Raw genomic sequence first — 230,686 nt, 5'->3', positions numbered from 1 at the left:
TAATTCTGGTACTTTCATCGCTGAACTCGGTCCACGCCCACTCCGCCTGAATATGACTCCTATCAACTCAACGGCATCTCTTTTCAGATTCATGCCGCAGATTCAGGGAGTTGGCCCGGACGGAATGCTTTCCGGTGTATCGGGTCTGGATGGCAGGGCTGAAACAGTGCAGGTTGAGGGTCTGACATCCGGGGAACATCCGCCGGTCGTGTTTACTCGGATTAGATGACCTCTATCAGAGGTATGACCCGGTGGATACAAAAACTCTGTTTTATGTATCAGATGGTCTTTCTGATGAAAGGATCTGGCGAATTCGAGTCTCAAGATCAATAATATCGTGGGAAATAACCGAGCAGACAATGATCCATTTGATCCCAAAATAGCCGTGTATCAATTTATCCCGCAGGCCTGCGATGTCACTCCATGGGATATCGGGATGCATTTCTCGAAACCCGGGAGATAAGTTTTTGACCGCTTCACCAATGATCTCAAGGGATCGTGGGATGGATCTGCTCAAGTCTTCGTCAAGACGAATCTCATCGCATGAGAGTGAAACCGTTTTTCTCTTGATGTATGCAATCTCGTCGAGAATATGGTAAAGAAACGGCAGGTCATCTTTCATACCCAGACAACCTCACGAGATATATACGGCAGAATGTAAGGGGATACCCCGTCTGTGGTGACGATCTCGATGGGCCGGGGAAAAAGTGACTGCAGATACGTCTCCAGGTCAAGATATTTCTTGTATGAGACCAGCGATGGGTCAAATTCCACGATGAGATCAATATCACTGGTATTATCTCCTTCGTTTCGGACAATCGATCCGAAGAGACCTATCCTCTTGACTCCAAACCGCCCCCTTACTCCCATGACTTCACGTTTGAGTATTGATACAATCTCATCACGTTCTGCCATAGATCCCCCTGTGTATATCCATTAGGAGACAGCGTGAATTATATGTTCTTCTCCAGAACAACGATTATGGTGCATTATACCTCGCATGCTCTCTACTATGATCTGTCAGGTCAGTCCGGTTTTTACGGTCAATAAACATGGACTTTTTTTAAAAATCTCCTATACTCATCAGGTTCAGTGAAATACCGGGTTTTCACTCCTTTCCATGGCATATCTATTTCCCATGGAAAAGGCGACGATGATCCATGCAGGTTAGCCGGGAATCAGAGAAGAGGATACTCGGACTGGTTCGTCTCCATATTATTCCGTTTGCCTTGATCCTCTACATCGTCGCGTTTCTTGACCGGGTTAATCTGGGCTATGCAGCCATAGTCATGAATCCCGATCTCGGGATCAGTGCCGAGTTATTCGGTTTTATTTCAGGAATCTTTTTCATCGGCTACCTGATCTTCGAAGTTCCGAGCAATATCATCATGCAGAAGGTCGGTGCCAGGCTCTGGATCGGGAGGATCATGATCTCCTGGGGCCTGGTTGCTGTGCTGATGGGTTTTGTTCAGAACCCGGATCAGTTGATCGTTCTCAGATTCCTGCTCGGTGCAGCAGAGGCAGGGTTCTTTCCCGGAATGATCTGGTACCTCGGCACGTGGTTTCCGCCACGGTATCTTGCACGATCGATTGCACTCTTTGCCACAGGAATCGTGGTCTCAAACATCATCGGTGCCCCTCTTTCGATGTATATCCTTGATACGCTGAACCTGGGCTCTGTTGCAGCATGGCGATGGCTCTTCATCGTTGAAGGAGTTCCTGCCGTCCTGCTGGGTATCCTCTCGCTTCGGATTCTTAAAAACGGCCCTGCTGACGCCGAATGGCTAGACCCTTCCCAGAAGCAGTGGTTGATTCAGGAACTTACGTCCGGAGAGGCGAATACCCGCTCTCTACGGCTGGTTGACATACTCACCGATCGGAAGATCCTGCTCTTTTCAGGGACCTATTTCTCTGTGACGGTCGGGATGTATGCGATCATCTTCTTCCTCCCAACACTTTCAAGTTCATTTCTACACGATCTCGATATGAGTGTAATCGGGCTCCTTTTAACGATCCCGTATATCATCACTCTCATCTGTATGTTTCTGGTATCATGCCATTCTGATCTAAAGGGTGAACGACTGTATCACATTGTAATTTTGTTTTTTATTGCCGGTGCAGGCCTGACTCTTGATCAGATCACTGCCGATCCGCTCATCTCGCTCCTTGGCATCACGATCGCCTTATCAGGAATCATCTCGATCATCGGGCCGTTCTGGTCGTATGTACTCTCTGTACTCAACCCGGATGAGCAGCCGGTCGGTGTTGCCGTGATAAATTCAATTGGAAACCTTGGTGGTTTTGTCGGGCCGGTAATTACCGGGTATCTCATCACTCTCTTCAAAACACTCGACAGCGGATGGCCGGTGATAACTATCATTCTCTGTCTTGGGGCAGTGATGATATTTCTTGCCGGAAGAACCCAAAAAAATGTATGAAATCCCCTTTTTTCTGCATATCAGTTCATGAGTGAGAACTATACACTGCTATACACTCAAATACCATTCTGGCAAGTATATGGTATGCCTATGTCAGAAGCAAAGACGCAGGTTCTGCTGGCAGTATTCTGTATTCTGCTTGGTATGGTTCTCATGTGCCTGATATCTTCTGTCATCTCTTCCCCTTCCAGAGAGGTCATACACACAAGTTCTGCGCCTGAGCCTATCGGCCCGTACAGTCAGGCTGTGCGTACCGACGGCCTCGTCTTCACATCAGGACAGATTGGTATCGATCCAAAGACCGGAAACCTCTCTTCTTCAATCGATGAACAGACTGGTCAGGTTATGAAGAATCTTCAGGAGATCCTTCATGCATCAGGCCATGATCTGTCAGATGTTGTCAGTACCCGGATTTACCTCACAAATCTCTCTGACTTCGCAGTAGTAAACGAGATCTACTCAAGGAGCATGGGAAACGTTGCCCCTGCTCGTTCAACTGTCCAGGTCGTTGCACTGCCCAAAGGGGCTTTGGTAGAGATCGAGATGACGGCATCAGGCTCACCGTGATGTATCCTTCTTTATATTGGAATGAGTCAGAATTATCATCAGTTTTTCACACCTGTCATCATTTTTGTCCGAATTTACTCCCGTATGGATGGACAGTTATAGGAGAACGGAGAGATCCTGATACCATGAGTGCACGACTGCATCTCCTCTTCAGGAGCGTGATACTCAGTTGTATCCTCCTCTTCGTGATTTTTGGAGTAACCGGCTCTGTATTATCTGTCCCTTCTATCAATATCTCCGGAAATGATGATTATTATGTATGGGGAACTGTTCAGGAGATCTCATTTCCCCTGCACTACCGGATCCTCCTTTATGTAGAGCATCCGGATGGGAAATGGTATGGACCAGTAATGGAACCCAACAGCACAATGCCCGGGCTGGGTCCTGATATGAGATGGAAGATCAGGTACTATTCAGGAGATCAGGATCTGACCGACAAAGCCTTTCAGGTATACCTTATCGAGAAAGGGGTGACCCTTAATCAGGTCATGATCCAGGGAGCCCGGAATATCTCGCTGTTCTATGCAACCGTCGCTGCCAGGAATGAGGCTGAACGGAGATAGTACCATATGGGTTAGGGGGCTCTGCCTCCTTTCCCGGGTGGTTTAGTCACTCGCGATCAGGTAGTACTTAATTCTCATGGATCCAATACTCATACTAACAGGGTCGTGCCTCTATTGAGCCCTGGTGGGGAAGGTATGCTATGTTAAATCAGCATGTAATATGGAGATCTCTCATCTTCATCATTTTTCTAGGAATATTCCTGCTTCCTGCTGTAGATGCTGCCGGATCAGGTTCTGTAGCAGATAACTATTCTACGCCGCAGGCAGCGGACAATGTGTCACCTGCGGGCACGCAGGTGGCTTACACCTCTTCGGGCGCTGCATATGTTCCGGGAGAAGTGATTGTCAGGTACAAGAAACCAACCGGCGGATTCTCGGCACAGAGTGTCATGTCACCCGGCCTCATGGCAATGGGGGCAGAACTCTCTGATGACTTCTCGGCTGAAGGCCTGAAAGATATGCAGATGATCCATGTAGGAGAGGATGTAACGGTTCAGGAGGCGGTCACTGAACTGCACAACTCGTCCTTTGTGGAGTATGCAGAGCCGAACTACATTGTATCCCTGATGCCGAATGAGAACTCAACACCACCAGGCCCGGAAAAGATGAGTGCTGAGTCCGTGTCAGGCGGGCCGAATGACCCGAGGTTCAGTGAGCAGTGGGCGCTCTACAACACCGGTCAGGACGGTGGTTCAAGCGGAGCTGACATCAATGTCATCCCGGCATGGGCGAAAACAACCGGTTCAGACTCTATCGTGGTAGCAGTCATTGATACCGGTGCAGATTATAACCATCCGGATCTTGCCCAGAATATCTGGACCAACACAAAGGAAACTCCAGGAAACGGGATTGATGATGATGGAAATGGATACATCGATGATGTCCACGGCTGGAATTTTGCCGCCAATACCAACGATCCTATGGATGACAACGGGCATGGAACCCATTGCGCCGGAGTGATCGGGGCAGTCGGGAACAATGGCATAGGGATCTCAGGCGTGAATCAGAAGGTAAAGGTCATGCCCCTGAAGGTCCTTGGAAAAGATGGCAATGGAGACATGGCGAGCATATTAAAGGCCTTCGCCTATGCACGGAGCATGGGAGCGAGTGTCATCAGCTGCTCATGGGGAGGAACAACCCGCAGTGAGGCCCTTGGTGATGCCATCACCCAGACCAGTCTTCCGATCATCTGTGCTGCAGGTAACTCTGGTGTGAATACAGATGTAATCGCCCAGTATCCGTCCTGTTTTGATTCCCCTCAGATCATCTCGATAGCAGCCAGTGATGCAAAGGATGGAATTCCGTCCTACTCGAACTATGGTCCGAGTTCGGTGGATGTAGCAGCGCCAGGAGACTGGATCCTCTCGACATATCCGACTGCTCTTGGGTATGACTATATCAAGATGAAAGGAACCTCAATGGCAACCCCACAGGTCTCCGGTCTTGCTGCACTTCTCCTATCGGTCAACCCGAGCCTCTCATCAGACCAGATCAAGCAGTTGATCATGAACAATGCTGATCAGGTCTCTGCATTCTCTGGCAAGGTTGTATCCGGTGGCAGGATCGATGTGGAAAAGACTCTCAATGCTGCAACCGGTTCAACGCCCACCCAGGCACCAACGGTGATCCCGACAGCAACGCAGACCCCGGTTCCGACCGAGGTACCCACTCAGGTGCCGACGGTGATCCCAACAGCAACACAGACTCCGGTACCGACCGAGATACCCACTCAGGTGCCGACGGTAATCCCAACTGTAATCCCGACAGTTACACAGAACCCTGATTCGTCGGTTGGGCCTCTGCAGGGCCAGTCAAATCAGCCCCGTGATCTCAACAATGATGGGAAATACGAGGATCTGAATGGCGATGGCGTCTGCAACCAGACCGATGTTGAACTATACTTCAGACAGATCGAATGGATTGCATCTCATGAGCCGGTATCTGCATTTGACTTTTCAGGAAACGGCAGGATCGACTTTACTGATATTCTGACCCTCTACAAGAGTATCAGATAAACCAATCATTACCCTCTTTTTTTGAATGAAAAAGTCCTTTTTATCAGTCCTGCCTGGGGCCCCCAACGGGGCACCGTTGGGGTTTCTTATGGAATAAGCATCAGGATTCCTACAACGAACATAATTCCTGCAAAAAAGTATCTGAGGATCCGTGCGGGACACCGGTGTGCATACCTGACTCCCAGTATAGAGAGGGGTATCGTCGTTCCGACGAGAACAGCCCACTGGACGAGATCAACATATCCGACAGAGTATGGGGGAAGGCCTGCAACGCCGAGTCCATGCCAGAGATACGTGGCAACCGCTCCTGCAGAGGAGAATATCAGGCAGGCTGAAGAGGTACCTACTGCAGAATGGACCGGGTAATGGAGGAGCAGCACCAGAACAGGGACAAGGACAACCCCACCTCCCACACCGGCAAGGCTTGTGATGTTCCCGATACAGAACCCGATAGCGAGCAGTACAGGTACTGACTGCCTGGGAGGACAGACCAAACATTCCTGCACATTCCAGAACATCCTGACTGCCATCAAGGTAACGAGCACAGCAAAAAAGGTCTTGAGAACCTGGCCCGGCAACCAGGCTGCGATGGTCCCCCCTGTGACCGCACCGCAGATTGCTGCAACACCCATCGGTATTGCAGTCTTCCAGTCAACTGCTCCTCTGCGATGGTGTCCGAGTGCCGAGGTCATCACTGTCGGAAGAGTGACAGCAAGCCCGGTTGCGAACGCAACCCTGATCGCAAGGGTACTGTCAAGCCCATCCCCTGCGAGCAGCCAGTACTGCACCGGTACCATGATGAAACATCCGCCAACGCCTATCATGCCTGATGCGAATCCGGCAATAGATCCGGTTGTGATCAGGGTGAGCAGGTAGAGTATGATATCCATGAATGAACCGGGCTCCGGTGATTATGAAGAAGTCTCAACAGGATATCTGTGTCTCCTTACTTATTGCTGTGCCAGGGACAGGTATGATACCGGTTCAGGTCAGGAATAATAGGTATGACCAGGCCGGCCCTGTTGCTCATTGACATGCAGAACGACTTCGTCCTTGATGGAAGACCGCTTCAGGTAAAAGGGGCCCAATCAATCATTCCCACGATCAGGAATATTCTGGAGATGTTCAGATCTGCAGGCCTTCCGGTTTTTCACGTCGTGCGTGTTCATCGCCCTGATGGTTCAGATGTTGAGATCATGAGGCAGGATCTCTTCAGGAAAACTCCGTTTGCTGTTGAGGGAACACATGGTGCAGCAGTCATCGACGAACTCACCCCGGCAGGAGATGAGTACATCCTCCCCAAGATCAGGATGAGTGCTTTCATCGGGACCGGGCTTGATCTTACCCTGCGAACACTCGGGGTAGACACCGTCGTTGTTGCAGGCATTCAGACTCCGAACTGTATCAGAACAACGGTATTCGATGCCATGGCATACAACTACCATGCCTGGCTTGTCACCGACGCAACTGCTGCACAGAGTGATGAGATACATCAGAGTAATGTCAGGGATATGGAGAATATTGGTGTCCGGATAATCTGTTCTGCAGATCTTTCTGGCCTGCTGAAGAGGTAACTGGTCCCTGAAATCTCATCGCCTCTGTGTCAGATATCACCGATGATATCATGAACCATTTTCAGAAATTCGTCTCCTTTGAACGGTTTTATGATGTATCCGAGCGCTCCTTCCCTGAGTGCCAGGTCGATCATCCGGTAATCGTCTGCTGCCGTGCAGACCAGCACCCTGACTGCCGGATCGATCTTTTTTAGTTTTCTGAGTGTCTGGATACCGTTGAGATGTGGCATTATGAGATCGAGGACAACAAGAGTTGGTCTGAGATCCTGAAACTTCTGCAGTGCCTCAATCCCATCCACGGCCTCGACCACCATGCACCCGGCCTGGTGCAGAAACAGGGCCTCAATATCACGGGCAAGTTCGGCATCATCAACGATCAGGATACACCGGTTCCCACAGAACTGTTCGGTCATGAAGATATTACCTGACCTCGTACCCTGCTTTGATGAGTCCGGCCCTGATCTGCTCCTCTGCTTCTTCTCCAGGTCCTGATATCCCCTTCATAATCGTATCGTATGCGTCCCGCAGGGATGAATCACTGCTGTGCAGGGCGAGTGTTCCGGTGATATATCCTCTCTCGTTTCCTTCTAATGAGAAGATATCCATGATTCTGCACCGGTAGTATTTGCACTGGGCAGGACTGTCTGTATGGATGGTACATCCGATGATCCCTTCACCGAGCGGGCGCAGAAACCTGCATGCAGTAGGATTCTGATCAGGAAACGTGGTATCGTCAAACCGATCCCGTTTGTCAGGATCGACTTCTGCTGAAAATGAGGTGCCCGTGCTGATACAGCAGCAGTCAAACCTGTATTTGTTGGTCTGCTTCTCGATGACGATGTAATCGCCAAGATACATGCAGCAGGTACCACATATCCGGCACTCAAAACCCATACTGAGTATTAGGTGCTGCTCATATTCATCTTCACGGCAACATCGGATGATCTGGTGCAGTATGTTAAGGTGTCTGCACCATGCTGCGTATCTTCATAACCTCTGCACCCTAATCACCTGAGTGGTATCAATGCGCAGCGATGACGTCAAGGAAGGGTACGCCCGTGCACCCAACCGGTCACTGATCAGATCCCTTGGGATCACTGAAGAGGAGATGAACCGGCCGTTCATCGGGATCGCAAACTCGTGGAATACCATTGTTCCCGGTCACACACACCTTCGCCAGCTGGCAGAGCGTGTCAGGGAGGGTGTTGCAGCCGGGGGAGGAACCCCGTTTGAGTTCAACACCATCGGGATCTGTGACGGTATTGCGATGGGTCACGAGGGAATGCGGTACTCGCTTCCGTCACGTGAAAATATTGCAGACTCAGTCGAACTGATGATCAAATCGCACCGGTTCGACGCTATCGTCTGCATCTGTACCTGCGACAAGATCGTTCCCGGAATGCTGATGGCCGCAGCACGGTGCAACATCCCGGCAATAGTCCTCACCGGCGGAAACATGCTGCCCGGCCATCACCATGGCTGTGAGATCTCGCTGACCGATATCTTTGAAGGGGTTGGAAAGGTCGCAGCCGGGACCATGAAGGAGGATGAACTTAAGGAGATAGAGGCTGCTGCAATGCCTGGATGCGGGAGCTGCCAGGGTCTGTATACTGCAAACACCATGGCCTGCATGACCGAAGCGATGGGAATGTCACTTCCGGGTTGTGCTGCTGTTCCTGCGGTCTTTTCTGAAAAACTCAGACTTGCCTACTCAAGCGGTTTCCGCTCTGTTCAGCTTGTGAACCAGCAGATCCTCCCCCGCTCAATCATCACACCAATAAGCCTGCGTAATGCCATCAGGGTGGATATGGCACTCGGAGGCTCAACCAATACCGTGCTTCATCTCATGGCCATCGCCCAGGAGGCAGGAGTTCCGTTCACCCTTGAGGAGTTCGACCGGATCGGTAAGGAGGTCCCCCACATTGCTGCCATGCAGCCGGGAGGTCCTCACTCGATGTATGATCTCTTCAAAGCAGGAGGCATCCCTGCAGTCTTCAGACAACTTCGTGCCCATCTCGAACCCTGCACGACGGTGTCAGGAAAGAGTGTATTCGAGATTGCAAACAGCGTAACCTACCTTGATGAGTCGGTGATTCAACCGGTTTCAAAACCGGTACATGCAGCCGGCGGGCTTCGTATTCTGAAAGGTTCACTTGCACCTGATGGTGCGGTGGTTAAGTGCGGAGCCGTCAGGGATGAAATGTGGAAGCACACCGGGCCTGCACGTGTCTTTGACGGTGAACAGGCCGCAATGAAGGCGATTCTTGCAAGGTCGATTGGTGAAGGAGAAGTTATTGTCATCAGGGGAGAAGGGCCAAAGGGAGGGCCTGGAATGCCTGAAATGCTCTCACCGACATCTGCCCTGATGGGACTCGGGTACACCCGGGTGGTCCTTGTGACTGACGGCAGGTTCTCAGGCGGCACCCGTGGGCCGTGCATCGGGCACGTGGCACCCGAAGCAGCAGCTGGCGGGCCGATAGGTCTTGTCAAAGATGGCGATCAGATCCAGGTGGATCTGCATGAACGTAAGATAGATCTTCTGGTTTCTCCTGCAGAATTGGAAGACCGCAGAAAATTATGGAAACCGGTGTCCAAAAGTCTTGATGGGATTCTTGCCAGGTATGCCGCCGCTGTTGGCCAGGCTGACACCGGGGCAGTGATGCGGTAATGGTGAACCTTTCCTGTTATTGAGATCCTGTGGATCTCTCATCTCTTTTCCGGTATGCACCTTTCGGGACCATGATCTCGAAACGTGCTCCTTTTCCTGCAACTCCGGTCTCTCTGATAGAGAGCCCGGTGATGGTCAGAATCTCCCTGATCAAGAAGAGGCCAAGGCCCGTATGCTTCCCAACACCCCTGATAAAGATCCGTTCCTTCTCCTGAGGTTCAATTCCAATCCCGTTATCCTCATACACGATAGAGAATCCCTCTTTACTCTCGTACCCTGACCATGATATGCTGGTGACCCGTTCACCATGGCGGATTCCGTTCTCGATAAGGGTGTAGAAGACTTTTTCAAAGAGTGGGTCTGCAAGAACCTCTATTTCAGGAAGGTTCATCGTTATCCGGATATGTCTCACCGGTAGTTTCCGTGCAGCATGACTGATTCTGGTATTCAGATCATGCCATATTGGGGCGGCAACTCCCAGATCCTGGTAATCCTTGGTAAATTCGATCTGGGTCTGGATAGATGATGTGATCGCGATCTCTTTCTTCAGGAAATCACGAAGTTCTCCATCAGGGGTGAGATCTTCGCTGATATCCTGAAAACCTCGGAGGGCTGTGATCAGGTTGAGAACATCATGACGGGTGATACTTGACAGGAGGTTAAGTTTCTTGTTCGCCTGTGAGAGTGCTTCTTCCATATTCCTGCGATCTGTGATGTCGGTTCCGACTGAAAGAAGCCCGGATAATTCTCCCTGTTCGTATATCGGACGGTTTCTCCATGCTATCCAGACCTTTCTCCCATCCCTGCAGACGTTCTCATTCTCGTTGTGAATATACTTTTCAGGCTGGTTGAAGATCTCTCTCATCATCTCGCGATGATCACGTCCTTCCTTGCCTGTCTCCATGAGAATGGTTCCAAGCAACCCTTTTTCTATGAGATCTTTTTCTGAATATCCAAAAAAATCCTGGCCAAACTCATTAAAGAAGACGACGTTCCCTTTGCTGTCAAACCTGATGATGATGCTGTTGGCGTTCTGGACCAGTTCACGGTATTTGATCTCGCTCTCCGTTATCTTTCTCTCTGCATCGAGTTTTTCCGTAATATCGCGTCCATACAATGCAACCCTGGTAACCAGCCCGTTCTCGTCTTTTACAGGATAGATATTATTCTCAATTGCACGGCCTGATCGGTGGTCGATGAACTGCACCGGCTTGCCTGATTTGACAGTTTCTATGGCATACTGCCTTCGTTTGCCTGCAATATCATGAGAAAGAAATGTATATGCTGATCTTCCAACCATCTCTTCCACTGTTGTATGCATCCGGGAGGCCACGGTTTCATTGGCATAGAGAACAGTCCCGTCAGGATCAATCATCATGATCGACTCTTTTGGTGCGTTGATAAGGGCCCTGGCATTCTCTTCGGTCTCTCTGAGCCGATGTTCAACCAGTCTTCGTTCATGCACGTCCTGAATATATCCATGGAATGATGTGATGGAGCCTGTTGCATCGCGTTCGATGATCGTGAAGTCATAGACCCACCTATACTCTCCATCACGCCGCCTTAACCTGAACTCCTGCTCAAAAGAGTTGATCCCATTCTCAGTGAACTGGCGAACGTCACTTCTGATGCGGTCCCAGTCATCCGGATGCACGACATCAGCAAAACGGATTGATCCGTCTGTAAACTCATCGGGAAGATACCCAAACTGGCTGCTACAGTTCGGGGTTACAAACTGAACAGGCCATCCTTCTGACACCATCCACCTGAAGACCACTACCGGACCGCCGATAAAGAGTCCACGCTCCTCCTGAAGGGCTGCTGCAGTCTCTCTTCGTTGCAGTTCGAGTGCTGCCAGCTGAATAAAGATCTCAATCAATGAGGTGTTTTTAAGTTCTGTGTCCGGAGGAAGGATAATTGAGACAGATCCCCGAATATCCCGTTTCCAGGCAAGGCCGACCTCATAGATGGTTCCTACACATTCAGAACTCTCTATCTTCTTGTAGAGATCTTCAGACAGAACATCCAGTGTGAGGCCTCTGAATCCACCAGGGACCAGATAGAGTTTTCCGGTTATCATCTGTTCGATGAGTTCATCGGTGAGTGGATAGGATGACTCAAGGAGTCCGTCTATGTACCCTTCAATGATATCATGATGTGATGATTCAAGCCCGATGACTGAACGAGGGGTGACCGATCCTCCTCCGGTGTTGACCTGGCTTGTGACAACAATCGTCCCGTCAGGAACCAGATCCTTAATGATAGAGCCGATTAATGTGTAAATCTGGTCATCACTGTCAAGATCCAGCATCTCAATGGACCGGTGTGAGAGCAGTTCGAGATCGCTGGCATACCTGGTTATCTGCTCTTCATACCGCTTTCGCTCGGTAACATCAAGGTTAAACTCTGCAATCAGCCAGGAGCCATCCTTCTCCTGGTACGGGATCGTGTGTACCTCTACGATCCGGTCTCCTTCACGTGCAAGAACCTCATCATTTATGACCGGTTTTTTTGAAGCAAGAGCGTCACGAACACCACATAACCGGCATGGTCTGTCTGTGCCCATGAAGTAGTCGTAGCACTTCTTCCCGTGGTAATCGCCGTATGTCTTCTGCCAGGCCGGGTCCACGTACACGAGGTTGTAATCAGGATCAACGATGTCGATACCTGTACCTGTGACCCCGAGCATGTATTCCAGATGAATTTTGAGCCTGTCCCGATCCTCTGTGATCCGTATCCGGTCGGTGATATCTTCAGTTATGCCAAGTAAAAATTGAGGGGTACCTGATGTATCATACAGAGGCACTTTCTTGGTGTGAAGAATGCGTTTTCCCTTGTCTTTTGTCCAGATCGGCTCTTCATGGATGTTTATAACCGAACGTGACTCTATCGCTTCCTGATCACTTTTTGCAAAATGATCCGCCTCTTCACGACTTAAAAGGTCATAATTTGTTTTTCCGAGAATATCTTCTCTCTGCAGCCCCAGAAAGTCCTCTCCAGCCCTGTTAAACCTGATGTACCTGAAATCAGGCACACTTTTAACAAATACCACGTCAGGAATATTCTCGATAATACTATTGAGAAAGTTCTCGCTCTGTGAAAGGGCCTCTTCAGCATTACGCTTTGCAACGATATCCCTGATCTTCTGAACCAGTTCGGCAAACTGCGCCTGAATGTCGTCCCCTTTCTGTACGTATCCGTCTGCTCCGCTCTCGAATGCCTCGATGACAACCTCTTCGCGTCCTTTTCCGGTAAATATGATGAACGGAGTTTTGTCTCCGTTTCCGCGAAGTGTCTGGAGAAGTTCAATGCCAGACATCCCGGCCATCTCATAATCTGATATGACTGCATCATATCTTGTGCTGGCAATGAGATCAAGGGCTGCTGCTCCGGATGCAGCAGTGTCAACTGAGTACTGGTAGATTGACGTCAGATAATCTGTGATAAATCTGCAGACATGGTCCTCGTCATCGACGACCAGAAGAGTGAGAGTCTCACCAGGAGACGTATGAGAGCGAGCATCCACAGTACCCCACCAGTTAAGGAATAGGTACTCATCCCTTATGTTCGTTGTGTGGTATCAGAATGCAGAAGGATGATTCATTTCATTACTTCCGATTCCGTATTGTTTCTGAAGGAAAACCCTGACTTTCTCTGATTCGACCCATCCCTGATCTAGTTCATTGATGAACTTGTCGATATCCTGAACCACGGTATGCACTGCCTCTGTTCTCTCACCGCAACACTCTTCACAGGTTGATACAATGACTGCAAGCGGATTTCGTATCTTGTCCCCGATTGTTGCCATCTGGTAAATATTCTGGTTTATCTGTGAGAGGGCCCGCGAGAGTTCTCCCATTGCCCGTTTCCGCATCGTAATATCCCTGCAGACAGAGAGGCAGAACAGTGTTCCATTCTCGTAATAAAGGTGTGCATTGATCTCAACCGGTATCACGGTGCCGTCTTTTGCCACCTGTTCTCCTTCAAACGAGATGATCCCAGCTGCTTTGGTATCAGGATGAAGGTTTCTGTATTGCACTGTCGAGATGGGAGTTTCAATCTGTGATATCTCTTTTTCTAGCATCTCCTCACGGGAGTAGCCGAGTCGTTTGCATGCTACTGCGTTTACTTCCCTGATCCTGCCTGACTCACCAGAAGGGAGCATCTCGTGGAGGATGATTGCATCGTTCACATTCTCAAACAGGCTTCTATACCGTTCTTCTGATCTACGGAGTGCATTATTCAGGTCTTCGAGTTCGATGAGTTTCTTCTCGAGCTGATGAAACAGGCGGCTGTTGTGCTCTGAAAGATACTGCTCCTCTTTCATGACCGGGCTGTATGTTCCTCCTGACAGATGGGGGTACTCTGCAATCAGCCCGTTTATTATATTGATAAATTCGGAAGGGTCTGTAGGTTTGAGGATGTAACGATCTGCCCCCAGATGATATGCAAACTCCTTGTCTTTCTCTTCGGTATAGGCTGCGGTGTAGAAGACAAAGGGAATGTGTTTGTATGTCTCGTTGCTCTTTATCTCTCTGCAGAACTGAAATCCGTCCATCCTGGGATAGAGTATGTCTGATATGATGAGATCGATATCTCCGCTCTTTACCTTTTCATATGCATCAGCACCGTCCACAGCAGAGATGACCTCAAGTCCGTTCCCTTCAAGTAACTTTTCCAGCAGGTACCGGTTGATGTACTGGTCATCCACCACGAGCACTCTCATCATGTCACCTGTCCGGGAAAGTATTTCCTTATTTGATCGTGAAAGGTAGCCGGATTGATGGGTTTCTCAATGTAATCGTTTACTCCTGAAGCCATCGCCTTTTCACGGTCCCCTGCCATGGCGTAGGAGGTAACTGCGATGATGGGGATCTTTGCAATATCTGGTGAGCTCCTAATCCGCTGTGCGATCTCATATCCGTCCATGCCGGGAAGTTGGATATCAAGAAGGATGATATCAGGATTACTCTCTTTCGCCTGACGAATCCCTTCCTCTCCTTCCATGGCTTCAATGACAGTATGTCCCATTGACTCGAGGAGAAAGTGCATCAGGTACATATTCTGCTCGTTATCTTCAATCACAAGAATTCTAAAGCCCATTAATTCAACTCCTTTTGTGCAGACAGGAGTATCAAAAAACACCCTCCCCTTCCCGATGGTGCTCTGTACCGTAATGTCTCCCCCATGAAGTTCAACGATTTTTTGTTGATGGATAGACCGAGACCGGTTCTGTCATGTCTTCGTGGTACCTGAATCGATCTGATGAAATGGCCTGAATATGGTATTAAGATCCTCTTCAGATATCCCTATTCCGGTATCTTCCGCAGAGATCTTCACCCGGATATCTGTGCCTGTTTCCCAACGCTCATACCGTCCGGGGGAGATATGTATGTGAGAACCTACGCGTACCTGCAAGGAGATCTGCATTGAGACGAGTCTGTGCATTCTGTAATGAAGAACTCTCCCCTGATAGCGGTGATGATGACAGGATATCCCATGGTGTGTGTACATCCTGTTATAATCATATCAAGGCCAGTATGGGCGTCGATATCACCGAGTATCTTACTATGCTCGATCAACCTGTTGTGCTTGTTGATCAGGATCTGCATATCCTCTCTGCAAACCAGGAGATCCGGAAAGTTACCAGAAAAGACCTCTCTTCAGTTATCGGTCACCTCAGTGGTGAAGTGTTTGAATGCGAGTATGCCCGGTGCCCGGGAGGATGCGGGAATACGACACACTGCTCCGGCTGTGTCATCAGAAACTCGGTGAAAGAGACGTACCAGACCGGAAGACCGGTAGATAAACGACCTGCAACCATCGCACAGGATGTAGATGGAAGACCTGCCTCTGTAAGTCTACTCATCTCAACCGTAAAAACCGGGGATGTGGTGCTCCTGCAGGTTGAGGAGTCTTCAGAGGACTGCACCTCTGGTTGTTCTGACAAGAGCTGACGATCCGGTTTACTTCATGCCGTGTGTATGAAAATTTTCTGTATATTTTGCATCTGTTGTCTGGATGTGCTGAACCAGCCAGTCTTTCAGAAAATTAAGAACATCAATTGAAAGTCCGAGTCTCTTCTCGCTCAGATCCTTCTCATACCCGTTGATCTTATCGATGAACACCTGATGCTGTTTCTTCTGTTCTGCAAGCCCGGTATATCCGAATGACTCCATGTACTTCTCTTCGTCTGCAAAGTGGGTGGTGGTGTACTCGTTGAGGCCCCGGAGAATTTCTCCTACCTCTGTGTTCCCTTTCCCTGCAGACATGGCCTCATGGAGCTTTGCGATAAGTTCAAAGAGTTTTTTGTGCTGAGTATCCATCGTTTCAACATGAACCGAGTATTTCTCATTCCAGGTAAAGAGTGACATGATACGTACCTCCACCTCCTGTGGATAGAGTTATTCTCTATCTTATTGTATTCAAGGTACACCCCGGATATATTCCCTGTATAAACCGGGTTACCGGAGATTGGTGGAAACATCGGGAGGTCTTCTCCAACAGTTTTTTCAGGTCCTGTATATCCGGAGGGCTGAATACCTGGTCAAAATCGACAAGTATCACCGGTATATCGCGTAATGTGCCTCTATAGGTAACCGGTATACCGGTGTTCTGCTCAGGTCGGTAGTGCGGGAAAACGGAGGAAGCATTCACGTTAGGGCGGGATCTCCCGCCCTATGAAATCCTGATTTATTCGTTTTAAATTTAATTTAAGTCGATAAGATCTAAATTATTATTCTTAGGTCGGGAGAATAGGTGTATAGAGACTTCGAACTATTCTGGTGAGTGGGTGTACATAGGTGTCAGTATCCCGACCTCCCGCCCTAACCCTGAATGAACGGTGTATTTTGTTTAATATTGCGATCCAAGGATATTTCTCAGGTCGGATTGATTCCGCACTATTGATGATTTTGCCGCACGAATGAGAGGTACCCATGATGACCGGGAGATCCACATTCCCAATGGTTCTGTTGAAATCTGATTCTGGTGATTAATTTAAAAATACCACCCCTCTTTTCTGACCGGGGAATATGTCTGTATAGGTAACCAGTATACCGACGTTCTGCTTAGGTCGGGAGTGCGGGAAAACGGAGGAAGCATTTACGTTAGGGCGGGATCTCCCGCCCTATGAAATCCTGATTTATTCGTTTTAAATTTAATTTAAGTCGATAAGATCTAAATTATTATTCTTAGGGCGGGAGAATAGGTGTATAGAGACTTCGAACTATTCTGGTGAGCGGGGGTACATGGGTGTCAGTATCCCGACCTCCCGCCCTAACCCTGAATGACCGGTGTATTTTGTTTAAAATTGCGATCCAAGGATATTTATCAGGTCGGATTGATTCCGCACTATTGATAATTATGCTGCACGAATGAGGGGTACCCATGATGACCGGGAGATCCATATACCCAATGGTTCTGAATGGTCTGATTCTGGTAATCACCGTCAAAAACAACCCTTCCTCTCTCCAGATCGGGGAGTATAAGTGCAATGAGCAACAAGTCACCGGTATCACGATATCATCGCTCTCCTGAACCTGCAGACTCCAACCACGATCATGTCAGTTCAGTTTCTTGACCTCGAATCGATCACCGGACTTACAGACGAAGAGGCAGCCATCAGACTGAAGACCGACGGGTTCAACGAGATCGCAGGATCAACAAAGAGCAGTATCCTCGACATTATTGCAGAGGTTGTCAGAGAACCGATGTTCCTGCTCCTTGTCGCCAGCGGACTGCTCTATTTCCTCCTCGGTGATATCACCGAAGGGTTCATGCTGCTGGGATTTGTGTTTGTCATCATCGGTATCACGGTGTACCAGGAGCAGAAGACCGAAAGGGCACTGGAATCGCTGAAAAATCTCTCCAGCCCCCGTGCCCTTGTGATCCGGAGCGGTGAGCAGAAACGGATCGCAGGAAGGGAGGTTGTGGTCGGAGACCTCCTGATCCTTGCCGAAGGAGACCGTGTTCCTGCTGACGGGGTTCTTCTTGCCACAAGTCATATCACTATTGATGAGTCGCTCCTGACCGGCGAATCTGTCCCGGTCCGAAAAGTTCCTGTTTCCGGTGACTTTGTCAACGAACCTTCTGTATCTGAACCCGGTGGTGATGACCAGCCCTTTGTGTACTCCGGAACCATGGTTGTTCAGGGTCAGGGACTTGTGGAGGTCAGGGCTACCGGTTGTCATACCGGGATGGGAAAGATCGGTACTGTTCTGCAATCGGTGGAACGGAGTGAGACCCGGCTGAAAGGAGAGATCGCGTGGATGGTCAGGGTGATCGCCACGGTCGGGGTACTGCTCTGCAGCATCATCGTCCTGGTCTACGGGTTTGTTCACGGCAGCTGGATCGAGGGGCTGCTTGCCGGAATTACCCTTGCCATGGCGATCCTGCCAGAGGAATTTCCCGTCGTTCTGACTGTCTTTCTCGCCCTTGGTGCCTGGAGGTTGTCTGCATACAACGTGTTGACCCGCCAGGTTCCCGCAATTGAGACCCTAGGTTCTGCAACCGTGCTCTGTGTAGACAAGACCGGAACCCTTACCAAAAACAGGATGATTGTCCGTTCCTTCTGTTCGGAAGGTCGAATCATCCCGTATGATCCATCACAGATCAATGCGGTGGCTGATCCCTGTCATGAACTTGCAGAGTATGCTATCCTTGCCTGTAAGAAAGATCCCTTTGATCCGATGGAAAAAGCCCTGCTTGAACTGGCAGAAGGGGATTTCGGAAAGACTGAACATATCCACACCTATGAGCATGTCGTTGAATATCCCCTCTCTCCGGCGCTGCTTGCGATGTCAAACGTATGGCGTTCCTCTGACGGAAGCGACTACATAATTGCGTCAAAAGGAGCACCTGAGGCCGTGGTAGATCTCTGCCATCTTTGTGAGGCAGAGAGTGGGAGACTTGTAGCTCACATCGATGCACTTGCAGCTGATGGTCTCCGGGTCCTGGGTGTTGCACGGGCATCATTTAAACAGGAAGAACTTCCATCAGGACAGCACGAGTTTGAGTTCTCATTTCTCGGGCTTATCGGATTTGCTGACCCGGCACGTGAGGGGATAGCAGAAGCGGTACAGGAGTGCTACTCTGCAGGAATGAGGATCATCATGATCACCGGTGATTATCCCCTGACTGCCATGCATATCGGCAGACAGATCGGTCTTCAACGTTCTGATACATGCATTACCGGGGCTGAACTGCGGGAGATGAGTGAGAATGAACTCAGATCCCGTATTCAAACGACAACGATCTTTGCCAGGGCAGTCCCTGAACAGAAATTGCAGATTGTCAATGCACTCAAGGCCAACGGTGAGGTTGTTGCAATGACGGGTGATGGTGTGAATGATGCACCTGCCCTTAAATCGGCTGATATCGGGATTGCGATGGGGAGACGTGGTACTGATGTCGCACGTGAAGCAGCGTCTCTTGTTCTGCTTGATGACAACTTTGCCTCCATCGTCTCTGCAGTCAGACAGGGCCGCCGGATCTACGACAACCTAAAGAAAGCAATGGTGTATATCTTCTCGGTCCACATTCCCATCGCAGGTATCTCGATGATTCCTGTCCTCTTCAACACTCCCCTGATTCTCATGCCGGTGCATATCGTTTTTCTTGAGCTGGTCATAGATCCTGCTTGTTCCATCGTGTTTGAGTCTGAACCTGAAGAGAAGGACGTGATGAACCGCCCGCCACGACAGGCTGAAGAGCGTCTGTTCACCAGGAAGACACTTCTCATCAGCCTTCTGCAGGGGCTGGTTGTACTTGCGGTGGTGTACCTTGTCTATCAGATGGCACTATCACGGGGTCTTGATGAACCTGCTGTGCGGACACTGACATTCACGACCATCGTTGTTGCCAACCTCTGTCTGATCCTGACGAACCGGTCATGGCATGAGACCCTCAAGACGATCCTCCAGACACCGAACCGTGCAATGGCCTGGGTGTTCGCCGGGACCCTCATCAGCCTGGGACTTGTCATAAGCATCCCGGAGCTCATGAACCTCTTCAGGTTCGTGGCAGTCTCTCCGGTTGATCTCTCTCTCAGTGTTCTTGCCGGCTTTGTGAGCATTGTCTGGTTTGAGGTCTACAAGATTCGGGTACGAAGCCGGTGATCTGCCTGGTGTCAGGAAAGACCCAACCACCCGGTTGCCAATTGTTATCTATATTACTGGTGATCCATATTCTGCTAGAGCGGGTGATGGATGAACTCTAATTCTCTGATTCTTATTCTCTTGTGTCTTGTGGCAGGATGGGGCATGATCATGGCGGTGTCTGCATCAGGTGAGAGTTACCAGTGTGTGATCTCCTGGGGAAGCGAGGGTTCCAATATCAGCCAGTTTGAAGATCCTGCCTCCATTGCTGTTGATCAGAACGGCGACATCTACGTGGCAGATACCGGTAACAACCGTGTTCAGAAGTTCAACTCAACCGGGGGATATCTCCTCTCATGGGGCAGTAATGGTTCGAATACAGGCCAGTTCAAAAACCTTTCAGGCATTGCAGCCGATCTCTGTGGTGGTGTGTATGTTGCAGATACTGGCAACAACCGGATTCAGAAGTTTAGTCCTCAGGGCGATTACCTCCTCTCGTGGGGATGCGAGGGTTCCAATACCAGCCAGTTTTTGAAGCCTTCGGGGATAGCCGCAGACGCTGTAGGCACTGTGTATGTCGCAGATACCGGGAATAACCGAATCCAGAAGTTCGATTCAATCGGGCAGTTCATCACCACCTGGGGCTCACAAGGATCATACAACCGTGAGTTCAACTCTCCTGTGGGAGTTGCTGTTCATCCCAACGGCAGTGTATACGTTGCCGACCGGTACAATTCCCGGATCCAGAAGTTCAATACTTCTGGTTCATTCCAGGGTTCATGGAACGGGTCAGAGACAAGTATGGTAAACCCGCAGGGAGTTGCGGTTGATACCGCCGGAGATGTCTATGTCACTGATACCGATCTGAATGCGGTCAGAGTGTTCACCTCAAATGGGACACAGACCGTCTCATGGGGTGGGTATGGCACAGAAATCGGGAGATTCAACAATCCAGAGGGATTGATAGTCAATGCAAGCGGGTCGGTGTATGTCTGTGACACTTTTAACAACCGCATCCAGGTCTTCAGTCTGCACCCGAACAACACAACCCCAATCACCACCCCTGCAATCATGACGATTCATCCGGCATTCGGGCATAGCACCGGCCCGCTCCCGATCACAATATCTGGCAAAAACCTTGGATCAGGCACGGTAACCATGTGGAAAGGGGATAAAACCCTGAAAGGAAACTGGACCGAAGGGAAGACGAACACCAGTTCAACCATGTATGTTACTCTGCCACTCAAGGGTGCATCCACCGGTGTATACAACATGAGTATAAAGATCCAGAACGGCTCTTCGGTTACGAAGTATGATGCATTCACCGTGCTTTCAGGATCAACCGTTCCCATTCCGCGGGATCTCTACCTTATATGATAGTAATAGCACAACTGTTAGAGGTCGTCCAAACGTTGAGATGCAATTCAGTTCCACACGGTAGAATGGCCTTCGTTTAATTCAAGCCATTTAAAAATAAAATTTTTCCACTATAGTATCCTTCACATTTTGTAATGGGAAACCTCATCTCCTTTCCACCTGAAAGGATGACACATGACTATCAGGTTTCTCATCGTAACCATACTACTTCTGATCATCCCGGGACTTGCAGCAGCCACCTCTGTAATAATTCCTGCAGGTGGGGACGTTTTTCTCGGTGAGGAAGGACTTGATGTGAGGACAGCGGTTCCGTCACCCTATGACGCGATCGCGTTTTATCCACCTGGCTCGTCACCGGGCCGTGACATGCCACTTGATATCAGGCATATTGAAACATCCTCATTCACCGTGAGTCCCAGTCTCTACTCTGACCGGGTCGGCTCGTGGTACCAGTGGGATAGCAGAAGGGCCGGGCCGGGAATCATCGCGTTTACGGTGAGAGAGCCGCGGGTGAATGTCCGCATCCTGCAACGGTTGACCATGGAGGATATCTCCTCCGGGACAGTTCCCAGGGGTTCTGATCTCCTGCTCCAGCTTGACACAAATCTTGGTTCGGTGTTGCAGCGTCCCGGGTACAACCCTACCAGCGACGGGCTCCTTGACCTCCTCATCGCCACCCCCGGGGGCGGCACTCTGACGGCTGTCGAGACGAGAAATGGTGGCAGTGCCTCGTTAACAAGAATAAACCCCCAGGGTTCTCTTCAGACATACCCTTCAGTCCAGACCGGTGGATGGGATACCGGTGCATCAGGTGGGAGTAACTATCTTTACTCAGCTGGCACGTACACGGTCCAGCCTAAACTTGCATTCAACCGTGCTGATGAGAATCTCAAGTCTGCCTCCCTGGGTTACAACATCAGGGGAGCGTCGGTCACACTTGGCTCTGACCGTACCACCATAGGTACTCGTGATGACCAGGTCATCAGAGGACACTCCTTCTCTGTTACGATCTCGGGAACTCCGGGTGTGCCGGTGTACTTCTGGGTTGATGCAGGATCGAGAAGTGGCAGTCCGGGAGATCAGCCACCGATGATCCTCTTTGCCCAGGAGGGGGTCAGCCAGGACTCTCCTGATGGGCCGTACTCTATCGGGTCATATCGCCCGAGATCATCTGGCGAAAGAAGTATCAGGGACCTGGTTCCTCATGAACCATACAACGGTGTGAAGTATTACGGCATGATCGTGCCTGACAGGAACGGGAAACGGACTCTTGAACTGAGGACCACTGACCAGACAGATGATGCCAGGTACACGCTCAAGGTTGAAAGTCCATCCGGTGGATCAACAGTTCATACCGACGAGATCCCGATAACCGTGCAGAAAGGTTCGGTCAGTGTTGCAACAGGCAAAGACTCGTATGCCATCGGTGAGGAGGTGAGACTCTCGGGCCACAACTCAGAGTCATGCGATACATATCTCTTCATCACCGGCCCGAACCTGCCATCTGCAGGAGGACGGCTGGACCGGCCACGTCAGGCTGTTACAACCGGAGATCCGTCCTCGTTTACGACCGCGTCCGGCGATTGTGAGACCTGGGACTACCGCCTGTACACCGGTGAACTCGGGCTTGATGCAGGAACATATACCATTTACGCAGTTCCTTCCCCTGTAAGCAGGAATAACCTTGGTTCGGTTCCATACCAGACGATCTCCCTCACTCTCCGCAGACCCTATGTGACACTCAAACCCCAGGAGACCGAGGTTGCGAAAGGAGACTCTATCACCCTCACCGGCATGAGTTCGGGTATCGGCCGGGGATCTGTTGCGGTCTGGATCTTTGGGCGAAATTATTTCAGATACGACCAGGCCTCTGTTGAACGTGACGGGTACTTTGAGTATGAGATCCCTGCATCGCAGACCGGTGACATGGTTGCCGGTCAGTACGTGGTGATCATCCAGCACCCGATGACAAACGGTGAGTTTGATATCTGGCCTGACGGCCAGAGACAACTGGTCCTCGGCAGGTACCCGTATTCAGGATCTCCTATCTTCAGGGTTGGCGGTCCGGGTGCTCTCATGGGATCTGATGCAGCCAACGCACTCATCAGTGCCCTGAACAGTGCATACATCGATGACACCTATACCAGATGGGATATCAGGGTCATGAGCCCGAAGATCACATTAGACTCATCCTCGCTCAGGCAGGATGCAGACGGCCCGGTTGTGATCAGGGGCACCACCAACCTGGGTGCAGGCAAGCGGCTCCTCATCGAGGTGAGTGATAACCGGTTTGCTCCGACCAGGAAGGATCTCCGTGAGGACTCATACGGATTCTCAGGAACTGCCGAGATCCTGGACGGAAAGGGAGAGCGGCAGTTCTCCCTGACTGTTCCGCAGGGCCGTCTTGCTCCCGGAGAGTACCGGGTGATGGTACAGGCTGTTGAGTCAGAAGCGACCGCATCAGGTCTTTTGACCGTGACGCAGCCACTTCTGGAGCCGACCATCGTGCCAACGATCAGGCCTGAACAGCCACCGGTATCTCTGGCAAATGAGTCTGCAAACCTTTCAACCACATTCGTAGTTCCCACTATTTCCGTCCAGGTTACGACCACTCCGACTCCTGTCGAAACGGTACAGTCCCCGCTCCCGACTGCAACCCCTGTGCCTGTGCAGTCAGATGACCGTACGGTCTCTCTCTTTACCGGGATGGGTGTTGGTCTCCTGATTGCAGGCTTCATCGGTCTGTTGATTTACCTGTTCAGGAGAAAAAGTGATGATGAACCTGAAGAAGAGATTCAAAATTCAGATGATGAAGAGACGGTGAACAAAGAGTCTGTTTACGAGATGAACGAGGAAGAAGAGACCTAAATCGGTCACTCCTTCTTATCTTATCCCTTTTATGCTCTGGAACGATTATGAACCTGAAAAACCATGAGATCAGACTGACGTGTCAAAACTCTCCAAGGGTTGTCTGTCGCTTTCTCCCAAGATTGTGAAAGAGAGTCCCTGCTTCTTCGAACCGTCTGAGTGGCAACGTGAACGTATCTGACAGGTAGTCCTTGACCTGTTTTTCATCCTCGAACTCCCGTGGTTTCTGCTTCATCGCATTTCGCACGTTCTCACGCACGTTGAAAACTCCGAGGGGTACATAGCCGGAAGATGCTTCACGGAGGATGATTGCTCCTGCCTGCCTCTGCTGCTCTGCCAGTGCTTCAAGGACCGCCATCTTGCAGGAGTAGTAACATCCACCTAGATGTGAGTACTGTGTCTTTGGTTTATGCAGTTCGTGATCTGAAAAGACGAGTTCCTCATTTCCAAGCACCCTGACAAATGCTTCTGTCCATTCGTACTGCCATGGGGTAGGCATGAGAATGACTGCGTATCGGTTGTTGAGGCTGCTGAACTCGTGCACCTTCCAGGTATCAATGGCAGAACACTTCTTCACCTCTTTGAGCAGGTGGTTTCCGATGATGGTGTCACAGGCCGTTATCGACCACCGGGTGGGCACAAGACGCCTCCCCCGCCTGTTTCCCATCACACCGACCGAGAAGGCCTTCTGGATATGGGAGAAGGGGGTGTTACTGTGATGCAGCCCGACAACCGCATCGGCTGCCTTCAGATCGGTATCATAATACACCTTCTCAAGGTCACGGTTCCAGCGCTGCTCCTCGATCTCAAGGCGTTTTATCGGTGCACTCGGACCATAGGGTGTGTGCTCCTCGCTGAACGAAAAACCGGCCGGTGCCGTGGAAAAGGTAGCCTCGCTCTCGATTGAATTGTCTGAAAGTGCTATCTCCTGGAGCTTTCCGATGAACCTGTCATCAATTTCTGTTGCTTTTACCTGGTGCATCCCCCTGACCAGGCTGAGCCTGTACCTGATGATCTCGTCCTGGGGGATATTTCCCGGGATCCACTCTTCGGGTCGGTCCATGACCGATGTATCGCCGTGCATCGGTGCAATCATCGGACCGGCATAGACCTTCGGGTAGTTCGACGATCCGATAAAGACAGAGGGTGGAGAACTTCCTACAAGGTCTGTACCTACCGGTACAGACTTCATATGCACCGTCGCAGCGGTGAGCGTTCGCAGGTATTCGCCTTTACCGATTGACATGAGTGGGGTAGGGTATAATCTGATGGGTTTTAGCGAAGCACGTATTGAAAGCCAGCCTGTTCAAAGTGATGATCTGAAGAGTAAGCAATGGCAATATTCTTCTCTTTCATCACTTCAAAAGAGAGACAGTCTGTGAGGCTCCAGTCTTTATCGAGGTAATCAGAATAATGTGTGAGAGCTTTCATGAGGAGTGGTTCATCTGTCTTTACAACATGCATCTGTTCGGTTGTGTAACAATCCCTGATGAACTCTGCAATTATCTGTTTGCCGGTTTTTGAAAATGAATTTCCAATCTCATATATTATGGCATCTGTAATCCAGATCTCTGTATAGTCAAATAGTTCATGTGCAATTTCCAGAGCTTGCTTATGGTGTTTGTCTTCCGGGGTGAATATCGCAATGACAAAAGAGGTATCGATGAAGACAGATCTCATTCTCGTTGTTCGCCTTTTTTCGGGGTTCCGTAGAGGTAGTGATCATGTTCGTCGGAAAGATCAGATGGACCCGATATGGTTCCTGCATTTCTGATAAGAAACTCAATTGCATGTTCTGATCTTCTCTTCGGATTCTTCTCTATTGTTAAGATATATTCTGTATCTGGTTCTAACTCCAGAGGTTCCAGAGTTTTGAAGGATGATCCATCATATGTTGCCCTGACCGTGATTGTACCCATATCATTCACCTCTTTGGTCTTCAGCAGTTACCAGTATACATGATTCCTGCTAAAAAACTTCACCCAACTGATAATTATTTTCTTGTATAAGTATCGAGTCACATCCAGAAATTGTTATCTTGAGATAAATTGTGAACACTGATTGATACATGCTCCCCCTCAAGTCAGGAAATACTTACCTTTCATATCCCTGTTCACACTAATACAAGAGTATGGGTCGGCAGATCATCATCGCAGGAGTTGTAACTCTTCTCCTGATTATAACCGCCCTCTCTGTAATCTGGTTCAGTACTGATGATCACACTCTTCAAACCCGGTTGGCATCTCCTGATACTGGTGATCCGATACGTCTGACCTACACTGCCGGAGAAATCCCTGATGAGATCAACCAGAGTATCGCTGATACCACCCGTGACCTTGATGATCTTGCTGCAATGCCGGATCCCTCACGTAACTTTACGAACACCGATGTCAGGCTCGATGAAATCCTTGCTGACTTTGACGAAAAAACTTTAAAATATTCCCTTGTCGCCGAAATATCTACTGATCCGGCTGTAAAATCCGATGCTGAACAGGCTTCATACCACCGGGATGAATTCCTGAATGCGGTATACCTGCGAGAGGATATCGCACATGCTCTTTCCCGGGTAACTCCGGATCAGGGTATTGATCGAGAACTGCATAACCGGTTGACAGACGATTTCAGCCTTGCCCTCATTCAGGAAGATGTGACGGATGAGATGACCAATCTCAGCGAGAACCTCTCTGGACGAGGATCTGCGTATCTTGCAAATCAGCACGATGGGAATGCCTCGCTGAATCTTCCGCTGATCCCTGAGATCGTCAGCCTGAGAGAACAGATCACAGCTCTGCTCGGGTACGACTCCTTTGCAGACTACCAGATTGCACACTCCGGTGTACCGCTAGACAGAAACCGCCTCCTCTCTTATCTCTACACCGCATCTGTTCCCTCAAGCAGGGCCTCACACGAAGAGGCGGCAGAACTCCTTCGTGAGAAGCAGAAGACTGAGCCAGGAGCATCAGCGGTCTATGACTATGAGGTTCCGTCCCTCCGATCAGGTCTATCATCCCGGGTGAACGATACTAGTGCAATCTCAGCATTCTTTCCTGCAGAGAATGTAGTTGAACGACTCAACGATCTGGTGTCAGAGATATTCGGAATCCCTATCTCGCCTGTCACGTTCGCGGAATATCCTGGTATCCATCTCTTCAGAATCCCGCGTCCCAACTCTTCTGATACACAAGCCTGGTTTTACCTGTGGATTCGTCAGGAGAACAGTATCGGCAGCACATCTGGAAAGACATACTTCCTTCGTGCCGGTCACGAATCAAACGGTAAATGGATCCCTCCGGTATCGGCCCTCATAGTATCTGTTCCTGGGACCCGGGGCAGAGAGATAAACCTGTCACCTGTTGATCTCCAGGTGCTGTTTCATGAGTATGGCCACCTTCTCAGACACAGCCTTGCCACCGGCAGGTATGCCACCCTCTCAAGCGGTGCCCGCGATCCAGGTGGGTACAGTGAGGTTTACTCGCTCTTCTTCGAACAGTTTCTCTGGACTCCTGAAGTCCTTGATCACATGTCTGGAAAGAAACAGACAGGAGGTGGACTTCCATCTTCCCTGAGAGATCAGATCATTGCAGGTCACGGAGAAGAGGCTGGCTGGGGTTCCGGGTATATTCAGGTCTATCCCTACTTCCTCTCACTCCTGGATCTCGAGATCCATTCAGGGAACAGGACCCCGGATTTTATCAGTCTGTATGACCGGGTGTACCAAAACCTGACCGGGTATCGGGCAGGTTCAGGCCCATCGTCCCTGCTCCTGAACCCGGCATTCTTCATTTCAGACAATGCCGGGATATACTGGCATTACGTCCTTGACGATACCTGTGCAAAAGAGATCTTCTCCAGGTTTCAGAGAGATGGTGTGCTCAATCAGAGTACTGGTATTGCCTGCAGGCAGCAACTCTTTGAGCCTGCCGGATCGGTGAACACACCCGTTCTCATCAGAAACTTCCTCAACCGGTCAGATGATTCCGGCATCTGTCCTGGGATCACCTGATAGTTTCCACGATCTCTACAGGAACAATCTGGTCAAAGAGGGTGTGGATGAGGGCATGAGCCCAATCAAACCAGGAGAGGATCTCATCCGGGTCTTCAAAGCGATGAGGCTCTCCTGTTTCAACAGCAAAGGTCAATGTCCAGGCTGGCTGTTCTCCTCCTTCAAAGCGGGAAGAGACACGTGCCCGGAGTTCAGGATTCAGAACCGTTGGGATCAATTCTGATTCAGTACCTGATACCCGGGTTGTATGAAAGATATCCTGATTTAACCCACTCATAACCTGGGAAAAGCCGTCACTATGTAGAAGAAAACGATCCCTGTATCTGAGACTGCATCCTGTTACCTCAAAGGTATCCGGGAGAGCAGCAATCTCTGTGTCTATTTTTAACCTGATTGCTCCCCATCCCGGATACGGTGCCGGAACAGTGAGAGAGATCTGATCTCTGTTTATGGTAAGAGAGAAGCAGACCTCCTCTACCGGTGACCTGGAAAAGTTATGGGGCAGGGGTGAGTCCATTTTACATTCTGCTTTCAGTCTTTGTTGGCAGCGTTGTAGGCATCAACGATGCTGTAGACGAGGACAATTATGTAGAATGGTATCCCGATAATGATGGTAGAGAGCAGTGCAAAGATGATGGCCGCAATGAAGAGCACGATTGCTTTCGTCAGTTGTCCGGTATAGAACTGGCCGAGTCCCGGGATAAAGAATGAGAGTACTGCTGCTAGAAGTGGTGATGCCATCTGATATCCTCCTCTACTCAGTTCCTTGTTCAGGAGATAAATATGTGACTGACCTATCCCCTGAAGAGGTCGGTGAAGAATACTGATCCATATCAGTGAACCATCAATGTCCTGGAAAAAATCCTGCTTTCAGTGAGGTTTATCCATTACCGTGTGTTATACCTCTTCTGGAGAAGGAACAGATCTGTGATCCATATCAGGATGATTTTTTTTGTGTTGGTACTCATTCTGGTCTGTTTTGTCCCAGGATCTGCGAGCGATCAGGGCCCGGGTCAGATACACACAAATCCCCATGTTCTGCTCCTCAGTTCATACAATCCAGGGTTTCCAACATTTTTTGAACAGATAAATGGCGTAAAATCTGTTCTCTCTCCCGATACGGTACATCTTGATATCGAGTACATGGATGCGAAACGCTTCTCCTCACCTGAAGATATCAGCGAGTATTCACAGATATTTACCAGGAAGATACGGCACCTTCCGGCCTACGATCTCCTCCTTGTTGCAGACGACAATGCTCTGAACCTTGTCCTTGCAGAGAAGCAGGAGTTGTTTAACAAAACGCCGATCGTCTTCTTTGGCATCAATGATCAGAAGAAGGCAGAGCTTCATGACACAGATCCTCTCATCACCGGTGTGATGGAAGCAGTCTCGATGAAAGAGACCATTGACCTGATGATACGGCTGCAACCTGAAGCCAGAACCATTGTCGCCCTCTCCGACGATACTGTCACCGGCAGGGCTGATGCCGCGACATTTCTTGGATACAACAGATCGTATCCCGGGTACACCTTAACGGTCCTCTCGCTTGCAGATATGGCCTGGAGTGAGTATGCTCTCAGGTTGCAGAAAATAAACCAGTCCTCTTCAGTCCTTCTCCTCTCTGCCTACCAGGATAAGAACCTGAAAACGACGAATTTTGAAGAAGGTCTCAGGTTCATAAAAGAGAATCTGCCTGTTCCCCTCTATCACCTCTGGTATCATGGAATGGGAGAAGGAATCCTGGGCGGAGTCCTGATCTCCCAGTATGATCAGGGCAGAAATGCAGCAATAATGGCGGAACGGATACTGAAAGGAACCCCTCCCTCCTGGATTCCTGTCCTGAAAGAGAGCCCGAATCCTATCAGGTTTGATTACCATGAGATGAGTACATACGGGCTGAAACCTTCAGATCTCCCTCCCGGATCTGGTATCATCAATCATCCGGTATCCCTCTTTGAGGAGTACTTAAGTTACATCCTGGTTGCCCTTCTCATCATCATTTGCCAGGCAGTCGTCATCGTTGTCATGGTGATACATATCAGGAGGCGGAGACGGACAGAGCAGGAATTTCTGAAGTACCAGGGGCATCTTGAAGAGATTGTTGAGAACAGAACCCGCGAGCTGAAACATTCAAATGCAGAACTCAACACAACACAGAAGAAATTACAGCAGTATGTGACGTTTCTTACCCTCAGAGAGAAGGATCTGCAGAAGAGCGAGGAGAAGTTTCGGAATCTGGTTGAAGATATCAATAATATCCTGGTCACCTTCACGCCCGATGGAATTATCACGTACGTCAACCCGTATGCCGAACAATTCTTTGGATATACAGCTGCTGAACTGGTCGGTAGACATCTCATTGGGACAATCCTCCCTGAATATCCCGAGAATCCCGAAGTTCTGAAGCAGTTTGTGTATGAACTTGGAAGGACTCCTGAAAAGTTCAAACCACATGAGAATACAAACCTGAAGAAGAACGGGGAAAAAGTCTGGATTCTCTGGACAAACCGGGCCATACGCGATGATACCGGAAAGGTGATATCTGTCATCTCGGTCGGGAGCGACATCACTGAGCGGAGAAAACTCGAAGGAGCAATTCAGGAGGCCAACAACAAGCTCAACCTGCTTTCAAGTATCACCAGGCATGATCTGCTCAACACGATAACCTCTCTAATTGGGTTTCTGCACATGATCAATGAGAATCCCGATGAAAAGCAGAGCTATGTATACCGGAAAAAGATGGGCACCACACTCATAAAGATGAGAAATCAGATCGAGTTTACCCGTGACTACCAGGATATCGGGGTTAAGAAACCCGGATGGCATGATATCAGTGCCCTCTTCAGTCGGGCGATACACGTGTTCAGGGAGACTCCAGTCAGGTTCTCCTGTGATATCGCGGGTATCGAGATCTACGGCGACAACATGCTTGAGAAGGCCTTCTTCAACCTTGTGGAAAACTCACTTCGTCATGGTATGAACATCTCTCAAATATCGTTACGAATGGAACACGAAAACGGGGGTATTGTACTGGTGTACACCGATGACGGAGTCGGAATTGCGGACGATGAGAAAGAACTGATATTCGAGAAGGGATTTGGGAAGAACACCGGGCTTGGGATGTTTCTGGTGCGTGAGATTCTTCACATCACCAGCATATCAATCAGAGAGACCGGGAAGGCAGGAAGCGGTGCCAGATTCGAGATCCATGTTCCTGACGGAATGTGGCGCCCTATCGACGATCCTGATTCCTGAACCAGATCCCGCCATTCTGGTGATCGGGGGTATCTTACGTGGTCAGATCCTGAACTTTCCGGCAGGAACCCTGATCTCAAATCGTGCCCCGGTACCGGGCTTTCCTGTCTCATGAATTGAGATCCCGGTCAGGGAGAGGATCTCCCGGACCAGAAACATTCCAAGACCTGTGTTCTTCCCGAATCCCCGCTCAAATATGAGGATCTTATCAGTATCAGGGATACCTACCCCGTTATCCTCCCATACAACAATGAGATCTCCTTTCTCTACATGTGAAGAGGCCCTGATTGTGGTGACCCGTTCACCATGCCTGACCGAGTTATCGAGCAGATTGTAAAAAACCCTCTCAATCATTGGATCCACAAAAACAGATACACCCTTGAGGTCAGAGGTCACCGTGATGCCTGATGGAAGGTTCTCTCTTGGTAGGATGGTATCGAGATCAACCCATAGTGGCTCCTGTACACCGAGATCTTCATAAACCCTGGTAAATCCAATCTGGGACCTGATATCATTGGTTGCTGATTTTATCCTGCGCAAGTAATCCGCAAACTCTTCATCTTTGCATTCCAGTTCAGCAACACCGACATGACCAAGAATAACCGTGATTTTATTGAGAATATCATGCCTGGTGATGCCGGTGAGAAGGCTGAGCTGGCGGTTTGCATTAGCCAGTGCCTCTTCGTTCTGTTTTCTTCTGGTTATATCGTGACAGATACCCTGAAGGCTTACAACGCTGCCCTTATCGTCAAAGACTGGTGATATGCTCTGGGTGTGCCACTGCCAGCTTCCGTCTTTGAGGCAAATCCGGTAGGTATTTCCACTCTTTCTGATTCCTTTTGTTATTGCCTCTGTTACAAACTCCTGAATTTCAGAACGATCATCAGGGTGGATTAACGAATACAATGATCTTCCAACCCCTTCGCCCTCCTCATACCCGAGAAGATCTGTCCATTTGGGAGAGAGGTATGTGAAGATACCATCCGGACTAATGGAAAAGACCACATCATTTGCATTCTCAACAAACGATCTGAACTTCTCTTCGCTCTCTCTGAGAGCCTCTTCAGTCCGCTTTCGTTCTGTGACATCATGGCAGACACCCAGAAGACTGAATACGTTCCCTGTATCATCCAAAACCGGTGAAAGACTTTGAGTATGCCACTGCCACGTTCCATTCTTGTGACAGACTCTGTATCCTTCTATCCGGTTTTTCACCCCTGTTCTGGCAATATTATTGAAAAATGAATGAACACGGGGATAATCATCCGGATGAACGATGGTTTCTGCGGATTTTCCTACCAACTCGTCAGGTTCATATCCGAGAAATTCGGTCCAGTTTGGGGAGACATACGTGAAGATGCCATTCGGTGTCAGAGCGTACACGAGTTCATTGGCATTCTCCACAAATGTTCTGAACTTTTCCTCGCTCTCTTTGAGTGACACTTCTGCCCATTTGCGTTCAGTAATATCTCTGGTAACTCCGATGAACCCGTTGAACTGTTGATTCCTGTCTCTGATGGGTGTTATCATCACCTCGGTCCAGACCGTCGAACCGTTTTTGTGCCTGAACACAAGTTCTATGGTATTATCTTTCAGTTCCCGCTCTCCACGGTTGATCATCCCGATCCATTTTTTACATGATCGCCTCATGTTTTGCAGCGAATCTGGTATCAGAGCATCAGATGCCGGCTCCACAAGTGCTTCTTCGGGTGTCATGCCCCTGAGTGCAAGGACAGATGGGGAGACATAGGTGAGATGCAGATCTTTGTCAACAGCCCAGATCACATCAGAGATATTCTCTGCAAGTAACCGGTATTTTGCATCGCTCTCAGCGCGTTTATCCTCTGATTCCTTCTCGCTTGTAATATCCTGGTCAACGCCACAGTACCCCGTAAATGTACCGGAATCATCAAAGACGGGTATGCCATTTGTCTTGATTAAAACTCTTTTTCCGTCCCTGTGGAGGTTGATATTAACCAGGTCATTGATAACACGGCATCTGGAGATCGCATCCATTGCTGTGGCTTTGAGTTTATCACCTACAGCAGGATCAAAGAGCTCTGAAAAGTGTTTCTTTCCAACCAGTTCGTCAGGCCAGTATCCAAGGATGGAGTAAACCGCAGGGCTTGCATAGGTGTAGATACCATCTGGATCGATCTCCCAGACCCATGAGCCAGCATTCTGGGTGACTGCAAGGAACCGTTCCTCACTTCTCCTCAACCGGTTCTCGATCTCTTTCTGTCCTGATACATCAGTCACAATCCCTTCGAGTGCAGCAGGCGTTCCGTTCTCATCTGTGATAATTACATTTCTTTGATTAAACCAGCGATTCCTCCCATACCTGTCCGTTATCCGGTACTCGAAATACGGTGGGGTTCGATTCTCAAAAATATCATCCCACCGTTTGCTGAAAATTTCCCTCGAATCAGGATGGATAAGTCGCCTTATAAGACCAGGATCTGCATAGAACTCTTCAGGAGAATATCCGGTAAGTCTTGTCGCTGCCCTGCTTACGAACTCAAACCTGCAATCCGGGAGAGTCATACGGTACAGGATATCCCTGGCATTGTCAACAAACCGTTTGAATCTCTCCTGACTCTCTCTCAGATCGCTTTCAACCTTCCTGGCAGCGGTAATGTCCCGTATTGATACCTGGGCACCAGTAAAGACTCCGTCTTCAAGAATCGGCACAACAGACATGCTGACCAGGATCATCGTTCCGTCTTTCTTTTTTGTTCTCATCTCCAGGTTTTCGGTAGGTTCACCGCTTATGAGGACCCTGAAGGTGGTAGTAAAATCATCCCTGCTCAACGGAAAGATCACCGATGAGGCGAATTCTATATCTTTTCCAACCAGCTCCTCTGGTTCATACCCAAGGAGTTTTTTTGCTGAGGGGGACACATACACCGGTTTCAGGTCATTGTCAAGGAGAAGGATCAGGTCAGTTGACCGCTCTACGATGTCCCTGAATTGTTGTTCAATTCCGATGGATATACCGTCAGGATCACGCGGAAGCTCTCTCATCTCTCTCCCTGGTACTATCCCTGGTTATCAGCCCGATTCTGAATCCTCGTGTGGTTTTGATAGGAAATAGTATCTGCCTGACACTGATTCGTGCTCCGTCAGATCGCTCAATCTCAATTATCCGGTCGTTATAAAATGGAATAACACCTGTTGCCAGTGAATTTCTGAACGTCTCTTCTGCTTTCTTTCTGTTCTCTTCTGTCCTCCTGTCTGCGGTTGCAAGTCTGCAGAACAGGTCCCAGATCTTCATCCCTATAACGTCTTCTTTAGAAAAACCGGAAAGTCGTTCAGACCTAGCATTCCATTCAATAATGACTCCTTCTTCATCTATCAGGGTGAAGGAGTCGCTTGTCTTCTCGATGAATAACCGAAGTCCTGCTTCGCTCTCACGAAGAGCAGTTTCAGCCAGTTTCAACTCTGTGATGTCCCTTCCCACAGCCTGATACTCTGACAGGTTATCATCCATGTCATACAACGCTCTGACAGACCATAAATGCCAGAATCTTCTGCCGTCACTACCGGTAATCTCCTGTTCAATATCGCGAATCGGGTTCTCCCTGCTAAGTGAAGTTATAAATTCCTCAAACTTCGGGTATGTATCCTGCAGAAGGTCACTTATTCTGCCTCCTTCGACAGGAGTCTGATTCATGATCTGCGAATAAAAGAGACCGAATGTATCGTTGATGAATGTGACTGTTCCATCAGGTACAAATCTTATGACCATCTCGGTCTGATCATGGACGATTGAACGATACCGCTCCTGGACTGTATGGAACTCCAGGTCTTTCTGTTTTATAAATGTGATATCGCGAATCGACTCAATAGCCCCGGTTACAACTCCCGACTGGTTATAGAGCCTGCTCACTTTGATATGAACGAATATTTTTGTTCCATTGAGTTTTATTGATTCAGCTTCGGCTGTGATAGAGCCTTCTTCCCGGTGAATGATAGAGTAATACTTCCTGACCTCCTCATCAGGTTCATCTATCAGGTCGATGAGGAGAGGCCGGTCTGTTGTGTAAAATGCAGCCTGATACTGCTGTTTTCCGCTTCCCAGCATTCTATCAGACGAAAATCCTGTCAATTCTTCCAGGGCCCGGTTCCATGCTATTATTCTCCCTGACTGATCAATGGCAAATGTGGGATCTGGAAGAAATGCGATGATATCAGAGAACTTCTTTTCTGTCTCTCTGAGCATCTGTTCTATCAGTCTTCTCCCAACCGCTTCTCTGATCTTGTGCCCGAGTTCGGCAAACTGTGCGATTGGATCTCCACCCTTCTGGATGTAAAAATCAGCACCCTTATTGATGGCCTGAATGACAACCTCTTCACGTCCTCTTCCGGTAAAGAGGATGAATGGCATATCCCTGTGAGTTCCTCTGATCTCCTGCAAAAAATCGATGCCATTCATATCAGGCATCTGATAGTCAGAGACGATGGCGTCATACTCTCCAAGGGAGGATAATTTTAAGGTTTCAGTTGCAGATGTCCGGGTATCAACTCTGAACTCGCCTGACCGCTCCAGAAAGATCTTCCCAAGATCTAGAAGATCCCGTTCATCATCCACATAAAGGACTGATATCTTCGGTCTTTCATTGGTATCAGTCCACTCATCTTCCATACTCATATCCGGAAGCAGCCCGTCTTCTTCACTCGTGTCTTTGCAGCGGTAAAATACAAAGCATCAGCTATGCGATATCCGGGCATGTTAATAGCGATATGTTTTTTGCACAATAAAGATTCCGGTATTCGTTATACCAGAACAGAAACGAGCCACCATGGAAGGGGCCATACATTCTCTATACAGGAGATAAAACCCGGGTTTCATCAAATAAATGACTTCATGCTGATATTGCCAGCACCGATACCCTCTCATACCTTCGGAGCGAACCCTAGAGATCCAGCACAGATCCAGGTTGTAAGAGAAGATTCTATCATGAACAGATACGTATTCGGACCGGTTTTATCAAGAAGACTTGGGAGATCACTTGGCATCGATCTGCTTCCTTACAAGACCTGTTCCTACAACTGCGTGTACTGTGAGTGTGGAGCAACCACCGATCTTACCCTCACCAGAAGGGAGTTCTTCCCGACTGTTGATGTGATCGCTGAACTGGATCACATTCTTGCAAAGAGGCCGGTGCTTGATTATATCACGTTTGCAGGATCAGGTGAGCCTACACTCTCCTACTCACTCGGTCCGGTAATCAGGTTCCTGAAGGAAGCATACCCAAGGTACCGTGTGGCTGTTCTGACGAACGGAACTCTCTGTACGCTTCCCGAAGTAAGGAGGGATCTCATCCAGGCGGATCTCATCATCCCGACCGTTCCAGCCTCTGATCAGAAGATGCAGGAGAAGATCTTCAGGCCGGTCCGGGGGCTTTCAGTCTCATCCATACTACGCGGGCTCGGTGCCTTACGCAGTGAATTTTCAGGGCAGATATGGGTTGAAGTCTTCCTTATTCCCGGGATCAATACCGGCAGGGAAGAACTGCAGAGTATCAGAGAGACAATAGTGTCACTCCGTCCTGATCTGATACAACTGAACTCACTGGATCGGCCCGGGACTGAGTCCTGGGTGTATCCGGTTCGGGGCGTAGAACTAGAAGAGACTCGTGATTTCTTTGCTGAAACAGGGATTCCGGTAGACATAGTTGGGTATGGACAGAACCGGGCCTGCTTATCCCAGAGGTGTGACCATCCGGGTATCACCTCACAGATATAGAAATACTGGCATGTTCTGGACCGGAACTCTTCTATTCCCTGTTTATCCTCGTACTTGGTAGTTACACGATAAAGGTCGAGCCTTTCATGTCGCCATCACTGAAGACTTCATAAGAACCATGGTGAAGATGTTTGAGATTATCCGGTTTATCCACCAGAGGTCTTTCTGACATTCTCCAGATCAACGGTTGCATTTGTCATACCCGGCCATGGGAGGGAATAATTGGGATCAATGGTTATTGAACGATTCAGGAAGTATACAGCATCTTCATAGTTCCCATCCTGCATCGCAATGATTCCTGCATAATGGAGATGTGAGGCAGTATCAGGTTTTATTGCGAGTGCTTTGTCAATATTCTCCTTTGCAGCTGTGATGTCTCCCATCTTCTGATATGCAAGAGATTTGAGGGCATACCCTGATGAGTAATCTGGAATGATGCTGATGGCGTTCTCTCCGTCAGCAAGAGCTGCAGAATAATTGCCAAGTGACAGATATGTCATTCCCCGGTTAGCGTACCTGACAGGATTTGGTTCAATGGCAATCGCTTTTGAATCTTCAATAAGGGCCTGCTGGCTACGATTGAGTTTTCTGAGAGCATACCCCTTCATTGAATACATCTGAGGATCGTTCTGATCCCGGGCAAGACCTTCACCAGCGATGCGAAGGAGGGTATTCCAGTCTCTCTGCTCCATTGCCCGGAATCCACTCTCCTGAAGTTCAGTGATATTTGTAAGGTTCAGACCCTCTATCCGGGGGGCAGGAATGTCTGCCCCTGTGACCTGAACCAGCAGAGTTCCGGCAATCAGGATAAGTATCACCAGGTTTATGCGTATCAACCCAATCACTTCTCTTCAGAATCATGTCCAGACCACCTTAACTGTTTGGATGATCTGTCAGCCCGGAGAGAAAGGAAGAGGGGAGTGATGGAGGAAAAACAGAATTTGTCTGCTGCCCGGAATGGATGAAGGGTGCACAATTTACCTGACCATAATAAATCCACTCTTTTCGATGCTACCGGATGATATGCTGTTCTGTGCAGTGAGGCGTACCGAATATAATCCTTTGGCAGTGTAGATATGGGTCACATTCTGCGATCTGGAACTGTTTCCGTCCCCGAGATCCCAGAGCCAGGATGTCGGATTCCCGGTGGACTGATCAATCAACGAAACCTGCAGGGGTGATACTCCGGAGGTCTGGTCAGCGGAGAATGTGGCTGTTATATACCCGGGAACCTGTGTTGGTGTCGGGTATGGAACCTGCCCGGCGGTTACTGTCACTGCTCCTGTCAGCGTTCCTATACCACTTGTCTGGTTATTTGCTGCCCGAAGTGTGACTGTATAGGTTCCAGGTGTTGTGTAGGTGTGAACCGGGTTCTGCTCTGGAGATTTTGCTCCATCACCGAAGTCCCAGAAGAATGAGGTAGGATCTCCAAGAGACTGGTTCGTGAACCTGACTGTCAGAGGTACTGCTCCCCAGGTTGTGTTCAGGGTGAAGAATGCATGAACCTGCCCCGGAGTCGGTTGTCCGTATGATGAGATGGTGTGATCGACTGTTATTGACGAGAAGGTCCAGGTCCCGACCGGACCTACCATGCTCCCGTTCACTGAGACGTTCACGAGGTCAGCTCCAGGCTTTGCTTCTGCCACGTAAGTTGCGTTGCTATAACGGGGATAAGTCTTATTCCCGGCAGGATTGAGAACTGTCCAGTCATCATGTGATGAATTGATCATCTGGGCAACCCGTACCAGAGGTGCGGTGTCGTAGGCTCCTGATCCGGTCTTTACCTCATAGGGTACCTGAGAGTATCCTGTTCCAGCTGGCTCCTGTAGATCTGACCAGCCGGTTTTATCCGGACTGCTCCAGTAGTTTCCTGCAACATACGGACCTCCCATCACATTTGTTCCTGACACCGGACCTGATGGATTTGTCCAGGTATAGTTTTGCAGGGAGGCAGTGCCGTTGATATTCACGCTGTTTGCAAGATAGTTGTCATAGAACGTGGCGTTACCTGAAATGTCTGAGGAGTAATACGAGAAAAATATTCCACAGTCAGAACTGTTTATGATTGTGTTTCTGGTAACAAGGCTATTCTGATTCTTTCCGTACCGTAATACGATTCCCTGTGTGTTGTTTACAAAGGTGTTATTCCTTGCAGAGATATTTACAGAGTCTGAAATGAATAGTCCGAACTGCTGCTGATTCGTCACAATATTGTCAATTACTCTCCCGCTCGGCTCATAACTGAAGATACCATTAACACCATCTTGGATTATGTTCCTTGAGATAACGGTGTAATACCCCCTTCCGCAGGTACCGGGATCAGGGCTGCTTCCACACCTGGTACCTCCGGCTATGATCCCTGAATTGGTGTTGTTGTAGACTTTATTATCCAGAATTTGTGCATTATTGCTGGCTGAGCGGATCCCGTATCTGTTCTGGTTTAAGGTATTGTTTGTAATTTTGACCTGAATGCCATAATATGGGTTCTTGTAGTCCAGGTACCAGGCATTAATACCCACATTGCAATCGGAGATTGTGTTTCGCAGAATGGTTGCATTAGAGCCGAAAGTCCAAATCCCTCCCATTTTGTTTCTTGATATCACAGAGTCTGATACGGTGAGTCCTTCTCCAATAGAGCACAGCCCGTAATCAAAGCCTGATATTGTACTGAAGTTTGTTACAACCGGCTGAAGGACAAGTGCTGATACGTTAATGCCGACTCCTGCCGTTCCGGTCAGGTTTTTTCCGTTGCCATCAAGTGCTATCGAGTCACCCTGGATCTGAATACCATAGACTGATGATGAGGAGTTGAGGTCTTCGGTAAGGTAATAGGCACCAGCGGTGTTGATGACGATCTGACCCGCTGAGTAATTGCCGGCAAACGTGTAATCAGTTCCTGAATGCCCGGCGGCAAGGGCAGTCCATGAACCTGATACCGGTACTATCATACAAAACAGAACGAGCATCAGGGTTATTACTGTCTGTCTTCCATGAGCAGACTGGAGGAGGCCCGGTGTTGTCAGAGTAGCAGTGTTCTGTTCAGCAATCCGATGCTGCATGTCATGCCTGCATGCACATTCCCCGGAGGGTACAAAAAGATTCCCCATACAAATCCCTTTTCAGACAATCGAAGGATGTGGCCATCATGAAAAAATAGTCAATTCCCGCAATTGATGAATGATGGTTATTATTCGTGTAGAACAATAAATTTTTTGATAGATTTCTACAATAATCAGAGAAATTTTATTGCATATCCCTCATGGTGAGGATTTTTTGAGTTCTCTCTATCCTTCGATGGTGATATGTCTGTTGTCAGGATGATTCCTACATTGGAGTCCTGAATAGGTCTTCTGACCATCGGGATCTGATTGAATCACTGATAGGAGGAGAAAAGAAGTAAGCCGGTTATGACCGGGATGGGCTGATTAGCCAGGTTGTACTGTTTGAGTAACTGTACTTCTGGATTGTAAATCTCGGGCAGGTTTCAGCAAGAATTCCCATGTTTGTTCCCACTTCTTTTGATGAGAGGCCTGTCTCCTTTGCAATGTACTTGGATTTAAAGAAGTTCTTTCCTTCTTTTACCCTCGTTTCAAGATAGTTGATCAGGCACATCTGTCTGTCATTATAGGTGGTGCTTAACGGATTGGTTGTGAACATAATTACCTCATTATTATAATCGTGTGTAGGAGGAGTGCCAGCCGCATTGTGACTGGCTGAGATGGAGTAAGGTCATCGCAGCAACCTTACATTGCGGCGGATTTGGGTTCATCTGAGATCCCTGCTCCGCCTGAGATGATGAGAGGCATCGATTGTAGGAGGACATGTTGAACGCAACTCATCTATTGTGCACCGACCCTGCAGACACCCGTTCAGGATTTCTCTCCCGGCAGGCTTGTGCAGGTCCCGGTGTGACATACTATCGTTGCGTGAAACAGAGTATAAACCTGATAGGAAAAACTGATAGAGATTAGTTTAAAATCCATTTTAGTTTGCGTTGTCCGTTATTTTGTTTAACCGGCTTTTATATGCCGGACGATTTGTGATTTGAGTTCTCCCTTATATGTTGCATCCGGTTTTCATCAGGGGATCAGGGTGGGAGGATTGTGTTTTTTGTATCTGACAAAACCCCGGTATTGTCTGTTTAAACCGTTGCAACCAGTTGCAACACCCGGAAAATTTCATATCCGCTGGCTGATCCGATGGTCAGGGAACTCATGTCCCGGTCTCGTCGCGGAGGAGAGATGTGGGGTGGTGGTATAGATCGGGAGAGGTCTGAATCATGTACACATATACAACGCTACCCGGTGATGTAAACCCGGATCACATTATTTTGATAGCCTCCACCCCTGGTCTGGAATACTTATCTCAAATCTTACTCCTTTTCCGTGAGTGCCGGTCTCTGTAATGGAAATTCCTGTTATAAGCAGGACTTCACGAATGAGAAAAAGCCCAAGTCCGGTGTTCCTGCCATATCCCATCTTAAATATCTTCTTCTTCTCTTCGGGCTTAACACCGACTCCATCATCTTCCCATGTCAGAATTATTCCGCCCGGGGACTTTCTGCAGGATATTTGTATCTTTGAGACATGCTCTCCATGCCTGATGGAGTTATCAAGGAGATTATCAAAGACACGTATGAGAAGGTGATCTGCATACACCTCGATGCCCTTCAGATCGGAAGAGAGGGTTATTGTCTCCGGGATCTGGATCTGGAGTGAACGTACCAGTACTGGAATATTCTCCCATTGTGGATCATGAGATCCAAGTTCCTGGTATACCTTTGTGAACTCTATCTGGGAGTGGATATTGCCTGTTGCGGTTTCAACCCCGTCAAGATATTTCTTTAATGGCTGCTGTGCCACTGAATCCTTGAGCAGCTCGATAAGCAACTTTATGATATTAACCTGGTTGAGGATATCATGCCTGGTAATACTGCTCATGAGGTTGAGCTGACGATTTAACTGTTTGAGGGCTTTTTCGGTCTGGATGTGTTCTGTAACATCCTGTCCCTGTGCAATAATTGCCACACATTCATCAGGATGGCTGAAGACCGGGGCCAGATTCCAGACAACTACTCTCATCTCACCCGACCGATGGGTTATCGGTATCTCAAAAGCATCTTTGGGCAGATGATCAGTGAGGCAGGGATCCTGCATCCGGATTTCATCCAGGGATTCCCGGGGAAAGACAAAAGAGAGATCGTTACCGATGATATCAACCGGTGATAACCCCATCAGGTCGCCCAGTGCCTTATTCGTCTTCGTTATCTTCCCTACAGGATTCCACACGATAATGGGAGCACTGGCTGATGCAATGAGTTTTTCCAGGTAATCTTTCGTCTCCTGGAGTTGTGACCTACTGGTATTTATCTCTGAAATATTCTCTTCCAGCTCCCGGTTAGCCTTGTTTAACAGTTCTTCTGCAGTTTTTCGATCCTGTATATCATAGCATGAGCCAATAAATCCCTTGAACGTCCCCTCTGGTGAGTAGAATGGATTTCCGCAGTCAAGGATCCACCGATAGGTACCGTCATGATAGCGAAGGCGATACTCCATCTCGAATGGTGATTGGCTGCCAAAATTCTCAAGGTAGATCGCAAGGCATCTCTCAAAATCTTCAGGGTGAACACCCTCTACCCAGCCATCCCCGAGCTCCTGGTCCATGCTTCTACCGGTAAACTCAAGCCAGTTCCTGTTGAAGAAATCACATTTCCCTGATATATTTGAACGCCATACCGGATTTGGAAAGTCATCCAGCACTTTGAGATAAAAATCTCCCTCTGTGCACATCTCCTCCGGGTCTGGGATCGCTGTCATACCTTTTGTATCCTTCTGGTTTTCTGGTTTCATCATATTAGCCTAATCGTTACGTTTCAGTTGATGGACAAGGTCTTCAGGCTCTGGATTATTGAATAATAAACCATCCGGCATATATCCGGTGTTGATACTATTGGTGACATACGCCAGGATCTATTACCATACTATCCTAATGAAAAATATGAGTTTAAGAAAATATCGATGCAGATCTCACATCGTATCTGAAAAAAACTTCACTACAGAAGAGATGCCGGATTGTATGAGGATTCTAATCTGGTCCACATCTGTTGATCACCAGATAAAGAGGGAGATCAGAAATCAGCTCGATACCCTTTTCTCCTCATCGTATGCCTGTATCGCCTCATCATATCTTGCAAGAGCCATGAGTGCATCTCCCTTCTTATGATATGCAAGTGAGTTGTCCGGATAATACCTGATAACTTTATCAAATGCGTGAAGAGCCATCTCGTAGTTGCCAAGGCCTGAATATGATACTCCTCTCGGGTACCATACATCCTTGTTTGTGAAATCAATGCGGGTGACATTGTTAAAAGCGTCAAGAGCTTCCTGGTATCTTCCGAGAGAGGTTAAGGTGTTGCCTTTATTGAGCCATAATAATGTTGAGTCAGGACTTTTCTCTATTGCCTGTTCGAATGTCTTGAGGGCATCTTCATAGTCGCCCTTATCTGAGTAGGCCAGTCCTATCTTGTAGAGCTCTGCCGGGGATTCTGCATAAACAGTTGAGCAGCATGCCAGGAATAGTAGTGGTAGTGTGAACAATATCAGGAGAGATCGTCTGATCATATGATATGGTGCCGTTTCAAATGGCATAGTTCTGTCGTAGTGATCATGTATCTGTCATCGTACTATCGCTGAATGACGGGATCTCTTTTGGTGTACATGTATCTCAACCTCTATTGTCGATGATGTGCCGGTACGACATGCCGGATTATGTCAGTATCTTCCCCATAATCAGCAGGTCGGTAAACTCACCGTCATAGAGATAGGCCTTCTGTTTGATCCCTTCACGGTTGAATCCCATGAGTTCATACAGTCTGATGGCCCTGGTGTTGTGAATGACAACCATACACTCCATCCGGTAATAACCCCGGGTTCTTACAACCTCCTCCAGGAACTCAATACTTCTCCTGCCGATACCCTGTCCCCAGTAGTCAGGCTCAAGAAAGATGAAAAAATTCGCGGCGTGTGAGAGCCTTGTTCCGGGCGGGTACACGAAGAATCCGGCCCCGCCAACCATTCGTTCATGCAGATGAATCCCCCAGAGAGAAACGATTCCGTTCACGATCTGCCTGTAGAGATTCTCTGTTGCCTCCATGGGAACCGGGGGGAGCGTCTCAAAAATCCCGGATATCTCTGGCATATTTGATATTTCATTGAGCCGCTGCAGGTCAGACTCCTGGATTGGGAGATATTGAATGACTGGTGAAATTTTCTGATCTGACACAAACAGGGTGGAGGTGGAGAGTATAATAAAGAATGGGGTATCCGGTCAGGTTGTACTGGTTTTGTACTGATTTAACGCTCACGAGCCGCTCCTTTTACTTTTTCTTGTAAAAACCCCAACGGTGCCCCGTTGGGGGCCCCAGGTAGGATCGGTGAAAAGGACTTTTTCTTGCAAAAGTGTTATACGTACGTTATACCTGGGGGTGTGTGATCAGCCAGGTGGTGCTGTTTGAGTAACTGTACTTCTGAATTGAGAACTTCGGGCAGTTTTCAGCCAGTATCCCCATGTTTGTTCCGACCTCTTTGGATGACAGTCCTGTCTCCCTGGCAATATACTTGGACTTAAAGAAGTTCTTTCCTTCTTTCATTTTGTTCTCAAGGTAGTCGATCAGGGTCTTTTGTCTGTCATTATATGGTGTGGCGAGTGTTGTTGGTGTGAACATACTGTACCTCATTATAATTGATTGAATGTAGGAGGAGGACCAGCCTCATTGAGGCTGGCTGAAATTCGGACTGTTCATAACATCGAACTAAGAACCCGGGATAACTCCAAAGGAATCATTCCCGGTTGTGATGATGAGAAGTTTCGATTGTAGGAGGACATGTTGAACGCAGCTCATCTATCGCTCACAGTTCCTGCACAGGCATGATTTATTATCTGCCTTGTGCAGGTCTCTGTGTGACATACTATCGTTGTGTGAAACAGGCTATAATCACGATAGGTAAAACTGATGGAAAATAATTAGAAATTAATTTTGGCAGGTATTCATCAGTTTTAACGAAATGTGCACAGTACTTGAGCTCGGTTGTGTGAACTGACACTTTCTGATGTCGTTGCACCTGATTGTTAATGGCGGAATGAGGTGGCATGGGTTCTTTGTTCCTTCATGGTATTCCAGAAAAATGTTCGGTTTCCATCGTTGCAACCGGTTGCAACAAGTGATATCATCATGAATGATGGTCATTGTGCCTGAGTTTTCTGGACTACGGAGCCGGGCATCGCGGCTGTGAAATATGATCTACCGAGGATGTTTTCGTGCGGGTGGATACAAGGAGTCTGTGACTAACGGCTGAAAGAACCGGCAGACCGGGTCAATCAGTATACTATACATCTGCTTTATATGTAGTATGCCGGGGAATAGGTACTACTGATGACAATCAGGAACTCTTTTGATGCCGAAAAAGTTCACCATTACCAGTTTCTCGTTGATAAAGCCCGCTCACTTGGCGCTGCAGATGCAAAGGTGATCTCTGCATCTGATGTTATCGTTGAGGACCGGGTTGTACTCAAGTGCCGGGCAGGATGCATCTCGTACGGGAAAAAACTGACCTGTCCGCCCCATGTTCCTACTCCTGATGAGTTCCGCAGAATATTATCTGAGTATTCCTCTGCCCTCCTAGTCAAGTTCATCTCACCTGCCGAGGCCGATGATGATGTAATCTGCTCGATATACCGGTACTGGCTCGATCCAAAAGCCCCGGCTGATAAAAAGGAGAAGGCAACACAGTTCTGGAAGGATCACTTCAACGGCACCGGATCGTTTGCTCCGATGATGCTTGAACTGGAGCGGACTGCCTTTAATGCAGGCAACACCTTTGCCCTGGCTCTGGTGAACGGGTCATGCCGGCTTTGTGAAACCTGTAACGTGAACGGTCTCTGTGTTCATCCCTCTCAGGCCCGTATCCCTGAACATGCCGTGGGTGTCAACATGGTGAAGACTGCTGAAAAAGCAGGTATGTCGATTAAATTCCCGGTGCAGGGACATCCTGAACTGATGGCTCTCCTTCTGATCGATTGATGTCTTATGATGGAAATTCTTAAACCGGTAGACAAGGTGGAGATCACTGTTCTGGTCGATAATTACATTGATATCTTTGTACCACCGGCAACGGACGTGGATAAACGGCTGCCGTTTGGTCCATCCAGGGAAATTCTCGCTGAGCATGGTTTATCCTGTCTTGTCAGGCTTTTTTGTGGAGAAGAGATCCATACAGTCCTCCTTGATGCCGGGCTCTCAAAGAACTGCATGTTCTCCAATGCGGAAGTCCTCGGGATACAACTCTCTGATATTGAGGCTGTTGCACTGAGCCATGGTCATTTTGATCATATCGGAGGTATGGTTGAATTTTTCAGAAGAGCCGGGAAGAGTATCCCGCTCGTTCTCCATCCTGATGCCTTTGTAAGGCGAAGACTCAATAATCCGATCAGAGTGCCTGTGGAACTGCCACAACTGGATGAAGCAGCACTCAAAGATGCCGGGGCAGACATCCGTATCTGCAGCAATCCATCTTCGCTTGCAGATGATCATCTGCTTGTGACCGGTGAAGTGGAGCGTATCACTCCGTTTGAGACCGGAATGCCTGGCATGGAGATGTATGAAGACGGTATGTGGGTTTCTGATCCGATACGTGATGACCAGGCACTTGTAATTCATGTCCGGGATAAGGGTCTTGTAGTTCTGAGTGGGTGTGCCCATGCCGGGATCATCAATACAATACACTATTCACAGAAGATCACCGGAATCAGTACTGTTCACGCGGTAATCGGGGGATTCCATCTCACCGGTCCGGCGTTTGAACCACGGATCATGCCGACAATAGCGGCTATGAAAGAGATTGACCCTGATTATATTGTCCCGATGCACTGCACCGGGTGGACGGCAATTAATAGGTTTATTGAGAATATACCCGGGAAATGTATTCTGAATACTGTCGGAACGACGTATGTATTCTGATTTTCCTATCTGCTAAACCTACCTATTTTGAATAAATTTTGAAAACGTCAATATGTATACGGTTCCCTGATCCCGGATAATCTCAAGTGTCCCTCCTAATTGACCAGCCAGTCCTTTGATGAGTTGAAACCCGAGTGAATTCTTTTTCTCAAGAGATTGATCGTCAGGAAGGCCGATGCCATTATCGGTATACTTCAGGTGATATGCATTTTCATCTGCATACATATCAATGGTAATAATCCCCTTCTGGCCATTGGGAAAAGCATGTTTGAGCGAGTTGGATATCATCTCATTTATCAACAGACTACAGGGTACAGCTTTGTCAATATCGAGGTATATTGAGGATATATTGAGTTCTACAGACACATCGGTCTTTGATACTTTATAGGACTGGAACAGGTAATCGATAATCTTTTTGATATATGTGCTATAGTCTATTTGATCGAGATTATCTGACTGATAGAGTTTTTCATGGATGAGAGCAAGTGAACGGATCCGGTTCTGACTCTCGTTTAATATCTCAATCATGTGAGGATCCTGCAGGCCACGTGCCTGCATGAAAAGAAGACTGGATATTACCTGCATATTGTTCTTTACACGGTGATGAATCTCTTTTAGGAGAATCTCCTTTTCTCTGAGTGATTTTACAATTTCAGCATCTAACTTCTTCTGTTCGGTGATATCTATAACAATTGTCCTGGACATCAGATAATTCCCTGACTCGTCAAATATTGCAGATGCATTCACCCGCACCGGAAAAGTACTCCCATCCTTTCTGACAAAGGTCAGTTCAATATCTACCTGGGATCCACTTTCTATAAATCTCTTGAATGATCTTCTGAATGTTTCTACGCTTTCCGGGGTGAGGAGCTCCTGGATATTCTTCCTGTTAATGACTTCTTCTCTTGAGTATTGTAACCACGAGAGTTCAGTATCGTTCATTCGAATAATAAGGCCATTTCCATCGATTGAATGATATCCACACGGAGCTCTGTTATAGAGGTCATGAACTTCTCTTGTAATTCTTTGTTTCTCCTCTAATGCCTGGTTAATATCGGTAATATCCTGAGAAGATCCGACAATTCTTCTCGAATCCTGAGACTCATCTCCAAATATTTCCATTTGAGCAAAAATTGTCCTGATCTCTCCACTGGGGAGAATAATTCGATGAGTAACAGAACCGGATGGCCGGTCTTGTATGATCATGTCTATATTTCTGTTAACTTTCTCACGGTCATCTGGATGTATCCTTTCTAAAAATAAGTCCAGAGAAGGGTTTTGAAGATCCGGATCATATCCAAATATCCTGAGTTCTTCGGGAGAGCAGTGAAATTCCCTGGTGGTAAGGACGATGTCCCAGCTTCCATAGTGAGCAACATGTTGTGCTCTATCAAGTCGCTCCTGGTTCTCTTCAAGAACGGTCTTTAACTTCTCCAGTTCCTCATTCTTCCTGGTTAATTCAAGTGTCCTGTCTCTGACGCGATTCTCCAGATCTTCATATGAACGCTTCAGTTCATCTTCAATCAGTTTTTTATCCGTAATATCCCGGTTTACGGCTCTTCGACCAAGAAAGACCCCGTCTTTGTCAAATACAGAATAACAATGATGAGATATCCATCTCTCCCCATTATCTTTTGTAATAATTCGAAAGAGAATCTCATGTTTATCTGGATCGGTGATGCAAAGCGAATGTGACTGATATATCTCTTTATCATCCGGATGGATGATCTCTTCAAGTGTTATATGTTTTTGATAAAAGTCTTCAGGAGAATACCCGCTGATCCGTTGAACTGATGGGGTTATGTATACATAATCCTGATCGGGATCGATCAGGTATTCCCAGTCATAGGTATAATCTGCGAGGTTTCTGAATTTTTCTTCACTTTTGTAGAGTTGTTCCTGACTCTTTACAAGTTCATAATAGTTTGATTTAAGCTCTTCTTCTGAAGCAGATAATTCTTCTAACGCGGCGTTAAGTTCAGTGTTTTTACTAAGTATCTTAAGTTCTGTATTTTTCTGTTCAGTGATATTTAGGGATAATATCGCCAGTCCTTCCTTTATTGGCTGGATTCTCAAATTAAACCAACCCGAATCCCCGTTTGGAAATGTAAATTCATTCTCAATAATCTGTGGAATTTTTTCGTTGAATGATCTTTGAAGAGATTTAAATAATGGCGTCTTCTCTACTCCTGGATACTTCTCTATCAGGGTACTGCTCATCAGTTCTTCCCTGGAGTAACCACTCTGCCTGACCGCCTCATCATTGAGATATAAATATCTAAAATCCGAAGTTATTATCTGGAAACCTTCCAGCATCGTGTCTAATACCCGACGATATCGCTCTTCACTCTCCAGTAATGCACATTCATTCTCTTTCCGCTCACTGATATTACGGACTACACCAACAATGCCTGAGACAGCCCCCTGGTCATTTACTACGAGAGTTGTTACAAGTTCAACAGGAATAATAGTCTGATCTTTTCGTTTTAGATCAAGAGAGAATATCTGAATCTGTGCTGATGTATCTCCAGATTCCATTGCTTTGATCCTATCTGCTGTTTGGATACTCATCTGTTGAAACGAATCAGTCACAATAAAATCTTCCGGAGACAGGTCCAGAAGTTCTTCAGGTCGATAACCCAGAAGAGAGAAAACGGAAGGACTGACGTAACTCATCTTTCTCGACTGTATGTCCATCGTCCAGATGACATCTCCTGCATTTTCGGCAAGTAACCTGTACTTCTGCTCTGTCTCCTTTACTCTGGAAAAGGCATTATCAGCCAGGTTCATGGAATAGATTGCTGCTCCACATAGTCCGGCCAATAGCACCATAATGAACCCAAGCATCAGAATAAAATAGTTATTCCAGGTTTTGGTCCGCTGCTGAAGTGACTTCCTTAGTGCCAGATCAAGGAGGTCTGTTTGCTGTTCAAGATCATAGAGTGAGATACGGAATTGAATCTGGAGATTCTCGTCATGGTCTGAAGAGTATTCCAATGTATTAAGGACTTGTTTAAATTTCTCGACCTGATTACGAAAGTGAGTCGTATCAGGGAGTTCATTGATATCATATATGGATGGAATATTTTCGATTTCAGTGATTGTCTTATCAATTGAATGAATGGACTGATCTAAGAGGGCATATCCCTGGTATTTGTCATACGGTGATGCATCATTATTTCCCTGAGTAGTATGTAAAAAACCCTTTATCAGGTCAATCCGGGCAGTTCCAAGGAGATTGAGATCATTGATGATATACTTCATCTCCTCCTGTTCCTGATAATGAAACCAGGTGATGGAAAAACTGACAAAAATGGTAAAAAGTATCGCTGCCCAGATCCAAAACCGTGGGTTAGCGAGAATGGCTGATAGATTGGTTATCAGATCAGGATTCTTCATGATTTATCCCGGATAGAGAGATTTGAGTCATCATGTACCGGTACTTCATCTTTGGAAAAACCAAATCTGCTGATTAGGTTCAGATGGCTATCACACCCGATATACTCTTTCATCATACTATTCCACGCAGAAATCAGTGCACGATCCTGCTTTCTGAATCCAAACGCCCCGTATCCATATGATCTGAGTGCCGGTATTTCGGTCTGATAAAATGGATGTGCCTCTTCAAATTCACCAGATGTGGAGTGTGATGCGAGCCACCGGATGGAGGGTGTTGAGAGTGCAAACCCTGTTGCTTTTCCGGTCTCAACCGATGCCCGACCAGTCGGGGTATCTGGAACAATAATGAGCCTCTCTTCAGGCATGCCAAGTTCATGAAACACTTCTTGTTCGACTGAATCGGCCAGAACAGAGATTACTACATTATTCTTTTCAACTGCCTCTTTATACGAGTGAATATCTGATGGATTTCCTGATTTAACCAGTAACCCCTGGTTTACGCGAAACGAAGGAGAAGAAAAGGAGATCTCTTTCAGCCTGTCATCGGAGATGAACATCCCGGAAGCTATTACATCTATCTTTCCTGCTTCAAGCTCCGGGATGAGTGAACCGAATTCTGTCTGTCTCCAGATAATACATGGTATCCCAATCCTTTCAACAATTTTTTGTGCTACTTCTGGTGATTCACCGGTGATATTCCCGCCAGATACATAGGCATATGGGGGTTCCACAGCGTATCCGATGATGATACAATTATTCAAATGGTCACTTATTGAGGTGTCAAGTACTGACTGATACTGGATGTACGCAATACCGCTGATGGTTAAAAGAATGATTATGAGCGGGATTACATACTTATGATCCATTTTTTTCTACATGATTTAAGAAAATTATCAGTTGATCTCTTTGCCATGACCATAATGCTTGAGAAGAAACCTTCTGACCATTTCTGACTGAACCCATCCTCGGTCTAATTGACACACGAGTTCATCAATAACCATAACCTGTTTTATGATCTCGTCATTCTGTATAGAGTCCGAAAGTGAAGCAGCAGCGACGATTATTGCAAGAGGGTTCCTTATCCTGTCATTGAGGATCTGGAACTGTTCCATGTTATGTTCTATCTGGACAATTCCCTTCTTTTCAATCTCCTTTTCAATTTTTATCATGTCTGTGACATCATGGAGCAGGAGAATAACCTGGAATACCCCAATATCTATCGAAATAGGGATAAGTGAGCAGTCAAACCAGAATTCAGCATTTTCATGGAAAAAATGATGAGTTATTTTTAACGAGTGGTTCTCTTCAAAAACCTTTGATAGATCATCTTTAACTCTAATGCTGAGTTCTTCCGGGATAACCTCATCAAGGTGTTGAACTTCGGAAGAATCCGGCATCTGAAAGATCTTTTTGGCATGGGTATTGAGAAAAGCAACAGAATAGTCCTGATTTAGTATGATGATGGCATTATCGACCTGTTCTGCAATGCTCCGGTATCTTTTTTCACTTTTTATCAGTGCTTTATCCATTGCATATTTGTACAATGCCATCTGGATGGTCGTTTTTAGTATCCTTTCATCAAGGGGTTTAATCAGATACCCGAAAGGCTCTGATTGGATTGCTTTCTCGACCGTGCTGTCATCTGAATGGGCAGTCAGAAATATTACCGGAATGGTGAGTTTTTTTCTGATAATATCGGCAGATTCTATGCCGGTCATCTCCCCCCGTAATGTGATATCCATGATCATGATGTCAGGAAGGAGATCTTCAGCCTTTGTTATCGCTTCTTCCCCGGTGTCAACGACACCAAGTACTTCATATCCCAGATCTTCCAGGCGAGCACGAATTTCCAGGCCTGTCACAAATTCGTCTTCCACAACAAGGACTTTTACTGGATCACTCATTTTTGAATCCGGTTATCAGCAGGGTACCATACAGTTCCTATCGGTGTATTTTTCATAGACTATCTTAATGATTTGGCTACATTTCTCGTGCCACGATATTTATCTAATCTCAAAAATGTTTTGATACACGTGTCAGGAGATCATTATGTCAGAATTTTGATTATATTTCGATGTTTAAGCCACATATCGGGTTTATGGCGGTATGGTTCCCGGAAAAAGTTTTTGAAAAGGGTTCTTTTTGATTTGTGGTTCACAATAGGTCTTATCAGGAAAAAGAATCCATTTTGGAAATCTCTTTGGGTTGTTCTGTTGATAGATTCGCTGATGTTTGCTGTATCTGCGATAATCCTTTCATTCAGAACGAAATTGGTTTTATTCAGTCGGCATTATTTCTGTGGTAACAGTTCAAGGAGCATGAGGAATAATTCCTCACCTCACTGGAGTCGATACGTCTTCCATTTTTATCAACAGTGAAAGATGGATGAGGCTATATTATCTGCAACCCTGGCATTTCCTGATGAACATCGAAGATCGGATTTATCTATCGTCCCGGATAAATCTCTCCTTGTAGAAATTATTCTGGCTCATGTACAATGCAGCAACTGGGTTATGGCCAAGTGCCCTATCTTTGACGATCAGCGGTGTCGTCTCTCCGGTGCAGTGGCGTAGAAACAGGATGTCATGGCCGATACACAGGCCGACCATTATGTTCAGGTCTGTCCTTTCACGGTTGAGCACTTCTGCCTGGAGTATCGGGTTACAGAAGATATTCCCCTCAATCCCGGCATCCTGTGGGTTTACTTCACCACACAGGCAGGAGACCGAGAGTACCTCAAACCCGTTTGCCTCAAGGATGTCTGATAATAACTTTGATTCAAACAATAATGCATAGCATGTGGCAATCCCGAGTCTTTTCATCCCTCTGATTTTTGCATACTCCATGATCTGGTCAACCCGTGTCCACGATAACTTTTCACGTGGATTTTTTGGATCAAGGATTTTAGTCATCAGCGTGTGCCATCCCTGGATAACGGCCTTGTTTTCTGGGCGGTGATACTTCTCTGTTGTCTCGCTGATGAGATCTGCATATGCCTCTGTTGGGCAGGATACCGGGACAGGTACATCCTTGTCAGTGGTCCCACATCTCATAGTCCTACACTGAACACATTTCGGATTTTTTGTATCCATTTTTACCACATGTCCCTATTTTCTCTGGTAGTTACTTATACTGTGCAGGTAATACAAACTAACATAGGTCATTAAAAATAACTATTGTGGAATTTCCGATGAAATCTGATAAAAAATCCAAATGTCTCATAGAACTCTTCATCGAGGTTCTGGGTAGCAGATGGAATATTCTGATCATCTGGCATCTTCGGGGTGATGCCCTCCGGTTCACTGATCTGAAGAAGAAGATGCACGGGGTGAATTCGAATACGCTTACAGCCCATCTCCGTGAACTTGAGGAACTGAAGATCGTTTCCCGGGTTGTGTTCCCTGAGGTTCCTCCCCGTGTCGAGTACTCGCTGACCGAACATGGAAAGGCCCTGTTTCCGGTATTTGATACACTTAAGGTATGGGGGCTTGGGTATCTTGAGACAGAGGGGATGACGATGGATATATGTTAAATAATTCGAGAAACCTGATGTTCAGGGCTTAATCTGTGATTGTGCATTGGAAAAATCGTATGAGAAAATACCTGTTGGTATCTCCATATCATCCTGTAAGAATGTAGCGGTAAGATAATTACTGTTCCATATCTATGTGAACGCTAATGACAGTAATGTTTGATTTTATTCGGCGGTAAATCTGGATCAAATTCATAAATCCTGTCCTGAAAAAGATGGGAGGATTTTAAGTTCAATTCTGGGATTTTTCTCTCCATGAAAGAAGACGATGTCTGTTAAATACCAATTGATAATCCATAAGGGCCCGTTTCGGACCAGTTGAGGATGAGTATTTGATGAAAGAAAATTGGAAGATAGACTACTTGAGTCTTACACCTCCTGGAAGATATGGTGCAAGTCGATTTCGGTAAGATCATTTATGTGAATTACCATCAGTTGAGATTTTTAAAAAGCTAAACCCAAAGGACTTAAGATAGATCACGATAATCTTTCTCATGTCATTGTGTAAAAATTAGTTTTATGATCACCTTAATCGATAGATTTCAAATTAACTCTATATATTTACCCGTAATGGATTCTGGACTGAATATACCGTGAACTTTCTGATGTGATTGCATGTATTATGCCCACACAACTGAAAATACTGATAAACGCGACTGGCAACTGCTGAAAGATCATCTCATCCAGGTTGCAGATCTAGCATCTTCTTTTGCATCCGACTTTTCAGCAGAAGATATTGCATATGCCTGTGGAACCCTTCATGATATTGGAAAATATTCTGATAAATTTCAGAAACGTCTTGAGGGATCTTCAATACGTGTGGATCATTCAACCGCAGGTGCACGTGAAGCAGGAGTTGTCTATGATAAGGCAATAAGCAGGATAATGGCTTATATTATCGCCGGTCACCACACCGGGCTGCTTAATTTCGGAAGTGCACAGAGTGGCCTTCAGGAGCGCCTCTTACATTCTGTGATTGAAGATTATTCTTGTTATAAACAGGAGATTATTCCGGGTGCTCTGACGACCAGATACCTCCCCATCCGTCCTATATCAAATAGGATGGGCTTTTCAATATCATTTTTTATCAGGATGCTGTATTCGTGTCTGGTTGATGCAGATTCTTTGGATACTGAATCTTTTTCAAAACCAGACTCTTCTCATATCAGGACAAATTATGATTCTTTCACTATTCTTTCAGACCTGTTTTCACAATATGATGCCTCTATGGCTGGTGACTCAAAGAAGACAGTAATAAATCAATATCGGAAGATGATTCGTGATCAGTGTTTGGAGAGGGCGGTGTTATCCCCTGGGTTCTTTTCCCTCACTGTTCCTACCGGTGGAGGGAAGACCCTTTCATCGATGGCTTTTGCTCTAAAACATTTAGAAAAGAACAATTTGAAACGGATCTTTTATGTAATCCCATATACCAGCATTATTGAACAGAATGCACAAATTTTTAAGAATATTTTTGGTGAGAAAAATGTTCTTGAACATCATAGTAACTTTAGTCCCTCTCGTGAAGACGATGATGATTTTGAGGTGAAGAATCGCTGGTATAAGATGATCACCGAGAACTGGGATATTCCCATTACCGTGACTACGAATGTTCAGTTTTTTGAATCTCTTTTTGCCAACAAGAGATCCCGCTGTAGGAAACTGCACAACCTCTCAAAGAGTGTAATTATTCTTGACGAGGCACAGATGCTGCCTACTGAGTATCTGAAACCATCTCTTCAGGCTTTGTCTGAATTGGTGACTAATTATGGCTCTACAATTGTTTTATGCACTGCGACCCAGCCAAAGATTGGTGGGTTACTAGATAAAAATCTGAAAGTTACCGAAATTATGGAATCACCTGGTGAGTTGTATGACCATTTTAAACGGGTTCATATAAACCATCTGGGAGAACTCTCTGATCAAGAACTAACACCAAGACTGGAACAGTGTTCACAGGTTCTATGTATTGTCAATACCAGAAAACACGCTCAATTACTGTTTGACTCTTTTTCAGATAAGGATCCAGTTTTCCACCTTAGTGCCAAGATGTGTCCGGTTCACCGGAGTGAAATACTTAAAAAGATACGAACAAGGCTTGCAGAAGGTAAAGAGTGCCGGGTTATTTCTACACAACTGATAGAAGCCGGTGTTGATGTTGATTTTCCTGTTGTGTACCGTGCTATGGCCGGTGTTGATTCAATTGCTCAGGCAGCAGGAAGATGTAACCGTGAGGGAAAGCTTCCAACAGGAGAAGTATTTCTTTTTAATTCAACAGAAAAACATGGAAAACCTACGAGTTGGCAGAAAAAGTTAGCTGAGATCGGAGGGATGGTGCTCGAATCTTATGATGATCCACTCTCTCTTCCTGCTATTGAAGAGTATTTTGGGAAACTATACTTTTATGAAGGAGATTATGGGCTTGATCAAAAGGGTATTCTCGCTTTATTAGAAGAAAATACAAAAGAACTGGCATTTCCTTTTGAAGATGTAAGTGATGCTTTTCAGTTGATCGAAGAGAACACCAAAGATGTGATTATTCCCTTTGATAAAACTGCAGAAGATGCAATTAAACAGATGAGAGAAACAGGGTTTCCAGGTGAAAATGCCCGGAAATTACAGGGATATACAGTAAGGGTATATACTCCAGAATATTGTGAACTTGAAGAGAACGGATCAATTGAGACATTAGGTGAACGGTTTCATATTCTTGTGAATCCGCGATTGTATAGTGAAAAGACCGGGCTTGTACGGGTGTCAGGTGACGATGTATTTGGAGGACTGTTAATATCTTAGGAGGTTCTGAATGGGTTTTGGAGTTACACTGAAAGTTTCTGGAGATTATGCCTGTTTTACTAGACCTGAGATGAAGGTCGAACGGGTGAGTTATGATGTTATGACACCATCTGCTGCCCGTGGTATATTAGAGGCTATTTATTGGAAGCCGGCAATCCGATGGAAGATAGATAAAATTCACGTATTGAATCCGATTAAATTTGATAATATCAGAAGAAATGAGGTAGAGGGAGTTATCTCTGCTGCCAAGGTTAAAAGTGCGTTACATGGATCTCATGTTGATTTATTCCTGGATTCAAACGCAAACCGTCAGCAACGTGCATCCTATCTTCTTCGTGATGTCTGTTATTGCATAGAAGCCCATTTTGATCTGACTGGAAAAGCCGGAGCAGACGATACGGTAGAGAAACATTACAATATTGCACTTCGACGAATGCGAAAAGGTCAGTGTTTTCATCAGCCTTATTTCGGATGCAGAGAATTTCCGGTTACATATGAACTGATTGAAGGAGACGTTCCCCGTTCCTGCTATATAGGAACGTGTCAGGATCTCGGGTTCATGCTCTATGACATCAATTTTGATGATCAGATGAATCCTGTCTTTTTTCGGGCCGAGATGAGGGATGGGATTATTGATGTTGAACAGTGTCTGTCCGGGGGTTGTGTATCGTGATCATCCAGGCTCTGAATCAATATTATGATATTCTCGCCCGGGACGATAGGTGTACTATTCCCAAACTCGGCTATAGTACAGCGAAGGTCTCTTTTGTTCTTCAGATTTCAGAGGATGGCCAACTGTCACATGTTATTGACATACGAACGAAGGATAAGAAACCAAGGCCTCGGGAGTTAACTGTACCAAAGCAGGATTCAAGAGCCAATACTATTCGTCCCTATTTTCTGTGCGATAATGCCAAGTACATCTTTGGCGTTGACGTGATCCTGAAAAAGGATCGCGAGAAGAATTTGAATGATTCTTCAAAAAATATCAGGGTTCTTGATGATACCGTTGGTGATTTGATTGTCATCACAAAACGTTCTCAAGATTGTTTTGAAGCATTTAAAGCATTACAACACTCAATTCTTGACAATGTAGAACTTGGAGAGGTTAGAAGTTTTTTAAAATTCATCGACTCTTGGAAACCAGAGAACTCTCTTCAGAATGAGAAGATCACTGAGTATAAAGATGATATTTTAAGCGGATCGTTTTTTGTTTTTGAGATAGCAGGTTCCGGTAACAAATATCTCCATCAATTTGATGAGATCAGAAGAGCATGGGAAAAGTTGAGTCTATGTGACAATGAGGATACAACAACACATGCCCATTGTCTTGTAACTGGAAACCTTGAACCGATTTCTGAGACCCATCAGAAGATCAAAGGTGTAACAGGTGCCCAGCCTGCCGGAGCTTCGTTGGTGAGTTTTAATGCTCCTGCTTTTTGCTCATATGGTAAAGAACAAAGTTATAATGCACCGATTGGAATTACCGCGGAATTCAAGTATACTACTGTATTGAACTATCTTCTTGCTGATCTAAAGAGCAGAATCAGAATTGGAGATAGTACTGTTGTTTTCTGGGCTGAAACAGCGGATCGATCATGTGAAGATCTCGCCCTATCACTCTTTAATCCTCCTTCTGGATCTGATGAAGATAATCCTGATGGTTCAGAAAACAAAGAGAATCATTCAAAGGATGTAAGAACCATCCAACTAATTCGGGACATTCTCACCAAAGTCAGAAATTCGGAACCGATTAATCAACAAGTTATCGGAGCAGAACCTGAAACCCGGTTTTATATCCTTGGTTTATCACCAAATAATGCCAGACTCGCAATCCGGTTCTGGTACCAGGATTCTTTTGGTCATTTTATAGAACGAATTGCCAGGCATCACCTTGATCTGGAGATTGTTCGTGGTGACTACGGGCCACCCTTTATATCAGTGTATCGGTTGCTGCAGGAGTCTATTCCAAGGACCGAAAATGCAGAGGTATCACCACTTCTTGCTGGGTTAATGTTTAGTGCAATCCTGAATGGGACTCCATATCCAGTTCAGATGTATTATGCTATTCTCAACCGGATCAAAGTCGAGAGATCGATCAATTATATTAGGGCAGGTTTTATTAAGGCATATTTACAGCGGATTTCAAGATCCGGAAGATCATCATTTGAGGAAAATCTGATTACCATGAGTCTGAATGAAGAGAGTAAGAATGTACCTTACCGGCTTGGCCGGTTGTTTGCAGTACTTGAAAAGGTGCAGAGCGAGACAAACAAAGAGATGGGCAGCACTATCAACAGCAAATATTTCAGTAGTGCCTCTTCAACGCCGGCAGTAGTGTTTCCGGTATTGCTCAAACTTGCCCAGCATCATATAGCCAAATCTGACTGGGGTTTTAAAACAGATCAGGCGATTAAAGAGATTTTGTCAGAAGTAAGTTCTTTTCCGGCATTTTTAAGTCTTGAGGATCAGGGCTTGTTTATGCTCGGCTATTATCATCAGAAGCAGGCATTTTTTATTAAAAAACAGGATTCAAAGGAGGAATAATCTATGAGTGAACCAATTAAAAACCGGTATGAGTTTGTATTGTTGTATGATGTAGAGAATGGAAACCCAAATGGCGATCCTGATATGGGTAATATGCCCAGAATCGATCCACAGACCGGGTTTGGAATAGTTACCGACGTTTGTTTGAAACGGAAGATCAGGGATTATGTGGAACTTGTGAAAGATGGGGTCTCACCATATCGAATATATGTCAAGTCCGGGGTTGCATTAAACACAAGAAATGAAGAGGCATATCTTGATGCAGGATTACCTGCCAGTCCCAAAAATCCAAGTGATAAGCGTTTAACTGACTTCATGTGCCAGAATTTTTTTGATATCCGTGCTTTTGGTGCAGTTATGACAACAAAAGTAAATTGTGGCCAGGTTCGCGGACCGGTTCAGATTAACTTCTCCCGGAGTTTGGACCCGATTTTTCAACAGGAAGTGACCGTAACACGTCAGGCCGTCACTGATCCAAAGGACTTGGATAAAGGGCAGACCATGGGGAAGAAACAGATTGTTCCCTATGCACTATACCGTGCTGAAGGATATGTTTCTGCAAACCTTGCCCAGAAAGTAACTGGATTTTCAGAGGATGATCTGAGTCTTCTTTGGGAAAGCCTTGTTAATATGTTTGAGCATGATCACTCTGCTGCCCGTGGAAAGATGGCTGCCAGAAAACTGATCATATTCAAACATAATTCTGTACTTGGATGTTGTCAGGCACATACTCTCTTTGATAAGATAAAAATCGATCGTGTATCCAAAGAACTCCCACCCCGTTCATACTCCGATTATCAGGTTTCTGTGGATACAACCATGCCAAATGGTGTTGAATTAATTGAAAAATTATGAGTGGAAAGAAGTATTCCGATGATGAACTCCTGGCTCTTTCTGGAATACAACATTTTTACTTTTGCAGACGCCAATGGGCATTGATTCATATTGAACGTCAGTGGGAGGATGATCAACGAACTGTTGAGGGTCATTATCTCCATGAACGGGCAGATGATCCTTTTCTTTGTGAAACACGGGGTGATGTGATTGTTTCAAGGGCATATCCATTGGTTTCGTATTCTCTTGGTTTGTATGGTATTGCCGATGTTATTGAGTATGTCAAGGCTCAAACCGGGATCACACTTCCCGGCAGAGATGGGTTTTGGAGGGTTTGTCCTGTTGAGTACAAACGAGGAAGACCAAAGATTGACAGGAGGGATGAAGTTCAGCTTTGTGCCCAGGCAATGTGTCTTGAAGAGATGCTGCATACCAGAATTGAGCAGGCAGACTTCTTTTATCACGAGATCAGGAGGAGAGTTCATCTGCAAATTACCCAAGAACTTCGTGATCTTGTAATGACACTTTCTGAAGAGATGCACTCCCTCTTTCAGGAAGGGATCACCCCGGTTGCATCTATGGATGCAAACTGTAAGTTATGCTCACTTGTTGAGATATGTGTTCCAAAGTTGACCCGGAAAGCATCATCAGTGGGGAAGTATATTCATTCTCATGTTAAAGAAGCGAGTCTTCCAATAGCAAATTTTGTGGTAGATCAGGAGGATCATGCGTAAACTTCTCAATACTCTCTATGTCACGACTCCTGAATCATATTTGAGTCGCGATGGTGACAATGTTGTTGTTTCAGTAGAGAATCAGGAAAAATTCAGAATTCCTATTCATAACCTTGAAGGTGTCGTTTGTTTTGGATATATGGGTGCTTCTCCACATCTGATGCAGTTATGTTCAGAACATCATGTTGGATTATCATTTCTTACACCATCCGGAAGATTCCAGGCTCGTGTACATGGTAAGATCAGAGGAAATGTACTTCTTCGCAGAGTTCAGTATCGTATTGCTGATAATGAGCATGACTCACTTGAAATAGCAAAATCATGTATTATCGGGAAAATTGTAAATTGTAAGTCAGTTCTTGGAAGAAGTGTCCGGGATCATGAGGGGGTGGTCAATGCCAAGAAGATTCGTGATGTGGATCTGTTACTTATTGATGCTCTCCAAAGAGTTGATACCTGTGAGTCACTGGATTCCCTCCGTGGTATTGAAGGAAACTGCGCAAAATGGTACTTTGATGTTTTTGATGAACTTATTCTGAAGCAGAAGAATGATTTCTTCTTTTATGAGCGGAACCGCAGACCCCCTCTTGATAATATGAATTCCATCCTCTCATTTCTCTATACCCTTCTTGCTCATGATGTGGAGTCAGCACTTGAGACGGTAGGTCTCGATCCCTATGTTGGGTTCTTTCATACTGATCGACCCGGAAGACCGGGTCTTGCTCTGGATGTAATGGAAGAATTGCGTCCGTTTCTTGCAGATCGGTTGGCATTAAATCTGGTCAACCTTCAGCAGATCAGTGGTAAAGATTTTTTAAAGAAAGAGAATGGAGGTGTTTTTATTACCGATGAAGGAAGAAAAACCATCCTTTCTGCCTGGCAGAAAAGAAAGACTGATCAGATTACTCATCCCTATCTGAAAGAAAAAATTCCTGTTGGTCTGCTCCCATATGTACAGGCATTGCTTCTGGCACGGTTTGTTCGGGGAGATATTGATGGATATCCACCGTTTTTCATGAATTAGATTTGTATGATGGTACTGGTTACGTATGATGTAAATACGGAGACATCGGAAGGTAAGAAAAGACTTCGGTATGTTGCCAAGGTGTGTAAAAATTATGGGCAACGGGTTCAAAATTCAGTGTTTGAGTGCCTTGTAGATCCTGCCCAGTTTACTGATCTGAAACATCAGTTGTATGCAATTGTAGACGTAGATCGTGATAGTTTACGGTTTTATTTCCTTGGTAAAAACTGGAAAAACCGGGTTGAACATTATGGGACAAAAGGCGGGTATGATCCTGAAGGGATACTTATCACCTGATTCCGCGAACCCTGAGCGATCATAGTTTTCCTGGGAGGTTCGCGGCATATTCAGAGTTGTTGAATAAAAAGATTTGGGCAACTTGTTATCATGTCAGCTAAAGCGTGTCTATCCAATTCAGGCATTTTATTTTATGTATTTGTTTGCATAAAATGTTTGCAACCATTTAATTAAAATAAAATAAGAAATAATGGTTTGTTGACCGAGGAGACCATGGTAATAAACAATGGTTGGCTTCGATCTTTTGCAGTCACACCCTTCACGGGTGTGTGGATTGAAATAAGTGAGCAAGTTATACACTCCATGATTTGTATAGTCACACCCTTCACGGGTGTGTGGATTGAAATATACACTGTAGATCATTATAGATCATCAAAGAATAGTCACACCCTTCACGGGTGTGTGGATTGAAATAGTGTATTGTGGACCATTGTGTCTTTTTCTGTTAGTCACACCCTTCACGGGTGTGTGGATTGAAATATGTATTCAAGCTCATACTCTGCATACATGTCATGTCACACCCTTCACGGGTGTGTGGATTGAAATTCTCAGGCGCTTTATCTCGGCATCTCTGATCTGGTCACACCCTTCACGGGTGTGTGGATTGAAATTCTATAAGGGGATGGATATGCATCGCGTGAATGAGTCACACCCTTCACGGGTGTGTGGATTGAAATAGGAACGCCGATGAATCTTGGAGGTAAGGATGAGGTCACACCCTTCACGGGTGTGTGGATTGAAATTACCGAAGACGCCGCGCAAAATACCGAAGAATTTGGTCACACCCTTCACGGGTGTGTGGATTGAAATTCTGATGCGGAACAACCCATACCAGAAGACACAAGTCACACCCTTCACGGGTGTGTGGATTGAAATAATCGAACCAGTAGAACCAACAGAAGAACCATCGTCACACCCTTCACGGGTGTGTGGATTGAAATATTTTATTGTGCGTGATGGTAAACTAAACGTATTGTCACACCCTTCACGGGTGTGTGGATTGAAATCACACAACGGCAACACCCCCGGAACCAATGGCTAGTCACACCCTTCACGGGTGTGTGGATTGAAATATCTCTCCATACCTTGAAGACGGCGGCATAATCGTCACACCCTTCACGGGTGTGTGGATTGAAATACTTGATGTAAACAGTGTGATAGGAGCAAGGGCGTCACACCCTTCACGGGTGTGTGGATTGAAATACCGGTACTGAGTCAACCCTGGCAACCCAGTTTAACGTCACACCCTTCACGGGTGTGTGGATTGAAATTTAACCTCATACAGTCTGGATGCGCTGAATTAAGTCACACCCTTCACGGGTGTGTGGATTGAAATACCGGGAAGTATGACAAGAACCGGAGCCTCGGTTGTCACACCCTTCACGGGTGTGTGGATTGAAATCTGGAATCCAGGATAGAATGAGTTTATGCTGGTAGTCACACCCTTCACGGGTGTGTGGATTGAAATCAGGACGTCCATGCATACCGGGGAAAGATCCTCCGTCACACCCTTCACGGGTGTGTGGATTGAAATTTAGGACTAATGGGAAACCTCACATCTCCCCTCCGTCACACCCTTCACGGGTGTGTGGATTGAAATAAAAACATATTTACACCGCATCAACCGGAGATTAGTCACACCCTTCACGGGTGTGTGGATTGAAATCAGATCCCGGATGCTGAATCATACGCGATTTTCGTGTCACACCCTTCACGGGTGTGTGGATTGAAATCAACATACCCAAGGATGTTAGCCACCTTTCGGCGTCACACCCTTCACGGGTGTGTGGATTGAAATAGTCCCGACGTCGAGGATAGAACAGAATACCCCTGTCACACCCTTCACGGGTGTGTGGATTGAAATAATTGGTATGTCGTTCAGATAGCGAAACACTCGATGTCACACCCTTCACGGGTGTGTGGATTGAAATATCGATCTTGGTAGTGAGTCCTTCCGATTTTTTTGTCACACCCTTCACGGGTGTGTGGATTGAAATTATTCAGAAAGCAATCGATTCTAACACCAGGAAAGTGTCACACCCTTCACGGGTGTGTGGATTGAAATTACGACATCCTCATATGTATCAAGGGGTCGCTGGTCACACCCTTCACGGGTGTGTGGATTGAAATCCGGATCTCCTGCTCGATGATCTGGTTAATACCGTCACACCCTTTACGGGTGTGTGGATTGAAATTTTCCAGAGATCTCGATCACGTTTGCATCTCCAGGTCACACCCTTCATGGGAGTGTGGATTGAAATACCATCCAGGCAAAGAAATACGCAGAGAGCCTCGGTAACACCCTTCACGGGTGTGTAGGTTGAAATAACAGCAGAACGAACACATCAGGCGACATACAAGGTCATACCCCTCATGGGTGTGTGGGTTGAAATACTGCTGAATGGTCTAATACACCTGCAGGAACGTCACACCCTTCATGGGTGTGTGGATTGAAATTCTGAAACGGGCGAGCGATGAATCCTCAAAAACGTCACACCCTTCCGGGTGTGTGGATTGAAATTTCCAAACCATACCGAAATGAATGATATTTCCGCGTCACAACCGTCATCCGGTAGTGATTTGGAATCCTTCAGTTAGTCAATGATTTGGTCAATCTTTTTTCATACCGATATCTGGGTGTAAAAGACCCCTCTGCCATTTATACTTCTCATCTCTACCCGATCACCCCCGGCACGTACCTGAGCCTCTCCTCCCGGTCTTAAAACGCCGCACCCTTTTTCGGCAACCGATCTGGCAGATTTCTCACCTCCTGCGATATCGCCAAAAAATGGCCCCGTTTCCAGACAGGATCTCCATAACAAACCCGTGCCCTGAATCAGAGAGTGTTACTGACCCGTCCGGAGTGAAATCACCCCCTTCTCCGAGTAGCACATGACCAGCAGTATCCCGGGTCATCACCCCGATCTCATCCTGCCCTTGATCAGCCTGACTTAATCCTCACCCTCAAGCTTCAGCGGTCTCTGCCATCTCAAATATCTGCCCCATCAGACAAAACCATGAAACGGGGATCATACTCCCGGATCACTCATCTGCCCCATCGCTCGCCGCTTCGCGGCTCGCTCCCCCAACCGGGGGGATATTCCCATAACAGATATCACAGACAGCAGTTCTTGTCTCCGGATCAAACCACTCTGCCTTCTTCAGATTGCAGACCTGACATCTCCCCCGGTCAGAGGAAACCCTGACCATCGCAGACCTGTTCACAATCCCGGGAAGAATCCTGACCCTGCTGCTCTCAGCCCTTCTGACAAGTTCATAGCACTGCCTGCAGATCTTTACATTTCCTGTGTCTGACTTCTCCCTGAAATGCACCCACTTCGCACCACAGCAGTCACATGGCCCGGCCTCAATCCCGATACCGGAAAAATCCTCAACCCTGATCTCACGACGACTGATCCTCCCTCGTACCGCAGGATCACCGTTCAGCGGTAAACTCCCGGCAATAGCGGGAAGTGAACCAATGATCCCGCTATCGTGTAATCGTTCTGAATCGTGATTCTTCAAAGATGCATCGTCAGATGATGCATCCTGATCTCTCGTAGCGGGACGATCAGAATCATGTGTATGATCACATACAGACAGGCGATCAGAGATCCCCTCCTGCATACATACGCAATCTCCGCTATGAGTACATAAAAATAAATTATTATTAGTATTATCTTCTGTACTCCCCGAATCTGTGCTCGTTACCAGAGCGGGACACTCCGCGATGTTGCCGCTTGACACCGCTTTCCCGCTGCACCCATCAGGACCTGACGGTGGAATATCACCAGAACCACCGGAATCCCCGTCAAGCCAGCAGCAGCCGTCAGACGACCAGGCCTCATATACAGACTGGTCCCATGAGTACGCCTTCTCCCTCCGGTGTGCAAGCGTAACCCCGTTCTCGTCACTCACGAGCGTCCGATCACAGACCGCTATGGCAGGACACTTCTCAAGCAGCCCTGAATAATGCGTACCTCTCGAAGTAGAACCGTGAATCATCTTGTAGATTACAGACTGTGACAGCCCGGTCAGGTGCTGCATCTCTGATATCGTGATCTCACCCTGACCATGACGCTTTATGGTATCAACCAGTTCAGACTCCCGCTTTGTCAGCTTCGTCTCCTGTCCGCCGCTTGTATTGTTCAGCGCCGTGTAGAGCACACATGCATTCCTGAAGTCCTCAACCGTCGCAGTCACAACCATCATATCACCGGCCTCGGAGAGTTCACGCTGTTTCTGCATCAACACCGCATGGGCTTTCACGAGATCAAGCAACATGTCAGGATTCCTCCTGTTGAGCGACGAACTGAACCGAATCCGTCCTGCAAACGGAACAACAACCCAGACCTGTGAGAGAGACCGCCAGATATCCCTACAGACCTCAAGTTCCCTGACATTCCCGCAACCACAGACAGGAACACTGCAAGCCTCCGAAAGCGTATGAGCCATCACCCGTGCATCCTGCTCTGGCGAATCATCGATCCAGCAGGTCAACATCCTGTTCCAGACCTGATCATCACCGGTCCCTTCAACCTTTGCAACCCACCAGACACACCGTTCAGGAATAGTGCACGTCTTCCCTCCCCGATCCTTGTCAACTGTCCGGTACATGAACGGTTTCTTAAACGAGGTCGTGACCCCTTTCAGGATCTCCTGCATCTGATCAGAGAGCGAGACATCGTCAAGTGCAATAACAGAACCTGGCTTCATCCCTTTTATGTAAAAGAGGGCCTTGTCACTCATCCTGCCCTCAAGCCTGAACTCTTGTGGAACCTGCTGCAGCATTGTGTCAAATGTATGCGATTTCCCTTTCCCTGACTCACCGGTAACAGAGACATGCAACCCTTTTGCGTTGATGACCAGCCGTGAAGCAAGAGACATCACCAGGCACTCAGCAACCACCGGATCGCCGATATGGTCAAGAGCAAAGGTATCAAGCATGTATCGCAGCGGATCTCCCTGCCGGAGCACCCTGACCGTCTCTCTCTTCGTCTCCTCCCCGGCCGGGTCAGCCTGTGAACCGCAGGCATCAACGCTCTCCTCTTCGTCATCCCTCCGCCGCCTCTTCAGCCGTTTGAGCCGTTCTTCAATCGTTCCTTCAAACTTCTCACGGAACTCTGACCACCGTTGTGTCCCGGACCCGCACGATGTGTGATGACACCCTGCGAAGATTGCACCGTTTGGGAACTGTATCGCATATGCACCGCTTGAATGTGCAGATGAGAACGGACATTCATCAAGCACAAAGAGAGATCCCCCTGCATATGGCTTGTGATCATACCTGATCCCGTATGAACTGAGCCAGTCCGCTAAAACAATCGGCTCACCCCTCTTTTTATCCCTGAATGTAGGTTCTGGCTGTTCTTTCGGGAGCAGACCGGCAAGAGCCATGAGTTGCTCTCCTGAAATGATCCCGGAATTTTCAGGAAGAGAGAGGATCTTTGAGAGCCGGTGAGGCCGCTTTGACACATTATCACCCTTCCGTGAGGTTGTGCCGTAGAGTTTCCAGATCCGGCTCGCGTTAAAGACCGCCCTGTCAACCTCTGCAGACGTGTCAGAGAAGAGGATATGAAGTGTCTCAAGCACACCTTTCACCAGATCCCTTGACTGGTCGTCATTTGGAAGATCGATTCTGTACAGAAGATGTGCCCCGTTGCCTGAATCGGCAACCACCGGATCAGGCCAGCCGAGATCTGAAAGATATCCTGCGATATGCTCTGCCTTTGAAAGAGCTGCTGCGTGCTCCTCGTCTGATGATGAGACTCCTGACGGACGGAGCGGATCGATATCGATCGCAAGCCATCGCCGGGAGATGATATCATTGTCTCCGGTCGAAGCATCACCCTTCCCGAGCCGTGTCTCAAGCCGGTTCGCACGTCGTGCAAGCAGGTCAGGGTTTACCGGGTTCAGTGTGATGTAAATTCCGCTGTACTCCCCCATCCTCTCGATACCCGACACTGCCGCTGCCAGTTTCGCCTGGTCATCAAAGTACCCAGAAGCAGTCCCACGCTTCCCAAGAGCCCTGACCTCGGCTACCTGTCCTTCTCCACAGAATAGATGACAGGCAGTGAGGATGAGATCATGGGTCATATTTCTCTCCCGGTTCCCCGAGAGAACCACTGATGGAGATCCGGAACGAGGAACAATGGATCTGGAAGACGGAGTCTGCAGATGATCCTTCGTATCCTGTGTATCAGGCTGATCCTGTGTATCGGTCTGCAGACATCCCGGCAGGATGACTGGCAGGAGTTATCACGCGAATACGCCATCTGCAACCTCCCAGCAGTCATAGAGATCTGTATCCAACAGGGCACAGAGCAGAATCTCACCTTCTCCAGACAGAACCATCCTGCAGGCTCTGCACTCCCTGCCCAGGCATCTGACAAGATCAGAACCTGACGAGATGAACGGGCATATCCTCGCCTCACCGCTGTTCATGGTACCTCCACGATCCAGACAAAACAGTCTTTTCGTGAGGTATCCCTGGCCTGGTATCGACCTCTCATATACCTGGTGATAAACGTCCTCCGGAACCGTGGTGAAAGCCTGCAGAGGCCGGGATACCGCTCCGGACTACCTGAGATCTCGGTATCCAACTGATTTCTTGAGAGGTACCTGTTCGACGGGGACAAGAGGTTTGAAATGGCCACTCTCATCTCTTCCCTCTCTTGGGGCATCCGGGAGAATGACTGGTTCATACCCCTATCCCCCTGATTGGAACTGCCCCTCCGGGCAGAATCCGGTACCGAAGCCAGGTGTTTGATCGGTATAACCAGAACTGAACTGGCCCCGGGACTACCTTCTCCCTGACAAAACCGGCCAGGTCTCTTACCGTATCAGCGAATCCGCCTATCCCGACTGACCGTGATCTCCTCACCACAAGAAAGAGGATCTCCTCTCCTTTCCATGCAATGAGATCAAATATCCGGGAGGTTCCCGCAACCCGGATGCTGCGGTACCCCCCGGTCTGAAGCTCTTGTAACGCATCAAAGGAGATGGATCTGGTTGCGTGGCTACTGTCTGCCATTGAGATCACCCGGGTATGCAGAGAGAGCATTGGTGGCATGGAAATCCAGACGAACAGACCAACAATCCCAGATCTGATGGGAATTGTCCGGGGTCATCGTATCAGCAGATCCATCGTCCGTACATCCGGGTGATAGAAAAGTAGAAGTACTCAAAATGTCATACGAGATGTATTTCCCTGCCATCATTCCGCTTCCGCCAAGATTAAGAATGGGTGTGCGGGGATCTTCTGTTTTTGTGTAATTCATGGTCAGCCTCATCGTGGTTCACAGTTTCTGACAACTGAGTTCGAGCATGTATGCTGCGTTTTAATTGCGATAAGCCACGAGCGGTCTCTTTCGATCATCCCACTCGTAGAATCTAACATGAGATACCATCTGGCATTAGTATTTCGTTTTCGTCGCTGGAGCCGTTTAAATACGATTTACCAGATTATATTAACAGATCCGGTGGTTTATCAAGGGTAGGTTATGGATTCTTTGAAACGCATCATACAGGATGCGTCTGTATAATCAGGCTATATGAGAGGATGGCTTGAATGAGACAAATTCACCTGTGAATTGTCTCGTCCTTTCATACCGTCTGCTGTGAGTGTGGTTCATTTAAAAATGTGGATCAGGATCACTGACAGTCTGCGATTCGGGATGTCACATGCATTATCAGATCCAACGATCCCCTGTTGGGCCCCGGGTAAGGGTGATGAAGAACCTCATTCAAACGTGTGCCGTCCTGTCTCCTATCTACTCGGTCCTGCTGAATGCCCAGGTCCCTACGGTAAACATTACCACATCAAAGACGAGAAGAACTGCGATATCAACAGATATCGGTGCGATACCTGTCCAGGACTGACCGATCATAACCGTTCTGAGAGCATCGACACCATACGTGAGCGGGTTTACCAGACTCACAACCTGAAGCCATTGTGGGACGTTATTGAGTGGGAACAGAGCACCACTCAAGAAAAACATCGGCATGTTGATGAAGGTCTGGATGAGGCCGAATCCCTCAAAACTTTTCATCAGGCTTGCAAAAGTAAGACCGATACAAACGAGGCCGAAGGTGATAAGGAGCATGACCGGCAGGGACAACAGAAAGATACCAACATTCATCTGTGCCCCGATAAGAAAGGCGAACGGAAAAATAACGACTCCCTGGATCATGACATCAGTACTGACACCCAGCATCTTACCACAGAATATTGATGATCTGGACATCGGAGAGACCAGGATCTCTTTTAAAAAACCAAACTCCCGGTCCCAGATGACTGATATACCGAGAAACATTGCCGTAAAGAGCATCGCCTGACAGACAAGTCCGGGAAAGATAAACTGCTGGTAGTTAACCCCTGGAACTGTTGCTGAGAATCTCATTCCGGTTCCGAATATGAAAAGCCAGAGCAATGGCTGGACAAATGCATTAACAAGCCGCGATCTCTCCCTGACAAACTTCTTGACTTCACGGAGCCAGAGGGTATAGATTCCGCGAAGTTCGCTCATCGTGAACTCCGCCTCTTCATCATCGCCATTCGTCCTATCGATTCATGCCCCTCCTCCCTGATCTCTCTTCCTGTGTAATGCATGAAGACATCATTCATGTCAGGACGGGTGAGATGCACCGATTTCATCCGGATTCCTGCCTTGAATGCTATCTCCATAACCCGTGGAAGTTCATCATCTGCATGGGGAACAGATACCCTCACTTCACCGCCGGTCACCCTGACCGTCTCGATCTCCGGGATCTTCATCAGCAGATCCTGAAGTTTTTCAGGTTCATCTGTCTCAAGATGAATCACCTCACTTCCCACAGCCTGTTTCAGGGCCGACGGTTCATCAAGGGCTACAATGGTTCCATGATCGATGATGGCTATCCGGTTACAGAGTTCGTCTGCCTCTTCCATGTAATGAGTTGTGAGGATGAGCGTCATATCCTCGCGTTCCTGAAGTTGCCTGATATATGACCAGATATGCTCCCTGCTCTGGGGATCAAGGCCGATGGTCGGCTCGTCAAGGAAGAGCACACGGGGATAATGAAGCAGCCCCCGGGCGATCTCAAGGCGTCGTCTCATACCACCCGAGTATGTGTTGAGAAACTGATCTGCCCGGTCTTCGAGCTGGACAAGCGTCAGAACTTCCTGTATCCGGGAAGCCTGCTGTGATACAGGGACACCATAGAGATCTGCATGCATCTGCAGGTTCTCACGTGATGTCATATCCGAATCAACACTGGGATCCTGGAAGACAATCCCTATCGATTGCCTGACCCTGGCACTGTCCCTGATGATATCATACCCGTTGATCACCGCCGTACCGGATGTGGGTTTTAGAATCGTGCAGAGCATGGAGAGAAGGGTTGTTTTTCCGGCACCGTTCGGACCGAGCAGACCAAAGACCTCGCCCTTCTGAACATCAAACGACACAGCATTGACAGCCGTATTTGAGCCAAATGTTTTTGTCAGGCTCTCTGTCTGGATGATTGGTGACATGATCGATAGTGATTGTGAATATGAGTAAGCGGGATGTTCGTAGAAGATCTTCAGATATAGTGGTATGCCCCGGTTTATAAGGACCCCCAAAGCCCTGGTTCTTCTCGTTGCTACATATCGGCACGGGGTTGAACGGGATCAGTGTGAATTGTATACATAAAGTATAGTATTGATATAGTATTGTACATGTACAATACTGGATGAGTGGGATCTCAAATATGGAGGCTGCATTATTAGGGCTGCTTTCCATAAAACCAATGTATCCATACGAGATTGAGAAGAACGTTGTGGAACAGGATATGCGATACTGGACAGAGATCTCTATCTCATCTATCTATAAGGTCCTTGAAAAACTTGAAAAGAAATTTCTCGTCGATGTGAACCTCTCGGTCACTGAATCAAATAAAGTAAAGAAAACCTATTCAATAACAGAAAAAGGTTCAGTCGAACTAAAAAACCACATCGTCGGTATCATGTCAGAACTTGAGATCTCAATATATCAGATAGATCTCGCTCTGGCAAACCTTCACCTTCTCACTCCTGCTGAAGTCAACTCGGTTATGAATGAGTATATTGCTTCGATTGACACCAGGCTTACATGTTATGGAGAACATGAGACGTATCTCCTGGATAACGGATGTAAAATTGGAAATATCCACCTTGCCCGCAGAAGACAACATCTCATCCAGGCTGAACGGGAATGGGCTCTCCGGTTCATTGAAGAGTACAATACTACACACGAATATGTTCCTGAGCGTGAAGGCAGGCAGACCAGGTCTTCAGGGAAGAGGAAATGAGCAGTTCTGTCAGGATTGTGGGAGCAAGGGAGCACAATCTTAAAAATATCTCAGTATCTGTTCCAAAAAATAAGATCGTTGTCGTAACGGGGGTATCTGGCAGCGGGAAGAGTTCACTTGTCTTTGATACAATCAGTGCTGAAGCACGACGGCAACTGATCGAGACGTTTGGAACATTTGAGAGATCGCGTCTCCCAAAGATCTCAAGGCCTGACGTGGATGAGATATCAAATCTCTCACCGGTGATCGTCATCGATCAGAAACGACCGGGGCAGACTCTCAGGTCTACTGTCGGAACCATGACAGAGGTCTATACCTACATGCGGCTACTCTTCTCCCGGTGTGGGGATCCGTTTATTGGTGGTTCAAATCTCTTCTCATTCAACAATGCAGATGGAATGTGCCCTGAATGTTCAGGGCTCGGCCAGCTGATGGTGGTTGATGAGAAGACGTTGATCGATGAGACGAAGTCAGTTGCAGATGGTGCCATTCTGCACTCTCAATACAAAAAGGGGGGATATTACTGGAACTCACTCATGAACTCCCGGTTGTTTGATCCGTACAAACCGGTATGCGAACTTACCGAAGAAGAGCGATATAATCTCCTGTACAAACCACAGACCGCGGTAAAAGCAGAACGGTTCGGTGAAGAGTACACCTCCAGGCATGAAGGTGTCATCTCACGACTGAAGAAGAGTTATCTGAACAAAGAAGAAAATTCAGATGCATACACACGATTCTTCAGGTATGAGACCTGTCCGCACTGCAACGGTTCACGGCTGAACGAACGTGCCCGGACAGTTCAGGTCCAGGGAAGAACGATCCCAGATCTGGTCTTTCTTGAACTGCCCGAACTGCTGGTGTTCCTCAATCAGGTGAACCATCCGTATGCACAGCCGATCATTGCCCGGATGAAGGTCATTATTCAGTATCTCATTGATATCGGCGTAGGATACCTTTCACTCCACAGACCGGTGGCAACCCTCTCTGGTGGTGAATCACAGAGAGTGAAGATCGCAAAACAACTGGACTGCACACTCACCAACCTTGTGTATGTCCTTGATGAACCAAGTATCGGCCTGCATCCCCGGGATATCGGGAATCTCATTCAGATCATGAGAGATATCCGGGATAAAGAGAATACTGTTCTTGTTGTTGAACACGATCCCGAGATTATTCAGGCTGGTGATTATGTTATTGATATCGGCCCGGGTGCAGGTTCTCATGGTGGTGAGGTCATGTATGCCGGACCAGTGAGCGGGCTCTACACATCAGACACTCTCACATCACAATACCTCAACCGTATCGGAGAAGAGAAACGGACCCGTAGAGAGTCAAAAGGGTATTTCAGGGTTGAAGACGCATCGCTTCACAATCTCAAGAATATCTCTGTTGATATCCCGAAAGGAGTTCTGGTATGTATCACCGGTGTTGCAGGATCTGGAAAAAGTTCTCTGATTCACGGAGTCTTCTGTACGCAGCATCCAGATGCTGTTGTCATCGATCAGACGTCAATTGGACGATCATCCCGGTCAAATCCCCTGACATATCTTGGAATCTTTGATGTGGTCAGAAAAGAACTCGGGCAGGCAACCGGTACTGATCCCTCATACTTCAGTTTCAACTCCAAAGGTGCATGCCCGAAATGCAAGGGTACGGGCGTTCTCAAGATGGAGATGCACTTTCTTGACGATGTTACAACGGTCTGCGACGCCTGCAACGGGGAGCGGTACAACCCTGAAGTCCTTTCTCTCTCGTACAAAGGAAAAACAATATCAGATATTTTGAAACTGACAGTGGCAGATGCTGCTGAATTCTTCGAGACCTCTGAAGTGAAGCGAAAACTGCGTGTTCTTGCTGATGTGGGACTCGACTACCTGCAGGTCGGACAGTCACTGAGCACGTTGTCAGGCGGAGAAGCACAGCGGCTCAAACTGGCAACAGAACTCCACAAAAAAGGAAATATCTACGTGATGGATGAACCAACGACCGGGCTGCACATGGCAGATACCAGCAGGCTGCTCTCCATAATTCATCATCTTGTAGATAGGGGAAATTCTGTCATTGTTATTGAGCATAATCCTGATGTCATCAGGCAGGCCGACTGGATCATTGATATGGGTCCACAGGGAGGTACTAAGGGAGGAGAGATTATTGCATCCGGAACAGTGGAAGATTTGATGAATGATCCAGACTCTGTAACCGGAGCATACCTGAAGTCTATGTCAGTTCAGAAAATTCAGAATAATTCAGTATCTCCACGGATCGGAGAAGGAATTGTGTATGACTGAGAATATCGTTGATGTTTCACATTTTTCATACTCATATGGTGAACTACAGGCCGTTCGTGATATCTCCTTTCAGGTGAAGAAGGGCGAGGTCTTCTCATTTCTGGGTCCGAACGGAGCCGGAAAGAGCACGGTCATTAACACCCTTATAACTCTGCTTCCCCTTCAGAAAGGAACTGTGCAGATTGCAGGATATGACCTTGGATCAGATCAGGAGAAGGTTAGGCAGTCCATCGGGATCGTATTTCAGAAGATAACTCTTGACAAGGATATGAAGGTTGGGGAAACCCTGGAGTTTCATGGAAGTATTTACCAGATGGGAAGTGCCGAGAAGAAGAACCGGATTGATGAACTCCTTAATCTTGTTGAACTCTCTGAAAAGGCAGATGCTCTTGTCAGTACCCTTTCGGGCGGGATGAAACGCCGTCTTGAGATAGCACGAGGACTGATGACAAGACCAAAGGTCCTCTTTCTTGATGAGCCCACAATCGGGCTTGATCCACAGACCCGACGCAAGACATGGGATTATCTCCGATCCGTAAATAAGGAGGGAACGACGGTCTTTATGACTACCCATTACATGGATGAGGCTGATCTTCTGTCAGACAGGATTGCACTCATCGATCATGGGCAGATAATTATCGAGGGTACTCCGGCAGAACTCAAGCAGAGCCTTGGAAATGATATTATTTATCTTGATACTTCTGACAACCCTCGTACAACAGAAATCCTAAGGGATCTTTCAGGAATCAGGAAAATTGCAGCGTATGAAGGGAAGGTAGCCATCACGTCAGAGCAGGATGGAACACGCCTGCTTCCTGAGATAATCAGGGAGATAAACGGGCAGGGTATTGATGTGTGTGCAGTTAATCTCAAGAAACCAAGTATGGACGATGTATTTTTGCATTATACTGGCACGGAGATGAGGGACTGATGGAAACTCCAGGATTTGTCCCGGTATTTATGCGGGATATCAACCGGTATTTCAGATTTAAGGACCAGTTGTTCACCTCGATGCTTCACCCGGTCTTATGGCTTGCGTTATTCGGATTTGCCATGGCGGGGACGTTTGAGAGAATTCTCCAGTCTGTTCTCCCTCCGACCGGCATGATGGTTGTCAATTACCTGACGTATATGACTCCCGGGATGATCGCGGTAACGATTATGTTTGCAAATCTGTACGGAGGGTTCTCGGTCTTCTTTGATAAGGACTGGGGGATTTTAAGGGAGATTCTTGCAAGCCCGATGCCTAGGAGGGATCTTGTTATCGGGATCTCATTATCTGCAATCGTGAAATCGCTGATTCAGACGACAATCATCGTCATCCTTGGAATGGTGCTTGGAGTTACTGCATTTTCAGGTCAGAGTCCGGTCCAGATCCTTGTCTCCATTATCGGTATCGTATTGTTTATCGGGATCTTCTCAACTGCTATCATCTGTGTCTCCTTATATGTGGCATTTGCAACGAGTTCTCCGGAAGGATACCAGGGTATCACCACGTTGCTCTCGATGCCGTTCTTCTTTGCATCAAACGCACTGTATCCGATAAACGGTCTTCCTCCGGTGATCCAGGAGTTCTCCTACCTGAACCCGATATCACATCTGACAGATGGTCTTCGGTACTTTATCATCGGTGATCAGTTCTCGTCACTCGGGCTGGTCTTTTCGTATAGTCCGGTTCAGATTCTGTCTTCTTTTTTGTACCTGACAGTTCTGGCAGTGGTCTTCTTCTGGATAACGGTTCGTAAGATTAACAGGTCAGTTGTGACGTGAACAATTTATATTGCGAACGACAGTGACACCCCTCCTTTTTCGGTGGTGGATATCTACAAACTCTTTTGAGTAATGGTTTCTATTACGTTGAATCCATCAACAGGTACCATGCTGGAATCATGGTAGAGATTATACCCATTGTCATCGGGAATGGTAGAGAGGTATCGAAACGCTGCAATCACATGGGATACCTTCATATTCTTTCCTACAATATTATGCAGTATTTTTTGATTAATTGTAATTGTTCCAGATTAACCCGTGGTAAGGAAATCCGGGAAGGAGAAGTCCTTGCAGATCCTTGTGATTCACGATCGTTGTGAGTCAAAATATATGCACAGGAGTTATACATGTATCTTCCATCTATCACTCCAAGGAGAATCTTATGTCACATGGTAATGAGCATCCCAATACAGGTATATCAATACAGGAAATTGAAAACTTCACCGCTGATCAGTTAAAAAAACTGGTGCTCTCCCTGAAGGCTGAAAACGAAGGACAAAACAGGCTCTCTACCTGGTATAAAGCCATTCTTGATGCGATACCGTTTCCCATGTCGGTTACCGACATGAATATGAACTGGACATTCATCAATCATGCAACCGAGAATATGCTCAATGTCACCCTCAACGAGGTAAAGGGAAAACATTGCAGCAACTGGGGAGCAAATATTTGTACCACAGATCAATGTGGCATCGAACTTCTCAGAAAAGGAGTACATTACAGTATTTTTGAACAGAGTGGTGGTCATTTCAGAACCGATGTCTCGTATATTTCCACACCTGAAGGAGAAAACATCGGTCACGTTGAGATTGTTACTGATGTCACAGAGATCATAAAAGTAAAAAATTACCTCCATAGTGAGATCGAACATACGGCACGAAACCTGGAGAAATTCTCAAGGGGAGAACTTGATCTCGACTATTCAGTGAAAGAATCTGATGAACATACCAAAGATGTGTCAGAACTTTTTATCAAGATAAATGACAGCCTCAGGCATGGGGCTGCTGCCCTCTCGCTCATGTCTGATGATGCACGTATGCTCTCACTGGCAGTAGTTGAAGGAAAATTATCAACCCGGGCAGACGTATCCAGGCATCAGGGAGAATACCGCAGGATCGTTGAAGGTCTAAATAAAACGCTTGATGCGGTTATCATGCCATTAAATATGGCAGCAGAGTATGTTGATAAGATCTCCAAAGGAACCATTCCCCCTCAAATAACTGATACCTATACCGGGGATATCAATATCATAAAAAATAACCTGAACAACTGCATCAATGCAGTGAATCTCCTTTTCAATGACGTAAATTTCTTATCAAAAGCGACTATCGAGGGAAGACTCGACACCCGTGCTGATGCAACAAAGCACCAGGGAGATTTCAGAAAGATTGTTGAGGGTGTGAATGATACTCTCAATACTCTTGTCGGTTACATCGATAAAATGCCATTACCCATTATGGCGATAGATACCGGGTTTGGCATCCTGTACATGAATGATTTGGGTGCCGGGCTACTTGGAACCACCAAAAAGGAGTTAGTTACAAAAAAATGTTATCACCAGTTTAAAACAAGTGATTGTCAGACGGAAAACTGTGCCTGTGCTCAGGCGATGAAAAAGGGATCCCTTAGTACAAGTGAAACTGATGCCCATCCATCAGGAAAGGATCTGGAGATAGCCTATTCTGCTCTTCCAATACGTAACCAGAACGGAGAGGTGACCGGGGCTTTTGAGTTTATCCAGGATCAGACTGCATCAGTAAGGCTTAATCGGTTCCTGAATCATGAGATAGGAGAAACAAACCGATGTTTAACCCTTCTTGCAGAAGGCAATACAAATGTACTACGAGAAGTCGGTGACGCCGATGAGTATACGAAAGAAGCCCGTGTCCTTTTCCTTGCCATCAATGAAAAGGTAGAGACCCTTGCCGAGTCAATAAATAATCTTGTTCGTGACGCTGACAAACTCTCTAAAGCAGCAATAGAGGGTAAGTTAGATATCCGTGCTGATGCATTGAAACATCAGGGAGACTTCAAAAAGGTTGTGGAAGGAGTAAATAATACACTTGATAGTGTGATTATTCCGGTGCATGAAGCCCTGCGTGTTTCAAAAGAGTACGCGAACTATAGATTTAATGTCCGGGTGGATCCATCACTGAACGTAGCCGGTGACTGGATTGAATTCAAAGAGGTTCTGAACGATATCGGAATCCAGGTAAGTGCAGCAGTCGTTTTGATTAACCGGTACCTTACTGATCTCTCCTCAAATGCTGAAGAAGCAGCAGCAAGTATTGAAGAAGTATCTGCAGGAGCACAGCAGGTTGCAAAAAATGCCGGCAGTGTGAGTGTGAATGCAGAAATGGGTAATGATGGTATCAGTCAGGTACTGAGAGCTATGGAAGATCTCACGGTGACCGTGGGTGAAGTCTCGCAACGGGCAGAGCATGTCTCAACCTCAGCCACTCAGGCGAATGAGTTCTCAAAGACAGGCATTGATCTTGCCCGCAAATCAGAAGCTTCAATGGTCGGGATCAGTCAGTCAGCGAATGAAGTCGATGTTATTGTCCAGGATATCAATCACCAGATGGATGAAATCGGAAAAATTGTCAGATTAATTTCTGATATTGCAAACCAGACCAACCTTCTTGCACTCAATGCCGCAATAGAAGCAGCACGGGCAGGAGAGGCTGGGCGAGGGTTTGCAGTCGTTGCGGCTGAAGTGAAATCTCTTGCCCAGGATTCCCGTAAGTCTGCAGAAAATATTGCTGACATGATATCTTCACTCCAGGGAAAGGCAAAGAGTGCAACCATTGCCATGGAAAAATCAGGTGAGACCGTAATGGAAGGGAGTAAATCTCTTACCGAAACCCTGGAGGCATTTGACAAAATTGCTCAGTCCATTGAGGATATTACACGAAATTCCATGGATGTTGCATCTGCATCTGAAGAACAGGCTGCCTCTGTCCAGGAGATTACCGCAAGTGTCAATGAAGTCTCTTCATTAGTCATAAACACCTCAAAAGAGGCTGGCGATGCAGCAGCAGCAACAGAGGAGGCATCCGCATCAATAGAACAGATAAGTAAAGTTGTAAACAATGTGAGCACTATTGTTGAGACGGTCTCACAAGAGATGGCGAAATTTGTCGTTTAGATGGGAGCCAGGGCCACTCCTTTTTTTCCTGATATGTCCGTCTCTTTAAAAACCAGGGGATGAAATTATAGAATCACGCTAGTGGGAAAATTCATCGCCATTTATTATGAAAAGCAAAACAATTAGATCAAATTGATAATAACCTGAGATGAATTCACATTCTTGTGGCAATCCTGCAATTGACAGGTTTTTTGAGGGTTTGATGACTTTCCTCTTATTTGCTGTCATCTCTCTTTTTTACCAGTCATGTTAATATTTTCGTTAGAATACCTTCAATATACTCTTTCTTTCCGTTTATGTATGCATCAATGTCATGAGGATACAACAGCGCAAGATCCTCTTTTACCTTCAGATACTCACGGACAGAATCAGGGTGTGATCTCAAAAAATCCCTGAAAGCGATATGATCACGAAATCCTTTCCCGTCTTTCGGGCAGACATACAGGTGATAGGGCATGAACTCATCTTTATATCTCCGCTTAAATGCCTCCCGTCCTTCGATTCCAAGGTTCCCTTCATGATCAAATCCTGCCAGATCAAGCCGTTCGATGACTGAAGAAAGCCGGGACATATCCTCTATCACGACATCAATATCAATGATGGGTTTGGCTCCAAGACCTGGAACCGAAGTACTTCCAACATGCTCAATTCCTATGATCAGATCTCCGATATAGCCTGATATCATCACTCTAATCTTCTCAAATTCTTCAGCCCACTGCGGGTCTGCCATGGCTATAGTTATGGTTCTCATACTGAACTACCCCAATATTATCTATTTGTAAAAAAACGAATACCCATAGTAATATGGGCAGTTTTTATCTTCGTATCAGTTATCGGAGATCAACAGGATGCAGACCCCGACCCCATACCATCTTTTCCTCAATACAGAGTGTGACATCATCTGCACAAATCGGATCTCCAAGATCTGAACTACTCTGGTTCCCTGAAATAATCCGTTTGATCTCATCAATGATGACAGAACTCCTGGTCCCGATTATGATCCTGTATCCGGCTTTCACCATCTTTGTAAACAACCGGGCGAGGTGTATCTGCTGCTCTTGGTTCAAGTGTAGTTCAGGCTCTTCAATAATGAAGACATCTCCAGTAACTCTCCGGTATTTAAGCGAGAGAAAGATGGGAATGAGACTTGTACACTCTGGTGGAAGAGCATCGGGTGGAAGATCGGTATCTCCTTTCCGGACCACAATCTCATATGATCCATCTGGATGGACGATAAGCCGGGATTCTCCATTGATGAGAGTCATCTCCTCTTCTCTCCAGGGATCAGGATTATAACGCTCTTTTGATACAAAGAAACCGTCTAACTCATTAATAAGTTCAATAATTAATGGTGAATTTTTTGCTGGGTCAATCTCTCGATCGTATGCGTTTATTATTTCAACTCTGTTATTCGGAAGATAGAGTGAGTGTGGGGGACATCCCTCTGATATAAATGCAACCCAGTTCCCAATTACACCACGAATAACTGGAGTAAAAGCAGTTGTTGACTGTCCCGGTCTTGGGAGATCCTTGGGTCCTTTTGCAAATAACCCTGCTGGAAGTGGGCATTCAGATTCAAAGCAGATCAAAGATTCTGCATCATCTGTCACCAGATGTGTCCGTGCTTGCTCTGATGTCAGATATACATGGCCCAATATCGACTTTTGAAGGCGAAGATCCGATGTCTTCACACCAAAGTATGATTCAAGCAGATTCATCAGGTTCTGGTTATAGATCTCCTCGAGGGCAGTCTTGCCAATCAGGTCGATAACTGCGGGGGTTGGATCCCGTTTAACCTTTGGAGATCGTCTCAGATCGGGAATATAGGAGATATACATCTCGTGAAGGCGATAGATTGTATGAAGAAATCGAAGGAGATAAAAATAATCCGAATTTTCTGGGCCGGTAAGAATGGTAAGCGGATGGATTGGGATCTCAGCCTCTTGATACGGGCCGACATTTTGAATTTTTATCGTCAGGGTCATGGTGTTTCCATTTTTTCAGAGATGATGTGGATATCAATCATTCACATTCATACTGGGAAAGAACAGGATCTGTCAGAGTTCTGAAATGATTAAGAATATTAGGGCTATTTGTTCAAAATGGTTGCCAAGAACATCGCATTCAATCAAACATCAGGCTTTGTACCTTACATTTTCGACACTGTTATCAAGCCGTATTGAATATTTTAAATGAAATTCAACGGTTTCTTAATTGATATGAGTACGGATTTCGTGATTTTTTGGTTTCGGATGCTGGTATAAGGTTCTATCCTAATATCTGTTATTCGTACAACGTCTTATTGGTGAACCTTCGGACAATCACAGAATCCGGAACATCCCTTTCGGCACTGTAATCTCAAACCGTGCTCCTTTCCCGAACTCCCCATTCTCTGTGATTGAAAGCCCTGTAATGGAGAGGATCTCCCGTGAGAGGAAGAGACCAAGGCCGGTATGCTTCCCAAAGCCTTTGGAAAAGAGTTTTGTTTTATCCTCAACGCTGATACCCTCCCCATCATCTTCAACAACAATAATCAGGTTCTCCCGGTCTGGATGACTGGAGACCCTGATAGATGTCATCTTCTCGCCCCCGTATCGAAGGGCATTATCAATCAGATTGTAAAAGACCTTCTGAAGAAGTGGATCTGCATACATCTCCACCTCCGGTTCTTCAGCAGTGATGCTGATCCCGTCATGCCTGAGTTGAAGGGAGGATTTCTTCATGATAGAATGTACACTCTGCCACGTAGGTGCCTCAATCCCCATACTCTCATAATCCTTGGTAAAACTGATCTGTCTGGAGATGGTGTTGGCAATATGCAGTTCTTTATTGATATACTCTTCAATCTTCTCCTTATCATTGAGATAATCTTTTGAGAAGTCAAGATACGCAAGTAATCCCTGCAGCTGATTCCCGATATCATGACGGGTAATACTTGAGAGAAGATGGAGTTTCTTGTTCGCCTGCAGGTATGCACTCTGCGTCTGGCTGAGCTCAGCAGTACGCTCTATAACCCTCTGTTCCAGTTCTGCATTCAGCCTCTGAAGTTCCTGTTGTGCAACCTTCCGGTCGGTAATATCAAGGAGTGATCCAATGATGGCAGGTTTTCCTTTGTATATCGTTCGTGACCCGAAGACCTCGATGATGATATCTCTTCCTGATCTGGTAATCCCTCTCAGTTCATAGTTGAGAGCCTCAACATCTCCTGTTATTCTTGTTTCAGTATTTCCAGAAAGTTTTGGGATATCTTCAGGATTTACAAGGTTTTCAGGTCCGAGTGTATCGATGAGGTCATTGATCTCATACTCAAAGATCTGAGCCAGCTTACTGTTTACATACCTGAAGATTCCTTCCTGGATAAGGTAGATTCCGGTGAGTGACTTCTCGGCGAGATCCCTGAATTTGTCCTCAGACTCCTGGAGAGCAACCATAACCCTCTTCTGCTGGGTGATATCACGGATAGACTCGATTGCTCCGACCTTGTTCCCGTCATTATCATAGAGCGGAGTTGCCTTTCCCCAGAGGGTAATATTTCTTCCATCAGGCATGGTGACATCAACCTCGACAACGATGAGGCTTCCTTCATGTTTTATCACCGTGTACTCCTTCTCCAGTTCCTCATGTGGAGCGAAGATCCAGTCTATCAGGATAGGTCGCCTGGTTCCGTAAAATGGCAGTGAATACTCATAATTGCCTTTGCCTATGATATCCCTGGAAGTAACCCCGGTCATCTCCTCCATCGCCTTGTTCCATGTGATGATCTCGCCATTCAGATCAATTGCAAATGTGGCGTCAGGAAGATGGTCAATGATATCAGCCATCCTTCGCTCAGATCTTGCAAGAGCTTCCATGATAGCGGTCTCCTCTGACATGGTCTGGGCAAGCCTCAGGTTACTGAAACTGAGGCGTGATACGTACTCGGTAAACCTGACCAGGAAGTCCATAAGTTCAGTAACATGGGATTTATTCAGTCGTGGAACCTTGCGGAGGGCGGATATGTACTCATCTTTGTCAAACCCGTACCGTTCGGCCTGGGCGACAAACAACGCCTCATCAACAACCTCATCGTCATAGAAGAACTGGCCGGTAAAGATGTTGCCAACATGCTTCCCTCCGATGTATAATGGCGTTATCACGTCCCAGAGGTTATTGGTACACTTATACGCAGTGCATTGGCCGGGCTTCAGGCTCCCTGACAGATGGAGATCACTATCAGTACAGTTCTTTGCGGTCTCCTCATGGGTACGATGGAATTTTAAACAGATATCCTGCCATCCTGATGATGATATGACCTTTCCATTCAGATCAAGGATCGCTGTGGTGATGCCGGTCAGTTTTGAGAAGTCATTCATCAGTGACTGGACAACATCAAGATCAAGGATATTGCCAAGTTCCAGTTCAGTGAGGTCGCTATCAGGGGACAAGAGTGAGGTGAGTTTTAACTGAAGTCGCTGTTCACTCTCTCTCAATGCTGCGGTACGTTCCCTCACCTTGGTCTCAAGATCATCACGTGCTTTCCTGAGAGCCCTCTCTGCTGCCTTACGTTCGGTGATATCCCGGATAATTCCAAGAAGATACGGTCTGCCATGAATTGTTATCCTGCTCAGACTAACCTCGGTGTATGACAGGGAATTATCCCTGTTTTTGTGAGCCCAGTCGATACGCTGCGTTTCTCCGTTGAGAACCGTTTCAATACTCTCTGCTACCCGCCTGGCAGACGGGTAGTTGTCTTCCTGCTGTTCCGGAGCGAAATCAGCCGGAGAATGGCCGATGATAGCATCTCTTGGAACCCCAAGCATCTCTTCTGTCTTTGTATTACAGTCAATGATGATCGAGCGATCCATGATCACGATCGCGTCATTAGCTCCCTCAAATAATCCTTTGAACTTTGCCTCACTCTCGATCAGCTCCTGTGAAGCGATTACAGCGTTGATGGCATGAGAGAGTGTGTTGATGAGATCCTGAAGGAGATCCTGATCGACCTGTGAGATCGGGGTCTTCTTGAAGATGGCAAGGACACCGGTGGCCTCATTATCAGGAGAGAGGAGACGAAAACCGGCAAATGAAGTAAACCCCGATGATACTATCCAGGCAGGGTCACAAAATCCGGAGTCGGGTGAAAGATCATTGGTGATGATCGAGAGTTCATCACCGACTACAATTTTCCCAATCGTTACGTATCCAAGGGGAACTCTCTGACATATCCCGTCAGGAGTGATCTCCCTGGATGAGCGTGCCATCAGGTGCAGGCATCTTGTTCTATCAGGACATACCTCAGGACCGGCACCGGCATGCTTGCACCCTGATTCACAGATATCGCCATTGTTAATAAGCCAGATTCCTGCAAAATCAGCATCAAAGATATCAACAACCGCGTTGCTTACCAAAAGCAGGCGTCCCTCAAGATCAGAGGTTGAGAGCAGTCTCTCCTTTAATGTGCTTATTCTGATGAGTTTCTCTTCATACAATCTTCGTTCTGTGATGTCCCTGGCAGCTGCATAGATGAGATTATTGTCAGGATTTGGAGATGACCGCCATTCGATGTACCTGATGCTCCCGTCTTTATGCCTGTACCTGTTGGTAAAGTTAATGACCTTATTTTTATTTATCAGGTCAGATACGGCGTCAAGGGTTGCCTGGAGATCATCAGGGTGAACAAAGTCAAGGAACCGGTGACCTTCGAGGTCAGAGAGTGTATACCCGAGCGACTTTTCCCATTCTGGGTTTAATTTGATGAATTTTCCGTTCGTGTCAGCGATGCAGAGCAGGTCAAGACTGATAGAGAAGTAATGGTTGATCTCCTCGTTCTTTCTCCTGAGCTCATCCTCAATCTCTTTTCTGTCTGTGATGTCTACAAGTATCGTCAGAATGGCTGGGAGATTATGAAACTGGATTGGAACTCCTTTGGACAATACAGTGCGGGCATTTCCTTCTTTTGTGACAACGTCGAACTCAACTGTTTTCATACTCCCGGACGAGATCCTGCTCAGAACCACATCATGAACCGCATGCTGCTGATGTATGGAGACATGGGAGAGAATATCAGTCCCCTTCATCTCATCTGAAGAATAACCAAGTAGTCTGGTAACAGCAGAATTTACATACAGGATCTTCTGGTCATGCCCGTATACCACAATGAGATCAGGCAGGTTTTCAACAAGCCCCCTGTTAAACGTCTCACTCTCTTTGAGAATCTCGTCGTCCTGTTCTTTGAGAAGCAGAAGAAACCCGATCCCGCTGATGAAAAGAATCACAAAGAAGAGGCCGTACTCGATGGTCTGACTGGCATTGTCTGAAAGAAGATTATATTCTGCTGACGTGGAGAGGATGGACGAACCTGCACGATAGATGCTGGAAAGGCTGAACAGGCAGAAGAAAAAACCAAGGACTTTTCTGAGTACCGAATTTTTCTGACTGTTGAACAGGAAACAGGCACAGGCAGAGTATATCAGGGTGAGCAAGACCGAGGCTATCGCAACTTTGATGTTGGCAGGAGCAGCCCACATCAGGAGCCATATTGTACAAAAACAGATCAGGCCAAGTATTCCGAAGACCTTTTCAGAGTTCTTATGATACGTGTCTGCGTTCGTAATGGCAAACGTTTCACATATGAATCCTGCAAACAGGAGCGAATTTGCTATCTGAACAGAGATGAGGTCCGGTATCATCCCCCTGAAGATAAAAAGAGGCCAGCCTGCAGCCTGAAATATCTTCCCTGCCATGAACATCCGGTATGATCTCACCTGTCCAAAACCGAAATTGTATATCGCCAGTATGCATGCAACCGTGAGGTTTCCCAGAAAGAGCAGGAACATATTGTTGCAACATCAAAACCGGACAGAGGCATTCTCTTCTCCTTCTCTGAAATGCATACACAATTCCATGGCAGAGACCACTCTCATCAACCCCTATAGGTTACGTATTATCAGATGATAACGAGAAATTTATCGGAATGGTGAGTTGTTAGTAGGCCGTATTTATAAGCGTTTGCTACATCGGATTACGGTTGAATTATCAGTCAGGAATGAAAAAAGTCAATGTCAAATCCATTGGTTAACCGGTAATCTCCGGTATGTCATGATATTTTGCAGATTCAATCGCTGAGAAGCTAAATGATATCATGTTCTACCATGTATCAGCCATTTTTTTACCTCTGTGAACTGAACACCATGGGGTGAATATGAACCAGGGAAAAAAGATCATACTTCTGGCCCATTGCCTCCTGAATGTTAATGCAAAAGTCGGAGGGCTTGCCAGGTATCCTGGTGTGCATCAGGAACTTGTCTCCTCTATTATTCAGAAAGGGTATGGTCTCATCCAGTTACCCTGCCCTGAAATCGGATATTTTGGTATACGAAGGTGGGGGCAGGTTGTAGAACAGATGGACATTCCAGCATATCGCAGGCATTGCAGGGATCTTCTGCGGCCCATCGTCGATCAGATTGAAGACTATATTAAAAACGGGTACGAGTTTTTTGGCGTGATAGGGGTTGATAAGAGCCCGAGTTGTGGAGTCCATCAGACCTGTTCTTCAGATCAGTACTGCGGCGAGATCTCGTGTATCACAAATCTCAAAAAACTAACGGAATCGCTCATCTATCCTCAAGGACAAGGAATATTTATTGAAGAGTTTCAATCGCTTTTAGGTGACGTTGGAGTCTCGATCCCTTTCTATGGGATAGATGAAGAAAGTAATGACATTCCTGCTCCTATTCTGTCATTACTATCCTGATACATGAAGACTGGTACGATATTTCACCGAATAAGCGTTGTGCGGTCTCGAATTACTGCCTAATTTTTTACAGACTCTTTATTCAAATACTCCTCCAATCGACGTATATTATCTCTCCGGTTGGGTCTCTCAAAAAACGGCATTTGTGCCTGAAACCGGATAGAGGGAATAAATACGAATGAAATTTCTTCGCTGTCTGATAATCGCTCTCTGCGTTGCATTGTTCACCGGATGCGTATTTGCAGAGGAATCATCTGGTGCTTTCCAGAAAGACCTGAAAGAGAATGGGAAACTTGTTGTTGGCCTCTGTGCTCAGTATCCTCCATTCGAGTCGGTCAATGATAAGACCGGTGCAATCGAGGGGTTTGATGCAGATCTTGCCAGGGCTCTTGGAAAAGAGATAGGACTCAATGTTACTATTGTTGATGCCCAGTGGCAGGCATTGCTCGGAGGTCTTGAAAAAGGCGATTATGACGTGCTTGTCACTGCCATGTCAAAACAGGAGGCATCAGCAGGAAATGTGGGCATGAGTGATCCATACTACAACCTGAGCGAGATCATCCTTGTCAGATCTGATGATGATTCCATCAAGTCTCCTGCAGATTTAACCGGTAAGGTCGTCGGTGTCCAGTCGTCCACAGGGGCTGAACAGCAGGTTGACAAGCTTACCGGACTCAAAGAGGTCAAGCGGTATGACTACAACAATGATGCTTTCATTGACCTTACAAACAAGCGTATAGACGCAGTTGTTGTCGGATATGCATATGCAGCAACAGAGGCCAAAAATAAGGAAGGGCTCAAGGTCATCAATACACCGGTAGGCGAACCTTCAGAACTGGTGATGATAACCGCAAAGAAGTCTGATTCACTGTTGAATGAGTTGAATAAGGCTCTAGATACCATCAAGCAGGATGGAACGTACCAGAAGATCGTTGACAAGTGGTTGAACCTTTCGTAAATGATGGACTTTCAGTCCGATCTTATCGGAAGGAATCTTCCGCTCCTTTTTAGTGCTACCATCACCACAATTGCAATAACTCTTGCTGCCTTTGCTGTTGCCTTACTCATCGCGATCGGCGTTGGCATGGTACGGAGGTACTATCAACAGGGGATTGTTTCTGTTATCCTTTGTATTTATATCGAGATATTTCGGGGAACACCCCTTCTCGTTCAGTTATTCTTTATCTATTACGGACTTCCCTCTGTTGGAATAATACTGGACGCCTTCACAGCAGGCGTTATCGGACTTGCATTAAACTGCGGTGCGTATATGTCTGAAACGATTCGTGCAGCTATGACATCAGTAAGCAGAGGACAGGAGGAGGCAGCGTACTCACTAGGATTTTCCCGATTTCAGACGATCAGATATATCGTCTTTCCACAGGCTATAAGGGTTGCAATCCCCCCGATGATGAACTCATTCTCATCGCTTCTCAAGGATAGCTCGCTTGTGTCGGTAATCTCTATAACAGAACTGACAAGGGTTGGAAATCTGATATACTCCCGGACTTCACGACCGTTTGAGATTTATCTGATTCTCGGAATCTTTTATTTCGTGATGACATTCTCGGTTACCCTGATATCCAGATATCTAGAGAAACGGAGTTCCCGATGGGTCAGGTAACCAACTTTTTAAAATTATCAATTCTTTTACAGATTATCCGGGATACTCGCCCGGAGGAATTCAAGGGGTCATTTCATCTCCCCCCGTACATTCTGACATGCTCCCATCCCTTCTGAAGATCTGAATCTGATCCTGGCTCATAGATCCCGGCATCTTCCCGGTGAAACATCCTCCGATCCTCTCCAACCGGGCAGACCTTGATGCAGATTCCACATGGCGATATATGCCTCTTGTTCAGAGCTGCACTCTGGGCCGTGCATGCCGCCTTGTCTGTCAAAGCCCTGGGATACTCGCCCTCCTCAAGTGCAGATGCCGGGCAGAGGCTGACACACCGGTTGCAGTGTATACAGAGTTCATCCTCAATGAGAGGACCTGATGGGATTCTGGCAGTTGTGAAGATCGATCCGAACCTGATCCTCGGCCCGAACTCCCGTGTGAGCACCATGTTATTCACCCCGAACCTGCCAAGGCCTGCCAGCACTGCGGCATGCCGGTGAGAGAAGAATGCAACCGGGTTATGTATTAGAACCTCGATGCTCCCGTATCCGTCTCTTGGAACGAAGACCGAGGGGAATCCTGCCTGTGTGAGGATGGAGGCGAGCCGGACAGTGTACTGGTCGAGGAGCGAGTTGATGGTCTTGTAGAGTTCGTGGTACCAGATCGAAGGAGAGGTCTCAAGCGCAAAAAGAACAACCGGGAGCCCGATAACGATGACCGTCTCCGTCTCTGGCAGAATATAATCCGGGGAAAATTCAGGCGGGACCCAGGGCTCAAAGAGGGGCTCTTTCCACCTGCCTGCTGCTGCATACCCGACAAGAGGGATATTCTCCTCTGAACAGAATGAACTGACAATCTCTTTTGGATTCACGCTCATCCAGTCTGAACTGTAAAGGTGCAGACCGAGGAGATGGAGAGGGTATCATCAACCCGAATCTCATACCACTTCTCCGGGACGAGTTTTGTCCCGTTGATGTACGTCCCGTTGGTTGAGTTCTCATCCTTTATCAGCCACTTGCCGTTCATATACTTGAACGTTGCATGATGACGTGATACTGAACTGAACTGGTTCAGGATCCTGCCACCTATCGAGTCTCTTCCTATAATGTCTCCGTTGTGGATGGTGATGATCTGACCGGGTCCCATCACAAGGAGAAGCGGGGCTACCTCACGGATGGTCTTGTCCTGATCAAATACCGGTTTATCCATGAACCTGATATGCGACTGCCTCCTCTGTGCAGGAGTTACTGCCTGTCCCGGAGGTTTTGCAGGCACCGGCCGTTTCCTGGAGAGATCTGAAAAACACCGCTGGCATATCATCTCGGTAGCCGGGTTTGCCATCCCGCAAACATCACAAATCTTCTTCAGTGTCATGGTGCTGAATAAATTGCATATCCCTGAATATTCTTCCCGTTTTCCCATCCACGGAAATCGTAGCATCCATCAGATGATGCAGCTGGTAAGTAATACTTCATCTCATCAGTATTGAGCATTGTGCTCTGCCTCATTCTGACAAATGCTGATTGGTCTGTATGGGGAGGATCATGATGGATCAGATCCCGGCACCTGATACCATGGATCAATCCGTTTTATCATCTGCAGAGTCTCCCGTGCCTTTTCCAGCTGGTTCATCCTGGAGAGTGCCAGGTAATGATGGTACAGAATAAGGGGGTCCCTGCCAGTATTAGCTTTTACCGCCTGTGAACTGAGATCCAGGGCAGTCTCTGGATCATCAATATGACTGAAGTACATTCCTGCACACTGGTCCAGGAAGTAGGCCATCTTTGAAAACCGGCTCATACCCTGCAGAAAGATTCCTGATCCCTTCTCCTTCTCTCCGATCAGAACATACACGGCAGCAAGGTTAGTCCGGTATGCAGGCTGCATCTTCTGTGTATCTGCTGCCTCCCTGAAGGCAGCCCGGGCACCATCATAGTCTCCGAGAAGAGCAGCGATTATTCCCTTTCTGTTCCTGATTGAAGAATCATCTGCCCCGAGTGAGAGAGCACGGTCGTACCATTCTGATGCCTTCATCAGACGCTCAACCTGGCTGGCAGAGATATCTTCAGGCTCCCAGAGGTCCAGGTAGAGGGGACTTGTCCGCCATTTGAGCGGGTTTCCTGTAATTTCTCCGGCATCTTTCGGTGATCCATACCGCAGATCTTCTGCAAGTCTCAAAGCATCACCGTACTGAATGCAGAGATCTGCCGATCTTCTCCCGCCTGCGGCTGCCCGTTTCAATGACTCACCTGAAAGTGCGAAAAATCCAAGTGACAAAAGTATCTTTCCCTGTTTCTCCCATACAAGCAGGTTATCAGGATCCTTCTCCAGAATCTCCCTGATGCAGCGGAGAGCAGGCCCGAACTCCTTTGCAGCGATATGGGCATCAGCCTTTATCCTTATGGTCCACAGGTCACCAGGCCCGAGTTCTAGTGCTTTGTCAAGGTATTTTATCGCCTCGCGGATCTTTCCGGCAATCAACAGAAGATAGGCCTTGAGGCGGAATGCCTGGGGATCGGTCGTACCCTGTTCAAGCAGGGGCTTTAGTGACTCTTCTGCCTCGTTGTTCTGTTTGAGTTTGATCTGACAGCGTGCAATACAGATCCTGACTGTAGAGTCTTTCGGTGAGAGCGTGAGGTACCGCCTGTATGCTTCTGTCGCTTCACTGATTCTTCCGATGGCAAAGAGTGCATCAGCCTTTTTGATCAGTAACTCCGGGTTATCTGGATTACTGGTAAGCGCTTCGTCGCAGATATCAAGAACCTGGATATGATTCTTCTGTGAACCGGTGAGCTTCATCAGCCCGTGGAGCAGTCCGGGGTGATCCTTCTCGATTGCAAGCCCTTTTTGGAATGCCTGCCTGGCATCCTCGATACGCCCTGCAGCCGTATGGAACCCGCCAAGGATCTGCCAGACCTCGGGATCCTGTGACGACTGGACGGTTGGATGGGTGAGGAAGAACTCTGCTTCCTTCACCCGACCCATCTTTGACAATGCAATCCCCCGCATCGCATAACCCAGGGCCGGTGACTCGTGTATCTCGATGAGCCGCTCGGCAACGGAAACCACGAGAGGAAGTGTTTCTTCATTCTCCAAAGCTGAGAACTGACTCTGCCAGAAACCTGAACTCTCTCTCCAGGGGTCTGATGAGAGAGAGTAGAGGTTCTTCTCATAATCCATCCTCATCCGCTTGTAAAGTTTGAACCTGAGTATCCCTTTCTTCCTGCTAAAGAGCAGGCTGATTACCCTGATGTCAGCCGATGCAGCCTTTTTCAGGCAGGGTGAGACGAACTCGGAGAGTCCTGCATCTTCCGCTGCTGCTGCAAGTGCGACAAGAAGATCGGGCTCAATCGATTCTGACTGAAGAGCATGTCTGCAGGCTGTCATTAATTCCTCCTGAACCCGCATTGAGTCGGCATCGTACCCGTGCCTGAGGAAGAGATCCCTGATCTCTGCTATTCTGAGGACTGCTTTTGTATCCCATTCTTTAGGGATTCCAAGTTCCTCCCGTTCTTTCAGAACGCTAAGAAACTCATATAACTGTCGCTTCTCATCGGTTCCCCGGGGGTTTGATGAGATCCAGGCAAACATCCGGGAGATCTGCGATGCCTCATCAGGGCTTTCTGCGATCTCTGAAAAGGTCCTGTAGATTCGGTTGAGTTCACCTGAAAAGAGCATCGAGATGATCCTTTTCTCGCGTTCATCGTTCTGGTGGCTGATGTACCGGTCCAGATATCCTGCAATGCTTAAGACGTCCAGGAGTTTTCCAAGAAATGTGAACGGGACAGACGGGTTAAAATGAGCAGCGAGGTAGAGGAGCCGTTCATCCTCGTCAGGGTACTGCTCGGCATACTTCTCGATCTCAACTGCCTGGCCATACTGTTCTATCTTCTCAAGCCAGCGATTAAGGTATCCACGTCCGATGTGACGCTTGGCATCTTCCCATGACTCGGGATCGCTGATCAGGGCGTACCAGAGATCCTGCAGGCTTGCATACTGCTCACCTCTGAACTCGTACAGATCTTTATCCCTGCCTGCAGAGAGTTCAACCTCATAAAAGACAGGGATGTTCTGCCTGCCGGCAATCCATGCAGAGACCTCTTTGTATCCCCATCGCCTGCGTGGGTTCCTGGTCAGAAGCCCTTTCAATAGTATCGCGGTCTTATGCGGGATATCTGCCGGAATCTGGATTCCTCTCGTTGAGAGGGTGGCAAGAATGACATTATGGTTCATCCCTTCGAAGGGATGTCTGTGCATGATTATCTCAAGTGCCATAACCCCGAGAGCCCAGTAGTCAGCCTCTTTTCCGACCACGTTTCCGAGCTGTTCTGGTGCCCAGTACATCGGGGTCCCTTTCGTGGTCGTGATCTGCCGTGAGAACTCCTCCTGTAGCAGCGTTGATATCCCGAAGTCGATGAGGATCAGGTTCAGCGGTCGCAGGCTTCTGATCAGGATGTTTGAAGGTTTCAGGTCGAGATGAAGGATTCCTGAACCGTGAAGGGACTCAAGCCCTTCAACGATCTCTTCGATGATGGTCCTGAACTGGACCATCCCGATGCTGTGATCCCTGATAAGGTCCTTGAGCGATCCGTTTCCCGCATACTCCTGGATCTCGTACCATCGTTTGGTAACCTGGTCAAACCCGTGCGAATAAATTCTTATCAGGTGCCGGGGATTCTGCCGTGAGATCCCGGCGACTTTTTCGAGAATATCACGTTTCGGCTCGATCCCGAGCCGGTAGTGTTTAAGAACCCCGTATCCTGTGTCATTGTGAATGAGCCAGATGTCAGCCTCCCCGCCTGCAGCAGGAAACTGTCTGATCAGACGGTATCCCTGGAATTCACCACTAATCGGCTTTGGCTCGGTATACTCAACGATATTCCGGGCTCCGGTGTCTCCTCTCCGTGTGTCAGGGATGGTACTCTCTCTGATGGTGGGGGGATCGCCAGGTTGCGGATTCATGCCGGTGATATCTGAATGAGGATTGCAGAGATGTTATCTGAGGCCTTCCTGGCTACTGCTGCTCCCATGAGTTTTTCACAAAATTCAATTCCTTTGAACCGCTGGTAGATGAGTTCGAGTTCATCATGCGAAAAGCACCCCCATATACCGTCACAACAGATAAAGAAGATGTCAGAATCTTTGACCTGAATTTCTGTGGTGAAGAGTTTAATCGAGTCCGGGTTTCCATCACCAGACACCGAGGAGGTGACCACGTTTCTCTTCGGATGGAACCGCATCTCCTCCTCGGTGATGATGCCCTCCTCATACAGGCTCTGGACAACCGAGTGGTCCCGGGTTATTTGTTCAAAGTAGGTGCCGTTGATCCTGTATACCCTGCAGTCTCCTGCGTTAAACACGATGGCTGAGTCCCCCCTGATGCAGATCCCGGCAAGGGTGCATCCCAGGTCAGCTGCCTCCGGGTGCTCCTGCACATACTGTTCCAGGGCTTCTTTTCCCTCTGAAAGGGCTGAGGAAAGCGAATCAGTGTCTGTGATCAGGGTTGCGTTATCCCTGAGTGCTGAAAGGACAAGGTTGCTTGCCACCTCTCCCTTCTCTGCTCCACCGATTCCGTCTGCAATGCAGCATGTGATATCGGGTCCTACAGTCTGGTGAGAGAGTGGTTTCTCCATCGATCTGTCTGATATGAGTAAACCATCAAGGAGGAGACTGTCCTCGTTGTTGGATCTCATCCCCCCGTTGTTGGTGAAAAAAGAGAGATCGATCCTGTTGTACTTCGCTGGTTTACCATTCCGCTCTGACATCATCCCCACCTACCTGTGAACATTCGCACTAGACCCTGTAGCAGTACAGATATCTATTGCTTGACGTATTGCATGGCAGAGGCATAAAGGTATCAAGGGGTGATGATCCTATTCAGAGTCAGTTTTGACCTGAACCCCGGTTTCTGTATAAAACAGCATCACCGTTATCGTACATTCTGACCGACTGATCATCCATCATCTGACGTTCACCGGCGGTTACCGGATGGGGTACCTGAGTGATCCACTCAACAAAATTTGCATATGTGTCCATCCGTGAGGTGAGCAGCCAGTACTCATACCTGGAATTGGGTGATGGTCTCTCTACCGGTTCTTTTACACTGCTTTCCTGGGTATTCAGCCACCGTGCAACAGAGAATGCATACCTGTCTGATGTCAGGATTCCGTTTGTCTTCTCGTTTCCAAACCATTCGACGGCCTGGATCTCTGTTTCAGGATGAGATATCACCAGGCTCCGGTTGTCATACCAGATAGTCCCCTTCTCAAACGACGTTCCCATCATGACGATGGATGGAAAGGTTGTAGTGAGCATGAAGAGGAAGATGATGGTAACCCCGAGTTGCCACTGCCTGTCTGTGCGGAATAACCTGATGATTCCTGCTCCTGCCATCAGGGCAACAGGAGGCCAGAGATATCCCAGAAACCTGAGTGGATCGATCTGGCTGTTCCACAGGAGTTCAATTCCCGGTATGGCCCGTGTGAGACCGATACCCAGCAATATCAGGGGAACGGCAGCAAAAAGCAGAAGAGGAAAACGCTTTGATGTAAGAAACTCCGGTACTCCTATGAGGGCCAGTATCAGAATGAGGACACCTGCAAAAATCATCGGAACCGGGTATCTGACCGCAAGAAATGAGTATCCTGCAAGGGATGTGACCAGAAGAACCACTCCTCCGATCGCGATAAAAAAACCTCCCACCTGGAGGATCCATACCCGTTTTGATACCCAGTGCATCAGATAGCGAAGTGGTCTTGTAACTCCCGGGCAGATGGACGGGAGGTATGCAAAGCAGATAAAAAGCAGGAATAAGCCTATGACCTGAACAATCCCAGGTATGCTGTGGAAGGGTGTAATCTTGTTTATGTCATGAATAAAGGAGATATATATGAAACTGAGTCTGTATCTCCACCATGTCAGCATAACCAGAAGTGAAAATCCGAGGATCAGACAGATGATCCCTGCCTCTCTCTTAATTCTGGCATCTGATCTGAAGAGGTAGATCTCTGCCAGGGTCATAACCGGGAATATGACCGAGAACATGAACGCAGACTGGTGATGGGCAAGGATGAGCCCTGATATCATGCAGAACGAGAGCAATATGTCTGACACCCGTCCGGTTCTCACTGCCCGGTGGGAAAAGTATATTGATAAAAGGAAGAACGGGATTCCAAGCGCCTCTCTGACGCCCTGCGACGCCCAGTGCAGGTAAGGAATGCTTGAGAGGTAGATGAGTGAGGCTGTAAGTGCAGTTGTCCGATCAGTGTATTCGCGGCCTATGAAGTACAGGATTGAGACCGAGAGTGATCCTACAAGGGGTACAATCATCTTCTGTGCAAGCATTGGGTGGATGGATAAAAACCCGGAAAATGCTGATACTATTACCGGGAAAACCGGCTGCTGAAGACGATATCCTGCAGCTGCAGTCGATCCCTGGACAATCACCTCCCATACCGATTCATAATCCTGCCAGGGATCACCCCAGGTTAGGTACGGAAATCTGAACACAAGGACGAGGGTTGTCGTTGCTGCAACTGTGACAAGGCAGAACCCCGGCCTCTGGCTGTTTGTGCAGAACCAGACCGCCAGTCCGATGAAGATCAGAGATATCGGAGCAAGAGATGGATACGCCCGTGAGAGGAGCAGGATAAGTGCCGCTGCTATACAACTTGCAAAGCAGAGAAGAAGAGTAGTTCTGTCGTTCATAGTATTCTGATACCTTCTGACACACTCCGGTACGGGGTTGTATTCTGGTTCTCTCCCCTGAAGAGATCGTACCTGATCCTGACTGTTTCACCCGGAGTTCCCGAAACCTGATCGATGGTGACCAGGAACTCTGCCTTCTCCCCTTCTGCAAGCCCAAGTGTCCTCGAATTAACAGTCCTGTTCTGTACAGATGTCGTCAGGATAAATGTGGTATATCCTTTCTCCTGGCTGTGAATCCCAATGATGCTGGTGAATTTTTCTCCTGCATGGACTGATGACGGGTAATCTTCTGCTGTCCCATTTGCATTGAGCAGCCATACCTCCGTGACCTCTCTGGGCTCTGTGGCTGATAAAATCCATGCTGCTGCACCACAAAACAGAAGTATTAACGCAGCCGCTGCAAGAATGGGCGGTATCCGGCTCTTCAAACCAGACCCCGCTTCGATGAAGAACTCGGGTATCGTCGTCCTGTCTGACCGTGAGAAGACCACGATAAGGGCCATCAGCACAAAAAACGTAGAGTAAAGCAGGATAATTGATGTGAAGAACGGAGTTACCTGCGGCACAGGTGAATCAGAGAATGCATCTTTTCCTGAGAATTCACAGGCCAGGGCACTGAGCGTGAGAAAGGTTATGCTGCTGAGGATGCTTCCGATCACCGTCACAACCCTCTCGCCCGAGGCAGTGTATGGAAACAGGATCGTCATCACTGCGTATCCTGAAAGCCAGAACCCGCAGAGTAATCCCGCGACCGGAGCAGCCGGATACAGGGCAGGGGTGATGATCCCAAGAAGACCGAGAAGGCATATGATCATGCCTGAAAACAGGATGAGTTCAGGAATTCTGAAGAGAGAATCAGTTCTGAACGTCTCCGTATTGATCATTGTCGGTATGGTATATGCTTGAAAACGGTTTAAACATAAAGAATTCTTACAGACCTGAAAAGAATTACAGCCCTCCCTTTAGGGCTTCTTAATAATTGGAACATGAAGAAAAGTTCCTTATCCAAGGAACTTTCTGATGTGTCCTGCCTGCAGGATGAGATCGGTGAAACTCTCCATCTGGCACGCAGCAAGCCCTTTCTCTATCCTGCGTGCGATCTCCTGGTGCTCCGGGTCAGGTCTTATCGGAACGATCTCTTCTACAGCCTGGGCGACTCCCTGTGGGAGGAAGACAGAATCAGGGTTGAGGAACCGTACCGCATCAGCCATATCTGACTCGAAATTGACATACGTACTCTTCAGAAATGCGATATCATCGGGTGTGAGTGCATTCATGCCAAGGATCTCAGGTGGTATCCCAATCGAGTACAGGGCAGCAGTCACGGTGATGGCACGGGGCAGTGATACCTCGCCCATACTTCTTGAGTACCCGAAGAGCCCTATATGCAGTTTTCTCTTCCGCCGACCGGGAATGTGTCCTGCTATCCGGTTGATCATCGGTGCAAGTGCAATGATCTGCTTCTGGTACTCTGCCGAGTACCGGTCAAGGAGTATGAGTGACTCTTCCTCATCGATATATGTTGCAGGTTCAATGCTTCGCTCCTCCAGGAACCTGATACCTTCTGCTGCTTCGCTCAGTGGGTAGTCATACTTGAATGCAGACTGTATGGTGAAGGTGTAGGCTCCGGGGTACTCCTGCACAACCCGCTGTACCGTGTCTGGTCTCAGGTTTCCCCTGAACGGTGCCGATCCTGCCCCGATAATCGGACAGATCGGAACCCCGGTCTCGTCAGATAGTTTAGACAGATTCCAGAGTGCTATTTTGTTCAGCAGGATTGCTCCAATCTGGCCATAGTTGACAGCGGGATCAGAACGTGCCAAAAACACACGTTGGTACGGGAGATTTTTGTCCTGCATGTATCTTCTGACGATAGAAGCAGCATTGAGCATCCCGTCCCTGTCTTCAAAGAGCGGGATGACATTGATCCGGTCAGGATGAAATGAGCCTATCCAGTCTGCAATGGTGCTGTCCCTTCCGCCAAGCCGCTGATGCTGCTGCCCGACCACGAAATCCCGGTAATACTGGTATATGTTGTCGATCGATGAATACGAGGTGGTCATCGGGAGGATGACCTCGAAGATCGGTGGTGTCTCATCCCCGTAGAAGAGGGATGCAATGTCGTAGGATCTTGGGATTGACCCGAGTGTCTCAAGCAGGATCTTCGCCTCTGCCCGTTCGAACTCGGGGTTCGGAACTCTCAGGGTAAGGAGCCTGTTCTTTCCGAGCTGGTTCTTGTGGAAGTACTCAGGGTAACGGGAGAGGAGCTTTTTGACAACAAAGTTGTCGACTTCCTTTCCTTCACAATCCCACATCTGCTCGCGACAGCCGAGGTGGGAGAAGATGTAAAACGCCTCCCGGACCTCATCTTCACCGCTCAGTTCCGGGTTAGCTGCAAAGAACGGGGTGGTGACGTTGTCGGGATGCTGCGTGCTCATCGTTCGCGGAATGTCATGAGTCAGATTAGTCTGATGATTACTGGTAGTGGTTGTGGTAGTTCCCGTCATAATGGACCCCCAATAAACGCCATGAAGCCCGGCAAATTTTAGAAAAGAGCAGCAGAACAGATGATCTGCAGAAAGAATACGGTTTATTGTACCCCTTCAGGGGTAATAACACTTCCCAAATTTTCCACCTGTTCATGGACATTATCCTCCTGCCCTGGCTGTTCACGCCTGGTTATGACAAAGGTGCAGTGATCAAAACCCGAGGAGTAGCATTCCACCTCGACAACCTCGGGTCTGTCCTGGAACTCTTCTGAGAAGATGGATGAGAGAACACCGATGTCAAAGGCACATGATCCATGCCCGGTCACAGGCAACTCCTGGCATTCAAAACAGCCTTCAACCTTCAGGGTGAGCGGTTCATCAGAGATGAGGGTTATTTTTCCAAGTCCGTATGACTGCCAGAACGTATCCATCTTCCCGACTTTTCCGGCAATTGTCTGATCAGCAACCAGCGGGGCAAGTGCTCTTCCGATCCGTTTCCCTGACCTGTGGAGGATAGGATCGATATTCATTCCAAGGTTCATCGCCTCGGTTCTGAAGACCCGGAGCGTGTAACTGAAGAAGGATGCGATGTCTCCTTCGGTGAAGGGAAGTCTCCCTTCCTCTTCATGGATGTGCCTCTGGGCTGTCTTGCGATCTGTGTTCGTGAGCCGTCCGATGGGCTCTGATATCATGGAGAGGAGTCTTCTCCGGTGGTCATCGGGATCAGGTCGCGACCTGATGAGGCCTGCGGTCTCAAGGTCACGAAGGTGCACTGATATCGTTGATTTCGCTTTGCCTGTTCGTGAGACGATCTCATCGAACGAGATCTCACCCTCTGAAATTATTCTGATAATACGCCGCTTGATCAGGCTGTCTATCGCGACAACACTCGTCTTTGTTGAGTAGAGGGTGACCTCACCCTCAGGTTCATGGTTCTCAATGACACCAGCCAGGTTCACATACAGATATTTGATCGCAACCTTTATACTCGTTCGCATGTAATAGAATGTTCGCAGTAATACGAATGGAGAATCAATCATGAAAGCTGAAGCATACAAGATCGCTGATGGTGTATACTGGGTCGGAACTCTTGACTGGGACCTCAGAACCTACCACGGATACACACTGGACGGAACCTCGTACAACTGTTTCCTCCTCTTCGGCGAGAAGACCGTTCTCATCGACAACGTCTATCCGGGTCAGACCGCACAGATGTGGGGACGGATAGCTGATGCATGTGCCCGTGAAGGAAAAGATCTTAAGATCGATGTCATCGTGCAGAACCATGTCGAGAAGGATCACTCCGGCGGGCTTGTGGAGGTTCACAAACGCTTCCCGAATGCACCGATCTATTGTACTGAGATCTGCCAGAATGGGCTTATCCGGCACTACCCGGCTCTCAAGGACGCAACATACAAGAATGTCAAGACCGGAGAGACCCTTGACATCGGGGGCAAGACCCTTGCCTTTGTAGAAGCTCCCCTGCTTCACTGGCCTGACTCTATGTTCACCCTCTATGCTGAAGACGGGATTCTCTTCCCGAACGATGCGTTCGGTCAGCATCTCTGCTTTGCAGAAAGACTTGACACCGATATTCCTGAGTACATCCTGATGGATGCAGCCCAGAAGTTCTATGCAAACCTGATAGTCCCGCTCACCCCGCTCTTCCTCAAGAAGGCAACCGAGCTGACCAACCTTGACCTGCTCAGCAAGGTGAAGATGATCGCCCCGTCACACGGTCAGATCTGGACTGATCCCTCGAAGATCATCAGTGCGTATGTTGGCTGGGCTACCGGTGCCGGGATGAAGAAGAAGGTCACCATCATCTACGACACGATGCACGGCTCGACCAAGATGCTCGGTCATGCCCTTGCCGAAGGAGCAATGGCTGGTGGATGTGATGTGAAGGTTTTCAACCTTCATGAGGACGAACGCTCTGAGATCGTCAAGCATATCCTTGAGTCAAAGGCTATCATGGTCGGGATTCCAACGATCAATGACATGCCGTACCCGAGCATCGGTGATCTATTGTACTACCTTAAGGGTCTGCACTTTAACCGGACCGGCGAGCGGTTTGCCCTGACCTTCGGGTCAATGGGTGGAAAGGGCGGAGCGATTAAGATGGTTGCAGAAGAACTCAAGACCGCAGGATTCACCGTTGTTGATGGCATGGAGGTCCTCTATGTGCCTGATGAGAGTGAACTGGATAAGGCCTTTGCAGCAGGTAAGGAGATAGCAAAGAAGGTCACTGCCTGATCCTAAATTCCTCCGATATACGTGGACTGCCATGTCCTGATATACCACCAGATAAACCTGATCAAACACTCACATTTCAGGCCTCCCGACTGTCGGGAGGTCGCCCCCCGCTCTTTTGAAGTCTTTATCTCAGCCTGTGCAGAGATATCTGGGTGAATCCGTGTCTGACTCTACGTGGCTTTGTTCGCTGCACCCGTTCCTCCGTTAGATAACAGTTGTGCTGACCTAATTACCAGACACAAAAATTCCTGATGTCTTCGTTAAAACCGGTAGATTGGAGAGAGTTTACAATCCTTGTTGACAACTTCACCAATATGCTGCCAGTAGAGCGGATTGATCTTGTTAACCGGCTTATTCTGGTCAAAAGAGTTGACTTTTGTAGCAGAACAGGAATCTCTGTTCTCATTCGCGTCTGGGGTTGAGACGAGGTTCACTTCATTCTAATGGATACCTATGCTCCCTATGGTATCGCTTGGATCATCCACAAAACCCGTTCCTCTACGCTCTTGGATAGGATCTGGTTTACAGTGAAGTTGAACTCCGTGTTTCTACCACAAAAAAAGTATTTTATTAACGTCCGCTCAAAAAAAGGGATTGAGTTACTGCCATCTGGGGAGAGTACTGGTGAACTGGCTTACCATCTGTTCTGCTTTTTCAACAGGCATACCATTCTGAGCTGCAAACATCGCGGCATACTTCTGTATCATGGTCTCTTTGGTAAGTTCCGGTTCAGTAAAAGCTCCTTTCTGATAACAGTATGTACAGTACCGGGTGCTCGGTGTTCCGTCCTTCTCGGTTCCTGCATCCTGGTCTGAAACGAGGTGCATTCCACAGCTCTCGCATGTTGGGATGACTCTACCGCTCCAGCGGACCAGGTTCTGAATCTGTGTCCTGCTCAGCTCCTTTGCCTTGTCAAGGGGCATCTCAAACATCTGTGAGATGATTGCCCCTGCCTTCTCTGCCATCTGGTCTACTGTTGAATCAGGCTCAGTAAATTTTCCGTTCTGGTAGCAGTAGGTACAGTACTGTGCCGAGGGTGTTCCATCCGCTTCGGTGCCCAAATCAGCAGGTGAAGCAAATGGCATTCCACAGCTCTGGCAGACTCCGTTTATTGTGCTCATAGTATCGTCTGGGTTTTTAATAGTGAAATCTTCTTCGTTATGGTTTTACTGTGACAGTTCCTGGGTCAGAACCGCCCTGATGATCTCAATCGGCATAAAGGTCAGGTCAGCAACCTCTTCAGGTGTGTGTCCCTCCCGTGCAATTCTTCTGATCACCTCTTCCATGGACTCTCCAACTTCGATCAGATTCTCGTCAGGATCAAAGAACCGCACAGTCCTCTGCTGCCAGGGAGTCTTCTCGATCGGGTGAAGAAGTTTTACCCCTCGGCTGGTGATCCTGCTGAAGAATTCATCGATCTCATCTGTTTCAAAGTAGATCTCTTGAGCGGGCCTCTCTGGTGGTTTTGAAATCTCTGCTCCTTTGTACAGGAGCCCTGATGCAAACGCCCGGTCCCAGAGTGATATTCCTCCAATGAAGGTTGTTAGCCCCTCGATCTCAAGTTCTATGGTAAGATCAAAGAGTTCCTGGTAAAATGTGCGGCTGATCTGCATGTCCCTGCAGATTAAAACCACTGAATGGTACTTGATCACGATTATTCCTCTTGATGAACCTGGCTTTAGATCCGGTTCCTGCAGAGAGTCTTACTGTTTGGTATAAATAGGTTTGATAAACAGTGCGAAAGTGATAGTATGTTTTATTAATTGTCGTATATATTTTACAAATACCGTCCTTATATCATTTCGTTACATACATGCCATTTTTTATGTATCCACATCTTACCACCGGGCTATGAGGTGGATCAATTTTTCACTCTGTCTGACCTGCCCACCGGGTTGGATTTTTACTGGAAAAAAAGAGACCGATATCACAAACCTTAACTCCCTTCTCTCCAAGAATTTTCAGGACAATCATGATTAAAGGTATTAATCAGCATCTTGAGAAGGATTTTGAATCCAGGGTTCTGAACCCAATCGAGTACTGGCTCTGGAAGTTCAGGTACATCACCCTTCTGGCAGTTTTCTTCTGCGGTTTTGCATCCATTGCACTCTTCATCATGGGAACACTGGAGATCCTGACCCCTGTAAAGGAGATAATCCTCACTGCTCCGGGAATCATCACAAATCACGAGATGATAAGCAACGAGGATATTTTAAAGGATTTTATCGGTGCACTCGATCTCTACCTGATCGCGGTCTTCTTCCTGATCTTCAGTTTTGGTCTGTATGAACTGATCATCTCCAAGATTGACATCGCCCGTGACTCTGCTGACGATGTGGATCATCCGCTTCTACAGATAACCTCGCTTGATGAACTGAAGAGCAAGATCATCAAGGTCATCATCATCATCCTCATCGTTGCGTTCTTCAAAAATGTCATCTCAATGAAGATGGTTGTCGTATCAGATGCTCTTATGCTTGCCCTCGCAATTCTTGCACTCTGCATCGGCTCGTATTTCCTGACAAAAGGGCATTGATTAGAAAACTTTTTTTCTACCGTTGGTATGCCACACTCAGATCTCAGAACTGCACATGAATCAGGAGAACCTGGGATCTGACCCTGCGATTGCTACTGCTTCGATTGCACTCTTCTCCTTGTCCTTTATCTCAAGCATGATATCGATATCAAACGGGCTTGAGACCCTGAGAAAATTTCTGAAATCATCAGGATCTATATGTTCGGTATGGCTCCCTGCACGTTTTTCCGGGTGTTGGGAACTGTAATCAGTCATGGGTATCCCGTCGCTCTGACTCCAGGTTTTACCTGTCATCTTCAGCATCTCCCCGGTATCTTCACCGGAATTCTTGCAGGTATGATGAAAAACATCAAAGAGGATTGGTATACCTGTCTCCTCGTGTATCTTCAGGCAGTCGGCAGCTGTGAACCGCTGATCATCGTTCTCAACCACGAGACGGTTTTGTACGGACGGATCAAGGCTCTTATAGGTGCGGATGAACCTTGCGATGCTCTGCTCTGCCTCACCATAGACACCACCGACATGGAGTTGGATCTTTGCAGTCCTGTCCAGGTTCATGCCATCAAGCAGTTCGGCATGGTACATGAGTTCGTCTATACTCCGCGACACCACCTTTTCATCAGGAGAATTGAGAATGATGAACTGGTCCGGGTGCATCGATATCCGCATTCCCGATTCCCTGATGAAGTGTCCGATCCCTTCCAATTCATCATGAAAGTGTATTTTCCAGGGAAAAGTACAGACCGGATGTGACGCAAAGGGAATTATATCTGATGTTATTCTGAAGAATCTGATTTTATTCTCACAGTTCCACTCAAGGATTCTCTTAAGACAAGTCAGATTCCCTGCAACTGTTGTAATCAGCCTCTCATCTGAATACGATGCCAGCCTGAATGTTCTCCCTGAACTGCATTCTAAACTTCTGTTGATGCAGGGATACCCGATCTTCATAACTCCTTATCCTTCTGGTATGTGCTCTGCCCGGTAATGAATGACATCTTCAGGCCATACTGAAGGTGTAAATATCCTGAAGTATATACACCTCGTCACCACGAAGTGCTACTGGATGAACAGGGGGGAACCATGAACAGTAATCGGTACTACCGTGAGTCTCTTGAAACGATGGATCGGGGGAGCCTGGATGATCTCATCGACGAGCGGATTCATCATACGGTCACATATGCAAACGAACACTCTCCTTTTTACAGAAAATGGTTTAAAACACATCGTATAGATCCCGATACCATTCGCAGCCATGATGATCTCCTCTCACTTCCGATGATCACGGGAGCAGATATCCGTGCCCACCAGCCCCCGAACATGGAGGAGTTTGGGTTTAAGAGTACATCCTGGGAAAAAATCTTCACCATTCATGAGACGAGCGGGACGAGCGGAGTGCCGAAGAGCTACTTCCTGACATGGGATGACTGGAAGCGGTTTGCTGAAAAATATGCACGAATCTTTGTATCACAGGGCATAGGGCCCGGAGACCGGGTTATCGTCTGTGCATCGTACGGGATGAATGTGGGTGCAAACACCATGACTCTCGCAGCCCGCAACATTGGATTTACCATCATCCCGACCGGAAAGTGTACCTTCCCGCTCAGGGTGATTACGAACTATCGTCCCACAGGAATCGTAGGTAGTGTCTTTAAATTTCTCAGGCTTGCCGAGAAGATGAAGGCAGAAGGCATCAGACCTGAAGACTCTGGAATCAAGAGACTTATCATCGGCGGAGAGGCATATGCTGAAGAGTCAAAGGCGTACCTCACCGAATTGTGGGGCTGTGATGTCTTCAACACCTACGGAAGTACAGAAGGCACGATGTGCGGTCAATGTTCTGCCAGACAGGGACTTCATGTTCCCGAAGATCTGGTTCACATGGACATTTACGATGATCAGATGAAGGATTTTGTCAATGATGGTGAATGCGGGCGTATCGTTCTGACAACCCTTCTCCCTGAAGGTGAGTCGTGCGGAACGATCCTGATCAACTATGATACTGAAGACACCACTGTTGTCACTTCCCGTGATACATGTGCCTGCGGGAGAACCCATATGAAGATCTACAGTCCCCAACGTGAAGCAGAAACCTTCTGGGTACAGGGAACACCTCTGAACAGGGTTGATATTGAGCGGGGAGTGTTTCAGAGGGAGAATATGGAGTATCTCTCCGGGGAGTACGAGGCTTTCCTCTATTCCGGTGGTGATGATGAGAAGACAGTGATGCGGGTGAGCATGGAGGCAAAAGACCCGAAACCGTCTGAAACTGACCTGATAACTGAAACCTTCCTGAAATCGTTCTTTGCGGCAAAGCCAGGCATGTTTCAGCATTACAAGGATGGAACACTGTCTGTGACATTCAATATCACACCGCCAGGGGGACTTGAACTCTCAACTCTTCCCGGGCGTCCAAAAAGGCTGGTAGACAGGAGATGATGCAGGTCAGGGTACCTGCCCTGCTCAAATGTGGCCTTGTACTATACCGGCCATCCGGTCTTACTCAATAAGATTCTGTCCGGTGTAGATCCCCGACCCAACGAGCCAGTCATCTCCGACAGGACTGACATAACAGAGTTTCACCTCGTTTTTGCCGGTATCAGGGTTGCCATAGACCACATACACATATCCGCCGCCTCGCTTTGCTGCATTGATCTCCATTCTGATGATCGGGCATCCGAACTGGTCGGTGTAATCTGACCGGTCTGTGCCGATCAGTTCAGGCTGATGGGGGAGAGCGAGGGTAGTCCCGTCATAGCCATACGCAAAGATGTAATCTCCGCCATCAGCATACGTACCGTTTCTGTCATTGAAGTCAGCAACTGCCTGCTCCTTTCCGACATCATCTGCATGAATGGTGGCATTTTTCAGCCTGCTTACAAGGCTGGTGAGATTCTGTTGTGGTATTGATGCGTTGAAGTTTGGAAGATAAACTCCTGATCCAATGAACCAGTTCTCATCTACCGGTTTGATCTGGAAAAGTTTGAGCATTGGGGTGTAATCCTGTGCAGGATTCGGATAGACAAAGTAAAGATACCCGCCACCTTCTCTGGCCAGATCAACCATTGCGGGAAGGATTGCAAATCCGTTTACATCGGTGAGATTCATCCTGTTCTTTCCGATAAACCCTGGCTGGTAAGGCAGTGCACGTGCTGTCCCATCCATATCGTAGGCGAAGATGTATCGATCTCCTGCGACATACGGGCCAGAAAGGTTATTGAATACATTGCAGGCCTCTGTCTGACCTTCTTCTGCTGCAAAATCAGTGGCATTAGCCATGAAGGCATTCAGTGAAGCAATCGAGCTGTTGAGGTCAGGGTTCTCGCTGCCCGGTTTTTCATTTGTCAGGACTGCATCAGGTTGTGACTCGTCAATGTCACCGATAACAACTATTCGCCACTTCTGGTTATCATACTCCAGAGTATCCCAGACCGCCTCTCTCAGCACTGACTTATCCCAGTTCTTATTCCAGAACTGGTACGACGTGACACCTGACTTCTGTGCTGTTATGTTCATTGCAGCCTGGTGGAGAGTTGGATCAGAATACAGGGGATCAGTCAGGGCATCCCTGCCAATCTCTTCTTCATTGCTCTCGTACACGATCTGTCCGTTGGGCTGGACGATCATGATATCATACCTCTTCTGCTCGACGAGAGGAATGATGTACTGCCTCAGGAACTCTTCTGGTCTGAAGGTGACATCGGTATAACCCAGGTACTCATTCTCTGACGAGAAGATCGGATAACTGAACGAAACACCATAAAATCCCTCTTTGAGAAGGAAGATGTCACTCAGTACTGGTTCCTTCTTTGCATGTGCGGTTGTAACTGCAGAATCGTTGAGATAGACGCCAACAAGGTTCTGGTACTCTGCCGGTGCAGCTGCCGTCACAAGTCCTGAAGGCTCTATTACAAGTGAGGAGTGGGCAAATGGAATTGAAGCAACCTTCTTGTTCAGGACTGCGGTAGCATTCTCGCCTGCACGTGTGCCGCTTGAGAGTGCCATTGAACTCTTCTCGTTCTCATGTTCGACCACCATAAGGCCTGTTGTTATCTCATCAGATACTCTTCCGATGAGATCCATCATATCCTGGTGTCTGGAGTCATTGTCCGTATCAGTCTGCTCTGCATATGCATGCGAGAACAGAGTGATACCGATCACAAAACAAAGGAAGATCAGAGCCCTTCTCATATAACTCACTGGATGACTGTGATATATGAATCCAGCGAATTCATCCTGTACAAATAACAGTGCCGCTCTTCAAAAAAGATGAGATTACTGGCTGATTCCACCGGCCTGCTTGATGAGCCCGCAGATATCTATCCAGATCACAAGTTCCTTCTTGCTCTCTCCCCGCTCTCCGACCTCTTTCTTGATGACACCAAGAATGTATGACTCGTCACCTGCCCCGTGAGAGTTCTGGTCGATATCAGCAACCGCGACCGTGAGCACGGAAGTGACTTCGTCGACAACAACTCCGGTCTTCCCGTCTGTTACCGACTCATCGAGCACAATGAACCTGAGGTCTTCGCTGTTGTTGTCGCCCGCCTTCTTTATTCTGAGCAGGTGGCGGAGATCAACGATGGTTGTGATCTCTCCCCGCAGATCGATGATACCCCTGATATATGATGATGCATGTGGAAGGGGTGTTATCTTACTCGCTTCTACAATCTCCCTGACATCAAAGAGATTGACTGCGAACTTATCCTCTCCGATAAGAAATTCAACAACCTGTACCTCATCGTTCCCGGCCGCTGCCCCGATTCCGCCGGAACTGTCCTGTTGACTTGCTGCTATGGCCATTTCTCCTCACCCGTTAGACCTGAAACCGTGCTAATTCCCTGGCTACCTGTTCGATATTGGTTGACACTTCTGTTATTACCTTTTCTATCTGGGCGATGGATGATGATGCCTCCTCGGTTGCTGCTGCAGAGTCTACCGCCTGCCTGGTCGTCTCCTGGAGCAGGTTTGCAAGTTCGCTGATGCTGGCGGTGATCTCCTCGACTGACGCAGCCTGTTCCTCTGAAGTTGCGGCTACCCCGGTTACATTTGTCGAGATGTCCCCTACCGACTCGGCGATGATCCTGAATGCGTTCAGCGTCTCTGCGAGAGCTGCATCTCCTTCCTTGACAATGGCTCCGGCCTCTGAAACTGCCAGGGCGGCCTGAACTGACTTGTCCTGCAGGGATCTGATCATGTCCGCGATATTCTCTGCTGATCTCCGTGAGTCCTGGGCCAGTGACTTGACCTCTGCTGCAACTACAGCAAATCCTCGTCCTGCCTCACCTGCACGTGCAGCCTCGATTGCTGCATTGAGGGCAAGGAGGTTTGTCTGGTTCGCGATATCGGTGATGACATTCACGATCTTGCCGATCTGGTCCATCTGTGACTTGATGTCCTGAACTATCAGATCAACCTGGCCTGAGTTCTTTGATATCCCTACCATCACCTCCTCAGCCTTCTTTGCCAGTTCAACTCCGAGCTGGCTCTTCTCATCGGCATCGGTTGCAAGTCTCGCAACCGACTCGCTCCGCACAGCAATGTCTGATACCGTCCTGTTCAGATCATCCATGGCGTTCAGGATCTGCTTTACCCCGTCCTCACCCTGCTCTGCGTTATGCCCAACGATATTCGAACTCTCAGCAAGGACATGTGTTCCATTTGAGACCTCCTTTGCACTAGCCGCAAGTTCTTCTGTTGCGGCAGATATCTCGCCGACCTTTTTGCCAAAGACCTCGAACGGTGTGACAAGGGTATCGAGCACCTGGTTGATACCTTTGGCTATCTCAAAGTAGTCACCGGTATACTGATCCTGGTGGGTTCTGACTGTGAGATCTCCCTTTTCGGCAGCGAGGGCAACCTGGATTATCTCGTCGATCGCATGTTTCTGGTTTGTAACATCGTTATATACGGTCAGAACGTTGTATACCGTGCCCTCCTCATCAATGAGGGGAATGTTGTACCGCTCAACACTCTTCTCACCTGCAGGGAACCGGATTGTGGCATCCCCTTTGCTCGGCTTTTTTGTTCTGAAGGTGTCTGCGACGCTCTCCCCCGACTGCTTCACGTAGTTGAAGTCCTTTATTGTGATCTTTCCGATATCGCTCTTCTGAAAACCCATCAGATGGAATGCAGCCGGATTCATCTCCACTACCTTCAGTTCAGGGTTCCAGAGGATGAATGGGAATGGATTATCATCTATGATAGATGCAGACCGGCGTTGCAGGATCAGGTTCTCGTGTGCCTGTCTGTGCTCCTCTGTTACATCAATGTAGACACCAAAGGCGGATGTCACGTTCCCTCTCTCATCAATGAGTGGTATCGTGTTTCCGACCAGCTCTTTTCTGCCGCTTGGGAAATCCATTACCAGTTCGCATTTACATCTCTTCTTCTCCTGTATTGCAGCCTTGGATCCCTGCCCAACCATGCTGAGGATCTTCATATCAGATACTTTCATATTGAGTAACTGCTCTTTGGAGTATCCGGAGAGTTCACAAAATGCGATATTTGCCTGTTGGATCTCAAATGAGGGATTGAAATGGAGGATCGGAAGCGGGTTCTGATCAATTATTGAATCAGCCTGCTGCTGGAGTTTTTTGATCTCGGTGATGTCATTATACACCGAGAGTATCTTATCGATATTACCCGTGTTGTCAAGGATAGGTATTGTATGCCTGACCCAGGTGACGATCCCTGAAGGAAACTGGAAGGTTGCCTCGCCGACCTTTGGTGTTCTGTCTTTTACGGTCTCTGCAAGTCCCTCCCCCTTTTTGTCAAGATATACAAAGTCGTGCAGGGTAGCAGACATGCTCTTCTCTCTGCTCCATCCTGTGGCCTTGATGAAGGCATCGTTCACACCAACGACTTTCAGATCCCTGCTCCAAATGAGGATCGGATTTGGATTCTGCGTGAAGATAAAATCAGACTCTCTCTGATGAGACCTGAGTTCCTCAATCTCCTGCTTCATCCTCTCCATCTCACCTCTCTGCCCGGTATCACTTATTGATTCAGTCATCTCATATCCCCCTATACCTGTTAGCTACTATCCTCTCCTGATAGATGTAATACCTTACGGTTCTTCACCCCGGAGTGATGATGCCTCTCCTACCCGTAATGCTTTTCTGATCTGCTGGATTATTATCAACAGGAATAATTCAGACACTATTCTACTGGAAGAACTGTCACTATAATATCCCCAGGGTGCCCTTCATGTCAAAATATTCAGATCCTCAGGACCATACCCAGAAATGGCTTGTAATGGGGGCATCCTTTCTCAAGAAAGAGCAGCTTGACAAGGCGTTTTATGCGTTCAAGGAAGGACTCCGTAGCGATCCTGAAAATGCCGAGCTCTGGTATCAGATAGGGATCGTTCTCTCAAAACAGGAACGGCATCGTGATGCCATCAAGATGTTCCGCAATGCCCTCAAGTATGCTCCTGGAAATAACAACGCCCAGCTCCAGATCGGTATCGCATACCACGAAGTCGGAATGTACAAAGAGGCTATCGGGGTTTTTAACCGGCTGATTGAGAACCAGCCCTCGATCTGCCTCGCATGGATGTACCGTGGTTCATGCCTTGTCTCAAAGGAGCAGTACAAGGAAGCCCTGACAGATCTTGAGGAGGCGACAGACTGTGGTCTCAGTCAGGTTGAGATCTGGGTGCTGAAAGGATACTGCTACGAACAGCTCGGCGATCATCAGGAGGCAATAGATGCGTACCAGATCGGATGTGAGATCGCTCCTGATGATCCGATGCCCTATTTCGGTCAGGCCGGAGCCCTGAGCCATATCGGTGAGACCGAACAGGCAGTGGAGGCCCTGTTTGAGGCTGTGAAGAAAGACCCCGAGTTTGCAGATGCCTGGAACCTGCTTGGTGATCTTCATGCAGATATGGGGGATCTGGAGATGGCTACCAGTGCGTACCAGCAGGTGCTCAAACTGCAGCCCTGGAATTTTGAGGTCAGGTACACTCACTCGCTCCTGAAGGCAGAACTGTCAGGAGATACCGACGGTGTTACCGACATCCTGAACCAGATCATTCATGAAGGGCAGGAGACACCAGGGTACTATAACGCTCATGGTCTGGCACTTCTTCATCTCAAAAAGTACGAGGCTGCTATCCAGGCGTTCGATCATGCCATCATGCTCGACCAGAACAACCCGTCGTACTGGCATAACCATGGTGCCGCACGTTTTAAGTTACGTCATTACAACGATGCAATAAAATCATTTCAGCATGCCCTCAAACTCAATCCCGGCAATGTCAACTCCTGGATTGGGCTTGGGATGGTTGCAACCCGCCAGTATGACTACTCGCGTGCGATAAGTGCATTCAACCAGGCAACCCGGAGAAATCCGAAGAAACCCAATGTATGGGTCCTCCTTGGAGATGCGCAGTACGAACGGGGAGACTGTCGTGAAGCAGTAACATCATACGAGAAAGCGCTCGATCTTGATCCTGATAACACTACTGCCTGGAACCAGCGTGGAATGGCGCTCCGCTCACTTGGCAGCCATGATGATGCGTTGAAGTCGTTCGAACATGCAACCACCCAGAAGACCGACCGGCCTGACACATGGGTGAATCATGCGGTGACCTGCTTTGAGCTGGGTGAGTATCCTGGAACGATCGCGTCATTTGAGAAGGCCTGCAAGATAGGCCCGATACCTGTTGACAGTTGGAAAGTATACCTCAACGCTCTTGCGTATCAGAACGAACACCAGAAACTCATCAGGGTTGCTGAACGGTTCATCGAGCGGTTCGGAGGCGATGACGAGGTCTTCTTCCTGCTTGGTGTCTCCCTGTACAAAATCGGGCTGTACGATGGTGCAGTTGTAAAACTGGAAGAGGCCATCTCCAGGGAGAAGAGCAATGTCGAGGCTGTGTACTGGTATGGTCTCACGCTTCTGGCACTGAAACGGTATGCTGATGCCATCACTACCTTTGAGCAGGTTGAGGATAGTCAGCCTGATGATTACCAGGCCTGGTTCTCACATGCAAAAGCACTGGTAGCAATGGAGGAGTACCAGAAGGCTGAGTTCATCCTGAAGCACTCTATCCAGATATCAAACTCCGAAACCGACTCCTGGATGCTTCTTGCACAGATTCAGATCTCACAGAACCAGTCGCCTGATGCGATCCAGTCGCTCAACCACGCTCTTGAGATCGATCCTGCAAACCAGGATGCACTGGTCAGGAAAGCTGAACTACAGGTGAAGATCGGCTCATTCAAGGGTGCCTGCCAGACGTACGAAAAGGTGGTTGACCCTGCGGCAGGGAGTTATGATGTGCTGTATGGGTATGCAACAGCCCTATTCCAGACCGGCCAGGTGAAGGAGGCACACGGAAAGGTTCAACGCCTTCTTGAAAAGTATGAGAAGAATGCAGATCTCTGGATCCTGAAGGCCGAGATTGAGCAGTCACTGCGCCTGTTTGAGGATGCCTCACTCTCATTGCTTGAAGCCTCCAGGTATGCTCCCGATGACAACAAGATACCGGGTATCCTCGGAGTGACACTCTTTGAGGCTGGGAAATATAAAGAAGCCATCAGGTTCCTTGAGAAGGCCCTCATCAGGGATACCGGCAATGGCGAACTCTGGCGAAGAAAGGCAGCAGCCCTTGAGATTCTTCGCAATTACAGCCAGGCTGCAGAGGCATACCAGCAGGCTGCCCTTCATCTCCCTGATGATCCGGTGATGATAAAAAAGCAGGGCGTCACACTCTATGCGGCCGGGAAGTGCGAGAAGGCGGTTGCAAGTTTTAATCAATATCTGGATCTCACCCCTGATGATTCAGAGATCTGGGCGATGAAGGGCAAGGCACTCTATCGTCTTGGTGAGTATGAACGCTCTGCTGAAGCCTTCGGTCATATCGGGGAGAAGAACCGTGACCCTTCGATCCTTCTCAGGTACGCACGCAGTCTCTGCGCAGCAGGAAAATACGAAGAGTCACTCAGGCCCCTTGGTCTCGTGCTTGAGCAGCGGCCGGACGATCCCGAGGCCTGGCGTCTGAAGGCTGATGCCGAGACGGCCTGTGGAAGGCAGGATGAGGCGGCCCGTGCTGTTGTTGAGGCCCTGAAACAGTTTCCAGAAGATCCGAAACTGCTCTTCTCTCATACAAAATCCCTCTATGAGAGCGGGGCATATGATGAAGCCCTGCAGGCAGTGGAGAAGATCATCGAGATTGCTCCCGATCTCCCTGAACCCTGGGCACTTCATGCCGAGCTCTTCTGGCTGACTGGTCAGCACGAGGCCGCTGTTACCGCGTACGACCGGGTGCTTGCAGAAGATGACGAGAATGCCAGGGCCTGGTTTTTGAAAGGGGATGCCCTCCAGAATCTGGGACGGTTTGAAGAGGCTGCAATTGCCCATGAGCGGGCGTTCGCCCTTGGCGGGGACAACACGGTTGGACTGATGATCTCAAGAAAGATGCGGTACCTGCAACAGAAGAAGTAGAGTAGAGCCGAATAAAGGCGGATGACTCGTTGTTCAGGAATATGTATCAGACAGGGGGCTTCCCTGCTGCGATATGGCCTTTCAGGTTCTTGAGAACCGTATCCCGATCATACGGCTTGACAATGTACCCTGTTGCGCCGACCCGAAGGGCAAGGGCTACAACCTGTTCAAGCCCGGCTGCAGAGCACATGATGACCGGGATATCCGGGAACTCTTTTTTAAACTCTCTGAGCGTTTCAATCCCGTTCATATCCGGCATGACAAGATCCAGCATGATAAGGTCAGGTCTGTGTTCGCGGCAGAGTTTGATACCCTCCGGCCCCATCCCGGCTGCAATAGTATCATACCCTTCGCTCTTCAGGATCTCTGCCATGTTGCTTTGGTCTTCTGGATTATCGTCGATGATTAATACGGTAGGCATATCTTCTCTTCCCCCCGGCTGAGCGTCAGCCATGCCCTGGTATATACCTGTTATGACTGACTTGAATATCAATCTACGGAAAAACGGGATGAGAAACCAGGAGGGAAAAAAGAGATCCTGTTTCAGTTACCTGCCGGAACAGGCGGTGCCTGCACCCCTCTGGAGTGCAATCTTGCCTGTTCTGACCATCTCAAGGATTCCGTACGGGCTCATAAGGTCCTCGATTGCCGCGATCTTGCTTGAGTCCCCGGTCACCTCGATCATCAGTGAATCGGTCCCGACATCGATGATCTTTGCCCTGAATATTCCTGCAATCTGCATGATCGCAGATCTGACCTCACCAGGTTCTGCCCTGACTTTGATGAGGGCAAGCTCCCGCTCCACATGCTCTGAATTGGTGATATCCAGAACCCTGATGACCTCGATCAGTTTGTTGAGCTGTTTTTTCACCTGCTCGATCTGGACATCGTTTCCTGATACAACGATGGTGATCCTGCTGGTATCAGGCTGTTCGCAGGTCCCGACGGCCAGGCTCTCAATGTTAAAGCCCCGGCGTGAGAAGAGGCCGGTTACCCTTGAGAGAACCCCCGGGCTGTCCTCGACCATGACACTGAAGATATGGCGGTTCATCTACTCCTCCTCGTGTTCGGTGTGGTGGCCGACGATCATCTCACTGATGGCTGCCCCTGCCGGGACCATCGGGAAGACGTTCTCTTCACGCTCGACCCTGAAATCAAGAAGGTACGGGCCCTTGTGGTCAAGAGCACGTTTCAGTGCAGGCTCGACGTCCGCGATACTTCTCACGGTGTCTGCCCCGATGCCATATGCTTTTGCGATCTGCTCAAACTGCACTTCAGGCAGTTCCGTGTACGAGTATCGCCGCTCGTAGAAGAGCTCCTGCCACTGCCTGACCATCCCGAGGAACTGGTTGTTCAGGATCACGATCTTCACCGGGATCTGGTACTGGGCAATGGTCCCTAGTTCCTGGATGTTCATCTGGAAACTTCCGTCTCCCGCGATGACCACTACGGGTTCGTCAGGTGTTGCAACCTGGGCACCCATGGCTGCGGGAAATCCGAACCCCATCGTCCCGAGTCCTCCGGAAGTGACCCACTGTCTCGGGCGTGAGAACTGGTAGTACTGGGCAGTCCACATCTGGTTCTGCCCGACCTCACTGACAATGACTCCTTTTCCTTCAAGGATCTCTGCGAGTTTTCTGATCACGAACTGTGGGCGCAGTTTTCCGTCCTCTTTGAACCTGAGCGGGTGATTCTTCTTCCAGGCCTGCACCTTCTCTGACCATTCAGGATGAGAACAGGCTCCCGGGATCTTCTTCAGAAGATCGGTGAGGATACTCTTTGCATCCCCGACGATCGGGACATCCACAGTCTTGTTCTTCCCGATCTCTGCAGGGTCGATGTCCATGTGAATGATCTTTGCATGTGGTGCAAAGGTGGCCAGATTCCCGGTCACCCGGTCGTCAAACCTGACACCTATTGAAAAGAGCAGGTCTGACTCGGTGATCGCGTAGTTTGCATACTCGGTTCCGTGCATCCCGAGCATGCCAAGGTTGAGCGGGTGATCTGCAGGTATACACCCGAGACCCATCAGGGTGGTTGTCACCGGCATGCAGGTCCGTTCTGCAAACTCGACCAGTTCCTTTGATGCTTCTGAAGAGATGATCCCTCCTCCTGCGTAGATGATGGGCCGCTTCGCTGCCTCGATGAGCTCGACAGCCTTCTGGATCTGTTTCCCGTGGCCGTGGTATGTCGGCTTGTAGCCCCTGAGTTTTATCTGCTGGTCTGGCCCGTCCTCATCAGGGATCTTTGTCGTGCTGACATCCTTCGGGATGTCGATGAGGACCGGACCTTTCCTGCCGGTATTTGCGATATAGAACGCTTCCCTGATGATCCGCTTGAGATCTTTGATATCCTGGACGAGGAAGTTATGTTTTGTCACCGGCATGGTGATCCCGGTGATGTCTGACTCCTGGAATGCGTCATTTCCAAGGAGTACAGTTGGGACCTGCCCGGTAAGAGCCACAACCGGGATAGAGTCCATGTAGGCGGTTGCAAGTCCGGTCACAAGGTTACAGGCCCCAGGCCCTGATGTTGCCAGACAGACTCCGACCTTTCCACTTGCACGGGCATATCCGTCAGCAGCATGGATGGCTGCCTGCTCGTGCCTTACCAGAATATGCCTGATGTCAGAGTCATAGAGTTCATCATATATCGGGAGAACAACGCCGCCCGGATACCCGAAGATGACATCTACTCCCTGCTCTTTCAGTCCTTCAATCAGTATCTGTGCGCCGCTTTTCATCTAACTCCCTCAACAGACGGTTCATTCCCGTCACAACCGCTTCAACGCTCGCCTGGATGATATCGGTTCTGGCGCCGCGTGAAGTGATGGTTCTTCCATCTTTTCTCAGTTTTACTGTTACATCAACCATAGCATCGGTTCCACCGGTGATCGCCTCGACATGATACTCGTCGAGCCTGATATCGCCGGCACTTGCGACCGACTGCTGCAGAACCCTGAGTGCTGCATCCACCGGACCGTCACCGGTTGCTGCACCCGTCACCTCTTCGCCGTTCACTTCCATCGTGACCGAGGCTGTCGGAAGGATGCTCGTTCCACTCACCACAGTAAACTGCTTGACACTGATGATCGGCTTGCACTCAAGGAGCATCACAGCATCAGCGATAGCCATCACGTCGGTATCACTCACCCGGCGTCCCTCATCACCGAGTGCCTTGACCCGTTTTACGATCTCTTCGAGCTGGCGTGGGTTCGGACTATACCCGAGCTCGGTCAGTGCAGCCTTTACTGATGCAGACCCTGAATGCTTCCCGAGGACAATTCTTCGCTGCCGTCCTACCAACTCGGGGGTTATGGGCTCGTATGTCCGCGAATCACGGAAGAGTCCATGAGCATGAATCCCACTCTCGTGGGTGAATGCCATGGTTCCGACTATCGGTTTATTTGTTGCGAACGGCACACCGGTCAGCCTGGAGACGAGGGTTGAGAGCGGGTAGATCTTCTTTGTGTCTATCCCGGTCTTGTACCCGTATAACGTCTCAAGAGACATGACAACCTCCTCAAATGGTGTGTTACCAGCCCGCTCACCAAGACCGTTTACCGTGACATGGGTACAGCTTGCCCCTGCTTTCAGGGCCGAGAGGGTTGATGCAAGTGCCAGTCCGAGATCGTTGTGGCAATGAATACTGAGCGGAGCCATGCAAAGGGGCGGGATGATCTCAGTAGCCCTTTCGGGAGTAAGTACACCGACCGTATCACAGAAGCAGAGCCTGTCTGCTCCGTTTGCAACTCCGTCACGGTACAGCATCGCAAGATACTCCTGATCTGCCCGTGATGCATCCTCTCCTGAAAGTTCCACGATGAGGCCGCGTTCTTTTGCATACACAACAGCACTCATCGCCATTGCGTGGACCTCTTCGCGGGTCTTCTGCATCTTCTTTGATATATGCAGATCAGAGACCGGGACCACCAGGTGGACCGAGTCAGCCCCTGCATCTGCCGCACAGTCAATATCCTGGTTTAATGCCCTGACATATGTGCAGCATTCTGCAGAAAGACCGGCATCTGCGATCAGCCGGATTGCTTCTCTCTCGCCTTCAGATGCAACAGCTGACCCTGCCTCGATAACATCTACTCCGATGTCAGAAAGAGCAGCAGCAATCTCAAGTTTTTGTGCCGGGGTCAGCGATACTCCGGGTGTTTGTTCACCATCACGGAGCGTTGTGTCGAAAAAGCGTAACCGTCTATTGCCCAATAAAACACTCACTCATAGGATATTGCTCCCATGAGTAGGTGGGGTCTTTTCTGCTAAAAAGATTGTGCAGAAAAGATCGTATTATATTATATTGTGGTTCGATCTTTATTCTTCTGCGGTGCTATATTTGCACTCATACATGAGCGAGCGCACCAGACTCCGATGGATCGTTATCGAGCAGTAGTCTGGATCCGTGGTTCGATGAGTTTCCAGATCCAGTCAGCCAGTTCCCTGATGTTCTTTGTCTGGATATAGACCTCTCCCGGGCCGGTGATGTCGGTCACCAGGAATTCACCTGACAGGAATGTCTCTTTCCAGCCGCCGAACTTTGTCACCTGGTACGAACAGGTGTCATTGAATGCAACAAGATGGAAGTTGTCTACGACGAGGTGCTCTCCGGGAGCCAGCACATGTTTGTCTATCGCTCCGAATGTGTTGATAAAAAGCATGCCCTGTCCTGATACCTTGATCATGAAGAGACCCTGGCCGAAGACACCCTTGGTGAAACCCTGCCATTCCACATCAAGATTGACTCCCTGTTCTGAAGCGATATATGCGGTCTTCTGGATGATGAAACCCTTGTCAGGTCGTATCTCCATGACCTCTACATCTCCGAGCGGTGCTGCCGAAAATCCCGCCTCACCAGGACCTGAAGTTGCAGTGAACTCGTTGACAAAGAAGGACTGCCCACCGAGAAGTGTCATCCCGATCGTGGAGAGAAGGCCCTGTTTCCGTTTCCTGGTATGAACCTCGATCGACGGCTGCATGTAGGTCATTGCCCCTGCTTCTGCAACGATGGACTCTCCAGGCTGGAGGGTTACAACCAGGTATCCGTAACTTGGGCGGTATTTGATCTCGTACTTCATTGTTTGCTCCGTGATAATGATAGTACTTCGGGGATGAAAGAGTTGCTGAACCGTGGGTCCCCTGTTTCGCCGAAAAAAGTAATGAGGTCCGGAGAACCGGATCTTATCGTGGAATGGGGCTGGCCTTATTTTTTAATTCTTATTAGGAACATGGATACACGACAGTGACGACCGAGTCGTCATCTCCGGCAAGGGCTGTATCATTCTGGTTATCATTGTCGGCAGTCTTCAGGCTGTTGTTATCGGTCTGACTCTGGTTTGCCCTGGTCGTGTCAAGGAAATCAGATTGTGATGCCCGGGTTTTCTTATGATAAGCATTAATTGCGTTCCAGTCTCCTGCCCTGATGAGTTCACCTATTGAGGGCTCAGGTGTCAGATTTTTACTCTCCATGCTTGTTGAACTATTGGTGAAATTATCTGCAACCGCTGAAGTGTTGGTCTGGTTACTCTCTGTTGCGTTCATTTTCGTTGTATTCTGTTGTACCTGAACCTGGGAAGCAGCCTTTATCGGTGTCACGGTCGGGAGTGGTGTCATAACCCTTGGGGTTGAACTCGTCGCAGAGATGTTGCCTGCAATAAGCCCTGAATAATGAGGGTTTGCACCCATTCGTGCGCCTTCGGAAACACCGAAGTCACCGTAATCACCGAATCCTGCCCCTGCCCCCCCGGCAAGAACAGAAGGTGCGGGAAGAATAATGAGAAGGAAGCACAGGAAAAATCCTGTGGCAAACGAAGGCCTGACATCCATATGCTCAGGTGAATCCTCACCAGTGATAACCCTGTTGAGCTGAATCTCCTGAAACAAAAGATCTCCTGAAGGGAAGACAAGGGACATCGTGCCGTGCACCAGGTGATGCGCGTGACTGCACCACGAAGGGATAATCATCTGCACCACCGTCTGATATCGCTGGATGGAAGGAAAAGTGATATCTCTTCCTTCCCAATGGGTTATCAGGAGAACGCAGAGGTCATCTATGATCCAGAAGTACTATGATAACGATGTCGATCCGGCTGCAATCGCCAAGAAGACGATTGCAGTGATCGGATACGGCTCTCAGGGGAGAGGACAGGCACTGAATCTGAAAGACAGTGGTCTGAACGTGATCATTGGTCTGCGCCCGGGAAAGAGCTGGGACCTTGCAAAGAGCGAGGGTTTTGAGGTCTTCGAGGTTGCAGAGGCAGCAAAGAAGGCTGATGTTATTCAGATTCTTATCCCTGACGAAAATCAGGCAGCGGTGTACCGCTCCTTTATCGGGCCCAACCTTACCAAGGGCAAGGTCCTCATGTTCTCCCATGGATTCAACATCCACTACGGGCAGATCGTTCCGCCAGCTGATGTTGATGTTGTGATGGTCGCACCAAAAGGACCTGGTCACATGGTCAGACGGACCTATACCGAAGGTATGGGTGTTCCGGCCCTGATCGCCATCCACCAGGATGTGTCAGGCAGTGCCCGCAAGGTTGCCCTCGCATATGCACAGGGCATCGGTGCCACCAGGGCAGTAGTCCTTGAGACCAACTTCCGTGAAGAGACCGAGACCGATCTCTTTGGAGAGCAGGCTGTTCTCTGTGGTGGTATCACGTCCCTTATCAGGGCAGGATTTGAGACCCTCGTTGAAGCCGGATATGCCCCCGAGATGGCATATCTTGAGGTTCTTCATGAGACCAAGCTCATCGTCGATCTCATCTACGAAGGCGGGTTTACCAAGATGCGCAGTGCAATCTCCAACACAGCCCAGTATGGTGACCTGACCCGGGGACCACGTGTCATTGGACAAGAGTCATACATGGCAATGCAGGAGGTTCTTGAAGAGATCCAGAACGGAACTTTTGCCAAGGAATGGATCCTTGAGAATATGGTCAACCGCCCTACTTTCACAGCCCTCACCCGGGCAGATGAAGAACATCTGATCGAAGAGGTCGGTTCCGAGATCAGGGCAATGATGCCACAGTTCAAGAATAAGAGATAATCAATCTTCGAATCCTTTTTTTCCACCTGATGAATCAGGTTGGTGTTGTGATACCTGCATGCTCAGCAAAGGCGATCAGTTCACCAGGTATTGATCCGGTCCGTTGGAGAAGTGTTCGCAGGCTTTCATTTCTGCGGTTCATACCGCAGTGAGCGAGATCGTTTCTGAGATCAGATACACGCTCCCAGATCCTGACCATCTCTTTCCAGTCCGGTACATCAAGGAGGAGATGGGTGTATGGTGTTGTCTCGGCAGATATCCCCTGGAGAGTCAGCGCAAGACCGGTCAGGGTCCGGGAGACTGTATGCCTGCTGTCTACATCAAGCCATGACTCATCAACTCCAATCACCAGCATAGAGACAGAGATGAGCCACTCACGGGAGAGAGAGACCCCCTGCATCTCCAGGCCCTGATCGATCTGGTACCTGATCAGTCTGTGCTGCAGAAAGAGATACTCACGACTGAGTTCTTCAGGGGTTGGGAGTGCTGCCATCTCCCCGGTCTCCTCAAGTTCTTCCAGGACCGGGAGGAGTGCTGGAGCAAACCTGGCTATCTCATCCCTGACTACTGGAAGATCGCGGGATATTCCCCATGCAGCATACATGGCATCAACCGGTCTTGAGAGCCTGACCGCCCTGGTGAAGGTTCCAAGCAGATGCGACCAGCCTGTCAGGTGTGTGGGTGGCTCTGGTTCCATCCCGGCTTTGTGGATACTTCCCTGCAAGCCGGTGAACAGAGATCCGATTTGGACCGCGTCAGTATGTGACATAAGGGCTCTCACCCCGGAGATCCAGTCAATTACCTGCAGGATGGGCTGAAGGTTTACGATATGTCTGAAACCATACTCGTCCGGCTGAGTTGCATACACAACCCCGATGACCTTCACCCTCCTGACCTCCTTCATCCATGTTGCAGCTAGAGAGATGATGAACGGAAGACTCCGGTGTCCATCAGTGACGTCAAAGAGGATCTCCTCTCCTTCTTCTGCTACACCGGCAAGAAGGGTGAAGGTCTCCCATAGTTCATCCTCATTCGTTCCTTCAGGAAGCCAGAGTTTTCTGACTACCAGTCCCCGGGATTCACATGCTGCTGCTATCTGTGCACTTCGGGGGTCTCGTATGCAGAGGACCATCTCATCAGGATGCCAGAAGTTCCAGATTGCTTCCTGGACTAAATCAGTAACATGACACTGTTCATCACGGCAGAACCTTGATGATTCAGGTCTTTCAGGATTGATACATGAGATACATCTCATCGGCTCTTGATCTTCATATACCGGGAGGGATAAATTCTGATCGGAACTGATCCTGGAGTGCCGACGGTGGCATCCGGAGTCTTCTGATGAAGATAGGCTATATCTATGATGTTATCTATCCCGAGAACATCGGCGGGGTGGAGAAACGAATTCATGAGATCGGTGTACGACTTGCCTCCCGGGGCCATGAGGTCCACCTGTACGGAATGAAATACTGGACCGGGCCTGACATTCTTGAACGTGACGGGATGGTGATTCATGGTGTCTGCCCTGCAATGGGGCTCTACACCGAGGGTCGAAGGTCTATCCTGCAGGCAGTCCGCTATACTCTGGGACTGATACCTCATCTCCTCAAGTCTGACATGGAAATTTTTGACTGCCAGAATTTTCCTTACTTTCCTGCGATCCTCCTTTCGCTCTTCTGCATGGTAAAGAACCGTTGTCTTGTTATTACCTGGCACGAGTTCTGGGGACGGTACTGGTTTTCATACCTTGGGATCAGCGGATTAGCAGGGCTTCTCATTGAATGGACAGCCCTTCATTTGAGTCCGCGGATCATCTCTGTCTCACCCCTGACGTCTGCTCAGATAAGGACGGCCGGTTACCCCGGTGATGTAGCCCTTGTTCCGAATGGCATTGACGTTGGAGCAATATCTACGGTTCCTCCGGCAGAAAAGGGGTCAGACCTGATATTTGTGGGCCGGTTTATTCCGGAAAAACATCCAGAACTTGTTGTCGATGCGGTGAGGTTACTTGTTGCAGATTATCCTGCTCTGCATGCCATCATCATTGGAGACGGCCCTGACTTTGACCTGATCCGTGATCGCATCGCACAGCATAATCTCGGTGGCAACATCACGCTGACAGGGTTTGTCACCAATCACGAGGAGGTTATGGGTCTGATGAAGTCGTCAAAGGTGTTTGTCCTTCCAAGTGAAAGGGAGGGTTTTGGCATTGCAGCCCTGGAGGCCATGGCATGCGGACTCTCCCTGGTCACCGTGGATCATCCCCGCAATGCTGCATCAGCCCATGTTCTTCCAGGTTCCGGATACCTCGCTACCATGACTGCGGACGATATCGCCGCAGGAATCAGAACCTGTCTTGAGAACCGGCCGGACCCTGTGGTTCTTGCCCACTATGCCGCATCACACGACTGGGACCAGATAACCCGTGACCTTGAGCAGTACTACCGGACGCTGGTAACCGACGTATGCCAGGAACAGATGCCTGATCGGCGGTGTTCAGCCATCTTTGATATATTCAGGAGGGCTGAAATATAGGTATGGCATCTGAATCGTTCTCTCTGGGAGGAAAGACCTTTATGGGACATGTCATCCCCATCGGCCCGGTGAATCTCGTATTTGCAATGGGGGAGAAAGGACTGGTTGGTTGTGGAGCGGTTGATGTATTAGCACTGGATAAGTTTCATCTTCCTGCTGCCAAGGTACGGCCGGTCGGCACATCATCTGTCAGTACCATCGATGAGCTCGTCTCCGGTGAGATCGTTTCAGTGAATCAGGCAGGAACCGCTCTTGGTATTACAATAGGTATGAACGGGAAGGATGCCCTGCTCCGGTTAGCATAACCAGATCTTTTGTCTAATATTTTCTGATAGTGCTCTTCTTTTTCATTTTCAGAGAAGAGATAACCTCATTCCTGTTCATAGCACCCCCTGACTACTATACATATCACTCACCAGGAAATGATACTATCTGGAAAAAAGAAAGGAGAGGATAGAGAATGTATTAACGAAATCTTCCGATCCTGTTACCTGATAGCCTGTGCTATCAGGACACGCCACTCTGCACCATTCAGATTAATTGTGTTCCAGTATGCCTCTCTCCCCTTGGGTTCTGTGGGGTCAGGACGCCAGAGCTCGTATGAGATACTCCCTTCCTTCTCCTTCATCATGGCATTCTTTACATCCCTGAATGTCGGATACTCGGTCAGGTAATTATCAGGTGGAATTTTATCCTCTTCTGATGAATCAGACACGTAGAGGATCTTCCCGTCGGGCTGCATCACCATCGCTATTGCATCAGTTCCGTTGACCAGGGGACCGATGACCGCATCGCAGAATGGGCTGGTGAGCAAAACTGCGATTGCTGCTCCATTCTGGTCATCAACAACAGCAGGTCTTATGACCAGGATCATGTGATCGCCATCTTTACGGGGAGTGGCATTTCCTGTGCGAGGTTTGAGGACCGTTATCACATTCAGTACTGATGGATCGCTTGTGATGGCAGATATCTGTTCTGGGTTGAAATAGGATTCATTGAGCGCTGAAAGGGTGGTATTGCCTGCCACTAAAACAACACCTGCCCAACCGGGAATATTCATCCGATTCTTTGAGACGATCTTTTCTGCCGATGCGGTCTTCAACGATTCACCACTGAAGACCCCTGCAGTCTCCGAGATATTACTGTCTACTGCTTCGAGCGTATCTGAAAGCGATGAACTGACGTTGCCAAGCAGGTCTATGCCTGAGAGATTAACCTGATCAGCAGCGGCTGATCCTATGAAAAGACTGCTAGATAACAGAATGATAATGAGCGGTATGATTACCGGTGTACGGATCATGGCTATACGATGTCTCTGCAGATACCTATTTTTTTCGCAGGTTCACATGGCCGGTCATCATCTTTTAATGCCAAGCTGCAGATAGAAATTCTATGTACAAGCGAATCCTCATCGGAGTTGACGGTTCTCCCGAGAGCATGAAGGCACTACGCGACGCAGTCAGACTCGCGAAATTGCTGAGTGCAACTGTTGATCTCCTCTTTGTCATTCCTCCCAGGATTTATGCCCAGTGTGCAGAACAGGATGTGATTGTTCATCAGCAGAATGGTAGTGCGCAACGTATCAGTATGCTCCAGATGGAGGAGAATGAACTCTTTGACACGATCAAGGCAGTTTCAGCAGAAGAGGGTCATGAGGTTTCAGTACACACCCGCGTGGGTGATGCAGTTGAAGGTCTGATTGAGTTCTCCCAGTCACATGGCAGCGATCTGATCGTTGTGGGATCAAGTGGAAAGGGAATGGCCGGACGATTGATCCTCGGAAGCGTAAGCACAGGTGTTGTTCACCAGAGCCAGGTTCCGGTTCTGGTTATCAAACCTGACTGACTCGTCGGTTAAGAAAAAGAACTGTGACCCGGAGGTCATTCAGGGTCTGTTATCGTATACGTTGCGGGTAACCTTTGCAATAAAGACAGCCCAGAGCGGGCTGAGCACAAATCCAAAGATAACACCGAGCGGAGGAATGACATTGAGCCCCATGATGATGATACACAGGACCATCGAGATGATCCAGATGATCACCCACATGAATACATAGGGGCCCCATCCGATCCCATCTCCAACCTTTCTGGTGATCTCGCCGATACTGAATGCATCCATGATATTGCCGCTTCTTGAGAAGTGAACATATGCCATGTACATGATCAGCGTGATGATCGCGAAGATAAGCCCAGTAACAAGGAGTCCTATACTGCCGACAATAAACCCAAGGATCTCATCGATACGGCCCCTGCCAAGTACTGCGGCCACAATCGGGGCAATACTCAGGAGACCGAGTACCACACCGACAATGATTGCCGGGATCAGATAGAGAATTGTGACGATGTTCAGTTTCCATCCATCAATGAAGAGACGCTTGTAATCATCGACTTCGGGTGCTTCGCTGCCGGTTGCTCCGTATACCCTGACCAGGTATCCATTGAACAACGGAATAATACAGATGGTGATGGCCTGGATGATCATCAGCACGATGAGAGTAACCCACCGCTGCCACTTCTCGACCAGTCCTTCTCGTACGTACTCGGATCCATCCGTGAGTATTGCAGAGTATGATGCCATGTCTGGTTCCTCTGGTACATAATCAGGAGCATACATCGTATCAAGATATCGAAATGAACCGGTGATTTATCCTGTACACCGCCTTGAGATCGATGTAATGAGCAGGTGGGATGAGGTGTTTAAGCCTCTTTATCGAAGAAAAAGTTACATGTGCAGTGACCAGCCTGATCAAGTTCATCCTGATGATACACGCATGGGCAGATGATCTTTTTGTCAGTTTCAATGTCGCCTGACCTGATCCGGCACGGGCAGTAACGGAACCCGAACCTCTCGGTATTGCGGGCAAGACCTCGTATAACCGTTACCCGCTGCTTCTCATCAGGGTTAAGGATCCATCCATGTTCCTTTGCATACTCCTCTGCCCATAATCTCACGACCTCTTCCTGCTCTTCACTCATGATATCTCTTCTATTCAGTCTGAACTGACTTCAATGTGATGTGCCGTAAAATTATGATGGCTCTTTTATTCTCCTTACAGAGCCACCCGTTATGTTTTCATAATTCTCTTTTGGGAGGCAGTATTTATCCGCCAAAACCCGGAATGATCCTCTCAAGGACACGACGGTACGCGGTCATCACGTCACCCTTCTCAAACCTGTATACGTCCTTGTCAAATGACTCACCGGTCTTCATGTCCCAAAGCCTCATCGAGTCCATGCTGATCTCGTCACCGAGAAGGATGGCACCTTTTGCTTTTCCGAACTCAAGTTTGAAATCAACCAGCCTGATTCCGGATTCATCAAAGAATCTGGAGAGGATTTCATTAATCCGGAGCGCTGCCTTTTTCACAGTAGCAAGTTCATCAGGATTCAGAATTCCAAGCGCGTAGATGATCTCGTCATTGATCATCGGGTCTCCGCGTTCATCATCCTTGTAATCGATAGCGATAACCGGTGGATTTAGTGTCGTCCCCTCGTTAATCGGGTACTTCTTCACCATCGAACCAGCAGCGACATTCCTGACGATCACCTCGAGTGGGATCATCTGGAGCTTCTTCACGATCATGGTGTCAGTGTCAGGCCTGCTGATGAAATGGGTCTGAACGCCGTTCTCCTCCAGAAGGCGCATGAAGAACTCTGATGCAGTCGCATTGAACCGCCCTTTATTCTCAAACCGGTCGTGCTTGACACCGTTGAAAGCGGTCATGTCATTGCGGAAGACTACCTTCAGTTCATCCGGATTTTCAGTCCGGTACACTGATTTAGCCTTCCCCTCATACAGGGGGGTCTCCATGCTCATAGCATACCTCTCTCATTGATTCTGTTCTCCAGACTCAAGATAAGATCCGTCAGCCCGGGTGGATACCACCCTTTTCTGATGTACTTCGGGTAGATACAGAGGCGCTCACGCAGGTGGTATCCATCGGTCAGACCAATGAGTTCCTCGATACCAGGCCATGGATGCTCAGGGTTCACATAATCAGGGGTTACCGGGGAGACACCGCCGAGATCGGCTACACCGAACCTGAGCAGCGAGTGTGAATCGGCAAGATTCGGAGGGATCTGTATAGAGATATCGTCTGGAAGGATCTCGTCAGCAAGGCTTACGGTATCCTGCATAATATCAGTGGTTGCCCCCGGGTATGCTGCCATTTCTGTTCCGGGTTTCGGGCAGAAGTTCTGGATAATGATCTCCTGGATGTGATCGTACCTGCGATGCAGGTCGCTGATAACCTGAAGTGACTCCATCCTGTCTTTTCGTTCCTCTCCTATCCCGATCAGGAGGCCGGTGGTGAACGGAATCTTGAGTCTTCCGGCTTCCTCTATCATCGCGATCCGTACCTCGGGAGCCTTACCCGGAGATCCCCGGTGTGCAGGGATGTCAGCCGTGGTCTCGAGCATCAGTCCCATACTTGCGTTCAGGGGTTTCAGGTGCTCCATCTCTTCACTGGTGAGAATGCCTGCATTGGTGTGAGGGAGCATTCCGTGTGCAATGGCCCGCCTTGACATAGCCTCGCAGTAATCGAGTATCGTGTCATGTCCAAAGGCTTTCAGGTATGGGGTAAACCCCTGAACCTGTTCCGGGCGCTCGCCAAAGGTGAAGAGCGCCTCTGTGCATCCGAACTTCTCACCCTTTACAAGGATCTCCTCTACCTCCTGCGGCCCTGTCAGACATCCGTCACCCGGAGGCTGCCTGAATGTGCAGTACCCGCAGTGGTTCTGGCAGACAAAGGTCAGAGGAAGGAATACATTGCGGGAGAAGGTGATCACCCTCTCCTCTCCGTGAATGGTTTTCGACCGGTTGCTCATAGACGGACTGATCTCTCCTGGAATACCTGGGAAGTTATGTAAAACCTATAGCAGTACTGGGTAATCAATCGGTCTTTGGTCGGTCATAATCTCAGGTTCCTTTAACCTGTACTCCGGCTAACCAAGTACCAGCGGCCTCTTTTGGCCTGTGATACCATGCGAGTTCCGGTAGTCATCCCGTTTAAACCGAAGAATCCGAAGACACGCCTATCATGCGTGCTCAGCGATGAAGAGCGTGAGGTCTTTGCCCTGGCGATGCTCCGTGATGTCATCGATGCGATCAGGAGTGCAGGGTGCGATCCATTGATCCTCTCGACAGCCCCGTTCATCCTCCCCGATGGTGGAGAGGCACGGATAGAGATACTGGATCAGGGTCTTAACGAGGCGCTTGATATCTTCTGCATCGCGAACACCGGCCCGCTTGCGATCATCATGGCCGATCTGGCACTCGCAGATCGCTCTTCTATCCTCTCCCTGATGACTTCAGGCTCTGACATGGCAATAGTCCCTGGAAGGGGTGGAGGGACCAATGCGGTGTACATCAGGTATGCAGACAAGTTCAGGGCACAATATTACGGAACCAGTTACCTCAAGCATGTCAGGTTTGCCACCGATGCAGGGCTCACCTGTTCGGTGATCGACTCGTTCAGACTGTACTGCGATGTTGACGAACAGGAAGATCTGGTAGAGGTCCTTCTCCATACATCGGGCAATGCAAAAAAATATCTTCAGGAGTTGGGGTTCAGGATAGAGTCACGCAAAAGCAGGATTGGTGTCTCCCGCAGTTAATTATCGTAACCTTATCGCGTTATTATTTTTTGATCTATTCTGGCAGGTTCTGGCTGGGTATTGGGAGATCAAGCCCGGTCTTTTCATCGTGTCCGGTTGTGATTGTAAAACCTGAAAACTCGGTGATGACCGCTTCGATGACGATGTAGACCTGAGTTCCTGTTCTGAGGCACCCGGTCAGGGCTGAACTTCCCCGTCCTGCCGAGGTATGAAGGTGTAACGAAGGCCCGTCAGGTCCCTGCCTGATCATCGCGATACCAATCAGTTCATGAGCTTCGTCCAGCGACTGCCATACCGGGTCAGGGGGAAGAGTTGTCTCTTTCGGCCCGGTCACGATGTTTCCTTGTGAGAGTGCCCCGATGAGATGGATCATTCCTGACCCAATCCGGTGTTCTCTGATGAATGTGTGCAGCCCGGAGAGCAGATCTTCCCCATGATCAAACCTGATGTAGAAGATCCTGCCCTGGGAACCTGATGCATACTGCATATCATACTAATATGCCGTAAGGGTGTTTCCCCGTTCCTGTCCGGTGTGGTCGCTTATATATTCTGTCTGGAAGTATCAGCAACCCTCTTTTTTACCAGGTCATACTTGGAAAGGGTGGTCTCAAAGAGCCGGTCAAACACTGCTGGCAGATCCTTCTCAAGAATCTTCACTCCTTCTTCTGTTATCCCGCCTGGTGTGGCGACCCGTGTTATCAGGTCTTCAGGGCTCACTCCATCCTGAAGCATCAGGGCGGTACCAAAAACAGTTGAAACCACCATCTCAAGACACTCATCGATTGTGAGTGAACTATGGCGTGAGCCTGCAGATGCAAACTCGAGAAACATCCGGGAAAGAAGGGCGGGGGCACAGCTCATGAGGTCACCAGCCGGTTCAAAGAGACCTTCATCCACTTTTTTCACCGTACTGATTGAAGAGAAGAGTTCTTCCACAAATGTTGCACTCTCCGGATCAACCGACGGGTGGTGATAACAGAGTGAGATCCCCTCACCAACAGTCGAGCAGACCGAAGGAAGTATCCGTGTGATCTTTCCCGGATGAAAATGTGAGATCAGATCTGTGCTGACACATGCAGCGATGGAGATGATATGGTTCTCCTCTCCTCGTATGCCGCTGATCTCTTTGAGGACCCCGGCAACCTCGAGCGGTTTTACCCCGATGATGAGGAGGTCTGCAACCTTCGCAACTTCGCGGTTATCTTCAGCCAATATTATGTCAGGATATCTCTCGATCAGGGATGTTACGTTATCCCTGGTTCTGGTACTGATGATGACCTGCTTTGGGTCAAGGGCATATGCCTGTAGAAATCCTTCTACAAGCATCCTGTTCATCTGACCGTACCCGATAAACCCGATTGTCTTCATTAATATCTGGTTGACTGTGCTGGTTTATCAGTCCTGATGCGGGATCATCAGCATAACATAACCGGGAGTGGAATTTGTCGTTCTGCTCTCTCATTCCATACATAAGGTTTCTCTTTTGGAAACTGCTTGATCTGGAGGATAATGTAAAATTTTCGTGAAAATCAATGGAATTGCAGATAATGTTTATGATGGCCTGCTCGCATACCTAGTACCATGATATGGAAACGTGACTGGGGGTTGACCTACCGGGTTTTTATCACCTGGTCTCTGCTCCTCCTGGTTTACCTGGTATTCATCGGTATTCTCATGGTCCTTCACCTGAATATCATGTTTATCATCCTACTCTCTGTGGGTATGGGTCTTGCCCAGTACTTCTTCTCAGACAAACTTGTGCTGATGTCCACCGGTGCACGTATTGTCGAAGAGGATGAAGAGCCAGGCCTTCACAGAATGATTGAGAAACTCTGCACCGAGGCTGGCCTTCCAAAACCAAAGGTTGCCGTGATGCAGTCACCAATACCGAATGCATTTGCAACTGGCAGAAACCCAACCCATGCCGTCGTAGCAGTGACCGACTCGATCATGAGGACCCTGAATCAGCAGGAACTCGAAGCGGTCATCGCTCACGAACTCTCTCACATCAAGAACCGCGATATGCTCACGATGACTTTTGCATCGTTTATTGCCATGATCGCCTCGATGATCATGCAGAACTTCCTCTTCGCCTCGATCTTTGATCGCCGAGAGGGAGGAGCAGGTGCCTGGATCATAGCTGGTATTGTGGCTGCTGTAGTCTGGGTGGTTGCAACAATCCTGATGATGGCTCTCTCACGGTACCGTGAGTTTGCAGCAGATCGCGGCAGTGCTTATATCACCAATAATCCGGAAGCACTCATCTCTGCACTGACAAAGATCAGCGGTCGCATGGAGTATGTTCCCGCTGAGGCCAAGGTTGCAGCAGAGGGCGCAAACGCCTTCTACATCATCCCGGCCATCTCCGGAAAGACCCTTGCAAGCCTCTTCTCCACACATCCCGCACTTGAGAAGCGGATTGAGAACCTGCGAAAGGTTGAGGCTGAACTCAGAGGATATTAATCCGCCATCTGGCGGCTCTTTTTTTAAACGGTGCCCGGATTATCTTCTTGGAGATCTCCGGTACGCAAGCCCCTGAAATACCGCGATCTTCTCCCGTTCCTGATCATAGACCTCTACGATATAGGATCCGAGCTTCGGGTTTGATGAGAACTCTTTTGCTTCTGCAACAAGGGTTCCTGATGTGGCTGCTTTCATATAGGTGATGCTGGTATTGATGGCAACAGCCGGGATCCCGCTTGTGTTGCTTGCAACTGCAAAAGCGACATCAGCGAGTGAGAAGATGACTCCTCCATGAACTGTTCCGTGGCTGTTGAGATGCCTGCCTGTTATGTCAAGATGGAGGGTCGCCTCTCCAGGTGAAGCGTTAATCAGTCTGATTCCAAGTTCCCGTGAAAATGGGTCGGCATTAAGGAACGATGTTGCATCATCCATACCTACAGATCTGTAGTTGTCCTGTATCGGTCTGTCGGAATGAATCAACACACTGTTATTGGATCCCGGAACTGCCGGGCTCGCCTTTCATCACGATGATCGTGATGTCATCGAACTGGTCCTGTCCGTCGGAGTATTCAGTAACTGCACCTATGATTTCATCGCGGATCTCTTCTGCAGGACAAGATCGGTGTTTCTGCACAACCGATTCGAGCCTCTCTACACCAAACTCCTCATTACTCCGGTTTACTGATTCAGTAACCCCGTCGGTGTACATGACAAGGATATCCCCCTGATTGATGGTTGTGACCTGTTCGGTATACCCGGCATCCTCCATTATCCCGAGCGCTGGACCGGTGGTGATTAGTTCTTCCCTGGAGCCGTCAACCCTGAAGACGATCGGGTGGTTGTGTCCTGCGTTGACATAGGTAAAAATACGTCTCTCCGGGTTCAGTACACCAAAGAAGAGGGTGACAAACATTCCTGATCTGGCATCTGCACAGATCATCGTGTTGGTCTCTGCGATCACACTGACTGCTGACTTGTGCCATGTGGCATTGGCACGGGTTATTGTCCGTGAGAGTGCCATAAATAAGGCTGCAGGTACTCCTTTTCCTGAAACATCAGCGATCAGGATGCCTACCTTGTCCTGTGATACCGGAATGATGACATCATAAAAGTCTCCTCCCACCTCCCGTGCCGGCAGACTCAATGGCGAGATCTGGTATCCGCGAATTGACGGGATTGTATCTGGGAGAAAACTGAGCTGGATGTCCCGTGCGATAGAGAGTTCAGCCTGCTTCCGCTGGAGATCGGCTCTGATCCGGTCACGTTCATTTGCAGTCGCCCGCTCCTGAATCATATTCATATATATAAAAGAGAAAACTCCGATTCCGACCATGTTGGCAATTGTCATCGGAATTACCGCCTGTGATACAAGTGCTGCTGCCTGGTCAAACGGCCTTCCGAGCAGAAGCACGAGCCCCAAATGGATCAACTCCATACACCCGGCTATGACCACAGCACCTTTGATACCTATGAACTGCTTTTTGTTGAAGAGATAAATGGCTCCCCCCAGAAGACCGGCAATTATGGCAGCACTGGTGCAGGCAACCTGGGAGATTCCTCCTGCAATAAAGTACCTGTACATCCCGCCTATGAGGCCGGCTCCTAGCCCGACGACCGGTCCGCATGTCAGACCAGCTGCCATCGGACCGAGATCTCTGATGTTGATCTGTGCACCGAAGACATAGATTCCGCTTTCAGTCCCGTATATGGATACAAGTCCGAAGAGAAGGATCATCAGGATCGAACTCTTCCAGGTCAGGGCCCTGTTCTGGAAATCGGTAAAAAACCGGGATCGCATGATCAGGTAGGTGATGACGATGATCACGCATACCATCTGCAAAAGGACGATACAGGTTCTGATATTTCCGATGATGAGTTCGACGAATGTGGACATTTGCTCCCTTATAGTCAGGATTTTAGTTCGTGGTCTATGACGGATCGAATACCTGTTAGTAAGAAAAATCTACCCGCAGGGATATATCCTCATCAGTTTCGATACCTGCTCGTCAGATGCAGATCCATATCATTTCGCAACACCAATGTTTCATATGACTCAGATGAACGAAAGCCTCAATTATTCCGGTGATGATAAAATCGTATGAAAATACTTCAATACCTTATCCTTTTCATTCTGGTATCAGGAGTCCTTATCTCTGGTTGTATACAGGCTTCAGAAACAGAGACGAGTGCTATTAAACCTGATACTCAGTCGAATAAATCGCTGGTTGTTTCAGTCAACTCTGCGGTAAATGGATCAACTCTGCCCACTCGGTTCACCTGTATGGGTGCCGGGCAGGTGCCGTCGGTATACTGGAGGAATGCTCCGCAGGCTGCAAAATCCATGCTGCTTATCATGGATGACCACGATGCTCCTGATAAGGTGTTCACCCACTGGATCGTGTACAACCTTAATCCAGGAGATGAGGCGATCCCTCCCAACCAGGTTCCTGTTGCAGAGCGTGCCGGTTCAGGATATCAGGGCATCAACTCATTTGGAACAAAAGGGTACTATCCTCCCTGTCCTCCGTCAGGGAATGTCCACCGGTACATCTTCACCCTCTATGCCCTCGATACTCAGATCAGCCCTGACCCTGCGGACAGGTTACATATAGAATCAGCCATGGAAGGGCATGTTCTGGCAAAGGCACGAAGTGTCACCCTCTTTGGGTGAACATCAGATTATTTTTCAGGGGTTACGATGGAAGATGCCCAGGTTGTTACCTGTATCATCATCCCGATAGCCTCATCAATGGATACGATCTCATCAACGATTGCTTCGTATCTCCCTGTTACAGCATACGGGGTTAATTTTGCAATAACCTCAACTGGAACCGGCATCAGAAGTCCGAGATCCTGTATCTGATATGCACATTCTGAAAGATCATGTGTTCTATGAACTGGTATCTGCCGGATTAGTAGAACCGCTTTGAGGGCTTTTTCAACAGCCTGTTGTGCATGAAAACAGATAATATTAGGATGAATCGCCTCGATATTTCCCAATGCTACAGCTGCATCGCGATCTGCAAATGCAAGGGTTAAGAACCGTTCAGCTTCCTGCTGTGGCTTCATACAGCACTTTCCCTTCAGTCAGAGCCCAGTATAGGACTGATCCCGGTATCGGTTCGGCGGCCTCATCCTCATCATATACAAGAATGTCAACACCGACGCCTGGGGAAACCCGTCCTATGGCATTTCTATATTCTACCATCTGTTGGCCCCTGTTTTTACTATTCTTTACCAGTACAAGCAGATCGATGTCTGATTCATTCGTTGCATCGCCACGGGCATATGAACCAAAAAGAATAATCCGTGACGGGCGTGTTACACGAAGAATCCTTCTTGCTGATTCAGCAATTTGTTCTTCTGACAGCATCAGGGTCCCTTCTTATCCTATTTCTATACTCTTTTAGTAATGCAGATATGGGCTCATTGGAAAATAAATGCCTTATATCAGATGACTGATCGTATGGTCGCGTCTAGGACTGCCTTGGTATATGGTTTCATGAGAACACCGGTAAATCCAAAGTCCCTGAACTTAACCACGGCTGGATCGTTAGCATCTCCGCTTGATACAAGAGCGAGAACATCAGGATCTATCTTATGAAGGGCGGTTATGACCTCTCTGCCTCCCAACCCTCCAGGTACAGTGAGATCCAGTATGACAACGTCAAACCGTGCCCCCTGAGCCAGAGCTGCACGGTATGCCTCGATGGTATCTTCTCCTTTACTCGTGATGACTGCATCATAACCAAGTTTTTTTAAAAGTATTGAGGTGATCTCACAGATGGCAGGCTCGTCATCCAGGAGAAGAATTCGATGAGTCATAAAAGGTGTGTTGGTATGTATGAGCATACCCACATATTTCATTTGTGAATCCGGCATTGGGGTCGGATACAGATCAGGCAGTGATATTCATATCAGAATCGTGTATAACCCTATGGGATTTGTGTGTACATTCACCTCTTTCTGACAGACTCATGCAATCTCGCTTGTAATTACTGCCGTGGCAAGATCTTTGATACCCCTGTACTCGACCGTGATGAGATCTCGATCGATGCCGATATCCCGGTCGATGTCTGCTATGATCTCTCAGACCTTTACTCATTTCTCTCCCGGGATCCCGGGGTTGTCGTCACTTTTATCGGTGGAGAACCAACCCTTCGCAGTGATCTCATCATCAGGATCATGGAGAATCTCCCTGACACCCGTTTCATGATCCAGACAAACGGACTTCTTCTACACAGGCTCCCTTCGGAAATAGTCAACAGGTTTGAGACGATCCTGGTCTCGATTGATGGAGATGAAGCGACAACTGATGCAGGTCGGGGCTCTGGTACGTATCACCGGGTGATGACAAACATCCAGCATGTTCTCGCAAATGGGTTTGTAGGCGAGATCATCGCCAGGATGACGGTCCATGAACCGGTTGATATCATGAGTTCAGTTCTCCATCTCTCTCGTAATTCAGAATACTCATTCTCTTCGATTCACTGGCAGATTGATGCCAACTTCTGGAATGATTATCAGATACGTTCATTTAGAGAGTGGACAGAAACCTCGTATCTCCCTGGTATCAGACAACTGGCAGAGGAGTGGGTGTCACGGATAGAACAGACCGGGGTAGTGGAGCGATGGTACCCGTTCATTGATCCGGTTGAGGATATGCTTCTTGGCCGCAGTTCCCGGCTCAGGTGTGGATCAGGTTTTGCAAACTACACCGTTCTCACAAACGGGCAGATCTCACCATGCCCTATCATGATTGGTATGGCAGATTATTATCTCGGAACGATAAAAAATGCAGATATCAGAAATCTTCCTGACATTCCTGTTCCCGGTGCATGTCAAACCTGCGATATCCGCGATCTCTGTGGAGGGCGATGTCTCTATTCTGCAATACTTGAGCCGTGGCCTGCTGAAGGACGGGAGATGGTCTGCACAACTGTAAAGGAATTGTTTCGGGAGTTGTCGGCCCTCCTTCCCCGGATACAGAATCTTCTTGATACCGGTGTAATACGAATGGAAGATTTTGCCCATGAGAAGTACAATGGGTGCGAGATTATCCCGTAATCACGCACGATTGTTTTTTTTGAAAAAAGTATTCATCCTGAGCTGGTCTGCCCGGGCTTGAATGCTATGTTATAGTATTCAGAGTGTTGCAGTCTTGTTTGATGCAGTTGCCGGAGACTTTGCTGCGGTTGCATTGGATGAGGTTGCGTTCTTGGACTCTGAAGGGGTCTTCGATTGGGGTACTTCAGCCTCTTTTACAGTCTCCTTTGATACTGACACAGTAGTGTTGACCTTTGTGGTATCATTTGTGACTGATTTTTCTCTGGTTACAGTAACTGCAGATGTAGATGCAGTAACTGATGTGTTCTTTTCTGTAGAGACATTTGCAGTCTTTGGAGCTTCCTTGGCTTCTGCCGGGGTAGATGCTGCCTGGGTTGCGGGAGCCTTCACGGTCTGCTCTACGGTAGGTGCAGAGGTGGCTGCAGCGGTCTTGACCGGAGCGGTTGTTGGGGCGGTGGTAGTCTTTGACTGAACAGATGACTTGTCAGAACTTGTACATCCACTGAACATGGTTGCCATTAAGAGCAATCCAAGGACTGCTATGACATATACTACACTTGCATTATGCTTCATAAATAAAACACCAGCCGTAGAATAACGGGAGAAAGTAGGTTAAACATATCCTCAATATTCTCTATAGTCTCCATATCTGCACGCTTGAAATATTGATCAAATCAGAAATAATTTCATGTACCCGGAGAATGAATGAAAACCTGAAGAGACTGTATCTGTATCTGGTACTCTGATTTTATGCCCTCTCTTGACAAATGATGATATTATGGAGATATCAGTCCTTGCGAGTGGAAGCAAGGGCAATTGTGTATATATCGAGGGTGAGGGGTGCGCTCTTCTGGTTGATGCAGGCCGCTCCGGACGGGAACTCCTTGGAACCAAAACAAAACAGGGGCGCCTTGGAGAATCAGGTGGCGATGCTGAGAAGATAGAGGGGATCCTGGTTACGCATGAACATGGAGATCATATCAAGGGTCTCGCTGCAGTCGGGAACAAACTTAAAAAGCCGGCATATGGCACGGTGGGCACGATGGATGCCTTTCTCAGGCAACGGACCGGCCCGGTCCGGTTCCCAGTGCAGACAGTCAAACCCGGATCACAGTATGAGATAGGCGGCTTTCAGGTCGAACCGTTTGTGGTCTCTCACGATGCGACCGAACCGTGCGGGTATCTGATCAGCGAAGGGTCAACACGGCTCTGCTACTGTACCGATACCGGGATCGTGACCGAGAGCATGATGTCGGTTATTTCCCGTGCAGACGGAGTGATTCTTGAATCAAATCATTGCCCTGAAATGCTCCGGACAGGGCCTTATCCTGAATTTCTCAAACGAAGGATTTCCGGAAACCGCGGTCATCTTTCAAATCAGGATGCTGCTTCAGTGCTCCGGGAACTTGGTGACTCTATTCACCTGGCAATTCTGGCCCACTTGTCTGAAGAGAATAATGAGCCGGGGCTTGCACTCTCAGCAGCCCAGGAAGGGCTTTCCCTCCATGCCGAGTCTGTGGAACTCTTTGCTGCCTCCACTGTTGATCTGAAAGAGAAGGCACCGGTCAGGAAAGTGCAGGGTTCAGGACGTGAAGTCTGTACTGATGAATGCTGGCGATACCGGTTTAGCCTGTGAGGATGATTCATGGACTTTTTGATCTTTGCTGAACTCTGCAGGAAGATTGAGTCTGTCAAAGGCAGGCTTGATACGATCGATCTGCTGAGTTGTGCATTGCAGGATGTGGACTCCCAGAATCTTCCTCTCTTTGTACGGCTTATCCTGGGCAAACCATTCCCTGACTGGAGTCCGCTGAAACTTGGAATCGGTCCTAACCTGCTCTATGAGTCCGTAGCATATGTGACCGGAAGAAGTCGGGAAAAGGTAATCGCCACACTCAACTCTGTGGGAGATCTCGGCAAAGCAGTTGAGGAGATGCTTGCGAGTAAATCCCAGACCTCATTCTTCTCTGAAAGCCTCACTGTTGAAGACGTGTACTCCTCGTTAGAGGCAATCGCCAGGGCAGAAGGAGGAAAATCACAGAAAGAGCGATTGCGGATCATTCAGCGGTTGTTTTCGGTTGCAACACCACTTGAAGGACATTACATCACTGGCATCCTTCTTGATGATATGAGGATCGGGGTAGGTGAAGGAAATCTCCGTGATGCAGTAGCCAAGGCATTCAACGTGGATGCAGGCCTGGTTGAACATGCCCAGCAGGTGCTCAATGACATGGGCGAGGTTGCAGTATTATCCTCAAGGGGTGAAAAAGCCCTTTCGCAGGTAAAACTCCAGATTTTCCATCCGGTGCGGATGATGCTTGCACGTCAGGGTACCATATCCGAGGTCATAGCAGATGCCGGAACCATTGCAGTCGAGTACAAGTACGACGGGGCACGGTTCCAGTTCCATAAACAGGGAATCACCGCCCGGATGTACTCGAGAAGACTTGAGGATGTGACAGATTCACTGCCTGATGTAGTCTCGATGCTACTTTCTGCCACTGATCATGATCTGATTCTTGACGGGGAAGTCATCGCAATAAAGGATGGAAGACCGATGCCATTCCAGACCGTTATGAAACGGTTCAGACGTAAACACAATGTTGCCGATGCGGTTGAGGCGATTACTCTTGTTCCTAATGTCTTCGATATTCTCTACCTTGACGGGGAGATGCTGCTGGACCAGCCTTTTTCGGAGCGGCGAGAGATCCTCACAACCGTGCTCCGCCAGTATGCGACACCCCAACTCGTAAGTGACAGTCTGGCCGGGATTGAGCAGTACTATCACCACGCACTTGACGATGGTCATGAAGGTGTGATGCTGAAGCTCCAGAACTCCCGGTATACTCCCGGAATGAGAGGTAAGGACTGGGTGAAGATCAAGCCGGAAGTGGATACACTCGATCTGGTGGTGACCGGTGCTGAGTGGGGTGAAGGGAAACGGGCCCATGTGTTTGGATCATTCCTGCTTGCTGCCCGACAGGATGAACATCTGGTTCCGGTGAGCAGGGTTGCTACCGGTCTTTCAGACGATCAACTCGGCTGGTTGTACGAGACCCTCAAGGATGAGGTCATCCGTACGGAAGGGAAAATGGTGTTCTTTGAGCCTAGGCTGGTGGTTGAGATTGGGTATTCAGAGATCCAACAGAGCCCGAATTATGAAGGGGGGTTTGCACTCCGGTTCCCAAGGTTTGTGCAGGTTAGGGAGGATAAGGACGTGAGGGAGGCAAATACATTAGGAGATATTGAGGAGAGATACAGGGTGACACACCCGGCGTAAATACCGATTATTATGGTGATTTGGTGAATTCTTTTGGGTAAATTTCATCAGATAATTTGTATATTTTTTTGAGAATTAAATCGAAATGTTTATGGATCTACCTGCCTATTTAGGATCATGGGTGGGTTCAATTATTCTCGATATATTCTATTGATATTGTTCGTATCTTTCCTTTTAATGGTTAATCCGGTAACTGCAGAGAGATATGTTTCTGTTGATGCGGTTTCTGGAGACGGTGATGGTAGTTTTGAAAATCCCTGGAGTCTTTCTGATTCATTAAACCAGACACTCCCGTCAGGTGAGCCGATATTTGTGAATGGTTCATCATCCACTGCGTATACAGGACAGTTCACGATCAATAATGAGACTATCCTTATTGGGTATAATGGAACTCCTATAATCACTTCAGCGGCTGGCACGGCATTCACTGTGAATAATTCAACCATTATGGAGAATTTTGACGTGAAAAACCAGTTTCGTGGTTTTTGGATCTCCTCCAGTGTGTCAGGAATTTTTTTGTCGAACATATCCCTACATGATCTCTCCAATCTTGGAGTATATAGCGGATCTGGGATTCAGATATCCAATATTACAATACGTGATGTATCCTGCTACAGGAATGTTTATGGTGGTATAGTTCTGCCATCTACCAAGAACTTAATAATCGACAATATTACTGCAGTCTTGAATAACGGAGGAGGGATCTCTCTTACCGGTGCAGATAATTTTACTCTCATTGATATCTCATCTTACGGGAACTCGATTTCAACTAAGAATCGTCCGGGTTTACTCCTGATGGACTCCACCTTTGGTACAATACAGGGTCTGACGGCTTCAGGCAATTCAGGCGGTGGATTGAACCTGAACAATTCATCAAAAATTTTCATCTCCTCTTCGATTTTGAAGGACCAATCCGGTGGAGTAGATTTTTTTATTGACTCCCAATCACATGATATCGCTCTTAATAATCTACGAATAGGTGATCTGAACGGAGCAAACCTTTCAGCGTCAAATATCAGCGGATCGTTCTCTTTCAACACATCCGCTACTCATCCTGATGCAACCGGGTCTTTTGTAAGTCTGAATAATTATGTCAATATTACTCATGGGAGTTCGGGGATTTTTGATTTACTATCTCTGAATTATAGTCCTTCAGATATTCCATTCGGGTATCCTGAGAATAATATCAGGATTCTGGCAACAAATGGGACGGTTTGGTATCCTGTTTCATCTACCCTGCATACAGATCAGCACTCTGTCTCCTTTGATGATTCTGATGAATTATGGGAAGGGACCTGGCTTTATGGTCTTTTTACCAACAAGACAATTCCTTCTGTGCTGAGTGTTTCCCCCTCTTCCGGGAGTCGGGAGAGTACAAATATTGAGATCAGTATAACTGGTTCAGGTTTTTCAGAGGGTTCTTTGGGAGGCTGTCCAATGAAAAGATGTAGATTGGACAGATTGTCAATCAAATAATTCGCTTTTTGTCGAACTACCAATTTTTACAATAGAATGATAGATACACGCACTGCAAAGGATGGGAATCAACATCCAAACTACTCAAAATTACAGTTGATAGACGAAGAAGAACTAAAAACTCGATAGCATTCGCTACTTAATGGGACATCTGCATTTTATTTTTTCAGTAATATTTTGATAGACCCTGACCCTTTCCTTGGTTTTTTACTAAATTTGCAAGTAATACAAACTGATATGAAATGAGATTCAATGTCATGTAAAATTCTTCAGATCTTTTCTGAATCCATTTTACACTGAAATTAAACATTCGTTTCATGTGTGAATGAGTTCTTTCACAATCTGCCCTTGATTTGTATTCAACTCTGAAATTTGGATTAAGTAAGTTCTGATTGCGAAGATACATCCCGACCTGTTTCTCCCTTCCATTATTCGTGAGAAATAGCATTTTTTCCTCAATAGAATCTCGAATGTCTCCCCCTTTCTTCCACATTTTATTTACCCAATGATCAATTCTCTCAATTGTCCCCTCTATGTTCAAAATTGCGTTCTTGCTTGGATCGATTAGTGGTTGAATTCTGAAAATTCTCCAGTATCTCGCATAAATCATGAAGGAATCATAGCCACCATCAAGTTGAACTTTGATCATGCTTGGATTCATCGTACCAACAATTTCAGCTAATGGGATTGCATATGGGGAATCATGAGCATTACCTTCAGAAAATATTCCATAAAGTGGAAAGTTGTTTAAATGAAATATGTGATATTTGTGCATCCTGCAAGCGTAATGGGGATTATATTCTGCATATTTATCATACCTTGAGGCTTCAATAGGGGTTGAATCAACCATTCCGTGACCATTCTGAATAGATTGACATGCAATGGCTCCGTTTAGGTACATGATCTTCTTAAAGCCGTCTAATCGCAAACGATTGTAAGCAAAATCATGTAAATTACTTGCAGAGGGAATATGATATTTTCCGGGCTCTATTTCAGGAATTCCAAGAGCAATGCAATCTTCAAGTGTTAGTGATTTGATGAATTTTCGATAGGATTGTTTTCGAAAGGAATGGACAATCAAGAGTTTGAATAATAATATTGGTGAATATAACCATTTTCGAGTTTGGCTGTAATTGAGATGGTTGTGCAATTCAATTTCAATCTGGGTAAGATCCATTTTTCCAAGTAATGTACTGATTGAAACACTATTTGTTGGATTTACAGTCCCATGTAATGTCCTTTTTTCGTTTGAGCCAACGAGCATAGAGGCCAGTTTCAATAGTATATAATGGTGCCGAAATCGGTCCCACGGCAATTAACGAAATGAAAAAAGAGTGGAGAGTCGAGAAATTTTATGACCTATTTAAATAATAGGGCCTTCGTTGGACGGCCTCTTTGGTTAACCTGAGTAATAGCACATATAATCTGACAAATTCTAGCGATGTTACTTTTACCAATACTTCATATCTCACAACCACCTTTGATCTGACCCGACTCGTGTCTGATAACTACTCGGTTTCTGTGAAGACTCCTGATCAGACTGAAAGTACGGAGTCAGTACTATTCTCTGTCTATGATCCGTCATGTCCTGCAGTGGTAACGAGCTTCAGTTCCAATGTAAGCAGCGGTTACGCTCCTCTGACTGTAAAATTTACGAATTGTTCGACCGGTGGAAGTATTGACCGTTTGTTATGGGATTTTGGTGACAACACAACGTCCTCCGAAAGTCCCGAAGTTGTTCATACGTTCACCAGTCCTGGCACGTATCCCGTTAATTTAACTGCATGGAACAGTTGTGATAATTTCTCAAGTGCTCTTCATGAAATCGTTGTAAGTAGCGAACCTTGCCCTGCTGTTGTTGCGAACTTCAGTTCCAACGTAAGCAACGGTATCGCTCCTCTGACGGTGTCATTCACCAATAGTTCAACCGGTGGCGTTATCGATGATTGGTTCTGGGATTTTGGTGATAACAATACATTATCCGATAGTCCCGAAGTTGTTCATACGTTCACCAGTCCTGGCACGTATCCCGTTAATTTAACTGCGTGGAACAGTTGTGATAATTTCTCAAGTGCTCTTCATGAAATCGTTGTAAGTAGCGAACCTTGCCCTGCTGTGGTTGCGAACTTCAGTTCCAATGTAAGCAGCGGTATCGCTCCTCTGACGGTGTCATTCACCAACAGTTCAACCGGTGGCGTTATCGATGATTGGTTCTGGGATTTTGGTGATAACAATACATTATCCGATAGTCCTGAAGCAGTTCACACCTTTACGAATCCCGGTACGTACAATGTTAATCTGACTGCGTGGAACAGTTGTGATAATTTCTCAAGTGCTCTTCATGAAATCGTTGTAAGTAGCGAACCTTGCCCTGCTGTTGTTGCGAACTTCAGTTCCAATGTAAGCAGCGGTATCGCTCCTCTGACCGTTCATTTTACGAATTCGTCAACCGGTGGCGTTATCGATGATTGGCTCTGGGATTTTGGTGATAACAATACATTATCCGATAGTCCTGAAGCGGTTCATACCTTTACGAATCCTGGTATGTACAATGTTAATCTGACTGCATGGAACAGTTGTGATAATTTCTCAAGTGCTCTTCATGAAATCGTTGTGAGTAACGAGCCTTGCCCTGCTGTTGTTGCGAACTTCAGTTCCAACGTAAGCAGCGGTATCGCTCCTCTGACGGTTAAATTTACGAATAGTTCAACCGGTGGTTTTATCGATGATTGGTTCTGGGATTTTGGTGACAACAATACGTTGTCCGATAGTCCTGAAGCGGTCCACACCTTTACGAATCCTGGTACGTACAATGTTAATCTGACTTCTAGGAACAGTTGTGGTAGTTCTTCAAGTGTTCTTCATGAAATCGTTGTGAGTAGCGAGCCTTGTCCTGCTGTTGTTGCGAACTTCAGTTCTAATGTTAGCAGTGGTTACGCTCCTTTGACCGTTCGGTTTACCAATTCATCAACAGGTGGTATGATCAATCGTTGGGCCTGGCAGTTCGGAGATGGTAGTAACAATGAAAGTACCTCTGATGTAGTTCACACCTTCAGCAGTGTTGGCACGTACCAGATCAACCTGACTTCGTGGAATAGTTGTAACAATAACTCAACTGTCAACCACGGAATTACCGTTCTATCAGTACCTGCCAGTGCTCCAACTGTAACAAATATCACTCCTTCAACTGGTGTGAATATCAGTTCTGTAAATATTACAGCCCTTGTCGGGACTAATTTTGTATCCGGTGCAACAGTTAATCTCACCCGTGACGGATTTGCGAATATTTCCGGTACTGATATTTCTGTCATAAGTCCGGTTCGTATCACCTGCTCACTTCCGATAGAGGGTGCTGGAGCAGGCAACTGGACTGTTGAAGTAAAGAATCCCGATGGGCAGATAGGTCGGTTGCTTAACGGATTTACTGTGGCCTCGGCTCCTTGTCCTGAAATGATTACCTCATTTATCTCAAATATCAGCAGTGGAACGGTTCCGATGACAGTTCTCTTTGATGATATCTCCAGTGGAGGGATTATCAGTTCCAGAACCTGGAATTTTGGTGATAGTTCACCAAATGAAACCAATCAGACCGTCATTCATACATTTACCAGTTCAGGATCCTATCTGGTCTCTCTCGTCACCAAAAATACCTGTGGCAATGATGGATTTGCAACACGTCAGATCACCGTGTCCCCGACTCCGGAACCTGTAACCTATATCGTGAATGCATCAGCCGATACGGGTGGGATGATCACCCCTTCCGGTTCAATGACCGTCTCATCCGGAGCAAGTCTGGCATTTAATATCAGTTCAGATTCAGGATATTATATCTCCGATGTGCTGGTTGACGGTGTAAGTGCAGGGGCCGTTTCCAATTATGTATTTTCGAATATCTCTCATAACCATTGGATACACGCATCGTTTGGAATTTATGCCGGAAATTATACAATAAACGCAACCGCTGGAACCGGTGGTACAATACATCCATCAGGCGTTGTTGTGGTTCATTCCGGTGATGATCAGAAATTTACAATAAGCCCTGATATCGGGAGTTTGGTCTCTGATGTGATCGTTGACAATGTGAGTTTGGGTGCAGTCACCTCCTACACCTTTACAAATGTCACCGAAAATCACGTAATGTCTGCATTATTCTCCCGGATTCCTGGTGAGTATGCGATTAATTCATCCTCAAATCAGTATGGGAAGATAATACCATCTGGGAACAATCTGTATCCTGAAAACTCAAATCAGTCCTTCAAAATGCAGGCTAAACCCGGTTCCATGTTATCCAATGTGACGGTGGATTCAACCATAAAAGGCCCTGTTACAAATTGGACCTTCACAAACCTGACCGAAGATCACTCAATTTATTCAGAAGGAACTCCGATACCCGGACAAGTCCTGGTGTTTTTTAACGCATCACCCCGGTGGGGATCAGTCCCGCTCGATGTGAAATTTAACAGTCAGTGTCTGGGTGATCCCATATCATTTTTCTGGCAGTTTGGTGATGGAAAGACCAGTTCAGACCAGGATCCAACTCACAGATATAATTCATCAGGAGTTTATTCTGTAAGTCTTCGTGCATCTAATGAGAAGAATGGAGGGGTAGGGGCCTGGAATAAGTATATCACGGTAAATAATGGTGTAGTTCCTGAACCAACTGCAACTCCTGTTCCAGATAGAATAACTCCGAAATTTCAGTATTCGCCGTTACATGGGACAGCACCACTGTTAGTTAATTTCACTGATATGAGTTCTGGTAATCCGGTTTCATGGTTCTGGGATTTTGGCGATGGTTCATCTTCTGAAGATCAGAACCCGGTTCACAAGTATAAATCTGCAGGACTATACTCAGTAATGTTACAGGCACAAAACAGTGAATACAGCGGAACAGTCACGATATCTGATGCAATAACTGTCCGATAAATAGCAGTTCTCGCATTCCCCTTTTTTAATTTCCTTTTCCATTTATAATTGTTCTATCGTCGCAGAACCTCTTCCCCTTATAAATTGTTCTGATTCTATATCTTCCGTTATATTTTTATTGTTATAATAAAAATACCCCTATAGTTATCGAGGGATGTTATGCGTTCATTGTGGATGGGTTTGATAGTACTTGGGGTCATTCTTTTGCCGGTTGTATCATCAGCTGACATTACAATCTCCCCTGATTCTCTGTATAAGAATATGCCGGTCACCATCAGTTATCCTGCTCTGTCGAGCGGTGAACAGATTCTGGTCGGGTTTGATGCCGGGTTTACACCACAGACAACCGGGATACAGGGCCTTACTGCGAGCAGTATTGTGGTGCCGTTTTCCCTAAATCCTGGCACAATTACTTCAGTTGAAGGAGTTCTCTTCAATAATTCCACGCAGTTATTTGTTTCTGATACAAACGGGACAGTTGACGCGGGGACCTATGGGGTACGGGTACTCAAGGCAGTAAGCACAATCGGAACACCGGTTAACCTTTCCTGGATGGTTGGAGGATATACTTCGGGGAGTGCTTCTGCAGGACAGATCACGTTCACGCCGAGTTTCACTCCAAAGGCTGGCGTGTTGAATGTTACTGTCCGGGTTGGAGAAGATACGCTAAGCAAACTGATCCCATACGACCAGAGCATTGCTGCTCCTGCAATCACTTCAAATGATATCTCACTGGTGAAAGGACAGAGCGGGTATGGTAATGTTTCAATCTCTGGTCTGACAACCGGCCTCTCTCTGTATAACCTTACTATCGGGCTCAAGGCCGGTTCTGTAGGTAACTTCACCAATGTTTCAACTCCGAGCGGTGTGAAACTTGAGAGTAACTCTACGCTGCCTGCATCAGTTCTCACGTTAAATGCAACAGCATCAATGAGTGGTGATGTGACCCTTGCAAAGGCCTTGAATATAACATTCCAGGGTCTGGCCGTTGGGACGTCTCCGATAAATGTGACGATCAACAGTCTGAAGGATAAGAATGGAGTTGTGATTAATCCTGTTCTGGTAACGAATGGTACCTTAACTGTGAATGCTCCACCACTGCCTGGTGCCGAGTTTACCGGGACCCCGACGACTGGAATCATTCCGTTCAACGTCTCGTTCCTGTATACATCTCCGGATAATCCGAATGGATTGAAGTTTAACTGGAGCTTTGATGACGGCTCTGTTAATGCAACGAACAGTAGTCCGACGCATACCTACTGGATTGCAGGATCACATGATGTGGCACTGACAGTCCAGGGGGCTACCGATAATAATACCAAGGTCAGGCCGGATTATATCAATGCACGACAGGTTCCTGTCTGGTTCATGGGTAATGTAACCTCAGGTTCTGCTCCACTATCAGTCAGTTTTAATGGAAGTACAAACGACCTCATGGGGTCATGGGTTTATTACTTTGGTGACGGCGGTGTCGGGTATGAGCAGAATATGACTCACAAATACGATGCACCCGGTGTTTACACAGTACGGGCACAGGCAATGATAGGCAATGCACGCAACAGTGCGGTGAGGAACCAGTATATCACAGTTTGGTAAACCACCGGTCCTTTTTTTGTAAAAGCACTTGTAATTGCAAATGCAGTTTTTTCCAAATAATCAGTTATTTGCGGCATCTTTATCTATTTTAATCGTAATATAAAAGTAAATCAGATAACCATTGTTATCGGTTGGGGGTATTCGATGTTGTATGGAGTTAGTAGAGTAGTTTTGGTTATGAGCGTTCTTCTCCTCTTTTCAGGACTTTTTGGATTGTGTATTGCTGACAATTCAAGCGTCGGGGCAGCAAATATTGAGATGGCCCCGATTAATCCTGATTATCTGGCATACAAAGAGTTGGTTACTGCTAATTCTGTGGAAGAAAACCAAACCTATCAGACTGGTTTTGTGCCACCTGAATGTCGGATATCTGATCCTACAGATAACATGGAGGTTCTGGCATCTGCTATCCAGTATCCTTCATCATATGATCTGAGATCACAGGGCCGGGTGACATCAGTAAAAAATCAAAATCCCTGGGGAACCTGCTGGGCTTTTGCAGCAATGTCTTCTCTTGAATCAAATCTAATGCCAAATGAAAACCTGAACTTCTCAGAGAAGAACATGGTGAACCGGAATTTGAAAGGTTCAACTCCTGATTCTGGTGGTAACTTTTACAATTCTGGTGGATACTTAGCTGCACAACTAGGTCCTGTGTCAGAGCAGAATGATCCATATCCAAGTGATACCTGGAATTATACCTCTCCTTCAGGTCCGGTTGAGAAGAATGTTTATCAGATAAACTGGCTTCCTGACCGGAATTCATCAACTGATCTGTCAGCAATAAAGGATTCAGTAATCAACTACGGTGCATTATCAACGACTTATTATGAAAATTCTGGGTGGAATTCTACCTTTAATAGTTATTACTACCCAACTTCAACATCAATAAATCATGCTGTGGCCATCGTTGGATGGGATGACAACTTCAGCAGGAGTAACTTCACGTCACCACCACCTGGTGACGGGGCATTTCTCATAAAGAACAGTTGGGGTACTAGTTGGGCTGATGGTGGCTATGGGTGGATATCATACTATGACGCCAACATCGGGAAGTATAACGTGATGTTTTTTGGCTCAAATACTTCCAGGTATGATCAGATCTATCAGCATGACCTTGCCGGACCCACTACATCTTTCACTCTTGATTATACAATATCAAGCTGGGGAGCATCATGTTACAATGTGACTAATACAGGATATCTTAATGCTATCGGGTTTTACACAACTGACAGTCCAACATCATATGAAGTTAAAGTCTATACAAACCTGACAACAACCCCAAGTAGCGGAGTTGAAAAATATTCCTGCAATGGAACATATGATTGTGCCGGGTATCATGTTATCAATCTGACAACTCCGGTGAAACTGATGAAAGAGGATAGGTTTTCTATAGTTACTCATCAGGTAAATACTGATTATAATTATTCGCTTCCTATCCAGTACCTTCCAAATACCAGGGGATATAATCCTGCAATATCTGATGGAGATGGGTATTATAGCTCAAATGGGGCGACCTGGGTTGATTCTAAGTTGTTAAACGATGATAATAGTACCACCTGTATTAAGGGATATGTCTCGTATTCTGCTCCCAGTCCTGTGATTACTGATTTCACCCCGAAAACCGGCAACAACTCATCAACATCTTTTTCAATGAATGTTACTGGTAGTAACATTCAGGAGGGAGCGGCATTAAAACTTGTAAATACAGTATCTGGTCAGTCCATTTTTAATTACACACCGACCATTGTTGACAGTGAGGGTAGTAATCTTGGGACAACGTTCAATCTCTCGGGATCTGTTGCTGGTACCTACCTTGTGAACCTCACAAATCCTGATGGCGGAAGTGTTGTAGCTACATCACAGTTTATTCTTACATCAGGTCAGGGTGATATCTTCACGATTGTTGCATCTGCCGGGACAGGGGGTTCTATCTCTCCCTCCGGAACTGTGCAGGTCGCAAAAGGGAGTAATCAGGCATTTTCAATCTCCCCGAATGCCGGGTATTCGATAAAAGATGTTCTCACTGATAACTCGAGTGCAGGTGCTGTCAGTTCGTATACATTCCCAAATGTGACTGCAAACCATACCATCTATGCCCTGTTTAATTCAACCGGTGGGTTGACTCATAACATCACTGCAACTGCAGGGGCAGGAGGTTTAATCAGCCCGTCCGGTGTGGTTGCCGTTAATCACGGGGCAAATCAGACGTTTAACATCACCTCTAATCTTGGGATGGTTGTGAACACGGTGCTGGTTGATAACGTGAGCCAGGGAGCAATCAGATCATATATCTTCCCGAATGTCACCGAGGATCACACGATTGCGGCCAGCTTCAAGGTGCTGTATCCACAACGATGGTATATCGATGCGACAGCCGGGGTCGGGGGGACAATCGAGCCATCCGGATTGGTCTCAGTATTTGATCAGTACAACAAGAGTTTCACGATTGCTGCACTCCAGGATTATTCAATCTCTGATGTTATCATTAATGATTCGGTTAATCTTGGAGCACAAGCCTCTCCGTTTGTGTACAACTTTACGAAGGTTGGATCAAATCAGTCAATACATGCGCAGTTTTCACAGGTCCCTGATTCGTATCTTATAAACTCTTCATCAAACCGGTGGAGCAAGATCATCCCATCAGGCAGCAACTCGTATCCTGCTAGCTCAAATCAGTCATTTGTTATGCAGGCAAGGCCAGGCTCTACCCTGACAAACGTATCTGTGGATGATATCCTTCATAATTACCCGGTGGGTAACTGGACGTTTACCAATCTTACAAAGGATTATTCAATCAGGGTGAATGGCACTCCGATCCCGGGACTGGTTCAGGTCTTCTTTGATGCTTCACCACGTCGTGGCCCGGCTCCCCTGACTGTTCAGTTTAGTGACCAGTCACTCGGTACCCCAACTTCATTCTTCTGGCAGTTCGGTGACGGCACAACAAATGCTACTCCGTTCCCCTCACATACCTACAACGATCCAGGTACATATGCGGTGACGTTGCGTGCAAATAATGATCAAAGCGGGGGATATGGGATGTGGAATAAGTTTATCACTGTCACCAATGGTGTTGAACCTGAACCAACGCCTACTCCTGTTCCTGGCCGGATAACCGCATCGTTTGATGTTTCTCTTCACAATGGGACTGCTCCGCTTGATGTACTGTTTACAGATACAAGTTCCGGAAATCCGATCTCATGGATCTGGGATTTCGGTGATGGAAAAACCTCAACGCTCCAGAATGCCACTCATCGGTATACTACTGCGGGAGCATATTCAGTCACCCTGCTAGCACAGAACAGTGATTACAGTGGTTCGGTCACAGTACCAAACGCAGTAATCGTGAATTAACCCCTATATCTCTTTTATTTTTATTTAATCCGGTAAAAAAGCCATATCCGGGTTTAAAGGTATGACTAAAAACCGGGTTTTTATATCCTGTTGCTATTCCTCTTTCAGGTCCTGAGTCATAGAAGAGTTCGTCTCACTTTTTTTGATGTCATCTGGGGCTGATATATGTCTGTATTTTGCAGGTGGTTTTCAATTTAAGCGATGAATTGTTGAAAGATGTAGATCGCCATCTATGGTCCTGAATTGCCGGCTATATTTAACCCGGATTCTCGATCCCAGGGTTTCATAGATCGTAGGATCTATACCGGTCAGGAACCTGACTTTGATCTCGTGATCTCCAAAATACCTTAAAATTACTGGTATTTACCTCGAATTTTTACGCTGGGTAATTAAATACGAACATTAATAATAAATGAATGATAAAATCCCACCATACATGCATCCCTGATCTGAGTCTCTTTTCAGGGACCAATCCGAAGGGAATGGCTTGTTTCTGATGTGGGGTTGTCATATGAATAATGTTCAGACAGGTTTTATTCGGTGAAATGATGAAAAATTCTGGTAAGAAGAGAAGTGGGGGTCTTTTTCTTGCAAAGGTCCTCATAAGTATCGCGTGTGTGTCCTGCCTGGCGGGCGTCGTGCTGGGTGAAGATATTTATGCTCAGTTTGCCCCAGTTCCTGCTTTTGGGCCAGCTCCGCTCAATGTTACGTTTGTTGATCAGTCCGAAGGTAATGCAACATTTTACCGGTGGGATCTGGATGGGAATGGAACGTGGGATTCTGATGCTTCAGATAACCCGAACCCGTCTCATACCTATACCACTCCTGGTACCTATGGAGTCTGCATGACGGTCTGGAACGGGACCCTCGTTACGAGCAACAGTACTGGTGAAGTCCGCGTTACCGAGCCGGTTGAAGGTGAACTAAGTGCATATTTTGCAGCATCACCACGGTCAGGGTATCCGCCACTAAATGTCTCCTTCATCGATCAGTCTGTAGGGGCTCAGGGCTGGAACTGGACTTTTGATATCAATACTACAACTTCGGATTTTGAAAGGAATAACAAGAATCCGGTTCACACCTATACTGATCCTGGATGGTACACGGTTATCCTGAATGTGAGTGATAATTATTCGTCTGATCAGGGAAGGACTAGAGAATTTCCTCAGGAGAAATTCATCCATGTTCTGCCTGTCCGACCTCCTCAACCAGACTTTGTTGCAACACCACAGTCGGGTACCACTAATCTGACAGTTACCTTTACGGATCAGACACCAAGAACGAGTGAGTTTTTTGGTAATTTGTCACCCGCTCAATGGATTTATAATTACAACTGGGACTTTGGAGATGATTCTGAAAATTATGGTGCCAACGAGCCCTCTGCAGTTCATACATACACTGCCAAGGGGCTCTATAATGTGTCGGTCAATGTAACTGGCCCCGGTGGTTCGAACATAGCAACGAAAACCGGGTATATCGCTGTTGATACACCCCCTGTTCCGATTGCCGACTTTACGGTCTCACCATCCAATGGTACTGCTCCACTTACGGTCAATTTCATTGGTCTTGCAGAAGGAACCGGTCATCTCACCTATTTGTGGGATTTTGGTGATAACTCAACTCCTATTTCCGGGCGTAACCCGGTTCATGTCTATACCCAGCCTGGTTCTTATAACGTAGCACTCAACGTGAGTGATGGAACCAGAATAGGTTCAGTAATCAGGAACAACAGCGTCTTTGTCCGTGAACCTGCACCTCTTTCAGCGATGTTCACGGCAACTCCCCGCAATGGTACCGCCCCGCTTCAGGTCTCATTCATTGATCAGTCGTACAGCGAGACTCCCCTCACCTACAACTGGTCTTTCGGCGATGGCTCACTCATAAACCACGACAAGAACCCGGTACACATCTATGCAGAGGAGGGAGTTTATGATGTCATGCTTCAGGTGAAAGGTGGGAACACCTCTAACGTGATCAATCAGAGTAACTTCATCACTGTTCAAAAACCCGCTTTGCACAAGGCTGACTTCACTGCTGTTCCGGTAGAGGGGCCGGTACCGCTGATAGTCTCGTTTGTTGACCAGTCATCAGGAACAGGGCCGTTTACGTACAAGTGGGACTTTGGTGATGATTCAGGGCAGGTAACTGACAAGAATCCAAGTCATACCTACGAGACTCCCGGAGTGTATACGGTGAATGAGACCGTGAACAGTTCGGCTGGTTCGATCCTTGTCACAAAGGAGAGGTTAGTGAATGCAACGACTGCCATAGAGGCACGGCCGGTGTATGCGAACTTCAGCGCAGTGTCAACCCGGGGCGTAGCTCCGTTTAATGTTCAGTTCATGGATCTCTCATCAGGTCCGGTTGCGGCATGGAAATGGACATTCGGGGATGGAAGTTCAGTTACAGAACAGGGACCGAATCATACCTATGTGAATCCGGGTGTGTATGATGTCACGCTTGATGTCTTCAACAAATCCGGGGTATCTAATACAACGTATAGTCCGAGATTCATTACGGCATTGAGCCCGACAGTAAGCACCAAAATTACTCTGGTCTATGCAGATCTCTCTAACCGAAAAAAGATCCAGTTCTTTGATAACTCAGAAGGTGTGGGAATAAACAGTTGGTCCTGGGACTTTGGTGATGGTTCAGATATATCCAGAGATCAGAATCCATGCCATGAATTTGCAAATAGTGGAACATTCCCGATTAAGTTGAGTATTTCAAATGGGTATGCTTCAGATAGCAATACGTTCTATATAAAGATCAAATAACCAGAATCTCTCTTTTTTGTATCAGTAACTTTTTCCGGATTCTAATGGAAAAATTTATATTTGATTTATTATAAATACAATGTCTATTATTCGGAATTGTGGGGTTAAACTGACTTCAGGTTCTACATCGCTTTGAAATTAAAGTTTGAAGAGAAATCTGGATTTTAATTGATAAAGGCGGGGAGAAGGTTGATCAAGGTTTTCCCGTTCGGATGGTGTTATTGAAATGTTGTCAGGATGGTTTAATATGGGGAAATTTAAGAGATTGGGAATTATCTCAATCATACTATTGTGCATGCTGGCTGGTCTGGCATCGGCCTCAGTAGCAATGAGTGGGCCTAGTACCGTCACCCGCGGTGGTGTGAGTGATGGGCAACCGAATGTGGATGGCTATTTCAATCTCTCTATAAGTGGGAATAGTTCTGCCAGCGTTCCGATGCACCTTGGGTTGGTAATTGTTCCACAGACGATGACTGGTGACATCTGTGATCGTCCTCCATTTTTGATAAATAGTTCAATCAGTGGAGACACTCTCCTATTAGGGAATAATGCAACAATATGGCCCGAAGATTTTGGTAACCCTTATACCTTTAGGGATGTTTCACCCAATGGAATTGATAGTCCGTCAGTAGGACCTTGGACAGTGCCATGGGGTGGAACTCATTACTATGGTATGATCAATACAAACAATACCTCTGTAATGGTTGGAACTCTCTACCCAGATGATGGTACAAACGAATTTGTAGCAACCAGTTTGAAACCAGGAACGTACACATATCACTTACAGTCTGATTTTCAGCAGAGTGTTCCTGGCAGTGACTCCCAGGATTACAATGTCACAATCACGTACGGTGCTGTAATAGCTGGAGCGTACAACTTTACATCCTGGAGTCAGGGTTCATTGGTGCCGATTTCCACAATTCAGTCCGGACACACGGTGATGCTTCAGGGAACAAATACCGACAGTAATACGACCTATCTCTGGGTTGGCGGTGAAGGTCTTCCAAAATGTGGCCAGTTCTTAGGGGCACTGACCGTTGAACCCCAGCCAAGTGATGATAAGGGTGCCTTTATGAATGGTACCTGGTATTATCAGTGGGAAGCTCCCTGCACTGGTGGTAATTACACGGTTTACGCATCCAGTGTAAACTCATCTGACGTTGTTCCCCGCCTTAAAAACAAGTATACGTTGGAAGGATGCAGTGCAAGTTGCAGTGAGGGTGGGATCTGCGGATTATACGACTGTCCAACCTGCGGTCCAGCACCTGCAACAGTTTCAATAACAGTTACTGAACCAGAGTTTAACTTTACAGTTCCAGAGGTTGTTGATCGGTGTTGTTGTGAGGCTTTCCCTTGTGGCTCAAGCGACCCGATGACTTCCATCAACCTGACTGGTTACACCGGAACACCACAGCAGTCAGTCCGGGTCTGGTTATTCGGTAACAACTGGATGGGATCTGCTCCATATCTTGTGAGCAACTTTACCTCCGGTGTTGATTCAAAAGGAACGTTCAGCCTGGATGTCCGGACTCTGTTCTCTACGAATGGAAACCATATCCCATTCTGTGAACTTGATGCAGGTGAATACAACCTAATTGTTCAGATACCTGGATGTGGTAGTGATGCAATTGGTGTTGGTCCTTCGTATATCCCAAGCGACCTTGTCGGATACAAAGCATACCAGGCCCTGATTACGAAACTTAATGATAAGGGCCAGGCTCTCTGCCCGGTATGCCCGAAGGTTACTGACAAGTATGTCTCCTTGAAGTTCACAATTAAGGACATATGCAACGGTGGTTCCGCTGATTTTAACGGAACCCCAACCGAAGGTCTCGTTAAACTCCCGGTCCAGTTCACTGACCTCTCAACCTTTACGGGAACCTCCTGGGCATGGGACTTTGGAGACAATGTAACCTCAAATGAGACCAATCCTCTCCATGTTTACACAACCCCGGGAAACTATACCGTAACCCTGAAGGTTTCTAACGGAACTACAACCAAGGAGCAGAAGAAGTACGATTATATTACTGTAAAAGAGGTCCCCTCAAAGTACTTCGAGCCTGTTGCAAACTTCACCTACTCGATTACCCATGAGACCACCGGCGAAGTTCAGTTCATCGATCAGTCCTTCGGCTCAACACCATTGACCTACTCCTGGGACTTCGGTGATAACTCAACCAGCACTAACCTCAGCCCGGCTCATCAGTTCCCGACCCTTGGCACCTATCCGGTGACACTTACGGTAACTGACACTCATGGCAAGGTAAGCAACATCACCCAGCAGATCAACGTCAGTGCAGTTCCGATCTACAGTTCACCGATTGCGAACTTCACCTATGTTCCAAAGAACGTAGACCCGATGACTATCCAGTTCATCGACCAGTCATTCAGTTCAACTGATCTCTGGTATCTCTGGGACTTTGGCGATGGAACGAACAGCACTGACAAGGTTCCGGCACATACGTACTCTGCACCAGCACAGTACAGCGTTACTCTGACCGTAACCGATCAGTACAATAATGCCTCGACCACCTCACAGGATATTCAGGTCCCGGCATCACCAAGTGTGCTTCCAAGCATTGACTTCAATGCTGATGTCACAAGCGGAGAGTACCCGCTCACCGTGCAGTTCCTAGACAACACCACCACCACCTGGGCCGACTCCTGGCAGTGGAACTTTGGCGATGGTGCTGTCTCCTCGCTTCGCAGTCCGTCTCATACCTACACCACTCCCGGACAGTACACGGTTACCCTCCGTGCAGCCAACGTGAACGGTGAAGGTAACGAGATGACCAAGGAGAACTACATCATCGTGCAGAACCAGCCACCGGTCATCACTGCAACTGCAGACCCGATGAACGGAACCTTCCCGCTCAAGGTGGAGTTCACTGCATCTGCAACGGTCAACAACAAGACTGTTGAGCAGTCCGCTCCCCTGATTAAGGCCTGGCTCTGGGACTTTGGCGACTCAAGTGTCACTGCAGAACAGAATCCGACTCACATCTACGAGACTCCTGGTAATTACGCAGTGACAGTTCTCTGCCAGCTCGTTGACGGTGTCAGTTCCCAGTATGATCTCGGAACCATCACGGTCGGTCCGCAGCCATATGCAAACTTCTACTGGGACTACCTTGACAAGGATGAGACCTGCTGCTACCTGGTCAAGTTTACTGACACCTCTGTTGGTGCAGCAACCTGGGCATGGGACTTTGGCGATGGTCTGACCTCGGCCGAGCAGAACCCGACCCACAGGTTCAAGGAAGTGGGATCGTACAATGTCACTCTGACTGTTGATGACGGTACCGGAGCAACCAGCCTCATGACTAAGACCGTCCAGATCACCGCTGGATACACAACCCCGACACCGACACCGACACCAACACCGGTTCCGGGAGTTATCACTGCTGACTTCACGTCAAAGGCAATTGGAACAAGGACCATAGCATTTACTGATGCCTCAACTGGAGAAATTGAAGGTTCAACAACCTGGAGCTGGAGCTTTGGCGATGGAACCAATGTAGCAATCCAGAACCCGACCCATATCTATCCGGTGGATGGACAGTACACTGTCGTCCTGAAAGTTTCAAATGGACAGTTCAGTGATTCTGAAACCAAGACAATTGGTGTCAGATAACACCGGACTCCCTGGATCTTTTTTATATATAGTTACCCTGACTGGGCACCAGCATTTTTCTGCCCGCAGCAAGGAAGATTTTTTGTTGTAAAAAATCCGCGATCTTCTTCTTGCGGCTCCCTGATGCTGATCTTACTCGTATGAAGGGGAAATATATGCGCTGGAACATTTGATGCTCCCGGTTGAGAAAACCTTCAGAACACCCATAAAAAATTAATTTATCTAAATTTTGAAATATTTTTGTTGCTGGCTAAACCGATCCCTTTCTATCTTCGTTTGATGGATTATTAATCAGAGACCTGACTTGTAAGAGAAAAAAAGAGGATATCCTGGATACTTATGGAAATATTTATATTAGAAATAATATATAGGATTTTTATTATCTACGAATGGGGGTCGAATACGTCACTGAACTTTCCATGACAGGTATTATCAGCAAACCTGAATCCGTAGTGATTCAGGGTGACGGCAGATAATGAGAGCCCGGTACTGTTTCTGGCCCTTGGCCGGTATTCGGGCAGAGTGAATGGGGGTTAGCTGTGAACTAGGGTTCACCCGTTCATGGATGTGATCATGACTCGATGTGATTTGGGGTGTATGCGATGAAAGAAAAATTATTGATTGCCATGCTTCTGGCAGGATGCCTTCTGTTGGCATTAGTGCCAGGAGTCTCGGCTCAAACGTTCAATAACATCGATCAGAATGTCGTCATCAAAGAGGTCCTCCAGGGACACACGATATTCTTCGGTGAAGAGCATGTAGATGTAAGCGACTGTATGAACTACAACGGGACAGCATTCCCGTATGCAGTCGCACTCAACGTGGTTCGGAATGTTACCGATGCCATAAAGATTGAAAATCCAACCGACTTTACGCTGCCGACTGACAAGCCGGAGAATGACTGGTATCTCTCTCCTGACGGAGTAGTGCCATTCTATGCAGCCGATGGATCACCAGTCAAGGCATTTACCTCGCAGGAACCATCTCTCAAGTTCAATGTCTGGAATGCAGACACGGACATGAAGGTTGAGAATGTTACCTACCGGGGGAATGTTATCAGGTTCAAGTATGATGTCGAGACAAACCTCGATGACATAACAACCCGTCTGGATTACCCGGATGTCGGATACTATCTGAACATGTCGGTGATTGCACCCGACGGTGAGCAACTGCTTCAGATGATGACTCTTGATACCCGCAGCGGTGTCTCCAGCTACAAGCCACTTACCGGCCTGAATGTGAACCCATCCGCAGGATGGATCTGGCCTGACAACACACAGCCCGGTGGCTCGATTGGATGGTGGACCGGGTGGCGTATTGCTGATACTGGTGAAGAATCAGATTACAAGTACGGGCTTGGCACCTACTCACTTGTCGCTCTCTGTAATGTCAACAACATGTTCAAGAACCACCAGGTATCGACATACACCTGGCAGGAGAACACGCTGACACTTGAGGCCCGGCCGCTGAGTATCGCCAGCACCAGCCCTACAGGCCGCGACAAATCTTTCACCGCAACAGTAACCGGCCTCCCCAACACTGCATATCAGATCTTCATCTATGATCAGTGCCCGACCAAGCTGACCGGCAAGATCTGCGACCGGCCACCATTCATTTCTGGTGACCGGACCCAACTTGCAACAAGCGGTATCGTTCTGGATCCTGAAGGTGGAGCATACCCTACCGGTCTGAAGTACGTGGTTGACTGCTGCACACAGAACACCACCATCAGGCAGCTTGTTCCGTCTGGAGATGCATTCCCGTCACAGGGCAATGCAGTTCTTGAAGCCGGAACCCGGTACTATGCAAACATAACCACCGGCCCACAGGGAACTGTGACTGTTCCGTTCTGGGTAGACACAACGGTGAACGCAAGTACCTACACGATTCAGGTTCAGGATATCGAGTACGAACAGAAGGCTGAAACCAAAGTGACGATCTCCAAAGGGGCACTATCAGCCTCTGCGATGACTGTCAACGGTACAGTTTCAAGTTCTTTCTTTGTAGGTGACGAGATCAGACTCGAAGGCACCAACACAGACAGCAACATGACCTACATCTGGCTGACCGGCCCGGGACTCGACCCCTGCGGAGTAAACCTCAGGGACCCGACATCCTTTGATCCGGTAAGTGCAGTAGTGTATGACACAAAGAACGGACAGTCCAACTTCTGGCGGATCGATCCAAACTGGGTGACCAATAACTCACCTCTCGGACCGGGAGAGTACACTCTCTGGATCGCAAGCGTGAACGCAGATGGTCGGTTCTGCACCTGTAACGGTAATTCAACAGGCTCATGTTCATATGGTGGCTGCCTCGGAGTGGCCTGTGAGCGGGGCGTCTGTGAACTGCAGAAGTGTCCGGAATGTGGTGTCATCACCTCCATCCCAATCACCCTGGTCAAACCAGACCTGACCGCAGAAGTGAACGATGTAACCCGCTGCTGCTGCCCTGGATACCCCTGTGGAACCCTTGGCGGCACTGAACAGATCGTGCTGAAAGGACAGTCCGGTGGAAACAGCTGTAAGCAACTCCAGGTCTGGCTCTTTGGGCAGAGCCAGTTTGGTACCCAGAACTACCTGCTGACCACAACTCCGCTGTACTGTGATTCAACATACTCCTTTGAACTGAACAAAGGACTCTTCCAGGCAAATGGAATCGACCTCTGTCAGCTCACTCCCGGAACCTATGATGTGGTCGTCCAGGCACCCGGAAACAATGGCATGTTCAATATCAGACTCGGTGCAACTGAGTCGAACGGTGACCGGTATGTGCTCACCACCATGCCAACTCCGGACAGCCGGGCCTTCCAGATCGAAGGAAAGAACGCCCTTTATGGAAGAGTTGCCCTCAAGTCACTCCTTGACACCATGAACCAGCCTGGTGTTGATGACATCTATGTCCACACCCAGTTCAACCTGTCAGAGAAGAAGTGCGAAGGAAACTATGACTTCTCTGCTGACCGGACAGAAGGAAACTCCCCTCTGACCGTCCAGTTCAATGACACCTCGTATAAGCCGGGTGTTGCCTGGGCATGGTCAAGCAACGGTGCTCTCTTCTCAAACGAGCAGAAGCCCAAGAACACCTTCACTGTTCCTGGTAAGTATACCATCAAGATGGAAGTCACCGATGCAGCCGGAACCGTCAGTTCGGTAGTGAAGGAGAGTTACATCAACGTTCTCTCCTCACCGGTTGCAGACTTCGCATTTGTCCCGCAGCCAGCAGGAATCAAAGAGACCGTTCAGTTCACTGACCAGTCCACCGGAAGTCCGACCTCCTGGATGTGGGAGTTCGGAGATGGCAATACATCTTCACTGCAGTCTCCGACCCATGCCTACGATGCAGCAGGAACGTATGACGTTACCCTGACTGTCAGCAACGCATTCGGTATCGGAGCACCTGTCAAGAAGCAGATAACAATCGTTCATGACAAACCGGCAGCTGACTTTGTTGGAACCCCGACCGAGTCTGCGTACTACCCGGCAAGCGTGAACTTTACTGATCTGTCAACCGGTGTGGTCACTGCGTGGAACTGGCAGTTCCTGACCGGCGGTCAGGTTGTTGCAACTTCAGCAGACAAGAACCCGAAGATTACGTTCAACAACCCAGGTGTGTACACAGTAACGCTTACTATCACCAACAATGGTGGAACAAGCACTGTTACAAAGGAAGACTACATCACAATCGGAACTGGAAGTTACATCAACCTCCAGCCAGGATACAACCACGTATCAGTCCCACGTGAAGTCACCAGCGATTACAACACCTTAAACAAGATCTTTGCAGGTGTTGACAACGCAAGTGTTCCGTATGCAATCTACGGTGCAGACGATGGAATGACCAACTGGACAAATGTCAGCGGGGATTACGCTGTTATCCCGCAGGTGGCATACCGTGTCTACTCGACCTCTGCAAAGACGATCCAGCCGACCTACGTTGCAGACAAGACCTACACCCGCAACCTCTCTGAAGGATGGGAGGGTATTGGTATCATGGCAATGCAGCCAACTGCAGCCAATGTCGCCCTCTCAAGCCTTGGAGAGAAATGGGATAAGGTTCTGGCCTTCAACCCGACAACCCAGCGCTGGGAGTATCCGATTATCAGGGGTGTCGATGATGACAAGACCATGGATCCGACTGTCGGATATCTTATCCAGATGAATTCGGATGCCGTGCTTACTGGTGAGGCATAAGATGACATCCATACTCAGACGAATACTGATCTGTGCCCTCCTCCTCCTGGTTATCGGGGGAGGAATGGCCGTATCTGCAGAAGAGATAAAGCAGGTACTTCCAGAGTTCCTTACCGGAACTGCATACATCGGGAGTGCCAATGCCTCTCCCGGCCTTGTAATTTCTGCAGACATTGAAGGAGTCGATGCAGGTAGTGCTACCGTAGTCTCAAACGGGATATATGGTAGTGAAACCAGCCCGATGATGGTCCAGTCCGGTGCAAACGAATCTCTTCGTGGTGCAACCGTGACCTTCTGGCTCAACGGAGTTCAGGCAGAAGAGACCACCACCTACGAACCAGGGATTACCCTTCCACTTGACCTTCACTTCCCAAGTGCTGCCCTGAGCAAACTCAGTGTAGTTCCCCAGGGAGGAGATGTCTTCCTTGGAGAAGAAGGCCTTGATGTCTCACTCTTCCTCAACGATGGAGACACAATTGCATGGTTCAGTGCAACATCAGACAAGGCTCTGACCGAACCTGCAGCAACAATCACAATAGACAGTGCAAAGAGTTTCTTTATCGATCCGTCCCAGTTCACTGACAAACTCGGATACTGGTGGATCTGGAGCGGTTCAAAAGCCAAACAGGTTGCCTTCATCGTGAAGGATCCAACCCTTGGAATGCGGATCTGGAACCAGAACGAAGATCAGGATATCGCCAATGACGGCAGCAAGATTCCTGTCGGCAACATGGTCAACTTCCGCCTTGAGACCAACCTGTATTCTGCAATCACCCAGCGTGGTGCAAACCTTACTGATGCAGACAAAGGCATCATCAACATTGTAGGTTCCTCTAACACAACCCAGGTAACCTACCAGACCCTTCAGGGAACACTGGCAAACGTATCCGGACAGGACATCTCACTCAGAAAACTTGTCGTCAGTACAAACCCATGGTTCTGGCCAAAGAACGACAAGGTAACTTCAGGATGGAATACCGGAGCACTGGCAACAGATGAGTCCCGCCTCTATCCAAATGGTGAGTACAAGTTCTACGCAGAAGTTAACCTGAACAACATCAAGAAGAACTACACCGGAACTGCAGTCGGCCACTCTGTCTCATCCACCATCAGTGCCACACTCGTTGATGAGAGCATCGAGGTTGCAATCAACTCTACCAGCATCACCCGTGGAAACTCGTTCTATGTTACCATAGGAGGAAAACCGGGCAAGAAGTATATCATCTCGATCATGGAGTGTCCGAACAGTACAACCAGTGTTACTGATTGTGGTGACCTCAAGATGAGTGGTGCAGCATGCGAACGCCCACCAATGATCGAGCCGAACCAGTCAGGAGTTGCAAACGGAAAGATCGTCTTTGATCCGGAAGCCGGAGCATTTACAATTGGTGAGACTGCCCTTGCACCGGATTGCTGTGGCAGAGCCAAGGTAATCAGGGACACTGTTCCAACCGATGACAAACCGAATGCAAAGGATGTACTCTACAACGGTGTCTACTATTACGCAGAGGTAACCACAGACGGTGACAACGATCCGTCTCCTGGATACAGGACTGTTCAGTTCAATGCAGGAGCCGACATTGCACCAGACCGCACCTACCGTATCCATGTGCAGAACGTGGACTCTGACCCGAGCAAGGTTCTCACCGGTGACAACCTGATAACAGTCAACAAGGGTGCCATCACCATGAGCATCAACGGCACTGCACCGTTCTACCTTGGCGACTCGATCACTCTGTCAGGAACCAACACCGACTCTGACTACGTTTACCTCTTCATGACCGGGGCAAACTGCCAGAACAAGTGCGGTAATGACCTGCTCTACATCAAGAAGGCAGACGCAGCAAACAATGTAGTTCAGCCGTTCCTTGACTCGATCAACTACGGTTGTATTGAGGAAGCAGAACAGTTCACTGCAATCAAGGTCCCGGTCAAGAACGATGGAACCTGGAAGTATGTCTGGAAGACGGCTAACGTCCCGATCAACCCGGGAAGCTACACCATCTATGCATCCAGCCTTCCGGTCAACGCCTGCTGTGTCGAATGTGCATGCACTGCGGTGACAACCGCCGACATCACGCTTGATGAGCCATGCTTTGCAGGAGTCATCACACCCGACACGATCACAAAACCGATCGAGTGCTGTGCTAGCGGATGCAAGGCAACCTCACTCGACGAGGTTCTGCTCGAAGGTTCAGCATGCGGATTCCCGCACACCGGTAGTGGCAACAACAGCACCAGCGAACTGAACATGTGGATCTTCGGCGAAAGCAAGGTCGGTAACGACAAGTATGTCAACGCCAAGATTCCGGTGTACAACGATGACACGTTTAAGATCAACCTGCTCAACTACCTGCAGTTCTGTGATCTCAAACCCGGTGAGTACACTGTCATCCTTCAGCACCCGATGTACAACCACAAGTTCGATCTCCTCAAGGAGACCGATGTCAGATCAGCAGTTGATCCGAACCAGATCTGGATGGTAACCTCCTATCCGATCGAGTGGAGCAAACTCTTCCCACTTGATGGACCAGGATACTACCAGGGAAGCCAGGCTGTCAGCGAGATCAAGAAGTACGACGAAGAGAACCTGATTGATGATCAGTTCCTCTACCTCAACTTCACCCTTGTTGACAACCGGGTTCCGACTGCAGCATTCACCGGAACCCCGACATCAGGGAACAAGCCACTTGAGGTTCAGTTCACTGACAAGTCGACCGGTGACGACCTGACCTCCTGGACCTGGGACTTTGGGGACAAGACCACCTCAACTGATCAGAACCCGAAGCACACCTACAGTGAGGCAGGCAAGTACTCAGTCACTCTCACCGTGATGAACAACAACGGTGACAAGGACTCAACATCAGTAGTGGATTACATCACTGTCAGAGACTCGACCATCAACGCAGACTTCTCGGCTGCCCCCACATCAGGAGCAGCACCATTGAAGGTGCAGTTCACTGACAAGACAACCGGATCCCCGAGCAACTGGTTCTGGGACTTCGGTGACGGATCAACCTCTACCGGTGTCAAGGATCCGGTGCACACCTACCAGTTTGGTGGGAAGTACACGGTAACGCTGACAGCAACACTCGGTGACGAGGTTGACCGTGAGGTGAAGAAGGATTACATCCAGGTCGCAGGCGGACCGCAGCCGACTATCACACCGTCTCCGATCGACCCGACCAACATCACTCTCTACAGTGGATGGAACTTCGTTTCTGTTGCACGGACACTCTCTGACTCAGCATCCAATGCAAGCGATGTCTTTGGCAGGGTACCAACCGGCGGGCACGCGATCTGGAGTTATGATCCGTTAAGCCAGTACTGGGACCAGGTTCTGACCAGCACAAAGATTGAGCCACTCTACGGATACTGGGTCTACTCAGTCTCACAGACCACAATCAACCTGACATTCAAGAACAACGTGGTTCAGACTCCGCCAACCAGAAGCCTCCCGTCAGGATGGGCAGCGGTTGGATTTACCGGTGCAACTCCGGCACCTGCAAAGGATACATTCAGCTCGGTGAAGAGCTCGTGGATCTATGCCCGCGGATTTGATAATCAGCGGCAGCAGTGGGAACAGACCATGGTCAACGGTGGCCAGGGTGAGAACACCTATCTCTATCCATCAAAGGGATACTGGCTCTACATGGAGACTGCCGGTACCCTTGCTGCAATCGGTGTGTGAGAAAAATGTCAGTAGTATCTGTAGCCTCACGGGCAGGCCTGGCTACAATACTCCTTTTTTCCCTGATAACAATTGCATTAGCCGGTGCTCCGGCACTTCCGTGTGAATTCTACGGAACGGTCACCATCGGGGGCAGTCCAGCTCCTGTGGGAACTATTGTTGTAGCAAAATTGGGAGACCAGGAGCGTGGTCAGTTTGTCCTTGAGACTGAAGAAACCCTTGGAGGGGCCGGAACATTTGACAAACGACTAAAGGTCGTAGCAGAAGATTCTGATCTCTCCGGAGGAACGCCGAAGGTTACGTTCTGGATTGACGGTCAGAAGGCAACTCCTGAATCGTCATTTGTCCCGGGAACAAGCAATGAAGTGCAACTCTCACTTGGTGGAGAACCTGCTGCAGCAAAGACAAGTGAGCCGTCAGTAGCGCCGGCTCCTGCACCTGTGGAGAAACAGGCAGAGCAGTCTTCCGAGCCGACTGCACGGGTAACTGCAGTTCCGATCCCGCTTCCGCCATCACCAGATCCATCGATCCCCGTGATGCCGTTGCCAGAAATTCAGCCTGGAACTCCTGATGAGATCTCTGCTGATTTTCGCTCTGACGTTCAGTCCGGAGCAGAACCCCTTACTGTCCATTTCAAGGATCTGTCGTCCGGACAACCCACGATGTGGTCCTGGGACTTTGGTGACGGGGCAAGCGACATGGTTGCTGATCCGGTTCATACCTATGACAAGGCAGGAACCTATTCTGTCACTCTCACAGTCTCATCCCAGACCGGAGGAACTGATACCGAGACAAAGTCCGGGTACATAACCGTTGTCAAGCAGGGCAAGTTCGCAGCAGACTTCACTGCCGATCCAATGTCCGGCAAGGCGCCTCTCACTGTTCATTTCAGGGACACATCGAGTGGTATGCCTGGCTCATGGAAATGGGACTTTGGTGACGGCCAGACCGACACACAGAAGGATCCCGTACATCAGTATGAACTGCCTGGAACCTACACCGTCTCACTCATGGTAAAAGATGCCCATGGAACAGAGAGTTCCAAGCAGAAGGATGCATTCATCACTGTAACGGTTCCTGGCGGGCTTGAGGCAGACTTCACCGCCGAACCTGTGAACGGTGTTGCTCCACTCAGCGTCAGGTTCACCGATCACTCCCAGGGTGCACCAACTCTCTGGTCCTGGGACTTTGGCGATGGGAAGTCGGATCTGGTTGCAAACCCGGTTCATGTCTTTGACAATCCAGGAAATTACACCGTCACCCTGACCATCACAAACCAGGAAGGGGCCATCTCCACCAAGATACGGAAAGAGTACGTAAAGACGATGGTGGAGCCCACACCGGTTCCGACGATGACTGTTCTGCCGGTTCCGCAGGTTCCTGAAAGCTTCTACGGCACTGTTGAACTCTATGGTCAGCCGATTACGGTTGGTGGAACTGTAGAAGCCCGGGCAACCGGGTATAACGTCAGTGGCCAGTATAACCCGATCAAGACTGCAAAAGGAATCTTTGGAAAGACAGGTACATTCTCGCCAAAACTACAGATCCAGGGAATTCCGGCAGGCACTGATCTTGAGTTCTACGTTGCTGACGAGAGTTACAGCCAGCTCCGTGCCTATGTGAAAGCAGAGAATGGATCGCTCCTCTGGACAATACCGTATGAACCAGGTAAGGAGAAGAGTCTTGATCTGGTGGCAACCGGCCGCCAGCCTGATGTTATCCCGCCGATCCCCGTGACGCCCGTTCCAACAAGCGACTGTCCGGGTGTTCCGTCGATCCCGATGACCTTCTCTGGAGATGTCCATATTCACACCGGTGATGAATATCTCGAAGAGAACAGTTCCTGTGAGAACTGCGATCCAAACGGGGTTGTGGACACGGTTATCGAAGCCAGGATCGAAGGGTATGATGTGAGTGGTTCACAGAACCCGATCACCATGACCTCGGCTGCATACTTTGGTGGCGGTAATAGTTCCTGGGCTGACAAACTTGCAGTGCAGGGCAGATGTGTTCCTGAAGGAGCCAACATCACATTCTGGGTCACTGCCCCGAACTGGCAGGTTGCAGCTCCGGCAATGATCCGTGACGGTTCAAACTTCACCAGCGATGTCACATACAGTACATCGACAGAGAATGAGAACCTGCACCTGTGGGTCGGAGCAGTCCCGACGGCAATTCCAACAGTCACCCCGACACCAACTCCCGAAGCCTGGTCACCGCAGAAGTTCTACGGAAAGGCCGAGTTTAACGGGTATCCGCTGCGGGTAGGTGACCGGGTCATGGCAACAACCGAGGGCGTTGATCTCAACAGCCCGACTAATCCGATCTCTGTTGCAAAGTTCGGTGATTTCGGTGACCCCGAGGGCAATGAGATGCTCACCGTCGAGGTTCCGTATACCGCTCTGAATCAGAGTGACCCGATCACCTTCTGGATCAAGCCACAGGGCTTTGAATACTGGTACAAGGCACGGGTAAAAAATCCGTTGTCAACAGATACCTGGAAACAGAGTTATCCGTTTACTCCAGGTTCTATAACGAACCTGCAGATCACCTCCACCGATCGTGAGGAGTTCAAATACTTCTACGATATCGCAACCAATGTCAAAAATGTCATCATGCCTGATGACTACACTGGATGGTAATAGTCAAAGGCAGGGAATTTATTCCCTAATTTTTTTAGAGTGATTTATTATGTCATATATCGAAAACCGCAAGGGTTGGTTTCTGGTCATGTCAGGTCTTGTTATCCTGATGACCTTCTGTATCGCACCTGGTAGCGCCTCTCCCCAGCTTCCCTGTGAATTCTATGGAACCGCAACAAACGGAGGGACTCCGGTTGCTGTCGGAACTGAGATCACCGCATATGTGAACGGTGTGAAACAGGGAAGTATCAGGATCAAGGAGACCGGTAAGTACGGTGGCACAGGAACCTTTGATGAGCGCCTGATCGTTCTCTCCGGAGAGAATGACTTTTCAGGTGGTGCTCCGATGATCACGTTCAAGATCGGAGACACAGTGACAGATCAGTCGGTTCAGTACACCCCTGGAACCAGCGCCGAGATGGCTCTGACAACCGGAGGAGCTCCAGTTGTTGTCAAGCCGGGCACAGGCTCTCAGCCTTCGTCCCAGACTCCAACTGTGGTAACTCCTATGCAGGCACAGCCGGTCACCCCGGCCACATCCAGTGCAGTTCCAGTCCAGGCAGCAGCCCCGGTAGTTACAACTGCACCTGTCTCGATGATGCAGGCCGCATCAGTACCTTCAAGCCCGGTTCAGGCAGCTCCTGTTATTACCGCTGTACCGACTGCAGCAGTTCCTGCATCTTCAGGTTCACCGACGATCCTTTCGATCTCAACCCAGGTCCCGGTGAACAGCAGTTCAGCAACCGCTGTTCCCGCAGTCACCATGGTACCGGTTAATGCAACACCTGTCAAGACCGTTGCTCCGGTTATGACCACAGCCCCGACAGCAGTCCCGACTGCATCAGGTTCAGCTTCGATCCTTTCGGTCTCAACCCAGGTTCCGGTGAACAACACCTCTACAACCTCTGTTCAGAAGACCGAAAATCAGACATCAGTCCCTGTTGTGACCTCAGCACCTGTCGTTCCTGTTAAAACTGCAGCCCCGGTTGCGATTGTCACACCTGCAAACAGTAACCAGACCAATGTCACAGCGAATTCAAGTTCATCTACTTCGAATCTCTCAACTTCATCTGCTCCAACTACTACCACAACGACAGTTTCATTCCCGTCAGGTCAGACTATCAACAAGTAACAAGAACCTGATATCGTTCTTTTTTTCTGATTTGAAAACACGAGTCTGTTGTTATGCTAACGTTGACTTTCTTTTTCTTCAGCCTGAAAAAAAGTGAACCCGATTAATTCTCAGGGTCCTGGTAGTAGTATTCGCCCCTGGCGATCTGATCGCGGTCGAGGAATGATCCCGGCTTGTTTATCCGGGGCCGTCCGCTCTTGTCACGTCTGAAGGTTACATTCAATTCGTTCAGGAACTTGTTCATTCCTTCACGCATGTCAAACGGTCCGGTTGCACGACCTTCGATCCCCGGGGTTCCTTCAAAGACGAGCAGACGTTCACTGATGATATCGATAACATAGATGTCGTGGTCGATCACCAGCACTGCAGCCTCTTTGCCCTCGATCTGCTGCCTGAATACCTTGGTCAGTTTCATCCGCTGCTCTACGTCAAGGTGGGCACTCGGCTCATCAAGCACATAGAGGTCAGCATCCCGAGAGAGACAGACCGCGATCGAGACCCTCTGAAGTTCACCACCTGAAAGAGTGCTTAACGGTGACTGGAGGATCGGTTCTAATGAGAGGGGTTCGATGATATCATGCTGGTATCTGCCAGAGTCAAAGGCCTTTGTGATCTGCCGAAGAGTGAACTCTACCGTATCGGTCGAATCGGCCTTGACATACTGGGGTTTGTAAGAGATCCTTACTGTATCGGTCATCTCCCCTGTATCGGGTTTTACAGCTCCTGCTAGAAGCTGGGCGAATGTCGATTTTCCGATACCATTTGCACCCACAACTCCGATCACTTCACCTGCCCTGATGTCACCGCCGTTCACCTGAAGTGAGAACCGGTCAAACTTCTTTGACATCGGTGGGATCTTCATCAGCTGGCTCTTCTTAGCACCTTCATCGTGGGTCCTGATCTCGAAGGTGACCGGATAATCCCGAATCCTGACGTTCTCTTCTGCAAGGAACCCATCAAGATACTGGTTGATACCGATCCTCACTCCTTTCGGTCTGGTGATGATACCAAAGACTGCAGGTTTACCGTATGCCACATGCACAGTGTCGGCGAGCATGTCAAGGATCGCGATGTCATGCTCTATAAGCACGATAGGCTTCTCTTCTGCAAGCTCTCTGATCACCTGCGCAGCAGCCATCCGCTGATGAATATCAAGGAATGGTGTTATCTCATCAAGGAAGTAGAAGTCTGCCTCGCGGGCAAGGGCAGCGGTGAGTGCAACCCGCTGGAGTTCACCACCCGAAAGGAGTTTGATGTTCTGGTCAAGAATGCCGGTAAGGGAGAGCCTCTCGATATAATGTGAGAGCATCCCTCGTTCATCAGTTGTTTTCAGGAGATCCCTGACCACTCCATCGAATACCTTGGGAATGACATCGATGTACTGAGGCTTGACCGATACCTTTACGTCGCCTTTTGAGAGCAACTGGAGGTACTCGAAGAGTTCAGTCCCGGTGTACTTCTTCAGGATAGTGTCCCATCTGGCCTCTTCATCGAAAAATCCCATGTTCGGGATGAGCTGGCCTGAAAGGATCTTTACCGAGGTTGACTTACCGATACCGTTTGCGCCGAGTACACCGGTGACCTTCCCCTGGATAGGTGCAGGCATTCCGTACAGCACGAAGCTGTTCGGCCCGTACCGGTGTGTAGGATATTCAAGTTCCTCGGGCAGCGTAATGATATCGATGGCCTCAAAGGGACATTTTTTTACACAGATACCGCACCCGACACAGAGTTCCTCAGAGATGAGAGCCTTCCCTTCTTCATCAAGGGCGATGGTCTCATCCCCGGTCCTTACACGGGGACAGTAAAGGATACATTCGCTGCCACATTTGCGGGAGTGACAGCGATCTTTATGAACTACCGCAATTCGCATATGTTATCAGGCTGCCTTCAAGGCAGTGCCGGTGAGGAGGATCGTCCAGGTCACGAACCAGAATGAAAAAGTCATAAAACCCTGGTAGAACCAGTCTTTCTTTTCGAGGGTGTACCGAAGTCTCAATGCCATGAAGATATGTTTCTGGATCATGATGGCGGCGATGAGAACAAGGATAGCAAATACTCCCGAGCCTGACCCGGCTGAGTTGGTTGCCATTCCTTCAAAGAAATAGCAGACGAGACCAGCGAAGAATCCTGCGACAACAGCAATTATCGTCCGGATAATGCGCCCGGTATAGTCGTCAGGTTCAGGAACGGACGCAGGCGCGGCATCAACAGATTCTGGAGCAGTCTGAAGCGATTCTTCTGTCATTCGGGTACCCACTTGTCCTACTTTTTTAGTCTTGAGTCCATATGTAAGTTAGTATTATATGGCAACTCAGCAGGGCATGAGTGGGGTGGATCTCGTAGCGGTAACTGCCGAGTTGCGGCGATTATTACCGCTCTGGGTCCACAAGGTCTACCTCGGAGAAGATCGGATTGCAGCCATCCGGATGAATACCAAGGAGCGGGAGAAGCGGACACTTTTGATCGAGCCGGGACGAAGGCTTCACCTTGTTCCTGAAGTTCCGGAGTTTCCGATCATCCCCCCGGCATTTGCTATGCTGCTGCGCAAATACCTGGCAGGGGGCAGAATCCTTGACATCAGACAACGAGGACTGCAGCGGACAGTCATCATCGATATTCAGAAGTCTGATCAGGTCTACCACCTGATCATCGAGGTCTTCGACATCGGCAATATCATCCTCTGCAACGAGGATTACACAATTGCCCAGCCGCTGACCAGGCAGAAGTTCAAGGACCGCGATGTGCTTCCCGGGATTGTCTACTCGTTTCCACCGCCTGATGTCAGTCTGCAGACCCGTGATGAGTACATCGCCATGCTCAAGGCAGACGATCGTGATATCGTCAGGGCACTTGCAGTCGGATCATTCCTGGGTGGAATGTATGCTGAACAGGTATGCAGGACTGCCGGTATCCCGAAGGAGACACCTGCCGCAGAAGCCGACGGCGGGGTCGTTTATGATGCGATTCATGCCCTTCTTGAGGAAGCACAGGAACATCCGGCAGCGGTTATCACAAAAAGCGGCTGTCATCCGGTGATCACAGCCGACCCGACTCTGCAGGGTCCCTTCCCGACATTCAGCGATGCACTGGTCGTCTACTATCCGAAGAAGGTACGAGAGGTAAAAGAGGCAAGGCCGAAGATCTCTCGTGAAGAACGGATACGGCGCCAGCAGGAAGAGTCTGTCAAAAAGTTCGAGCGGCAGATCAAGCGGTACGAAGAGATCGTCGAGAAGATCTATGAAGAGTACTCCTTTGTTCAGGAAGTAATCAACACCCTGGGTACTGCAGCAAAGAGGAAATCCTGGCAGGAGATAGAGGATATTCTCAAGGCTGACAATTCGGGTGTTGGGACGCGGATAAAGCAGGTCTATCCAGCCGAAGCAGCAGTGGATCTTGATCTCGGGGCCATAGTAAAGATCTTTGTTCATGAGACCGTGGAGCAGAATGCTGGACGGAACTACGATCAGATCAAGAAGTTCAAGAAGAAACTGACCGGTGCCAGGGCTGCGATGGAGCGACAGATCCAGCAGCCGGTCAGAAAGGCTGCCGGCTATGTCAAACCAAAGAACAAATGGTTCCACCGGTTCCGCTGGTTCTATACTTCTGATGGCGTCCTTGTCATCGGCGGCCGTGATGCCGGTCAGAACGAGGATCTCGTGAAGAAATACCTGGAAGGCGGAGACACCTTTCTCCATGCCGACATTCACGGGGCCAGTGTGATCGTTGTAAAAGGAAAGACCGAACATTGGGATGAGGTCTCCCGGTTTGCTGCAGCCTACTCGGGTGCCTGGAGATCCGGATTCGGTACCGCTGATGTCTATGCAGCACGACCTGACCAGGTCTCAAAGACGGCTGAGTCAGGAGAATATCTCTCACGTGGTTCGTTCGTGGTCAGGGGTGAGAGGCAGTGGTTTAAGTCTGTTCCCCTTGAGGTTGCGATTGGCCTGCAGAAGAAACCTGAGACCCGGATCATCGGAGGGCCAGCTTCTGCCGTGCAGAACCGTGCCGAACTGTTTCTGCTTCTGACACCGGGAACCTTTGAACCAAATGATGTGGCAAAGAAAGTTGTCAGGGTGCTTCGCGACCGCCTTCCTGAGTCAGAACAGAAGGCACTCAAGTTTGCACTCAACACCGAGTCAATTGCAGCCTTTGTTCCGCCAGGCGGATCTGACATCAGGGAAGAAACGAAATCAGGCTGAAATGAGAGGGGTATGAAGGCTGATATCGGTGAACTCCAGCGCTCATTCGGGGAGATTAAACTCTTTCCCGAGTCATCAGACGACCTCTGGCATCTGAAACACCTGGTGGTCCCGGGCTGTCTTGTTTTTGCAACAACACTCCGGAGTGTTGAAGGAGCAACCGACAAGTTGAGGCCTGAGAAGCAGGAGAAGCGACCAGTGCGGCTTGGCATCAGAGTTGAACAGGTTGAGTTCCATGAGTATGCGATCCGGCTGCGGGTCTTCGGAATCATCGAGCAGGGGGTAGACGAGGGCTCACATCATACCCTGAACCTGGAGCCCGGATATGAGATATCGGTGATCAGAACCTGGCACCAGGCAGACCTTGACCGGATCGACCGTGCTGTGAAGAGTGCAGGCGCTGAAGCAGTACATATCCTGGCGATTGAGGAGGGTGATGCCGAGCTCTACCGGATGCACAGTTACGGCCCGCGGCTGATCTTCTCGCTCACAGCCGGAAGCGGGAAAGGGATGGAGTGCAGCACGAGGCAGGATCTCTACGATGCTGTCAGTGCAATCCTGGAGCCGGTGACCGGACCGCTCGTCGTCGCCGGTCCCGGGTTCATCAAGGAGGATTTTGCACGGCGCCTCAAATCCCTGCAACCAAGCCGTGCCGGTGCAGTGCTGGTCATCGAGACTCGCCGGAGCGGCAGGGGAGCAGTCCAGGAGGTGATCGGGCAGGGTGTGCTTGAAAAGCTCACCGGTGATCTGCAGCTTGCACGTGAGGTCAGGTTCCTTGACGAACTCATGGCACGGATCGCGAAAGGCGAGCCTGTAGCATATGGAGAACTGGAGGTCTCTGACGCTGTGAAGTTCGGGGCTGCCGAGACCCTGCTGATTGCAGATACCGGTCTTCATAACCCCTCCGTGATTGCACTCGTCACCGAGGCTGAAGCGATGAGGGCTGATGTGGTGATCCTCTCGACAGAGTTTGAACCCGGCCAGCGGCTTGAGAAACTCGGAGGAGTTGCAGCCCTGCTCAGGTACCCGATCTCGTAACCAGCGCTACTCTGATTCAACCTGATGTTCAGAACGAGAGCACCAGTTCGACCGGGCAGTGATCAGATCCCATCACATCGCTGCGGATCAGCGATGCTTCTACGTTCTCTCTCATCCGTTCGTTCACAAAGAAGTAGTCGATACGCCAGCCGACATTGCGTGACCGTGCCCTGGTCTTGTAGTCCCACCAGGTGTAATGGCCTCCTTCTGATTCAAAGAGCCTGAAGGTGTCGATGAACCCTGCGTCTACGAGGAGGTCGAGCCATCTGCGTTCTACCGGGAGAAACCCGGATACACTCTCATTCTCTTTCGGCCTTGCGAGATCGACCGGGTGATGGGCGGTGTTGACATCCCCGCAGATGACAATTCGCTCTCCTGCTGCTTCTCGTTCCCTGATATGATTCAGAAATGCATCATAGAACCTGAGTTTGAATGCAAGCCTTTCCTCTGATGCTCCTCCGTTTGGGAAGTAGATCGTATACAGGGTGAACTCGGGGTACCTTGCGATGATCGTCCTCCCCTCGTGGTCAAACTCATCAGCACCGAACCCATACGAGATCTCCTCAGGTTCTTTCTTTGAATAGAGCGCAACCCCGCTGTATCCCTTCCGCTCTGCCGGGTTCAGATAAAAGAAATAGTCACCGATCCGCCCGAGACCTGCCGGCAGGCTCTTCGCATCAACCTTGGTCTCCTGCAGACCGCAGATGTCAGGCTGATCATGGAGCAGAAAGTCCGGAAATGTTCTGCCATCATGAACCTCCTTTCCTGCTATTGCACGCAGGCCATTCACGTTCCATGAAAGGATCCTGTACCTTGTCATTCATCTCCCCTGATCGAGTGAGCACTGCTGGCTGGCAGTTATCCGATACCAAACTCCCTGAGTGCCCTGATACTATTATAGGCCCCCCGGTAGGTCGGGACATCCACAACTCCCTGGGCACCGTGGGCATACATCGCAGTAGCAATTGTGCTGAAGTTGATCGATCCCTGACCCACCTCCTGGTGATCTTCGGAGATCCCCTTACAGTCGTAGAGGTACATGTACCTGCTCGCTCCGTCATGCAGAAATTGCGGGAGACATCCGTTTGCATGGGCATGCCCGATATCAAGGGCAAGGGGGACCTGACTGACCATCCCGAGGTCTTCGGGCGTTCTGAGCAGGTACTTCGACCACCTGCCGGTGTTCCTGATAAGGAACCTGACCCCGTACTCATCGGCAGCCTGAATCAGATCCCTGCTTGACCGTGAGAGCTGCTTGCGTGCCTGTGCAAATTCTGAAGAGGACGTCAGGTATCCGGGGTTCACGATGACATCAGCGTTCACCTCGGCAGCAAATGTGAACCGTTCGACGACCACGGCTACCGATGCCTGCCTGACCGGTTCAAGAATACTTGACAGGTTGATGTCAAGCTGTGGCAGACGTATCGAGTACCGGTACGGAAACGACTCAAGAAGGCTTACCGAGGGGATGCGATGAGCTCCCCCATCAATAATCTCGACTCCCCTGGTAAGCGATCCCAGATTCTCAAGCGTAACCTCAAGCGGAGAATCTTTTAAACAACGGGTGGATATCCAGAGCATGATCTAAACAGGTATCAGACCGGGTGACTGCCCTCCGAGTACCTTTCTCCTGAGGGTGTATGTGATCTCCAGGTATCAATCTGTTTCGTAATAATTCTGACAGAGGGGTCTGGGGATCCTCTACCGTATCTTTTTTCCATACTGATCTGCAACATAGTACACATGGCAGTAAATAAGGACTCAACCATTCTTGAGGTTCTTCAGGCAAACCCTGATGCCGGAGCGGTCTTTGCACGATTTGGCATGGGCTGCGTCGGATGTGCGATCAGCCGTGGCGAGACTGTCAGCGAGGCTGCTGCTGCTCACGGTATTCCTCTCGCAGATCTTCTCAGTGCCCTCGGTATCGAGGCATAATTCTTTTTTTAAGTTCCTCACGTCTGGCACTCGAAATTACATTCCTAAAACTCAGTCAGTATCCTGACTCTCTTCGGAAAAAAAGGAGTATCGGTATTCTTACTCGTAGCCGAAGGACTTGAGGACTACATCAGGGTTAACAGCCCCGACATGGTACACCTTGCCCTCAGTCAGCTCGTTGATGGTGACTTCGGCTGGTGAGAAGAGCGACGTGTCGATCTGATAGAAATCAAAGTTTGCTTCCTTGAAGATCTCATAGAACGGCTTGCCGTATCCCTTTGACTTGTTGCTTGGGATCTTGTCGAGGTAATCCTTGATCTCAGGTGCTTTCATCGTAAGGTTGATCTGACCGTGGTAGATGGTTGCATCATTGGTCGTGCCCATTGCCTTGGTTGCATCTGCCTTTACCGGCGGAATGGGTGCACAGCCGATGGCTGCGGTGATCTTCTTGGTGTCAAACCCGAGTTCGTTCAACTTGTAGATCGCGGTCTCGACGCAGCGTCCGGAAACCTGGATAGAACCGACGATGGACGCGGTTGGTGCAACTACTGCACAGAGGTTCTCAACCTCAATACCGCATTCCTTTGCGATCTTCTCCATAACCTCACCGTTTGGCAGGTGATCAGATTCAAGTGCGATGACTGCATCGTCGCTCTCGTCCTCGTATCCGATGACCTCAAAGGTGTGCTTTGGCTTGAGTGCAAGTGCCCGGGCAGGCCCTGAACCCATAGCAAAGTAGTTGCCAACCTTAACTGTCCATCCGGCCTTCTGTGCACCTAGACATGAGATCGCGGGAAAGTCGGTGCTGACCTCGATGAAAGGCATCGGCACGTCCTTTATCTGTCCCATCCTGAAGTTGACCTCTCCAAGACCGCCCATACAGATTTCAGTAAATGCTCGACCTGCAGCGTATCCACCGGCAACAGAGACACCACAGTCCACGATCTTGGCACCGTTGTCAAGTTCATGGTATGCGACATTAAAATCTTCAGAATAGTTTGCGAGATTATCGAATATCTCAAGAGCTAATTCATTAACACTTATCACGTTCGAACCCCCATGGAGTACACTTACATCTGGGATGGAACTGTATTGAAGACTTCGATTCCGTCTTAGAACGCCCTTTTATAGATATAAAAGAATTTTATCCGGATCGTAGCGGAGATTGATCAGTCGTGTCCGGCCCCTTCCTTCCTTGAACTGGAGGTTGAGCAGGCGAAGACTGTCGAGTTTCTGGACCATCTCGTAAAAGGTTGTGTACCCGATCTTCAGCTCCTTCTTTGCAATCTCAAAGAGAACGCCGGTTGTGAGCTGCTCGTCGCTCTTTGATTCCTTTGCGATCAGTTTGATCAAGGATTTCTCCTCTGCATTGAGGGATTTCAGACTGTACTGGAGATGGACATACTTCGATACTTTATATGCTTCCCTGATATGTTCTCTGCTGATCTCACGCTCTGCTGCCATCTCTGCGTTGAGTGCCGATCGCTTCAGCATATCGATGCCGACCCTGAGATCGGCTGAAGCCATCGTGTGGGCAGCAATGATCCTGAGCATCTCGTCAGAGAGGACACCCGGATAAAATCCCTGTAGTACCCTCTCGCGGAGGATGTTGTAGACCTCTGCCTCTGCGTACGGAGGAAAGTAGATCTCGGTCGGGGAAAAGACCGACCTGACGCGGCTGTCGATCTCGCGGGAGAGATCGACCTCCATGTCAGATATGATAACGATGACCCCTACCCGCGTTCCCGGATATGCCTCGTGGGATCTCAGAAGGAGATAGAGCACCTTGTTCAGTTCATTCTCGACAAGCAGGTAGTTCGCATCATCAAGGGCAACCACGACGACCCGGTTCAGTTCGATCATCGCCTGGGCAATCGACTCAAAGACCCGCTTGAATGAGTTCCCGGCAGCTGACGGGAGGTGCCCGGCAAGTTTCTTGTAGATCTCTGAAAGGATGGAGAAGCGGGTGTTCTCGATCTGGCAGTTGATCTGAACCGGCACCATCATCGATTCAATGTCATCAAGATCGCTGAAGATCTTCCTGACCGACGTGGTCTTTCCTGTACCCGGTGTCCCTTTGATGATGGCGTTGAGCGGTCTTCCCCCTTTCAGCCCTGGCTTTAGAAGGAAGGAGAGTTCACGCATCTGGTTCTCCCGGTAGTTGAACTGATCGGGAATATAATCTATCTCAAAAACGTCGGGGTCCCGGAAGAGGGTCTCATCCCACATCAGTAAACTCTTCTTCGGCATGGCTTCCCCTTTATATTACAGCCCTGTCTCTCTCTGAATGAGGCCGGTTCTGGTGACGTATTGGAGGTGGGATGACTAGATGTTGTCGGTTCCCTGATACATCAGTCACCTCTCCTCTCTGCTTCCCTTTTGCAGGAATTACTCAGAGAGGAGGAGAGGGAGAAGGTCAGTCCCCTTCATCGATCCAAATCCGCCTGAAGCAGCCTCTTTCTCCGAGAACCTGGTGCAACCGTCTGTTTTGATCCCCCTGATTGCAAACGGAACCGGTTCCATGGTATGGGTCTTCACCCTGATTGGGGTAGGGTGGTCAGGCAGAACTGCTATCCTGCCATCAAAGTTCTGCATGATTACACCAAGCATGGCATCGACCCGCTCGATCGCGAGGATCTTCTCTTTAAGGTCTCCCATGTGGCCTGCTTCATCTGGTGCCTCGACATGAAGATAGAGAAAGTCAAGGCGTTTGAGTGCTTCTATGGCGTATCGTGCCTTGGCGTTGTAATCGGTGTCAAGGAACCCGGTTGCTCCAGGAACCCTGATGATCTCCATTCCTGCATATTGTGCAATCCCGTTGAGAAGGTCTACGGCAGAGATCATTCCTGCTGATATCCCCCACCGCTCCGAAAAACGTGAGATCTCCGGACGCTTACCGCTGCTCCAGGGCCAGATGTGGGTCACCGGCTTTTTACCTGCAGCAATCCGTTCCTTGTTGACCGGGTGCTTGTCAAAGACCCTGCTGCTGATCTCCATGAGTGAGAGGATGAGATCCTGATCAGGTCCCTTCGGGAGCCACTCCTCGATCTTTTGATCTACAATATCATGTGGCGGTGTTGATTCGACTCCTCCGCCACCGGGCATGACCATCAGATTGCGATAACTGACACCTGGATAAAAAACTGCCGTTTTATAACGATCTGTCTTCCTGAGTTCATCGTTCAACGCCTCAAGCAGAGCTGCCCCTTCCGGACTGCTGATATGCCCTGCAGAGAAGTCTGTCATGACCCCGTCTGTGATGGTGACGAGGTTGCACCGGTATGCCATATCAGCAGGTCCGAGATTGATCCCCATGCTTGCGGCTTCGAGAGCGCCTCTTCCTGTGTAGCAGGTCTTCACATCGTACCCAAGGACGCCCAGGTTGGCGATGTCACTTCCTGGCTGGTATCCATCAGGAACGGTCTTGAGCAGACCCATCGCTCCTTCCCTGGCGATCTGATCCATGAACGGAGTATCAGCCGCTTCAAGTGGAGTTCTTCCCCCGAGTTCGGCGATCGGCTCATCTGCCATCCCGTCCCCGAGGACGATCAGGTACTTCATCACTGCCCCGAGAGCGCTGCCCTGACTGCCTGCCTGACACTCTCATGGCTGCCGATCTCCGGGGTGTACCCGAGCGTCTTGAGTTTCTCAACCGAGAGTTGCATCTTTGGGACGTCTCCAACCCACCCGCGACTCCCACCGGTGTACCGGTACGATACACCGGAGAGCCCTGCCTCTTGTACCAGGATATCTGCAATGGTGGTCACATCGATCCAGTCCTCTGACCCGATGTTGTAGGTGTTCACCTGTTCATTGGCGTGTGCAATCACGTACGAGATCGCGGCAACACAGGCGGTCACTTCAAGATATGACTTGGTCTGTTTTCCATCTCCGAGGATCTCAAGTTCCTTCTGGTTTGCTTTGAGTTTCCTGATAAAGTCGGTGATAACCCCGTGTCCGCTTCTTGGGCCGATGATATTGGCAAACCTGAAAATGTAGCCCCTGACCCCGAAGCTGTGACAGTATGCAGATATCAGTGCCTCACAGGCGAGTTTTGCTGCACCATACACCGAGACCGGCTCCATCGGTGTGTAAGTCTCCGGTGTCGGGATAACGGTGGCTTCCCCGTATACGGTGGAGGTTGATGTGAAGACGATCTCTGGGATCTTGTGTATTCTGATCGCTTCGAGCACCCGGTGGGTTGCGATGATGGTATTGTTCAGCTGGGCGTCAGGAGTGACCGCACTCTCCCTGACGTCAGGATCTGCGGCGATATGCCATACGCGGTCGGCGCCTGCACAGACATCCTGCCATCCGGGTTCGAGCAGGTTTGCCCTGACAAACCTGACTGCTCCTGAATCGATGTGCCTGCTGATGAAACGCAGGTCTCCGGCGAGGAGGGCATCGATCACCACAACCTCATCTCCCTGCGCTACGAGGTGATCAACTATATGGGAACCGATGAATCCGGCTCCGCCGGTTACGATACTACGCATCCATACAAATATTCCTCTCCTTCTACCTAAGCGTAAGCCATGTTCATCGGGATCGATCACGGAACAACAGCCATGCGGTTTGCAGGGGCGGGTACCTGGTTTAAAATACCGCGTAAGGAAGCGACCGGCTTTTGCATGACCGATCTCGCACGCCTCTCACCAGATAATACTCTTGACGATATCGAGGGGATTGCAGTAACCTACTCGATGGGTGACAACTTCTCGGCAATAACAAATATCCAGAACCTGAAAAACCGTGGACTTGTCAGCCGGGAGGGCGCCGGTGAACATACCGGTGGTGGAACCCGGGTCTTTGATGAGGTGAAGAGAAGTGGCATTCCTGCAGTAGCCATTCCCGGCCTTCACCGCGGCTCTCCTACTGATCCCAGGTTTAAAGTGTATTCCCACCAGGCGAGTCCTGAAAAGATCGGGATTGCATACGAAGTGATCCGGCATCTCGGCCCTGACTGCATCGTCTGTGATATCAGTTCCAATACCGTTTCTCTGCTGGTACGAGACGGACGTATTGTCGGAGGTTTTGATGCCTGCCTCTTTGCACCCGGGAGGGTCCATGGTGCACTAGATCTCGACGCTATCAGGGCAGTGGATGCCGGTGAAATATCAGCAAACGATGCATTCCTCCACGCCGGTGTCGGGAAGACCCTGCCTGAAGATCAGCAGATTCCGGCCCTTGCCATGTTTGCAGCGATGGAGTGTGCCTCGCTTGCCCTCCTGGCTCCCGGTGCACCGGTCGCCCTCTGTGGAAGTCTGGCAGATGCCGTTGAACCGGGAGTCACCGAAATTCTTAGAACGAGACCACTGGTTCTTGATGAATGGGCAGCAGCGAGAGGTTTGTCTGCCATCGCAGAAGCGGTCTTCAAAGACAAGGTGGATGAGATTATCGGAATTCCGGTTGCGATGGATCCTTTTAAGGAATAATAAAAAAAATTCTTCCAATTCTCCATTCTGTTCTCATGTACATGTCGAACGAAGGAGATATGTGGGAAGGGATAGATCTATTGGTTGTAATCTGATATGACTGAAGATCTTCAATACGTGTACGACGATGCAGGTCACAAGACCGCTGTGATTGTTCCTATTGAAATATGGGAGAGAGTAGCGGAGGCAGTAGCAGGAAAGAGAATTCATGATCTCTCCCGGTATTACGGTGTTTATCGAGATTACATGCCCAATCCTGATAAAATAGCGCAGGAAATAAGAGAAGAATGGGATCGAAGATGGTCTCATATCTTGTTGACACCAATATTCTGATACACATTCTTGCAGGTGATATTCCTGCAGGTGCCTACTCTAGGATGAATGAGATCTACTCGAGTGGGTTTTCTATATCAATAATATCCAAAATAGAGTTACTTGGATGGAGAGGAAACACCCCGGACGGGCTTGCAGTCGCCCGTGAACTGATTCATGAAGCAGAAATTATTTCTCTCTCTGATCAAATTGCAGATATTGCAATAACCCTTCGCCAAAACACTTCAATCAGGCTTCCTGATGCTGTTATTGCTGCAACTGCATAATATCATAAGGCAACATTAGTGACCAGAAATGTAAAAGATTTCCGAGGGATCGAAGGTCTTTCTCTGTATAATCCATTTGAATAGTTTTTGCCGTAAGATCAGCATCCCAAAATGGTTCCCTGCTGATTTCGCAACCACTTTATCTTTCAGGATCACTTATTGACATTCAGGACTGGTACCATTTCTGATAACAGACTTCTGGAGAAACCGTTCATGTCGGATTCCTACCGGTCAGGTACATTGAACAAGACCATGTGGGTCTTCTCTCTGCTTCTATTCCTCCTGGTACTCTGTCCTCACTCATCTGCTGTATCACCTGATCCCGCATTATCCATGTCAGGAGATCCTGCGGTGATCACCGTGGGTGTGTATGTAGTAGATTTCAAGAAATTTGATGTCCAGGAAGGAACCAGCGAAGTGGATTTTTATCTCCATCTGAAGTCAGGCTTCCCGATCACCATCAACGATATCGAACTGATGAACGGTGATATCACTTCAGTAGATCAGGTTCACAATACTACATATGACAAATATTACCGTGTACATGCAACGGTGAGCACAGATCTCACCCTTCAGAATTACCCGTTTGATTCAGAGACGATACGAATAGAGTTAGAGCCCAAGGATCTCTACGAAAATGAGGCAGTCCTTGCCATTGATACCATCAAGACCGGTATGGATCCGTCTGAAAAGATAGATGGATGGTCATTTGTGAATGTAAGTTCCTCGATTGACAGCCAGATTTTTCCTGGTGATGGAAAGGCATACTCACGTGCAACCTTCTGTTATACAATGAAGAGGGAGGCCTTGTCTAATGTACTCAAGTTCTTTCTCCCCATCTTCCTGATCGTCTGTATCTCTCTTTTCTCTCTTCTTATGAAGGTGACCTCACGCCTCAGCCTGAACTCCTCAATGTTCCTGGCAGCTGTGCTGATTCACTGGCGTGTGGTCAGCGAGATCCCGAACCTCTCGTACGGAGTTTTTCTTGATATCTTTATGGTCATTACATATGCAACCCTGATGATGGTGCTGATATCAGGCATTCTCAGGATCCATTTCACGGACAGCGGTCAGAAAGAGCGGGCCGAACTGGTGCACCGGGTATCGAAATGGTTCATCCCCGCCTTCTGTATTCTGAATTATATCTGGCTCTTCTATACGCTCCGGGCCTGAGAAATCTGGCAGACCCTGCTCCTTCTAAGTTGTGGCGCAATTTATGGGGCCTTTCCTAGTTTCCCCTCATATAATGGGCAATCTTCCCTCAGGGTTTGGGTTTTATATGATTAATCGTGTAAAATATACTCGGGATTTCTCTTGAGAGAACTACGAATACACGGAAGAGGTGGTCAGGGCTCGGTCACGGCTGCCGAACTGATCGCGGTAGCGGCCTTCAAAAGTGGTGTCTACTCCCAGGCATTCCCGGCTTTCGGGGTCGAGAGACGCGGAGCTCCGGTCCAGGCATTTGTCAGGTTCTCAGATAATAAGATCAGGCTCAGAAGCCAGATCTACGAACCTGATTATGTCATTGTACAGGACAGTACACTCATCAAGGATGTCAACGTCTTCTCCGGGATGAAAGAAGGTGGTATCATCCTGATCAACACTGAAAAGGGACTTGACTCACCGGTTCCTGCCGGTGTAAAGGTGATCCAGCTCGACGCAACCAAGATGGCACTTGAGATCCTTGGTGTTCCGATCACCAATACTACCCTGATGGGCGCTTTTGCTGCAGCAAGTGGTGAGATCACACTTGACGCACTCGAAGAGGCAGTACGGGAGCGTTTCTCCGGCTCTCTGGCTGATAAGAATGTGAATGCTGCGCGTGCAGCCTTTGATCTTATTAAGGGAGGTGCCTGATGGCTCTTCGTATCGGGTGTGCAGCAGCACCCGGGCAGGCCCAGGAGAACAAGACCGGTTCATGGCGTGTCTTCAAACCGGTCTATGATCACGAGAAGTGTACCGGATGTGGCATGTGCCAGCTGGTCTGTCCTGAAGGCTGTGTTTATCCTCATGACAAGAAGTTCGATCCAGACTATGACTTCTGCAAGGGCTGCGGTCTTTGTGCAGCAGAATGTCCTGCAAGTGCGATTACGATGACCAAGGAGGAGAAGTAGATGAAGGGGATTCTTGAAGGATCACACGCAGCCGCCGAGGCCGCAAAGTTATGCAGACCTGACGTGGTCTCTGCATATCCTATCACTCCTCAAACCCATATAGTGGAGCGGCTTGCCGAGATGGTTGCCGACGGAGAACTGGACAGCGAATACATCTGTGTTGAGAGTGAATTTTCCGCCCTGTCTGCATGCCTTGGTGCATCAGCAGCCGGGTCACGGGTATATTCAGCGACCTCTTCACAGGGTCTGCTCCTCATGGCTGAAGTCTGCTTCAACGTGGCCGGAATGCGTCAGCCGATCGTCATGTCTATCGCAAACCGTGCAGTCGGAGCACCGCTCTCTATCTGGAACGATCAGCAGGATTCGATCTGTCTTCGTGACTGTGGCTGGATCCAGCTCTACGCCGAGGATGCACAGGAGGTCCACGACTTCCACTATATCGCGTACAAGGTTGCAGAGGATCACCAGGTTCTCCTCCCGGTCTTCATCTGCTTTGACGGGTTCATCCTCTCTCACACGTATGAGCCGGTGGATATGCCAACCCAGGCTGAAGTTGATGAGTTCCTGCCTCCATACAAGCCATACAATATGCTCGATGTAAAGAATCCACTCAGCATGGGCATGTATGCAACACCTGAATACTACATGGAGTTCAGGTACGAGATCGATCAGGCCATGGTAAGGTCTGCTGATGTCATCAGAAAGGTTGGCAAAGAGTTTGGCCAGAAGTTCGGACGTGACTACAGCAACCTGGTTGAGTCATACAAACTAGAGGATGCTGAAGTGGCCATTGTAGCCCTTGGGTCTGTCAGCGGAACCATCAAGGATGCGATCGACGAGATGCGTGCCGATGGCAAGAAGGTCGGGCTGCTCAGACTCATTGCGCTCAGACCGTTCCCTGCAGAAGATGTCAGGAAGGCTCTTAAGGGTGTCAAAAAGGTCGGGGTCTTTGAGAAGAACATCTCGATCGGTTCCCGGATGAAAGGAGCAGTGGGATACGAGGTCAAGGATGCCATCAACGACTCGTCGGTACCTGTGCTCAGTTATGTTGCCGGACTTGGTGGCAGAGATATTACCATAGCGGATATTAAAAAGATGGTCGGAGAGATTGAAGCAGGAAGAGGGGATTGCTTCCTGGGCCTTCGTGAGGAGCTGATCTAAATGGCAGACAAGACCTGTGAACTTGTTGACTGCGGACATCGCGCCTGTGGTGGGTGTGGACCGGCATTTGCTGCCCGGCTGATCCTGAAAGGATCAGGCCCGGAGTCCATCGTCTGTGCATCAACCGGGTGTATGGAAGTATTCTCCACACCGTACCCGCAGACTGCCTGGAAGGTTCCCTGGATCCACTCGCTCTTTGAGAATGCTGCAGCAGTAGCATCTGGAGTCGAGTCAGCACTCAAGAAACAGGGACGCAAAGAGAATGTCCTATGTATCTGTGGTGACGGTGCAACCTTTGATATCGGTATCCAGTGCATCAGCGGTGCATTTGAGCGTGGACACAATATCACGTACATCTGCTACGATAACGAGGCATACATGAACACCGGAATTCAGCGTTCCGGTGCAACCCCGTACGATGCATCAACCACGACCTCTCCGGCAGGAAAGCGTTCGACCGGAAACAACCGTCCAAAGAAGGATCTTCCCCAGATCCTTGCAGCCCATGGGTCACCATACGTTGCAACCTGTTCGATTGCATACCCGAACGATGTCATCAAGAAGGTAGACCGGGCAGTCCAGACCGAAGGGCCCTGCTACATCCAGATCCACACCCCATGCTGCACTGGCTGGGGTTTTGACGGTGCAAAGACCGTCGAGCTCGCCAAGATGGCGATCGAGTGCGGACTCTGGGTCAACTACGAGATGGTGAACGGAAAGGTAGAGAAGGCCAAGAAGGTTAAGAGAAAACCGGTTGAAGAATATCTGAAATCCCAGAAGCGGTTTGCACACCTCTTCAAGCCTCAACGCAACGATGTCGAGATCGCTAAGATCCAGGCTATCGCTGATGCAAATGCTGAAAAATACGGGATCGATCTCTGATCAGACAACAATCATAGTAACCAATCTATCTTTTTTCGCTTCGCGGTTTCTCCTGATCAGAGTAGTTATGAAGTTACACCTCGACGTCTATATGATCCAATAATTCTTCCTCACACAGCGGAAAATTCATCAGATCAGGCAGGCATCAGGAGAACAGGATGATCCCGGTACTCTTTATCGACGATAATAAAGAGCTCTGTACCCTTTTCCAGATATATCTTGAGGAGTCTGGCGAGTTCTCAGTGCATACCTGCGACAACGGCGAAGAGGCCCTCTCCTACCTGAAGACACATCAGGTCATGGCCGTGATATCCGATTATGACATGCCTGAAATGAACGGGATCGATCTGCTCAGGCAGCTGCGGAATATTCATCCCCGTCTCCCGTTCATCATGCTCACCGGCAATGACAGCAAGGATACCGCCATTGCTGCCCTGAATGCCGGTGCCGATTTTTACCAGAACAAGGCAGATGACTTCGAGGTGCAGGTTCTCGATCTCTCTCACAAGATCAGGATCCTCTCAGGCAGGCACGAGGCAGAAGAGGCGGCAAGGAAAAAGGATGGCATACTTGCAGCCATAAGTCATGCAGCTGAGCGGCTGCTCCGGGGAAGCGGCTGGCAGGAGGATATCGAGGAGGTCCTCGGGCATCTTGGCAGGGCTACTGACGCTGCTTCAGTCTTCGTCGCTGGAAAAAGAGATGATTCATCCGAATCCGTAATAGATCCGGTTATCTGGGAACGGATACCGGGCCCCGGCGGGTCCGGCAGGTTTGACCAGATTCATGCCTGGTGGCAGGAATCAAAGCGTGCAGAACGTCTTGCAGCAAACCAGGAGATACAGGATGTTTTCATACCTCTGGCAGAGGAATCTTCCCATGGCGTTTCAGGTACAATTCTTCTGATCCCGGTTTTCCTTGACACCGACTGGTGGGGGGTTCTGGGGATTACTGACCGACGAAACAGCCGGGTTTTCAGTCCAGAAGAGGTAAGTGCACTCCGGATGGCTGCCCGGGTCATCGGCTCGGCACGGTACAGAATGTACATCGAGGAGATCTTCAGGAACCCGGTAGAAGAGTCACTGGTCGGGGTGTTCATTGAGGATAACTCCAGGTTCCTGTATGCAAACTCCAGGTTCTGCGATATGTTCGGGTACTCACGGGAAGAACTCCGCAGGTTTCAGACGCCCCTCTCGGTAATTCATCCAAAGAGCCGTGACGAGATATGCAGCGTTATTAAAGATATCAAAGAGAAGAAGATCCCATTCAAACACTTTGAGATAGCAGGAGTAAAAAAAGACGGCAGGACGATCTGCCTTGAGGTCTACCTGACCACCCTCCCTGGTGAAAATCCTGACTGCCTTATTGGAAACGTGATGGATGTCTCTGATCAGCATCGAGCCAGAAAGGCCCTGGCAGAGAGTGAGAAACGGTTTCGAAGTCTCTTCAGCAACATCAGCGACCTCGTGATCCTTCACCGTATTCCTGCTGAGGGATCAGAGATCATCGAGATCAACAACTCTGTCTGTGAGACGCTGGATATCAGTCGCGATGAGATCCTCTCCCTGACACTCACCTCCCTCGCCCCACGTGAACACGAACTAGCTAAAGTCCTCTCCCATTGTGAGGAAGCAGCGACGTCCGGTCGTGCAACGGTCCAGACCTGCCTTTTAAAAAGTAACGGGAGTCCGATCCCTGTGGACCTTGTGACACACCGGATACTGATGGAAGACCGGGCCGTACTCCTCTCAGTAGCCCGTGATATCACCGAGCGTATCGAGGCTGAGGCAAAGATCCGTGCAGGAGAAGAGCTTCTCAAACGCAATATGCTCGTTTCACTTCATGAGAAAGAGACCCTTTTACGTGAGATCCATCACCGGGTCAAGAACAACATGCAGATCATCATCAGTCTGCTCAAACTCCAGGATTTTAAGGTTGAAGATCCAAAGGTGCATGCGATAATCAGGGACTGCCGGAGTCGAATCTACTCGATGGCAGTGATCCATGAGAAACTGTACCAGACCGATGAACTGACCTCTATACGACTTGATGAATACATCAGCGATCTTGCAGACCGGGTGATGAATGAGTTTGACAGCGGAGAGGATCGCATAACCTTCGTTCTACAGTCTGATCACCCGGTTCTCATGGATATCGGGACCGGTATCCCGCTTGGGCTGATCCTGAATGAACTGATCACAAACAGCATGAAGTATGCCTTTGATCCTGACCAGACCGGTGAGGTACGGGTTGTACTACATCGCGAGAGCGACTCACTGATCATCACTGTTGCAGACACCGGCCGTGGCCTCCCTGAATGGTTCACAGCCGGGAGTTCAGCCACCCTCGGGACTGAACTGATCCGTGGTCTGGCCCTGCAGCTGGATGGCACCGTGGCCTGGAAGAGTGATCATGGTACGGTATGCACACTCACGATCCCATATCCTACCATGCCCGGGGAAGAGACATCATGACAAAAGGCAAGAAGATTCTTATCGTTGAGGATGAGATGGTCATCTCTCTTGAGATAGCCGCAACGCTCAAGCGTCTCGGTTACGAGGTGGCTGGCCAGGCCATCACCGGCATTGAAGCGCTCAGGCTTGTTGAAGAGACTGATCCCGATCTCATCCTGATGGATATCAGGTTGAAAGGGGATATGGACGGGATAGAGGCTGCCTGCCAGGTCAGTGACCGCTTTGACCTGCCGGTCATCTTCCTTACTGCCCACTCAGATGAGGTAACACTTGAACGGGCTATCGCAGTCAGCCCTTCAGGATACCTGATCAAGCCGTTTAAGGACAGGGAACTCTACTCCTCTATCGAACTTGCCCTGCACAAGCATGAGATCAGGCAGCGGATTCGGCCTGAAAAGATCGTACGTGAAGTTCAGTCTGATCTTGTCCACCTCTCTGGTGTCAGTGCCCTCGTTATCAGTCCTCGTGGAATCGTTATCCGGGCAAACCAGAATGCATGTGATCTCTTAGAGACAGATCAGGCTGATCTCTGCGGTACCAGGATCACAGCCTGGATCTGTTCGGATACGGCCACGGCTGATACCCCCCCGGTAACCGAGGGTTCCATTCTTCCCTGTAATGTTGCTATAAGGAGTCAGAAGGGTACAATTCGAAAAGTCTCCATCGAGACCGGGTTCATTGCAGGCGAAGAGGGGCGGATCCAGGGGTACCTTCTGGTCATCACCCCTGTCTGATGAGATCCTGATCCATCTCATATCACAATCTCTTCCATATCGAACCCATGACAACAACATCTGTTCTTGAAATATCCACTCCCAGCGGTGTCGTCACAGTTTCACAAGCCATCACAGCCCGGCCCGACGATATGCGTGAACTCTACCGTGCCGGTGACTGGTGGGATGAATCCTGGGATGAGGCATACCTCTCTGCAGTCGTTGAGAAGGGTTTTGCATTTGTTGCAGCTGTAGCACCTGATGGGACCTGGATCGGGATGGGACGGCTCATCTCTGACGGCGTCTCCGATGCATACCTGCAGGATATTGTGGTTCTCCCTGCATGGGAGGGGCATGGTATCGGTTCTGCCATCGTCAGGTGTCTCCTCTCGATCTGTAAAGAGAAAGGGATCGGCTGGATAGGCACCGTAGCCGGACCTGAAACCGAGTATTTCTACCGCAGGTTCGGGTTTGCACGGATGAACCGGTACACTCCGATGCGGTATGAGCGATAGACCTCCGGTTGGGGTGGAGAACAGTGGGTGATCGCCAGGTAACGCTTGCAGGAATGCCTGCCGGATCTTCACCCGGTGTGGTTGTCACCGAGATCCATCCGGTCATCATCTCGGTGAGCAGGGCTACAGACATTCCTGCATTTTATATGGGCTGGTTTCTGCACCGGTTCCGTGAAGGATATGTCATCTGGAAGAATCCGTACCGGCAGAACAGGAGGCAGAAGGTCCTCTTTGACAAGACCCGTGCTGCCGTCTTCTGGACAAAGGACCCTGGTGCCCTTCTTTCCAGGGCAGATGAGATCGATACCTTTGGCATTCACTGGTATGCCCAGGTAACCCTGAATGATTATGAGAATCTCGGGTATGAACTCCGGGTCCCTCTCCTCGAAAAACGGATCCGGGATTTTCAGGAACTGAGCAGACGGCTCGGAAAGGAACGGGTTGTCTGGCGGTTTGACCCCCTGCTCCTCTCTGACACGCTCCCGCTTCAATCCCTTTCAGATCGTATAGAGCATCTCTTCACAGAGCTCGGTCCGTACTGTGAGCGGATGGTCTTCAGCTATGTGGACATCGCCGGGTACCGCGGGGTAACGAGGAATATGAAGCAGTACGGGCTGACAGGGGTCAGGGAATTTTTGCCAGAAGAGAAGTTGCAGATTGCACAGGTGCTTCAGCGTTGTGCAGAAAAGTACGGAGTTCTGGTCATGGCCTGCTGCCAGGCCCTAGACCTCAGCGGGTTCGGGATTGTTCCTGGTCGCTGTGTTGATGACCGGCTTTTTTGCAGGATCGCAGGAGAGGATACTGAGTTCATAACCTGGCTCAACCGGGATGCACGCAAGGACACCGGACAGCGGGCTCATTGCACCTGCATCGTCTCCAAGGATGTGGGTGAGTACTCAACCTGCCTGCACCAGTGCCGGTACTGCTATGCAAACCGGAGCGACGAGGTGGTAGCAGGCAGGTACCTGCTTCATCGCCAGGCCATGAGCCGGGGGATCATCCCCGAGTCGATCGTGCCCGAGTTCTGATAATCTTTATCTGAGTGAAACCCTCATTATGGATCAGATGGTTGAATGTGAGTTCTGCGGAACCAGTGTCTCGGGAGGTTCTGCATTTACCTGCACCTATTGCCATGGGACCTTCTGCCCAGCCCACCGGCTACCCTTCAACCATGCCTGCCCGAAGATAGAGGAGTGGCGGAGCGCAAAACCGTCAAAACAGAAGGGATCCACACGAAAGGCGGGCCTGGGCATTCTTGCTGATCAGAAGGGACTCATTGCGGGCGGAGTGCTGATGCTTGCCCTGATCATCATATTTCTTCTGATCTTCAGGGTGCTCTGACCGGGAACCTTCTGCTAAGCAGGTTCCCGAGTTCAATCAGGTAGTCTCTCCCATACATTCCGTTCTCAAGCCCTGTAATCAACTCTGCAGGCAGATCTTCACCCCGGGAGCCCGGAGTGAAAGAGATCAATGCCGCTCCAAGGGCGATTGCAGCGGTTGTGTCGGTATCGCCTCCGAGCAGGACCGACTCACGGAGTACCTGACAAGGCTCTTCTCCATACCTGGCAAGGATGGCAACCACGGCACCAAGCAAAATGAGCGACTCTGTATATGGTACCCCGTATGAAGCATGTTCACGCAGTATTGTCTCCGGGCTCCACCCGGAACCTATGACTCTGCGAAGATACTCTTCTCCTTCCGGGGTGAGGGCAGATATCTGATCAGGAAGGTCCTTGAGGATCTCAAGAAACGATTTCCCCGAGTAGTACCGTTCGTGACAGATGAGTGCTATCCCAACTGTTGCAGCGATGGCATCAGGATGGCCGTGTGTGATCCGGGAACTGAGCATGGCACACCTGATCACTTCTTCACGGTCTGGGATCAACCCGATTGGCAGTGCCCGCATGGCAGCTCCATCACTCTTCCGCTCCCTGATCTCCTCCCGGGTGAGACTCAACAGGAATTCGGAACCAGTTTTAGAATCCTGCAGCATTCTGGTTGTGACCGGTGAGTACCCGGGACGAGGGTCACGTTTATAGGCCAGAAGCAGGCTCTCTGCCAATTTTTCTTCTGTGAAGGGTTCTGCTGACACGAGAAGATCTGCAACCCCTATTGCCATCTGGGTGTCATCAGTGTACCGGCTAGAGCCCTTGTATATGAAGATCTCATCAGGGAGACGTATCTCATATCTGCTCCTGTTTTCAAACCCTGCACCGAAGGCATCACCGATGGCCATGCCGATAAGAAGTCGTGCACCGGTGCTGAGATCCTGCAGAACTGGTGCTGTATTGAAGTGGCCCGGGCTCATCATAACCCGAAAAAAAAGTTATACGATCTTGTCACAGCGGAGGCACTCGTTGTATCCTTTATCCTTGATCAGTTTCAGGATCTCGCGGGGGTTACCGTGGCATTTGAACTCACCGTTTATCATCACATGCCCTTTGTCTACCTCCAGGTAGTCCAGGATGTACCCGGTATGGGTGATGACAAGCCCGCTGTTCTTCCGGTTTGCAAACCGCTGGTGTTTCTGGAGAAGGTGAGCGATGGCTTCTCCCATGAGATGAATATTCTCCAGATCCACCCCGCTCTCCGGTTCATCAAGCATGATGAACGAGGGGTCCTGCACCATCATCTGCAGGATCTCGCTCCGCTTGATCTCCCCTCCTGAGAACCCCTGGTTAATATCACGCTCTAGAAAATCGGTCATGTTCATCCGGGTGATGGCAGGCTGAATATCCCGATCTTTATCCGGATTGATGACGTTCAGCATCTTACCAAGCTTCAGGCCTGAGATCGTCGGCGGGCGCTGGAACATGATCCCCATACCGAGCCTTGCCCGTTCATGAACCGGCTTGTCGGTTACATCAACGCCGTTGAAGATGATCTTTCCGCTGGTGACCTTATAGGCATCAAAGCCCATGATCGTCATCAGGAGGGTGGATTTCCCAGAACCGTTCGGTCCCATGAGCACATGGGTTTCCCCTAACTCGATATGCAGATTTACCCCGTGAATAATCTCACGGTCCCCTATCGCGACATGCAGATCCTGTAACTCAAGCATAGACGGTTCTCTCATAGAATTCACTCTTCAGGCCATTTGATATTTGCCTGATGAAAGCAATCTGCTGGCCCCGAACCAGATCAGAGCAGTTGTTTTCCTGCATCAGTACCTGGCATACACTCAAAGACGCTGGTGATCCTGAGTATGAGCAGGGATTTTGCCGGAAGACCTGGCTTCTTCTCATGGATCATCTCGGTCATACGGGCATGTTCCGGTCCTGATGTCTTCACTGTCACGTCGGCTTTTATCTGGTAGCACCCTTTTGCACCTGCTCCGTAGAGATAAAGAGCAGCCTTCGGGTTTTCAAGGACATTTTTCAGACTCTTGTGCATGAAGTTGTCGCCGATCCAGATCGTCTGGGGATCGATGAGAAAGACAGAACCCATCGGAGCAACGTTCGGAACGCCATCCTTTGAGGCGGTTGCAAGGGGAAAGACCTTCAGTGCTGAGAATGCCTCTGTCATTTCTGGGGTTAATGCCACCATAGTAGTAACATGGTTTCCCCGCCATCTCATTAATCTTCGGATTGGACAGCAGGGAAAGAACATGGTGCTGATATTCAGATCATAGACCAGGAACAATGATCCGTGCTCTGGTTTCCCTTAATCTGTGAAGCTTCCTGGTTGGGTTTTCAGGAATCGGGGTAGTAGGATTCTTGTTGGTATGCACCAGGTCTTCGCTGTTCATCGACAGACTCTTGCCCCAACCTTCCAGTGGTCTAATCCTGCAGTCTGATAATATATCCTTCAATTCCGGTAAGCGTCAGAGGCGAGGTAAAAATGCCCTTGCCGATCACGATCCCTTCAACAATAGCCTGATCCTTGGTGAGCAGGATGCATGAGACTGCAAACGATCCCTGTCTGTTGATCCCATCCTGGATCTGGCTTCTTACCTCTTCCCTGCAGACCTGCTGAATCAGGTCAGGCAGACTGACAAGCCCGGTCTCGACGAGATCGGTCGGTGCGTATCCGGTAACCCGTTTTGATCCCTCATCGACATGCTCAAATCCGAGTGCCGCATCTGCCCGGCACCGGAAAGCCATCGCGGTGATCTTCCTGTTCTGACGGTTCATAATATCATTCAGAAGGCTTACCTTCCGGGAGCAATCACTATACAGAGAGATGGGGACAAGAAAGGTAAAGCCTTATGGAATTGATCCCGGATTGCCGGAAGTACCCGGCTTACATGAGGGTCTGACCATGCTTCCTTACCGGAGAAGGGTCTTTCTCGTCCCGGTTCTGGCGTTGATCGTTCTGGTGGTGATGTCAGGCGAGGCAATGCTCACTGCCGCCCTTCCCCAGATAGCCCATGAACTCGCTGCACCCGGTGTCTTCAGTTCGTGGGTTCTTCCTATGGTTCTGCTCGTCGGCGCAGCAGGAGCCCCGTTCATCGGGACTGCCGGAGACCGGTTTGGCAGACGCAGACTCCTCATCCTCTCTCTGGCGATCTATCTTACCGGCCTCCTTCTCGGGCTCATTGCAGATCAGATCGTCGTGCTTCTCTTCTCACGTGCGTTGCAGGGGATCGGGATCGCCTGTTTCCCGCTGGCGTATGCCCTTGTACGTGACAACCTTCCCGAACGTGAGTCAGATGTCGGAATCGGTATCCTGAGTGCGATGTACGGTGCAGGTATGTTTCTCGGTGTCATCTTCGGCTCGTTTATGACCGAGCTCTTCTCATGGCGGATGACCTACCTTGCCCTCATTCCTGCGACAATTCTGCTGATCCTCCTCACGGTCAGGTTCATTCCCGGTTCGCATCACAAGCAGTCTGACGAGGGTCACGGCCTAGACTGGGGCGGTTTTCTCACCCTTCTCTCTTCGCTGTTCCTCGGTCTCATATCCCTCTCTCTTCCAGACGGGGAGAGTGAATCTCTCCTCCGTGTGATCTGCGCAGTCCTGGCACTGGGCTTTGCTGTTGTATTCCTGTCCATAGAACTCAGGCTCAAAAAACCCCTGGTTGACATCAGAATGGCAGCGCAGCGCCCTGCCCTCATCCTGCTTGGAATCGGAACGCTGACATTATTCCTGTTTATGATGCTTCTTCAGGAGATGCCGTTTCTGATACAGTCATCAACCGGCCTTGGGTTGAGTGCGGCTTTTGTCGGAATTGTTCTGATGCCTGGCACCCTGTCAGATATGATCTCAGGCCCGCTCACCGGAAGACTCGTCCTCTCCCGTGGTGTCCGCCCGGCATGCCTGCTTGGATCGATCCTCTTGCTCTCTGCATCAGGGCTCCTTCTGGCAGGTATCCCTTCGCTGCCAGTTCTGGCCGTTGTCTGGATGCTTTTTTCTGCAGGAATGTCGGTCACCACAACGGCATGCATCATCGCGTACATCGGATTCTTTCCACCTTCCCGCACAGCCGAAGCGACCGGGCTTGTCCAGAGTGTCCAGACCATCGGGGCAATGATAGGGCCCGTCTTCACCGGAGTGGTTCTGGCAGAGGCAACGATCTCCTCTGTCAGGAATGGATCGGTATGGACCGAACCAGCCTCGTTTACATTCACGCACCTGCATGGGGCTGCCCTCCTGCTGAGTCTTCTCATCCTCTTCTGCTCATCACTGATCAGGACCGGGCAGAAGAACGACCCTTCATGCTGAAGGCCAGCAACATGACCGGGTGCCAGTAGGTGCGCCTCTCTATGACTGATATCAGGGTGCAGGACAGATCAGATACAGATGACTTCTGAAAAACTCTGTCCGTTTGACAAACAGCCCTGCATCAGGGATGCCTGCGCTGTCTGGTCATCAGACAAAGGGCTGTGTGCCTTTGCCCTCATTCCTGCTGCATTATCCGGTGTGAAACCAGTTCCGCGGTCAGACGAAAAAAGGGAACGATCCGCATCATCCGGTCTTTCAGGGCGGTTCAAGGACCCGCTCTTTGATTAAAGACCCGGACTCTGGCCGGGATTATGGCACGTTCTGAACCTTGATCATGTTGGTTCTGCCCTGCACTCCGGCAAAATTACCTGCGATAATGATGAGCCTGTCTCCTGATCTGATCAGTTCCTTCTCCTTTGCCAGGTCAAGAGCGATATAGAAGAGTTCGTCAGCGGTATGGATCGGCGTGTGAATACATGGGATCACCCCCCACCGAATCAGCAGCCGTCGTGCGATCTGCTCATCAGGCGTGATAGCAAGGATCGGGGTTCCCGGTCTGCATCGCGATACCCGTTCTGCAGTGATCCCTGATCTTGTGAATGCCACAATAGCCCTGCTCTCAAGTTCGTTTGCAAGGTAACAGGCACTGTAACTGATGATCCCTGACGGCCCTGTCTCATGCCACAGTCTTCTCTCGTCAAGGATCTGACGATATGGGAGGTGCCGCTCGGTCTCACATGCGATCTCTGCCATCATCTCTACAGCCCGGGCGGGGCCCTTCCCGATCGAGGTCTCAGCAGAGAGCATGGTTGCATCGGTACCGTCTGCGATAGCGTTTGCAACATCGGTCACCTCAGCCCTCGTCGGCCTTCCATGCTCAACCATCGATTCAAGCATCTCTGTCGCGGTAATTACCGGTTTTCCTGCCTTGTTGCAGGATCTGATGATCTCTTTCTGAACGTAGGGCACACAGGCTATCGGGAGTTCGACACCCAGGTCTCCCCGGGCAACCATGATCCCGTCTGCTGCATTCAGGATCTCGTCAAAGAGATCAACTGCATACTTTGTCTCGATCTTCGCAACCAGTGGGATCTCGACCTGTTTTTCTAAAAGAAACGATCGAACAGATGCAATATCTGCTGCCGATCCAACAAAAGAGAGTGCAATGAAGTCGGGATTCAGGTTGGCAGCAAAGTCGAGGTTCCGGATAAGTTCTTCGTTGGCATACGGGATATCTGGTCTGCGACCCGGGATGACCACGCCTGCACCGGTCCGGATCGAACCACCTGACACCACTTCAGCCTCTATGGTCTTCCCAACGCAGGTGACCCTGAGAAGAACTGCTCCGTCAGCAAGAAGGATCGCATCTCCTTCGCAGACAGTCGGGATGTATGAGGCTGGTCCGATCCCGATCTCGCCCTCGTGAGGATCAGCAGAGAGGATCACCTTCTCATGAGGTAGGAATGATCCGTCATCTACCGGAAGGGATCGCACCCTGAGTTTCGGCCCTGGCACGTCGATCATCACCGCGACCTGCCTGCCAAGTTCTCTGGCTGCAAGCCTGATCATGGAAATAATCTCCTCGTGCTCTTCCAGGGTTCCATGGGAGAGGTTGAGCCGTGCAATATCCATCCCGGCGCGGATCATATCTCCGATTGTACCGATATCAGAAGAGGCAGGCCCGATTGTGGCGATGATCCGGGTCAGCCTGACACCGGGGCCTGACGGAGAGGTGGTCCCTGTATGTATCCCGCTCATCATATCTGTACATCCTCGTCTTTCTATATAGTCCGGATCAGTCATCCCCTGAAAACATGCCTTGTTCGATCTGATTAAAACCCGGCAATGATAACCATGATGCATGGATCCGGCAGAGCGTGAAGATCTTCTTCTTGCAGTCTCCCGTCTGGAGTCACGCAATGGTAGAAGCCCTGACGCTGCAGAGATAGCCGGACTTGTGGAGCGGGATCTCCCTGAAGTTCAGGATGCTCTGGGTGAGATCGCAGCATCCGGAGAACTCGTTATTGATGCAGGCGGCCTTGTCCATCTGACCACCTCCGGTGCTGCAGCTGCACAGGCAGTGATGAAGAAGCACAAGGTGCTTGAGACGTTCTTTGAAGAGATGCTTGGCATGGATCGTAGCACTGCCCACAAACAGGCATGCACCCTTGAACATCATGCATCAGAAGAGACGATCAGCCGTCTCAATAGCTTCATCGGTTCAGACCCATCCTCCCTGAACTCACAGGGGTCAGTCTGTCACATCCTTGCCGAGTGCCATGAAGGTGAACGGGTCTGCATCGAGGCGGTAAAAGAGGGCAGACGGGCCGAACGGCTTGCAGATCTCGGACTTATCCCTGGTGAAGAGGTGATCATTCTCCGCCGTATGGCAAAGACGGTACTTATCCAGGTGAAAGGCTGCAATATTGCCATCAGCGCTGATATTGCACGGCTGATTCTTGTCGGTGCCTGCAGATGAAGATCGGGCTTATTGGGAATCCGAACGTTGGCAAATCGCTCATCTTCTCCCAACTTACCGGTGTAGGCGTAGAGATCAGCAATTATCCTGGTACTACCGTTGATCTCTGCACCGGCACGGTCTGTCATGAACGAAGGCAGATCGAGGTGGTAGATCTTCCTGGTATCTACTCACTTGACGGGGCAAACTCGGAAGAAGAACTCGTCAGGGATACCGTGGTTACCCATGCCTTCGACGTGTATGCAGTCATTCTTGATGCGACCCACCTAGAACGCAATCTGTACCTACTTCTCCAGCTGCTTGAGTTCAACCTGCCGGTCATTGTGATCCTCAATATCGTGGATGAGGCAGCGAAAGCAGGGATCACAATCGATATCGAAAAACTCTCATCCCTGATCGGTGTTCCGGTCATCCCGACTGCAGCATCACTCGGACGGAACATCGATCAGATCATTCCGCTTGCAACGAAGCATGCAAAGACCGGGACATATCCGGTCCAGTATGATCTTCATATCGAGGCAGCAGTCCGGAGCCTGCAGCGTCTTGCCAGTACCGGCCGTGCAGAAGCCATCCTCGCCCTTCAGGGGATCGGCAGCGATCCGGTGCTGATGGATGCAGCAGCCACGATAGTTCCTGAGATCATCGATGAGCACCGGATGTCTGTTCACCAGTTGATAGCAGCGAACCGCCATCATGCAGCCTCCCGGATCGCTACAGCGGTAGTGACCACAAACACCCCCGGACTCTTCTCTGACCCTGATCAGTACCTGACAAGAGTATTTCCCGGCATCCCGATCATGCTCGTCTTTCTCGCCTCGATGCTGACGATCGTCTTTGTGATCGGGTCGTACATGGAAGAGATCATCGTCGATATCTTTGAGTTCCTGATGGTAAGCCCGATCAGGACAGCAGGCTTCGATCCTCTGGTATCTGAAGTACTGCTGTCACTCGCGATTGCGATCCAGGCCGGACTCGGTGTCGCCTTCCCGTATGTCTTCACGTTCTACCTGTTGATCTCACTGGTTGAAGACTCGGGATACATGACCAGGATCGCGTTCCTCTCCGACCGCGTGATGCACCGGTTTGGGCTGCACGGTCAGGCTATCATTCCAATGGTCCTCGGTCTCGGGTGCAATGTGCCTGCCATCATGGGAATCCGCCAGCTCGGCACCAGGCGGGAGAGGACAATAGCAGCAGTGCTGATCACCATGGTTCCCTGCTCTGCCAGGACTGTTATTATTGCAGGAATCGTTGCAGCCTTCATCGGCATTGCAGCTGCCCTCTCCCTCTATCTCATCGTCTTTGTGCTGATTGTCATAACCGGTGTCCTCCTCTCACGAATAACACCTGGAAACCCGCTCGGCATGGTCCTTGAGCTCCCCCCGCTTCGCACTCCCCGGCTGCATCAGGTGATCACACGATCCTGGCTGCACATCAGGGAGTTTCTTGTTATTGCGATGCCTCTTCTGATGGTCAGCAGTGTCATCCTCGGGCTTGCCGGGTATTATGGGATCACAACCCTCTTTCAGAATGCGGTCGCCCCGTTCATGGAGAATGTGCTCGGTCTTCCCGGATTTGCTTCAACTGCCCTGCTCTTTGGCATTCTTCGCAAAGAGATGGCTTTTGAGACCCTCATCGTTCTCGCAGGCACAGCAGATCTTCCATCGGTGCTGACCTCGCTTCAGCTCTATATCTTCGCCCTTGTCAGCACCCTCTTTGTCCCGTGTATCTCGACCATCGCAGTTCTTTCGAGGGAGATGGGATGGAAGACTGCCATGCTCATCGCCTGTTATACCCTTCTCCTGGGGCTTGGAGCAGGAGCAGTCCTGCATCTGGTTGCTGTCTGATTCAGGTCCATCCTCTTATTATGGCCCGCGATATGATGTATCCAGAACGGTGAAGATAAGAGTTCCTCTCTCCCACTCATTGCATGGATGAGTGGCCATGCATCGTGGGCGGGCGTGAGCGGAAGACTGATGACCGGTACGTGATCAGAAATCCTTTTTCAGGAAATTCAATAGGTCAGGTATGCCGATGCAGCGGTGCAGATATAGAAGATTCGCTGCAGACAGCAACGGCAGGTGCAGCAGAGACTGCCCTGCTTCCTGCCCACCGGCGCGCTGCGATCCTCCGCCGTCTTGCCGAACTGATGACAACTCATCGCGAGGAATTTGTCAGCCTCCTCATCGCTGAAGGAGGAAAGCCACGCAGGAACGCTGAAGGTGAGACTGCCAGGGCGATTGAGACGATCCTGATATCGGCAGAGGAGTCTGTGCGGATCGGCGGTGAGGTGATCCCCCTGGACCGGACAGTGCCGGGTGAAGGTTGTGTAGGAATTGTCCAGCGTTTTCCTGTCGGGGTTGTTCTTGGGATAACGCCGTTTAATTTCCCGCTGAACCTTGCCTGTCACAAGCTTGGCCCGGCAGTTGCATCAGGCAATGCTATCATTCTAAAGCCTGCCTCTGCAACCCCGTTCTCGTCACTTCTGCTCGGTCGGCTGCTACTTGAGGCAGGGTATCCTCCATCTGCGGTCAGTGTTCTGGTATGCAGGCCGGATGATGCCGAAGTTCTCGCAGCAGACCCGCGTATCGGGTGTGTATCATTTACCGGTTCGCCTGACGTCGGCTGGCGTCTGCGATCCCGTGCCTCATGTGGGAAGGTGACACTCGAACTCGGGGGAAACGGTGCAGTCATTGTGCATGAGGACTCTGACCTCTCCCGTGCTGCTTTCCGGATCATTGAAGGTGGATTCTCCCAGGCCGGTCAGGTCTGCATCTCGGTTCAGAGGGTATTTGTGCACCGGCCGGTGTATGAGCCCCTGCTAGCCAGGCTTTGCGAACTGGCTGACGCTCTGGTTATTGGCGATCCCGCAGATCCGAAGACCGATGTGGGGCCGATGATTTCAGAGGAAGCGGCTCAGCACGCGTTGAAACGAATCAACGACGCCTGCACAGCAGGAGCAACCCTAGTCAGGGGTGGCACCCTGACCGGGTCCCTCCTGCAGCCTGCTATCCTGACCGGCACATCTGGAGGAATGGAGGTGAACTGCAGGGAGGTCTTTGCACCGATCATCACGGTCACTCCGTATGACCGCTTTGAAGAGGCAGTTGATGCGGTCAATGACTCGGTATACGGGCTTCAGGCCGGAGTATTTACCCGGGATCTTTCCAGGGCCAGGTATGCGTTCTCCCGCCTTGCGGTCGGCACCGTCATCATCGGGGATATCCCAACCTTCAGAGTTGACATGATGCCATACGGCGGGGTGAAACGCTCGGGATGCGGACGGGAAGGTCCCAGGTATGCAATTGAGGAGATGACCGATGCCAGAATGATGGTGATCAGGGATCTCTGATTGACGGTGTCATTTATTAGTGCCCTGAATTATCAGGTGTTTATACATCCCGGGTCTGAAGCTCCGATCAGAGAACATAAATGCCGGAATTGTACAACCTACTATCAACGGACGTCTGTTTCCGGAATCAACTCAGTGAGACGAGAAGGATACTGGATTTAGTCGGTCTAAATTATAAACCTGGGGTCGTATGAAGCTGGAGAGAAATAGCATTATCGCGATCGTGTTCGGCATAACTCTTGCGATCCTTCTCCTGTTCAATCTCGTGACCTCAGGATTCAAACTTGATCTGAAGGGAGTCCTGGTCTCTATATATTTTGCTGTCTGGGCCGGGGCGGTTACATTTGTGCTTTTCACCTTTATCCTCCCGTTTATAAAGACGAGAAAGGAAGAGGGGAAGAAGGCAAAGGGTGGCACTAAACCCGGGGCAACTCCGGTCCCGTTCAAATCCCCGAGATCCGGGCTCCCGGTACGTGAACGGATCACTGCATATGTTACCGAGCGAAGGCGTGAAGACGGGCTTCCCGCTCCTGAACCACTCCGGCCTGCACGCCCGGCCTCCGGGACAGTTGTTACCGCCGCAGCGGCCGGGGCTGCAGCTGCTGGCATGGCAGTATCTGCTGCAGCCTCTGCCCCTGAAGTCTCTGGTTCAGACAGCGGAGAGATGGGAGATCTTCCGCTCCCTGACGACTTCGGCTCTGTTGAATCAGAAGGCGACGCTGGTGAACTCCCGGGTCTTGATGATGACCTGGGAGGATTTGACGACTTTGAAGGCGGAGATGAGTTTGGCGGAGGCGACGAGATGCCGCCGGACTTTGGGGACGACAACTCCGGTCTCCTTGGAGATGACGGGGGTGCGGCGATGGCAGCGCCATCAGAGCCGGCAGAGGCTCCTGCAGAGTCACTTTCAGATGGAGGCCTCCCCGGGTTTGACGGTGACCTTGACTCCGATATAGGAGAGTCTGATATCATGGGCGATGATTCGATGATGGATCTCTCCGGTGATGATCTCCTGGTCATGGATGAAGAGCCCTCATCGGCCCCGGCAGAAGAGTCCGGGGGATCTGATGGCGGTCTCTCTGAGGCCGGGCTCCCTGATCTCGATGAAAGCCTCTCGCTTGAACCTGACATGATGGACAACGATCTATCTGGTGGCGACGAGGACTTTGGCGATATCGAATTCATGGATCTCGAACCTGAAGAGCCGAAGAAGCCTTCGAAGAAATAACCCTTTTTCGATCAGAAACCATCTAAACACCTGGTGGCAAGAGTACTGATTACATATGCGAGTTTCCTGCCTGTTCTGTAGTCTCTTCATTTTATTCATCCTCATTCCGGTCTGCACCACTGCGGTGATCTCACCCTGGTCAGATCTCACGGTATCTGAAATATCTGCTCCTCTGACAGCAAATCCCGGGTATCCCTACCCGATCAATGTAACGGTTGAAAATCACGGCAATGCGACATCAGGCCTTATCTCGGTCGGGTTTTACATCTCGACAGATGATCACCTCTCAAAGAATGACACCTATATCCAGGTGACTACCGGTGATCCGCTCGCACCCGGAGCATCTGTCGAACTCTCCTCACTGGACACGATGCCTGTAGCCGTTCCTCCCGGTAGTTACCGGCTCTTTGCCTATGTTGAGGATCATGAGGGCGATGAGAAGCATCTCCTTGACAACACCGCTATCCTGACCGCTCCCGTCAGGGTTCAGGCACGTACCCTTCCCTCTAATGAAACCTTACGCAATGAGGTGGCACGACTCATCTTTTCGATGACCAATAATGACAGATCTTCAAATAACGTCACGCCACTCATCTGGGATGATGACCTTGCAAAACTCGCAGTTACCTACACGGATCGGATGGTAGCCCAGAAGTTCTTCAGTCACACCGATCCTGACGGGCATGACCAGTCTGACCGTGCCAAAGCAGCTGGTTACAATACGGTGAAAGAGATCGAAGGAGGAGCGAGGATAGGGGTTGCAGAGAATATTGCATACGTCGGTACCGGCAATGTTGCGGGCTATGGGTATGTGAACCCCACCGACTCCGAGTCTATTGCAAAAGGTGTCATGACCGGCTGGATGAAGAGCAAAGGGCATCGTGAAAACATCCTCGATCCCCTTGCCAGTAAGATTGGAGTTGGCCTGAGTTATAACGGTGAATACTGGTATGCAGCTCAGGAATTTTATTAACAAGGTGTATGGTATATCATGATTATGACCGGAACAGGCAAAAAGTTCACATCCCTGACAGATCGGTGATCATGCATGGACACTCAGACACCTGACAAGTCAGCTACGCTGTCTTGTGATCTCCCGCCTGCAGGCACCATCTTTCAGGTACTTCCTGATGAGGCCGGAACACTACAGGTCGTGGCGATCATTCCGGGTCTGCCGGAATCGATTCGGGATCAGGGTTCAGACCTGATCCCTCCGCCAACACTGGATCTTCTGCTTCCGTTGCCTGCTGTCAGCGTGATCAGGGATCTCATCGACGAGGCGACCGGTCAGGGAGAGATCCTATCAGGATATGTCCCGTGCGGACGGGAAGGGCAGGATATCAGGGTCATGATCGCCCGCCTCTCTGATGGTACTGTTTCGGTGACCTGGGGCGATAAGGTCTCACTTTCCGGGGGTTCGGAGTCGATCCACATCGGGCACGGTGACACTCCTGATGTTATTTCCCGGCACGATCAGGAGTTCATCTTCAGCTCTTCGACCCCGTCGTCATATTCTCTCTTTGGGTTGAGGCCGAGTGAACTGAGTGGGACCTCTCTTCTACATTACGTCCATCCCGAGGATCTTTTACGGGTGAAGTCCTGTTGTGAACCGCTGATATCAGGTCCCGGGGTCTGCCGGATCCGGTACCGGTTAAAAAACCACCTTGATGAGTACCGCTGGGTCGAATCGGTCTTTACCTCGACGTTCAGATCAGACAACACGTTCAGCGTGATGATGGCATCCACCCGTGAGATGGACACCATTGTCCGGGCAGAACAGGCAGCCAGGGGTGCGAATGCCAAGCTCAACCTGCTCAACGGGATCATGAGGCATGACATCATGAACCAGCTGACCGGCCTGATCGGATACCTTGATATTCTTGCTGAACTCGTGGAGGGAGAGGAGGCAGAACTGCTGATATCCAAAGAGCAGAATATCGCTGCCAGGATCAAGTATCTGGTAGATCTCACCCGAGATTACCAGGGAATCGGGCTTCATCCTCCTGATTTTATGGACGTAGATGCAGTGGTGTACAAGGTCCTCTCAAGACACGAATTTACAGGAAAGATCAGGTCAGAGCGATCACTTTCCGGAGTCTTCATCTATGTTGACCGGATGTTTGAGCAGGTTGCATTTGAGATCGTCTCAAACAGCCTTGTGTATGGTGGTGAGCAGGTGACTGTCAGTTTCTCGTATGAGGTAACTGGCGAAGGGCTTACCCTGGTCATAGAGGATAACGGACCCGGCATAGCAGAAACAGAGAAGGAACGTATCTTCTCCAGGACCGGCCGGGATAGTTACGGGCACGGGTTATACATGGCAACCGAGATCCTGGATCTCACCGGGATCAGGATCAGGGAGACCGGGACAGCCGGTCATGGAGCACGTTTTGAGATCCTTGTGCCCCGTGACGGGTATCGGGTTCAGTCACCCGGGTGAATCAGGCTGGGTTTGTTCAAGGTTTCCTTGTTCACAAATGGTCAAGCCCTGGAAGGCTCATAAGGTCCTCGAACTGGTCCAGGACATGATGTGGTTGTATCTCCGGCATCTCAATCTTTATCCAGTCTCCGTACTGCGCAAACACGGTGGTCAGCCCGATCTCAAGACCCGGTGCAATCTCCCGCCTGAGCGAGTCACCCACAACCCATGTTTCTGAAGGTGTTGTTTCCAGCCGTTCCATTGCCATGAGAAATGAGGCATGGTTCGGCTTTCTCTGCCCTGACCGGTCAGGGGTTATAAGTACCGGGAATTGCGAGTCTATCCCGAGTCTGTGCATTCTGAGTTCAGCCTGGGTGCTTGAAGCGTCGGTAACAACAGCAATCTCCACCCCGGCCTCTGTGAGGGTGTCAAGTGTCTCAAGGACTCCCGGGTACAGAGTGATGGTGTCGAGTTTTACTGTATCGTAGATCCCGCCTGCTTCTTCTGCCAGTCTCTTTGAATATACTCCGATGTCTGTTAAGTAATCCGTGATATGGGCGTGATCCTCGAAGTTGTATCTTGGCCGTAAGAAGTATGAGAATAGTTCGTCTGCTGATCCCGTTCCTGTAAGATCTATTACTGCATTGCAGGCGGCCCGTTTTGCATCCACGAACGTACAGAGTGTATTGTCGAGATCGAAGAGGATTGCTTTAGGAGCCTGGGATCTATCTACATCCATGTGTAGGTATGAATCTGTTCTGCCTCACCATAGGGTTATTGAGCAGTCCGGCAGTCTGCCATAAGGTTAACGTCATAAATGCTGCTGAGCAGCGGTTCATTGATTAAGTCTGCAGGAGAGATTATTGGTATACGTTTCATGGTGTCAATATGCAGGATGGTCCGGTTGTAATACGCGAAGATGTCACCGTTTCTCTCGATAAGGATCTGATCAACGATCTGCTGGGGATTGCCGAGTCACGTGAGACGACCTTGTCTGTCCTGGTACGGGATGTGCTTGGGTCATTTTGCAAGGCGTTTCATGCTGGTTCTGACTGGACGGCAGGAACTCCGGCTGGTATACAGGCACCGGAGATACAGCCTGGAGTGGCCAGGGAGGGTTCTGTCTCTCTTCTGGAGTCCAGGATCTCTGCTCACGATCTGCTTCTTGCTGATCTTCAGAAACGGCTTTCAGTTCTTGAGTATACTGCCGGGGTATCACGCTCTGTGACCCAGGTACCGCATGAGTCTGTTGCGATTCAGACAACCTTCTCTCCTGCTTCCGGGTTGTCTGCAGTCATTGACAGTGAGGAACCGCTTGCAGGTTCGGTCTCTGATGAGGCTCTTGTCAGGATCAGAAAACCGATCGCTCCGGTGATGACCTCGGTTGATATGAATTCTATCGGGCGAATAAATCCGGAGCAGGTGTACTCGCAGACCGAGGCTGCTGCTCTGCTTCACCTCTCGATCTCAACGATCAGGAAGTATGTCAAGGAACAGAGGATTGGATTCCAGAAGATTGGAAGATCCACGGTATTCAGGGGCCAGGATCTCCTGACCTATATCGCCCGGTCAGGATGACGAACCAGAGAGTATTTTTCTCAAGGAAGTAAGTATTGTATACCGTGGCAGGTCGGGGTGACGGGGGGTCACTCTGAGTTCTGCCTGAATACCGGGGGTCAGTATGCGAATCTGTGGGTGGGTTATTCTTCTTGGTCTTCTGGTTTTTCTGTTTGCTTTACTGGTTGTGCCTGTGTATGGAGCATCAGAGCAGCATTCGCCCACGATGATCATTCCAACCAAATACCGCCTGATGATGATGGATATGATAGAGGAGGAGAAGGCGGCCTCACCGGTTGCAACCCCGACTCCGGATATACCGACGCTGTCAGAGAGATCAGAGGACTCTGCCTCAGTCAGCAGTTCTGATGAGAGCGCCCTGCTTTCCGCGGGTCTGAAGCGTGATGCCTCCCGGAGTTATATGGGTCGGGGTTTCGTTCAGACGAATTTTGACGTGAGTTTTGACGAACAGGGCCGGAGGATCGATAATCATGAGATGTTCTCGGCCCGGGGGCTCTTTGATGTTCACGTGACTCATGGGCTGAATTGATGTCTTCGGAACCTACGGGTATAAATCTGTAAACCGGTAACCTAATAGGGCAGGGCTTGTGGTCTAGTTGGTTATGACACCGCCTTTACACGGCGGAGGTCCGGAGTTCGAATCTCCGCGGGCCCATATATCGTTTGTTTCAATTTTTGGATATTTTTCTCTTGAATATTGAATTGATATTCTTTTTTCGGAGAACCATTACCATAGTTTTTTTACAAGACCCTGGATTTTTTTAAGTTTTTTAGGCTTAACCAAGAACCGTTTTGATATTGGCTAGTTATGAGTAATTCACGCTTCATTTCTATTCACTGGATAATTTCTGCTCAAAGGTTGAAGAGGGTTTAGAAATTTTTAATTATCCCCAGTCCGTATTAACCAGACAGGTGTCCAAAGCCATATGAAATACACTCGTATGATCGGATTGGTTCTTGCTGGAATTCTGTTACTGATCGGAACCACCATGGCAGACAACGATACTGCAGAAAAAGGCTTTTCCGGAATCTGGACTGATGCCAATTATACCTTCACAATAGTACAGGAAGGATCAGAAATTACATTAACCGGAGTTCCTTTCGATAAGGAATCATTCTTTCCTGTGAAACTTAAGGGAATGGCATCAGACAACAAAACCCGTCTGATTACTTTCAAAAATATGACTGGAACCATGGAGATACAGATGTCTGATGACAAAATGGAACTGTCCGGACTCCAGACCTTTGATCCTGTTGTCCCTACAGAACAACCGTTTGTCATGACCTACAATTCCACACGGAACGGCAGTGAGGTGCAGACAGATGCGATCTGGTCTGGAGAATGGATTGTAGATAATATCGTTATGACCCTTTTTCAGGCCGGTAAAGAAGTATCAGGATTTTTTAATGTGATTACTGAACCTGATTCGAAAGTATATCTTAAAGGATTTGTTTCTGATGATGGAAGGAATATATCACTGAACTGGACATTTGCAGAATATGTGAATTTTACAATGTCAGATGATGGTATGCATCTTATCGATGAGGCGTGCAGGAATCAAGTTATACCTGAAGGTCATCTCTGTTTGAATCTTCAGAAACAGGTAATGGAGTAAGTTCTTGTTATCCTATCTGATGAGTTTAGATAAAATGATTATAGATATTGAAAAACCTCCTATCTTTCTATCTTCTATTGTTGTCTCTATTGGAGGGTTTCAATAGAGTCATTTTATGGGGAAAAAAATATTCATATTTTATATTTCAGATTTTTCCAATTGAGAAAAAAACAAATTAACGAGTTAAATTTCCTTTATATTCCAACTTCTTCTCACAACTGGTATTAAGTCTGAACCAAAAATTTTATGATACTTCTCTAATATTGGTTCTTTACTATAATCATTTGCATAATAACTTATTCTAATTATTGATACAATTTGGGAGCAGATTAATCGATATTCTACCTTTTCTTTGCCACTTTTAATAGTTCCTTTTAAATAATCTGTAAAATCTATAAAATAGTCAATTGCATCTAATATAACCTTAATTCGCTTATCAGTAAATACTGAGGGATAATTCTTTAATAGATATGGTAACCACTTCAAACACTCTTTGAGAGGCGTGATTATTCTAAATTCAAATATTTCAAAATATATATTTAGTATTTCTTCTAAATCTTCTAATTTATCCTTCATTTGATAGATTTGGATCCAATTTATTATAGAACTAATACTCGATTTAATAATCTCGATTTGATTTGAGTTAATCGATTGACGAAGCTTCTTTGTAACAAAATCCATTTGATCTGGTAAAATCGCAGCCATATAGGGTAAATATTTTAGATTATCTATGTCATATTTCGGGAACTCTATAATAATTATCCTATTTACCTCATTTATGAATTGTTTCGATGTTGAGGTTATTCGAGGTAAAACAATTCTCTCTAAAACCTCTAAAGCATAATCCATTATTGTCTTAAATGAAAGAGAAATAATAAGCGTATCTTTGTTAATTAACCATTCTTTTTCACTGTCCCAAAAAGAGATAAACTTTTGCAAAATTTTTTCTATTTCTTCGTTCGAATAAACATATCCAGTATTTTGAAAATTCAATAATTCATATGAAAAATTACCTAAACCTGATGTTGATGTTACCCCATTATTTGTCCGAGTTATTGTTCTGGGAAATTCAAATTTGTCCAAATATTCAGATATTACGTTACTATTCCTCCCTAATTCGGGGTTGATTAGGTTTAGAACATTTTGAATCAATCGTGATGCTCTTGGATCCTCAATTTTTGAATCATTAATAAGGATATTTAGAGATTCTATAATCGATTCTTTAACAAAATCTGAAATGCATCTCCCCTGAATTAATAAGCTTAATCGTAATAATAAATAATATCTTGAAACATCTGTCGAATCCACCATATTATTTAATAATCTATCAATAGATTCATTCCACTCATCAGTAATTGATTTTTGAGAGATATTTCTATATTGGATCCAAGAAATATCATTAAACGGTTCATTCCATTTTTTTTCATCAATGTCGCTAAAATGACCGATTCCTGGAACTGGCAGATTTATCAATTGAGGCATCTTCTCAATGATTATTGAATCTGATGCTGAGTCCAATATTCTTGGAAATATATCTTTATGATTTTGTGTAATTGATTCATCCTGCTGAATTTTTTTGGATTGCAACAACTTTATATAAATTTCAATTACTTCGTTTATTTGGAACTCTTCTAAGTGAATTGATAATCGTGATAATAATTCAGGAGCAATCTTTAAAATATTTATTATATGTCCGTAATTTTCTCTTGGTTTGTCGAATAAGAATTCATAAATAATAATGGAATTATTAATAGAATTAATTAGTATTTCATATGTGGATAATACTGTTTTCTTATCCAATGATACAATATCAGACCAGGTTATATTAATCTCATCTGAATTACAACCGAACTTAATATAATATAAAAAAACCTGTAAATAACTATCCTTTAAATATGGGAATAAATCTAAAGTCGTCTTTTTTTCAAAGGTATAATATCCACATTTACATGGTATAGGAATTTCCTCTAATAATCGAAACCATTTATATGCAATAATATCTTTTTCTTTAAAAATATTAGAGGAAAAACTATTAGAAATGAATTCTCTTCTAACAAAGAGATCAAATGGCTCGCTTTCTAATTTTGAGTCATTGTTTGTCAGAAAATTTCTTACATCATTAAGATAATCGTTAATTATATCTACTGGATTACAACCATAATCTCTTAAAAATATCAATCGTTCATTATCTTTATCTATTTTTTCTTTTGTTCGATAGTTGCAAAATTTAGTCAAAAATTTATTAAGGAAAATTAGCCATCCTTCCTGAGATAAGTACGTAAAAGGTTCTGATGTACGGTTAATATGAGAACGAATTTCCGTTTCAGATTTATTAATTAGTTCTTCGGCTGTTTTATAATGACAGATTTCGATGTGATATTTCGCCTTATAGAGATAAAAAAATGGGAAATTTGATGAGATAGACCACTCCTCGAGATAGATATTCAATAAGTCATAATCTAGTTTATTCAACGCAGATATACACAATTCATTGTAAAAAAAGTTGAGTAATAAATCATCTTTTGATATGATTTCTTTTATTTCTTTAACTAATATTGAATAATTTTCATCATCATTTTTTTCTCGATAATGCCTTAATAGTGACAAACTAATGTAGATCCATAATTCCCTAGTTTTATCAAAATCTATATTAATTTCTGAATTGTCGATATTTTCCTTATCTGCAATTTTTTTATCATTACTTGATAAGAAGGGATAATAATCATTAATTACTGTTTTGACTATTGGAATGATTTCTTCATCTAATGGGAGCAGAGCAATATTTGTTCTCCATACTAGCTCATAAAGATAATAGAGTTGTAATTCTGATGATAGATGAGATATATAATTTACAATGAAATTAGAATTTTGGTATAACGAAAAATATACCTGATGAAGGCTCTTTAGGGGACAAATAGCCCATCCTGGGTAATCCTCCCTATCCTTTCTCCAGGATCTGATTTGTTCATCAGCCTTATTCTCTAATTGATTCTGGCCTTCAGTTATGTTTATTAAATTAGATTGATCTAAAAGAATTTTATAAATCGGTTTAATTCTATCTTTTTCTGATATTGGCCAATATGAAAGAGATAGGGGTTTTCCATAAGACATCAATTCGATAAATAAATTTACTGAGTTTTGGTGATAGTTTGTATTTATTCCTCGAATATTTAAAATAGGTTTTAAATCAATAGGAATAATTTTTTGTGATCTTAATTCTTGTATCCTATCTTCAGACAATTCAAGAGAACCAATTAAATAAACAGGTCTCATTGCCTCATTGAGTGTTTCATTAACCCAGTGAATCCACTTTTTAAAATTTGTATCATTTCCACTATATCCCAACAAACATAGTGTATTTTCCATAATTGATTGTTGAACAAAATTCGTATAAGCACCAAAATTGTCTTTATAGTTTTCAAAGTCATCTTTGGTAATTATAAATGGAGTGTATGATGGAAAAGAGCCATGTAATTTTACAATTCGTGGTTGGTTTTTTAGTGAAATATCATCTTGAGTATAAACAACGTCATAATGTCTTAAACTTAAATCTGATAGGGTCCTTTCTAAAAGAGTATCATAATTTGTTGTAAAAATATCTGCCCAAGGTAATTCTAATAAATCACAGAATATTTCTGTGGGGATATATTGAAGATCAGGAATTATATGTTGTAATAACTTATTTAGTTCAGGCCTTTTAAATGAATCAACCGACATTCCGCAGATCTTCGCAACTTCTTTAATTATATAAAAAGGTAAATTATTTATCTAAGTACGTCGATCACTGTATATTCAATGGATTTTGATGATATCTTCGTTTCAGGTTCAGATAGAACAATCGGTCATTTAGGACTGGTTGCTGGATGTTATGATTCATTAAAAATTAGTGAGATCGTAGACAATCTCATCCCTAAAAATGGACAACATAAACTCACTCACGGTGATGCCCTTAAAGGAATGGTAATCAATGGCCTCGGATATATTGAACGCCGTCTTTATCTTTTTCCAGGTTTTTTTACAGACATTGCCGTTGAACGACTATTTCACCAAGATGTGTGTGAAACCAACTTCAATGATGATGTAATTGGTCGAACTCTTGATACAATACATGCATACGGTGAAACAGAACTCTTCAATCAGATCATTCTCCCTTCGCTGGAAAATGAAGAGTTCTCAATCCATCTTGTTAATGCCGATACAACAAATTTCAGTGTGTATGGCGAATATGATGGAGAAAGCCAAAGTCAGGAAATCTCAATAACTCATGGTCATCCCAAGGATGGTCGTTGGGATCTGAAACGGTTTTCTCTGGGAATGGCAACAAATCAATATGGCATCCCCCTCATGCTTCAAACCTTTTCAGGGAACGAATCTGACAAGAAAGCATTACTTGAAATAATCAATAAGGTCCGTATGAATCTAAATACCGGTGAAAAAGTGATTCACGTGGCGGATGCTGCATTTTATACTGAAGACAATATCCAGACATTAGGTCTTCACACATTCTGGGTAAGCAGAGTTCCAATGACGATATCTGAAGCGATAGTTCTTAGGAATACGTCGGAACTCTTCATCCCATGTAAGGATGAGCGATACTCATGGTTTACTGCAAAATCTGAATATGCAGGAATACCCCAGAACTGGACCGTATTTCATTCAAATGAACAACAAAAGAAGAAAGAACCTGATTTCGAGAAGAGAATCCTGATTGAATTTGAGAAGACAAAAAAATCGCTCAAACACTTATGTTCTCAAAGATTTGCTTGTGAACCAGATGCAAAAATGGTTGCAGAAGAATGGATACAGAACCATCCTAAAGTAATTTTCAGTTCATTCACGATTGACCAGGTCAGAGAGCGATTAGAGAAAAAACGGGGAAGACCTAAGAAAGATGAACAGCTTGTGACAAAGTTCATTGTTAACGCAGAAATATCTCTCAACCAGGTACTTATCGAACAAGAACGATCAATCCTTGGAAGGTTTATTCTTGCGACGAATGATCTGGATTTGGATCCTGATACATCTTTGAGTTATTATAAGGGACAGTCACAGGTGGAGAAGGGATTCAGGTTCCTGAAAGATAAAACATTCAGGGTTTCAGACGTGTTTTTGAAGAATATTGGAAGAATTCAGGCGTTGGCAATGGTAATGGTTCTCTGCCTTTATGTCTACGCTGTTGCTGAATACAGACTGAGGAAAGGGCTGAGAGAAGCGAACGAAACCATACCTGATCAGACGGGAAAGCCAACACAAAAACCAACGATGAGATGGATATTTTTCCTTTTCAGAAGGGTAAAAGAAATATCACTTCGAATCGAGGGAATGATAGTCACGAAAGTTTTGAATCTTAATGACATCCTCATAAAAATTATTAGGTTCTTGGGGCCGCATTGTGAAAAATATTATTCGTTATGAGATCTCTGCGGAATGTCGGATCAACAAACTCTTTTGACAATTCAGATATTTCATATTTAGAAAAAAATGTTTCACCATTATCATATTGTAAGATTTTGTGATATTCTATAGGTCTCAATTTTTCTAATAATTTTTTACAAATATCATAGCTTAATGGAAATTCCGGTGTGTTTGTAAGAGCTTTTTTAGCATTCCTGCTAAATCCGGCACCAATCATTAATGCTGCTTTTCCAAATTTTCTTCTATATTGATTTCCATACCATAAATTTTGTCTAATAGTCTCCAAATGTGAAATCGATTCTTCAATATCTGGAGTTATCATAGTATATAGGATTATTAGTATTGTAATTTATGGTTACCTTATTTAAACAAGGAATTTCGAAAAAAATATATCATTATTTTTATTTCTTTCATAAACAATGATAGTTTATGAATTTTCTAGGTTTAATTCAAGCGAAGAAGTTAGAACCTAAAAAGGGATATATTTTACCGTATTTACTGATGCCACGTGAAGAAAAGAATATTTTAGGAAGAACTTTTGCATTGTATAAATTTTCTGGTTCATTCCTTTTATTAATTATTTCAGAACAAAAAAATGTTGGGTTTACACCGACGTCTCACCTTATCTGTGAATTAAATGTACTTATTGCGACAATTCGAGACATTTGCGGGTTTAAAACCAATAATAATAATTATAATATTAAGCATACAAAAAATAACCCCTATGAGCATACTGTTACAGAAGATAAGTAGCGCCTTTACACGGTGGAGGTCCGGAGTTCGAATCTCCGCGGGCCCATTATCGAGCCGCCTGTTGGCGGGGTTTTTAAAATATAATTCTATTATCACCTATGTGAATTGTGTAAATGTAGTCTTTCTTTTCTTGGTCAATACCTAATCTTTCTTGGCATCCTCCAGAATTCAATTAGAATTATTTGCGTAAAAAAAGAAAGAATTAAAAATTTATCGGGATGTCTGATTCTTATGGATATTATCAATCCCCCATTTTGCATTCTTATTATCTGGATTTAATTTCAGGGTTTCATTGAAAGCATTCAATGCCTCTTCTGTTTTACCCAATCCACTCAAAATATATCCTTTCGTTAGCCAGCCACTTGCAAACTGCGGATTAACTTCAAGAGCCTGATTTATGACTTCAAGTGCTTCGTCATATTTATCCGTATTCTCCAGGATGTAGGCCTTATTATTTAATGCGACAACATCCTTCGGATTTGCTTGAATTGCTAAATTTATTATCTCCATTGCTCCTGAAAAATTATTGGATTTTATGAGGGCATTTCCTTTATCATCCAAATGCTTAACTAAATTTTCTATCGTTTCTTTCGCAAATGAATTATCTGGATCCAACTCAAGTGCCTTGTTTAAGGCATCTATAGCTTCACTATCCTTGTCCAATGTAGAAAGGACATATCCTTTTCCTGTCCATGCATCAGCACTTTCTGGATTTTCTTGAGTATCCTGGGTAAATATTTTTAAAGCTCCAGAATAATCCTCCTTTGTAAGTAAATCACTCCCCTGGTTAAACAGAGAATCGCTCCCGTTTTTGAAGAAGGTCTCTTTTCCCAAATGATCTGATATTGACTTTTTCGTGTTTAATGCCTGAGGATTTTTAGGATTAAGCTCAAGAGCTTTATTCACTACATCAAGTGCTTCGGTATAGCGATTTAATTTTTGAAGAACGTAGGCTTTACCATTCCATAGTGCTGTATTAGTTGAATTTAATTGGATACCTTGTTCATACGCATCCAATGCACCGGAATAGTCATTATTTTTATAAAGTAGTGTATTTCCTGTGTTGAGGAAATCATCTGCCGAATCAGCATGAACTCCTGCTAAAACCAGTGTTACCAGGAGGCAGTACATAACGAGGGAAAAGATCGGTTTCATGAATAGTTCTCCATTCATGTGTCTTTATTTGTGTTCCTTTAAGTCCCTATTGGAAAGCAATTATGCCGGTCAGAAACGGGCTACTCACGAATTATTTACTATTTAACATCTCATCAAGGATCTGAGCAGCTCCCCGGACCAGTTCAGGACACACCTTCTTCGCCGCTCCAACCCTCTTTGATTCTGCAAACTCCTCCGGAATTGCCATATTGTACCCCAGGAGATCAGGACACTGGATTGACCCAAATTTTGCAAGAAACCTCTCTATAAACTCCTTGTCAAGGGCATAACTTTTGTCACGCCAATCTGGTTCATCAAGAGAGTTCATCCCCCTGATAAGACCGAGAACCAGTATGGCACCGCTCACTGCCCCACACAAATTCCCGGTCCTGCCAACCCCTCCTCCAAATCCTGTTGCGATCTTCCGTGCCAGAACCGGGTCAAGTCCGTGTTCTTTTGCATACACAGAAAAGACAGACTGTGAACAGGTATACCCTTCAGCTAGCAGGTCAACTGCCTCTTGTGCATGATCCATATTCATACATCTTCATTTGCCGGGATATCAATATCGAATAGATCAGAAATGATCGTATCGGAAGGTTCTGGATATCATGTAAAACGAAGCCTGTTCGATATCCTGTATCCCTTCCAGATCCATAACCTTAACTCTTTTTCTGCTACATACTCACGAGTGCTATAGGGTAGAATTTCCACGTCACCCACGGTGCCAAGTTTTCCGGGATATCACCATTCTTTGAGAATCAGGCTCTTCTATCTGGTAGTGCGGGAGATTGGGATCTATATGAATAATAATCTGGTAATTCTTTCAGTTTTAATGGTCTGCCTGGTAATCGTTGGTATCTCTGCCGGTTCTTCTCAGAATGAATCACCATCAACAATAGTAAAGACAGATGCTGGTTTGATATCGGGTTTTCAGCAGGATAATCTCCGTGTCTTTCACGGCATCCCATTTGCTGCACCACCAACCGGAGAACTGCGATGGAAACCGCCAGCATCTGTGATACCCTGGGATGATGTGAAAGAGACAAAGGAATATTCTGCAACCTGCCCTCAGCGGGTTTCCACCGATAAGACTCCCTCATCAGGTTCTGAGCCGCTCAACATGAGTGAGGACTGCTTGTATCTCAATGTCTGGACCCCGGCAAAGAGTGATGACGAAAAGCTACCGGTTATGGTCTTTTTCTATGGAGGGGGATTTGCTGATGTGGCTGGATCCATGCCGGTCTATAATGGAACCGCTCTGGCAGAGAAAGGCGTCATCGTGGTCACTCCAAATTACCGGCTTGGAGCGTTGGGTTTCCTCGCCCATCCTGAACTCGATTCCGAATCTATCCATAATAGTTCAGGAAATTATGGAATTCTCGATCAGATCGCTGCCTTGCAGTGGGTTCAGCGTAACATCGGATCGTTTGGGGGTGATCCGTCCAGGGTGACAATATTCGGGCAGTCAGCAGGCGGTGAAAGTGTTCTGATCCACCTGATAAGCCCGGAGAGTAAGGGCCTTTACCAGCAGGCAATTGTCCAGAGTGGTCCTTTCTGGGCAAACGGGGCCATCATTAATGCCACCCATTCCAAGGAGAATGCTGAACAATTTGGTGAATGGTTTGCACAAAACCTTGGCTACTCCGGACCTGATGCCATTGAGCAGATGCGAAATATCAGTCCCGAAGACCTGATCAATGCAACACCGTGGTCACCGTCCTCATTCCGGACTACCCACACGGTCATGTTTGAGCCAACAATTGATGGATGGGTTATCCCGGACACCCTGGACACCATGTTCCGTCTCCTCCAGGAAAATGCGGTCCCTCTTATGATCGGGAACAACGCCAATGACGGAGCAACTCTTGCGGCTGATGCCAATATGACGGTTCCTGAGTACATATCTTTCCTTACAAACCGGTTCGGCGATGAGGCCGGTGCAGTTCTTGAAAAATATCCTGCGAATTCAACTTCAGAAGTGCAACTCCGACTGGCAGAGATCATGACCGATTATGATTTCAGTGATTCGGTGAAGTTTGCAGCTGGATCCATGGGGGACATCACCCCTGATACGTATCTGTACCGGTATTCATATGTCATTCCCGGTCAGCCATCAGGTGCCTTTCATGGAAGTGAGACCTTACTGCTGTTTGGAGTTCCAGGAGTACCTTCAGATCCGGTAGTGGCCGGGAATGTGGTAGATCTCTGGACACGGTTTGCAAAGACCGGAGATCCAAACGGTGGAATGAATATCACCTGGCCGAATTACACCAAGAAGAAGGGTCAGTACCTTGATATCGATACAGTCCCGAGTGTGAAGAGCGATAATTCAACGAGTGCCCTGTTTCAAGACCTCGAATAATATAATCTCCATTTTTTTTGACCATCCCATAGCACCATCCCGGGGTTTTCAGGAGATCTCGAGATGACCGCTGATAACCGGGGTGGTAATCGAATCAAAATGAATAGAATCGGATTCATACATCATTTTTAAATAGAGAATGACCCCAGTAGAATCATGAAACCAAGGTTGGCAATAGGAATTTTGCTTGGAATAATCCTTTTAGGATGCATCGCTGGAGCCTATCCTATAGATTCAACAGTCGTAACAACCCTGAATCGTACTGTAATTCCTGTTGCCGTGCCTCTGGCATCACCTCAGATCCTTCCTGATGATGTATCCAACTACTCGGCATATGGATATGGAGTATGGGAGTTTGGCGATGGACTTGGATATGAAAAGAGAACGGACCTGATGCCATCCGGGTACTCGAATGTATCGGAGAATGGCTCTGCAAAACTGCTCCGTTTTTTTGACATCACTGATGTTCATATTACTGACAAAGAAACTCCCGCTCAAGGAATCTATTTCGGGTACAAAGGGGGTCAGTCATCAGGGTATTCACCGGTAATGCTCTCATCCACTCAGGTCCTTGATGCTGCTGTCCAGACCGTGAACGCCTTACATACCTCAGATCCTTTTGATTTTGGTATCGCTCTCGGTGACGTTGCCAACAACGAACAATACAATGAACTCAGATGGTTCATTGACGTCATGGACGGGAAAAGAATAAACCCTGACTCAGGTGTCAAGGATGATCCAGTTCCCGGACCGCTGAATGATTATCAGGATGTGTACCAGGCAGCAGGACTGAACAAGTCGATACCCTGGTATGAGGTTCTTGGCAATCACGATCACAACTGGATCGGAACAAACCCTCCTGATGATTACCTGAGATCGAACTATACCGGAGCGTATATCCTGAACATGGGTAATATTTTCACCAATCCTCTGGGTATCAAGAGTCGTGGATTCTATATGGGTGCAATCGATGGCAGAACGGTGAATGGAGATATTATCGGAGTTGGAAATGTATCTGATTTTAAAACACCTCCAAAAGTGCTGGCTGCCGATCCAAACCGCCGGGTCCTTACGGTTCCTGAATGGATGGGTGAGTTTTTCAATACAACTTCAAATCCAAAAGGTCACGGATTCAATAAATCTGACGCTGAAAATGGTTTTGCCTGCTATTCATTCGAACCGAAATCAGACATTCCGATAAAGGTCATTGTGCTTGACGATACCCAGAACGCGAATGATACCAATGATGGCGGATATGGACATGGTTCCCTTGATACTGAGCGGTATACCTGGCTTGTACATGAACTGGATCAGGGTCAGGCTGAAGGTAAACTGATGATTATTGCTGCTCACATCCCGATAGCAACAGACGCGAGTGGTTCTTCCCTTGACGAATATACGGGGTGGAGTTCGGTTGCTCAGGTATCTGAGCAGCAACTTCTGGATACCCTGCATTCCTATCCAAATCTGATCCTGTGGATTGCCGGACACCGTCATGTCAATGCCATAACTCCGCAGATATCGCCGGATCCTGACCACCCGGAACTCGGGTTCTGGGAGGTTGAAACCTCATCACTCCGTGATTTCCCGCAGCAGTTCAGAACCTTTGATATTGTCCGGAACAGCGACAATACGATCTCTATCTTTGCAACCGATGTTGATCCGGCAGTAAAAGATGGAACGATTGCTGCAAAGTCACGTTTCTACGCAGTGGCAGCAGATGAAATATTTAATAATACGCTAACGTATGAGCCAAGCGGGTCGTATAATGCAGAACTGGTCAAACAGGTAACTCCTGACATGCAGGAGAAGATTCAGAATCTGGGAAATCCCCTGACCTCATAATTTTTCTGAAGATTCAACCCGGAAACTCTTTTTCGAAACATGGATAGTTCTTTCCTGATTTTTGGTGGGAATGTCTGGTTTCGTTATCTCCTGGCAGACTCCCGTTCTCTCCCTGTTTTATCGCAGCTTAGTATCATGAATCTCATGTCATGTTATACGTGAATCAGGCATGGGGATACAATGAGCATCAAAAAAGGAGTGAGGTTTACGACTCACTCTTCACAGCTGGAACTGATCCAATATCCAGATAGGCTTCATCCTGGGTGTACTTCGGCCAGGTGATATTCATTCCGCCGTTTGGATCACCGGTCTTTGCAAACCGAGTCCAGAGATCGATCATGTTCTCTCTGACTGAATCGGTTACCGGGTTTTGAGGTAGCGGGACGTTGAAGATGAGCATGGTCTCACTACCATGGAATGCACCAAAAGGTTGCCCGGGTAGGACATACGAGTACTGGTACCGGTAGGTGTCAGGGCTGATATTTGCCATGGATTTGGCGACAAACTTTACCGGGTCTGTAAAGTCGTAATCGGTCATGATCTGTTCCAGTCTGAGTTGGACTTCATCTGTTGAATTCGCAGGATATTTTTCGAGAATCGCACTGGACTCATTCCCAAACCTGCTCTCGATAAAGGTGCTGTACTCAGGAACTGTCATATTGGCACCAGCTGCAAGGGTGGTTCCGTCATCAGCATTGTTTCCGATGATTAGCGGGATTGGATTCTGACGGTTTTCACGAAACACCGTTTCAGGTGCTTCTGGTAGTACCGAGCCGTCGATTGTCGGCTCAAAATGCGGGGTATTCACCATCTTAAACGAAGAAGCCGGCCAGGGTGTTGCATTCGTGATGTCCTGGTAACTCAAATTACGCATCTGCTCTATTGCATCAGGGCCTGAAAATCCAAGACTCTTCGCGTATGCGAGTCCAAGTTGCTCAGCATCAGATTTTGTATACAGGGCATCAATCTCGGCCCCTTTTGTCCAGAAGGTACCACTCTCCACAATTGCCTGCTGATAAAGCCCTTTGGTCTGTGGATTTGCCAGATGAATAAGAATACTCTCTCCTCCGGCTGACTGCCCAAAAATTGTCACCCTGGATGGATCACCCCCAAACGATCCGATGTTTTTCTGGACCCACTCCAGAGCAGCAATCTGGTCAAGGAGTCCGTAGTTACCAGAACTGTTCTGTATAGACTCTGCATCCAGTCCTGGGTGAGCAAGGAATCCCAGAGCACCTACCCGGTAATTGGGAGTGACCACAATGACCCCCTTCTGTGCAAGGGCAGTTCCGTTATACAGTGACATCGAACCTGCTATCTTTCCGAATGCTCCTCCATAGAAAAAGACCATAACCGGAAGTTTTTCGTCATCAGTCTTCGCCGGGGTCCAGACATTGAGATACAGACAGTCCTCACTCATGGACAGATTCGGATCTGCTGCAATCGGCTGGGGACAGGCAGGTGAAAATGCCGTCGTTTCCCTGACACCTTCCCAGGGTGTTACCGGTTCGGGTGGCCTCCATCGCAGTTCACCAGTTGGGGGAGCCGCGAATGGAATCCCAAGGTATACCCTGAGTCCGTCCTGATCTAATCCGGAGATTCGGCCGGCATCTGTTTTTACTACAATAGATGGCGATTCATTCTGTGATGATCCTGCAGAAATCCCGATGATAACCAGGCAGACTATCAGGAAAAAACCAGTTTTCATTTGAGTGTTCATGTTATCCTCCACTTTTTCCCGTCTGTAATAGGTCTATCCTTCTCTGAAAAGGATAGATTCATGAGAAACATCGGGACTTCAATACATTTTTGCCAGAAACCAGAGCTCTTTTGATATCTATCCGGGTATGAACGATTAAGGCTTTGTAATGAAACTATTGGGAAATTCTTCAATTATCGGAGAAATCTGGAATTTATATTACAACTCTCTGTAAAAATATCTGCGATTATGAGTGAAATATGCCTAATCTGGCAAAACCCATGTTTCGATGTATGGGAGAAGTCAACAATTCAATTTCAAATGGAACAACTGAACGATTATAAAGTCAGATAAAAACTGTGTGGGATTTTAAAAAACTATATCTAATAATCCGATACCAAGTATCATCTATGAGAAAGCTTCTCATTTCAATGGGCATCTTCATGGTTCTTCTTCTCCTGGTGGCTGGGTGTACCAGTCAGACAGAAACAAAACCTGTTGCAACCCAACCCACAGCTACTCCGGTCACTATAACCACGCCAAACCAGGCCGGAATAACTCCGGCACCGGTCAAGGCTGCTAGTTCAGATCCTTCTCTCATAGGAACATGGTACCTTAAACTCATGTCTGATCAAAATGGGACTGCTCTGGTTCAGACGATAAATCCGGAGACAACAGTCATTTTTGAGGATAATGTAAATCTTTCAGGGTATTCAGGCTGTAATAATTATGTTGGAAGTTATTCTCTGACTGGAAAACCAGATCTCAATGGAAATGGCATAACCATTGGCCCTCTTGCTTCAACAAAGAAGTACTGTCAGGATGGTGCTTCAACCGAAACAACCTATCTGCAGATCCTTGAAGGTGTGACCTCGTACCTGGTAAATGAAAATAAGGAGTTATCCATCACTGACAATGCTCAAAATACCCTTGTATACCAGAGGACCCCATATAGTCCGACATCGGTGCCGATCGGCTCCTAATCTTTTTTGAGATTGGACTGTTTTTCCTGATTGGACTCCTGATAATAATAAATACAGGTGACCTTTGGGACAAGAAGTATGTGTCGCGATATCCTTGTAAAATCGCGATAAAAGTGTGTATATCATCCCGGGATGCCTGATCAGCGATTCTGATTAGGACAGTAAAACCTGACAAACCCCGGTATACGTGTAACGAACCCGGTTTTCTCTTGTATGGGAGTCCCCCTTCTATCAAAAAATGTATTACCCATGTGCATTTTTTACCTGGCTGTGGTCCATATAATCGGGTAAATGCCTCATAATCTCAATAACCCTGACAAATAACCAAAAATCATTCTATGAGCCGGGTTATTTCGGTATTCCCGATCATTTCCAAATGTTTATCGGTATATCGGGACAACTCACCATCATGCGCTTTAGTGCAATCATTACATGCCTCCTTCTGTGTGGCTGCTTTGGAATACCCCTTGCCTGTGCCGAATCTACCGGGTATCCGGATCTGGTCGGGACCTGGACCGGTGTATCGTCCGGTTATTATGCGAAGATGGATATGCTCTTCAATGAAAGCCAGGGGTTGCCATACACCATGACAATTTCTGAACAACAGGGCCCGGTGTTCAAGGGATTCCTGAATGCAACCGGTGAAAAATTCCAGGCCAATTACACGTTTTCAGGCATCATCGATCATGATATGACCACCCTCTATCTGGCAGAGAAGGGAACCGGGATGGACATCGTTCATATCATCTCACCAACAGAGATTGAGTTCGTCGGCCTGGGACTTGAAGATAGTTCAACCGCATTAATTAATTTCATCAAAAAAGAGTAATGCATTAATTTTTTTGAATTTAACAGGGTCGAAAACCCTGAAACCCATTTTTTCTGTATTCTGGATGATTCACACATAGTTGAGATCAGATGAATGGTGTTCACAAACCGGAAATGTATCAGGATATCTGAGGAACCCCGCCACATGATCCCGGTACATTCAGGAATCTCAGGATTTTGGGGACTCTCGTCACTTTACAACGAGAGTCTTGCAGGATGTAGTCCTGATGACCTGTTCTGCAACACTTCCGAGGAGAAGCCGCTCGAATCCTCGTTTTGCATTCGTACCGATAACAATAAGGTCGACACCCTTCTCCTCTGCAAATCTGACGATCTCAACCTCCGGTTTACCCTCAAGAACAACGTTCTCAACAGATACCCCTTCAGAGAGTGTATGAACAATTGCAAGGGCATCTTCAGCCAGTTTCTGGATAGCAACCTGGATATCCACCATGATGACATCCGTCGGTGTGGCATTATACCGGTGGATATCCTTCACATACACTGCAAAAATCGTAGCTCCACATACCCGTGCGATCCTTATACCCTCTTCGATTGCGGTTTTATTCCGGTCTGAACCGTCTATTGCTATCAGAATCTTCTCATATAACTGGCTGGTCATGGATACTACTTCTCCTCTGTCTTCGTTGATGCTTTTAACCTGCTCTCCATATAGATGTTGTGGATTGGTGTTTAGAACCGTGGTGGTTTCTCTTCCATGTGATGTGAAAGCCTGATTTTAACAATTTGTGGTCGGTACTATTGGTGACAGTGTTGGTTACCAATACCCGTTTAATTCAGGATCGATATCTGGATATTGACAAAATGTAATCGGCTTTTAAAATATACGGCCGATATTATCTCTTTGTAAACGATCCTGACGGAACCCTTATCTCAAACCGTGCTCCACTTCCCGGAATCCCGATCTCCTGAATCTCAATTCCGGTAAGCGACAGTATCTCCCTGACCAGAAACAACCCATGTCCGGTATTCTTCCCGTATCCTCTCTCGAAGATTTGTTCTTTCTCTTCAGTTGGTATGCCGACCCCGTTATCCTCCCATACAACCGTGAGGCCATGATCATCCTGCCTGGTATAAACCCGGATCTCATATACATGCTCCCCATGTCTCACAGAATTCTCCAGGAGGTTATAGAAAACCCGTTCAAACATAGGATCTACGAAGATGGAATATTCCAGTCCATTCTCCTGAAGTTTGACAGATTGAGGGATCGATGTTCTCGGAAGGATCGTCTCTAATAGCAACCACTGGGGCTTTTGAGATCCGAGGTTTTCATACACTCGTGAAAATTCGATCTGTGATTGGATCTCCTTGATCCCGTCGATCATCTTCTGTATATAATTCTGTATCTCCGGATTTGTGGACTCCATCTCCACGAGTCTCAGATATCCGTAGAATGATGAGATCTTATTGAGGATATCATGTCTGGTGATACTTGTCAGCAGACTAAGCTGGCGGTTCGCTTTCAGAATTGCATCCTCAATATTCTTCTGATCAGTGATATCCTGATTTGCGCCGAGTGTTTTTATGATTTTTCCCTCTTCATCGCAGATCAGACGAACACGAACTGAGATATGGCGTACCTCTCCATCTCTCCGGATAATCCGGTGTTCATGGTGAGCGACATAATTTGGATCCGGCGTGCTGAAGGTCTTCTTTACCTCTTCGAGAATCCTTGGAATATCAGCAGGATGAACAAATTCTCTGACATATCTCTCAGGATTCATATGATATCCACCTTCACGCTCCGCTGTGGTTCCATATAATGCATAGAACCGATCGTTAAACACAAAAACCTGTGAAGAAAAGTCAAAGTGCCAACTCACAAGGTTTGCCATATCCATGGTATCAGCAAGGAGCCTCTCATTATTGATGAGAGTCTGTTCGATACGTGATCGCTCAATATCTGCTCCTGCTTTTACCGCGATGATGTCAATTATCTCCTTTATGGGAATATTTTGACTCATTGCGTTCCGGGAGAGGATACCGAGAGTCCCAACAGTCTTCCCTTCTGAATCTTTGATCAATGCACCGATAAAGCTCTGAAAATGATGGTCTACAATAAAATTACATTCTGGAAAATGGGAAGAGAGATTATCGTGATATATCGTAAATCCGTTATTTATCACATACTCACACGGAGATCCTTTCAGGGGATGTGTATAACTGCGACCTCTCTCTCCATCAAGAATCATGGATAGAACATGAATGTGCTCTTTATCCGGCGTTACCTCACCGATAAGAACACAATCTGCAGAAAGCCAGGAACTGATACTCTCGGTAATATGGTACAGGGAGTCTTTCCCTGTTGAGCCGACAATTCCTCTGACCATCGCTTTCATTGCGGACTCTGTTGCCTTCTGGTCAGTAACATCCTCAATTGAGGCGAGGATTTGAGGCCTGTTGTGGATGTAAAAAAGGCTTAAATTAGTCTGGCAATCCCTTTCCTCTCCACTTTTTCTCCGGAAATGAACATCCATCCCTTTGACAACTTTATTTTTTCTTATGTCTGATGTGAGGCGTTCAAATTCTGTCTCGTTAGCAAAGATCCCAAGATCCCCGGGTGTCTTTCCAATCACCTCATCCCTGGTATATCCGCTACTTTGAAGAAACGCACCATTCACATCTGTAAACTCACCAGTTGCTGCTGATAGAAGTGTCAAAGGAACCGGATTATTCTGAAAAATTGTGACGAATTTCTCCTCAGACTCTTTTAGATCCAGTTGCGCTCTCTTTATGTGGGTTATATCCCGCATTGAGACCTGAACACCTGTCATCTCCCCGTTTTGAATTACCGGTACAGCGTGGAGATTAACAAATATCAGGCTTCCATCCTTTTTTTGTACCTGGATCTCCACGTTTTCGACGACATTGCGGTTCATCGTCTTTTTGACTGAGTCTGATATGTCAGGAACACTATGAGAAAAAATATTACTCAAAGCAAAATCCGGTGTCTTTCCGATCAGTTCTTCAGGATCATACCCGGTAATCGATCGGGATGAGGGGGAGACATAGATAGGACTCAACTCATTGTTAAGAACAATAATCAGATCTGAAGACCGTTCTGCCATACCCCGGAAGCGATTCTCACTCTCCTGGAGTGCATCTGCCATTCGTCTCTCTTCTGTAATATCCCGTGCAAGTGACCCAAACCGGTATCCTTTCTCGGTTTTAATCGGAAATATCGTTCTTCTGGTTAAAATTTTTGTTCCGTCTGCACGCTTAAATTCAAAAATATCTGAATCCTTGAAGATAGGTTCGCCGGTTTTCAGGGAGTTTTGGATGGCCTGCTTAATATCTGAAGGTGGTGATGCAGTTTTGCAATCTGAAATCCCATAAATGAAGGGGAAGTCCCAGATCTTATTCCCGAAAGCCTCTCCTTTAGGAATTCCTGTGATCTTTTCTGAACTTACATTCCACTCTACTATCGTCCCTTCTTCGTCGATAATGGAGACTGCTTCACTCGTTGCTTCAATAAAAGAACGAATCCTTGTCTCACTTTCATGGAGGGCTCTCACGTACTGATTTTTTTCAGTATCATCGATAGTAATGCCACGAAACCCAATGACTGAACCGTTAGGACTTATCAGGGGATAAGATCTACAATTAAGGATTCGAATATTTCCATTTTTATGGATAGCAGGAACATCAAACGTTACCAGGCCAGGCTTTCTATTGCTAGCATTTTCTAACATGCTCTGGATAAAACTATGACTTTTAGGAGGCAACAGTCTGGAAAACTGCTCACCGATCAACTCCTCGGGGGTATATCCGATTATGTCAGTGCTCCGTGGACTTACGTATGAGAACACTCCATCAAGGGATATTTCCCAGATCGCATCAGGAGATGTCTCAATAATCCCTCTGAATTTGGCTTCACTCTCCTCTAATGCTTCTTTTGTTCTGACCAACTCGTTTAACTGTGCTCTTTGCTCATCCTCAGCCTTTTTTCTCCGTACCGCCTGCTTTATCTTGTGTGATAACTCCGCAAACTGTGGTGCGGGCTCTCCTCCTTTCTGAAGATAAAAGTCAGCCCCGTTATTTATCGCCTCAATGACAACCTCTTCACGCCCCCTCCCGGTGAAGAGGATGAACGGGATATCTCCATACTGTTCTCTGACTGCTTTGAGAAACGTGATCCCATCCATTCCTGGCATCTGGTAATCAGAGACGATAGCGTCGTACAATGATCCCAGAGATGAGTTCAGAGCTTTCTCAGGAGAGTTCTGAGTCTCAACCTTAAATCCTCCGGACCGCTCCAAAAAAATTTTACCAAGCGTAAGGAGATCAGGTTCGTCATCAACATAGAGAAGTGAGATCAGATTATCGGTATTATCACCCGATTCAGATTTATTCGCATTGGAATTTAGTAATACCATCCCTTCTCTACTCCATTGTATCGAGGTACAAATCTATAATAAATATTCTCGAATGATAAGAGATAGGAATAGTACTGCTTAAAGGTAATGGCACACCGATTTAGGCGGTCAATGTATGATACTGATTTTTTCGAATCTTCTCTGATGAAATCTGGAATTTTGTCTTTATTTGCATGGAACGTTTATCATAAATGAGAAACAATTCTCAATTTTTCATACATATGCTTTTAACACCATCACGAGTTGAAGCATATGTGGCTTAAACCAACTTTTTTATAGATACTGAACCCACTGGATTCTTGTATCATATGTACCCCACAATCGATAGGAATGGTGAACCGGTTTCTTGTCCTCAACCTCATCAGGCTATTGATTTCTGATAATTCTGATACAAACAGGTGGTATCGTAGCAGGGATACAGAAGAGGACGTCTGAAGAGAAGTCAGAAAACTGCAGAAAGTGGTATGGATCATGGGTACTCAGTATCTCATGCAAGGATCCTTCTGACTAGAAAAAACCAGAACTGTGTCATTCATTGAAGGGCGGTTTAAAAATTGAAACAACTGTCGATAATTCTGTTTCTTCTGATAATGGTCTTTGTATCCGGGGAATGTTTTGCTGAAGAGACTGCTGGATATATCGTCTTGTTACAGGGAGAAAACAGCACTCATGTCGAATCTACAAATGGCTCCACCCTTACTATTGAGGGTATGAACCCGTTTGCAGCCTATATTGGAACAAAGGGTTATCTCGGCTCTGTCAAAGATGCAATCAAGATTATGGACAAATCATTGGATGCAGCTGTTGTCATAACCGGTGATAATGGTCAGTCTACTTCACTTGTCACTGTATCTCATCCTGTCTATTCTGAAGATGACAGGAAGTTAACACTTGAAACGAAACCTCTTGAATTTTACGAAGGTACGTTGCTCAAACATTTTGCGGATGAAGCGACAAATCAGACCGTAAAAGATCCAGATGTAATAAAACTTACACGGGTTTATGTTGAGATCCACGAGAACCCTCCAGAAAATGGAATTGATAGTCCGGCCCCGTATGTCAACAATCCTAATTCGGATCCGACTAGTATAAGAGGTTAAGTCAGGCACCAGGATAGAGGCATAATTGTTTTTGTCCTCGTCTCATCCCTTTTTCTTCAAATAATACGAAAGAGGGCACTACGTAAAAGGTCCAAGGAGAGTTCATCTGGATCTGTTTAGCAATCTTTGACCCCCTCTTACATGAGGTGAATTCAAATTTTTTGCTGGTTGTTCACCTAAAAATCGTTGTGGAGTTCGAATCGTGTAGTGGTGGCACAGAGGTCGAAGAATCTCTTTAATTGGGTTACTTATAGGTATCAGTATCTTGTGAAGATCAGGGTTCAGATGCATGCATGTATAGGAACAAAAAGTTATGAGCCATTTAAATCCCTTGATCTTATTGGTTTTCATCGGCGTCCTTCTTGCCTTGTTTTTTTGTGCTACACCCTCGTCTGCGGTTGATGATCCAATATATATCGGAGTATTACTGCCCTTAAGCGGAACAGAAGGGCTTCCCCTCTATGATGCACTTCGTCTTGCTGTATCTGATATCAACGATGGTGGAGGGATTAGTGGAAGACCAGTCAAACTAGTCCTACGTGATACGCAAACCGGTGATATCAATACCTATGCAAAAGAGCTTGCAGAAGATCCCCGTATCAGAGTGGTAATTGGACCGTATACATCTGATAAT

At 48.0% G+C, this 230,686-nt stretch carries 191 protein-coding genes, 1 tRNA gene and 1 CRISPR repeat array (2 of these 193 running past the window's edge); of the genes, 96 read left to right on the top strand and 96 right to left on the bottom strand.

Features of this window, described 5'->3' with window-relative positions:
* Positions 1-229, top strand: the end of a protein-coding gene (locus ACHZA2_RS03145) for a serine hydrolase domain-containing protein (protein ID WP_319578509.1). It extends 1,250 nt beyond the left edge of the window; the window shows 229 of its 1,479 coding nt (coding positions 1,251-1,479); its start codon lies off the left edge, out of view; its stop codon occupies positions 227-229.
* A gap of 42 nt (positions 230-271) precedes the next feature.
* Here ACHZA2_RS03145 and ACHZA2_RS03140 read toward each other — a convergent pair whose 3' ends face one another.
* A complete protein-coding gene (locus tag ACHZA2_RS03140; RefSeq protein WP_319578508.1) occupies positions 272-622 on the bottom strand; it encodes a HepT-like ribonuclease domain-containing protein in 351 nt (116 codons plus the stop codon).
* Complete coding sequence (locus tag ACHZA2_RS03135) at positions 619-915, bottom strand: nucleotidyltransferase family protein (protein ID WP_319578507.1); 297 nt, start codon at positions 913-915, stop codon at positions 619-621. Before ACHZA2_RS03135 ends, ACHZA2_RS03140 begins: the two co-directional genes overlap by 4 nt.
* Positions 916-1,160: 245 nt before the next feature.
* On the opposite strand from ACHZA2_RS03135, the gene ACHZA2_RS03130 reads away from it, so the two are divergent.
* The 4 genes from ACHZA2_RS03130 to ACHZA2_RS03115 all read left to right on the top strand — a co-directional run bounded on the left by ACHZA2_RS03130 (position 1,161) and on the right by ACHZA2_RS03115 (position 5,583).
* Positions 1,161-2,438 (top strand): MFS transporter, encoded by a 1,278-nt coding sequence (locus ACHZA2_RS03130; protein ID WP_319578506.1) that lies wholly within the window; start codon positions 1,161-1,163, stop codon positions 2,436-2,438.
* 90 nt (positions 2,439-2,528) lie between these two features.
* A complete protein-coding gene (locus ACHZA2_RS03125; RefSeq protein WP_319578505.1) occupies positions 2,529-3,005 on the top strand; it encodes a RidA family protein in 477 nt (158 codons plus the stop codon).
* A 125-nt stretch (positions 3,006-3,130) separates the two neighbouring features.
* Entirely contained in the window at positions 3,131-3,568 is a 438-nt protein-coding gene (locus ACHZA2_RS03120; RefSeq protein ID WP_319540244.1) for a hypothetical protein, read from the top strand.
* Between the two features lie 140 nt (positions 3,569-3,708).
* Entirely contained in the window at positions 3,709-5,583 is a 1,875-nt protein-coding gene (locus ACHZA2_RS03115; protein ID WP_319578504.1) for a S8 family serine peptidase, read from the top strand.
* An 86-nt stretch (positions 5,584-5,669) separates the two neighbouring features.
* On the opposite strand, the gene ACHZA2_RS03110 is transcribed toward ACHZA2_RS03115, so the two are convergent.
* Positions 5,670-6,473, bottom strand: a complete 804-nt coding sequence (locus tag ACHZA2_RS03110; RefSeq protein WP_319578503.1) for a sulfite exporter TauE/SafE family protein — start codon at positions 6,471-6,473, stop codon at positions 5,670-5,672.
* Between the two features lie 114 nt (positions 6,474-6,587).
* On the opposite strand from ACHZA2_RS03110, the gene ACHZA2_RS03105 reads away from it, so the two are divergent.
* Positions 6,588-7,157 carry an isochorismatase family cysteine hydrolase gene (locus tag ACHZA2_RS03105; protein WP_319578502.1) on the top strand — a complete coding sequence of 190 codons (570 nt, stop codon included), beginning with the start codon at positions 6,588-6,590 and terminating at the stop codon, positions 7,155-7,157.
* Between the two features lie 29 nt (positions 7,158-7,186).
* Here the strand turns inward: ACHZA2_RS03105 and ACHZA2_RS03100 are convergent, their stop codons facing one another.
* Positions 7,187-7,570 (bottom strand): response regulator, encoded by a 384-nt coding sequence (locus tag ACHZA2_RS03100; protein WP_319540248.1) that lies wholly within the window; start codon positions 7,568-7,570, stop codon positions 7,187-7,189.
* A 7-nt stretch (positions 7,571-7,577) separates the two neighbouring features.
* Positions 7,578-8,051, bottom strand: coding sequence for a hypothetical protein (locus ACHZA2_RS03095; protein ID WP_319578501.1), 474 nt, complete (start codon positions 8,049-8,051; stop codon positions 7,578-7,580).
* Between the two features lie 130 nt (positions 8,052-8,181).
* Between ACHZA2_RS03095 and ilvD the strand changes: the two genes are divergently transcribed.
* A complete protein-coding gene (ilvD, locus tag ACHZA2_RS03090) occupies positions 8,182-9,825 on the top strand; it encodes a dihydroxy-acid dehydratase (RefSeq protein WP_319578500.1) in 1,644 nt (547 codons plus the stop codon).
* A gap of 16 nt (positions 9,826-9,841) precedes the next feature.
* On the opposite strand, the gene ACHZA2_RS03085 is transcribed toward ilvD, so the two are convergent.
* Genes ACHZA2_RS03085 through ACHZA2_RS03075 form a run of 3 tightly spaced genes read right to left on the bottom strand, consistent with a single transcriptional unit; the run spans position 9,842 to position 14,928 of the window.
* Positions 9,842-13,351, bottom strand: a complete 3,510-nt coding sequence (locus tag ACHZA2_RS03085; protein WP_319578499.1) for a PAS domain S-box protein — start codon at positions 13,349-13,351, stop codon at positions 9,842-9,844.
* A 54-nt stretch (positions 13,352-13,405) separates the two neighbouring features.
* Positions 13,406-14,554: a response regulator gene (locus ACHZA2_RS03080; RefSeq protein WP_319578498.1), complete on the bottom strand. Its 1,149-nt coding sequence runs from the start codon at positions 14,552-14,554 to the stop codon at positions 13,406-13,408.
* Entirely contained in the window at positions 14,551-14,928 is a 378-nt protein-coding gene (locus ACHZA2_RS03075) for a response regulator (protein WP_319578497.1), read from the bottom strand. Before ACHZA2_RS03075 ends, ACHZA2_RS03080 begins: the two co-directional genes overlap by 4 nt.
* 162 nt (positions 14,929-15,090) lie before the next feature.
* Between ACHZA2_RS03075 and ACHZA2_RS03070 the strand changes: the two genes are divergently transcribed.
* Together ACHZA2_RS03070 and ACHZA2_RS03065 are read left to right on the top strand one after the other, a co-directional pair.
* The gene (locus tag ACHZA2_RS03070) at positions 15,091-15,258 is read left to right on the top strand and encodes a hypothetical protein (RefSeq protein WP_319540255.1); all 168 of its coding nucleotides are present in this window, start codon (positions 15,091-15,093) and stop codon (positions 15,256-15,258) included.
* Positions 15,255-15,782 (top strand): hypothetical protein, encoded by a 528-nt coding sequence (locus tag ACHZA2_RS03065; protein WP_319578496.1) that lies wholly within the window; start codon positions 15,255-15,257, stop codon positions 15,780-15,782. Before ACHZA2_RS03070 ends, ACHZA2_RS03065 begins: the two co-directional genes overlap by 4 nt.
* A 9-nt stretch (positions 15,783-15,791) precedes the next feature.
* Here the strand turns inward: ACHZA2_RS03065 and ACHZA2_RS03060 are convergent, their stop codons facing one another.
* The gene (locus ACHZA2_RS03060; protein ID WP_319578495.1) at positions 15,792-16,214 is read right to left on the bottom strand and encodes a bacteriohemerythrin; all 423 of its coding nucleotides are present in this window, start codon (positions 16,212-16,214) and stop codon (positions 15,792-15,794) included.
* A 1,000-nt stretch (positions 16,215-17,214) separates the two neighbouring features.
* Between ACHZA2_RS03060 and ACHZA2_RS03055 the strand changes: the two genes are divergently transcribed.
* The 4 genes from ACHZA2_RS03055 (at position 17,215) to ACHZA2_RS03040 (ending at position 24,167) form a co-directional block, all read left to right on the top strand.
* A complete protein-coding gene (locus tag ACHZA2_RS03055) occupies positions 17,215-17,364 on the top strand; it encodes a hypothetical protein (RefSeq protein WP_319578494.1) in 150 nt (49 codons plus the stop codon).
* A 23-nt stretch (positions 17,365-17,387) separates the two neighbouring features.
* The gene (locus ACHZA2_RS03050; protein ID WP_319578493.1) at positions 17,388-19,943 is read left to right on the top strand and encodes a cation-translocating P-type ATPase; all 2,556 of its coding nucleotides are present in this window, start codon (positions 17,388-17,390) and stop codon (positions 19,941-19,943) included.
* 90 nt (positions 19,944-20,033) lie between these two features.
* On the top strand, positions 20,034-21,299 hold the full coding sequence (locus ACHZA2_RS03045) for a 6-bladed beta-propeller (protein WP_319578492.1): 1,266 nt from the start codon (positions 20,034-20,036) through the stop codon (positions 21,297-21,299).
* A gap of 174 nt (positions 21,300-21,473) precedes the next feature.
* Complete coding sequence (locus tag ACHZA2_RS03040; protein ID WP_319578491.1) at positions 21,474-24,167, top strand: DUF3821 domain-containing protein; 2,694 nt, start codon at positions 21,474-21,476, stop codon at positions 24,165-24,167.
* 82 nt (positions 24,168-24,249) lie between these two features.
* Here ACHZA2_RS03040 and ACHZA2_RS03035 read toward each other — a convergent pair whose 3' ends face one another.
* Genes ACHZA2_RS03035 through ACHZA2_RS03025 form a run of 3 tightly spaced genes read right to left on the bottom strand, consistent with a single transcriptional unit; the run spans position 24,250 to position 26,086 of the window.
* The gene (locus ACHZA2_RS03035) at positions 24,250-25,413 is read right to left on the bottom strand and encodes an Nre family DNA repair protein (protein WP_319578490.1); all 1,164 of its coding nucleotides are present in this window, start codon (positions 25,411-25,413) and stop codon (positions 24,250-24,252) included.
* Positions 25,414-25,442: 29 nt separating this feature from the next.
* Entirely contained in the window at positions 25,443-25,847 is a 405-nt protein-coding gene (locus ACHZA2_RS03030; protein WP_319578489.1) for a PIN domain-containing protein, read from the bottom strand.
* Positions 25,844-26,086: a hypothetical protein gene (locus tag ACHZA2_RS03025; protein WP_319540263.1), complete on the bottom strand. Its 243-nt coding sequence runs from the start codon at positions 26,084-26,086 to the stop codon at positions 25,844-25,846. Before ACHZA2_RS03025 ends, ACHZA2_RS03030 begins: the two co-directional genes overlap by 4 nt.
* Positions 26,087-26,298: 212 nt before the next feature.
* Between ACHZA2_RS03025 and ACHZA2_RS03020 the strand changes: the two genes are divergently transcribed.
* On the top strand, positions 26,299-28,170 hold the full coding sequence (locus tag ACHZA2_RS03020; protein WP_319578488.1) for a M3 family metallopeptidase: 1,872 nt from the start codon (positions 26,299-26,301) through the stop codon (positions 28,168-28,170).
* On the opposite strand, the gene ACHZA2_RS03015 is transcribed toward ACHZA2_RS03020, so the two are convergent.
* Together ACHZA2_RS03015 and ACHZA2_RS03010 are read right to left on the bottom strand one after the other, a co-directional pair.
* On the bottom strand, positions 28,163-28,687 hold the full coding sequence (locus ACHZA2_RS03015) for a TIGR04255 family protein (protein ID WP_319578487.1): 525 nt from the start codon (positions 28,685-28,687) through the stop codon (positions 28,163-28,165). The genes ACHZA2_RS03020 and ACHZA2_RS03015 overlap by 8 nt on opposite strands.
* 14 nt (positions 28,688-28,701) lie before the next feature.
* Entirely contained in the window at positions 28,702-28,911 is a 210-nt protein-coding gene (locus ACHZA2_RS03010; protein WP_319540266.1) for a hypothetical protein, read from the bottom strand.
* A 216-nt stretch (positions 28,912-29,127) separates the two neighbouring features.
* On the opposite strand from ACHZA2_RS03010, the gene ACHZA2_RS03005 reads away from it, so the two are divergent.
* Positions 29,128-31,428 carry an ABC transporter substrate binding protein gene (locus ACHZA2_RS03005; protein WP_319578486.1) on the top strand — a complete coding sequence of 767 codons (2,301 nt, stop codon included), beginning with the start codon at positions 29,128-29,130 and terminating at the stop codon, positions 31,426-31,428.
* A gap of 42 nt (positions 31,429-31,470) precedes the next feature.
* Here the strand turns inward: ACHZA2_RS03005 and ACHZA2_RS03000 are convergent, their stop codons facing one another.
* Together ACHZA2_RS03000 and ACHZA2_RS02995 are read right to left on the bottom strand one after the other, a co-directional pair.
* Entirely contained in the window at positions 31,471-34,452 is a 2,982-nt protein-coding gene (locus ACHZA2_RS03000) for a PAS domain S-box protein (protein ID WP_319578485.1), read from the bottom strand.
* Positions 34,433-36,073, bottom strand: coding sequence for a PAS domain S-box protein (locus ACHZA2_RS02995; protein ID WP_319578484.1), 1,641 nt, complete (start codon positions 36,071-36,073; stop codon positions 34,433-34,435). Before ACHZA2_RS02995 ends, ACHZA2_RS03000 begins: the two co-directional genes overlap by 20 nt.
* A 315-nt stretch (positions 36,074-36,388) precedes the next feature.
* On the opposite strand from ACHZA2_RS02995, the gene ACHZA2_RS02990 reads away from it, so the two are divergent.
* Positions 36,389-37,177: a radical SAM protein gene (locus ACHZA2_RS02990; protein ID WP_319578483.1), complete on the top strand. Its 789-nt coding sequence runs from the start codon at positions 36,389-36,391 to the stop codon at positions 37,175-37,177.
* Positions 37,178-37,323: 146 nt separating this feature from the next.
* Here ACHZA2_RS02990 and ACHZA2_RS02985 read toward each other — a convergent pair whose 3' ends face one another.
* The 8 genes from ACHZA2_RS02985 to ACHZA2_RS02950 all read right to left on the bottom strand — a co-directional run bounded on the left by ACHZA2_RS02985 (position 37,324) and on the right by ACHZA2_RS02950 (position 44,900).
* Positions 37,324-38,013: a tetratricopeptide repeat protein gene (locus tag ACHZA2_RS02985; protein WP_394698470.1), complete on the bottom strand. Its 690-nt coding sequence runs from the start codon at positions 38,011-38,013 to the stop codon at positions 37,324-37,326.
* Positions 38,014-38,154: 141 nt separating this feature from the next.
* Positions 38,155-40,284, bottom strand: coding sequence for a PKD domain-containing protein (locus ACHZA2_RS02980; protein WP_319578481.1), 2,130 nt, complete (start codon positions 40,282-40,284; stop codon positions 38,155-38,157).
* A gap of 298 nt (positions 40,285-40,582) precedes the next feature.
* Entirely contained in the window at positions 40,583-40,834 is a 252-nt protein-coding gene (locus ACHZA2_RS02975; RefSeq protein WP_319540273.1) for a hypothetical protein, read from the bottom strand.
* 108 nt (positions 40,835-40,942) lie between these two features.
* Entirely contained in the window at positions 40,943-41,092 is a 150-nt protein-coding gene (locus tag ACHZA2_RS02970; RefSeq protein WP_319578480.1) for a hypothetical protein, read from the bottom strand.
* A gap of 410 nt (positions 41,093-41,502) precedes the next feature.
* Positions 41,503-42,993 carry a PAS domain-containing sensor histidine kinase gene (locus ACHZA2_RS02965; protein ID WP_319578479.1) on the bottom strand — a complete coding sequence of 497 codons (1,491 nt, stop codon included), beginning with the start codon at positions 42,991-42,993 and terminating at the stop codon, positions 41,503-41,505.
* Between the two features lie 318 nt (positions 42,994-43,311).
* Positions 43,312-43,797: a tetratricopeptide repeat protein gene (locus ACHZA2_RS02960; protein WP_319578478.1), complete on the bottom strand. Its 486-nt coding sequence runs from the start codon at positions 43,795-43,797 to the stop codon at positions 43,312-43,314.
* 145 nt (positions 43,798-43,942) lie between these two features.
* Entirely contained in the window at positions 43,943-44,458 is a 516-nt protein-coding gene (locus tag ACHZA2_RS02955; protein WP_319540276.1) for a GNAT family protein, read from the bottom strand.
* Positions 44,459-44,648: 190 nt separating this feature from the next.
* On the bottom strand, positions 44,649-44,900 hold the full coding sequence (locus ACHZA2_RS02950; RefSeq protein WP_319540278.1) for a hypothetical protein: 252 nt from the start codon (positions 44,898-44,900) through the stop codon (positions 44,649-44,651).
* A gap of 708 nt (positions 44,901-45,608) precedes the next feature.
* Between ACHZA2_RS02950 and ACHZA2_RS02945 the strand changes: the two genes are divergently transcribed.
* Together ACHZA2_RS02945 and ACHZA2_RS02940 are read left to right on the top strand one after the other, a co-directional pair.
* Positions 45,609-46,256, top strand: a complete 648-nt coding sequence (locus ACHZA2_RS02945) for a DUF2284 domain-containing protein (protein WP_319540279.1) — start codon at positions 45,609-45,611, stop codon at positions 46,254-46,256.
* A gap of 6 nt (positions 46,257-46,262) precedes the next feature.
* Complete coding sequence (locus ACHZA2_RS02940; RefSeq protein ID WP_319540280.1) at positions 46,263-47,192, top strand: MBL fold metallo-hydrolase; 930 nt, start codon at positions 46,263-46,265, stop codon at positions 47,190-47,192.
* Between the two features lie 18 nt (positions 47,193-47,210).
* Here ACHZA2_RS02940 and ACHZA2_RS02935 read toward each other — a convergent pair whose 3' ends face one another.
* From ACHZA2_RS02935 to ACHZA2_RS02920, 4 genes are all read right to left on the bottom strand, one after another.
* On the bottom strand, positions 47,211-50,591 hold the full coding sequence (locus tag ACHZA2_RS02935) for a PAS domain S-box protein (RefSeq protein ID WP_319540281.1): 3,381 nt from the start codon (positions 50,589-50,591) through the stop codon (positions 47,211-47,213).
* Positions 50,588-51,457 (bottom strand): transporter substrate-binding domain-containing protein, encoded by an 870-nt coding sequence (locus tag ACHZA2_RS02930; RefSeq protein WP_319578477.1) that lies wholly within the window; start codon positions 51,455-51,457, stop codon positions 50,588-50,590. The genes ACHZA2_RS02935 and ACHZA2_RS02930 overlap by 4 nt, the downstream gene beginning before the upstream one ends.
* 27 nt (positions 51,458-51,484) lie before the next feature.
* Positions 51,485-52,495 carry a response regulator gene (locus ACHZA2_RS02925; RefSeq protein ID WP_319578476.1) on the bottom strand — a complete coding sequence of 337 codons (1,011 nt, stop codon included), beginning with the start codon at positions 52,493-52,495 and terminating at the stop codon, positions 51,485-51,487.
* A gap of 537 nt (positions 52,496-53,032) precedes the next feature.
* Positions 53,033-53,683, bottom strand: coding sequence for a DUF1847 domain-containing protein (locus tag ACHZA2_RS02920; protein WP_394698469.1), 651 nt, complete (start codon positions 53,681-53,683; stop codon positions 53,033-53,035).
* Between the two features lie 98 nt (positions 53,684-53,781).
* Between ACHZA2_RS02920 and ACHZA2_RS02915 the strand changes: the two genes are divergently transcribed.
* The 8 genes from ACHZA2_RS02915 (at position 53,782) to cas2 (ending at position 62,355) form a co-directional block, all read left to right on the top strand.
* A complete protein-coding gene (locus ACHZA2_RS02915) occupies positions 53,782-54,123 on the top strand; it encodes a helix-turn-helix domain-containing protein (protein ID WP_319578474.1) in 342 nt (113 codons plus the stop codon).
* Positions 54,124-54,738: 615 nt separating this feature from the next.
* Complete coding sequence (gene cas3 / locus ACHZA2_RS02910) at positions 54,739-56,919, top strand: CRISPR-associated helicase Cas3' (RefSeq protein WP_319578473.1); 2,181 nt, start codon at positions 54,739-54,741, stop codon at positions 56,917-56,919.
* A 10-nt stretch (positions 56,920-56,929) separates the two neighbouring features.
* The gene (cas5c, locus tag ACHZA2_RS02905) at positions 56,930-57,592 is read left to right on the top strand and encodes a type I-C CRISPR-associated protein Cas5c (RefSeq protein ID WP_319540288.1); all 663 of its coding nucleotides are present in this window, start codon (positions 56,930-56,932) and stop codon (positions 57,590-57,592) included.
* On the top strand, positions 57,589-59,466 hold the full coding sequence (cas8c, locus tag ACHZA2_RS02900; protein WP_319578472.1) for a type I-C CRISPR-associated protein Cas8c/Csd1: 1,878 nt from the start codon (positions 57,589-57,591) through the stop codon (positions 59,464-59,466). Before cas5c ends, cas8c begins: the two co-directional genes overlap by 4 nt.
* A 3-nt stretch (positions 59,467-59,469) precedes the next feature.
* Positions 59,470-60,321, top strand: a complete 852-nt coding sequence (cas7c, locus tag ACHZA2_RS02895) for a type I-C CRISPR-associated protein Cas7/Csd2 (protein WP_319578471.1) — start codon at positions 59,470-59,472, stop codon at positions 60,319-60,321.
* Entirely contained in the window at positions 60,318-61,034 is a 717-nt protein-coding gene (cas4, locus tag ACHZA2_RS02890; protein ID WP_319578470.1) for a CRISPR-associated protein Cas4, read from the top strand. The genes cas7c and cas4 overlap by 4 nt, the downstream gene beginning before the upstream one ends.
* Positions 61,027-62,058, top strand: a complete 1,032-nt coding sequence (gene cas1c, locus ACHZA2_RS02885; RefSeq protein WP_319578469.1) for a type I-C CRISPR-associated endonuclease Cas1c — start codon at positions 61,027-61,029, stop codon at positions 62,056-62,058. Before cas4 ends, cas1c begins: the two co-directional genes overlap by 8 nt.
* A gap of 6 nt (positions 62,059-62,064) precedes the next feature.
* Positions 62,065-62,355 carry a CRISPR-associated endonuclease Cas2 gene (cas2, locus tag ACHZA2_RS02880; RefSeq protein ID WP_319578468.1) on the top strand — a complete coding sequence of 97 codons (291 nt, stop codon included), beginning with the start codon at positions 62,065-62,067 and terminating at the stop codon, positions 62,353-62,355.
* 249 nt (positions 62,356-62,604) lie between these two features.
* Positions 62,605-64,876: a CRISPR direct-repeat array (repeat unit 32 nt; unit sequence GTCACACCCTTCACGGGTGTGTGGATTGAAAT).
* Between the two features lie 242 nt (positions 64,877-65,118).
* On the opposite strand, the gene ACHZA2_RS02875 is transcribed toward cas2, so the two are convergent.
* Positions 65,119-65,271 carry a hypothetical protein gene (locus ACHZA2_RS02875; RefSeq protein ID WP_319578467.1) on the bottom strand — a complete coding sequence of 51 codons (153 nt, stop codon included), beginning with the start codon at positions 65,269-65,271 and terminating at the stop codon, positions 65,119-65,121.
* 126 nt (positions 65,272-65,397) lie between these two features.
* Positions 65,398-68,451: a hypothetical protein gene (locus tag ACHZA2_RS02870; protein ID WP_319578466.1), complete on the bottom strand. Its 3,054-nt coding sequence runs from the start codon at positions 68,449-68,451 to the stop codon at positions 65,398-65,400.
* A gap of 81 nt (positions 68,452-68,532) precedes the next feature.
* Here ACHZA2_RS02870 and ACHZA2_RS02865 point away from each other — a divergent pair, with 81 nt between their 5' ends.
* Positions 68,533-68,760, top strand: coding sequence for a hypothetical protein (locus ACHZA2_RS02865; RefSeq protein ID WP_319578465.1), 228 nt, complete (start codon positions 68,533-68,535; stop codon positions 68,758-68,760).
* A gap of 35 nt (positions 68,761-68,795) precedes the next feature.
* Here ACHZA2_RS02865 and ACHZA2_RS02860 read toward each other — a convergent pair whose 3' ends face one another.
* From ACHZA2_RS02860 to ACHZA2_RS02840, 5 genes are all read right to left on the bottom strand, one after another.
* On the bottom strand, positions 68,796-69,059 hold the full coding sequence (locus tag ACHZA2_RS02860; protein ID WP_319578464.1) for a hypothetical protein: 264 nt from the start codon (positions 69,057-69,059) through the stop codon (positions 68,796-68,798).
* Entirely contained in the window at positions 69,056-69,388 is a 333-nt protein-coding gene (locus ACHZA2_RS02855; protein WP_319578463.1) for a hypothetical protein, read from the bottom strand. Before ACHZA2_RS02855 ends, ACHZA2_RS02860 begins: the two co-directional genes overlap by 4 nt.
* Positions 69,375-69,635 carry a hypothetical protein gene (locus ACHZA2_RS02850; RefSeq protein WP_319578462.1) on the bottom strand — a complete coding sequence of 87 codons (261 nt, stop codon included), beginning with the start codon at positions 69,633-69,635 and terminating at the stop codon, positions 69,375-69,377. Before ACHZA2_RS02850 ends, ACHZA2_RS02855 begins: the two co-directional genes overlap by 14 nt.
* Before the next feature lie 492 nt (positions 69,636-70,127).
* Positions 70,128-70,883: an ABC transporter permease gene (locus tag ACHZA2_RS02845; RefSeq protein ID WP_319540299.1), complete on the bottom strand. Its 756-nt coding sequence runs from the start codon at positions 70,881-70,883 to the stop codon at positions 70,128-70,130.
* Positions 70,880-71,869: an ATP-binding cassette domain-containing protein gene (locus tag ACHZA2_RS02840; RefSeq protein WP_319578461.1), complete on the bottom strand. Its 990-nt coding sequence runs from the start codon at positions 71,867-71,869 to the stop codon at positions 70,880-70,882. The genes ACHZA2_RS02845 and ACHZA2_RS02840 overlap by 4 nt, the downstream gene beginning before the upstream one ends.
* 200 nt (positions 71,870-72,069) lie before the next feature.
* Between ACHZA2_RS02840 and ACHZA2_RS02835 the strand changes: the two genes are divergently transcribed.
* The 5 genes from ACHZA2_RS02835 (at position 72,070) to ACHZA2_RS02815 (ending at position 79,875) form a co-directional block, all read left to right on the top strand.
* The gene (locus tag ACHZA2_RS02835) at positions 72,070-72,666 is read left to right on the top strand and encodes a PadR family transcriptional regulator (RefSeq protein WP_319578460.1); all 597 of its coding nucleotides are present in this window, start codon (positions 72,070-72,072) and stop codon (positions 72,664-72,666) included.
* Entirely contained in the window at positions 72,663-74,957 is a 2,295-nt protein-coding gene (locus ACHZA2_RS02830) for an excinuclease ABC subunit UvrA (protein WP_319578459.1), read from the top strand. Before ACHZA2_RS02835 ends, ACHZA2_RS02830 begins: the two co-directional genes overlap by 4 nt.
* Positions 74,950-75,888, top strand: coding sequence for an ATP-binding cassette domain-containing protein (locus ACHZA2_RS02825; RefSeq protein WP_319578458.1), 939 nt, complete (start codon positions 74,950-74,952; stop codon positions 75,886-75,888). The genes ACHZA2_RS02830 and ACHZA2_RS02825 overlap by 8 nt, the downstream gene beginning before the upstream one ends.
* Positions 75,888-76,727: an ABC transporter permease gene (locus ACHZA2_RS02820; RefSeq protein ID WP_319578457.1), complete on the top strand. Its 840-nt coding sequence runs from the start codon at positions 75,888-75,890 to the stop codon at positions 76,725-76,727. The genes ACHZA2_RS02825 and ACHZA2_RS02820 overlap by 1 nt, the downstream gene beginning before the upstream one ends.
* A 382-nt stretch (positions 76,728-77,109) precedes the next feature.
* Positions 77,110-79,875, top strand: a complete 2,766-nt coding sequence (locus ACHZA2_RS02815; RefSeq protein ID WP_319578456.1) for a methyl-accepting chemotaxis protein — start codon at positions 77,110-77,112, stop codon at positions 79,873-79,875.
* 244 nt (positions 79,876-80,119) lie between these two features.
* Here the strand turns inward: ACHZA2_RS02815 and ACHZA2_RS02810 are convergent, their stop codons facing one another.
* From ACHZA2_RS02810 to ACHZA2_RS02800, 3 genes are all read right to left on the bottom strand, one after another.
* A complete protein-coding gene (locus ACHZA2_RS02810) occupies positions 80,120-80,626 on the bottom strand; it encodes a GrpB family protein (RefSeq protein WP_319578455.1) in 507 nt (168 codons plus the stop codon).
* 79 nt (positions 80,627-80,705) lie between these two features.
* Entirely contained in the window at positions 80,706-81,860 is a 1,155-nt protein-coding gene (locus ACHZA2_RS02805) for an AAA family ATPase (RefSeq protein ID WP_319578454.1), read from the bottom strand.
* A 336-nt stretch (positions 81,861-82,196) separates the two neighbouring features.
* Positions 82,197-86,597, bottom strand: a complete 4,401-nt coding sequence (locus ACHZA2_RS02800) for a PAS domain S-box protein (RefSeq protein WP_319578453.1) — start codon at positions 86,595-86,597, stop codon at positions 82,197-82,199.
* A 458-nt stretch (positions 86,598-87,055) separates the two neighbouring features.
* On the opposite strand from ACHZA2_RS02800, the gene ACHZA2_RS02795 reads away from it, so the two are divergent.
* The 3 genes from ACHZA2_RS02795 (at position 87,056) to ACHZA2_RS02785 (ending at position 89,231) form a co-directional block, all read left to right on the top strand.
* Positions 87,056-87,607, top strand: a complete 552-nt coding sequence (locus ACHZA2_RS02795) for a CD3072 family TudS-related putative desulfidase (RefSeq protein WP_319540309.1) — start codon at positions 87,056-87,058, stop codon at positions 87,605-87,607.
* Positions 87,608-87,785: 178 nt separating this feature from the next.
* Positions 87,786-88,565, top strand: coding sequence for an ABC transporter substrate-binding protein (locus ACHZA2_RS02790; protein WP_319578452.1), 780 nt, complete (start codon positions 87,786-87,788; stop codon positions 88,563-88,565).
* Positions 88,566-89,231 carry an amino acid ABC transporter permease gene (locus ACHZA2_RS02785; protein ID WP_319540311.1) on the top strand — a complete coding sequence of 222 codons (666 nt, stop codon included), beginning with the start codon at positions 88,566-88,568 and terminating at the stop codon, positions 89,229-89,231.
* Between the two features lie 73 nt (positions 89,232-89,304).
* On the opposite strand, the gene ACHZA2_RS02780 is transcribed toward ACHZA2_RS02785, so the two are convergent.
* The 8 genes from ACHZA2_RS02780 to ACHZA2_RS02745 all read right to left on the bottom strand — a co-directional run bounded on the left by ACHZA2_RS02780 (position 89,305) and on the right by ACHZA2_RS02745 (position 100,422).
* On the bottom strand, positions 89,305-90,105 hold the full coding sequence (locus ACHZA2_RS02780; protein ID WP_319578451.1) for a 4Fe-4S binding protein: 801 nt from the start codon (positions 90,103-90,105) through the stop codon (positions 89,305-89,307).
* Positions 90,102-90,602, bottom strand: coding sequence for an FHA domain-containing protein (locus ACHZA2_RS02775; protein WP_319578450.1), 501 nt, complete (start codon positions 90,600-90,602; stop codon positions 90,102-90,104). The genes ACHZA2_RS02780 and ACHZA2_RS02775 overlap by 4 nt, the downstream gene beginning before the upstream one ends.
* 168 nt (positions 90,603-90,770) lie before the next feature.
* Positions 90,771-94,190 (bottom strand): tetratricopeptide repeat protein, encoded by a 3,420-nt coding sequence (locus tag ACHZA2_RS02770; protein WP_319578449.1) that lies wholly within the window; start codon positions 94,188-94,190, stop codon positions 90,771-90,773.
* Positions 94,187-94,996, bottom strand: a complete 810-nt coding sequence (locus ACHZA2_RS02765; protein WP_319578448.1) for a PP2C family serine/threonine-protein phosphatase — start codon at positions 94,994-94,996, stop codon at positions 94,187-94,189. Before ACHZA2_RS02765 ends, ACHZA2_RS02770 begins: the two co-directional genes overlap by 4 nt.
* Positions 94,997-95,111: 115 nt before the next feature.
* On the bottom strand, positions 95,112-96,935 hold the full coding sequence (locus ACHZA2_RS02760; protein WP_319578447.1) for a glycosyltransferase family 39 protein: 1,824 nt from the start codon (positions 96,933-96,935) through the stop codon (positions 95,112-95,114).
* Entirely contained in the window at positions 96,932-97,819 is an 888-nt protein-coding gene (locus ACHZA2_RS02755) for a DUF1616 domain-containing protein (RefSeq protein ID WP_319578446.1), read from the bottom strand. The genes ACHZA2_RS02760 and ACHZA2_RS02755 overlap by 4 nt, the downstream gene beginning before the upstream one ends.
* Positions 97,820-97,936: 117 nt before the next feature.
* Positions 97,937-99,442: a phosphoenolpyruvate carboxylase gene (gene ppcA / locus ACHZA2_RS02750; RefSeq protein WP_319578445.1), complete on the bottom strand. Its 1,506-nt coding sequence runs from the start codon at positions 99,440-99,442 to the stop codon at positions 97,937-97,939.
* A gap of 83 nt (positions 99,443-99,525) precedes the next feature.
* Positions 99,526-100,422, bottom strand: a complete 897-nt coding sequence (locus tag ACHZA2_RS02745) for a V4R domain-containing protein (RefSeq protein ID WP_394698467.1) — start codon at positions 100,420-100,422, stop codon at positions 99,526-99,528.
* 40 nt (positions 100,423-100,462) lie between these two features.
* On the opposite strand from ACHZA2_RS02745, the gene ACHZA2_RS02740 reads away from it, so the two are divergent.
* Positions 100,463-101,680 carry an FprA family A-type flavoprotein gene (locus tag ACHZA2_RS02740; protein ID WP_319578443.1) on the top strand — a complete coding sequence of 406 codons (1,218 nt, stop codon included), beginning with the start codon at positions 100,463-100,465 and terminating at the stop codon, positions 101,678-101,680.
* Between the two features lie 260 nt (positions 101,681-101,940).
* Here the strand turns inward: ACHZA2_RS02740 and ACHZA2_RS02735 are convergent, their stop codons facing one another.
* From ACHZA2_RS02735 to ACHZA2_RS02725, 3 genes are all read right to left on the bottom strand, one after another.
* A complete protein-coding gene (locus tag ACHZA2_RS02735) occupies positions 101,941-102,114 on the bottom strand; it encodes a hypothetical protein (RefSeq protein ID WP_319578442.1) in 174 nt (57 codons plus the stop codon).
* 165 nt (positions 102,115-102,279) lie between these two features.
* The gene (locus tag ACHZA2_RS02730; protein ID WP_319578441.1) at positions 102,280-102,801 is read right to left on the bottom strand and encodes a zinc ribbon domain-containing protein; all 522 of its coding nucleotides are present in this window, start codon (positions 102,799-102,801) and stop codon (positions 102,280-102,282) included.
* Positions 102,802-102,846: 45 nt separating this feature from the next.
* Positions 102,847-103,314 carry a VOC family protein gene (locus ACHZA2_RS02725; protein ID WP_394698635.1) on the bottom strand — a complete coding sequence of 156 codons (468 nt, stop codon included), beginning with the start codon at positions 103,312-103,314 and terminating at the stop codon, positions 102,847-102,849.
* Positions 103,315-103,652: 338 nt separating this feature from the next.
* Between ACHZA2_RS02725 and ACHZA2_RS02720 the strand changes: the two genes are divergently transcribed.
* The gene (locus ACHZA2_RS02720; RefSeq protein ID WP_319540324.1) at positions 103,653-104,216 is read left to right on the top strand and encodes a YqhA family protein; all 564 of its coding nucleotides are present in this window, start codon (positions 103,653-103,655) and stop codon (positions 104,214-104,216) included.
* A 60-nt stretch (positions 104,217-104,276) separates the two neighbouring features.
* Here the strand turns inward: ACHZA2_RS02720 and uvsE are convergent, their stop codons facing one another.
* Positions 104,277-105,167, bottom strand: a complete 891-nt coding sequence (gene uvsE / locus ACHZA2_RS02715; protein WP_319578439.1) for a UV DNA damage repair endonuclease UvsE — start codon at positions 105,165-105,167, stop codon at positions 104,277-104,279.
* Between the two features lie 132 nt (positions 105,168-105,299).
* On the opposite strand from uvsE, the gene ftsA reads away from it, so the two are divergent.
* Positions 105,300-106,655 carry a coenzyme F390 synthetase gene (gene ftsA / locus ACHZA2_RS02710; protein WP_319578438.1) on the top strand — a complete coding sequence of 452 codons (1,356 nt, stop codon included), beginning with the start codon at positions 105,300-105,302 and terminating at the stop codon, positions 106,653-106,655.
* A gap of 60 nt (positions 106,656-106,715) precedes the next feature.
* Here the strand turns inward: ftsA and ACHZA2_RS02705 are convergent, their stop codons facing one another.
* From ACHZA2_RS02705 to ACHZA2_RS02695, 3 genes are all read right to left on the bottom strand, one after another.
* On the bottom strand, positions 106,716-108,407 hold the full coding sequence (locus ACHZA2_RS02705) for a cache domain-containing protein (RefSeq protein ID WP_319578437.1): 1,692 nt from the start codon (positions 108,405-108,407) through the stop codon (positions 106,716-106,718).
* A gap of 84 nt (positions 108,408-108,491) precedes the next feature.
* Positions 108,492-109,019 carry a chemotaxis protein CheW gene (locus ACHZA2_RS02700; protein WP_319578436.1) on the bottom strand — a complete coding sequence of 176 codons (528 nt, stop codon included), beginning with the start codon at positions 109,017-109,019 and terminating at the stop codon, positions 108,492-108,494.
* Positions 109,020-109,032: 13 nt separating this feature from the next.
* On the bottom strand, positions 109,033-111,231 hold the full coding sequence (locus tag ACHZA2_RS02695) for a methyl-accepting chemotaxis protein (protein ID WP_319578435.1): 2,199 nt from the start codon (positions 111,229-111,231) through the stop codon (positions 109,033-109,035).
* 194 nt (positions 111,232-111,425) lie between these two features.
* Here ACHZA2_RS02695 and ACHZA2_RS02690 point away from each other — a divergent pair, with 194 nt between their 5' ends.
* The gene (locus tag ACHZA2_RS02690; RefSeq protein ID WP_319578434.1) at positions 111,426-114,671 is read left to right on the top strand and encodes a tetratricopeptide repeat protein; all 3,246 of its coding nucleotides are present in this window, start codon (positions 111,426-111,428) and stop codon (positions 114,669-114,671) included.
* Positions 114,672-114,717: 46 nt separating this feature from the next.
* On the opposite strand, the gene ACHZA2_RS02685 is transcribed toward ACHZA2_RS02690, so the two are convergent.
* The 6 genes from ACHZA2_RS02685 to ACHZA2_RS02660 all read right to left on the bottom strand — a co-directional run bounded on the left by ACHZA2_RS02685 (position 114,718) and on the right by ACHZA2_RS02660 (position 120,589).
* Positions 114,718-115,125, bottom strand: coding sequence for a response regulator transcription factor (locus ACHZA2_RS02685; protein WP_394698466.1), 408 nt, complete (start codon positions 115,123-115,125; stop codon positions 114,718-114,720).
* 93 nt (positions 115,126-115,218) lie between these two features.
* Positions 115,219-115,722, bottom strand: a complete 504-nt coding sequence (gene ilvN / locus ACHZA2_RS02680) for an acetolactate synthase small subunit (protein ID WP_319540332.1) — start codon at positions 115,720-115,722, stop codon at positions 115,219-115,221.
* Positions 115,723-117,414 carry a biosynthetic-type acetolactate synthase large subunit gene (gene ilvB, locus ACHZA2_RS02675; protein WP_319578432.1) on the bottom strand — a complete coding sequence of 564 codons (1,692 nt, stop codon included), beginning with the start codon at positions 117,412-117,414 and terminating at the stop codon, positions 115,723-115,725. It lies immediately after the preceding gene.
* Positions 117,386-118,900, bottom strand: coding sequence for a 2-isopropylmalate synthase (locus ACHZA2_RS02670; RefSeq protein ID WP_319578431.1), 1,515 nt, complete (start codon positions 118,898-118,900; stop codon positions 117,386-117,388). The genes ilvB and ACHZA2_RS02670 overlap by 29 nt, the downstream gene beginning before the upstream one ends.
* Before the next feature lie 158 nt (positions 118,901-119,058).
* The gene (locus ACHZA2_RS02665) at positions 119,059-119,754 is read right to left on the bottom strand and encodes a TIGR00266 family protein (RefSeq protein WP_319578430.1); all 696 of its coding nucleotides are present in this window, start codon (positions 119,752-119,754) and stop codon (positions 119,059-119,061) included.
* Positions 119,755-119,896: 142 nt separating this feature from the next.
* Entirely contained in the window at positions 119,897-120,589 is a 693-nt protein-coding gene (locus tag ACHZA2_RS02660; protein WP_319578429.1) for a hypothetical protein, read from the bottom strand.
* Between the two features lie 24 nt (positions 120,590-120,613).
* Between ACHZA2_RS02660 and ACHZA2_RS02655 the strand changes: the two genes are divergently transcribed.
* Positions 120,614-120,748 (top strand): hypothetical protein, encoded by a 135-nt coding sequence (locus tag ACHZA2_RS02655; RefSeq protein ID WP_319578428.1) that lies wholly within the window; start codon positions 120,614-120,616, stop codon positions 120,746-120,748.
* On the top strand, positions 120,729-121,724 hold the full coding sequence (gene ilvC, locus ACHZA2_RS02650) for a ketol-acid reductoisomerase (protein ID WP_319578427.1): 996 nt from the start codon (positions 120,729-120,731) through the stop codon (positions 121,722-121,724). The genes ACHZA2_RS02655 and ilvC overlap by 20 nt, the downstream gene beginning before the upstream one ends.
* A 34-nt stretch (positions 121,725-121,758) precedes the next feature.
* Here ilvC and ACHZA2_RS02645 read toward each other — a convergent pair whose 3' ends face one another.
* Complete coding sequence (locus ACHZA2_RS02645) at positions 121,759-122,979, bottom strand: TM1812 family CRISPR-associated protein (RefSeq protein ID WP_319578426.1); 1,221 nt, start codon at positions 122,977-122,979, stop codon at positions 121,759-121,761.
* Between the two features lie 86 nt (positions 122,980-123,065).
* On the opposite strand from ACHZA2_RS02645, the gene ACHZA2_RS02640 reads away from it, so the two are divergent.
* A complete protein-coding gene (locus tag ACHZA2_RS02640; RefSeq protein WP_319578425.1) occupies positions 123,066-124,259 on the top strand; it encodes a glycosyltransferase family 4 protein in 1,194 nt (397 codons plus the stop codon).
* 2 nt (positions 124,260-124,261) lie between these two features.
* Positions 124,262-124,564, top strand: coding sequence for a YunC family protein (locus ACHZA2_RS02635; RefSeq protein WP_319578424.1), 303 nt, complete (start codon positions 124,262-124,264; stop codon positions 124,562-124,564).
* Between the two features lie 182 nt (positions 124,565-124,746).
* On the opposite strand, the gene ACHZA2_RS02630 is transcribed toward ACHZA2_RS02635, so the two are convergent.
* Entirely contained in the window at positions 124,747-125,559 is an 813-nt protein-coding gene (locus ACHZA2_RS02630) for a hypothetical protein (RefSeq protein WP_319578423.1), read from the bottom strand.
* A 92-nt stretch (positions 125,560-125,651) separates the two neighbouring features.
* Between ACHZA2_RS02630 and ACHZA2_RS02625 the strand changes: the two genes are divergently transcribed.
* Complete coding sequence (locus tag ACHZA2_RS02625) at positions 125,652-126,104, top strand: universal stress protein (RefSeq protein WP_319578422.1); 453 nt, start codon at positions 125,652-125,654, stop codon at positions 126,102-126,104.
* Positions 126,105-126,143: 39 nt separating this feature from the next.
* On the opposite strand, the gene ACHZA2_RS02620 is transcribed toward ACHZA2_RS02625, so the two are convergent.
* The 4 genes from ACHZA2_RS02620 to cofG all read right to left on the bottom strand — a co-directional run bounded on the left by ACHZA2_RS02620 (position 126,144) and on the right by cofG (position 129,085).
* Positions 126,144-126,836: a DUF4013 domain-containing protein gene (locus tag ACHZA2_RS02620; protein WP_319578421.1), complete on the bottom strand. Its 693-nt coding sequence runs from the start codon at positions 126,834-126,836 to the stop codon at positions 126,144-126,146.
* A 119-nt stretch (positions 126,837-126,955) separates the two neighbouring features.
* On the bottom strand, positions 126,956-127,234 hold the full coding sequence (locus ACHZA2_RS02615; protein ID WP_319578420.1) for a ferredoxin-thioredoxin reductase catalytic domain-containing protein: 279 nt from the start codon (positions 127,232-127,234) through the stop codon (positions 126,956-126,958).
* A 124-nt stretch (positions 127,235-127,358) separates the two neighbouring features.
* On the bottom strand, positions 127,359-128,075 hold the full coding sequence (purC, locus tag ACHZA2_RS02610) for a phosphoribosylaminoimidazolesuccinocarboxamide synthase (RefSeq protein WP_319578419.1): 717 nt from the start codon (positions 128,073-128,075) through the stop codon (positions 127,359-127,361).
* Positions 128,072-129,085: a 7,8-didemethyl-8-hydroxy-5-deazariboflavin synthase CofG gene (gene cofG, locus ACHZA2_RS02605; protein ID WP_319578418.1), complete on the bottom strand. Its 1,014-nt coding sequence runs from the start codon at positions 129,083-129,085 to the stop codon at positions 128,072-128,074. Before cofG ends, purC begins: the two co-directional genes overlap by 4 nt.
* Positions 129,086-129,241: 156 nt before the next feature.
* Between cofG and cofC the strand changes: the two genes are divergently transcribed.
* Positions 129,242-129,874, top strand: a complete 633-nt coding sequence (gene cofC / locus ACHZA2_RS02600; protein ID WP_319578417.1) for a 2-phospho-L-lactate guanylyltransferase — start codon at positions 129,242-129,244, stop codon at positions 129,872-129,874.
* 34 nt (positions 129,875-129,908) lie between these two features.
* Here cofC and ACHZA2_RS02595 read toward each other — a convergent pair whose 3' ends face one another.
* Positions 129,909-130,361 carry a PCC domain-containing protein gene (locus ACHZA2_RS02595; RefSeq protein WP_319578416.1) on the bottom strand — a complete coding sequence of 151 codons (453 nt, stop codon included), beginning with the start codon at positions 130,359-130,361 and terminating at the stop codon, positions 129,909-129,911.
* 53 nt (positions 130,362-130,414) lie between these two features.
* Positions 130,415-131,242 (bottom strand): pyrroline-5-carboxylate reductase dimerization domain-containing protein, encoded by an 828-nt coding sequence (locus ACHZA2_RS02590; RefSeq protein ID WP_319578415.1) that lies wholly within the window; start codon positions 131,240-131,242, stop codon positions 130,415-130,417.
* A gap of 213 nt (positions 131,243-131,455) precedes the next feature.
* Here ACHZA2_RS02590 and htpX point away from each other — a divergent pair, with 213 nt between their 5' ends.
* On the top strand, positions 131,456-132,337 hold the full coding sequence (gene htpX, locus ACHZA2_RS02585) for a zinc metalloprotease HtpX (protein ID WP_319578414.1): 882 nt from the start codon (positions 131,456-131,458) through the stop codon (positions 132,335-132,337).
* A 39-nt stretch (positions 132,338-132,376) separates the two neighbouring features.
* Here the strand turns inward: htpX and ACHZA2_RS02580 are convergent, their stop codons facing one another.
* Both ACHZA2_RS02580 and ACHZA2_RS02575 read right to left on the bottom strand, forming a co-directional pair.
* Positions 132,377-132,769, bottom strand: a complete 393-nt coding sequence (locus tag ACHZA2_RS02580; protein WP_319540351.1) for a hotdog fold thioesterase — start codon at positions 132,767-132,769, stop codon at positions 132,377-132,379.
* 55 nt (positions 132,770-132,824) lie between these two features.
* Entirely contained in the window at positions 132,825-134,231 is a 1,407-nt protein-coding gene (locus tag ACHZA2_RS02575) for a SpoIIE family protein phosphatase (RefSeq protein ID WP_319540352.1), read from the bottom strand.
* A gap of 204 nt (positions 134,232-134,435) precedes the next feature.
* On the opposite strand from ACHZA2_RS02575, the gene ACHZA2_RS02570 reads away from it, so the two are divergent.
* Positions 134,436-135,008 (top strand): YbhB/YbcL family Raf kinase inhibitor-like protein, encoded by a 573-nt coding sequence (locus ACHZA2_RS02570; RefSeq protein WP_319578413.1) that lies wholly within the window; start codon positions 134,436-134,438, stop codon positions 135,006-135,008.
* A gap of 8 nt (positions 135,009-135,016) precedes the next feature.
* Here the strand turns inward: ACHZA2_RS02570 and ACHZA2_RS02565 are convergent, their stop codons facing one another.
* The 3 genes from ACHZA2_RS02565 to ACHZA2_RS02555 all read right to left on the bottom strand — a co-directional run bounded on the left by ACHZA2_RS02565 (position 135,017) and on the right by ACHZA2_RS02555 (position 136,162).
* Positions 135,017-135,406 carry a HEPN domain-containing protein gene (locus tag ACHZA2_RS02565; RefSeq protein ID WP_319578412.1) on the bottom strand — a complete coding sequence of 130 codons (390 nt, stop codon included), beginning with the start codon at positions 135,404-135,406 and terminating at the stop codon, positions 135,017-135,019.
* A complete protein-coding gene (locus ACHZA2_RS02560; protein WP_319578411.1) occupies positions 135,384-135,710 on the bottom strand; it encodes a nucleotidyltransferase domain-containing protein in 327 nt (108 codons plus the stop codon). Before ACHZA2_RS02560 ends, ACHZA2_RS02565 begins: the two co-directional genes overlap by 23 nt.
* Before the next feature lie 77 nt (positions 135,711-135,787).
* Positions 135,788-136,162 (bottom strand): response regulator, encoded by a 375-nt coding sequence (locus ACHZA2_RS02555; protein WP_319540357.1) that lies wholly within the window; start codon positions 136,160-136,162, stop codon positions 135,788-135,790.
* 123 nt (positions 136,163-136,285) lie between these two features.
* On the opposite strand from ACHZA2_RS02555, the gene ACHZA2_RS02550 reads away from it, so the two are divergent.
* A complete protein-coding gene (locus ACHZA2_RS02550) occupies positions 136,286-137,404 on the top strand; it encodes a TIGR04084 family radical SAM/SPASM domain-containing protein (RefSeq protein ID WP_319578410.1) in 1,119 nt (372 codons plus the stop codon).
* A 78-nt stretch (positions 137,405-137,482) separates the two neighbouring features.
* Here ACHZA2_RS02550 and ACHZA2_RS02545 read toward each other — a convergent pair whose 3' ends face one another.
* Positions 137,483-137,977, bottom strand: a complete 495-nt coding sequence (locus ACHZA2_RS02545; protein WP_319578409.1) for a hypothetical protein — start codon at positions 137,975-137,977, stop codon at positions 137,483-137,485.
* A 187-nt stretch (positions 137,978-138,164) separates the two neighbouring features.
* On the opposite strand from ACHZA2_RS02545, the gene ACHZA2_RS02540 reads away from it, so the two are divergent.
* Together ACHZA2_RS02540 and ACHZA2_RS02535 are read left to right on the top strand one after the other, a co-directional pair.
* A complete protein-coding gene (locus ACHZA2_RS02540; RefSeq protein WP_394698465.1) occupies positions 138,165-139,040 on the top strand; it encodes an MBL fold metallo-hydrolase in 876 nt (291 codons plus the stop codon).
* A 9-nt stretch (positions 139,041-139,049) separates the two neighbouring features.
* Positions 139,050-140,684 (top strand): ATP-dependent DNA ligase, encoded by a 1,635-nt coding sequence (locus ACHZA2_RS02535; protein WP_319578407.1) that lies wholly within the window; start codon positions 139,050-139,052, stop codon positions 140,682-140,684.
* Between the two features lie 131 nt (positions 140,685-140,815).
* Here the strand turns inward: ACHZA2_RS02535 and ACHZA2_RS02530 are convergent, their stop codons facing one another.
* Positions 140,816-141,211 (bottom strand): hypothetical protein, encoded by a 396-nt coding sequence (locus tag ACHZA2_RS02530; RefSeq protein ID WP_319540362.1) that lies wholly within the window; start codon positions 141,209-141,211, stop codon positions 140,816-140,818.
* Between ACHZA2_RS02530 and ACHZA2_RS02525 the strand changes: the two genes are divergently transcribed.
* Complete coding sequence (locus tag ACHZA2_RS02525; RefSeq protein ID WP_319580931.1) at positions 141,132-142,160, top strand: right-handed parallel beta-helix repeat-containing protein; 1,029 nt, start codon at positions 141,132-141,134, stop codon at positions 142,158-142,160. The genes ACHZA2_RS02530 and ACHZA2_RS02525 overlap by 80 nt on opposite strands.
* Before the next feature lie 166 nt (positions 142,161-142,326).
* Here ACHZA2_RS02525 and ACHZA2_RS02520 read toward each other — a convergent pair whose 3' ends face one another.
* A complete protein-coding gene (locus ACHZA2_RS02520) occupies positions 142,327-143,424 on the bottom strand; it encodes a transposase (protein ID WP_319578110.1) in 1,098 nt (365 codons plus the stop codon).
* Between the two features lie 131 nt (positions 143,425-143,555).
* Between ACHZA2_RS02520 and ACHZA2_RS02515 the strand changes: the two genes are divergently transcribed.
* The 9 genes from ACHZA2_RS02515 (at position 143,556) to ACHZA2_RS02475 (ending at position 170,108) form a co-directional block, all read left to right on the top strand.
* Positions 143,556-147,086 (top strand): PKD domain-containing protein, encoded by a 3,531-nt coding sequence (locus ACHZA2_RS02515; RefSeq protein WP_319578406.1) that lies wholly within the window; start codon positions 143,556-143,558, stop codon positions 147,084-147,086.
* 174 nt (positions 147,087-147,260) lie between these two features.
* A complete protein-coding gene (locus ACHZA2_RS02510) occupies positions 147,261-148,682 on the top strand; it encodes a PKD domain-containing protein (protein WP_319578405.1) in 1,422 nt (473 codons plus the stop codon).
* A 177-nt stretch (positions 148,683-148,859) separates the two neighbouring features.
* Positions 148,860-152,039, top strand: a complete 3,180-nt coding sequence (locus ACHZA2_RS02505) for a PKD domain-containing protein (RefSeq protein WP_319578404.1) — start codon at positions 148,860-148,862, stop codon at positions 152,037-152,039.
* A 545-nt stretch (positions 152,040-152,584) separates the two neighbouring features.
* Positions 152,585-154,816: a PKD domain-containing protein gene (locus ACHZA2_RS02500; protein WP_319578403.1), complete on the top strand. Its 2,232-nt coding sequence runs from the start codon at positions 152,585-152,587 to the stop codon at positions 154,814-154,816.
* A 361-nt stretch (positions 154,817-155,177) separates the two neighbouring features.
* Entirely contained in the window at positions 155,178-158,450 is a 3,273-nt protein-coding gene (locus tag ACHZA2_RS02495) for a PKD domain-containing protein (protein ID WP_394698464.1), read from the top strand.
* A 602-nt stretch (positions 158,451-159,052) separates the two neighbouring features.
* Entirely contained in the window at positions 159,053-162,643 is a 3,591-nt protein-coding gene (locus ACHZA2_RS02490) for a PKD domain-containing protein (protein ID WP_319578401.1), read from the top strand.
* 1 nt (position 162,644) lies between these two features.
* Positions 162,645-166,334 carry a DUF3821 domain-containing protein gene (locus ACHZA2_RS02485; protein WP_319578400.1) on the top strand — a complete coding sequence of 1,230 codons (3,690 nt, stop codon included), beginning with the start codon at positions 162,645-162,647 and terminating at the stop codon, positions 166,332-166,334.
* Positions 166,335-166,339: 5 nt separating this feature from the next.
* Positions 166,340-168,976: a PKD domain-containing protein gene (locus ACHZA2_RS02480; protein ID WP_319578399.1), complete on the top strand. Its 2,637-nt coding sequence runs from the start codon at positions 166,340-166,342 to the stop codon at positions 168,974-168,976.
* Between the two features lie 49 nt (positions 168,977-169,025).
* Entirely contained in the window at positions 169,026-170,108 is a 1,083-nt protein-coding gene (locus tag ACHZA2_RS02475; protein ID WP_319578398.1) for a hypothetical protein, read from the top strand.
* A 103-nt stretch (positions 170,109-170,211) separates the two neighbouring features.
* On the opposite strand, the gene ACHZA2_RS02470 is transcribed toward ACHZA2_RS02475, so the two are convergent.
* Together ACHZA2_RS02470 and ACHZA2_RS02465 are read right to left on the bottom strand one after the other, a co-directional pair.
* Entirely contained in the window at positions 170,212-171,981 is a 1,770-nt protein-coding gene (locus tag ACHZA2_RS02470; RefSeq protein ID WP_319578397.1) for a ribosome biogenesis/translation initiation ATPase RLI, read from the bottom strand.
* A gap of 6 nt (positions 171,982-171,987) precedes the next feature.
* The gene (locus ACHZA2_RS02465) at positions 171,988-172,356 is read right to left on the bottom strand and encodes a hypothetical protein (RefSeq protein WP_319578396.1); all 369 of its coding nucleotides are present in this window, start codon (positions 172,354-172,356) and stop codon (positions 171,988-171,990) included.
* A gap of 58 nt (positions 172,357-172,414) precedes the next feature.
* On the opposite strand from ACHZA2_RS02465, the gene rqcH reads away from it, so the two are divergent.
* Positions 172,415-174,310 carry a ribosome rescue protein RqcH gene (gene rqcH, locus ACHZA2_RS02460; protein ID WP_319578395.1) on the top strand — a complete coding sequence of 632 codons (1,896 nt, stop codon included), beginning with the start codon at positions 172,415-172,417 and terminating at the stop codon, positions 174,308-174,310.
* Between the two features lie 12 nt (positions 174,311-174,322).
* The gene (locus tag ACHZA2_RS02455; RefSeq protein ID WP_319578394.1) at positions 174,323-175,348 is read left to right on the top strand and encodes an mRNA surveillance protein pelota; all 1,026 of its coding nucleotides are present in this window, start codon (positions 174,323-174,325) and stop codon (positions 175,346-175,348) included.
* 28 nt (positions 175,349-175,376) lie between these two features.
* Here ACHZA2_RS02455 and ACHZA2_RS02450 read toward each other — a convergent pair whose 3' ends face one another.
* Entirely contained in the window at positions 175,377-176,168 is a 792-nt protein-coding gene (locus tag ACHZA2_RS02450) for an exodeoxyribonuclease III (RefSeq protein ID WP_319578393.1), read from the bottom strand.
* 38 nt (positions 176,169-176,206) lie between these two features.
* Positions 176,207-176,929 (bottom strand): TIM barrel protein, encoded by a 723-nt coding sequence (locus ACHZA2_RS02445; RefSeq protein ID WP_319578392.1) that lies wholly within the window; start codon positions 176,927-176,929, stop codon positions 176,207-176,209.
* A gap of 162 nt (positions 176,930-177,091) precedes the next feature.
* On the opposite strand from ACHZA2_RS02445, the gene ACHZA2_RS02440 reads away from it, so the two are divergent.
* Positions 177,092-177,283, top strand: a complete 192-nt coding sequence (locus ACHZA2_RS02440) for a DUF1858 domain-containing protein (protein WP_319578391.1) — start codon at positions 177,092-177,094, stop codon at positions 177,281-177,283.
* Between the two features lie 99 nt (positions 177,284-177,382).
* Here ACHZA2_RS02440 and mch read toward each other — a convergent pair whose 3' ends face one another.
* The 4 genes from mch to ACHZA2_RS02420 form a co-directional block, all read right to left on the bottom strand.
* The gene (mch, locus tag ACHZA2_RS02435) at positions 177,383-178,330 is read right to left on the bottom strand and encodes a methenyltetrahydromethanopterin cyclohydrolase (protein ID WP_319540379.1); all 948 of its coding nucleotides are present in this window, start codon (positions 178,328-178,330) and stop codon (positions 177,383-177,385) included.
* 78 nt (positions 178,331-178,408) lie between these two features.
* A complete protein-coding gene (locus ACHZA2_RS02430) occupies positions 178,409-179,533 on the bottom strand; it encodes an ORC1-type DNA replication protein (protein WP_319540380.1) in 1,125 nt (374 codons plus the stop codon).
* A 138-nt stretch (positions 179,534-179,671) separates the two neighbouring features.
* Positions 179,672-180,844, bottom strand: a complete 1,173-nt coding sequence (locus ACHZA2_RS02425; RefSeq protein WP_319578390.1) for a cofactor-independent phosphoglycerate mutase — start codon at positions 180,842-180,844, stop codon at positions 179,672-179,674.
* A complete protein-coding gene (locus ACHZA2_RS02420; protein ID WP_319578389.1) occupies positions 180,844-181,779 on the bottom strand; it encodes an NAD-dependent epimerase/dehydratase family protein in 936 nt (311 codons plus the stop codon). The genes ACHZA2_RS02425 and ACHZA2_RS02420 overlap by 1 nt, the downstream gene beginning before the upstream one ends.
* A gap of 39 nt (positions 181,780-181,818) precedes the next feature.
* On the opposite strand from ACHZA2_RS02420, the gene ACHZA2_RS02415 reads away from it, so the two are divergent.
* The 13 genes from ACHZA2_RS02415 to ACHZA2_RS02355 all read left to right on the top strand — a co-directional run bounded on the left by ACHZA2_RS02415 (position 181,819) and on the right by ACHZA2_RS02355 (position 192,514).
* Positions 181,819-182,718 carry a methanogenesis marker 12 protein gene (locus tag ACHZA2_RS02415; RefSeq protein ID WP_319578388.1) on the top strand — a complete coding sequence of 300 codons (900 nt, stop codon included), beginning with the start codon at positions 181,819-181,821 and terminating at the stop codon, positions 182,716-182,718.
* A 96-nt stretch (positions 182,719-182,814) separates the two neighbouring features.
* Positions 182,815-183,051, top strand: a complete 237-nt coding sequence (locus ACHZA2_RS02410; RefSeq protein ID WP_319578387.1) for a hypothetical protein — start codon at positions 182,815-182,817, stop codon at positions 183,049-183,051.
* Complete coding sequence (locus tag ACHZA2_RS02405; RefSeq protein ID WP_319578386.1) at positions 183,006-183,317, top strand: PIN domain-containing protein; 312 nt, start codon at positions 183,006-183,008, stop codon at positions 183,315-183,317. The genes ACHZA2_RS02410 and ACHZA2_RS02405 overlap by 46 nt, the downstream gene beginning before the upstream one ends.
* Before the next feature lie 213 nt (positions 183,318-183,530).
* Entirely contained in the window at positions 183,531-184,490 is a 960-nt protein-coding gene (locus ACHZA2_RS02400) for a hypothetical protein (protein WP_319578385.1), read from the top strand.
* A 141-nt stretch (positions 184,491-184,631) separates the two neighbouring features.
* Positions 184,632-185,174: a pyruvate ferredoxin oxidoreductase subunit gamma gene (locus ACHZA2_RS02395; protein WP_319540387.1), complete on the top strand. Its 543-nt coding sequence runs from the start codon at positions 184,632-184,634 to the stop codon at positions 185,172-185,174.
* Positions 185,174-185,431 (top strand): 4Fe-4S binding protein, encoded by a 258-nt coding sequence (locus ACHZA2_RS02390; RefSeq protein WP_319540388.1) that lies wholly within the window; start codon positions 185,174-185,176, stop codon positions 185,429-185,431. The genes ACHZA2_RS02395 and ACHZA2_RS02390 overlap by 1 nt, the downstream gene beginning before the upstream one ends.
* On the top strand, positions 185,432-186,592 hold the full coding sequence (gene porA / locus ACHZA2_RS02385; RefSeq protein WP_319540389.1) for a pyruvate ferredoxin oxidoreductase: 1,161 nt from the start codon (positions 185,432-185,434) through the stop codon (positions 186,590-186,592).
* Positions 186,593-187,474, top strand: a complete 882-nt coding sequence (locus ACHZA2_RS02380; protein WP_319540390.1) for a thiamine pyrophosphate-dependent enzyme — start codon at positions 186,593-186,595, stop codon at positions 187,472-187,474. It begins immediately after the preceding gene.
* Positions 187,475-187,632: 158 nt separating this feature from the next.
* Positions 187,633-189,945, top strand: a complete 2,313-nt coding sequence (locus ACHZA2_RS02375) for a PAS domain S-box protein (protein WP_319578384.1) — start codon at positions 187,633-187,635, stop codon at positions 189,943-189,945.
* A complete protein-coding gene (locus tag ACHZA2_RS02370) occupies positions 189,942-190,679 on the top strand; it encodes a response regulator (protein ID WP_319578383.1) in 738 nt (245 codons plus the stop codon). The genes ACHZA2_RS02375 and ACHZA2_RS02370 overlap by 4 nt, the downstream gene beginning before the upstream one ends.
* A 47-nt stretch (positions 190,680-190,726) precedes the next feature.
* Positions 190,727-191,173, top strand: a complete 447-nt coding sequence (locus ACHZA2_RS02365) for a GNAT family N-acetyltransferase (protein WP_319578382.1) — start codon at positions 190,727-190,729, stop codon at positions 191,171-191,173.
* A gap of 23 nt (positions 191,174-191,196) precedes the next feature.
* The gene (locus tag ACHZA2_RS02360) at positions 191,197-192,201 is read left to right on the top strand and encodes a DUF1848 domain-containing protein (RefSeq protein WP_319578381.1); all 1,005 of its coding nucleotides are present in this window, start codon (positions 191,197-191,199) and stop codon (positions 192,199-192,201) included.
* Positions 192,202-192,229: 28 nt separating this feature from the next.
* Positions 192,230-192,514: an AN1-type zinc finger domain-containing protein gene (locus tag ACHZA2_RS02355; RefSeq protein WP_319578380.1), complete on the top strand. Its 285-nt coding sequence runs from the start codon at positions 192,230-192,232 to the stop codon at positions 192,512-192,514.
* On the opposite strand, the gene ACHZA2_RS02350 is transcribed toward ACHZA2_RS02355, so the two are convergent.
* The 4 genes from ACHZA2_RS02350 to ACHZA2_RS02335 form a co-directional block, all read right to left on the bottom strand.
* Positions 192,501-193,484, bottom strand: a complete 984-nt coding sequence (locus tag ACHZA2_RS02350; RefSeq protein ID WP_319578379.1) for an ADP-ribosylglycohydrolase family protein — start codon at positions 193,482-193,484, stop codon at positions 192,501-192,503. The genes ACHZA2_RS02355 and ACHZA2_RS02350 overlap by 14 nt on opposite strands.
* A gap of 15 nt (positions 193,485-193,499) precedes the next feature.
* Complete coding sequence (locus ACHZA2_RS02345) at positions 193,500-194,234, bottom strand: ABC transporter ATP-binding protein (RefSeq protein WP_319540946.1); 735 nt, start codon at positions 194,232-194,234, stop codon at positions 193,500-193,502.
* Positions 194,235-194,314: 80 nt separating this feature from the next.
* The gene (locus ACHZA2_RS02340; protein WP_319540397.1) at positions 194,315-194,719 is read right to left on the bottom strand and encodes a pyridoxamine 5'-phosphate oxidase family protein; all 405 of its coding nucleotides are present in this window, start codon (positions 194,717-194,719) and stop codon (positions 194,315-194,317) included.
* 233 nt (positions 194,720-194,952) lie between these two features.
* A complete protein-coding gene (locus ACHZA2_RS02335) occupies positions 194,953-195,306 on the bottom strand; it encodes a hypothetical protein (protein ID WP_319578378.1) in 354 nt (117 codons plus the stop codon).
* A 49-nt stretch (positions 195,307-195,355) separates the two neighbouring features.
* Between ACHZA2_RS02335 and ACHZA2_RS02330 the strand changes: the two genes are divergently transcribed.
* Both ACHZA2_RS02330 and ACHZA2_RS02325 read left to right on the top strand, forming a co-directional pair.
* Positions 195,356-196,837, top strand: coding sequence for an MFS transporter (locus ACHZA2_RS02330; protein WP_319578377.1), 1,482 nt, complete (start codon positions 195,356-195,358; stop codon positions 196,835-196,837).
* A gap of 78 nt (positions 196,838-196,915) precedes the next feature.
* Entirely contained in the window at positions 196,916-197,125 is a 210-nt protein-coding gene (locus tag ACHZA2_RS02325) for a hypothetical protein (protein WP_319578376.1), read from the top strand.
* Positions 197,126-197,146: 21 nt separating this feature from the next.
* On the opposite strand, the gene pyk is transcribed toward ACHZA2_RS02325, so the two are convergent.
* Positions 197,147-198,598: a pyruvate kinase gene (gene pyk, locus ACHZA2_RS02320; RefSeq protein ID WP_319578375.1), complete on the bottom strand. Its 1,452-nt coding sequence runs from the start codon at positions 198,596-198,598 to the stop codon at positions 197,147-197,149.
* A 100-nt stretch (positions 198,599-198,698) separates the two neighbouring features.
* Between pyk and ACHZA2_RS02315 the strand changes: the two genes are divergently transcribed.
* From ACHZA2_RS02315 to ACHZA2_RS02290, 6 genes are all read left to right on the top strand, one after another.
* Positions 198,699-199,316 (top strand): metal-dependent transcriptional regulator, encoded by a 618-nt coding sequence (locus tag ACHZA2_RS02315; protein WP_319578374.1) that lies wholly within the window; start codon positions 198,699-198,701, stop codon positions 199,314-199,316.
* Entirely contained in the window at positions 199,313-201,163 is a 1,851-nt protein-coding gene (feoB, locus tag ACHZA2_RS02310; protein WP_319578373.1) for a ferrous iron transport protein B, read from the top strand. The genes ACHZA2_RS02315 and feoB overlap by 4 nt, the downstream gene beginning before the upstream one ends.
* 83 nt (positions 201,164-201,246) lie before the next feature.
* Positions 201,247-202,668, top strand: coding sequence for an aldehyde dehydrogenase family protein (locus ACHZA2_RS02305; RefSeq protein ID WP_319578372.1), 1,422 nt, complete (start codon positions 201,247-201,249; stop codon positions 202,666-202,668).
* 190 nt (positions 202,669-202,858) lie between these two features.
* Entirely contained in the window at positions 202,859-203,896 is a 1,038-nt protein-coding gene (locus tag ACHZA2_RS02300) for a hypothetical protein (RefSeq protein ID WP_319578371.1), read from the top strand.
* 55 nt (positions 203,897-203,951) lie between these two features.
* Entirely contained in the window at positions 203,952-204,869 is a 918-nt protein-coding gene (locus tag ACHZA2_RS02295) for a CAP domain-containing protein (RefSeq protein ID WP_319578370.1), read from the top strand.
* Positions 204,870-204,944: 75 nt separating this feature from the next.
* The gene (locus tag ACHZA2_RS02290; protein ID WP_319578369.1) at positions 204,945-206,336 is read left to right on the top strand and encodes an ATP-binding protein; all 1,392 of its coding nucleotides are present in this window, start codon (positions 204,945-204,947) and stop codon (positions 206,334-206,336) included.
* A 31-nt stretch (positions 206,337-206,367) separates the two neighbouring features.
* On the opposite strand, the gene ACHZA2_RS02285 is transcribed toward ACHZA2_RS02290, so the two are convergent.
* Positions 206,368-207,054, bottom strand: a complete 687-nt coding sequence (locus ACHZA2_RS02285; protein WP_319578368.1) for an HAD family hydrolase — start codon at positions 207,052-207,054, stop codon at positions 206,368-206,370.
* 149 nt (positions 207,055-207,203) lie between these two features.
* Between ACHZA2_RS02285 and ACHZA2_RS02280 the strand changes: the two genes are divergently transcribed.
* The 4 genes from ACHZA2_RS02280 to ACHZA2_RS02265 all read left to right on the top strand — a co-directional run bounded on the left by ACHZA2_RS02280 (position 207,204) and on the right by ACHZA2_RS02265 (position 209,509).
* Complete coding sequence (locus ACHZA2_RS02280) at positions 207,204-207,893, top strand: helix-turn-helix domain-containing protein (protein WP_319578367.1); 690 nt, start codon at positions 207,204-207,206, stop codon at positions 207,891-207,893.
* Positions 207,894-207,996: 103 nt separating this feature from the next.
* Positions 207,997-208,422 (top strand): hypothetical protein, encoded by a 426-nt coding sequence (locus ACHZA2_RS02275; RefSeq protein ID WP_319578366.1) that lies wholly within the window; start codon positions 207,997-207,999, stop codon positions 208,420-208,422.
* Positions 208,423-208,474: 52 nt separating this feature from the next.
* Positions 208,475-208,548, top strand: a tRNA-Val gene (locus tag ACHZA2_RS02270).
* 271 nt (positions 208,549-208,819) lie between these two features.
* Positions 208,820-209,509: a hypothetical protein gene (locus ACHZA2_RS02265; RefSeq protein WP_319578365.1), complete on the top strand. Its 690-nt coding sequence runs from the start codon at positions 208,820-208,822 to the stop codon at positions 209,507-209,509.
* Positions 209,510-209,692: 183 nt separating this feature from the next.
* On the opposite strand, the gene ACHZA2_RS02260 is transcribed toward ACHZA2_RS02265, so the two are convergent.
* The gene (locus tag ACHZA2_RS02260; RefSeq protein WP_319578364.1) at positions 209,693-213,226 is read right to left on the bottom strand and encodes an SIR2 family protein; all 3,534 of its coding nucleotides are present in this window, start codon (positions 213,224-213,226) and stop codon (positions 209,693-209,695) included.
* Between the two features lie 78 nt (positions 213,227-213,304).
* On the opposite strand from ACHZA2_RS02260, the gene ACHZA2_RS02255 reads away from it, so the two are divergent.
* Complete coding sequence (locus ACHZA2_RS02255) at positions 213,305-214,924, top strand: IS1634 family transposase (protein ID WP_319578363.1); 1,620 nt, start codon at positions 213,305-213,307, stop codon at positions 214,922-214,924.
* Here ACHZA2_RS02255 and ACHZA2_RS02250 read toward each other — a convergent pair.
* The gene (locus ACHZA2_RS02250; protein ID WP_319578362.1) at positions 214,881-215,246 is read right to left on the bottom strand and encodes a hypothetical protein; all 366 of its coding nucleotides are present in this window, start codon (positions 215,244-215,246) and stop codon (positions 214,881-214,883) included. The two genes, ACHZA2_RS02255 and ACHZA2_RS02250, sit on opposite strands and share 44 nt — an antisense overlap.
* Before the next feature lie 107 nt (positions 215,247-215,353).
* Here ACHZA2_RS02250 and ACHZA2_RS02245 point away from each other — a divergent pair, with 107 nt between their 5' ends.
* Positions 215,354-215,677 carry a hypothetical protein gene (locus ACHZA2_RS02245; RefSeq protein WP_319578361.1) on the top strand — a complete coding sequence of 108 codons (324 nt, stop codon included), beginning with the start codon at positions 215,354-215,356 and terminating at the stop codon, positions 215,675-215,677.
* A 210-nt stretch (positions 215,678-215,887) separates the two neighbouring features.
* On the opposite strand, the gene ACHZA2_RS02240 is transcribed toward ACHZA2_RS02245, so the two are convergent.
* Both ACHZA2_RS02240 and ACHZA2_RS02235 read right to left on the bottom strand, forming a co-directional pair.
* The gene (locus ACHZA2_RS02240) at positions 215,888-216,832 is read right to left on the bottom strand and encodes a tetratricopeptide repeat protein (protein ID WP_319578360.1); all 945 of its coding nucleotides are present in this window, start codon (positions 216,830-216,832) and stop codon (positions 215,888-215,890) included.
* Positions 216,833-216,923: 91 nt separating this feature from the next.
* The gene (locus ACHZA2_RS02235) at positions 216,924-217,367 is read right to left on the bottom strand and encodes a C-GCAxxG-C-C family protein (protein ID WP_319578359.1); all 444 of its coding nucleotides are present in this window, start codon (positions 217,365-217,367) and stop codon (positions 216,924-216,926) included.
* Positions 217,368-217,634: 267 nt separating this feature from the next.
* Here ACHZA2_RS02235 and ACHZA2_RS02230 point away from each other — a divergent pair, with 267 nt between their 5' ends.
* Both ACHZA2_RS02230 and ACHZA2_RS02225 read left to right on the top strand, forming a co-directional pair.
* Positions 217,635-219,197, top strand: a complete 1,563-nt coding sequence (locus tag ACHZA2_RS02230; RefSeq protein ID WP_319578358.1) for a carboxylesterase family protein — start codon at positions 217,635-217,637, stop codon at positions 219,195-219,197.
* A 156-nt stretch (positions 219,198-219,353) separates the two neighbouring features.
* Positions 219,354-221,042: a TIGR03768 family metallophosphoesterase gene (locus ACHZA2_RS02225; protein WP_319578357.1), complete on the top strand. Its 1,689-nt coding sequence runs from the start codon at positions 219,354-219,356 to the stop codon at positions 221,040-221,042.
* Positions 221,043-221,247: 205 nt separating this feature from the next.
* Here ACHZA2_RS02225 and ACHZA2_RS02220 read toward each other — a convergent pair whose 3' ends face one another.
* Entirely contained in the window at positions 221,248-222,762 is a 1,515-nt protein-coding gene (locus ACHZA2_RS02220) for a carboxylesterase/lipase family protein (RefSeq protein WP_319578356.1), read from the bottom strand.
* Between the two features lie 389 nt (positions 222,763-223,151).
* Between ACHZA2_RS02220 and ACHZA2_RS02215 the strand changes: the two genes are divergently transcribed.
* Together ACHZA2_RS02215 and ACHZA2_RS02210 are read left to right on the top strand one after the other, a co-directional pair.
* Entirely contained in the window at positions 223,152-223,724 is a 573-nt protein-coding gene (locus tag ACHZA2_RS02215) for an META domain-containing protein (protein WP_319578355.1), read from the top strand.
* A 409-nt stretch (positions 223,725-224,133) separates the two neighbouring features.
* Positions 224,134-224,553 carry a hypothetical protein gene (locus tag ACHZA2_RS02210; protein WP_319578354.1) on the top strand — a complete coding sequence of 140 codons (420 nt, stop codon included), beginning with the start codon at positions 224,134-224,136 and terminating at the stop codon, positions 224,551-224,553.
* Positions 224,554-224,742: 189 nt separating this feature from the next.
* Here ACHZA2_RS02210 and ACHZA2_RS02205 read toward each other — a convergent pair whose 3' ends face one another.
* Both ACHZA2_RS02205 and ACHZA2_RS02200 read right to left on the bottom strand, forming a co-directional pair.
* Positions 224,743-225,174: a universal stress protein gene (locus ACHZA2_RS02205; RefSeq protein WP_319578353.1), complete on the bottom strand. Its 432-nt coding sequence runs from the start codon at positions 225,172-225,174 to the stop codon at positions 224,743-224,745.
* Positions 225,175-225,409: 235 nt separating this feature from the next.
* On the bottom strand, positions 225,410-228,952 hold the full coding sequence (locus ACHZA2_RS02200) for a PAS domain S-box protein (protein ID WP_319578352.1): 3,543 nt from the start codon (positions 228,950-228,952) through the stop codon (positions 225,410-225,412).
* A 554-nt stretch (positions 228,953-229,506) separates the two neighbouring features.
* On the opposite strand from ACHZA2_RS02200, the gene ACHZA2_RS02195 reads away from it, so the two are divergent.
* Entirely contained in the window at positions 229,507-230,052 is a 546-nt protein-coding gene (locus ACHZA2_RS02195) for a hypothetical protein (protein WP_319578351.1), read from the top strand.
* A 331-nt stretch (positions 230,053-230,383) separates the two neighbouring features.
* Positions 230,384-230,686, top strand: partial view of a C13 family peptidase gene (locus tag ACHZA2_RS02190; RefSeq protein WP_394698462.1) — the start only. 1,812 nt of this gene lie beyond the right edge of the window; only the first 303 of its 2,115 coding nucleotides appear in the window; the start codon lies at positions 230,384-230,386; its stop codon lies beyond the right edge, outside the window.

The organism is uncultured Methanospirillum sp., assembly GCF_963668415.2.
GTDB lineage: Archaea > Halobacteriota > Methanomicrobia > Methanomicrobiales > Methanospirillaceae > Methanospirillum.
The sequence above is the reverse complement of the archived record's forward strand: the minus strand, read 5'-3'. Positions and strand labels throughout refer to the sequence as shown.

Excerpts from the sequence above, each read along its gene's own strand:
- ACHZA2_RS03140 (WP_319578508.1), bottom strand. The coding sequence starts at position 622 with ATGAAAGATGACCTGCCGTTTCTTTACCATATTCTCGACGAGATTGCA.
- ACHZA2_RS03135 (WP_319578507.1), bottom strand. The coding sequence starts at position 915 with ATGGCAGAACGTGATGAGATTGTATCAATACTCAAACGTGAAGTCATG.
- ACHZA2_RS03130 (WP_319578506.1), top strand. The coding sequence starts at position 1,161 with ATGCAGGTTAGCCGGGAATCAGAGAAGAGGATACTCGGACTGGTTCGT.
- ACHZA2_RS03125 (WP_319578505.1), top strand. The coding sequence starts at position 2,529 with ATGTCAGAAGCAAAGACGCAGGTTCTGCTGGCAGTATTCTGTATTCTG.
- ACHZA2_RS03120 (WP_319540244.1), top strand. The coding sequence starts at position 3,131 with ATGAGTGCACGACTGCATCTCCTCTTCAGGAGCGTGATACTCAGTTGT.
- ACHZA2_RS03115 (WP_319578504.1), top strand. The coding sequence starts at position 3,709 with ATGTTAAATCAGCATGTAATATGGAGATCTCTCATCTTCATCATTTTT.
- ACHZA2_RS03110 (WP_319578503.1), bottom strand. The coding sequence starts at position 6,473 with ATGGATATCATACTCTACCTGCTCACCCTGATCACAACCGGATCTATT.
- ACHZA2_RS03105 (WP_319578502.1), top strand. The coding sequence starts at position 6,588 with ATGACCAGGCCGGCCCTGTTGCTCATTGACATGCAGAACGACTTCGTC.
- ACHZA2_RS03100 (WP_319540248.1), bottom strand. The coding sequence starts at position 7,570 with ATGACCGAACAGTTCTGTGGGAACCGGTGTATCCTGATCGTTGATGAT.
- ACHZA2_RS03095 (WP_319578501.1), bottom strand. The coding sequence starts at position 8,051 with ATGGGTTTTGAGTGCCGGATATGTGGTACCTGCTGCATGTATCTTGGC.
- ilvD (WP_319578500.1), top strand. The coding sequence starts at position 8,182 with ATGCGCAGCGATGACGTCAAGGAAGGGTACGCCCGTGCACCCAACCGG.
- ACHZA2_RS03080 (WP_319578498.1), bottom strand. The coding sequence starts at position 14,554 with ATGATGAGAGTGCTCGTGGTGGATGACCAGTACATCAACCGGTACCTG.
- ACHZA2_RS03075 (WP_319578497.1), bottom strand. The coding sequence starts at position 14,928 with ATGGGCTTTAGAATTCTTGTGATTGAAGATAACGAGCAGAATATGTAC.
- ACHZA2_RS03070 (WP_319540255.1), top strand. The coding sequence starts at position 15,091 with ATGAAATGGCCTGAATATGGTATTAAGATCCTCTTCAGATATCCCTAT.
- ACHZA2_RS03055 (WP_319578494.1), top strand. The coding sequence starts at position 17,215 with ATGATGACCGGGAGATCCATATACCCAATGGTTCTGAATGGTCTGATT.
- ACHZA2_RS03050 (WP_319578493.1), top strand. The coding sequence starts at position 17,388 with ATGTCAGTTCAGTTTCTTGACCTCGAATCGATCACCGGACTTACAGAC.
- ACHZA2_RS03045 (WP_319578492.1), top strand. The coding sequence starts at position 20,034 with ATGAACTCTAATTCTCTGATTCTTATTCTCTTGTGTCTTGTGGCAGGA.
- ACHZA2_RS03040 (WP_319578491.1), top strand. The coding sequence starts at position 21,474 with ATGACTATCAGGTTTCTCATCGTAACCATACTACTTCTGATCATCCCG.
- ACHZA2_RS03035 (WP_319578490.1), bottom strand. The coding sequence starts at position 25,413 with ATGTCAATCGGTAAAGGCGAATACCTGCGAACGCTCACCGCTGCGACG.
- ACHZA2_RS03030 (WP_319578489.1), bottom strand. The coding sequence starts at position 25,847 with ATGAGATCTGTCTTCATCGATACCTCTTTTGTCATTGCGATATTCACC.
- ACHZA2_RS03025 (WP_319540263.1), bottom strand. The coding sequence starts at position 26,086 with ATGGGTACAATCACGGTCAGGGCAACATATGATGGATCATCCTTCAAA.
- ACHZA2_RS03020 (WP_319578488.1), top strand. The coding sequence starts at position 26,299 with ATGGGTCGGCAGATCATCATCGCAGGAGTTGTAACTCTTCTCCTGATT.
- ACHZA2_RS03015 (WP_319578487.1), bottom strand. The coding sequence starts at position 28,687 with ATGGACTCACCCCTGCCCCATAACTTTTCCAGGTCACCGGTAGAGGAG.
- ACHZA2_RS03010 (WP_319540266.1), bottom strand. The coding sequence starts at position 28,911 with ATGGCATCACCACTTCTAGCAGCAGTACTCTCATTCTTTATCCCGGGA.
- ACHZA2_RS03000 (WP_319578485.1), bottom strand. The coding sequence starts at position 34,452 with ATGAGAGAGCTTCCGCGTGATCCTGACGGTATATCCATCGGAATTGAA.
- ACHZA2_RS02995 (WP_319578484.1), bottom strand. The coding sequence starts at position 36,073 with ATGGAAGATGAGTGGACTGATACCAATGAAAGACCGAAGATATCAGTC.
- ACHZA2_RS02990 (WP_319578483.1), top strand. The coding sequence starts at position 36,389 with ATGAACAGATACGTATTCGGACCGGTTTTATCAAGAAGACTTGGGAGA.
- ACHZA2_RS02980 (WP_319578481.1), bottom strand. The coding sequence starts at position 40,284 with ATGGGGAATCTTTTTGTACCCTCCGGGGAATGTGCATGCAGGCATGAC.
- ACHZA2_RS02975 (WP_319540273.1), bottom strand. The coding sequence starts at position 40,834 with ATGTTCACAACCAATCCGTTAAGCACCACCTATAATGACAGACAGATG.
- ACHZA2_RS02970 (WP_319578480.1), bottom strand. The coding sequence starts at position 41,092 with ATGTCACACCGGGACCTGCACAAGCCTGCCGGGAGAGAAATCCTGAAC.
- ACHZA2_RS02965 (WP_319578479.1), bottom strand. The coding sequence starts at position 42,993 with ATGACAGCGATCCCAGACCCGGAGGAGATGTGCACAGAGGGAGATTTT.
- ACHZA2_RS02960 (WP_319578478.1), bottom strand. The coding sequence starts at position 43,797 with ATGATCAGACGATCTCTCCTGATATTGTTCACACTACCACTACTATTC.
- ACHZA2_RS02950 (WP_319540278.1), bottom strand. The coding sequence starts at position 44,900 with ATGTTCACACCAACAACACTCGCCACACCATATAATGACAGACAAAAG.
- ACHZA2_RS02945 (WP_319540279.1), top strand. The coding sequence starts at position 45,609 with ATGACAATCAGGAACTCTTTTGATGCCGAAAAAGTTCACCATTACCAG.
- ACHZA2_RS02940 (WP_319540280.1), top strand. The coding sequence starts at position 46,263 with ATGATGGAAATTCTTAAACCGGTAGACAAGGTGGAGATCACTGTTCTG.
- ACHZA2_RS02935 (WP_319540281.1), bottom strand. The coding sequence starts at position 50,591 with ATGAAGAATCCTGATCTGATAACCAATCTATCAGCCATTCTCGCTAAC.
- ACHZA2_RS02930 (WP_319578477.1), bottom strand. The coding sequence starts at position 51,457 with ATGGATCATAAGTATGTAATCCCGCTCATAATCATTCTTTTAACCATC.
- ACHZA2_RS02925 (WP_319578476.1), bottom strand. The coding sequence starts at position 52,495 with ATGAGTGATCCAGTAAAAGTCCTTGTTGTGGAAGACGAATTTGTGACA.
- ACHZA2_RS02920 (WP_394698469.1), bottom strand. The coding sequence starts at position 53,683 with ATGGATACAAAAAATCCGAAATGTGTTCAGTGTAGGACTATGAGATGT.
- ACHZA2_RS02915 (WP_319578474.1), top strand. The coding sequence starts at position 53,782 with ATGAAATCTGATAAAAAATCCAAATGTCTCATAGAACTCTTCATCGAG.
- cas3 (WP_319578473.1), top strand. The coding sequence starts at position 54,739 with ATGTATTATGCCCACACAACTGAAAATACTGATAAACGCGACTGGCAA.
- cas5c (WP_319540288.1), top strand. The coding sequence starts at position 56,930 with ATGGGTTTTGGAGTTACACTGAAAGTTTCTGGAGATTATGCCTGTTTT.
- cas7c (WP_319578471.1), top strand. The coding sequence starts at position 59,470 with ATGAGTGAACCAATTAAAAACCGGTATGAGTTTGTATTGTTGTATGAT.
- cas4 (WP_319578470.1), top strand. The coding sequence starts at position 60,318 with ATGAGTGGAAAGAAGTATTCCGATGATGAACTCCTGGCTCTTTCTGGA.
- cas1c (WP_319578469.1), top strand. The coding sequence starts at position 61,027 with ATGCGTAAACTTCTCAATACTCTCTATGTCACGACTCCTGAATCATAT.
- cas2 (WP_319578468.1), top strand. The coding sequence starts at position 62,065 with ATGATGGTACTGGTTACGTATGATGTAAATACGGAGACATCGGAAGGT.
- ACHZA2_RS02875 (WP_319578467.1), bottom strand. The coding sequence starts at position 65,271 with ATGACCCGGGATACTGCTGGTCATGTGCTACTCGGAGAAGGGGGTGAT.
- ACHZA2_RS02870 (WP_319578466.1), bottom strand. The coding sequence starts at position 68,451 with ATGACCCATGATCTCATCCTCACTGCCTGTCATCTATTCTGTGGAGAA.
- ACHZA2_RS02865 (WP_319578465.1), top strand. The coding sequence starts at position 68,533 with ATGATCCTTCGTATCCTGTGTATCAGGCTGATCCTGTGTATCGGTCTG.
- ACHZA2_RS02860 (WP_319578464.1), bottom strand. The coding sequence starts at position 69,059 with ATGAACCAGTCATTCTCCCGGATGCCCCAAGAGAGGGAAGAGATGAGA.
- ACHZA2_RS02855 (WP_319578463.1), bottom strand. The coding sequence starts at position 69,388 with ATGGCAGACAGTAGCCACGCAACCAGATCCATCTCCTTTGATGCGTTA.
- ACHZA2_RS02850 (WP_319578462.1), bottom strand. The coding sequence starts at position 69,635 with ATGAATTACACAAAAACAGAAGATCCCCGCACACCCATTCTTAATCTT.
- ACHZA2_RS02845 (WP_319540299.1), bottom strand. The coding sequence starts at position 70,883 with ATGAGCGAACTTCGCGGAATCTATACCCTCTGGCTCCGTGAAGTCAAG.
- ACHZA2_RS02840 (WP_319578461.1), bottom strand. The coding sequence starts at position 71,869 with ATGTCACCAATCATCCAGACAGAGAGCCTGACAAAAACATTTGGCTCA.
- ACHZA2_RS02835 (WP_319578460.1), top strand. The coding sequence starts at position 72,070 with ATGAGTGGGATCTCAAATATGGAGGCTGCATTATTAGGGCTGCTTTCC.
- ACHZA2_RS02830 (WP_319578459.1), top strand. The coding sequence starts at position 72,663 with ATGAGCAGTTCTGTCAGGATTGTGGGAGCAAGGGAGCACAATCTTAAA.
- ACHZA2_RS02825 (WP_319578458.1), top strand. The coding sequence starts at position 74,950 with ATGACTGAGAATATCGTTGATGTTTCACATTTTTCATACTCATATGGT.
- ACHZA2_RS02820 (WP_319578457.1), top strand. The coding sequence starts at position 75,888 with ATGGAAACTCCAGGATTTGTCCCGGTATTTATGCGGGATATCAACCGG.
- ACHZA2_RS02815 (WP_319578456.1), top strand. The coding sequence starts at position 77,110 with ATGTCACATGGTAATGAGCATCCCAATACAGGTATATCAATACAGGAA.
- ACHZA2_RS02810 (WP_319578455.1), bottom strand. The coding sequence starts at position 80,626 with ATGAGAACCATAACTATAGCCATGGCAGACCCGCAGTGGGCTGAAGAA.
- ACHZA2_RS02805 (WP_319578454.1), bottom strand. The coding sequence starts at position 81,860 with ATGACCCTGACGATAAAAATTCAAAATGTCGGCCCGTATCAAGAGGCT.
- ACHZA2_RS02800 (WP_319578453.1), bottom strand. The coding sequence starts at position 86,597 with ATGGCAGGGAAGATATTTCAGGCTGCAGGCTGGCCTCTTTTTATCTTC.
- ACHZA2_RS02795 (WP_319540309.1), top strand. The coding sequence starts at position 87,056 with ATGAACCAGGGAAAAAAGATCATACTTCTGGCCCATTGCCTCCTGAAT.
- ACHZA2_RS02790 (WP_319578452.1), top strand. The coding sequence starts at position 87,786 with ATGAAATTTCTTCGCTGTCTGATAATCGCTCTCTGCGTTGCATTGTTC.
- ACHZA2_RS02785 (WP_319540311.1), top strand. The coding sequence starts at position 88,566 with ATGATGGACTTTCAGTCCGATCTTATCGGAAGGAATCTTCCGCTCCTT.
- ACHZA2_RS02780 (WP_319578451.1), bottom strand. The coding sequence starts at position 90,105 with ATGAGCGTGAATCCAAAAGAGATTGTCAGTTCATTCTGTTCAGAGGAG.
- ACHZA2_RS02775 (WP_319578450.1), bottom strand. The coding sequence starts at position 90,602 with ATGACACTGAAGAAGATTTGTGATGTTTGCGGGATGGCAAACCCGGCT.
- ACHZA2_RS02770 (WP_319578449.1), bottom strand. The coding sequence starts at position 94,190 with ATGAATCCGCAACCTGGCGATCCCCCCACCATCAGAGAGAGTACCATC.
- ACHZA2_RS02765 (WP_319578448.1), bottom strand. The coding sequence starts at position 94,996 with ATGATGTCAGAGCGGAATGGTAAACCAGCGAAGTACAACAGGATCGAT.
- ACHZA2_RS02760 (WP_319578447.1), bottom strand. The coding sequence starts at position 96,935 with ATGAACGACAGAACTACTCTTCTTCTCTGCTTTGCAAGTTGTATAGCA.
- ACHZA2_RS02755 (WP_319578446.1), bottom strand. The coding sequence starts at position 97,819 with ATGATCAATACGGAGACGTTCAGAACTGATTCTCTCTTCAGAATTCCT.
- ppcA (WP_319578445.1), bottom strand. The coding sequence starts at position 99,442 with ATGACGGGAACTACCACAACCACTACCAGTAATCATCAGACTAATCTG.
- ACHZA2_RS02745 (WP_394698467.1), bottom strand. The coding sequence starts at position 100,422 with ATGCGAACGAGTATAAAGGTTGCGATCAAATATCTGTATGTGAACCTG.
- ACHZA2_RS02740 (WP_319578443.1), top strand. The coding sequence starts at position 100,463 with ATGAAAGCTGAAGCATACAAGATCGCTGATGGTGTATACTGGGTCGGA.
- ACHZA2_RS02730 (WP_319578441.1), bottom strand. The coding sequence starts at position 102,801 with ATGAGCACAATAAACGGAGTCTGCCAGAGCTGTGGAATGCCATTTGCT.
- ACHZA2_RS02720 (WP_319540324.1), top strand. The coding sequence starts at position 103,653 with ATGATTAAAGGTATTAATCAGCATCTTGAGAAGGATTTTGAATCCAGG.
- uvsE (WP_319578439.1), bottom strand. The coding sequence starts at position 105,167 with ATGAAGATCGGGTATCCCTGCATCAACAGAAGTTTAGAATGCAGTTCA.
- ftsA (WP_319578438.1), top strand. The coding sequence starts at position 105,300 with ATGAACAGTAATCGGTACTACCGTGAGTCTCTTGAAACGATGGATCGG.
- ACHZA2_RS02705 (WP_319578437.1), bottom strand. The coding sequence starts at position 108,407 with ATGAGAAGGGCTCTGATCTTCCTTTGTTTTGTGATCGGTATCACTCTG.
- ACHZA2_RS02700 (WP_319578436.1), bottom strand. The coding sequence starts at position 109,019 with ATGGCCATAGCAGCAAGTCAACAGGACAGTTCCGGCGGAATCGGGGCA.
- ACHZA2_RS02695 (WP_319578435.1), bottom strand. The coding sequence starts at position 111,231 with ATGACTGAATCAATAAGTGATACCGGGCAGAGAGGTGAGATGGAGAGG.
- ACHZA2_RS02690 (WP_319578434.1), top strand. The coding sequence starts at position 111,426 with ATGTCAAAATATTCAGATCCTCAGGACCATACCCAGAAATGGCTTGTA.
- ACHZA2_RS02685 (WP_394698466.1), bottom strand. The coding sequence starts at position 115,125 with ATGGCTGACGCTCAGCCGGGGGGAAGAGAAGATATGCCTACCGTATTA.
- ilvN (WP_319540332.1), bottom strand. The coding sequence starts at position 115,722 with ATGAACCGCCATATCTTCAGTGTCATGGTCGAGGACAGCCCGGGGGTT.
- ilvB (WP_319578432.1), bottom strand. The coding sequence starts at position 117,414 with ATGAAAAGCGGCGCACAGATACTGATTGAAGGACTGAAAGAGCAGGGA.
- ACHZA2_RS02665 (WP_319578430.1), bottom strand. The coding sequence starts at position 119,754 with ATGAAGTACGAGATCAAATACCGCCCAAGTTACGGATACCTGGTTGTA.
- ACHZA2_RS02660 (WP_319578429.1), bottom strand. The coding sequence starts at position 120,589 with ATGTCCCTTGTCTTCCCTTCAGGAGATCTTTTGTTTCAGGAGATTCAG.
- ilvC (WP_319578427.1), top strand. The coding sequence starts at position 120,729 with ATGATCCAGAAGTACTATGATAACGATGTCGATCCGGCTGCAATCGCC.
- ACHZA2_RS02645 (WP_319578426.1), bottom strand. The coding sequence starts at position 122,979 with ATGAGATGTATCTCATGTATCAATCCTGAAAGACCTGAATCATCAAGG.
- ACHZA2_RS02640 (WP_319578425.1), top strand. The coding sequence starts at position 123,066 with ATGAAGATAGGCTATATCTATGATGTTATCTATCCCGAGAACATCGGC.
- ACHZA2_RS02635 (WP_319578424.1), top strand. The coding sequence starts at position 124,262 with ATGGCATCTGAATCGTTCTCTCTGGGAGGAAAGACCTTTATGGGACAT.
- ACHZA2_RS02630 (WP_319578423.1), bottom strand. The coding sequence starts at position 125,559 with ATGATCCGTACACCGGTAATCATACCGCTCATTATCATTCTGTTATCT.
- ACHZA2_RS02625 (WP_319578422.1), top strand. The coding sequence starts at position 125,652 with ATGTACAAGCGAATCCTCATCGGAGTTGACGGTTCTCCCGAGAGCATG.
- ACHZA2_RS02620 (WP_319578421.1), bottom strand. The coding sequence starts at position 126,836 with ATGGCATCATACTCTGCAATACTCACGGATGGATCCGAGTACGTACGA.
- ACHZA2_RS02615 (WP_319578420.1), bottom strand. The coding sequence starts at position 127,234 with ATGAGTGAAGAGCAGGAAGAGGTCGTGAGATTATGGGCAGAGGAGTAT.
- purC (WP_319578419.1), bottom strand. The coding sequence starts at position 128,075 with ATGAGCATGGAGACCCCCCTGTATGAGGGGAAGGCTAAATCAGTGTAC.
- cofG (WP_319578418.1), bottom strand. The coding sequence starts at position 129,085 with ATGAGCAACCGGTCGAAAACCATTCACGGAGAGGAGAGGGTGATCACC.
- cofC (WP_319578417.1), top strand. The coding sequence starts at position 129,242 with ATGCGAGTTCCGGTAGTCATCCCGTTTAAACCGAAGAATCCGAAGACA.
- ACHZA2_RS02595 (WP_319578416.1), bottom strand. The coding sequence starts at position 130,361 with ATGCAGTATGCATCAGGTTCCCAGGGCAGGATCTTCTACATCAGGTTT.
- ACHZA2_RS02590 (WP_319578415.1), bottom strand. The coding sequence starts at position 131,242 with ATGAAGACAATCGGGTTTATCGGGTACGGTCAGATGAACAGGATGCTT.
- htpX (WP_319578414.1), top strand. The coding sequence starts at position 131,456 with ATGATATGGAAACGTGACTGGGGGTTGACCTACCGGGTTTTTATCACC.
- ACHZA2_RS02580 (WP_319540351.1), bottom strand. The coding sequence starts at position 132,769 with ATGGATGATGCAACATCGTTCCTTAATGCCGACCCATTTTCACGGGAA.
- ACHZA2_RS02575 (WP_319540352.1), bottom strand. The coding sequence starts at position 134,231 with ATGTCCACATTCGTCGAACTCATCATCGGAAATATCAGAACCTGTATC.
- ACHZA2_RS02570 (WP_319578413.1), top strand. The coding sequence starts at position 134,436 with ATGAAAATACTTCAATACCTTATCCTTTTCATTCTGGTATCAGGAGTC.
- ACHZA2_RS02565 (WP_319578412.1), bottom strand. The coding sequence starts at position 135,406 with ATGAAGCCACAGCAGGAAGCTGAACGGTTCTTAACCCTTGCATTTGCA.
- ACHZA2_RS02560 (WP_319578411.1), bottom strand. The coding sequence starts at position 135,710 with ATGCTGTCAGAAGAACAAATTGCTGAATCAGCAAGAAGGATTCTTCGT.
- ACHZA2_RS02555 (WP_319540357.1), bottom strand. The coding sequence starts at position 136,162 with ATGACTCATCGAATTCTTCTCCTGGATGACGAGCCTGCCATCTGTGAG.
- ACHZA2_RS02545 (WP_319578409.1), bottom strand. The coding sequence starts at position 137,977 with ATGAAGCATAATGCAAGTGTAGTATATGTCATAGCAGTCCTTGGATTG.
- ACHZA2_RS02535 (WP_319578407.1), top strand. The coding sequence starts at position 139,050 with ATGGACTTTTTGATCTTTGCTGAACTCTGCAGGAAGATTGAGTCTGTC.
- ACHZA2_RS02525 (WP_319580931.1), top strand. The coding sequence starts at position 141,132 with ATGGAGAATTTTGACGTGAAAAACCAGTTTCGTGGTTTTTGGATCTCC.
- ACHZA2_RS02530 (WP_319540362.1), bottom strand. The coding sequence starts at position 141,211 with ATGTTCGACAAAAAAATTCCTGACACACTGGAGGAGATCCAAAAACCA.
- ACHZA2_RS02520 (WP_319578110.1), bottom strand. The coding sequence starts at position 143,424 with ATGCTCGTTGGCTCAAACGAAAAAAGGACATTACATGGGACTGTAAAT.
- ACHZA2_RS02510 (WP_319578405.1), top strand. The coding sequence starts at position 147,261 with ATGGGTTTGATAGTACTTGGGGTCATTCTTTTGCCGGTTGTATCATCA.
- ACHZA2_RS02505 (WP_319578404.1), top strand. The coding sequence starts at position 148,860 with ATGAGCGTTCTTCTCCTCTTTTCAGGACTTTTTGGATTGTGTATTGCT.
- ACHZA2_RS02500 (WP_319578403.1), top strand. The coding sequence starts at position 152,585 with ATGATGAAAAATTCTGGTAAGAAGAGAAGTGGGGGTCTTTTTCTTGCA.
- ACHZA2_RS02490 (WP_319578401.1), top strand. The coding sequence starts at position 159,053 with ATGAAAGAAAAATTATTGATTGCCATGCTTCTGGCAGGATGCCTTCTG.
- ACHZA2_RS02485 (WP_319578400.1), top strand. The coding sequence starts at position 162,645 with ATGACATCCATACTCAGACGAATACTGATCTGTGCCCTCCTCCTCCTG.
- ACHZA2_RS02480 (WP_319578399.1), top strand. The coding sequence starts at position 166,340 with ATGTCAGTAGTATCTGTAGCCTCACGGGCAGGCCTGGCTACAATACTC.
- ACHZA2_RS02475 (WP_319578398.1), top strand. The coding sequence starts at position 169,026 with ATGTCATATATCGAAAACCGCAAGGGTTGGTTTCTGGTCATGTCAGGT.
- ACHZA2_RS02470 (WP_319578397.1), bottom strand. The coding sequence starts at position 171,981 with ATGCGAATTGCGGTAGTTCATAAAGATCGCTGTCACTCCCGCAAATGT.
- ACHZA2_RS02465 (WP_319578396.1), bottom strand. The coding sequence starts at position 172,356 with ATGACAGAAGAATCGCTTCAGACTGCTCCAGAATCTGTTGATGCCGCG.
- rqcH (WP_319578395.1), top strand. The coding sequence starts at position 172,415 with ATGGCAACTCAGCAGGGCATGAGTGGGGTGGATCTCGTAGCGGTAACT.
- ACHZA2_RS02455 (WP_319578394.1), top strand. The coding sequence starts at position 174,323 with ATGAAGGCTGATATCGGTGAACTCCAGCGCTCATTCGGGGAGATTAAA.
- ACHZA2_RS02450 (WP_319578393.1), bottom strand. The coding sequence starts at position 176,168 with ATGACAAGGTACAGGATCCTTTCATGGAACGTGAATGGCCTGCGTGCA.
- ACHZA2_RS02445 (WP_319578392.1), bottom strand. The coding sequence starts at position 176,929 with ATGCTCTGGATATCCACCCGTTGTTTAAAAGATTCTCCGCTTGAGGTT.
- ACHZA2_RS02440 (WP_319578391.1), top strand. The coding sequence starts at position 177,092 with ATGGCAGTAAATAAGGACTCAACCATTCTTGAGGTTCTTCAGGCAAAC.
- ACHZA2_RS02430 (WP_319540380.1), bottom strand. The coding sequence starts at position 179,533 with ATGCCGAAGAAGAGTTTACTGATGTGGGATGAGACCCTCTTCCGGGAC.
- ACHZA2_RS02425 (WP_319578390.1), bottom strand. The coding sequence starts at position 180,844 with ATGAAGTACCTGATCGTCCTCGGGGACGGGATGGCAGATGAGCCGATC.
- ACHZA2_RS02420 (WP_319578389.1), bottom strand. The coding sequence starts at position 181,779 with ATGCGTAGTATCGTAACCGGCGGAGCCGGATTCATCGGTTCCCATATA.
- ACHZA2_RS02415 (WP_319578388.1), top strand. The coding sequence starts at position 181,819 with ATGTTCATCGGGATCGATCACGGAACAACAGCCATGCGGTTTGCAGGG.
- ACHZA2_RS02410 (WP_319578387.1), top strand. The coding sequence starts at position 182,815 with ATGACTGAAGATCTTCAATACGTGTACGACGATGCAGGTCACAAGACC.
- ACHZA2_RS02405 (WP_319578386.1), top strand. The coding sequence starts at position 183,006 with ATGGGATCGAAGATGGTCTCATATCTTGTTGACACCAATATTCTGATA.
- ACHZA2_RS02400 (WP_319578385.1), top strand. The coding sequence starts at position 183,531 with ATGTCGGATTCCTACCGGTCAGGTACATTGAACAAGACCATGTGGGTC.
- ACHZA2_RS02390 (WP_319540388.1), top strand. The coding sequence starts at position 185,174 with ATGGCTCTTCGTATCGGGTGTGCAGCAGCACCCGGGCAGGCCCAGGAG.
- porA (WP_319540389.1), top strand. The coding sequence starts at position 185,432 with ATGAAGGGGATTCTTGAAGGATCACACGCAGCCGCCGAGGCCGCAAAG.
- ACHZA2_RS02380 (WP_319540390.1), top strand. The coding sequence starts at position 186,593 with ATGGCAGACAAGACCTGTGAACTTGTTGACTGCGGACATCGCGCCTGT.
- ACHZA2_RS02375 (WP_319578384.1), top strand. The coding sequence starts at position 187,633 with ATGATCCCGGTACTCTTTATCGACGATAATAAAGAGCTCTGTACCCTT.
- ACHZA2_RS02370 (WP_319578383.1), top strand. The coding sequence starts at position 189,942 with ATGACAAAAGGCAAGAAGATTCTTATCGTTGAGGATGAGATGGTCATC.
- ACHZA2_RS02365 (WP_319578382.1), top strand. The coding sequence starts at position 190,727 with ATGACAACAACATCTGTTCTTGAAATATCCACTCCCAGCGGTGTCGTC.
- ACHZA2_RS02355 (WP_319578380.1), top strand. The coding sequence starts at position 192,230 with ATGGATCAGATGGTTGAATGTGAGTTCTGCGGAACCAGTGTCTCGGGA.
- ACHZA2_RS02350 (WP_319578379.1), bottom strand. The coding sequence starts at position 193,484 with ATGATGAGCCCGGGCCACTTCAATACAGCACCAGTTCTGCAGGATCTC.
- ACHZA2_RS02345 (WP_319540946.1), bottom strand. The coding sequence starts at position 194,234 with ATGCTTGAGTTACAGGATCTGCATGTCGCGATAGGGGACCGTGAGATT.
- ACHZA2_RS02340 (WP_319540397.1), bottom strand. The coding sequence starts at position 194,719 with ATGGTGGCATTAACCCCAGAAATGACAGAGGCATTCTCAGCACTGAAG.
- ACHZA2_RS02335 (WP_319578378.1), bottom strand. The coding sequence starts at position 195,306 with ATGAACCGTCAGAACAGGAAGATCACCGCGATGGCTTTCCGGTGCCGG.
- ACHZA2_RS02330 (WP_319578377.1), top strand. The coding sequence starts at position 195,356 with ATGGGGACAAGAAAGGTAAAGCCTTATGGAATTGATCCCGGATTGCCG.
- ACHZA2_RS02325 (WP_319578376.1), top strand. The coding sequence starts at position 196,916 with ATGACTTCTGAAAAACTCTGTCCGTTTGACAAACAGCCCTGCATCAGG.
- pyk (WP_319578375.1), bottom strand. The coding sequence starts at position 198,598 with ATGATGAGCGGGATACATACAGGGACCACCTCTCCGTCAGGCCCCGGT.
- ACHZA2_RS02315 (WP_319578374.1), top strand. The coding sequence starts at position 198,699 with ATGGATCCGGCAGAGCGTGAAGATCTTCTTCTTGCAGTCTCCCGTCTG.
- feoB (WP_319578373.1), top strand. The coding sequence starts at position 199,313 with ATGAAGATCGGGCTTATTGGGAATCCGAACGTTGGCAAATCGCTCATC.
- ACHZA2_RS02305 (WP_319578372.1), top strand. The coding sequence starts at position 201,247 with ATGGATGAGTGGCCATGCATCGTGGGCGGGCGTGAGCGGAAGACTGAT.
- ACHZA2_RS02300 (WP_319578371.1), top strand. The coding sequence starts at position 202,859 with ATGAAGCTGGAGAGAAATAGCATTATCGCGATCGTGTTCGGCATAACT.
- ACHZA2_RS02295 (WP_319578370.1), top strand. The coding sequence starts at position 203,952 with ATGCGAGTTTCCTGCCTGTTCTGTAGTCTCTTCATTTTATTCATCCTC.
- ACHZA2_RS02290 (WP_319578369.1), top strand. The coding sequence starts at position 204,945 with ATGGACACTCAGACACCTGACAAGTCAGCTACGCTGTCTTGTGATCTC.
- ACHZA2_RS02285 (WP_319578368.1), bottom strand. The coding sequence starts at position 207,054 with ATGGATGTAGATAGATCCCAGGCTCCTAAAGCAATCCTCTTCGATCTC.
- ACHZA2_RS02280 (WP_319578367.1), top strand. The coding sequence starts at position 207,204 with ATGCAGGATGGTCCGGTTGTAATACGCGAAGATGTCACCGTTTCTCTC.
- ACHZA2_RS02275 (WP_319578366.1), top strand. The coding sequence starts at position 207,997 with ATGCGAATCTGTGGGTGGGTTATTCTTCTTGGTCTTCTGGTTTTTCTG.
- ACHZA2_RS02265 (WP_319578365.1), top strand. The coding sequence starts at position 208,820 with ATGAAATACACTCGTATGATCGGATTGGTTCTTGCTGGAATTCTGTTA.
- ACHZA2_RS02260 (WP_319578364.1), bottom strand. The coding sequence starts at position 213,226 with ATGTCGGTTGATTCATTTAAAAGGCCTGAACTAAATAAGTTATTACAA.
- ACHZA2_RS02255 (WP_319578363.1), top strand. The coding sequence starts at position 213,305 with ATGGATTTTGATGATATCTTCGTTTCAGGTTCAGATAGAACAATCGGT.
- ACHZA2_RS02250 (WP_319578362.1), bottom strand. The coding sequence starts at position 215,246 with ATGATAACTCCAGATATTGAAGAATCGATTTCACATTTGGAGACTATT.
- ACHZA2_RS02245 (WP_319578361.1), top strand. The coding sequence starts at position 215,354 with ATGAATTTTCTAGGTTTAATTCAAGCGAAGAAGTTAGAACCTAAAAAG.
- ACHZA2_RS02240 (WP_319578360.1), bottom strand. The coding sequence starts at position 216,832 with ATGAAACCGATCTTTTCCCTCGTTATGTACTGCCTCCTGGTAACACTG.
- ACHZA2_RS02235 (WP_319578359.1), bottom strand. The coding sequence starts at position 217,367 with ATGGATCATGCACAAGAGGCAGTTGACCTGCTAGCTGAAGGGTATACC.
- ACHZA2_RS02230 (WP_319578358.1), top strand. The coding sequence starts at position 217,635 with ATGAATAATAATCTGGTAATTCTTTCAGTTTTAATGGTCTGCCTGGTA.
- ACHZA2_RS02225 (WP_319578357.1), top strand. The coding sequence starts at position 219,354 with ATGAAACCAAGGTTGGCAATAGGAATTTTGCTTGGAATAATCCTTTTA.
- ACHZA2_RS02220 (WP_319578356.1), bottom strand. The coding sequence starts at position 222,762 with ATGAACACTCAAATGAAAACTGGTTTTTTCCTGATAGTCTGCCTGGTT.
- ACHZA2_RS02215 (WP_319578355.1), top strand. The coding sequence starts at position 223,152 with ATGAGAAAGCTTCTCATTTCAATGGGCATCTTCATGGTTCTTCTTCTC.
- ACHZA2_RS02210 (WP_319578354.1), top strand. The coding sequence starts at position 224,134 with ATGCGCTTTAGTGCAATCATTACATGCCTCCTTCTGTGTGGCTGCTTT.
- ACHZA2_RS02205 (WP_319578353.1), bottom strand. The coding sequence starts at position 225,174 with ATGACCAGCCAGTTATATGAGAAGATTCTGATAGCAATAGACGGTTCA.
- ACHZA2_RS02200 (WP_319578352.1), bottom strand. The coding sequence starts at position 228,952 with ATGGTATTACTAAATTCCAATGCGAATAAATCTGAATCGGGTGATAAT.